Origin of the sequence: Streptomyces sp. TSRI0281, assembly GCF_001905125.1 — a bacterium.
Lineage (GTDB): Bacteria > Actinomycetota > Actinomycetes > Streptomycetales > Streptomycetaceae > Streptomyces.
Genome location: NZ_LWLE01000001.1, coordinates 701,223 through 923,865 on the forward strand (window position 1 = coordinate 701,223; position 222,643 = coordinate 923,865).

Sequence of the window (222,643 nt, forward strand, 5' to 3'; positions counted from 1 at the left end):
ATGCGGGCGGGACCCCGGTCGTTTCGCCGCCCGACGACGTGACCCTTCCGGTGCAGTCGGGGCCGGGGATCCGGCTGGAGAAGTCCGCCGACGACACCCGCGTGTACCGGGCCGGCGACGAGGTGACGTACACCTACACCGTCACCAACACCGGCCCCCAGGAGCTCACGGGCGTCGGCGTCACCGACGACCGCGTGACCGGGGTGACCTGCCAGGCAACCACCCTCGCCCCGACCGGTCAGCCCGGCGACAGCACCACCTGCACCGGCACGTACACGATCACCGACGCGGACGCCGAGCAGGGGTCGGTCACCAATACCGCCACCGCGCAGGGGCAGTCCGCAGGCACCTCGGTGGTGTCGCCGCCCGACGACGTCACCCTCATCGTCAGCTCCGAACTGGGGCTGCGACTGGAGAAGTCGGCCGATGACAGCCGCGTGTACCGGGCCGGTGACGTGGTGACGTACACCTACACCGTCACCAACACCGGAAACGCGACCCTGACGGGCGTCGGGGTCACCGACGATCTCGTGCCCGACGTGACCTGCGGGGCGACCACGCTGGCCCCGGGCGCGACCACCACCTGCACCGGCACATACACCGTCACCGCAGCGGATGCCGCGCGAGGAACGATCGTGAACGTGGCCGCCGCGCACGGGCAGTCCGGCTCCACGCCGGTCGTGTCACCGCCCGACGACGTCACCCTGCGGGCCGGAGGCGAGCCGGGGCTGCGGCTGACGAAGACGGTGGACGACTCACGCACCTACAAGGTGGGCGACGTGGTCACGTACACGTACACCGTCACCAACACCGGACCCCAGGAGCTCACGGGCGTCGGCGTCACCGACAACCGGGTGACCGCGGTGGCCTGCCGGGCAACCACCTTGGCCCCGGCCGGTCAGCCCGGCGACAGCACCACCTGCACCGGCACCTACCGGGTCACCCGCGCCGACGCCGAGCGCGGCACGGTCACCAATGTCGCGGTGGCGACGGCCGAGGACGGCACCGTCCGGTCGAACCAGGCCCAGGCCCGCATCACTGTCGAAAAGAAGCCGTGCCACGGCAAGCACTGCAAGCCGAGGCCGTGCCACAACAAGCATGAGAAGCACTGCAAGCCGAAGCCCTGTCAAGGGAAGAACATCTGCCGCTCGACGTGACACGACCCGCACATGAGTGAAGGATCCACGGGCACCCGCCACCACCCGGTGGCGGGTGCCCGCCCGTCTGCTGCTGGCAGGGACAGTCCTGGGTGGTCAGGTGCGGAAGTCCCGCAGGGAGCTCACACCGGACCGTCGCCGGGTCGGCCGTGCGCGTGGGGAGACCTCGGACGGGGAGGGCGGGAGCAGACCGTACGAGCCCGGGGCGGTTTCGCAACTCGCCCAACCCGTAAGGCCCTTCTCATGCCACGGCCGGACCGGGACCACTCGTACGTGGCCCGGCCCCGTCAGGAGGTTCCGGTTTCCTCGATGTTGGCCGCCATCCTGCGCAGGACCTTGAGCGCGGCCACGTACGCCTCGCCGCTGACGCCCTCGTGGACCACGGCGCGCACATCGGTCACCAGCTCGCGCAGCCGCACCCTGGCAGCCTCCCCGGCCTCGGTGGGGTGCAGGCCACCGCCGTTCTCGCTGTACGAGGACGTGAACCAACGGGGCATTCGGTCGTCACGGGTCCGGCTGCGCCATGGGTGTCCGAGCCGGCACCTGACCGGTGGGATGGCATCGACCAACGGTATGAGCGGGGTGACGTCGTTCACGGTTGCCGCCGGTGAGGATCACGGCGAGCGGTGCGCCGTGCCCGTCTGCGGTCCGGTGGTGTTTCGATCCGGTTCGGCACGATCGATCGGACCGGGTCCCGCCAGTTACCTATGCGTCCGTCTGCCGCATATGAGCGGATCTGCGGTCAGGGCAGGGTCAGGATGCGGGGGCCGTCCTCGGTGATGGCGATGGTGTGTTCGATGTGGGCGGCTCGGCTGCCGTCGATCGTGCGCAGGGTCCATCCATCGGGGTCGGTGTAGTAGTCGTTGTGCCCTCCGGCCATGAGCATGGGCTCGATGGCGAGCGTGAGGCCGTGGCGCAGGGGGAAGCCGCGGCCGGGTCGTCCGTGGTTGGGGACGTGGGGATCTTCGTGCATCGTGCGGCCGATGCCGTGGCCGCCGAAGTCGGACGGCATCCCGCAGCCGGCCTTGCGGGCGACCGCACCGATGGCGTGGGAGATGTCTCCGATCCGGTGGCCGGTGGCGGCGGCGGCGATGCCCGCGTCCAGGGCCCGTTGGGTGGCGGCGATGAGTTCGAGGTCGGCGGGGCGAGGGGTGCCGACGATGAAGCTGATCGCGGCGTCCCCGGTCCAGCCGTCGAGTTCGGCTCCGCAGTCGAGGCCGACCAGGTCGCCGTCGCGCAGGCGGTAGTCGCCGGGGATGCCGTGCGCGACGGCATCGTTCACGGACACGCAGAGCACTGCGGGGAAGGGGGTGGAGGCGAAGGACGGTTGGTATCCCAGGAACGGAGAGCGCGCTCCGGCCTTGGTGAGAACGGTGCGGGCCGCCTCGTCGAGCTCGCGCAGGCGGACTCCCACGGCTGCCGCCGCGCGACCGGCCGCCAGTGCGTGGGCCACGACGCGTCCCGCTTCCCGCATCGCTTCCAGTGCCGTGTCGGTCTTGATCTCCACCATGTGCTGTGACTCCCTGCCATGCGACGCTACCCAATACTTATACCGGTATTAGTATCACGGTCATGGTGAGAGTTCCTTTGAGCCCGCAGGAGCGTCGACGTGGGCAGCGGTTCGGGGCCCTGCTCCGCGAGGCCCGCGGTGACCGCAGCATGGTGGACGTGGCAGCGGCGGCCGGGGTGTCCGCGGAAACCCTCCGCAAGATCGAGACCGGCCGGGCCCCGACCCCGGCCTTCTTCACCGTGGCGGCCCTGGCCCACGCGCTGGGCCTGTCACTGGACGGCCTGGCCGTCGCCTGCGCGGAAGACGCCGAAGGCGGTGAGGGCGGTGAGCAGGCGACGGCGGCGTGACCCGCCCCGCGCCGGCTGGCGGCGGGAGCAGAAGCCCCTGACGCACCACGGCACGGCAGAAACACTCGTGCCCGCACCGCCCCCAGAGCAGCGCGAAGCCCCACCATGCGGCGCACGGTGGGGCCACCTTCGATCGGTATGCGCTGCTCAGTTGGCCAGTTGACCTGTTGGTCAGACGGCGCCGAACGCTCCGGCCTTGACGCCCGCCACGAAGCCGACGAACGCATCGGCGCGAAGGTTCAGGGTGGGACCGCGCAGATCCTTGGAGTCACGTACGGGGACCATGCCGCGCGAGGCGGCGAGGTTGGCAGCGACCTCGACGCAGTCGCCGCCGTTGTTGCTGTACGAGGACGTGAACCAGCAGGGGGATTCGGTCGTCACGGAGTGCCCTTTCCTGGCCGACTGATCATGGCAACGGCCGACGCCCGGGACAGCGGCTTCGACCCGCCTCTGACAGTAGGCCGTCAACACGGGCGGAAGTGAGGCGCTTTCCCGTCCAGGAGACTCGTCCGAACCCGCCCTTTCCTGGCTCAGCGAAGTCAGTGGGGGTCGGGCCGGCACAGCGCTCCACTTGGTCATTCGGAGACACGGCCGTCTCGGCGGGCCCCACGGCTGCGTCAGCCCGGCTTGACCGCCAGCGTCGCAAAGTAGTGCGACATGTAGGGAGCGGATGCGTTGGAGTGGTGCGGCGCTTCCGCGAAGCCGGTGAGGACGAACCCTGCGGCGAGTTGCCCGCCGATCTGGTCGGTGAGGGTGTGGCTGTATTCAAGAGGGGCATCCGCGCCGAACTTCGTGGCGCGTTCCTCGGCGGAGTAGTGCGTGACATCGCTGTAGGGCAGCTTGTGCACGACGATCAGCTCGCCGCGCTCGTCGAGCGCCTCGTGGTCGAACAAGTACGCATCAGGGTTGAGGAAGCCCGCGAGCAGAGTTCCGCCCGGTCGCAGGACGCGGAAGCACTCACGCCACACCGCTGCCACGTCGGGTACGAACAGGTTGGAGACCGGATGGAATACGACGTCGAATGTTGCGTCGCCGAAGTCGCTGAGGTCGAGCATGTCGCCCAGGACGGTGCGCAGCTCCAGTCCGTCGCGCGCCGCCACCATCCGGTCCTGGCCGAGCTGGCGGGGTGAGTTGTCGAAGACGGTGACCCGCGCCCCTGCGGCGGCGAGGATCGGACCCTGCTGGCCACCGCCGGAGGCCAGGCACAACACGTCCCTGCCGGTCAGGTCCGTCGGCAGCCAGGAGCGGTCGACCGGCTCATGCCCGACGAGAACAATCGACCAGTCGCCCCTGCGGGCGCGCTCGACATCCTCAGCACTCACCGGCACCGACCACTCGTTGCCCTCTTGGACACACTTGTCCCAGGCTGCCCGATTGTGGGCAACGGGGTCGACACCCATGTCCTGCACGTTTAACTCCCTGCTACAGCCAAGCGGACACCTGCGGTACTGACAGTTCGGTGCCACTAGCCAACACGATTGCAGGGTGTGGGCTCAACGAGATTAGCGGGCATCGAGGTGTCCACGGGCTCGACGGGTGGTCGCGCAGCGGGAGCGCAAGCGGCTGGTTGCCGGGGGTGCGGAAGCCTCCTGCTCACCACGGTGCACATCCTCATCGGCCTGATCTGGTCGGCCGTCCTCATCGGTTTCGCCCACGTGCTGCACGGCCGGCTCCGCAAGCCCCAGGCCCGCCGCCTGCTCGACCGGATCACCGGCACCGTCATCGCCGCATTCGGTATCCGACTGGCTCTCGGCGACTGAACACCCGGCCCGCCACGGTCCCGTCAGGAGCCTCCGGCTTCCTCGACGTTGGCCACCATCCTGCGCAGGACCTTGAGCGCGGCCACGTACTCCTCGTCGCTGATGCCCTCGTGGACCACGGCGCGCACATCGGTCACCAGCTCGCGCAGCCGCACCCTGGCGGCCTCCCCGGCCTCGGTGAGGTGCAGGCGGTGCCCGGCGTCGAACCGCAGCCAGCCACGGTGGACCAACTGGTCGACGACCCGCCCCATCTCGTGCGGCCCGTCCGCGAGGGGCGTCAGCTGGATGACGACCTCCTCACGACTCGGCGCCGCGGAACCGCCGTTCAGACGGTTCAACACCCAGTACTGCGGCTGCGTCACGTCGATCCTGGCCATCGCATCACGCAGATGCCGGGTGACGACCCCATGAGCGAGGCCGCTCCAGTACCCGACGGGCTGCGTGGCCAGCAGGTCGTCCGTGGCGGCAGGATCGGCCGGTGCCTGATCGGTGGCGGTGTCGGTCGGCGGTTTCATGATCCGACGCTATATCCCCCACGCGCGTGGGGGCGAGGCGATGCGGCACGTGACGGTGTCGGGCCGGGACAGCACGAAGCCCCACCATGCGGCGCACGACGGGGCTGTCCGGCTCGGTGAGGAACCGGGTGTTCAGACGGTGCCGAACTCTCCGGCCTTGACGCCCGCCACGAAGGAAGCGAACGCATCGGCGCGAAGGTCCAGGGTGGGACCGCTCAGATCCTTGGAGTCACGTACGGGGACCATGCCGCGCGAGGCGGCGAGGTTGGCAGCGACCTCGACGCAGTTGCCGCCATTGTTGCTGTAGGAGGACGTGAACCATTGGGGGGATTCGGTCGTCACGGGGTGCCCTTTCGTAACTGGCTGATCATGGCGACGGTCGCCGCCTGGGACAGCGCTTCGGCCTGTAGCTGATGGTAGGCCGTCAACATGGGCAGCACGGACGTACTTTCGCGGTCCAGGTGACCCTGCGCTTGGGACTCGGCATAGCAGATCACGGACCGATCAGACAGCGTCAGGAGATTGACCGGCAGGTCGAACGTGCGGCGCTCGCCTATCTCGTACGGTGCCACCTGAAGCATCGTGTTCGGCAGTTCGGCGAACTCGATCAGGCGCGCCAACTGGGCATCCATGATGGTGGTCCCGCCGACGGGCCGACGGATGCAGCTTTCGTCGATGGTCACGAACACCATGGGAGGGCGGCTCCGCACCAACGCCGCCTGTCGCTCCGCCAGGAACGAAACTCGCTCGGCGGCCTGCTCGGGCGTGACCGCTCCCCGGCGCACGGCACTGTCAGCCAACACCTTTGCGTACTCGGGTGTCTGCAACAGCCCGGGAATGATGCCGATTTCATACAGCCGGATCTCTACCGCCCGGCCTTCGTACCCCACGTACTCCGGGAAGCCTTCCAGCAGGCTGCCATGGCTGATCTCACGCCACTCGCGCTCGAACGAATCGGCTGTTCCTTCGGTCCCGAGTGCGGCATCAACACCGATCGAGAACCTGCGGGTTGGCGGTTTGCGGCCGTTCTCGACCCCGGAGACGTGCCGCCCGGTGTAGCCGATCCGTACACCGAGGTCGTCCTGCTTCCAGCCGCGCGCCTCTCGTGCGCTGCGTAATCGGGCGCCGTACGCCGCCTCCGGTGACGACTCCGGGTTCAACTCCTTGATGTTTACCAATGTGTTCTCCGTTTCTGCCACGTTGAATAAGGGCCGACCCTAGGTCACGCTCATCCCACCTGGTAGCGAAATGACCACGGAGAGGAACGATCGTGTCTACGAAAAACGGTTCTCCGAACGGACGTGCCCCCCACGTTCCGGCCCCCGGCACCCTCGTACGGCCGTTCGTCCACGACGACTTGCCCGCGCCGGAGCCGTGCCGGGGCTGCCAGGAGATCGACCACGCCGAGGCCGTAGCCGGTGCCGAACGCGACACCGCCAAGCAGGCCGCCTGCCGGCCCTCGCGCCGGCGCCACGAGGCTGCCGAGCACGGCGCGCCGTCATGACGTCGAGGTTCCTGGCGGTCCGGCTCGCCCTCACCATCGGGGCCACCGGAATCCTCCTGCGCCGGTACCTCCCCCGGATCATGCGGGCACTCGCCCCACAACCACCCCAGCCACCACCGCTGTTCGCCGAGCTGCAACGCATCGAGACCGACCCCGCGTACCGGGCCCTGTTCCTCACCGGACTGGACACAGCGATCGCCCGGCGCGAAGCGGAACGCACGGCCCGGCTGCACGCGGTCGAAGCGGCGGCCGAACTGCTCCGGCGCCTGATCCGCCCCCGCCCCGGCCCCCGCCACGGTGGCACCGACTACGTCGCCGAAGTCACCGTGACCGCCGGAACGAGGCGGGCGGTCCTGCTCGGCCGGGTCACCGTGCCCAACCGCCGTCTCGCCCTGCGCTGGCTCCGCAGGCAGGCACTACGGCTCGCGGACGGGCACGGACACCTCCAACCCCCCGACACCACCCCCTGGGCACGAGCGAGGAACGACGTCCGGCCGGTCACGTTCCACAGCTCCGACGCCCCCGAAAGCCTCCGCGCCTGGGCCGCCGACGACCAGCGCCAGACCGACGCACTGCACCACCTGGAAACCGGCACCGGCACCCTGCTCACCGTGACCGACCCGGCCGTCGGCCTCCACGTCACCCTCACCGGCCGACCCGCCCGGACGCACGGGACCACCGGCCTCCAGCACCCCACACACCCCCGTCCTGGTCGCGTTCGCAGTGGCTCCCCCACGGGCGACCAGGACGGGCACCACCCAACAAGGCACCGAACACACCCCATGGAAACCACCCCCTGAGACCCGGATCCAGGACTGCCCCCACTGCAACCTCTGCACCGGCACCAAACCCGGCCGCCCCTACGCGAAAGCCACCCCGCCCACCACGGCACCCCGCACCCCCGGCACACACCCGGCGGCCCAGTAACCCCCAAACCCCGCCCGGCTGCCCCCTGTCATGGGGACGGCGGCAGCCGGGCGGCCCCCACCCCCACAAGGAGGAACCCATGCCTCTCCTGACCCCGTACGTCGCCTCACGGAGCACCGACAGAGGCATGCCGGAATCCACCCTCGACGTCGAGTTCACCGCGAACGGGCCCCGGCTCACGTACCGGGACGTACGTCCGGAAGACCGGGACAGGCACGGGAACCTGTGGGTCCGCGTGGATGAGTCCCCGCAGCCGGGCCCCGTCCTGTACGACTCCCTGCACTCCACCCGCCAACGCACCTGCATGGAAAACCTGTTGTGCCAGGTCTGCGCACAGCCCGCCGACCGGAACAAAGAGGGCTGGCTGTTCATGGACTGGCGACGCGAGGACTCACCCCCCACCTGGCCCGAGAAATCACTCACCACCATGCCCCCGCTCTGCACCGAACACGCCCGCATCTCCGTACGGCAATGCCCCTTCCTCCGCCGCGGCGAACACGTCCTCCTACGCGTCAGGAAACCCCACCTCTACGGAGTGTCCGGCACCCTCTACCGCCTCACCACCACCGGCTGGATCTCCACCGAAAACGGACAACTCTCCCCCTACAGCAAACCCCGCTACCCCGGCATGCTCGCCTTCCTCCTCATCCGAGAACTACGCGGAGCGACCGTCGTGGACCTTCCCTAGCCCCCAGCACCACGGCGAGACCGGATCGCACAACGGCAGGACAGCGTGCCCAATGGTCTCAGGCCACCAGTTCGTGCGCTCGATTCCGCACGTCGTCGACGGCCGCGGTCCATGTCGGGGCGGGAAGCGACGAGGGCTGAATCGATGCGCGCGGCGTCATCGAGGGCCTGATGGGCCGCAGTGACGCCTTGTTCCGGTTTCCCTTCATCGAACAGCGCGGCGGCCGGCTGCGTCATACGGCGAGGGCGGTCCGGAGGAACGCGAGGATGTCCGCCCGCGCGGCCTCGGCCTGCTGTGCCATGCCCGGCGTGGCGAGGAACCCATGCCCCGCTCCGGGGTATTCGGCGAGCTGCGCGGGCGTCCCCGCCGCTCGCAGTCGCTCGGCGTAGCGGCGGCCGTGATCGGCCAACGGGTCGTGGGTGGGTACCACCAGGAGCGCCGGGGCCAGCCCGTCGAGGCGGTCTGCGTGCAGCGGTGAGAAGGCGCGGGGGTCGGTTCCCGGTGGAACGGCGAGCCGCCGGAACACGTGAAGCAGCGGCAGGCTGAGGGTCGGGGTCAGGGCGTGCTCGGTGAACGAGGCGTGGTCGAACATCGCCCCGGTCATATCGACAGCGGGGTTGACGAGCACCTGCGCCCTGAGACGCAGGCCGGCCTCCCTGGCCCGGATCGCTGCCAGGGCGCTGATCAACGCGCCGCAGCTCTCGCCGAGGACGGCGGTCCGCGCCGGGTCGATGCCCCACTGCTCGGCGTGCCGCACCACGTGCTGAAGCACGTCCCAGCCGTCGTCGACGGCTGCCGACAGCGGGGTTTCCGGGTCGATGAGGCGGTGCTCGACCGAGACGATGAGTGCGGGCAGGTGGGCGGCGAGCCCGCTGTTGTTCCAGTCGCTCTGCACCGCCGTACCCACGAACCCTCCTCCGTGTACGTGGACCACCAGGGGCAGATCCGTCCGGCCGGCGCCTTCGTCGTCGCGCCCGGCGGTCGGCCGGTACACGCGGACCGGGAGCTCGCGGCCGGGCAGCGCCACCTCCTGCCAGTGGATCGCGGCGCCGGGGTCCGGCTGTCCGGTGATCGCCCGCGCCGAGTCGGACGCCCGGAAGCGGTTCTCCGCGTCGCGGTAGGCGACCAGATCCTCTGTCGTGAGCGCCGACCAGTCCGGCTGCGGAGGCCGCCCCTCGGCAGTGACCTCGCTCATGTCTTCTCCTCGTCGAGAGAGTTACGCGACTTCAGGTATCGATACCCAAGGTAGCGAAACGAGGTACCGTATGGCTATGCCATCGCCCACATCCGCCAGGTCACCCGGCCGCCCACGCTCCGGCGTCCACGCTGCGGTGTTCGCCGCGACGCTGAGCACGGTGCGGGAGCTCGGCTACGCGCGCGCCACCGTCGAGCGCATCGCGGCCACAGCCGGCGTCGCGAAGTCGACGGTGTACCGGCGCTGGCCGTCGAAGGGCGTGCTGATCGTGGACTGTCTCCTGGACGCCTTCGGCCCGGCACCGCTGGAGGGTGCCGGGCGGAGCGAGCTGATGTCCTCGACGATCCGCTGGATAGCGGCGAAGATCGGTGAACCCGGGGTGGGTGACGCGTTCGCCGGTGTGTTCAGTGACGCCGTCAGCGATCCGGCCCTGCGCGAGATCCTGTCCTCGCGTTTGCAGGACCCGTACCGCATCGCACTCCAGGACGCGCTCGGCGAGCCGGAGCACCGGGTCCTGTTCTTCATCGATGTCGTGGTCGGCGTCCTGCTGCACCGGATGGGCATGACCGGCGAGCCGATGGGCCGTGCCGACGTCGACGCGCTGGTCGAGATGGTTCTGCCTTACTTCGCCGAAGCGGGCGCACCGCGCCGGGACGGGGCCGGTCCCGGCGCCGGACGCTCACCGCATCTCGCGTAGGCGTCGGCCGTCCCGCGCATCCGGTCCCCCGTGGCCCGGGGCGCGCCGCCGTCGCGCACAAAGCCACGCCGCATCCGACCCTGCGCCCCTGCTCCACCCACTCGTACGGGCATTCCGATCCGTTTCGAAAGCCGCATCCGACCGGGCCGCCGCGAAACCGGGATGGGCCCACGGCAGCCATGGGATTGAAATATGTTAACCCTCCCAGGCGCTCTCGATCTAGACATTTAGGGGTGCATTCCGGCCCAGAGAGCCGCGAATGATTGCCATACACACCTGCCTTACAGGATCTTCGTAGAGTAAGCCCGAGACGAGACGACGGAAGGTCCGAACAAAGGCGGGCGGATATGTTTCGACGCGTCTTCATTTGTCCGAATGCACCGTCGCCTCCCAGTTCGAATATCGAATGAAGGAGAACTTGTGATCTCAAAGACGAAGAGGTTCGCCCGTTCCGCAGCCGTGGCGTTCGCCGCCACCGTCGGGGTCACGATGGCCATGCCCACGGGCAACGCCTTCGCCATCGACCACGTCGAGTGCCGTGGCGGGGAGAACTTCCTGAAGATCTGGTCGCACCTGGACGGCAGCTCCAGCGTGGACTGCTACGCCAACAAGGGCCGGACCGGCTTCGGCAGCTGGTGGGTCGACCGTATTTCGACGGGCAACAACGATCTCATCTACTACGACGCGAACGGCGACTCGGTGCGCATCGACCGGTGGACCGACATCACTTTCCCGAACCACCCCCCGCGGGTCAAGGACATCGAAATCCTTTAGCTGACGAGCGGGCCGGTGTACCGCGAAATGCCGCGCCGACTCACGGCTCTTCGCGGATTCGATCCCCTTTTCGAACGGACCTGAATTCAACGCGGGGTTGAATTAACCGCTGCCCGGCTCATCGATACAGGCCACGCACTTTCCGCGTGGCCTGTATCGGCGTGTTCGGCGCCACCGTTCACGGCGTCACCGTTCACGCTCAGCCGTCGCCGCTGTTGCTGCCGCCGCCGACGGACCACCTGTTCCGGCGCCGGTTCCTTCCCCTCATGTCACGTACCACCGTCCCTGCGGCCAGCGTCACGGCCGCCACGGCGCGGACCCAGCGGGGCCCACCGCGCCCCGCCCAGACCACACACACGCACCCGCCGACGGCGAGGGCCAAAACGACGAGCAGTGCCGCCTGCACCATGGTTCCCACCTTCGCGTTCAGTCCGCCGGTCCCACCGATCGTCCCGGGACCGGCGGACGCTCCCCGGACCCCGGGCGGGTCGCCGCCCGTCGATCCTCCGGCCAGTTATGTCGACGCGAATCCCGACGCGGACGGTTCCGTGCGCACAACGACCGGGTGGCACAGGGCCTTCTCCTCCTGGAACCCGGTCCCGGCCACCACTATCGCCTGGGGCCCCCGACCGCGTAGACCGCCGTGCCGGCGACGGCCAGGACGAGGGCCGTCCAGGTGGCGGTCGGCGTGCCGGTCGGCAGCATCATCCAGGTCAGCACCTGCGTCCCCACACCCGACGCGGGCGGTACGACGAAGGAGACCGACAGCCACGCGAACGGCGGGATCCACGCGTACTGCACCCCGCACCAGGCCGCCCCGAAGGCGACGAGTCCGATCAGCCCCGCGCTGTTGCGCACGACGAAGGCGGCGGAGACCGACTGGCCGCTCAACGTCTGCACCGCCAGCAGCACCGCGCCGATGAGCACGCCGCAGAGCAGCACGTGCGCCGCCCTGCGGGGCATCCAGCGGATCGCGGCCGTCCGGTCCAACGCGCGGTCCTGGCCGCCCAGACCGACCGAGAACGCCATGGCTCCCGCGGTAAGGATGAGCATGATCAGCCGCGGGTCTCCCAGCGTGCCGCCGCCGATCCCGGCGAGTGCCCACACCACCAGCGCGCCGAACACCACCGCCGCGAGCGAGGCGGGCACCTGCCGCGAGCGCGCGTACAGGGTCAGCCATCTCACCGGAGCGCACCACCGTTCAGTACGGTCAGCGCGTCCTCCGACGAGCAGGAGACCGCGGCGGCGTGCATGGCGCCGATCCGCCGCTGCTGCTCCGCCTTCGGCAGCGCGACGAACTTCTTCCACACCGGGCGGGCCAGGTCGTTCTGGTCCTTCGCGGAATACATGGTCCCGGCGAGCGGCCGGAGGTCCTCCCCGAGGACCCACGCGGTCGCGATGATCTGCGCGGCGGCCTCCTCCTGCGTGCCGCTCTCGTTCTCGCTGCGGGGGCTGCACAGCGGAACCATGCCCTGGGCGACCAGGGCCCGGGTGACCGGCCGTTCGCCCTCGGCCTCGCCGATCGTCCGGTCGTCGAAGTCGAGGAGCACGGAGTCGCGCGGGCGTTCCGGCGTGGCGCCGATCGCCTTCGGAACGGCGGTCTCACGGATGGCGACGGGGGCCCGGTCGCCCAGGGCGCCGCGCATCAGCCGAAGCGCCTCCTTGCCGGGACCCGCCAGGCCGTCGAGCCTCGCCTGCCGGAGTGTCGTCACGCACACCGGGCCGTCGCACACCTGCTTCGCCGCGGCCCGGTCGACGACGTACGTGTCGCGGGCGGTGGTCGGCAGCAGGAGCAGGGCGAGCGCCCCGCCCGCCACCAGGGGGGTGAGGGCGAGCAGCCGGGTGTGCGGGCGGGCGGCGGCCAGCAGGGCCAGACCCGTCGCGGCCATGCCGAGCAGCCAGAGCGTCTGCCCGAGGTGCACGGAGGCGGAGAGCGTGAGGAGCGTTTCGCGGACGTCGGCCGTCGCCGGTGACAGCAGCGAGAGAGCGTTCGACATGAACCCGGCGGTCGGCAGCGGGGCGTCCGAAGTCTGCATCTGCCGGAAGAAGTTGTTGAACACCAGGGCGGCCACGGCCAGTGCGGGCGGGGTGAGGACGGAGGGCAGGGCCCGCGCGACCCCCATGCCGAGGACCGCCCCGGCGCCCAGTGAGAGCGCCCCCACCAGCGCGATGGGCAGCCAGCCGACGTGGGCGTACGAGGCGTCGCCCGCGAGGACCTGTACCGCGCCCACGACGACGAGGAGAGCGAAGGCCGCGAACAGCGCGAATGCCGTCGTGCCCGCCAGGGTCGCCGCGCGGTCCCGTGCGGGCCGTGGGGTGCTGGTCAGCAGTTCGGGCATCTTCGAGCGGTGGTCGCGCAGCCCCTGGAGCGCCCCGAGCCCGATGGCGAGCGGCCAGAGGAAGAACAGCAGGTACCGGATCCACAGGGCCATGGAGGTCCACTGGGCGGTCCACAGGGCGGAGCCCTTCGACCACGGTCCGGGGATGAGGAGGAGGAACGCGAGCGCGGCCACCAGGATGACGGCGCCGGCCCACGGGGCGACGGACCGCCGCAGTTCGATGCGCAGAATACGGAGGTTCACCAGGCGCCCTTCGTCTGTGCGGGGTCGGCCAGCAGTGCCGAGTAGCCGCGCTCCAGCGGGCTGTCGCCCACGTGTTCCGGGCCGCCCGCCGCGGCCAGCTCGTCCGGGGTGCCCTGGAAGACCAGCCGTCCTTCGGCGAAGAGCACCACGTCGGTGCAGGCGGCGGCCACGTCCTCCACCAGATGGGTCGAGACGACCACGCAGGCGTCCGTCCCCAACTCCTGGAGCAGATCGCGGAAGCGCAGCCGCTGCGCCGGATCCAGGCCGACCGTCGGCTCGTCGAGAAGCAGGATCGACGGGTCGTTGACGATGGCCTGGGCGATACCGGCCCGTCGCACCATCCCGCCCGACAGGGCCTTCATCCGGTCGTCGGCGCGGTCGGCCAGACCGACCCGCTCCACGGCGCGCTGCGTCGCCCCGGGGATGTCCGCCTTGGGCACCTCCTTGAGCCACGCCATGTACTCGACGAACTCGCGCACGGTGAAGCGCTTGTAGTAGCCGAAGTCCTGCGGCAGGTAGCCGATCCGGCGGCGCAGCGCCCGGTGCTCGCCCAGCCCGCCCGCGGACTCCCCGAGCAGCTCCAGCTCACCCCCGGCGGGGCGCAGTACGGTGGCCAGCGCCCGGATGAGGGTGGTCTTGCCCGCCCCGTTGGGGCCGAGAAGTCCGTGTACTCCGGTGCCCAACGACAGGTCGAGCCCGTCGACGGCCATCCGGTTCCTGCCGACCTTCACCTTCAGTCCGGTCGCCCGGATCTCCCAGGCGTAGGCCGTGGGCGCGATGTCGGCCCTGCTCACTGCGGGCATCGTGCGCTTCCTGTTCTGTTGGTTCTGTTGGTTCGGCTGACTCTGTTGGTTCTGTTGGTTCTGTTGGCTCGGCTGATTCGGCTGACTCTGTTGGTTCTGTTGGGGTTCTCCCGGGGTTCCGGGAGGGGGGTTCAACGGTTCGCTCCCAGCACGGTGTACGCGCCCCTGCGGGCGATCACGACGGCGACGCCGAGCGCGAGGATCAGCGCCCACACCGGCAGTCCGCCCTCCTGAAGGGCGGCGGCCGTACGGCTGGTGGCCAGGGTCGGCGCCGCCACCACCACGGCCCATGCGGCCACCATGGCGACGGCGGCGCGGGTCACGCCGATCACGCCGCCGAGCGCGAGGGTCATCGAGGTGAAGGCCAGGCAGGGCAGCAGCCACTGCGCGGCCGTCACCCCCGTCGCCCATCCCCCCGCCAGCAGCGCGGGGATCACCACGGCGAGCACGGAGGCGGTGCGCCGCAGCACCAGTTGCAGCCCGGCTCGCGGTGTGGAGGCCGTCAGCTCGTACGCCGGGTCCAGGCCCCGCGACCACGAGGCGGCCACCCCGCACACGGGCAGGAGAGGGGCGAGCAGCAGCACCAGCGACACCTGGCCGGAGCCGGGTCCCACCAGGTCCAGCAGCAGCGCGAGCGCCGTCACGGCCAGGACCATGGCCAGCCACGGCGTCATGGCGGGCGTCGTCCACGCCGACAGCCTCGTACGGCGCCGGCGCGACGGTGCCGGGACGGCCGCGGCCAGTTGGTGTTCGAGATCGGACCAGACGGCGCCGGTCAGCGCCACCAGCGCGGGGGCCTCGACAGTGACGGCCGCCGACAGCCGGTCACGACAGACCCGGCACCCTTCCAGATGGGCCTCCAGGGCCCATACCTCGTCCGCGACGAGGTCCGTGTCGCCGCGCGCGTACCCGTCGATGAGCCGTGCCGACGCGTGTTCCACGTTCATGCCAGCGCCTCCCGCATCATGATCCGGGCCCGTCGGGCGCGGGTCTTGACCGTTCCCTCGGGCACTCCGAGCAGAACGGCGGTCTCCCGGACGGACAGTCCGTCGAGCACCATGGCCTGCAGTACTTCTCTGAGCTCCGGCGCGAGGCGCCGCAGCGCGTCACCGACGTCACCGCCGACGGTGCCCACCAGCGCCTCCTCCTCGGCCGCGGGCGCCACGGGGTGCGGAGCGGCGGCGGGCGGTGGCTCCGCGTGGTGGGCCCTGCGCCGGAACGCGTCGACGAGGCGGCGGGCCGCGATCGTCCACAGCCAGCCGACGGCCGTTCCTCCGGTGTGGCTCCCGGCGAAGGAGCCCGCCGCCCGCCACACCGCCAGATACGTCTCCTGCATGACCTCGGCGACGATCTGCGGGTCGGCGCAGCGACGGCGCAGCCGCACCGCCAGCCACGGCGACGTGCGCCGGTACAGCTCCTCGAAGGCGGCCCGGTCACCCCGGGCCACGCGTCGGAGGAGACGCTCCTCGTCCAGTTCCTGCGGCGGTGCCGCCCCGAGCCGTTTCACACCTGCTAGACGCCCTGCCGGGGCCGCAGGTTTTCCCCAGGGCGTGATCCGGGTCACACGCGGGGGTGGTGTTGCCGCTCAACTCAGGGCGGCGCCGCCGCCGGGCACCCTTTAGCGACAGGTTTAGTGAGGTTAGGCTAACTTCGCCATGATCATCGCGATGGAGGGGTTACCGACGTGGGGGCACGCGGGAACGGGACGGGACAGATACCGCTCGCCGGCTGAGCATCGGCAATCTGCTGTTCTTCTCGCTGTCGACCTTCGCCCTGTGGAACGCCCGCGGGGGCGCACCGGCCGACCGGGCGGTCGTCCTCCGCCTACCGATCAGCCCGTGAGCCGTTGCTGCTGAGCCGTTGACCTGCTGAGCCGGTGAGCCAGTGAGCTGCTGGACCCGTGAGCCGGTGAGCCGCCGAGGCAGTGGACCTTGAGGCTCACCGGACGTCCGGGCTTCCCGCTCAGAGCGCCCTGCGCAGTTCGCCCGTGGTCACGATCCGCAGGAACGGCGGGATCGTGAGGGCGATGGCGGCCGCGAAGACGAGGAACGCCGCCCGTATTCCGAACCACTCGGCCAGCACGCCGATGAGGGCCGCGCCCACCGGCATGCCGCCCCAGGTGAGCAGGCGGGAGGCGCTGGAGTAGCGGCCCATCAGGGCGTCCGGGACCAGGTTCTGGGAGATGAGGCGGGCGTTGACCGTCCAGAGGGTGCCGCCCATGCCGCCGAGGAAGGCCGCGACGGCGACGGCCCAGAGGTTCGCCGTGAGGACGGGGACCGCCATCATCGCCAACGTACCGAGCAGGTCCGCGAACATCGCCCACCGGCGGCCGAGCAGCCGGTTGACCCGGACCACGGCCAGGGTGCCGACCAGCCCGCCGACGCCGAGGGCGCTGAGGACAATGCCGTATTCCTGGGTGGAGAGCCCCATCAACTCCTTGGCGATCAGCGGCATCAGGGCCAGCCAGGCGCCCCAGCTCGCACACAGGACCGTGAGGATCAGACTCATGGTGCGCAGCAGCCGGTGCCGCCACAGGTAGCGCAGCCCTTCGGTGAGCCGGCCGCCCGCCCCGCCCGCGCCCTTCTGCGGCGCGGCGGCGGGCCGCTCGGCGCGGAACCGGCCGACGAGCAGGAACAGCAGCAGTACGGCCGCGAGGTACCCGGCCCAGGTCGCGCCGAGCGCGATTCCCGTCCCGGCGGCCAGGAGCAGGCCGCCGACCATGGGTCCGCAGAACTCGTTGGCGGCGGTCTCGACTCCGGTGATCCACGCGTTGGCGCGTTCGCGTGCGGCACGCGGGACCAGGGTGGGGATCAGGGCCGACTCAGCGGTCTGCGCGACGACTTCGGCGATGCCGAGCGCCGCGCCCGTGACGGCCAGGGACGTGAGGGTGACCTGCCCGGTGGTGACGGTCTGGAACAGCCAGCCGACCGCGAGGAGCCGCACCCCGTTGGCCAGCCAGAGCAGCCGCCGACGGTCGACGCGGTCCACGAGCAGCCCGACCGGGAGGGAGACGAGCAGCCACGGCAGCGTGAGGGTGAGGGCGATCAGGGCGACCGGGCCGGGCGAGCTGGTGATCCGGGTGGCCAGCACCGGCAGCGCGATCTTGATGATCCCGTCCGCGAGGTTGGTGAACGCGGTGAGGGCGAGCAGGACGCGGGTGTTGCGGGTGCCGTGCGCATCCGCTGCGGGCGACACGGGCGGTCCAAGCGACGTGGGCGGCACGGGCGGCGCAAGCGACGTGGGCGACACGGACGGCGCGGGAGACGCAGGCACCACGGGCGGCGCAGACGGCGTGGGCGGTGCCGCGTCCTCGGTGGCCGATGGAGCCTGAGCACCCATGAAGCATTCCCCTAACCCTCTAAACGTTTGACCGGTTATCCGTACGCAGCCTGACATCACCGGCGCGAACCAGTCAAGCGCTTAGCCGGTTACGTGAGGGGTAGACTGACCAGGACCAGGAGGTGAGCCATGCTCGAAGCACCGCCTTCGGCCCAGCTGGTCGAAGCGTTCGCCAACACCGTCGATGTCGAACTGGGCACCGACGACGTGACCGAGCCCGCGCAGCTCGCCGCCTGGCTGACCGAGCGGGGGCTCCTGCCGCCCGACGGCCGGATCTCTCCCGCCGACCACGATCTGGCGCTGCGGCTGCGCGACGGAATCCGCGAGGAACTGGGCGTACACGCGGGCGACTCCCCCGACGCGCGTCGCGTGGCGGCGGCCGAGGAGGCCCTGCGCGAGCTGCCGCTCCTCGCCACCGTACGGCGAGGAGCGGGCCCGTCCCTGATTCCCGACCCCGAACTCCCGCCCGCCAGGCAGGCGTTGGCGGCCGTCGCCATCGCGTGGAGCGAACTGCTCGCCACCGGCGAGGTCGCCCGCCTCAAGCGCTGTGCCGAGCACGCCTGCGCCTGGGTGTTCTGGGACGTCTCCAAGAACCGCAGCCGCCGCTGGTGCTCCATGCGGGTCTGCGGCAACCGGACCAAGGCCCGCCGGTACGCGGCCAAGCACGCCGCCGGCAGCGACTGAGACTCCCGCCGGAGCGGGGCCCGACCGGCTCAGCCCCGCTCGGACTCGCTCGGACCCGCCCAGCCCCGCTCGGACCGGCTCAGACCCGCTCAGACCCACTCCGGCCCGTTCAGACCCGCTCCGATCCGTTCAGCCCCGTTCAGACCCCGACGTACGCCGCCAGGTGCTCGCCGGTGAGGGTGGAGCGGTCGGCGGCGAGGTCGGCGGGGGTGCCTTCGAAGACGACCCGGCCGCCGTCGTGACCGGCGCCGGGGCCGAGATCGATGATCCAGTCGGCATGCGCCATGACCGCCTGGTGGTGCTCGATGACGATGACCGACTTCCCGGAGTCGACCAGCCGGTCGAGCAGGCCGAGCAACTGCTCCACATCGGCGAGGTGGAGTCCGGTGGTCGGCTCGTCGAGGACGTAGACGCCGCCCTTCTCGCCCATGTGGGTGGCCAGCTTGAGCCGCTGCCGCTCGCCGCCGGACAGCGTGGTGAGCGGCTGACCGAGGCTGATGTAGCCCAGCCCGACATCGGCGAGCCGGACGAGGACGCGGTGCGCGGCGGGCGTACTCGCCTCGCCGGAGCCGAAGAACTCCTCCGCCTCGCTCACCGACATCGCGAGCACCTCGCTGATGTCACGGCCTCCGAAGCGGTACTCCAGCACCGATGCCTGGAACCGCTTCCCCTCGCACTCCTCGCAGGTGCTGGCGACACCGGCCATCATCCCCAGGTCGGTGAAGACGACACCGGCACCGTTGCACGTGGGGCAGGCGCCCTCGGAGTTGGCGCTGAACAGTGCGGGCTTCACGCCGTTGGCCTTCGCGAACGCCTTGCGGATCGGGTCGAGCAGTCCGGTGTACGTCGCCGGATTGCTCCGCCGCGAGCCCTTGATCGGCGCCTGGTCGATGGACACCACGCCCTCACCGGTGGGAATCGACCCGTGCACGAGCGAGCTCTTGCCGGAACCGGCGACCCCCGTGATGACGGCCAGGACCCCGAGGGGGATGTCGACGTCGACATCGCGCAGGTTGTTCTCCGTCGCGCCGCGGATCTCCAGCGCGCCGGTGGGCTTGCGCACGGTCTCCTTGAAGGAGGACCGGTCGTCGAAGTGGCGGCCGGTGACCGTGCCGCCGGCCCGCAGCCCCTCGACGGTGCCCTCGAAGCAGACGGTGCCGCCCGCCGTACCGGCGCCGGGGCCGAGGTCGACCACATGGTCGGCGATCGCGATCGTCTCCGGCTTGTGCTCCACGACGAGCACCGTGTTGCCCTTGTCCCGCAGCCTCAGCAGCAGGTCGTTCATCCGCTGGATGTCGTGGGGGTGCAGCCCGATGGTGGGCTCGTCGAAGACGTAGGTGGTGTCGGTGAGCGAGGAGCCGAGGTGGCGGATCATCTTGACGCGCTGTGCCTCGCCGCCCGACAGCGTGCCGGCCGGCCGGTTGAGCGAGAGATAGCCGAGACCGATCTCCACGAACGAGTCGAGCGTCTGGCCCAGCGCGTCGAGCAGCGGCGCCACCGACGGCTCGCGGAGGCCGCGTACCCATTCGGCCAGGTCGCTGATCTGCATCGCGCACGCGTCGGCGATGCTGATCCGCTTGATCTTCGAGGACCGGGCCCCCTCGCTGAGCCGGGTGCCGTCGCACTCGGGACAGGTGGTGAAGGTGACCGCCCGCTCCACGAACGCCCGGATGTGCGGCTGCATCGCCTCCTTGTCCTTGGCCAGGAACGACTTCTGGATCTTGGGGATCAGCCCCTCGTAGGTGAGGTTGATGCCGTTGACCTTCATCTTGGTCGGCTCGCCGTAGAGGAAGTCCCGCATCTCCTTCTTGGTGAACCTGCTGATCGGCTTGTGCGGGTCGAGGAAGCCCGACTGGGCGTAGAGCCCCACGGTCCACTGGCTGTCCGACTTCCAGCCGGGGATGGTGAACGCGCCCTCGGCGAGCGACTTGGAGTCGTCGTAGAGCTGGGTGAGGTCGATGTCGGAGACGGTGCCCCGGCCCTCGCAGCGCGTGCACATGCCGCCGGTGCGGTTGAAGGTCGCCTTCACGGCCTTCTTGGCACCGCGGTCGACGGTGATCGCACCGCTGGCCCGGACGGAGGGGACGTTGAACGCGTACGCGCCGGGCGGGCCGATGTGCGGCTTCCCGAGCCGGCTGAAGAGGATGCGCAGCATCGCGTTGGCGTCGGTGGCTGTGCCGACCGTCGAGCGCGGGTCGGCGCCCATCCGCTGCTGGTCGACGATGATCGCCGTCGTCAGCCCTTCGAGGACGTCGACCTCGGGCCGCGCCTGCGTCGGCATGAAGCCCTGGACGAAGGCGCTGTACGTCTCGTTGATCAGCCGCTGCGACTCCGCGGCGATCGTGCTGAACACCAACGAGCTCTTGCCCGAACCGGAGACCCCCGTGAACACCGTCAGCCGGCGCTTCGGGATCTCGATGCTGACGTCCTTGAGGTTGTTCTCCCGCGCGCCGTGCACGCGGATCAGGTCGTGACTGTCGGCAGCGTGCGGCGCAGGCGACTGCGGGTCCTTCTTCGTGGCCATGCTGGTCGTTCTCCGGCTTCTGCGTCGTCGGCTTGCGCTTCGTCGGCATCTGGTACGTCGGCTCGCGCGTCGTCCGCCTGCGCGCCGTCGGCCTGCGCGTCGTCGGCCTGCGCGTCGTCGCCCTGCGGTCGTGCTGAGGGTCCGCTGCCTCCCTGACGGGCGGGGCGCTCAGCCATGGGCCGGGACCCTACCGCAGGCGTTCCCACCGCAGGCCGGCCCTGGCTGAGCGCCGGTCCTCACCCCTTGCGGGGCTGGTTGAAGCGGAGCATGTTGCCCGCCGGGTCGCGGAAGGCGCAGTCGCGGACGCCGTACGGCTGGTCGATCGGCTCCTGAATGACGTCCCCGCCGGCGGCCCGAATGCGCTCGAAGGTGGCGTCGACGTCGTCGGTGGAGAAGATCACGCCGCGCAGCAGGCCCTTGGCCAGCAGCTCCGCCATCGCCTGCCGGTCGGCGGGCGCGGCGTTGGGGTCGGCGAGCGGGGGTTCGAGGACGATCTCCACGTCCGGCTGCGAGGGTGAGCCGACGGTCACCCAGCGCATCCCCTCGAACGCGACGTCGTTGCGGACCTCCAGGCCGAGGACGTCGCGGTAGAAGGGGAGCGCCTTGTCGTGGTCGTCGACGGCGATGAAGCACTGTGTGAGCTTGATGTTCATGCCGTCGACGCTACGAGGCGGCGCCGGATTCCGCTTCTCCATTCCTGACCGGTCGCGTGCGGACCTTGGCGACGCACGGCGGGATCGCGGCACCGGCCTCGTGACGACGGGCCCGGTAGGCGCTGGGGCTCTCGCCGACCAGCTCCGTGAAGCGTGAGCTGAACGACCCCAGCGAGGTACATCCCACCGCGAAGCAGACCTCCGTCACGCTCATGTCGCCCCGGCGCAGCAGCGCCTTCGCCCGCTCGACACGGCGGGTCATCAGATAGCGGTAGGGCGTCTCCCCGTAGGCGGCGCGGAAGCTGCGGGAGAAGTGGCCGGACGACATCAGGGCGACCTTCGCCAGCGCCGGAACGTCCAGCGGCAGCGCGTAATCACGGTCCATCGCGTCCCGGGCCCGGCGCAGCCTTACCAGGTCCTCCAGGTTCATACACCCCAGCATCGCACGGTGATGAATGGTGGCCCGCCCCCGCGATCAGCACGGCCCGCCTCCGCGATCAGCACGGCCCGCCCCGCCACCAGCACGCCCGGGACGCAGGGCGCTCCGCGGTGTACGGCACCGCCCTCCCGGCCCCGTGAACCTTTCCGGCCGCTGCGGGCAACAGGGGGTGCCAGACTCACCGACCGACCACCTCTGGAGGCGCTGTGCCCGGACGACCACCACGACCGGCCGGGCCCGACGCCGTACCCCCCGAGAACACCCCCTCCGAGCCGGCGTCCGATCCCCCACCCTCCGGGCCCACGTCCCCCGATGGCACGCCCTCCGGGCCCACCTCCCCCGAACCCCGGTCCTCCGCGGCCGGGCCCGACGACGCCGAGGTCATCGCCCAGTCCCTGGAGCAGCCGGAACTGTTCGCCGGGCTGTACGACCGCCACGCGCCGGACATCCACCGGTACGCCGCCCGCCGCCTCGGGGAGGGCGCGGCGGACGACATCACCGCGGAGACGTTCCTCATCGCGTTCCGGACCCGTGCGCGCTACGACACCGCCCACCGGCTCGCGAGGCCCTGGCTGTACGGCATCGCCGCCAACCTGATCGGCAAGCACCGGCGTACCGAGGTACGGGCCCTGCGCGCCCTGGCCCGTACCGGACACGACCCGGTCGCCGCGTCCTGGAGCGAGCGGTCCGACGAGCGGATAGCCGTCCAGGCGCCGCTGGCCGGAGCGCTCGCCGGGCTCTCGCCCGGGGACCGGCACGTCCTGCTGCTCGTCGCCTGGGCAGACCTCGGTTACCAGGAGGTGGCCGAGGCCCTCCAGATCCCCCTCGGCACGGTCCGCTCCCGGCTCAACCGCGCCCGCCGCAAGGTCCGCGAGGCGCTGCGCATCGATCCCTCGTTCACCCCGGACGAACTGGAGCTGACACCGTCATGGACGAAATGACCAAGCTGCGCGAGCTGCGTGCCGACGTCCCCGTACCCGACCGTGGAGCCCTGGCCCCCGGACGCAAGCGCCTGACCGAGGCCATGGCGGGGGACGGCCGTACCCGGCGGCTGCGGGCCGACTGGCGGATCGCGTCCCTCGGCGCCGCCGCGGCGATCACCGCGGCCGCGCTCCTCGGCACCCAGCTGCTGGACGCCTCCGACCCGCGCGGCACGGCCCCCGCCACGATCGCGAGCAACCTGGACCTGTCCGGCCCGGCCGAGACCCTGAACCGGGCCGCCGACTTCGTGGAGGGGGCGACGGCTCCCCCGGAACCCCGCGACGACCAGTGGATCTACATCAGGGGTGCGATGGCCGAGCCGGAGCTGAAGGCCGGGAGCGAGCAGACGGCCGAGATGACGTACGAACCCGACTCCTGGAGCCGTTACGGGAACGACGCCGCGGAGAAGGACCAGTCGGACGACGACCGCTCGGCCCGCGAGATCTACCGTGCCGCCGCCGGACTGCCCGAGGACCCCGCGGCGCTGCTGGCCGAGGTCCGCACGCTCTACCCGGCGGACACGAGCGGGCAGACCCGCTCCGAGACCAAGGAGCAGCAGACCTTCCGGGGACTGAGCGTGCTCCTGGAGTCCTACCCCCTCCCCCCGGCCGCCGTCGCCCGTATCTACCGGGCCATGGCCACGCTCCCGGGCGTCGAGATCACCGGTCACCTCGTGAAGGACGCCGCGGGCCGCGAGGCCATCGCCGTCACCCGGGACGAACAGGGCACCCACGAGCGCCGCGAGATCCTGCTCTCCCCGTACGACTACGCCTACGCGGGCCAGCGCTTCGTGGTCACGGAGGACTACGAGATGAAGATGCCCGAAGGCATGTCGGGCCCCGGGCAGAAGTTCACCGCCGGTGACATCACCATCAGCGAGGCCCGCACGGCCGCGGCCGTCGTGGACGCCAAGGGCGACAAGCCCTGAGCCGAGCCCCGCCCCCGCTCTTCCCGGCAGGGGACCGGTGTCCACTACAGGGGTGTGGACACCGGTCCCCTGCCGGGGACACACCCCCGCACACCCGCGCACACCCCCACACACCCCCACACACCTCCGCACTCCCCCGCACTCCCCGTAACCCGCCGGACACCCACGTGACCGAGCCCACCCTCCACTCCGTTCAAACTCCCGCAACAATGAACCCGTGATCACTTCGCCGTCCCGGAGCAGCTCCCGTCGCACCGACCACGCGCCGACGCCCTATGTCGACCTGTCGCGTGCCGAGTGGAGCGCTCTGCGGGACAAGACCCCGCTGCCGCTGACCGCCGAGGAGGTGGAGGCGCTGCGCGGGCTCGGCGACGTCATCGACCTGGACGAGGTACGGGACGTCTATCTGCCGCTCTCCCGGCTCCTCAACCTCTATGTCCAGGCCACCTCCGGCCTGCGCGGCGCCCTGAACACCTTCCTGGGCGACGCGGGCAACGGCCACGGCGAGCAGCGCGGCACCCCGTTCGTCATAGGGGTGGCGGGCAGTGTCGCCGTGGGCAAGTCCACCAGCGCCCGTATCCTCCAGGCGCTGCTGGCCCGCTGGCCGGAGCACCCGCGCGTCGAACGGGTCACCACGGACGGCTTCCTGCTCCCGATGAAGGAGCTCCAGGCGCGCGGCCTGATGTCCCGCAAGGGGTTCCCGGAGTCGTACGACCGGCGCGCCCTGACCCGTTTCGTCGCCGACATCAAGGCCGGCAAGGACGAGGTGACCGCACCCGTCTACTCGCACCTGATCTACGACATCGTGCCGGACGAACGCCTCACCGTGCGCCGCCCCGACATCCTCATCGTCGAGGGCCTCAATGTGCTCCAGCCCGCCATGCCCGGCAAGGACGGCCGGACCAGGGTCGGGCTCGCCGACTACTTCGACTTCAGCGTGTACGTGGACGCGCGCGCCGAGGACATCGAGACCTGGTACCTCAACCGCTTCCGCAAGCTGCGCGAGACGGCGTTCCAGAACCCGTCCTCGTACTTCCGCAAGTACACCCAGGTCTCCGAGGAGGAGGCCATGGACTACGCGCGCACGATGTGGCGGACCATCAACAAGCCCAACCTGCTGGAGAACGTCGCGCCGACGCGCGGCCGTGCCACCCTGGTGCTCCGCAAGGGGCCGGACCACAAGGTCCAGCGTCTGTCCCTGCGCAAACTCTGACCCCTGGAGCACCGTGCTGCATCTGCGCCTGATCGTCCCCGCCGACGCCACGGACAAGGTGGTCCACCTCCTGGAGACCACCGTGGGCGCCACCCATCTGGCGGTGCTGACGGGCGCGGCGCGCAGCCCCGCGGGCGATGTGATCCTGTGCGACGTGGCCCGCGAGGCGGGCGACGAACTGATCGGCGAGCTACGCGACCTGGGCATCGACAAGTCCGGCTCGATCACCGTCGAGAACATGGACCTGACGCTCTCCGCGCACGCCGACCGGGCGGAGGAGGAGGCACCGGGCGACGGCGCGGACGCGGTGCTGTGGGAGGAGCTGACGGAGGTCACCCACGAGGAGTCGACGTTCAGCATCACCTATCTGGCGTTCCTCACCGTCGCCACGATGCTCGCCGCCTGCGGTGTGATGCTCGACAACGCGATCCTGATCGTGGGCGCGATGGCGGTGGGCCCGGAGTTCGGCCCGCTGGCCGGGATCTCCACGGCCCTGGTGCAGCGCGCCCCGCGCCTGGTGTGGCGCTCGCTGTGGGCGCTGATCGGCGGCTTCGCCATCGCGATGGTGCTGACGGCCGGCTTCGCCTGGCTGATGGACTCCTTCGGGCTGTTCACCCGCTCGATGGTCGAGGGGGACCGGCCCAACACGGCCTTCATCTGGAAGCCGGACCGGATGTCGTTCGTGGTCGCGTTCCTGGCGGGCATCGCCGGGACGCTGTCGCTCACCTCGGCGAAGTCCGGGGCGCTGATCGGCGTGGCGATCTCGGTGACGACGGTTCCGGCGGCGGCGAACGCGGCGGTCGCGTTCAGCTACACGGACTACACCCAGACGGTCGGCTCCGCGCAGCAACTGCTGGCCAACCTCGGCGGCATCATCGTGGCGGGCACGCTCACCCTGCTGGCCCAGAAGGCCCTCTGGGCGGCCCACCGCCGCCGCGACCCGGCCGGTCCGAAGCGGCCGGGGCACGACACGCCCCACCTCACCTGACGTCACACCACGTCACACCACGTCACACCACGTCACACCACGTCACACCACGTCACCTGGCACGTCAGCTCGCCCGAGGGCGTCCCGTCACGCGAGCACTTCCGGCCACCCGAGGGCACCCCGTCACGCAAAAAGCCCCCGGTCGCCCGCAGGCACCCCGTCACGCGAGGAACCCTCGGTCGCCCGAGGGCATCCCGTACGAGAAAAGCCTCCGGTCACCCGAGGGCGGACTTCACCACATCGGCCAGCCGGCCGGCCACGGCCCGCGCCTGCTCGATGTCGGCCGCCTCGACCATGACCCGTACCAGCGGCTCCGTACCCGACTGGCGCAGCAGTACGCGTCCGGTGGCACCCAGCTCCCGCTCCGCCTCGATGACCGCCGTGGCCAGCTCGGAGGACGTGCTCACCCGGGACTTGTCGACGTCCGGCACATTGATGAGCACCTGCGGCAGGCGCTGCATGACCCCGGCCAGCTCGGCCAGGCTCCGGCCGGTCGCGGCGACCCGGGCGGCCAGCATCAGGCCGGTCAGGGTGCCGTCGCCGGTCGTGGCGTGGTCCAGGACGATGACGTGACCGGACTGCTCGCCGCCGAGCGCGAAGCCCTCGGCCTTCATCGACTCAAGGACGTAGCGGTCGCCGACGGCCGTCTGGATGAGCCGGATGCCCTCCCGCTCCATGGCGATCTTGAAGCCGAGGTTCGACATGACCGTGCCGACCACGGTGTCCTTGCGCAGCTTCCCGGCCTCCCGCATGGCGAGGGCGAGCACGGCCAGGATCTGGTCGCCGTCGATCTCCTCGCCCGCCGCGTCCACGGCCAGACAGCGGTCGGCGTCACCGTCGTGCGCGATGCCCAGGTCGGCACCGTTCTCGACGACGGCGGCGCGCAGCAGCTCCAGGTGGGTGGAGCCGCAGCCGTCGTTGATGTTGAGGCCGTCGGGGTCGGCGCCGATCGTGATGACCTCGGCCCCGGCCCGGGTGAACGCCTCGGGCGAGACCTTGGCGGCGGCACCGTGCGCCTCGTCGAGGACGACCGTCAGCCCGTCGAGCCGGTTCGGCAGGACGGCGATGAGGTGGGCGATGTAGCGGTCGAAGCCCTCGGTGTAGTCGGTGACCCGGCCGACGCCGGCACCGGTCGGGCGCGCCCACGGCGCACCGGTGCGGTGCTGCTCGTAGACGGTCTCGATCCGGCCCTCCAGCTCGTCGGCGAGCTTGTGACCGCCGCGGGCGAAGAACTTCACACCGTTGTCCGGCATGGCGTTGTGGCTGGCGGAGAGCATCACGCCGATGTCGGCGCCGAGCGCGCCGGTGAGGTACGCGACGGCAGGCGTGGGCAGCACCCCGACGCGCAGGACGTCCACGCCCGCGCTGGCGAGGCCCGCCACGACGGCGGCCTCCAGGAACTCTCCGGACGCGCGTGGGTCCCGGCCCACCACGGCGGTCGGCCGATGGCCCTCGAAGGTGCCCACCTCGGCGAGTACGTGCGCCGCCGCGACCGAGAGCCCGAGCGCGAGCTCGGCCGTCAAGTCCGCGTTGGCGACACCGCGCACGCCGTCCGTGCCGAAGAGTCGTCCCACTGGTGTCCTCCGAGATGCTCCGAAACCGCACAACCACAGCAACCAAAAAACGGGCAAAACGCAACAAGCCACGACGACGCGAAGCGCCACCGGACAGGGAATGCCAATAAGCGTCTTATGCCGTTATACGCCCGCGAGGGGCGATAAACGAACGCCCCAGCAGCACAGGTGTGCCGCCGGGGCGAACGTGTAAAGCAGACGAGCAGGCGATTTAGCGCTTGCTGTACTGCGGGGCCTTGCGGGCCTTCTTGAGACCGGCCTTCTTGCGCTCGACCGCACGGTCGTCGCGGGAGAGGAAGCCGGCCTTCTTCAGCGTGGCGCGGTTGTTGTCCGCGTCGGCCTCGTTCAGCGCGCGGGCCACGCCGAGGCGCAGGGCACCGGCCTGACCGGAGACGCCGCCACCCGAGATACGGGCGATGACGTCGTAGCGGCCGTCGAGCTCAAGCACCTTGAAGGGCTCGTTGACTTCCTGCTGGTGCACCTTGTTGGGGAAGTAGTCCTCAAGGGTGCGACCGTTGATCTTCCACTTGCCGGTGCCCGGAACGATCCGGACGCGGGCGATGGCGTTCTTGCGACGGCCAAGGCCGGCGGCGGGCTGCGGGTCGCCGAAGCGGCCGGCGAGGGACTCGCTGGTGTACTCGCCCTCGACGGGAACCTCCGATTCGAAGGTGGTCACCTCGGCGAAAACCTCTTCGCCCTCGGTGCCCGCCACGTCTTCGGTGGTTGTCTCAACAGTGGTCTCGGCCACGATTCTCCTCAGATCTTTCTGAACGTCTTAGGGTGTGGCCGGAACTACTGCGCGACCTGGGTGATCTCGAACGGGACCGGCTGCTGAGCAGCGTGCGGGTGCTGGTCGCCCGCGTAGACCTTGAGCTTCGAGATCATCTGACGGCCCAGGGTGTTCTTGGGGATCATGCCCTTGATGGCCTTCTCGACGGCCTTCTCGGGGTTCTTCGAGAGCAGCTCGTCGTAACGCACCGAACGGAGACCGCCCGGGAAGCCCGAGTGGCGGTACGCCATCTTCTGGGTCTTCTTGTTGCCGGAGAGGTGAACCTTCTCGGCGTTGATGATGATGACGAAGTCGCCCATGTCCATGTGGGGGGCGTAAATCGCCTTGTGCTTGCCTCGGAGGAGGTTCGCAGCCGTGGTGGCCAGACGGCCCAGGACGATGTCCTGGGCGTCAATGATGTGCCACTGGCGCGTCACATCTCCGGGCTTGGGGCTGTACGTACGCACGGTCGTAGCCTTCGCTTCTTCAGTGGATGGGGACCAGACACATGGCACCTCTGAAGCGATCATGCAGCTGGGGCTCACAAGGCCGGAAACACTGTCCGTATGCGAACCACTGGTAACTGCTCCAGAGAACCTACGTAAGGGCCCTTCGCGTGAGAACGACGAAGCCAATACGCATAACAATCACCGACACTACCCGTCGCGCCCCGGACGGGTCAAAACGCGCCGCCCCTACCGCGCCCGCTCCACCCTCCGCTCGTCCCACACCGGCTCCGTCGTCTCCCGGACCACCCCGTCCGATCCGAAGACCAGATACCGGTCGAAGGACTTCGCGAACCACCGGTCGTGCGTGACGGCCATCACCGTCCCGTCGTACACCTCCAGCCCGTCCTGAAGCGCCTCCGCCGACTCCAGGTCCAGGTTGTCCGTCGGCTCGTCCAGCAGCAGCGCGGTCGTGCCCGCCAGCTCCAGGAGCAGGATCTGGAACCGCGCCTGCTGCCCCCCGGACAGCTTCTCGAAGGGCTGGTCCCCCTGCCGCTCCAGCTCGTAGCGCCGCAGCACCGACATCGCCCCGCCCCGGTCCTTGGCGTGCTCCGTCCACAGGATCTCGACGAGCGTCTTGCCCAGCAGCTCCGGATGGGCGTGCGTCTGCGCGAAGTGCCCCGGCACGACCCGCGCCCCGAGCTTCCACTCCCCCGTGTGCGCCACCGGCTCCCCCGCCAGCAGCCGCAGGAAGTGCGACTTCCCGGACCCGTTGGATCCCAGGACGGCGACCCGTTCCCCGTAGAAGATCTCCAGGTCGAACGGCTTCATGAGGCCGGTGAGCTCCAGCCCCTTGCAGGTCACGGCCCGCACCCCGGTACGTCCGCCGCGCAGCCGCATCCTGATGTCCTGCTCGCGCGGCGGCTCCGGCGGCGGCCCGGCGTCCTCGAACTTCTTGAACCGGGTCTGCATCGCCCGGTAGCGCGAGGCCATGTCGGGGCTGATCGCCGCCTGCTGCCGCAGCCGGTGGACGAGCGCCTTCAGCCGGGCGTGCTCCTCCTCCCAGCGCCGCAGCAGCTCCTCGAACCGGGCGAACCGGTCCTTGCGCGCCTGGTGGTACGTGTCGAAGCCCGCACCGTGGACCCACACATCGCTGCCCGCCGGGCTCGGCTCCACGCTGACGATCTTCTCGGCGGCCCGCGCCAGCAGCTCCCGGTCGTGGGAGACGAAGAGCACCGTCTTACGGGTCTCCTTCAGCTTCCCCTCCAGCCAGCGCTTCCCGGGGACGTCCAGATAGTTGTCCGGCTCATCGAGCAGCAGCACCTCGTCCGGCCCCCGCAGCAGCGCCTCCAGCACGAGCCGCTTCTGCTCACCCCCGCTGAGCGTCCGCACCTCCCGCCACTGTGCCTTCTCGTACGGGACACCGAGCGCGGCCATGGTGCACATGTCCCACACCGTCTCGGCCTCGTACCCCCGGACCTCCGCCCAGTCGCTCAGGGCCTGCGCGTACGTCATCTGCGCGGCCTCGTCGTCGACGGTGAGGATCAGCTCCTCGGCCACGTCCACGGCCTTCGCCGCGTCCTGGATACGGGGCTGCGCCACGGACACCAGCAGGTCCCGTACGGTCCGCTCGTCCCGTACGGAGCCCACGAACTGGGCCATCACCCCGAGCCCGCCGCTCACCGACACCGTGCCGCCGTGCGGCTGGAGCTCTCCGGCGAGCAGCCGCAGCAGCGTCGTCTTGCCCGCACCGTTGGCGCCGACAAGGGCGACGACGGCCCCGTCCGCGACCCGGAACGAAGCATCGCCGAGCAGTACCCGCCCGTCCGGTAGGTAGTACTCCAGATGGCCCGCTTCAAGATGTCCCATACACATCATTGTCACGTCCCGCGAAGCCCTGGCCCAAACGGTTTACCGAGGCCCTGAGAATCGGGGCCGGTCGGTCTAAGATTCGCCGCATGAGCTTTGGGCAAGGGGGGCCCTCCTGGGGGCCGGGAGATCAGCAGACGCCGGACTGGTCGGCACTGGCCGATGAATCCGCCGCACGCGGCCGCCGCAAGAGGTGGCTGACGATCGGCGGCGGCGTGCTCGCCACCGCCGCGGTCGGCGCGATCGTGGCCACGGCCGTCATCTCGACCAACAACAACGGCAAGCCCACCGGCTCGGACAAGAACGCGAGCGATCTGCCCGCCCCGGCCGATCTGCCCTCGGACACCTCCGAGCCCGCACCGTCCTTCTCCTCGGTGGCACCACCGCCCCCGCCGGACCCGAAGGACTACATATCCGATGCCAAGAAGGACAAGGCGCCGATCACCGTCGACGGCTTCTTCCCCGGCAAGAAGCTGACGATGGGAGACCGCGTCCACATCAAGGGCGCGACGAACCGCACCACGAACTGCGCCGCGGGCACCCAGGGCGCGCTCGGCGCGGTCCTCGCGAACAACGGCTGCCGGCAGCTCATCCGCGCCACGTACCGCAAGGAGGGCATCGCGGTCACCGTCGGTGTCGCGGTGTTCACGACCGAGGCACGGGCGAAGAAGGCGGCCCAGCAGTCGTCCGGTGGCATCGCCTCCCTCGGCGGCGAGGGCGTCCCCACCTTCTGCCGCGCCGGTACGGTCTGCCGCCGCACCGCCAACTCCTACGGCCGCTACGCGTACTTCACCGTCAGCGGCTTCACCGACGGCACCCGCGTCACCACGTCCCACAAGAAGGTGTACGCGGTCGGCGACGACCTCACGGAGTTCACGTTCCGTCAGATCCGGCACCGGGGCGAGGTCCAGGCATCACAGGCGGCGAACCCCGCCACCTGACGCCCCACGAGGTCCGGCCGGGGGCACGCACCGGCCCCCGGCACCGGCCCCGGTCGGCAACGCCCCCCACGACACCACCCGCCGGGGTCAGCAGCAGCCCGCCCCCGGCAGCGTCCTGACGTTCCGGGCCTCGACCGCCCGCGCCGCCAGCAACTCATCGGCCGGGTACGCCACTTCCTCCAGCGTCAGCCCGTGCGGCCGTACCACGTGCACCGCCGGGTCCCGCACCTTCGCCGCCAGCACCTCGGCGGGCCACCCGGCCGGACGGCGCCCGTCCCCCACGAACAGCGCGGCACCGATCAGCGCCCGCACCATGTTGTGGCAGAAGGCGTCGGCCTGCACGGTCGCGGTCAGCACCCCCGACGCCTCGTCCCGCACCCAGCTCAGCTTCTGCAGTGTACGAATGGTGGTGGCACCCTCGCGCTTCTTGCAGTACGCGGCGAAATCGTGCTCCCCGACCATCAGCCCGGCCGCCTCGTTCATCGCGTCCACATCCAACGGCCGGTCGTGCCACAGCACATGACCACGGGTCAGCGGATCGACCCCGCCGGGCCTGTCCCCCACCCGGTAGGCGTAACGCCGCCACATCGCGGAGAACCGCGCGTTGAACCCGGCCGGCGCCTCGGCCGCCCGCCAGATCCGGACGTCCAGCGGCAGCCGCCCGGCCATCCGCCGCAGCAGCTTCTCCTGGTGCTCGGCCCACACCTCGGCCGGCAGGTCGACATGCGCCACCTGCCCCCGCGCGTGCACCCCGGCATCGGTGCGCCCGGCCACCGTCAGGTCGTACGTACGGGAGGACCGCGTCACGGTCCGCAGCGCGTCCTCGATCTCCCCCTGCACGGTGCGCCTGCTGGTCTGCTTCGCCCAGCCGGAGAAGTCCTTCCCGTCGTACGACAGGTCCAGCCGCACCCGTACGAAACCGGGCTCCGCCTCGTCACTCACCACGCGTCCCCTTTCGAACCCTTCACAGCAGAACGGGCCCGCACCGCCCCGAAGGGTGATGCGGGCCCGTCCCGTGGTCTCAGAACGCTCAGGCGTCCTTGGACTCCGCGTCGGCCTCGGCCGGCTTGGCGTCCTCGACGACCTCGGCGGACTCGGCCGGGGCCTCGTCCTTCTTGAGGGAGTCTTCCTTGACCGCACGCTTCGTCGCGGCCTCGGCCTCACCGGTGGCCTGCTGCGCCACGGTCAGCGCCTCGACCAGCTCGATGACCGCCATCGGGGCGTTGTCGCCACGACGGTTGCCGATCTTGGTGATACGGGTGTAACCACCGGGGCGGTTCTCGTACCGCGGGGCGATCTCGGTGAAGAGCGTGTGCACGATGCTCTTGTCCGTGATCGTCTGCAGCACCAGGCGACGGTTGTGGATGTCGCCCTTCTTCGCCTTGGTGACCAGGCGCTCGGCGACCGGACGCAGGCGACGGGCCTTGGCCTCGGTCGTGGTGATGCGACCGTGCTCGAACAGCGACTTCGCCAGGTTGGCGAGAAGCAGACGCTCGTGCGCGGCGCTGCCGCCCAGACGGGCACCCTTTGCGGGACGCGGCATGGTGTTTCTCCTTGTGTGCTGCACCGGCCGTATCAGGTACCGGTGTCAGTTCCCGCGCGGCGGTCGCCGCACAGAAGTCCAGGTACTGGAACGAATCCCAGCCCGTCCGAGCCAAAATCAGCCCGTCCGGCGTTCGAGGACGAGCCGAAATCAAGCCCGTCCGGCGATTGAGGACAACCCCCTCACGCCCGAGCCAAAACCAGCCCGTCCGGCGATTGAGGACAACCCCCTCACGCCCGAGCCAAAACCAGCCCGTCCGGCGATTGAGGACAAAGCCCTCGCCCGGTCCGGGGCACCCACCAATCCCGGGCACCCCAGCCGGAGGCGTACTAGTACTGCTCGGTCTCCACGAAACCGGCATCCGCGTCATCGTCCGCACCAAACGCGTCCGCCGCGGCCGTCGGGTCGAAGCCGGGAGGCGAGTCCTTCAGCGCGAGGCCCATACCGGCCAGCTTCGCCTTGACCTCGTCGATCGACTTCGCACCGAAGTTGCGGATGTCGAGCAGGTCGGCCTCGGAACGAGCCACGAGCTCACCCACGGAGTGGATGCCCTCGCGCTTGAGGCAGTTGTACGAGCGGACCGTGAGCTCCAGCTCCTCGATCGGCAGCGCCAGATCGGCGGCCAGCGCCGCGTCCGTCGGCGACGGGCCCATGTCGATGCCCTCGGCGTCGATGTTGAGCTCGCGCGCCAGACCGAACAGCTCGACCAGGGTCTTACCGGCGGACGCCATGGCGTCACGCGGGCGCATGGCCTGCTTGGTCTCGACGTCGACGATCAGCTTGTCGAAGTCGGTGCGCTGCTCGACACGGGTCGCCTCGACCTTGTACGTGACCTTGAGCACCGGCGAGTAGATGGAGTCGACCGGAATCCGGCCGATCTCCTGGCCCACCTGCTTGTTCTGGACGGCGGAGACGTAGCCGCGACCGCGCTCGACGGTCAGCTCCATCTCCAGCTTGCCCTTGCCGTTCAGCGTGGCCAGGACCAGGTCCGGGTTGTGGACCTCGACACCGGCCGGCGGGGCGATGTCAGCAGCGGTGACCAGGCCGGGGCCCTGCTTGCGCAGGTACATCACGACCGGCTCGTCGTGCTCCGAGGAGACGACCAGCTGCTTGATGTTGAGGATGAGGTCGGTCACGTCCTCCTTGACGCCCGGCACGGTGGTGAACTCGTGCAGGACACCGTCGATCCGGATGCTGGTGACAGCAGCGCCGGGGATCGAGGAGAGGAGCGTGCGGCGCAGGGAGTTGCCGAGGGTGTAGCCGAAGCCCGGCTCCAGCGGCTCGATGACGAACCGGGACCGGAACTCGTCGACGACCTCTTCGGTCAGCGACGGACGCTGAGCGATCAGCATGAGGAAAATCCTTCAGTCGTGGGCACCCACTATTTGATGCCCGACAGATGAAACAAGGGTACGGGCGGCACACCCCCGAAGAGATGTACCGCCCGGCCCCACACTTGCGACAACGCGCGAACAGCCGTTACCGGCGTCCGTGCGTCAGACGCGACGACGCTTCGGCGGACGGCAGCCGTTGTGCGGCGTCGGGGTGACGTCCTGGATCGAACCGACCTCAAGGCCCGTGGCCTGGAGGGAGCGGATCGCGGTCTCGCGGCCGGAGCCCGGACCCTTGACGAAGACGTCAACCTTGCGCATGCCGTGCTCCTGCGCGCGGCGGGCGGCCGACTCGGCGGCCATCTGCGCGGCGAAGGGGGTGGACTTGCGCGAGCCCTTGAAGCCGACGTGGCCGGCGGAGGCCCAGGAGATCACGTTGCCCGCGGGGTCCGTGATCGAGACGATGGTGTTGTTGAACGTGCTCTTGATGTGCGCGTGGCCGTGAGCGACGTTCTTCTTTTCCTTGCGACGCACCTTCTTGGCTGCGCCCTGACGACCCTTGGGGGGCATGTCTTGACTCCAGATGGAGAGGGGAGGTGATCGGTCCTACAGCGAAGACCGCTGGATGCTGCGGATGCCCGGGATTCCGGACGTACGCAGTGCGTCCGCTGAGGACTACTTCTTGCCCGGCTTCTTCTTACCGGCGATGGCGCGACGCGGGCCCTTGCGGGTACGCGCGTTCGTGCTGGTGCGCTGGCCGTGGACGGGCAGACCGCGACGGTGACGGATGCCCTGGTAGCAGCCGATCTCGACCTTGCGGCGGATGTCGGCCTGGATCTCGCGTCGAAGGTCACCCTCGGTGCGGAGGTTGGCGTCGACGTACTCGCGGATCTTGACCAGGTCCTCTTCGGCCAGGTCACGAACGCGGGCGTTCGGGTCGACACCGGTGGTGGCGAGGATCTCCTTGGACCGGGTGCGCCCGATACCGAAGACGTAGGTGAGGGCAACCTCCACGCGCTTTTCGCGCGGGATGTCAACACCTGAAACGCGTGCCATTCAATGGCTCCAGTTGTTAGATCGGGGGTCTTCCGCAGTGCCACTCCCGGCCGCCGACCTCTCGCTGGGAGAGGTGGTACGTCCGGGTCCCCGGCCCCCGCCGGAGGTGTCGTCAGCCGTGGCTTGGACGGGCTCTGCGTATGTACGTATTTACGTGCGTCGCGCGAAGAGCTGCGAGATGCAGGTGGTCGTGCGTCAGCCCTGGCGCTGCTTGTGGCGCAGGTTGTCGCAGATGACCATGACCCGGCCGTGACGGCGGATCACCTTGCACTTGTCGCAGATCTTCTTGACGCTCGGCTTGACCTTCATGGGATGTCAGGTTCTCCGGGTCAGTGCCCTCACCACGCCGAAGCGGGATGGCGGCAAGATCTACTTGTACCGGTAGACGATCCGGCCACGCGTCAGGTCGTACGGGGAAAGCTCCACCACGACCCGGTCATCCGGGAGGATACGGATGTAGTGCATCCGCATCTTGCCGGAGATGTGCGCGAGGACCTTGTGACCGTTCTGGAGCTCCACCCTGAACATAGCGTTCGGGAGGGACTCGATCACGGTGCCCTCAATTTCGATGGCACCTTGCTTCTTGGCCACGCTTCGCCTTTCGAATCGGCTACCTTGATCGACTCCGACTTCCGCATGGAGACACACGGATGCACGAGAGCCGACGAGTCAGTCTACGTCAGCGGACTCCAAAAGACGAATCCGTCAAGTTTGCCCAGCCAGGGTGATCCTTAGACCCCCGTGGGGGTCCGGACTCACCCCAGGGGGTCGGGAGCCGCCGTGATGCCGTACTCCGCCAGCTTGGCCCGGCCGCAGTCCGGGGCGGTGAGGACCAGCGGCCCCTGCTCCGTCAGGGCGATCGAGTGCTCCCAGTGCGAGGACCAGGTGCCGTCGGTCGTGAGGACCGTCCAGTCGTCGCTGAGCACCTCGGTCTGCGCCGTACCGAGCGAGACCATGGGCTCGATGGCCAGGCAGACGCCCGGGACCAGCTTGATGCCCTTGCCGCGCTTGCGGGAGACGTAGTTCAGCAGGTGCGGGTCCATGTGCATCTCGGTGCCGATGCCGTGGCCGCCGTAGTCCTCGATGATCCCGTACTTGCCGGTGGCCGGGCGGGGCTGGCGGCGGATGTAGGTCTCGATCGCCTTCGAGATGTCGACCAGGCGGTTGTTCACCTTCATCGCGGCGATCCCGGCCCACATCGACTCCTCGGTCACCCGGGAGAGCTCGATCAGCTCCGGGGCGTGACCGGTGCCGACGAAGGCGGTGTACGCGGCGTCGCCGTGCCAGCCGTCGATGATCGCGCCGGCGTCGATCGAGATGATGTCGCCGTCCTTGAGGACGGTCTTCTCGTCGGGGATGCCATGCACGACGACCTCGTTGACCGAGGTGCAGATGGTCGCGGGGAACCCGCCGTACCCGAGGAAGTTCGACTTCGCTCCGTGATCGGCGATCACCTTGCGTGCGACCTCGTCCAGGTCCTTCGTGGTGGCGCCCGGAACGGCCGCCTCACGGGTGGCGGCGTGAATGGCAGCGACCACCAGGCCCGCCTCGCGCATCTTCGCGATCTGCTCGGGGGTCTTGATCTGCACCATTGCTCGGCGCCTCTCTGCATCGAAGGATGACGGCTGCGGCGTACTCAACGATACGGCGCAAACAGTCGGCCGCGGCGCCTGAAGGGCGCCGCGGCCGACTGTGAAGGTAATACGGGGCGTCGCTCAGTCCTGGTCGGACTTCTGGAGCGCCTCCATGGCACGCGCGGTCACATCGGTGACCTTGCCGAGCGCGGAGATGGTCACCACCAGGCCCTGGGCCCGGTAGTAGCCGATGATCGGCTCGGTCTGCGTGTGGTAGACCTCCAGCCGGGTACGGACCGTCTCCTCGCTGTCGTCGTCCCGCTGGTACAGCTCGCCGCCGCAGGTGTCGCAGACACCCTCGGTCTTCGGCGGGTTGTACGTCACGTGGAAGACGTGCGCGCTGTCGCTGCGGCAGATGCGGCGACCCGCGATCCGCTTCACGACCTCGTCCTCGGGGACCTCCAGGTCGAGGACCGCGTCCAGCTTTACGCCCTCGTCCTTGAGCATCGCGTCAAGGGCTTCGGCCTGACCCACGTTGCGCGGGAAGCCGTCGAGCAGGAAGCCGTTCACGGCGTCCGACTGGGCCATCCGGTCCTTGGCCATCCCGATGGTGACCTCGTCCGGCACCAGCCGGCCCGCGTCCATGAAGGAACGGGCCTGCTTGCCAAGGTCGGTGCCCTGGCTGATGTTGGCGCGGAAGAGGTCGCCCGTGGAGATGTGCGGAATCGACAGGTTCTTGGCAAGGTACGCAGCCTGCGTTCCCTTGCCGGCACCAGGAGGCCCGACGAGGACGATTCGCATCAGCGGAGGAACCCTTCGTAATTGCGCTGCTGGAGCTGACTCTCAATCTGCTTCACGGTTTCCAGACCCACACCCACGATGATCAGGATGCTTGTCCCGCCGAACGGGAAGTTCTGGTTTGCACCGCCGAAGCCTGCCAACGCCATCGTCGGCACCAGAGCGATCAGACCCAGGTACAGCGAGCCCGGCCAAGTGATCCTGTTGAGCACGTAGCTCAGGTACTCGGCAGTAGGTCGACCAGCCCGGATACCCGGGATGAAGCCACCATACTTCTTCATGTTGTCGGCAACTTCCTCGGGGTTGAACGAGATCGCCACGTAGAAGAAGGCGAAGAACACGATCAACAGGAAGTACGTCGCGATGTAATACGGGTGGTCACCCTTGACGAAGTGGTCCTGGATCCACGTCGCCCAGCCCGCCTGGGAGTTGGAGAACTGGACGATCAGGGCCGGGATGTAGAGCAGCGAAGAAGCGAAGATGACGGGAATCACACCCGCCTGGTTCACCTTCAGCGGGATGTACGTGGACGTACCGCCGTACGACCTGCGGCCGATCATGCGCTTCGCGTACTGCACCGGAATGCGGCGCTGGGCCTGCTCGACGAAGACGACGAGACCGACCATCACGAAGCCGATGAGAATGACTGTGCCGAACTCGATCCAGCCGTCGGCCAGCTTGCCGCTCTCCTTGATGGCCCACAGGGCACCGGGGAAGCTCGCGGCGATCGAGATGAACATCAGGATCGACATGCCGTTGCCGATACCGCGGTCGGTGATGAGCTCACCGAGCCACATGACGGCGGCGGTTCCGGCGGTCATGGTGAGCACCATGACGACCGTCGTGAAGATCGACTGATTCGGAACGATCTGGTCGCCGACGGAGCAGCTGCTGAACAGCGCACCGCTGCGAGCGGTTGCCACCAGGCCGGTGCCCTGGAGGATGGCGAGCGCCACGGTCAGATAACGCGTGTACTGCGTGATCTTGGCCGTGCCGGACTGCCCCTCCTTCTTCAGGGCTTCCAGTCGGGGGATGACGACGGTCAGCAGCTGAAGAATGATGCTGGCCGTGATGTACGGCATGATGCCGAGCGCGAAGATCGTGATCTGCAGCAGTGCACCACCGCTGAACATGTTCACCAGGCCGAAGAGGCTGTTGTTGCCCTTACTTGCCTGGTCAACACAGGTCTGGACGTTCTCGTAGCTCACACCGGGTACCGGGATGTGTGCCCCGAGCCGGTAGAGCACGATGATGCCGAGCGTGAAGAACAGCTTCTTGCGCAGGTCGGGCGTCTTGAACGCCCGGGCGAACGCGGTGAGCACGGTGCCTCCTGCGACCCCCGCGCAATGCGTAGAGGTGACGGTCTTGAGGATCGACGAATACGAAAGAGTCAAAGATCCCCGGGCAGTTGCCCGGAGAGATAGCACAACAACGCACGCCACCTTACCGGCGACCATGCCCGCCTAGGAACGACCAACCGGGGATGCCCCATATGAGAGGCATCCCCGGTCGGATGTTCAGTACATCGAGTTGTCCGAGTTGTCTCAGACGAGCTCGGTGACAGTGCCGCCGGCGGCGGCAATCTTCTCCTTGGCGGAGCCGGAGACGGCGTCAACCGAAACCTGCAGCGCCACGGAGATCTCGCCCTGTCCAAGGACCTTGACGAGGTGGTTGTTGCGCACAGCGCCCTTGGCGACCAGATCGGCCACCGTGACCTCTCCACCCTCGGGGTAGAGCGTCGCGAGCTTGTCCAGGTTCACGACCTGGTACTCCGTGCGGAACGGGTTCTTGAAGCCCTTGAGCTTCGGGAGACGCATGTGGAGGGGCATCTGGCCACCCTCGAAGCGCTCCGGAACCTGGTAACGGGCCTTCGTACCCTTGGTACCACGGCCTGCGGTCTTACCCTTGGACGCCTCACCACGACCCACACGGGTCTTGGCGGTCTTGGCGCCCGGGGCAGGCCGGAGGTTGTGGGCCTTCAGCGGGCTGTTCTCCGCCATGTCAGTCAACCTCCTCAACCGTCACGAGGTGGCGGACGGTGTTAGCCATTCCGCGGAACTCGGGGCGGTCCTCCTTGACAACCGAGTCGTTCAGGCGCTTGAGCCCGAGCGAACGCAGGGTGTCGCGGTGGTTCTGCTTGCTGCCGATGTACGACTTCGTCTGCGTGATCTTGAGGCGAGCCATCACACACCTGCCGCGCGAGCACGGAGAAGAGCCGCGGGGGCGACGTCCTCAAGGGGCAGACCACGGCGAGCCGCGATCTCCTCGGGACGCTGCAGACCCTGAAGGGCCGCCACGGTCGCGTGCACGATGTTGATCGGGTTCGAAGAACCGAGCGACTTCGACAGGATGTCGTGAACGCCCGCGCACTCCAGAACGGCGCGCACGGGGCCACCGGCGATCACACCGGTACCGGGGGAAGCAGGCTTGAGCAGAACGACGCCCGCAGCCTTCTCGCCCTGGATCGGGTGAGGGATGGTGCCCTGGATACGCGGAACCTTGAAGAAGCTCTTCTTGGCCTCTTCAACGCCCTTGGCGATGGCCGCGGGAACTTCCTTGGCCTTGCCGTATCCGACACCGACGGAGCCGTCTCCATCGCCCACCACGACCAGCGCGGTGAAGCTGAAGCGACGACCACCCTTCACAACCTTGGCGACGCGGTTGATCGCGACGACGCGCTCGACGTACGCGGTCTTCTCGGCGGCGCTGGCGCCACCGTCACGGCCCTTCCGGTCCCGCCGCTCGCCGCCACCGGCACCGCTTCCGCGGCGCTGGGGTCCAGCCATTGGAATTACCTCTCTCTGTTACGTCCGCTGTGCGTAGGAACCGGGGCTTAGAACTTCAGCCCGGCTTCACGGGCGGCGTCAGCCAGAGCGGCAATCCGCCCGGCGTACTGGTTACCACCGCGGTCAAACACGACGGCCTCGACGCCTGCGGCCTTGGCGCGCTCGGCGACCAGGGCCCCAACCTGCTTGGCCAGGGCGCTCTTGTCACCCTCGCCACCACGGATGGAAGCGTCCAGGGTCGACGCGGAAGCGAGCGTGTGGCCCGCGACGTCGTCGATGACCTGAGCCACCATGTGGCGGTTGGAACGCGTCACAACCAGGCGCGGCCTCTCCGGCGAACCGGAGATGTGCTTGCGGACGCGGATGTGGCGGCGCTTGAGGGCGGCACGCTTGTAGGCGTCACCCTTGGCAATCTTTACACCGTATGCCATGGCTTACTTACCCGCCTTTCCGACCTTGCGGCGGACAACCTCGCCGGCGTACTTGACGCCCTTGGCCTTGTACGGGTCCGGCTTCCGCAGCTTGCGGATCTTCGCGGAGACCTCGCCGACCTTCTGCTTGTCGATGCCCTCGACACTGAACTTCGTGGGCGACTCGACCTTGAAGGTGATGCCCTCAGGGGCCTCGATGAGAATCGAGTGGCTGTAGCCCAGGGCGAACTCCAGATTGGAGCCCTTCGCCTGGACGCGGTAACCGACACCGCTGATCTCGAGCGCCTTGCTGTATCCCGCGGTCACGCCGGTGATCATGTTCGCCACCAGCGTGCGGGACAGGCCGTGAAGGGCCTTGTTCTGACGCTCGTCGTTAGGGCGAACGACGTTGAGCACGCCGTCCTCGCCCTTGGTGACCTCGATCGGCGCAGCGACGGTGTGCGAGAGGGTGCCCTTGGGGCCCTTCACCGCGACCGTGCGGCCATCGATGGTGACGTCCACACCGGCGGGAACCTGGATGGGGAGCTTGCCGATTCGCGACATGAGCTATTCCTCCGTTCCCGACTACCAGACGTAGGCGAGGACTTCCCCACCTACGCCCTTCTTGCTGGCCTGCTGGCCGGTCAGGAGACCGTGGGACGTGGAGATGATCGCCACGCCCAGGCCGCCGAGAACCTTCGGCAGGTTGGTGGACTTTGCGTATACACGCAGACCCGGCTTCGAGATTCGCTTGATGCCGGCGATCGAGCGCTCGCGGTTCGGGCCGAACTTCAGCTCGAGGACGAGGTTCTTTCCAACCTCAGCGTCCTCGACCTTCCAGCCGGTGATGAAGCCCTCCTGCTGGAGGATCTCCGCGATGTGCGACTTGATCTTGCTGTGCGGCATCGCGACATCGTCGTGATACGCCGAGTTCGCGTTACGCAGACGCGTGAGCATGTCTGCGATGGGATCAGTCATGGTCATGAGTTGGCCTTCGGCCTCTCTCGCCGGGGTTTCCTGTATGCGCCATCCCTCTCCCCACTCAGTGGCGGGACGGGTGCGGTGCGGGGACCTACGGCGTAGTAAGTCGGTCTAGGGCGGCAGGCGCCCAACCCTTCAAGCCTACGGCATGAAAGGAGGGGCTCCTGCCGACCAGATACTTACCGAGAGTCTCCGGGTAATCCCAACGCCCAAGGGGCGAAGGAGAATTACCAGGAGCTCTTGGTCACGCCCGGCAGCTCGCCACGGTGAGCCATCTCACGAAGGCACACGCGGCACAGGCCGAACTTGCGGTAGACGGAGTGGGGCCGGCCGCAGCGCTGGCAGCGGGTGTACCCGCGAACGCCGAACTTCGGCTTGCGGGCGGCCTTAGCGATCAGAGACTTCTTCGCCACGGTCAGTTCTCCTTGAACGGGAAGCCGAGGTGACGAAGGAGGGCACGACCCTCGTCGTCGTTGGTCGCCGTGGTGACCACGGTGATGTCCATGCCCCGGACCCGGTCGATCTTGTCCTGGTCGATCTCGTGGAACATGACCTGCTCCGTGAGACCGAAGGTGTAGTTACCACGGCCGTCGAACTGCTTGGGCGACAGGCCGCGGAAGTCACGGATACGCGGCAGCGCGAGCGACAGCGTACGGTCCAGGAACTCCCACATCCGGTCACCGCGGAGGGTGACGTGGCAGCCGATGGGCTGGCCCTCGCGCAGCTTGAACTGCGCGATGGACTTGCGGGCCTTGGTGACGGCCGGCTTCTGACCGGTGATCGTGGTGAGGTCCTTGACGGCCCCGTCGATCAGCTTGGAGTCGCGGGCGGCGTCGCCCACACCCATGTTGACCACGATCTTGACCAGACCGGGAACCTGCATGACGTTCTCGTACGAGAACTCCTCACGCAGCTTGCCGGCGATTTCCTCGCGGTAGCGCGTCTTGAGACGCGGCGCAGTGGTGGTAGTCATCAGATGTCCTCACCGGTGCGCTTGGCAACGCGGATCTTGTTGCCCTCGTCGTCAAAGCGGTAGCCGACGCGAGTAACGACCTTGTTGCCGTCCTTCTCAACAACCAGCTGCACGTTGCTGATGTGGACGGGAGCCTCGGTCGTCACAATGCCACCGGTCTGCGAACCGCGAGCGGTCTGACCGGCCTTCGTGTGCTTCTTGACCCGGTTGACACCCTCGACGAGAACGCGGTCCTGAGTAGGGTAGGCAACGATGACCTTGCCCTGCTTGCCCTTGTCCTTGCCGGTGATGACCTGAACCAGGTCGCCCTTCTTGATCTTCATGCTTACAGCACCTCCGGCGCGAGCGAGATGATCTTCATGAACTTCTTCTCGCGCAGCTCTCGGCCAACCGGGCCAAAGATGCGGGTGCCGCGGGGGTCGCCGTCGTTCTTCAGAATGACGGCGGCGTTCTCGTCGAAGCGGATGTACGAGCCATCCTGACGACGACGCTCCTTGACGGTGCGAACGATGACGGCCTTGACGACGTCACCCTTCTTCACGTTGCCACCGGGGATCGCGTCCTTGACGGTGGCGACGATGACGTCACCGATACCCGCGTAGCGGCGACCCGAGCCACCGAGAACACGAATGGTGAGAATTTCCTTCGCACCCGTGTTGTCGGCGACGCGCAGTCGCGACTCCTGCTGGATCACGTCTATCTCCTGATCGTCTGCCGGTTCCCGGCGGGGAGCTTCGCAAATGTCTTACGAAGCTCCCCACCGAGCCTGGCGGAACTTGCCTGAGGGGAATGCCCCTCAGGAATTACTTGGCCTTCTCGAGGATCTCGACGATGCGCCAGCGCTTCGAGGCGGACAGCGGCCGGGTCTCCATGATGATGACACGGTCGCCGACGCCGGCAGCGTTCTGCTCGTCGTGGGCCTTGAGCTTGTTCGTACGGCGGATGACCTTGCCGTACAGGGCGTGCTTGACCCGGTCCTCGACAGCGACGACGACGGTCTTGTCCATCTTGTCGCTGACGACCAGACCCTCACGGGTCTTGCGGAAACCGCGGTCGGTGTTGGTCTCAGTCACAGTCTTCTCGCTCATCAGACGCTCTCCACCGTCTCGATGCCCAGCTCGCGCTCACGCATCAGGGTGTAGATCCGGGCGATGTCCTTACGGACGGACTTGAGCCGGCCGTGGTTCTCGAGCTGCCCAGTCGCCGCCTGAAAGCGGAGGTTGAACAGCTCTTCCTTGGCCTCGCGGAGCTTGTCGAGAAGCTCCTCGCCGCCCAGCTCGCGCAGCTCGGACGCCTTGGTACCGGCCGACATCACGACTCACCTGCCTCGCGCCGAACGATCCGGCACTTCATCGGAAGCTTGTGAGCAGCGCGGGTAAGCGCCTCACGAGCAATCTTCTCGTTCGGGTAGGACAGCTCGAACATCACCCGACCCGGCTTGACGTTCGCGATCCACCACTCGGGAGAACCCTTACCGGAACCCATGCGGGTCTCGGCAGGCTTCTTCGTCAGGGGGCGGTCCGGATAAATGTTGATCCAGACCTTGCCGCCACGCTTGATGTGGCGGGTCATCGCGATACGAGCTGCCTCGATCTGGCGGTTCGTCACGTACGCCGGAGTCAGCGCCTGGATGCCGTACTCGCCGAACGCAACCTGCGTACCACCCTTGGACATACCGCTGCGCTTCGGGTGGTGCTGCTTGCGGTGCTTGACCCTACGGGGGATCAGCATTTCGGTCAGGCCTCCGTTCCGGTGCTCTCAGCAGCCGGAGCAGCGGCGGCGGGAGCGTCGGCCTTGGGGGCCTCGGCTGCCGGCGACTGCTGCGGCTTGCGGCCTCGACCGCCACGCTCGCCACTACGGCCACCGCGGCCGGCCGGGCGGTCAGCGCCGCCACGAGCCGGACGGTTGCCTGCGCGGGCTGCGGCGTTCTCGGCGCGGACCTCGGCGATGTTCTTGACGTCGCCCTTGTAGATCCAGACCTTCACACCGATGCGGCCGAAGGTCGTCTTGGCCTCGAAGAAGCCGTAGTCGACGTTCGCACGGAGCGTGTGCAGGGGCACACGGCCCTCGCGGTAGAACTCCGAGCGGGACATCTCGGCGCCGCCGAGGCGACCGCCGCACTGGATCTTGATGCCCTTGGCGCCGGCCTTCATCGTGCTCTGCATGCTCTTGCGCATCGCACGACGGAAGGAGACGCGGGAGGAGAGCTGCTCGGCGACGGCCTGGGCCACCAGCTGAGCGTCCACCTCGGGGTTCTTGACCTCGAGGATGTTCAGCTGGACCTGCTTGCCGGTCAGCTTCTCCAGCTCGCCACGGATGCGATCGGCCTCGGCGCCGCGGCGGCCGATGACGATGCCCGGACGGGCGGTGTGGATGTCAACGCGGACGCGGTCGCGGGTGCGCTCGATCTCAACCTTCGAGATGCCGGCTCGCTCCATGCCCTTCGTCATCATGCGACGAATGGCAACGTCTTCCTTGACGTAGTCCTTGTACAGCTTGTCGGCGTACCAACGGGACTTGAAGTCCGTGGTAATGCCGAGCCGGAACCCGTGCGGGTTTACCTTCTGGCCCATTACCGGGTTCCTTCCTTGCTGCTGACGACCACGGTGATGTGGCTGGTCCGCTTACGGATCCGGTAGGCACGGCCCTGAGCACGCGGACGGAACCGCTTCAGGGTCGGGCCCTCGTCCACGTACGCCTCGCTGATGACCAGCGAAGAGGCGTCGGTGTGGTCGTAGTTGTGTGCAGCGTTGGCAATGGCGCTGTCCAGCACCTTGCCAACCGGCACGCTCGCGGCCTGCGGGGCGAAACGCAGGACCGCCTGAGCCTCCGTGGCATCCATGCCACGGATGAGGTCCACCACTCGGCGGGCCTTCATGGGCGTGACGCGGATGTACCGCGCCTGGGCCCTGGCTTCCATGGTTGTCCCTTCGGTGTAAGTCATAGTCGTTTCCACCCCGCGCTAGCGGCGCTTCGACTTCCGGTCGTCCTTGACGTGGCCGCGGAAGGTGCGAGTCGGCGAGAACTCGCCGAGCTTGTGGCCGACCATCGACTCGGTGACGAACACCGGGACGTGAATCTTGCCGTTGTGCACCGCGATGGTGTGACCCAGCATGGCCGGGATGATCATCGAGCGACGGGACCAGGTCTTGATGACGTTCTTGGTGCCGGCTTCGTTCTGTACGTCCACCTTCTTGACGAGGTGGCCGTCGACGAAGGGCCCCTTCTTGAGACTGCGCGGCATCTAAACCCGCTCCTAGCGCTTCTTGTTCGTCTTGCGGCGGCGGACGATGTACTTGCTCGATGCCTTCTTCGGCGAGCGAGTACGACCCTCCTTCTGACCCCACGGCGAGACCGGGTGACGTCCACCGGAGGTCTTGCCTTCACCACCACCGTGCGGGTGGTCAACCGGGTTCATCGCGACACCGCGGACGGTCGGGCGTACGCCCTTCCAGCGCATACGGCCGGCCTTGCCCCAGTTGATGTTCGACTGCTCGGCGTTGCCGACCTCGCCAATGGTGGCGCGGCAGCGGGCGTCGACCAGCCGGATTTCACCGGACGGCATACGAAGGTGGGCCATGGTGCCCTCCTTCGCCAGCAGCTGCACGGACGTACCCGCGGAACGGGCGAACTTCGCACCGCCGCCGGGCCGCAGCTCGATGGCGTGGATGGTCGTACCGACCGGGATGTTGCGCAGCGCCAGGTTGTTGCCCGGCTTGATGTCTGCGGCCGGACCGTTCTCGACGCGGTCACCCTGCGACAGGCCACGCGGGGCGACGATGTAACGCTTCTCGCCGTCCGCGTAGTGCAGCAGCGCGATGCGCGCGGTGCGGTTCGGGTCGTACTCGATGTGCGCGACCTTGGCCGGCACGCCGTCCTTGTCGTGACGACGGAAGTCGATCACGCGGTAGGCGCGCTTGTGTCCGCCACCCTGGTGGCGAACGGTGATCCGACCGGCGTTGTTACGGCCGCCCTTGCTGTGCAGGGGGCGGACCAGCGACTTCTCCGGCGTGGACCGCGTGATCTCGACAAAGTCGGCGACGCTGGAGCCACGACGGCCCGGGGTCGTCGGCTTGTACTTGCGGATACCCATTTCTCAGTCCTCGTCCGATTCCGGACGACTCGACCTCCGTCAGGAGGTCGGGCCGCCGAAGATGTCGATACGGTCGCCCTCGGCGAGGGTCACGATGGCGCGCTTGGTGTCAGCGCGCTTGCCGAAGCCGGTCTTGGTGCGCTTGCGCTTACCCTGCCGGTTGATCGTGTTGACCCCGGTGACCTTGACCGAGAAGACCGCTTCCACGGCCTGCTTGATCTGGGTCTTGTTGGAGCCGGGCGCGACGATGAACGTGTACTTGTTCTCGTCGAGCAGCGCGTAGCTCTTCTCGGAGACAACCGGCTTGACGAGAACGTCACGCGGGTCCGAGTAGGTCTTGCTCGTGATGGTCGAGCTGGTAACGGTCGCCTCGCTCATCAGGCGTCGCTCCCTTCGGTCTCAGCGGTCTGGGGGCCAGACACGAAGGACTCGAAAGCGGCCTGGGTGAAGACCACGTCGTCAGAGACGATCACGTCGTACGTGTTCAGCTGGCCCGGCTCCAGGATGTGCACCTGGGGCAGGTTGCGTGCGGACAGCCATGCGGCCTCGTCGGCGCGGTCGACGACCAGGAGCACGTTGTTGCGCTCACTGATCTTGCCGAGCAGCGTCTTCGCGGCCTTCGTGGAGATCGCACCCTCGACCACGCCGGTGACGACGTGGATACGGGAGTGACGCGCCCGGTCCGAGAGGGCACCGCGCAGAGCGGCGGCCTTCATCTTCTTCGGGGTGCGCTGCGAGTAGTCACGCGGCTGCGGGCCGTGGACGACGCCACCGCCGGCGAACTGCGGCGCACGGGTCGAACCCTGGCGCGCGCGGCCGGTGCCCTTCTGGCGGTACGGCTTGCGGCCACCGCCTCGGACCTCGGCGCGGGTCTTGGTCTTGTGCGTGCCCTGACGGGCAGCTGCCAGCTGTGCGACGACGACCTGGTGGATCAGCGGAACGCTGGTCTTGGCGTCGAAGATCTCCGCGGGGAGCTCGACGGTACCGGCCTTGTCGCCTGCCGGCGAAAGGATGTCAATGGTGCTCATTACCTCAAGCCCCCTTGGCCGCGGTACGGACCAGGACGAGGCCGCCGTTCGGACCGGGGACCGCACCCTTGATGAGGAGCAGACCCTTCTCCGCGTCAACCGCGTGGATGGTCAGGTTCTGGGTGGTGACCCGCTCGTTGCCCATGCGACCCGCCATGCGCATGCCCTTGAAGACACGGCCGGGGGTGGCACAGCCACCGATGGAGCCAGGCGAACGGTGCTTGCGCTGCACGCCGTGACCGGCGCCGAGGCCCTTGAAGTTGTGACGCTTCATGACACCGGCGAAGCCCTTGCCCTTGCTCTTGCCCGTGACGTCAACCTTGACGCCGGACTCGAACACCTCGGCAGTGACCTCCTGGCCCAGCGTGTACTCGCTGGCGTCAGGGGTGCGGAGCTCCACCAGGTGGCGGCGGGGGGTCACGTCGGCCTTGGCGAAGTGGCCCTTGAGGGGCTTGTTCACCTTGCGCGGGTCGATCTCGCCGAAGGCGATCTGGACCGACTCGTAGCCGTCGCTGTCGTTGGTGCGGACCTGGGTCACGACGCAGGGCCCGGCCTTGACGACGGTCACCGGGACAACCCGGTTGTTCTCGTCCCAGACCTGGGTCATGCCGAGCTTCTCGCCCAGGACGCCCTTAATGTTCTTAGCCATCTCGCGCGTCACCTCAGAGCTTGATCTCGATGTCGACGCCCGCCGGCAGGTCGAGACGCATCAGCGAGTCAACCGTCTTCGGCGTGGGGTCGAGGATGTCGATGAGGCGCTTGTGCGTGCGCATCTCGAAGTGCTCGCGCGAGTCCTTGTACTTGTGCGGCGACTTGATGACGCAGTACACGTTCTTCTCAGTGGGCAGCGGCACCGGGCCCGCGACCGACGCACCAGTGCGGGTCACCGTCTCGACGATCTTCTTCGCCGAGGAGTCGATGACCTCGTGGTCGTAGGCCTTGAGCCGGATGCGGATCTTCTGTCCCGCCATGGCTACTAGTAGTCCTGTCTCTCGAAACGCTCTGGAACCCGGGGGTTCTACCGACTCCTCCTCCGACCCACGCGGTCGGGCGTGTCGCATCCCCTCTACGAAAATCTCCCGAAGGAGATCCCAACCAAGGGGGTGCGGGCCCAAGGACCGCGGAACCGGGGGCGGAACACCCACCGGGTGCCTGGTTTATGCCCTGCTTTACTTCCCGGAAGATTCCCGTACGTCCGGCCCTACAGGGCCGACGAGTACTGTGGGACTCGCTTCCGGTCCTCCCGGCGGGAGGCGCGCAGCATTGACACTCAACCGAGCAACCTGGTCAGTGTGCCATACGGGGAGCGGGCCTGGCCAATCGGGCCCAGGATCCTACCCCCCGCGAGGGAGCGGTCAAACGCGGGCACGCATTCGGCGCACCCACGGCCCGGCGTGGGCCCGGGTCGGGCTTGGGCTGGGGCGCGCGTGCGTAGAGGGGTCAGTGCCCGGCGGCGTACGGGACGAAGCTCACCCAGGCGGCAGGGGCGACGGCGAGACGGGGGCCGTGGACGTCCTTGGAGTCACGGACGTGGACGGTGTCGGGGGCGGGGGCGACCTCGACACAGTCGTTGCCATCGCCACTGCTGCTGTGGCTGCTCTTGAACCACCGCAGCTCGGAAGCGTCCCCGGCGGGCGGCTTGCGGATCATGGCTCTCCCCACGCAGAAGCGGTCAGTGCCCGGCAGCGTACGAAACGAAGCCCACCCACGCGGCAGAGGTGACGGCGAGACGCGGACCCTGGACGTCCTTGGAGTCACGGACGTGCACGGCCTCCGGGGTGGACGCGACCTCGACACATTCATTGCTGTTGCTGCTGTCGCTGTAGCTGCTCTTGAACCACTCCAGCGCGTAAGCGGCTCCCGCAGGCGGCTTGCGGATCATGGCTCTCCCCACGCAGAAGGGGTCAGTGCCCGGCAGCGTACGAGACGAAGCCCGCCCACGCGGCAGAGGTGACGGCGAGACGCGGGCCCTGGACGTCCTTGGAGTCACGGACATGGACGGCACCGGAGGCAGCGGCAACCTCGACGCACTCGCTGCCGTCGCTGCTGTCGCTGTAGCTGCTCTTGAACCACCGCAGCTCGGAAGCGTCCCCGGCAGAGGGCTTGCGGATCATGTCTCTCCCAGCACTTGCTCGATGAAGGCCATCGACTCCCGAGGGGTGAGAGCCTGGGCCCGGATCATGCCAGACCGCAATTCGAGGATCCGGATCTGCTTCGGATCCGAGACGGGGCGCCCACCGAACGCTCCGTCGGAACGCCCCACCGCCGTACCGTCCTTGAACTTCAGCAACTGGATCAGTCCACCGATCCCCGCGTGCTCTTCGCGACAGATCGGCATTACCTGAACCGTTACGTTCCGCAACTCGCTGATCACCAAGAGATGTTCCAGTTGACGGCGGAGCACAACTTTACCTCCGAGCGGACGCCGGAGCACCAGCTCTTCCAGGACGAATCCGAGCGTCGGAGCGGGTGACCGCTCGAAGATGACCTGGCGAGCCATACGCGCAGCCACTGCTCGTTCGATCTCATCCTGCGAGTAGGCGGGTTGGCGCATCGCGAACAACGCACGCGCATACTCGGCCGTCTGCAGCAGACCGTGGACGCTGCTGTTGCTGTATGCCAGCAACTCCACCGCCCGAGCCTCCAGCTTCGCCAGTTCTCGGATCTTCTTCGGGTACCGCACCTCCGCGACGTCCGGCTTCATCGCCGCGAGCTTGCCGCCCGCCCTCAGTACCGTGTCCGCCCCGTCCAGGAACTCCGGGCGGGGGATGCGCCGGCCGCCCTCCACCTTGTAGATGAGGTCTTCGCCGTACCCCATCGCCGCCCCGAGCTCGCACGCCCGCATCCCCGCCGCCTCGCGCCACGCCTTGATCTGGCGGCCTACGGCGGCGACCACCGCCACCCCCGACTCGTCGTCCGGGTCGACGTCCCAGCCGGGCTCGTCCGCCCCGCCGTTCCCGTGCTCCGTACCGTCGCCAACCACGCTCATGCGAGCCCCACTTCCGACGTGCGTGCCGATCTTTTCCCAACCACGTCCGTTCCCGGTGCGTCACGCCGGACAGCCAGGACAGCGCCGGACAAGCCCCGGACAGTCACCGTACGCAAGGGCTCTGTCACTGGGCACGGTACGCAGAAGCGGCCACGCTGAGTGACATGAACCCAGAAATCGTCCGCACCCAGCGCCCCGCCGCGAGCCGGACGTTCAGCGTGCTGCTCTCCCCCACCCGCCGAGGGGCCCGGCTCGCCCGGCTGCTCACCGTGGCCCATCTCGGGGCCTGGGGGCTCCCTTCGGAGTCGGCGGCGCACATCGTCGCCGAGCTGGCGGCGAACGCCTCGGTGCACGGCCGCGTGCGGGGCCGCGACTTCCGGCTGCGCCTCGCGGTCCACCACGAGGTCCTGCTGCGGATCGAGGTCACCGACACCCGGGGCGACAGCGTTCCGTCCGGCCCGGGGTCCGTCGAAGCACCTGTGGACGACGCGGAGGGCGGGCGGGGTCTGCTCATCGTCGAGGCCCTGGCCGACCACTGGGGCGTCGTCCCCGGGCCCGTCCCGCTCAAGACGGTGTGGGCCGAACTCGACCTCGCGCGCTGACGGCATCCACCGGGTCGTGCGTGGTCACGACCCGGTACCTCCCGACCGGATCGTGCTCGACCACGACGTGGCGGCCCACGACATCAACTACGTAAAGAACCAAGAGAAATAACCCCACCCGACCCCACCCGGTCTCTACCTGACCCACCCCCCCAGGGCTCGTCACTCACACGGGTGAGGTTTGGCAACTGGGCTGGATTTCGGGCCGGTTGGCAGGCATATGCTCACGCAACACCACCAGACATGCGTCGGCCCCCAATCAGGACTGCAATCCCGATCGAGGGCCTGACCACCGAGGAAGTTCGGAGCTTCCCGATGGATGCCCAGCAGAATACTGCGCTCACCCGCGCCCTGACAGAGGTTCCCGGCCCCCTTCCGGCCTCCGGCGTGATCCACATCGTGATCCCGCACACCAGCCGCTTCACGGTCGTCGGCAACCACCTCGCCCAGCACCCCGGCCTCAGCTCCACCGCCGTGGGCATCGCCGTGCGCATCCAGTCGCTGCCCCAGGGGGCCGACGTGGGGATCAAGGCGCTCGCCGCCCGCTTCCCCGAAGGTGAGATCCGCATCGCCGCCGCCCTGCGCGAGCTGGAGGCCCACGGCTATCTGCAACGGGCCCGGGTACGCCTGCCGAGCGGCCGGATCGTCACCCGCACGGTGTTCTGCAACCAGCCGACGGCTCTTCTGCGGCCCCGCACGGCGGCCCCGCAACCGCCTCCCGCGCCGCTGGTCCCGGCACCGGCTCCGAAGCCCGAGCCACCTGCACCGCAGGCGGACGCGCGGCAGGCACCCGCACCGCAAGCAGACGCACCGCAGGCCGCCGCACCGCAGGCAGCCGCAGCTCTCGCCGTACCGGAGACACCCGGCCCGGCCCCCTTACCGGAACCCGCCGACCGGCCCTCCGCCGCCCCGGAGCCCCGCCCGCCGGTCGTCCCGATGCCGGTCATGGCCCCGCCCCCGGCCCCGGCGTCACCGCCCTTCGTACCGCTGTCCACCGCGCCCAAGCCCCCGCCCCGGCCTCTCCCCGAGCCCCGCGAGCTCACTTCGGAGCTGCACCGGGCCGCCGCCGCGCTCCTGAGCGACCTGCGCCGTCACGCACCGCAGTTCGTGCTGTCCGAGAGTGATGTGCGGCATCTGGTACCCGGTGTCGCGGCCTGGCTCGAACGCGAGGCCCACCCCGACACCATCCGCCATGCGCTGACCGACGACCCTCCCCAGCCCCTCAGGCAGCCCGCGAAACTTCTCAGGCACCGCCTGACCGCCCTGCTGCCACCGCCTCTCCCCGGCGCCCTCGACCTCGCCCCGGTCCGCCGCGCCCCCGCCGTCCCTCTCCAGACCTGCGACGGCTGCGAGCGCGCCTTCCGCTCCCCCGTCCCTGGTCACTGCCGCGGCTGCCGAGCGGAACACGCGCGGAGCGCCGCCTGAGCGCTGTCCGACGAGCCGAGTGGGGGGCCGCCCGTCCGCACAGCCGCTGCGGGGCCGTACGCCGTGGCCTATCCGTACGAGATCGCGGTCCCGTAGGCCACGACGTACCAGGAACCGGCGTCCACCCCGTTCTGGACGGCCGTCAGACGTGCGCCGATGACCTCGTCGGCGCCGACCCCGGCCGCGTTCACGCTCAGAGAGGAGAACGCTTCGCCGGGGAAGACCTGTTGGTCGCCCCACACGACCCAGCTGTTGGTGACGGGGCGGTCCATCCGCTGGGGGTTGTCGACAGTGAGTACCGGGACCGGAAAGGAGACTCTTCTCGCCATAGCCATGGGATGGTGCCAGGGCCTGACCCGTTCGACAACGGACGGTGCACACCACCCGTGGGTACACGCTCCGGACGGATCACCCCGGCGCGATCGGTCCCAGGTAGGTACCGCCGGAGACATCGATGGTCTGGCCGGTCACCCAGCGGCCCTGCGGGCCCGCGAGAAAACCCACCACGTCCGCGACGTCCTCCGGCTCGCCGATCCGTCCGAGCGCGGTGATCGACTCCAGTCCGGCAACCGCCTCGGGAAAGGCGGCGTAGGGGGCGATCATGTCGGTCAGCACCACTCCGGGTTCGACCGTGTTCACGGTGATCCTCCGCCGGCCCAGCTCGTTGGCGAGCGACGGGCCGAGGGCCGCCAGCGCCGCCTTGGTGACGGTGTAGCCGATCTGGCCGGGGTCCGCGATCCGGGTCGCCGCCGAACCCATGTTCACGATCCGTCCGCCGTCCCGCAGCAGCGGCAGCGCCCGCTGGATCACGAAGAGCGGCGTACTCACGTTGACTGCCAGCAGCCGCTCGAACTCCTCCTCGGTGAGCTGCCCGATCGAACGGGCCGAGTGGATGCCCGCGTTGTTGACCAGGATGTCCAGGCCGTCCACGCCGTGCTCCGCCAGCCCGGCGGTGAGCCCTGAGAACAGCTGGTCCACCGCACCGCTCTCGCCGAACCGGGCCCGCACCGCGAACGCCCGGCCACCCGCCTCGGCGATCCGCGCCACGGTCTCGGCGGCGGACGCGTCGTTACCGCCGTAGTGGACCGCGACCAGCGCCCCCTCGGAAGCGAGCCGCAGGGCGACCGCCCGCCCGATCCCCCGCGAGCCGCCCGTCACCAGTGCGGCCCTGCCGTCCAGTTCCCCCATGATCGGCTCCCCCTTGGACATCAGCCGTGGTGCCCGTCGTGTTCGGCCAACGTACGGCAGGGTCCGACAGCGGCGGGGCCGAAGCCGGACTTCTCCCGGCGGACCGGCGGACGGATGCATCAGGTCACCTGACAGAATCCGGCCATGTCCACGAGCACCAAGAACGGCTGGGCCCTGCGCACCGCCACCCCCGAGGACGTCGAGCCCATAGCCGAGCTCCGGGCCCTGGTGATGCGCCCCGACCTGGAGCGGCTGGGCCGGTACGACGAGCACCGCGTACGGCAGCGGCTGCGCGATGTGTACGCGCCGGAGCACACCTCGGTGATCCTTGTGGACGGAGCACTCGCGGGATGCGTGACCCTGCGCCCCGTACAGGACCCCGCACCGGGCGGCGCGGCGGCGGACGGGTGGTGGCTGGAGAACTTCTACCTCTCCCCCACCCTCCAGGGCCGGGGCATCGGCACCTGCGTACTGCGTTCGCTGCTGGAGCGGGCCGACCGCGAGCGCGTCACCGTGCGGCTGGACGTGCTCCAGGGCAGCGCCGCGCGGGCGCTGTACGAGCGGCACGGCTTCGTCGAGGAGCGCCAGGACCCCATCGACGTGTTCATGGTCCGCGAACCGGCGGCCTGACCCCACTTTCCCCGTTCGCCCGGACGGGGCCGGTCCGGCGGCCTAGCCTGATCCTCCACAGCTCTCGGGGGAGGCTCGGTGCGTCTGCTGATCGATGTCCGCGAAGGTGACTGGGCCACCTTCCACGGCCGCTACGGGAACCGGACCGCATGGCGACTCGGCCGTATGGAGTCCTTCGGCCCCTCCTCGTCCCGCGGCGCGGACGACACATCGGCCCGCTGGCACGAGCTGTACGACGCCACGCTCGGTCAGGCCTTCGAGATCTCCGTACCGCCGTCGACGACCGTGTCCGACTGCCTGGCGCACGCGCTGCGCGAGGCCCGCCGTCGCGGTGTCGCCGAGCCCGAAACGGAGCCACCGGCGGACGGGGCGGACCGGTTCTGGGGCGACCGGGTGCTGCGGACCTGGCTGGCCGATCCCGTCACCGACGAACGCCACGAGGACGGGCTGACGCTGGAGCGGGCCGGTCTGACCGAGGACGACCTCGTCGTCCTGTGCGTCGAACGCACCGCGCGGGGCGCCTACTCCATGGGCCCTGCCGCGAATCCGGCCGTCCTGCTGGAGCGGTTGCAGCTCGCGATGAACGGGACCGCCCCCGCCGCCGGACCGCGGCTGTGGGGCGTGCTCCTCTACACCACGGCCGACGTGGAGCTGGCCACGTACGTCCGGACGCACTTCGAGGACCTCAACGCCCTGTCCGGGCCGAACACCCGGGTCTTCGTCGTCGAGCGGCAGGCCAGATGGACCGAGGCACGGAAGTACTGGCGCGCGCACCTGGAGCCGGAGCTGTACCGGATGCTCTCGTCCATGCGGTGGCTGCACTGGCAGCCGTACGACCCCCAGGGCGCCTACAAGATCGCCGCCGTACTGAAGGTGGACCCCGAACTCCTGCCCTGTCTGGTCTTCTTCGACAGCCGGCCCGGACTGCCCTGGGGCGAGCGGAGGATCGTCTTCCCGGTGGAGGACGTCACCCCGAGGTATTTCCGCACCCTCTTCGGCCGCATCGCCAAGGCCCTCGAAAGTGCCCCTCCGGAGGGGGAGCCGCCGCCGGACGGCCGCCACGGACCGCTGTCGTTCGAGAGTCTGCGGGACAGCGAAAGGAGTGACGACCGGACCGTACTGCGCGCGCTGCTGAACAGCGGCCGGGACGGCGACCGCGCCGCCTTCGCCGCCGTCGAAGCGGCCCAGCGGGCGATCAGGGAAGCGCTGCGGCCCGCCCCCGCGCCCAGCACCGGCTACCACCTCGACAACTGCCGGGTCATTCTCACGCCAGGAGCATCCGTGACCGAGAACTTCCACTTCCACGGCCAGAACACCACCTTCATCAACCGCCCCGTGGACACCGTCGTCCAGGACTTCCAGAACCAGCACGGAACGGCCCCGTGCCACGAGGAGCTGCGCAGCCTGCTCCGGCTGACCCTCTCCAGCACCGACCTCGCCGACGCCGAACGCGACGAAGCCGCAGCCGCCGTGCACGACCTGGCCCGGCTCACCGCGGAACCCGAGCCGGACGCACCCGGCGTCCGGCTGCGGGCGGAACGGCTGCGGGAGATGCTCGCCGGTGCCGCCGACATCGCGCAGCCCGCCCTGGCGATCATCGCGTCGGTCGTGGCGGCCGTGACCGGGTAGCGAGCGTCCGTCGTCGCGGCCGTGGCCGGGTAGCGGGCGTCCGTCGTCGCGGCCGTGACCGGGTAGCGGGCGTCCGCCGTCACGGTCACCGCCCGCGCATGGGCGACCAGCCCCGTACGTCGGGTACCGACCCCGGCACGGGCGACGAACCCGCCGGTGACCGCGCGCGAGCGGGGTATAACGCCGCGTTGTGACCAAGCGTGAGTACCCGGTTCACTCCGACTTCGGGACCCTGGGGGCCGACCGACCCCCACGGCCACGCCTCCGGCGTGCCTCCCCCGAAAGAGGAACCATGCGCATAGCCAGGTTAGTGCCCGCCCTCGCCGCCGCGGCGGTCTCCGTCCTCGCCCTCCTCGCACCCACCGCCTCGGCCTCGCCGGCCGCCCCCGCCCCCTCTGCCCAGGCCGTCCAGCCGATCATCGGAGGCGGCTACGCGCAGAACGCCCCCTGGGCCGCGCGCCTCTTCTCCAACGGCCAGGAGACCTGTTCCTCCACGATCATCGCGCCGACGTGGATCCTCACGGCGAAGCACTGCGTCGCGGGCGGCGGGCTGTCGTTCCGTATCGGCAGCCTGGACCAGCACAGCGGCGGCACGGTGGCGAACGGCGTCCAGACCTACACCCACAGCGCCGACCTGGCGCTGGTGCGCCTGGACCGTTCCGTGCAGGGCACCTACTCCCCGCTCGGTCAGCCCGGCTCGGTCAGCGTCGGGCAGAGCGTCCAGGTGTTCGGCTGGGGCGCCACCTCGCAGTGCGGCTCCGAGATCAACTGCCAGTCCCGCTACCTGAAGGTGGCCAATGTGACCGTGAGCGGCGGCTGCACCGACGCGTACGGGGGCTCGGCGATCTGCGCACGGCGCGGCAACGGCATCACCGCGGGCGGCGACTCGGGCGGCCCGATGACGGCGGGCGGTGTCCAGGTCGGCGTGGCCTCGACCAGTGACCGGCAGACCACGACCGCGTACACGAATGTCACGGCGTACCGCTCCTGGATCCAGTCGGTCGCGGGCGTCTGACCTTCGGCCGTACCGGTCCCCCGGCACAAAGCGAAGGGCCCCGTACCTCTCTTGCGAGAGATACGGGGCCCTTCTTTGCAGCTCAGCGAGCTACCAGGTCAGACGATCAAGCAGAAACTACTTGATGATCTTGGTGACCTGGCCGGCGCCCACGGTCCGGCCACCCTCACGGATGGCGAACTTCAGGCCCTCTTCCATGGCGACCGGCTGGATCAGCGCGACGTCCATGAGGGTGTTGTCACCCGGCATGACCATCTCGGTGCCCTCGGGGAGGGTCACCACGCCCGTTACGTCCGTGGTACGGAAGTAGAACTGCGGGCGGTAGTTGTTGAAGAACGGGGTGTGACGGCCACCCTCGTCCTTCGACAGGATGTAGGACTGCGCCTGGAACTCGGTGTGCGGCGTGACCGAACCCGGCTTGATGATGACCTGGCCGCGCTCGACGTCCTCGCGCTTGATGCCACGGAGGAGCAGACCGACGTTCTCACCGGCCTGGCCCTCGTCGAGCAGCTTGCGGAACATCTCGATGCCGGTGACCGTGGTGGTGGTCTTCTCGGTCTTGATACCGACGATGTCGACGGTCTCGTTGACCTTCAGGACACCACGCTCGATACGGCCGGTGACGACCGTACCGCGACCGGTGATCGTGAAGACGTCCTCGATGGGCATGAGGAACGGCTTCTCGACGTCACGCTCGGGCTGCGGGATGGACTCGTCCACGGCGGCCATCAGGTTCAGGACCGACTGGCCCCACTCCTTGTCGCCCTCAAGCGCCTTGAGCGCCGAGACACGCACGACCGGAAGGTCGTCGCCCGGGAACTCGTACTCGGAGAGGAGCTCACGGACCTCGAGCTCGACGAGCTCCATGATCTCCTCGTCGTCCACCATGTCGGCCTTGTTCAGGGCGACGACGATGTACGGGACACCGACCTGGCGGGCCAGGAGCACGTGCTCCTTGGTCTGCGGCATCGGGCCGTCGGTGGCCGCGACCACGAGGATGGCGCCGTCCATCTGCGCCGCACCCGTGATCATGTTCTTGATGTAGTCGGCGTGACCCGGGCAGTCGACGTGCGCGTAGTGACGCGACTCCGTCTGGTACTCGACGTGCGCGATCGAGATCGTGATACCGCGCTGGCGCTCCTCGGGAGCCTTGTCGATCTGATCGAAGGCCGAGGCCTCGTTCAGGTCCGGGTACGCGTCGTGCAGCACCTTGGTAATGGCGGCCGTAAGGGTCGTCTTACCGTGGTCAATGTGACCGATGGTGCCGATGTTGACGTGCGGCTTAGTCCGCTCGAACTTTGCCTTCGCCACTGGGTCCTCCTGCGGAGTGGTTCTGTACGCCTTGCTTCATCGGCGCCAGGTGATCTTTGCTGGGATGCCGGGGCCGGGGGCATTCGACACATTGCTTACGCTCCGTGCCGAATGCCGCACCGGGCTCCGGTGACAAGCCTAAAGCGTGAACTCGGGTGAGCTACTCGCCCTTGGCCTTCGCGATGATCTCCTCGGCGACGTTCCGCGGAACCTCGGCGTAGGAGTCGAACTGCATCGAGTAGCTTGCGCGACCCGAGGTCTTGCTGCGGAGGTCTCCGACGTAGCCGAACATCTCCGAGAGGGGCACGAGGCCCTTCACGACACGAGCACCGCTGCGCTCCTCCATGGCCTGGATCTGGCCACGACGGGAGTTCAGGTCGCCGATGACATCGCCCATGTAGTCCTCGGGCGTGGTGACCTCGACGGCCATCATCGGCTCAAGGAGCACGGGAGAGGCCTTGCGGGCACCCTCCTTGAACGCCTGCGAACCGGCGATCTTGAAGGCGAGCTCCGAGGAGTCGACCTCGTGGTAACCACCGTCGAGAAGGGTGACGCGGACGCCGACCATCTCGTAACCGGCCAGGATGCCGAACTGCATGGCTTCCTGGGCACCCGAGTCCACCGAGGGGATGTACTCCCTGGGGATACGGCCACCGGTGACCTTGTTGACGAACTCGTAGGAGGCGTCGCCACCCTCGATGGGCTCAAGGGCGATCTGCACCTTCGCGAACTGGCCGGTACCACCAGTCTGCTTCTTGTGCGTGTAGTCGATGCGCTCGACGGCCTTGCGGATCGTCTCGCGGTACGCGACCTGGGGCTTGCCGACGTTCGCCTCGACGCGGAATTCGCGCTTCATGCGGTCGACGAGCACCTCGAGGTGAAGCTCGCCCATACCACCGATGATGGTCTGGCCGGTCTCCTCGTCGGAGTGCACCTGGAAGGAGGGGTCCTCCTCCGAGAGACGCTGGATGGCAACACCCAGCTTCTCCTGGTCACCCTTGGACTTGGGCTCGATGGCGACCTGAATGACCGGCGCCGGGAAGTCCATGGACTCCAGGATGACCGGGTTCTTGTCGTCACACAGCGTCTCACCGGTGGTGGTCTGCTTCAGGCCCATGACGGCGATGATGTCACCGGCGCCCACCGACGCGATCTCCTCACGCTTGTTCGCGTGCATACGGTAGATCTTGCCGATGCGCTCCTTCTTGCCCTTGACCGAGTTCAGCACCGCGGTGCCGGCCTCAAGGCGACCGGAGTAGATCCGGACGAAGGTGAGCTTGCCCAGGTGCGGGTCGCTCGCGATCTTGAACGCCAGGCCGGAGAACGGCTCGTCGTCCGAGGGCTTGCGCTGGATGACCTTCTCCGGGTCCTTGACGTCGTGGCCCTCGATGGCCTCGACGTCCAGGGGGGAAGGCAGGTAGCGCACAACGGCGTCGAGCAGGGGCTGAACGCCCTTGTTCTTGAACGCCGTGCCACAGAACACCGGGGTGACGGTGACCGAGTCGGCAGTGCCCTTCGACGCCAGGGTGATCCGACGGACCGCCTCGTGCAGCTGCTCCTGGGTGGGCTCAGTGCCCTCCAGGTACAGCTCCATCATGGCGTCGTCGTTCTCGGCCACGGCCTCAAGGAGCTTGCCGCGCCATTCGTCGGCCGACTCCTTGAGGTTGTCCGGGATCTCGATGACGTTGTACATCTCGCCCTTGGCGGCCTCTTCGGGGTACACGAAGGCCTTCATCGACACGAGGTCGACGACGCCCGTGAAGTCCGCCTCCGCGCCAATGGGGAGCTGCATGACGATCGGGGTCGCGCCGAGGCGGTCCACGATCATCTTGACGCAGCGGAAGAAGTCCGCACCGGTGCGGTCGAGCTTGTTGACGAAGCAGATACGCGGCACGCCGTAGCGGTCCGCCTGACGCCAGACAGTCTCGGACTGGGGCTCGACGCCCGCGACACCGTCGAACACGGTGACAGCACCGTCGAGGACGCGGAGCGAACGCTCCACCTCGACGGTGAAGTCGACGTGACCCGGGGTGTCGATGATGTTGATGGTGTGGTCAACATCATTGAGCGGCCAGTGGCAGGTCGTCGCGGCGGACGTGATCGTGATGCCGCGCTCCTGCTCCTGCTCCATCCAGTCCATCGTGGCAGCGCCGTCGTGGACTTCACCGATCTTGTACGAAACGCCGGTGTAGAAGAGGATCCGCTCGGTGGTGGTCGTCTTGCCCGCGTCGATGTGGGCCATGATCCCGATGTTGCGGACCTTGGCCAGGTCAAGCGAAGTGGTGGCCATAAGGCTCAATCTTCTCTCGGTCTCGATGTGGGTAGCGACTACCAGCGGTAGTGCGCGAAGGCCTTGTTCGACTCGGCCATCTTGTGGGTGTCCTCACGCTTCTTGACCGAAGCGCCGAGGCCGTTGGAGGCGTCGAGCAGTTCGTTCATGAGGCGCTCGGTCATGGTCTTCTCGCGGCGCGCGCGGGAGTAACCGACGAGCCAGCGCAGAGCGAGGGTGGAGGCGCGACCGGGCTTGACCTCGATCGGCACCTGGTAGGTGGCGCCACCGACACGGCGGGACTTGACCTCGAGCGAGGGCTTGACGTTCTCAAGCGCGCGCTTCAGCGTGATGACCGGGTCGTTGCCGGTCTTCTCGCGGAGGCCTTCCATGGCGCCGTACACGATCCGCTCGGCGGTGGAACGCTTGCCGTCGAGCAGGATCTTGTTGATCAGCGAGGTGACAAGAGGAGAGCTGTAGACCGGGTCAATGATGACCGGGCGCTTCGGGGCGGGGCCCTTACGAGGCATTCTTACTTCTCCTTCTTGGCGCCGTAGCGGCTGCGGGCCTGCTTGCGGTTCTTGACACCCTGGGTGTCAAGGGAGCCGCGGATGATCTTGTAACGAACACCCGGCAGGTCCTTCACACGGCCACCACGCACGAGCACGATGGAGTGCTCCTGCAGGTTGTGTCCCTCACCCGGGATGTAGGCCGTGACCTCGATACCGGAGGTCAGACGCACACGCGCGACCTTACGGAGGGCCGAGTTCGGCTTCTTCGGGGTGGTCGTGAACACACGCGTGCAGACGCCGCGACGCTGGGGCGAACCCTCGAGCGCGGGCGTCTTGTTCTTCTCGACCTTGTCCTGCCGGCCCTTCCGGACCAGCTGCTGGATCGTAGGCACTACTTCTCCGGTTTCTGTGTGCCGTTCGTGAAACTAACCTGGAACATCGCCGACCCACGCGGTCGGGTGTGTCGAATACTGCAGGCTCCTGCCCTAGGGGCAGAAGGGGCGCAGATTGCGGTGGCCACTTACGGACTCGCCATGCGGTTGAGGACACGCACCCGAGCCCAGGCACACCCCAGGCACAAGGCTTGAGCGTACCTACCTCACGCACTCCGGTCAAAACAAATGCTGTCCACCATGACACGCCGGGGTCCCGGGGACGGCGCGCCGGGGTCCGTGGACCTCCCCGGCAACGGTCCGTGGACCGCCCGGCAGCGATCCGTGGACCGCCCGGCAGCGATCCGTGGACCGCCCGGCAGCGGTCCGGGAATCTCCCCTTCCGCGATCCGCGGATGTCCCCGGCAGCGGGCGGATGGCCGAAATCCGGTCACTCCGGACCCGGTGCGCCCGGGGCCTCAGTACATTGAACCGCGCGCCGGAAGATCGGGGGACGGCATGACGGCGGCTGCACCCTTACCCGGCGACGGCGGACTCGACGACCGCGTGCCCTTTCTCGCCCGGCTGGAGAGCGAGGACCGCGCCGCGCTGCTCGCGCTCGGCCGTGAGCTCCCCTTCGCGCCCCGCGCGCCGCTGCTGCGCCAGTACGAGCCGTCCTCGCACGTCCTGCTGATCCTGCACGGCTGGACCAAGGTGACCGCCTCCGCCGCCAACGGCTACGAGGCGCTGCTCGCGCTCCGGGGCCCCGGAGACATCATCGGCGAGTCCGCCGCGCTGACCGGACGCCCCCGCTCGGCGACGGTGACCGCGCTGGAGCCGGTACGCGCCGTGGCCATCGAGCACGAACGCTTCCGGGAGTACGCCGTCCGCTCCCCCGCCATCTCGTTCACGCTGCTCGGACTGACCGCCGACCGGACCCGCGCGGCCGACCAGCGCCGGCTGGAGTTCGCCTCGATGAGCGTGCGGGAGCGGTTCGCGGTGCTGCTGCTCGACCTCGCCCGCACCCACGGCCGCCGCACGGACGAGGGCGTCGAGCTCGCCGTACCGCTCAGCAAACAGGAGCTGGCCGGTGCGGTCGGCGCCTCCCGCGAAATGGTCCAGCGGCTGCTCAAGGACCTGAGGGCGCGCGGCATCGTCACGACCGGACGGCGGGCGCTGGTGATCGTACGACCGGACGCGCTGCGCATGATCGTCGGCGCGCGGCCCACGGCATCGACGGCCCCGCCGCTCGCCCCACCGCACTCCGCGTCACCCGAGGCGCCCTCTTCCGCGTGAGCACGCGGTCCCCCCGAGTCACTGTGTGCACACGGTCACACTTCGAGTGCGTCATCCGTCCTCACCACCGGGGATCCACCGCCGTCACGCTCTTCCCAGCACGGAACACCCCCGGCGAGAGGCAACCATGTCCGACCCCGTGAGCAGCACGATCCTGCTGCTCGACATCGAGAAGTACAGCGAACGCGACGACGTCGAACAGGCGTATCTGCGCCGTATGCTCTTCGATCTCGCCGACCGCGTCCTGCTGGCCGCGGGCATCGACGAGACCCGGCGGCGGCGCGCCGACCGCGGCGACTGCGTGATGGAGCTGATCGACGCCAACGCCTCGGTGACCGCCCTGCTGCGCACGCTGCTCACCGAGGCGCCCGCCCAGCTGCGCACCCTGAACCGCACCGCCTCCCGCTCCGCTCAGATGCGGCTGCGCGGAGTGGTCGCCACGGGGTACGTCGCCCTCGACGGGCACGACGGCTGGGTCGGGTCCGACCTCAACCACGCCTGCCGGCTGCTGGACGCCGAACTGCTGCGGGGCGCGCTGAGGGAGCGCGCGCAGGACTTCGCGCTGTGCGTGTCGGAGCCGGTGTACCAGGGCATCGTGCGGCACAGCCCCACCGGCGTACCGGCCGAGGAGTTCCACGCCATCACGGTGGGCAGCAAGAACGGGCCGCTCCCCGCGTGGCTGCACGGACCGGTTCCGCACGTGCCGGTCCCGGACGCGCCCCCGCAGGCCCCGGACCGGACGGCGCACGAGCCCCGTACTCCGGCGGCGCCCCCCGCCGGGCCGGGCCAGGCGTTCGACTTCGGCGGCGCCACGGTCAACGGCGGCGTCTTCGGCGGCACGAACCACGGCATCGGCGGCGGCACCTTCCACGGCGACATCCACCTCGGCGGCGGCAGCAGGGAACGCTGATGAGCTCCGGTGACGCCGCCGGCGCGGGGCCGCAGCAGCAACCGGGAGGCGCCCCCGAGGCGGCCGAGGAGACGGCGGAGACGGAGGCGGCCAAGGAGGCAAGGGAAGCCGAGGAGGCCGACCGGCCCCAGGACGTGTGGTCGGCCCGGCGGGACCTGACCAACCACACCCCTCGGACCATGAGCCTGGACGGCACCCGGGTCGGCGGCGGAGTCTTCGGCGGCGTCAACCACGGCATCGGCGGCGGCACCTTCCACGGCGATGTGCACGTGGGCACGACCGAGATCCACTACCGGTTCGGCGCCCGCTCGGCGGTCCACTCCTCCGGCGAGATCCCGCCGGAGGCGCTGGACCGGCTGGCGGCGAGCTTCGCCGCCGGAAGCGGCTTCGAGGCGCTGGCCGAGCGGCTGCGCGACGAACATGTCCTGGTGCTCTCCGGGCCGCACTTCGCGGGCCGCCGGACCGCCGCGCTCATGCTGCTGCGCCGCATCGGGGCGGCCCCGGTCCGTGCCATGGGCCCCGACACCTCCCCCGGTGACCTCGCCGGACAACTCGACGGCGGCGGGCAGGAGGAGGCGCGCGGCCATGTCCTGTGCGACCTGATCACCGAGCGCGGCAGCCCCCTGCGCGAGGCGCACCTGCTGGCCGTCCGGGACCGGCTCGCCAAGCGGGACGCGTACCTCGTGATCACCGTGGGACCGGCCGCGTCCCTGGAGGACGTACCGGTCGCGGTCTGGCGGCAGCCGTCCGCGAGGGACGTGCTCACCGCGCATCTGGAGCCGCTGGCCGATGCCGGGAAGGTGCGGGAGCTGCTGTCCCTGCCCGCCGTGACCGAGTTCCTCGGCCGGAGCCATCAGCCGCGCGAGGCCGCCGAGTTCGCCCGGGTCCTGGCGCGGTACGCGGCGGGGCAGAGCGATGACCAGGCGCTCGGGAGCTACTCGCTGATGGCTCTGGAGAACCAGGTCCAGGAGTGGTTCGAGCAGGACGAGACCTCGCTGCACCTGCGCGAGAAGGCCTTCCTCGTCGCCCTGGCCGTCTTCGACGAAGGGCCCTACGCACTGACGGCCGAGCTGAGCGACCTCTTCTACTCCTTCCTCCAGAGGACCGAGAACGCCGAGCGGTCGCCCGCCGTCCCGGTCTTCGGCACCCACATCGGCAAGCGGCTGCAACTGGCCAGGGCCCGCCGGTACGAGGCGGAGGAGCACACCGAGTGGGGTCCGGTGAGCCAGGTGATGGCCGCCTACCTGGACAACCGCGCCGCGCTCGTCCTGCTCCGGGAGGTGTGGACCGGCCACCCCTCGGCGCGGCCCGCCCTGGTCGGGTGGCTGCGAGAGCTGGCAGGGGACGGCCGCCCGCTGGTACGCACCCGCGCGGCCTCGACGGTCGCCGTCCTCGCCCACACCGACCTGCCGTCCGCGATGGCCCTGGTCATCGAGCCGTGGGCCGGCTCCCGCCTGTTCCGCCACCGGCTCGTCGCGGTCAGCGCACTGGCCCTCACCCATCGGCTCGGCACTCCCAACGTGCCGCGCATCCTGGACGCCTGGTGCGGCAGCGAGGAGGCGGGGCAGCGCTGGGTGGCCATCCGGACGCACGGGCTGATCGGCCCGGAACGGCCGGTGGAGACCCTGGCCGCGCTGCGTGCCGCGGCCCGCCACCCGGACCGGCAGGAGGATCCGGACAAGCTGGTGGCGGGTGAACTCGCCGCATCGGTAGCGCTGTTGCTGCTGTCACCGGTCGGCGACCGGGTCATCGCCGAGCTGCTGCGGACCCTGCACACCGACCGCCCGGTGTTCGACCTCGCGGTGGGCGGCTTCGTCAGCGCCTGCCTGCGGGACCAGGACGACCGGCCCGGGTGGCCGACCGTCCTCGCCTGGTACGCCCGGTCCGCCGCCATGGGCACTCAGGACGCCCAGGACATCGCCACTCTGTGGCGGGCCGCGCTGGCCGACCGGGGCCACAGCGAACCCGCGCTCGAAGCGATGCGCCGGTGGGTGTTGTCCGCGGACAACGACGAGGAGGTGGAGTGGGCGCTCGCCGCGCTGTTGCCCGCCCTCGTCACCACCACCGCCGAGCGCCAGCGGCTCGGCCATCTGCTGCGGACCGTGCCCGGCGAGGACAGCACTCCCCCGCCGCCCGCCGCGGGCCGTCTGCTGACCACCCTGCCGAACCGCTGAGCAGTACCGACCCCACAGGAGACGCACACCATGACCGACTTCCGCCGACCGCCCGAGTGGGAGCAGACGGCCGACCGGCACACCCGGCTGACCGACCCCGTACTCACCGTCCGGCAGCTCTCCCGGTTCGGGTTCGCCCGCAAGTCGCTCACCCGTATCGACCACGCCCTGGTCTTCTCGACCCCGGACGGCTCGTACGACACGTTCCTGCCGCCGGTCCGGCCGACCCGCGCCGAAGCGGCGGGCAAGCGGTACACCGCCGTGTACGAGGTGGACATGGGCGTCCACCCGGTCCACGCGGAACTGGTGCTGCCCAGCGACAACGACGCCTTCGAGTTCGGCCTCTCCGTCGAACTGTCCTGGCAGGTCCACGATCCCGCGCTGTTCGTGGCGAGCGGCTACCGGGATGTCCCCCGGCTGCTGCTCGGCGAGCTGGAACAGGCGGCCCGCCCCGTGACGCGCCGCTTCCCCGTCGACCGGAGCGCGGACGCCGAACAGGAGATGCTGCGGGCGGTGCACGCGTGGGGCCCGCTCGGCACCGGCGCGGGCCTCGGCACGACCTGGACGGCGCGGCTGCGCAGGGACCGGGAGAACATCGGCCATCAGCGGCGCATCCAGGCCATCGACCACGCCGCCACCGAGCAGATCCACGCCGAACGGCGGGGCATGGAGTACGACGCCGAACTCGACCGGCGCACCAGGACGCAGGACGCCCTCCAGGCGGGCCGGGCCATGGAGTACGGGGAGCGGCACCAGGAACTGGCGCTCCAGCAGCAGCGGTGGCAGCACGAGCGGGCCCTGCTGGCCGCCGCCGATGAGGTGGAGCTGCAGCGGGCCGAGGCGGAGAAGATCGACTTCTACCGGACCCAGCTGGAGCAGGGCGGCGTACGCGCCTGGGCGCTGCACCTCTCCCGGCACCCCGAGGACTCCCGGACCGTCCTGAACGGCATGCGCGAGGACCAACTCCGCATGATCCAGGCCCAGATGGACCTGGTCCGACAGCTGCTGGGCGGCGACGGCGCGGAGAGCTACGAGCTGGAGGGGCCCAAGAAGCTGGCGTTGCAGGCGGTGCACGACATCCTGACCCAGCGGCTGCCGGGAGTGTCCCAGGACTGGTCGGGCCCGCGGCTCGGCCCGCCCGCGCAGGGGACGGCACCGCCGCAGGACACACCACCGTACGAGACACGGCCCTACCGGTCACCGCCGTACGAGACGCACACACACGAGCCACAGCCGTACGAGTCACAGCCGTTCGAGTCGCGTCCGCACGAATCACGGCCGTACGAGCCACAGCCGTACGAAACGTATCCGTACGAGTCGCGGCCGCACCCGGCACCACCGCCGCCGCAGGACGCACCGGCGCACGGGACACCGCAGGCGTGGGTGCCCGCCCAGGACACCGCGCCCGCGACCTTCTCGGGCTGGCAGCCGCCGCCCGGCTACGGCAGCGCCCCCGTCATGCCCGCTCCCGCGGTACCACCGCGGCCCGCCGAGCCGCCCGCCGCGCCGCCCGCCGCGCCGCCGCAGCCGTCCACCGACGGTGACGCCCATGGCGCCGAACGCGTGAAGGAGGCCGACGGCTGATGGCCGACACCGACCCGGCACCACCGCCGCACCCGCCGGGCCCACCCCCGGCCCCGCCTCCTTCCCCGCCCCCACCACCGGGCACCGGGACCGAGGCCGCGGCACGGCTCCTCGTCGATCTGCGGTCCGAGATCGCGCGGGCCGACAGCAAGGCTGCCGTGCTCGTCGCCGCACTCGGCATGAGCGCGGGCGTGGTCAGCGGCCTGCTGGCCGGGAGCGACTGGGAACCGGCCGCCCTGTCCGGTACGGGCACGGCCTGCTGGTGGATGGGCACCGCCGCGCTCGCCGCGTCCCTGATCGCCCTGCTGATGGCCGTGCTGCCGCGCTACCGCACCAGCAAGTGGGCTCCGGGCGAGCCACTCACGTACTTCGGAGACATACGACGGGCGGTGCGGCAGGAGCGCCTGGCGGAAGCGCTCGCCGAGACGGAGCGCGCACCGGCCGCCTCGCTCCTGGTGGCCCTGGCGGAGACCAGCCGGATCGCCACGCGCAAGCACCAGTGGATACGTGCGGGGCTGGTCACCTTCTCCCTCGGCGCCGTACTGCTCCCCGCCTCCCTGCTCATCGGCTGACGACCCCGTACCGCGAAGGATGGCCATGTCCCGGCGAAGCCCCGAGTCACCGCACCCGCAGGACCCGCAGGACGACCTCGACTACCGGCACGCCCCCGGCAACCGACTGCACTTCACCGCCCACCAGCGCGGCGCCGACGCCACCGCGCTCGGGCATCTGGCGCTACAACTGCCCGGCATCCTGATGAGCCTGCTGGTCGTGGCCCTGGCCGCCTCGCTCCTGGAGTCCTTCACCGGTCTGCCGTACGGGATTCCGGTGCTCCTCTGGTCGGCCTCCGGCGCCCTGGTCTTCCACGCCCCCAGCGAGGACTTCCTCGCCCGCTACCTTCTGAAGCTCCAGCGCCCGCTGCCCCACGAGGCCGCCCGGCTCGAACCCGTCTGGCGCGAGGTGACGGCGCGCGCCGGCGTGGACGGACGCAGGTACCACCTGTGGATCGAGGACAGCGAGGACCTCAACGCGTACGCCGCGGCGGGACACATCGTGGCCGTCACCCGGTTCGCCCTGGAGCAGCTGCCGAGCGCCCAGCTCGCCGCCGTACTCGCGCACGAACTCGGCCACCACACCGGCGGTCACGCCTGGTCGTCCCTGCTGGGCTACTGGTACCTGCTGCCCGGCCGGATCGCGTGGCGGGTCCTGCGTACCGTGACCGTTCTCGCCATCAGGTTCACCGGCTACTTCTCGTACCTGGCCGCCGGCGTGCTGGTGCTCCTGATCGGCGCACTCGCCTTCACGACGCTCAGCGTCCTGTACGGGCTGCCGCTGGTGCTGCTCGTCGTCCCCTGGCTGACCGCCGCCGTCGGACGCCGCGCCGAGCTGCGGGCGGACCGGCACGCGGCGGTGCTCGGCTTCGCGCCGATGCTCGCGGAGGTCCTGCACACGATGCACGCCGGTGAGACCCGGGCACGGGAGTACGCGACGGCCGCGACCGGGAAGCCACCGGCCGAACCGGGTGCCCTGGCCCGGCTGCTCGCCACGCATCCCGACTACCGGACCCGGATACACCATCTGCGGCCCTACCTCCGGCCGCCGCGCTGAGCGGACCCGCCCGCCGGACCCCGTACACGCCGCAGGGCGGCCACCCCGTGTTCGGGGTGACCGCCCTGTGGTCAGTCGCAAACGACTCGCTTACTGGTTGTACGGACCGTAGTCGTAGTCCTCCAGCGGAACGGCCTGGCCGGAGCCCGTGCCGAACGGCGAGTAGTCGATGTCGTCGTAGCCGACGGCCGAGTACATCGCGGCCTTGGCTTCCTCGGTCGGCTCGACCCGGATGTTGCGGTAGCGGGACAGACCCGTACCGGCCGGGATGAGCTTACCGATGATGACGTTCTCCTTGAGACCGATCAGGGAGTCCGACTTGGCGTTGATCGCCGCGTCGGTCAGAACCCTGGTCGTCTCCTGGAAGGACGCCGCCGACAGCCACGACTCGGTGGCGAGCGAAGCCTTGGTGATACCCATCAGCTGCGGACGGCCGGAGGCGGGGTGACCGCCCTCGGTGACCACACGACGGTTCTCGACCTCGAACTTCGAGCGCTCGACGAGCTCGCCCGGAAGCAGCTCCGCGTCGCCGGACTCGATGATCGTCACACGGCGCAGCATCTGCCGGATGATGATCTCGATGTGCTTGTCGTGGATCGACACGCCCTGCGAGTTGTAGACCTTCTGGACTTCGCCGACCAGGTGGACCTGGACCGCACGCTGGCCGAGGATGCGCAGCACGTCGTGCGGGTTGGTGGCACCCACGGTGAGCTTCTGGCCGACCGCGACCGGGTCGCCCTCGCCCACGAGCAGACGGGCACGCTTGGAGATCGGGAACGCCGTCTCCTCGCTGCCGTCGTCCGGGGTGACGACGAGCTTCTTGGTCTTCTCGGTCTCCTCGATCCGGACGCGGCCTGCCGCCTCCGAGATCGGGGCGACACCCTTGGGCGTACGGGCTTCGAAGAGCTCGACGACACGGGGCAGACCCTGGGTGATGTCGTCACCTGCCACACCACCGGTGTGGAAGGTACGCATCGTCAGCTGGGTACCGGGCTCACCGATGGACTGGGCGGCGATGATGCCGACCGCCTCACCGATGTCGACCAGCTTGCCGGTGGCGAGCGAGCGTCCGTAGCAGAAGGCACAGGTGCCGACCGCGGACTCGCAGGTCAGGACCGAACGGGTCTTGACCTCCTCGACGCCGGCGCCCACGAGGGCGTCGATCAGGACGTCACCGAGGTCGACGTTGGCAGGCGCGATGACCTTGCCGTCGATGACGACGTCCTCGGCGAGCATGCGGGCGTACACCGAGGTCTCGACGTCGTCCGTCTTGCGGAGCACGCCGTCGGCACCCTTGACCGCGATCTTCAGCTTGAGGCCGCGGTCGGTGCCGCAGTCCTCCTCGCGAATGATCACGTCCTGCGAGACATCCACCAGACGACGGGTCAGGTAACCCGAGTCGGCGGTACGCAGGGCGGTGTCCGCCAGACCCTTACGGGCACCGTGCGTGGAGATGAAGTACTCCAGAACGGTGAGGCCCTCACGGAACGACGCCTTGATGGGACGCGGGATCGTCTCGTTCTTCGCGTTCGACACCAGACCACGCATACCGGCGATCTGACGCATCTGCATCATGTTTCCTCGGGCACCCGAGTCAACCATCATGAAGATGGGGTTCGTCTTCGGGAAGTTCGCGTTCATCGCCTCGGCAACCTCGTTGGTCGCCTTGGTCCAGATCGCGATGAGCTCCTGCGTGCGCTCGTCCTTGGTGATCAGACCGCGCTCGTACTGCTTCTGGACCTTCTCGTCCTGCTCCTCGTAGCCCTTGACGATGGCCTTCTTGGCCTCGGGCACGACGATGTCCGAAACGGCCACGGTGACGCCGGAACGCGTCGCCCAGTGGAAGCCCGCCGCCTTCAGGTTGTCGAGCGTCGCCGCCACGATGACCTTGGGGTAGCGCTCGGCCAGGTCGTTGACGATCTCGGAGAGCTGCTTCTTGCCCACCGAGTAGTCGACGAACGGGTAGTCCTCGGGCAGCAGCTCGTTGAAGAGCGCGCGGCCCAGGCTCGTACGCAGCCGGAAGATGTCGCCCGGCTGGTACTCCGGCTCGCCCTCCTCGGCGACCGGCGGCACCCAGCCACGCGGCGGCATGGTGCCCACCGGGAAGCGGATGTCGACGGTCGACTGGAGCGCCAGCTCACCGGCGTCGAACGCCATGATCGCCTCGGCCGTGGAGCCGAACGCGCGGCCCTCGCCCTTGGTGTCACGGAGCTCACCGTCGGTGGTGAGGAAGAACAGCCCCAGCACCATGTCCTGGGTCGGCATGGTGACGGGACGACCGTCGGCCGGCTTCAGGATGTTGTTCGAGGACAGCATCAGGATGCGGGCCTCGGCCTGCGCCTCCGCGGAGAGCGGCAGGTGCACGGCCATCTGGTCACCGTCGAAGTCCGCGTTGAACGCGGTGCAGACGAGCGGGTGGATCTGGATGGCCTTGCCCTCGACCAGCTGCGGCTCGAAGGCCTGGATGCCGAGGCGGTGCAGGGTGGGTGCACGGTTCAGCAGCACCGGGTGCTCGGCGATGACCTCTTCGAGGACGTCGTACACGACGGTGCGGCCACGCTCGACCATGCGCTTGGCCGACTTGATGTTCTGCGCGTGGTTGAGGTCCACCAGGCGCTTCATCACGAACGGCTTGAAGAGCTCCAGCGCCATGGCCTTCGGCAGACCGCACTGGTGCAGCTTGAGCTGCGGGCCGACGACGATCACGGAACGCGCGGAGTAGTCCACGCGCTTGCCGAGGAGGTTCTGACGGAAACGGCCCTGCTTGCCCTTCAGCATGTCGCTGAGGGACTTCAGGGGACGGTTACCGGGACCGGTGACCGGGCGACCGCGGCGGCCGTTGTCGAACAGCGCGTCGACGGCCTCCTGCAGCATCCGCTTCTCGTTGTTCACGATGATCTCGGGGGCACCGAGGTCAAGGAGACGCTTGAGGCGGTTGTTGCGGTTGATCACACGGCGGTACAGGTCGTTCAGGTCGGAGGTCGCGAAGCGGCCACCGTCCAGCTGCACCATCGGACGCAGGTCCGGCGGGATGACCGGCACGCAGTCGAGCACCATGCCCTTGGGCTTGTTGCTGGTCTGCAGGAACGCGGAGACGACCTTGAGGCGCTTGAGCGCACGGGTCTTCTTCTGGCCCTTGCCGGTGCGGATGATCTCGCGAAGCCGCTCGGCCTCTTCATTCAGGTCGAAGGACTCCAGGCGCTTCTGGAGCGCGGCGGCGCCCATGCAGCCGTCGAAGTACGTGCCGAAGCGGTCACGCAGCTCGCGGTAGAGGAGCTCGTCGCCCTCCAGGTCCTGGACCTTGAGGTTCTTGAAGCGGTTCCACACCTCGTCGAGACGGTCGATCTCGCGCTGCGCACGGTCACGCAGCTGCTTCATCTCACGCTCGGCACCTTCGCGCACCTTGCGGCGTACGTCGGCCTTGGCGCCCTCGGCCTCAAGCTCGGCCAGGTCGGTCTCAAGCTTCTTGGCGCGGGCCTCCAGGTCGGAGTCGCGACGGTTCTCGGTCTGCTGACGCTCGACGGAGACGTGCGCCTCCAGGGACGGCAGGTCGCGGGTACGACGCTCCTCGTCCACGAACGTGATCATGTACGCGGCGAAGTAGATGACCTTTTCGAGGTCCTTCGGCGCGAGGTCCAGCAGGTAGCCGAGGCGCGACGGGACGCCCTTGAAGTACCAGATGTGGGTGACGGGAGCGGCAAGCTCGATGTGGCCCATCCGCTCACGACGCACCTTGGCGCGAGTGACCTCGACGCCGCAGCGCTCACAGATGATGCCCTTGAAGCGGACACGCTTGTACTTGCCGCAGTAGCACTCCCAGTCCCGGGTAGGACCGAAGATCTTCTCGCAGAAGAGTCCGTCCTTCTCGGGCTTGAGCGTGCGGTAGTTGATGGTCTCCGGCTTCTTCACTTCGCCGTGCGACCAGGTCCGGATGTCGTCCGCGGTGGCAAGGCCGATCCGCAGCTCGTCGAAGAAGTTGACGTCGAGCACTTGTCGTCAATCCCTCTTTCGGGGGTTCGAGCCCCTCGCGTCAAAGCGAGAAATGGGGCACTTCAGCAATGGTCTGAACGGGTCCGGGGAGAGCCGGCCGGATCACTGGGATCCGGCCGGCCAACCCGTCAGACCTCTTCGACGCTGCTCGGCTCGCGCCGGGACAGGTCGATACCGAGTTCCTCCGCCGCGCGGAAGACGTCCTCGTCCGTGTCACGCATCTCGATGGACATACCGTCCGAGGACAGCACCTCCACGTTGAGGCAGAGCGACTGCATTTCCTTGATGAGCACCTTGAAGGACTCAGGGATGCCCGGCTCGGGGATGTTCTCGCCCTTGACGATCGCCTCGTAGACCTTCACGCGGCCGGTCACGTCGTCGGACTTGATCGTCAGCAGCTCCTGGAGGGCGTAAGCGGCGCCATAAGCCTCCAGCGCCCACACCTCCATCTCACCGAAGCGCTGTCCACCGAACTGAGCCTTACCACCCAGCGGCTGCTGGGTGATCATGGAGTACGGACCGGTCGAACGGGCGTGGAGCTTGTCGTCGACCAGGTGGTGGAGCTTGAGGATGTACATGTAGCCGACCGAGACCGGCTCGGGGAACGGCTCGCCGGAGCGGCCGTCGAACAGGTTGGCCTTGCCGGAGGGCTGGACCATCCGGTTGCCGTCGCGGTTCGGGATCGTGGACTCGAAGAGACCGGAGATCTCGTCCTCGCGGGCACCGTCGAAGACCGGGGTCGCGACGTTGGTGCCGGCGGCGACGTCGTCGGCGCCGATCGCCTTCAGCCGCTCCATCCACTCCTCGCTGCCCTCGACCTTCCAGCCCTGGCTGGCGAGCCAGCCGAGGTGGATTTCGAGGACCTGTCCCGGGTTCATTCGGGACGGGACACCCAGCGGGTTGAGGATGATGTCGACCGGGGTGCCGTCCTCCAGGAACGGCATGTCCTCGATCGGCAGGATCTTCGAGATGACGCCCTTGTTGCCGTGACGGCCGGCGAGCTTGTCACCATCGGTGATCTTGCGCTTCTGCGCGACGTAGACGCGGACCAGCTGGTTCACGCCCGGCGGCAGCTCGTCGCCCTCTTCGCGGTCGAAGACGCGGACGCCGATGACCTTGCCGATCTCGCCGTGCGGGACCTTCAGCGAGGTGTCGCGCACCTCGCGCGCCTTCTCACCGAAGATCGCGCGGAGCAGGCGCTCCTCGGGGGTCAGCTCGGTCTCGCCCTTGGGCGTGACCTTGCCGACGAGGATGTCACCGGCGACGACCTCGGCACCGATACGGATGATGCCGCGCTCGTCGAGGTCGGCGAGGACCTCTTCGGAGACGTTCGGGATGTCCCGGGTGATCTCCTCCGGGCCGAGCTTGGTGTCACGGGCGTCGACCTCGTGCTCCTCGATGTGGATCGAGGAGAGGACGTCGTCCTGCACGAGGCGCTGCGACAGGATGATCGCGTCCTCGTAGTTGTGACCCTCCCAGGGCATGAACGCCACGAGGAGGTTCTTGCCGAGGGCCATCTCGCCGTTCTCGGTGGCCGGACCGTCGGCGAGAACCTGCTCGGCGATGACCCGGTCACCCTCGGAGACGACAACCTTCTGGTTGACCGAGGTGCCCTGGTTGGAGCGCATGAACTTGGCGATGCGGTACGTGGTGTACGTGCCGTCGTCGTTCGTGACGGTGATGTAGTCCGCGGAGACCTCCTGGACCACACCGTCCTTCTCGGCCTTGAGCACGTCACCGGCGTCGGTGGCGCAGCGGTACTCCATGCCGGTGCCGACGAGCGGGGCCTCCGACTTGATGAGCGGCACCGCCTGCCGCATCATGTTCGCGCCCATGAGGGCACGGTTGGCGTCGTCGTGCTCCAGGAAGGGAATCATCGCGGTGGCGACGGACACCATCTGGCGCGGCGAGACGTCCATGTAGTCGACGTCCGTGCCGGGCACGTAGTCGACCTCTCCGCCACGACGGCGGACCAGGACGCGGGGCTCGGTGAAGCGCAGCTCGTCGGAGAGCGTCGCGTTCGCCTGGGCGATGACGTAACGGTCTTCCTCGTCGGCCGTGATGTAGTCGACCTCGTCGGTGACCTGACCGTCGACGACCTTGCGGTACGGCGTCTCGATGAATCCGAACGCGTTGACGCGTCCGTACGAGGCGAGCGAACCGATCAGACCGATGTTCGGGCCTTCAGGGGTCTCGATCGGGCACATGCGTCCGTAGTGGGACGGGTGCACGTCACGGACCTCGAAGCCGGCCCGCTCACGGGACAGACCACCCGGGCCAAGAGCCGACAGACGGCGCTTGTGGGTGAGACCCGACAGCGGGTTGTTCTGGTCCATGAACTGCGACAGCTGGCTGGTGCCGAAGAACTCCTTGATGGAGGCGACGACCGGCCGGATGTTGATCAGGGTCTGCGGCGTGATCGCCTCGACGTCCTGGGTCGTCATGCGCTCACGCACGACGCGCTCCATACGGGCCAGACCCGTACGGACCTGGTTCTGGATGAGCTCGCCGACGTTACGCAGACGACGGTTGCCGAAGTGGTCGATGTCGTCGGTCTCGACGACGATCGTCCGGCCGGACTCACCGACGGTCTCAAGCTCCCCGGCGTGCAGCTTCACCAGGTACTTGATGGTCGCGATGATGTCGTCGCTGGTGAGCACACCGGCGTCGAGCGGCTCGTCCGCGCCGAGCTTCTTGTTCACCTTGTAGCGGCCGACCTTCGCGAGGTCGTAGCGCTTCGGGTTGAAGTAGAGGTTCTCGAGCAGCGTCTGAGCGGCCTCGCGCGTGGGCGGCTCGCCCGGACGCAGCTTGCGGTAGATGTCGAGCAGCGCGTCGTCCTGGCCCTGGGTGTGGTCCTTCTCCAGGGTGGCGCGCATGGACTCGTACTCGCCGAACTCTTCGAGGATCTGCTCGGTGGTCCAACCGAGAGCCTTGAGGAGAACGGTCACGGACTGCTTGCGCTTGCGGTCGATGCGGACACCGACCATGTCGCGCTTGTCGATCTCCATCTCCAGCCAGGCACCCCGGGACGGGATGATCTTGGCCGAGAAGATGTCCTTGTCGGACGTCTTGTCGATGGAGGAGTCGAAGTAGACACCCGGCGAGCGGACCAGCTGCGACACGACGACACGCTCGGTGCCGTTGATGACGAAGGTGCCCTTGTTGGTCATGAGCGGGAAGTCGCCCATGAAGACCGTCTGGGACTTGATCTCGCCGGTCTCGTTGTTGGTGAACTCGGCGGTGACGAAGAGCGGTGCGGCGAACGTGAAGTCGCGCTCCTTGCACTCGTCGATCGAGTTCTTCGGGGGCTCGAAGCGGTGGTCGCGGAACGTAAGCGACATCGACCCGGAGAAGTCCTCGATCGGCGAAATCTCCTCGAAGATCTCCTCCAGGCCGGACTTGGTGGGGACGTCTTGTCCACTGTCCAGAGCAGCCTCGACGCGAGCCTTCCAGGCGGCGTTACCGAGGAGCCAGTCAAAGCTCTCGGTCTGCAGCGCGAGGAGGTTCGGAACCTCGAGGGGCTCCTTGATCTTTGCAAAAGAGATGCGCAGCGGGGCGGTGCTGGCACCGTTGTTCGTATTCGCGGTCGAGGCGTTGCGCGAGGCGGCCAAGAGGGGGTCCTTCCGAGGGCTCGGACTCACTACGCGCGTACCGGTCCCAAGTTGGACACAAAGACAGATATCCCAGGTAAGGGAGGATCAGTCATCGATGCTCAAGCGTGGGCATGCCCCTGGTGACGGGCAGGAGGCAGCTAACAGGCAGCGCAAAGGGTCAGTGTAGCCAAACGCCACACTGATGTCCAGTCGGGGTTCTCAGAGACCCGCGTTGCTCTCAACAGCTGTTCTCAACACCTATGCCTAGTCCTTGCGCGGGGTGCGCTCTTCTTTACTGCCCTCTTCACACTCGATCCATGCCTCGGATTCGGATCGATGTGATGACGCGCCCCTGAGAATTGCGCGCCTCGTGCGGTTCGTCAAGGCCTACAAGCCGGGACAGACTCCCGGCGATCCTCTCCAGCCGCCCCTGGACGCCGTAGGAGGCCCCCTGAGAGGCGCACGGCGAAGATCACCATACTCGCCACCGCCGGAAGAGCAAGGCACCCGCCACGGGCACGCCAAAGGGCGACCACCCGGATGGGTGATCGCCCTTTGCGATGTGACATCCCCGCCTTGCGGCAGAGACGGTCCTGAGGAGTCAGATGACTCGCAGGGTCACTTGACCTCGACGGAAGCGCCGGCGGCCTTGAGGGACTCGGCAGCCTTCTCGGCGACCTCCTTGGCGACCTTCTCGAGGACCGGCTTCGGGGTGCCGTCGACGAGGTCCTTGGCCTCCTTGAGACCCAGCGAGGTCAGCTCACGCACGACCTTGATGACCTGGATCTTCTTCTCGCCGGCGCCGGTGAGGACGACGTCGAACTCGTCCTGCTCCTCCGGGGCGTCCGCGGCGGCGGCAGCGCCACCGGCGGCGGCGACGGCGACCGGGGCGGCAGCCTTGACGTCGAACTTCTCCTCGAAGGCCTTGACGAAGTCAGCGAGCTCGATGAGGGTCAGGTTCTCGAACTGCGCGAGCAGGTCGTCCTGGGACAGCTTCGCCATGATGGCGTCCTTCCACTAAGTCGGCAGGTGCCGGGTGTATATGAAGGCGGGCGTACGGGCCCGCTGCGAGCCGTGGAGCGGAGGGTTACTCCGCCACCTCGGCGTCGGCGGGAGCCGGCGTACCGGCACCGCCCTGCTCGACCTTGGCGCGAAGGGCGTCCGCGGTGCGGACGAACTCCGACAGCGGGGCCTGGAACGTCGCCGCGGCCTTGGCCATCGACGCCTTGATTCCACCGGCCACCTTGGCGAGCAGAACCTCGCGGGACTCAAGGTCCGCGAGCTTCTTGAACTCATCGGCGGACAGCGCCTTACCGTCAAGGACACCGCCCTTGATGATGAGGTTGGGGTTGTCCTTGGCGAAGTCACGAAGACCCTTCGCCGACTCCACCGGGTCACCGGTGACGAAGGCAACCGCCGTCGGACCCGAGAACAGGTCGTCCAGCGTGTTGATCCCGGCCTCGTTGGCCGCAATCTTGGTCAGCGTGTTCTTCACCACGGCGTACTGGGCGTTCTCACCGAGCGAACGGCGCAGCTCCTTGAGCTGTGCCACGGTGAGACCCCGGTACTCGGTCAGCACGGCGGCGTTCGAGCTGCGGAACTGGTCCGTCAGCTCGGCTACCGCGGCAGCCTTGTCGGGCCTTGCCATGAGCGTCGGCCTCCTTCCGGGTGATGAGGACCGCTCAGAAGGTGCCGTAAAAGACGAAACGCCCCAGCACAAGTGCCAGGGCGCAGCTCGACCGGACAGAGTCCGGGAGCTTTCCACAGTCACCTGCGCAGGTCGTCCGTTCTCAGCGGATCCTTCGGTCACTGCTCCCTCTTGCGAGAGCACAGCGACGACCAGCGGTCTTTGGCTTCTTCTGGAGAGTACGCGACCGGAGCCGCGTCGGGCAAATCCGTCCCGGATCGGGTGGGTGCGTGAGGTTTAGGACGCGCCCGCGCCCGCACCTGCGGCGGCGCCCTGCTGCTGCTTCAGGATGTCCGCGAAGTCGGCCGTGTCGGCGGCCGGGGGCTTCTCCACCGCGACCGCGGTGCCGTAGTCGCTGTAGTAGACCGTCGTGTTGAGCTCGCCGGTCTTCATCTGGCCACGCTCGGTCTTCTTCACCAGCAGGTCGTTCTTGTCGACCCAGATGTCCACGGTCTCCGTGGTGATGCCGGCCTGGTCGAGCTGCTTCTTGAGCGCCGCGAGCTGTGCTTCGTCCAGGGCGCCGTTCTTCGCGGTCAGCTCCGCCACGTCGACCGTGCCGGAGTAGTGCGTCGTGGGCACCCCCCGTACGTCCTCCTGGCCGACCTTCTTCACGTCGCCGGAGGCCAGCAGCGCCTTCACGCCCTGCTCGGGGGTGCTGCTCTCCATCTGGTCCTTCATCACCCCGCCGGAGGCCCCGGACAGCTCGGCGAGGTCCTTGTAGGCGTACCGGACCCAGTGCTTGCCGCCGATGTTGGCGGCGAAGGCGTCGCCCATGTTGGCGTAGTACTCGTCCTTGAGGTACCGGGCCTCCATCGAGCCGTCGCCACCGGACTTCTTCAGGGCATCGCCCATCGTGCCCCCGGTGTACGTGATCTTCAGGGAGCCCGTGAGCCCTTTGCTCCAGTCGATGACACCGCTCTGCGTCATCGACATGTTGGTGCCCATCACGGTGGTGCCCTCGACCTTGGCCGACTTGGCCCCGCCGGTCTTCTCCTGCACCTGGCGCAGCGCGGCGACCTGCTCGCCCTTCACCACGCCGCCCGCGCGCGTCCCGTCCTTGCCGGTGCCTCCGGCGTCGTCGGAACCGCTGCACGCCGCCACCGAGGTCAGCGCCGCCACCGACGCGAAGGCCACGCACACCCGCCGTACAGTCCTGGTCGTCGTCATCTACCGCTCCACCCCTCGCTTCGTCCTGTCGTCCCACACTGGCACAGGGGACCGACAGTTACGCGTACTACCGGACGCATCCTTCGGAAACGAGGACGGGCCCCGCACCTCGAAAGGTTGCGGGGCCCGTCACAAAGCACGCGTGTGACGCGACTGCCTGGTGAGCGCGGTGGCTCAGACGGCGGCCGGGTCCTCCTCGACGAGGAGGTTGCGGGTGCGGTTGGAGTCCAGCGGGATGCCGGGGCCCATCGTGGTGGCCAGCGTGGCCTTCTTGATGTAGCGGCCCTTGGCGGCGGACGGCTTCAGACGGAGGATCTCGTCCAGCGCCGCTGCGTAGTTCTCCACCAGCTTGGTCTCGTCGAAGGAGACCTTTCCGATGATGAAGTGCAGGTTCGAGTGCTTGTCGACGCGGAACTCGATCTTGCCGCCCTTGATGTCGTTGACAGCCTTCACGACATCGGGGGTGACGGTGCCCGTCTTCGGGTTCGGCATCAGACCACGCGGACCGAGCACGCGGCCGAGGCGGCCGACCTTGCCCATGAGGTCCGGAGTGGCGACGACGGCGTCGAAGTCCAGACGGCCCTTCGCCACCTCGTCGATGAGCTCGTCGGAGCCGACGATGTCGGCGCCCGCGGCTTCCGCGGCCGCAGCACGGTCACCGGTCGCGAAGACCAGGACCCGGGCGGTCTTGCCGGTGCCGTGCGGCAGGTTCACGGTGCCACGGACCATCTGGTCGGCCTTGCGAGGGTCGACACCCAGGCTGAACGCGACCTCGACGGTGCTGTCGAACTTGGTGGCGGAGGTCTCCTTGGCGATACGGACGGCCTCGAGGGGGGCGTAGTTGCGCTCCCGGTCGATCTTCGCGTCCGCAGCGCGGAGGGTCTTGCTGCGCTTCACTTCTACTCCTGTGGTTTCAGGGTGTGGAGTCGTGGTGCGGACCAGCGCTTGGTCCTACCACTGAGGGCTACGGGGCTGAATCAGCCTTCGACCGTGATGCCCATGGAACGGGCGGTGCCAGCGATGATCTTCGACGCGGCGTCGAGGTCATTGGCGTTCAGGTCGGGGAGCTTCGTCGTGGCGATCTCGCGGACCTGGGCAGCCGTGAGCTTGGCAACCTTGGTCTTGTGCGGCTCGCCGGAGCCCTTGTCCACACCTGCGGCCTTGAGGATCAGCTTGGCGGCCGGCGGAGTCTTGGTGATGAAGGTGAAGGAGCGGTCGTCGTAGACCGTGATCTCCACCGGCACGACCATGCCACGCTGCGACTCGGTCGCGGCGTTGTAGGCCTTGCAGAACTCCATGATGTTGACGCCGTGCTGACCCAGTGCGGGGCCGACCGGCGGCGCCGGGTTGGCCGCACCGGCGTTGATCTGGAGCTTGATAAGCCCCGTGACCTTCTTCTTCTTGGGAGGCATTGCTCTCTCCGGGTCCAGTTGAGAGTTTTTCGCCGCCAGTCCGGTCATCCGGATGGAGGCATACCGCACAACGATAACGGGTATAGCTGCGCGACCAAAAACCGAGCAGGTCAGACGGGCTGCGAAGCCTGTCTGACCTGCTCGGTAGGCATGTGTCCAGAAACCGGCGGGAGGTGCTAGTTCTTCTGGATCTGGTCGAAGCTGAGCTCGACCGGGGTCTCGCGACCGAAGATCTCGACCAGGCCCTTGACCTTCTTCGAGTCGGCGTTGATCTCGTTGATCGTCGCCTGGAGCGTCGCGAACGGGCCGTCGGTGACGGTGACCGAGTCCCCGACCTCGAAGTCCAGCACCTGGACCTCGACCTTGCGGGACGGAGCCGGCTTGCCCTCGGCCTCGGCCGCCTCGCGGGCCGCCTTCTCCTCGGCCTCGGGGGCGAGCATCTTGACGATCTCGTCCAGGGTCAGCGGGTACGGGTCGTAGGCGTTGCCCACGAAGCCGGTGACGCCGGGCGTGTTGCGGACAACACCCCAGGACTCGTTCGTCAGGTCCATGCGGACCAGGACGTAACCCGGGAGCTTGTTCTGGCGGACGTTCTTGCGCTCGCCGTTCTTGATCTGGACGATCTCTTCCTCGGGCACTTCGGCCTGGTAGATGAAGTCCTCGACGTTGAGCGAGACGGCGCGCTGCTCCAGGTTGGCCTTCACGCGCTTTTCGTAACCGGCGTACGTGTGGATGACGTACCACTCGCCGGGAAGACCGCGAAGCTCGTCGCGCAGGGCGGTGACGGGGTCGACGGGGGCGGCCGGCTCGGCCTCTTCCTCGTCGGCGCTCTCGTCGTCGGCAGCCTCGGCGTCGTCGCTTTCGGCGCCATCGCTCTCGGCGTCCTCGTCGGAGGAAGCCTCGACCTCGTCGGACTCCTCCGACTCGGCGTGCACGGCAGCCTGCTCGGCGGGCTCGCCCGCAGCTTCATCAGCAGCTTCGGCCTGGTCCGGCTCCACAGAATCCGCCGCCTCAACGATGTCGAGCTCGTCCTCGGCGGACTCGAAGGCGCCAGCCTCGGGCTCGACGGCGTCGTTCAGGTTCGGGTCAGACACGATGGCTGCTTCTTCCTGGATACAAATGGGTGGAACATGCGAAAGGGGCGCCCTGTCGGACGCCTCCCGCAGATCAGCCGAAAACGTACTTGATGACCCGCGCGAATCCCGTGTCAATCACGGTAACAAGACCAATCATGACAACGACGAACACAATCACCACTGCGGTGTACGTGGTCAGCTGGTTACGAGTCGGCCAAACGACCTTGCGCAACTCTGCGACGATCTGGCGGTAGAACAGCGCGAGGCGCCCCAGAGGGCCCTTCTTGCCGCGCTTGCCGCCCTTCCGAGCCTTCTTCGACTCGGGGACTTCATCCTCGGCATCAGGCATGTCGATGGAGCCCACGGCGTCCGTCACGCTACTCACCTGATTCCGGGTCGTGGCCGTGCCGCGCCCGGTGGAGCCGCACGGCTGTGCAATGAAGTACGTACATGCGCACACATCCTGGCGAAGGAGTGTGTAGCAGGGCCGGAGGGACTTGAACCCCCAACCGCTGGTTTTGGAGACCAGTGCTCTACCAATTGAGCTACGACCCTTTGTGGTTTCCACCAACCTACCGCATCCTCCCCGGTGCTCGGGTGCGGGAACAGTGCGGCTGGTGAAGGCCAACGACAGGTGAGTGTACGTGCTCGGGGCCCTCGCGTCGAACAGACAGGAACCGACCGGTCCTGTCCGCATGCTGTCCAGGTCCTGTCCGGTCCCTGAAACCCCTGTGCCGACGGCAATTCCTGTCTGGGACCATGGGGGCATGAGCGCTGCAACTTCTCCGTCCGAGCGTCGGGTTTCCGCCCGCATCGGTGCGATTTCCGAGTCCGCCACCCTCGCCGTCGACGCCAAGGCGAAGGCCCTCAAGGCCGCCGGGCGACCGGTGATCGGCTTCGGTGCCGGTGAGCCCGACTTCCCGACCCCCGGCTACATCGTCGACGCCGCGGTCGAGGCCTGCCGCAACCCGAAGTACCACCGCTACACCCCGGCCGGCGGGCTCCCGGAGCTCAAGGCCGCCATCGCGGAGAAGACGCTGCGCGACTCCGGCTACGAGGTCGACGCCTCCCAGGTCCTGGTGACCAACGGCGGCAAGCAGGCCATCTACGAGGCGTTCGCCGCGATCCTCGACCCGGGCGACGAGGTCATCGTCCCCGCCCCGTACTGGACCACCTACCCCGAGTCCATCCGTCTCGCGGGCGGTGTCCCGGTCGAGGTCGTCGCCGACGAGACCACCGGCTACCGGGTCTCCGTCGAGCAGCTCGAAGCCGCGCGCACCGAGCGCACGAAGGTCGTCCTCTTCGTCTCGCCGTCCAACCCGACCGGCGCCGTCTACAGCGAGCCCGACGCCGAGGCGATCGGCCGCTGGGCCGTCGAGCACGGCCTGTGGGTGCTGACCGACGAGATCTACGAGCACCTCGTCTACGGCGACGCGAAGTTCACCTCGCTCCCGGCGATCGTGCCCGAGCTGCGCGACAAGTGCATCGTGGTCAACGGTGTCGCCAAGACCTATGCGATGACCGGCTGGCGCGTGGGCTGGATCATCGGCCCGAAGGACGTCGTGAAGGCCGCCACCAACCTTCAGTCGCACGCCACCTCCAACGTCTCCAACGTCGCCCAGATCGCCGCGCTGGCCGCCGTCTCCGGCCCGCTGGACGCGGTCGCCGAGATGCGTTCCGCCTTCGACCGCCGGCGCGGCCTCATCGTGCGGATGCTCAACGAGATCGACGGCGTGCTCTGCCCGGAGCCCGAGGGCGCGTTCTACGCGTACCCGTCGGTGAAGGAGCTGCTCGGCAAGGAGATCCGCGGCAAGCGCCCCGCCACCTCGGCGGAGCTCGCGGCGCTCATCCTGGACGAGGCCGAGGTCGCCGTCGTACCGGGCGAGGCCTTCGGCACGCCGGGTTACCTGCGGCTGTCGTACGCCCTGGGCGACGACGACCTCGTCGAGGGCGTCTCCCGCCTCCAGAAGCTGCTGGGCGAGGCCAAGGACTGACCCGTCACTCCCTCACCTCGGAAAGTGCCCCCCGGCCGCGGCCGGGGGGCACTTTTTGTTCGATCGGCGCCCCAAGAGGGAAAGCGGCTTCCGCTCCGGCCCGCTCGTGCGGCAGGATCTACCGATGGAGCGTGATGTACGTCTGTTGCCCAAGGCCCACCTGCACCTGCACTTCACCGGGTCGATGCGGCCCACCACCCTGCTCGAACTAGCCGATAAATACGGCGTACACCTGCCCGAGGCGCTGACCGGTGGCGAACCGCCCAGGCTGCGGGCGACCGACGAGCGGGGCTGGTTCCGCTTCCAGCGGCTTTACGACATCGCCCGGTCCTGCCTCAGGTCCCCGGAGGACATCCAGCGGCTCGTGCGCGAGAGCGCCCAGGAGGACGTCGCGGACGGCTCCCAGTGGCTGGAGATCCAGGTCGACCCCACCTCGTACGCCCCGCTGCTCGGCGGCCTGATCCCGGCGATCGAGATCATCCTGGACGCCGCGGACAGCGCCTCCCGGGAGACCGGGCTCGGGATCCGGGTGGTGATCGCGGCGAACCGGATGAAGCACCCACTGGACGCCCGGACCCTGGCACGGCTCGCCGTGCGGTACGCGGACCGGGGCGTCGTCGGCTTCGGGCTCTCCAACGACGAGCGCCGCGGGATGGCCCGCGACTTCGACCGCGCCTTCGCCATCGCCCGCGAGGGCGGACTCCTCGCGGCCCCGCACGGCGGCGAGCTCGCCGGGCCGGCCAGTGTGCGCGACTGCCTCGACGACCTCGGCGCGACCCGGATCGGACACGGCGTACGCGCGGCGGAGGACCCCCGGCTGCTGCGGAAGCTGGCGGAGCGCGGGGTGACCTGCGAGGTCTGCCCGTCCTCCAATGTGGCGCTCGGGGTCTACGAGAAGCCCGCGGACGTACCGCTGCGCACCCTGTTCGACGCGGGGGTGCCATTGGCGCTGGGGGCGGACGACCCGCTGCTGTTCGGTTCCCGGCTGGCCGCGCAGTACGACCTCGTACGCCGCCATCACGACTTCACCGACGAGGAGCTGGCCGAACTGGCCCGGCAGTCCGTGCGGGGGTCGGCGGCACCGGCCGACGTGGCGGAGAAGATGCTGAGCGGGATCGACGCGTGGCTGCGACCGCCCTCGGCTAGCTGATTCCGCCGAGCAGGGTGCGGGCGATCGAGGCGGCGAACGCGTCGAGCGGCTGCGGGGGCGTGCGGCCGGGAGCCATCTCGTAGGCGAAGGCCCGCTGGGCGCAGGCTCCCAGCAGCAGCGAGGCCGCGGCGTAGGTGTCGGCGTCCGCGCGGACGCGGCCCGCCCGCTGTTCGGCCCGGAGGTAGGCGTCGAGTCCCTGGATGGGTTTGTGCGGCCCGGTGCCCAGCTCGCGCATGGCCTCCTCGTGACGGCGCTTGAGCTGGGGCTCGGCGTACAGCGAGGCGGCCATCGGGAAGCTCTGCTCGTAGAACAGCGCGGCCTGGCGGGCGATCTCGGTGAGGTTCCGCTCGATGTCGCCCTCCCCCGGCTCGGCGGCCAGGGCGCTCAGGACGGCGCCGAGCTTGGGCAGCCGCTCGTCGAGCACCGTCACGAACAGCTCCTCCTTGCCGGCGAAGTACTTGTACAGCGCCGCTTCCGAGCAGCCCGCCGCCCGGGCGATCTCCTTGGTGGTGACCCTGGCGAGGCCGATGCCGAGCATCAGTTCGTACGCGGCGTCGACTATCCGGACACGGGCCGGTTTCTGCTCCATGCGTGCTCCAACCAACCTTGACGTGCGGGTGAGTATCCACTCACTCTAGAGGTGAGTGAATACTCACCCACCCGAGGAAGGCTCACCATGAGGCTCACAGTGTTCGGCTCGACGGGCGGCATCGGCCAGGAGATCGTGCGCCAGGGGATCGAGGCGGGCCACGAGGTGACGATCGTGGCCCGTGACCCGGCGAAGCTCCCGGAGGGGCTGGCCGGGGCGGCGTTCCACGAGGTGGTGCGGTTCGACGACACGGCCGCGGTGCGCGGGGCGGTGGCCGGCCGGGACGCGGTGCTCTCCGGGCTGGGGGCGGGCGGCCGGAAGGCCGAGGGGATCACGGAGCGGCTGACCGGGCAGGTGCTGGCGGCGATGGAGGCCGAGGGGGTGCGGCGGCTGCTGGTCGTGAGCGCGGCGCCGGTCGGGCCCGCACCGGCGGACGACCCGCTGCTGGACCGGCTGATGCACAAGGTGGTCGGGGCGGTCCTGCGGGATGTGTACGCCGATCTGACGCTGATGGAGGCGGCGTTGGCCCGCTCGGCGACGGACTGGACGTCCGTACGGCCGCCGAAGCTGACGAACGGGCCGCGCACGGGGACGTACCGGAAGGTCGTCGGCGGCACCCCGCGCAGCGGCCGGGTCATCGCGCGGGCCGACGTGGCGCACGCGATGCTGGCGCTCATCGACGATCCGGCGACCCTGAAGCAGGGCGTGGGCATCGCCTACTGAGCCGCGGCCCGCTCCGGCTCCCGGGCCCGCCGCCCCGCCCGTCCTCTACAGGCTCACGCCGACGGTCACGGGTTCGTTGACCAGCGTGACGCCGAATGCCTCGTGGACCCCGGCGACGACCTCGCGGGCCAGGGCCAGCAGGTCCTCGGTGGTCGCGCCGCCGCGGTTGGTGAGGGCGAGGGTGTGCTTGGTGGAGATACGGGCCGGACCGGTGCCGTATCCCTTGGTGAAGCCCGCCTTGTCGATCAGCCAGGCAGCCGAGGTCTTGGTACGGCCGTCCCCGGTGGGGAACGCCGGGGGCGTCGTACCGTCGCCGAGCCGCTGCCGGGCCCGGTCCAGGAACGCCTCGTACTGCGCCGGTTCGAGGATGGGGTTGGTGAAGAAGGAGCCGGCCGACCAGGTGTCGTGGTCCTCCGGGTCCAGCACCATGCCCTTGCCCGCGCGCAGGCGCAGCACCGTTTCGCGGGCCGCGGCGGCGGGGACGCGCTCGCCCTGCTCGACGCCCATGGCCCGAGCCGTTTCGGGGTACCGGAGGGGCGCGGACTGGCCTGCCGCCTCTTCCAGCTCGAAGCGGACACGAAGCACCACAAAGCGATCAGGTTCCGCCTTGAAACGGCTGTGTCGGTACGAGAACACGCACTCGGCATTGGGGATCGTGACCGTTTCTCGTGCGTACCGGTCATAGGCGACGACCTCCGTGATCGTGGAGGACACCTCCTGACCGTAGGCACCGACGTTCTGGATCGGCGTCGCGCCCGCGGACCCCGGGATCCCGGCCAGGCACTCGATGCCCGCGAGTCCGGCCTCGACCGTGCGGGCGACGGCGTCGGTCCACACCTCTCCGGCCGCCAGCTCCAGCGTCGTACCGGAGAGGGCGAAGCCCTGGGTCGCGATGCGCAGGGCGGTGCCGTCGAAGCCCTTGTCGCCGATGACCAGGTTGGATCCGCCGCCGATGACCAGGAGCGGCGTGCCGCTCCCGTCGGCCTCGCGCACGGCGGCGATCACCTCGGCGTCGGTCGTGGCCGTGAGAAGGCGGGCCGCGGGGCCGCCGAGCCGGAAGGTGGTCAGGGGGGCGAGGGGGGCATCGTGGAGTTCCTGCACGGGGACAAGGGTACGGTCCGTGGCCCCGCCTCTTCGGCGGGGCCACGGACCGCATGGGCCGCACGCCCCTCGCGGACCGGCCGGACCACCGGGCCCCGCACGGGACACCCACCGGCCGGACCACCGGGCCCGCACGGGCCGACGCACGACGCCTCTCTGCCCGGACGGCGGCGCGCGCCCGCTCCGCAGGAGGCTCAGGCCGCGACGGCGGCCCGTTCCTCGGCCGGCCGGGGCTCCGGCACCTGCGCAGCGCGCCGGGCAGGGATGAGGAGGGCGACGAGCGCGGCGAGGGCCACCACTCCGGCGCCGATCCAGACGGCCGGACCGGTTCCGTCCGCGAGGGCGCGGGCCGATCCGTATCCGCCCTGCGCCGAGAAGACCGAGGCCAGCACGGCGACTCCGAGCGCTCCGCCGACCTCCCGCAGCGCGTTGTTGGCACCGGAGGCGATGCCCTGCTCTCCCTCACGGACGCTGGAGAGCACCAGGCTGGCGGCGGGCGCGAAGTACATCGCCATGCCGATGCCGCCGATGATCAGGGCGGGCAGCTGGGAGACGTAGCTCATGTCCGGCGAGATCATCAGCGCGAAGAGCGCGAGGCCGGTGGCCTGGAGCACCAGGCCGGTCACCACCACGGGGCGGCCGCCGTACCGGTCGGAGAGGTAGCCGGCGATCGGCGCGACCAGCATCGGCATCCCGGTCCAGGGCAGCATCCGCAGACCGGCCTCGGTGGGCGAGTAGCCGAGCCCGTTCTGCAGGAACTGACTGAGCAGGAAGATCGACCCGAACATCCCGAGGAACATCAGCAGGCTCGCGATGTTGATCCCGAAGAAGGCGCGGCTGCGGAAGAGCCGCATCGGAAGCATCGGGTTCTTCGCGTGGAAGCCGTGGTACACGAACGCGCCGAGCAGGGCCGTGCCCACGATCAGCCCGGTCAGCACGGTGGGGCTGGTCCAGCCGTGGCTCGTGGTGCTGACCAGGGCGTAGACGATGCCGAAGAGGCCCGCGCTGATCAGGACCGTGCCGGGTATGTCGAGCGGGGCCTTGGGGGCGTACGACTCGGCGAGGCGCCACCGGGCCAGCGGCAGCAGCGCCAGGCCGATCGGGACGTTCAGCCAGAAGATCCAGTGCCAGGAGATGTGCTCGGTGAGCGTGCCGCCGATCAGCGGCCCGCTCGCGACGGCCATGCCGGTGACCGCGCCGAAGATGCCCAGCGCCATGCCCCGCCGGGCGGCCGGTACGGCGGCGCTCAGCAGGGTGAGGGTCAGCGGCATCATGATCGCCGCGCCGATGCCCTGGACCGCGCGGAAGGCGATGAGCTCGTCGATGCCGGGCGACAGGGCGGCGGCGGCCGAGGCGGCGGTGAAGACGGACAGCCCGGCCATGAAGAGCCGCCGCCTGCCGAACCGGTCACCGAGCGCGGCACCGGTCATCAGCAGCACGGCGAAGGTGAGGGTGTACGCGTTCACCGTCCATTCCAGCTCCTTCAGCTCACCGCCGAGGCTCTCGCGGATGGACGGCAGCGCGGTGGTGACGACGAGGTTGTCGAGCGCCGCCATGAACCCGGCGACGCTGGTGATGACGAGGGCCCAGACGGCTCCCCCGCGACTGGCGGTGTGCTGGTTCACTGCTCCCCCAGAGGGTTAGTTATTGATTACTAACTTTCACGGACAGAAAACCGGGCCGAACCCGGGTCGCGCTGTTCACCCCGTGGGCCTGGCGGAGTCGTAGAACCCCGACCAGGTGCGATGGTCGGCCGGGAAGCCGAGCGAGGCCAGCGTGTTGACGAGCATCCCGTATGCCAGGAACGTCGTCGTCTCGCCCAGATCCCCCCCGAGGACGATGTGGAGGTCGTCCCACATCCGCCCCCAGCCGGCCCGCACCGTCTCGCCGAACTCGTGGTCCCCGCTCGCCTCCGCCGCCGCGATGGCCGCGTAGATCTGCATCTGCATCAGCAGCTTGTCGGCGTCGTCGACGATGAGCCGCTGGTACGCCGCGGCCATGGCATGCAGCGCCTCCTCACCCTCCAGCCCTTCGGCGGCCGTCATGAACACCTGATGGGTGTCTTCGAGGCAGCGCTCGGCGGCGGCGAGGAAGATGGCCCGCTTGTTCGGATAGAGCCGGAAGAGATACGGCTGCGAGACACCGACCCGCTTCGCGATCGCCTCGGTCGACGTGCCGTTGTAGCCACCGCGCGCGAACTCGGTGATCGCCGCACGAACGACGCTCTCGCGCCGCTCCTCCGCACTCATTCTTGCCATGCGGGTAAGTTATTGCTCAATCACTAACTTGGCAAGCCCGACGCGGCGCCGCTCAGCGTCCCGGCCGGTGCGGGCGGCATGGGTAAGGGGCGCCCCTCCATAGAGGGACGCCCCTTACCCATGACACTTTCGCAGAGCCGTCTCGCGCACGGTCGCCTCGTACAGCTGCCCCACCCGGAGCCGTCCCGCACAGAGCCACCTCGCCCACAGCACCGAAGGGCCGAGGCCCTGCGGTGTCAGGCGAGCTTGACCACGGCCCGGGACATTCCCAGCACCTTCTTGCCGTCACACATGGCGACCAGGTCCACCCGGACCCGGTTGTCGTCCAGCTTCGCGGCGACCTTGCCGCTGACCTCGACCAGTGCGCCCTTGTCGTCGTTCGGCACGACGACCGGCTTGGTGAACCGCACCCCGTACTCGACGACCGCCGCCGGGTCCCCGACCCAGTCCGTGACCACCCGGATCGCCTCGGCCATCGTGAACATGCCGTGCGCGATCACATCCGGCAGCCCGACCTCGCGGGCGAACTTCTCGTTCCAGTGGATCGGATTGAAGTCGCCCGAGGCTCCCGCGTACTGCACCAGCGTCGCCCGCGTCACCGGGAACGACTGCGCCGGCAGCTCCGTCCCCACCTCGACCGACCCGTAACTGATCTTCGCGGTCATCACGCCTCCTCGGCGGCGCGCGCCACCAGCTTCATCAACGCCGTCACGACGAGCGCACCGGACTCGTCGTGCACGTCGCCCCGGATGTCCAGGATGTCGTTGCCCGCCAGGGACTTGATGCCCTCGATCGTCGATGTGACCGTGAGCCGGTCCCCCGCCCGTACGGGACGCGCGTACGTGAACTTCTGGTCACCGTGCACCACACGGCTGTAGTCCAGTCCCAGCTGCGGATCCTGCACGACCGCCGCGGCGGCCTTGAACGTGATCGAGAAGACAAAGGTGGGAGGCGCGATCACATCGGAATGCCCGAGCGCCTCCGCGGCCACCGGATCGACGTACACCGGATTGGTGTCGCCCACCGCTTCGGCGAACTCGCGGATCTTCTCCCGGCCGACCTCGTACGCCGGGGTGGGCGGATAGGTCCGCCCCACGAAGGACTGGTCGAGCGCCATGAGCTCGCTACCTCCTGATGAAAGACGAATAAGGGCAGGGACAGCCCCATACAACGACACGAGGCCGCCCCCAGAGGGGACGGCCTCGTGTACGAGCCTGATTCAGCGGGTTTCGCGGTGCGCGGTGTGCGAGTTGCAGCGCGGGCAGTGCTTCTTCATCTCAAGACGGTCCGGGTTGTTACGCCGGTTCTTCTTGGTGATGTAGTTCCGCTCCTTGCACTCCACGCAGGCCAGCGTGATCTTCGGGCGGACGTCGGTGGCAGCCACGTGAGTGCTCCTTGGACGGACGGATGGACGGATGAACGCATAAAAGAGTAGCCGATCGAAGGACCGACCCAACAATCGGCTACCGTTGGTAGCGGTGACCGGACTTGAACCGGTGACACAGCGATTATGAGCCGCTTGCTCTACCGACTGAGCTACACCGCTTTGATGATGAGTCCCCCCGCCGAAGCGGGGTTTCCCGATCACCAGAGCCCCAATGCGGAATCGAACCGCAGACCTTCTCCTTACCATGGAGACGCTCTACCGACTGAGCTATTGGGGCGAGCGATGAAGACATTACACGGTCCTCCGCCGATCGCCCAAATCCGTTTCGACGGCCCACGTCCGGCACCTGATCGACACCCTGCCCGACCCCCGTACAGAGCCTTGATCGGGCCTTGATCAGGGCTCATCACGACCTGGCCGGGGCTTCCGGAGCGGCCGGGAACGGAGACGTGACGCCCCCGCGAGGCACACCGGTACGACTATTGCGCTCTTCCTCGAAGTGGGCCCTGCACCCCCCTAGGCTCGACCCACTCCATGTGATCTTGCACCCCCTTCCCAGGAGCGCGATGCCCGACAGCCAGCCGCGGCGGCCCGACGACAACGCGCCCGAAAGCGCCGACGCGGCCGCCCCCGACGCCCTCACCGCCGAGACCCCCGCGCTCGTGCTCTCCGGCGCCCGGCTCACCGACGGCCGCACCGTGGACGTACGGCTCAGCGGCGGCCGCATCGAAGCCGTCGGCACCGCGGGCAGCCTCACCACCCGCGGCCCACGCGTCGACCTGCGCGGGTACCTCCTGCTCCCGGCGCCCGCCGAGCCCCACGCCCACAGCGACACCGCGCTCACCGCCGACAGCGTGGGACCCGACGGCCCCGGCCCCGCCTCCCACCGCACCGAGGACATCCAGCGCCGCGCCACCGAAGCCGCACTGCTCCAGCTCGGCCACGGCACCACCGCGCTGCGCTCCCACGTCCGCATCGGCGACGTCCAGGGCCTCGCGCCGCTCGAAGCCGTCCTCCAGACCCGACGGGCACTGCGCGGGCTCGCCGACCTCACCGCCGTGGCCGTCCCCCGTCTCCTCACCGGCATCGCGGGCGCCGACGGCCTCGCCATGCTCCGCGACGCCGTGAAAATGGGCGCGGGGGTCGTCGGCGGCTGCCCCGACCTCGACCCCGACCCCACCGGCTACACCGAAGCCGTCCTGGAGATCGCCGCCGAGCACGGCTGCCCCGTCGACCTGCACACCGACGGTGACGACCCGGCCCGCCTCGCCCGTCTCGCCGCCATGGCCGGCGGACTCCGCCCCGGCGTCTCCGTCGGACCGTGCGCCGGCCTCGCCCAGCTCCCGCTCGAAGCCGCCACCCGGGCCGCCGACCAGCTCGCCGCCGCCGGGGTCACGGTCATCTGCCTCCCCCAGGGCGGCTGCTCCGGCGCGGAACGCCGCGGAACCGCCCCCGTACGCCTCCTGCGCGCCGCCGGCGTACGTGTGGCGGCGGGCAGCGGCGCGCTGCGCGACGCGGCCAACCCGGTCGGCCGCGGCGACCCCCTCGAAGCCGCCTACCTCCTGGCCTCGCAGAACGGCCTGCGCACCGAACAGGCCTACGACACCGTCTCGGCCACCGCCAGAGCGGCCATGGGTCTTCCCGAGGTCCGGGTCGAGGCCGGTTTCCCGGCCGAGCTCCTCGCCGTGCGCGGGGAGCGTCTCGCCGCGGTCCTCTCGCTCGCCTACAGCAGGATCGTGGTGCACCGGGGCCGCGTGGTCGCCCGCACCAGCGCCGTACGCGAGTTCTGCGACTCCGAGGCGACCGTCGCCCTCGGCCTTCCCCGCCAGGGCCGCCCCGATTCCGCGCCCGGCGGCAGGCCGTGAGCGCGCCGCCGCGCTCCGGCGTACGGTCGTGAGTATGCGCATTGTCATCGCAGGTGGACATGGTCAGATCGCGCTGCGGCTGGAGCGTCTGCTCGCCGCACGCGGCGATGAAGCCGTCGGCATCATCCGCAATCCCGAACAGAGCGCCGATCTCGGAGCGGTGGGCGCCGAACCGGTCGTACTGGACCTCGAATCAGCCTCCGTGGAGCAGGCCGCGGAGGTCCTGCGCGGCGCCGACGCGGCGGTCTTCGCAGCCGGTGCGGGCCCGAACAGCGGCCTGGAGCGCAAGGACTCCGTGGACCGCGGCGCGGCGGTGCTGTTCGCGGACGGGGCCGAACTCGCGGGAGTACGGCGCTACATCGTCGTCTCCTCGATGGGCGCCGACCCCGAGCACCCGGGCAACGAGGTCTTCGACGCCTACCTGAGGGCCAAGGGTGCCGCCGACGCGGACGTACGTTCCAGGACGGCACTCGACTGGACGATCCTGCGCCCGGGAATGCTGATGAACGACGCGGGCACCGGCCAGGTCCTGCTGGCCGCGTCGACCGGGCGCGGACCGGTACCGCGGGACGATGTGGCGGCGGCCCTGCTGGAGCTGCTGGACACCCCGGCCACGGCGGGCCTGACGCTGGAGCTGATCTCGGGAAACGTGCCGGTGACGGTCGCGGTGAAGGACGTCGCGGGCAACTGACCCTCCCGCCCCCTCGGCCGCGCCGGGAGCCTTCGGACAGGACGGGCGGAAACGACTGAGCCCCCGACCAGATGTACTGGTCGGGGGCTCTGTTCGCGTGGCGGCGCCAGGGTTCGAACCTGGGTAGGCTGAGCCGGCAGATTTACAGTCTGCTCCCTTTGGCCACTCGGGCACACCGCCTCGAACGACGCGTCGGAACCCCACTGGGGTGCTCCTTGGCGACGACGTAAACGATACCCGATGCCCAGGGGTGCTCCGCCACCTGATTGATCGGCACCCGGGGCGGGCCGCGGTGGCCGGGGGCCGTCCGTCGTCCCTGGTGGATCGGCGCGCGGCGTCGGACCCGGCGCACCGCCGGGCGGGGGCATCCGCGTACGGGATGTATCCGGGCGTTCCGGCGACGCCGCGAGGTGCCGTGGCCGGCGTCGCGCGCCCACCGGGGATGACGGGGCAGCCCTTAGGCTTCGGGCTGTATCCACAACGCATTCGACGCAAGGAGCCACACGTCATGGCCGACTCCAGTTTCGACATCGTCTCGAAGGTCGAGCGGCAGGAGGTCGACAACGCCCTCAACCAGGCCGCCAAGGAGATCTCCCAGCGTTACGACTTCAAGGGCACGGGTGCCTCGATCGCGTGGTCCGGCGAGAAGATCCTGATGGAGGCGAGCGGCGAGGAGCGGGTCAAGGCCATCCTCGACATCTTCCAGTCCAAGCTGATCAAGCGCGGCATCTCGCTGAAGTCGCTGGACGCGGGCGAGCCGCAGCTTTCCGGCAAGGAGTACAAGATCTTCGCCACGATCGAGGAAGGCATCTCCCAGGAGAACGCCAAGAAGGTGGCGAAGATCATTCGCGATGAGGGCCCGAAGGGCGTCAAGGCACTGGTCCAGGGCGACGAGCTGCGGGTCAGCTCGAAGAGCCGGGACGACCTGCAGGCCGTGCAGGCGCTGCTCAAGGGCCAGGACTTCGATTTCGCGGTGCAGTTCGCCAACTACCGGTAGGCGGGCGGAGCGGTCCCGTCGCCGCGGTTCACGGCGACGTGGGGGCGGGGCGGGCGTGCCGGCCGGCGCGGGCCGCCCCGCAGGCGTTTCCCGGGGGCGGACGGGGCCCGCTGAAGCCTGGGACGCGATGTCCGATTTCCGCCAGTGCCCGCAGGGTGGCAGACGCAGACTTGGCGGTACGGGAAGCGCGCACGGGCTTCGGTCCGCGGGCGCGGTTCGCCCGGCAAGGAGGATGACGAGTCATGACGACGGTGTACGCGAAGGTCGGCAGCCCGCTGGGTGAGCTGCTTCTGGTCGGCGAAACGCCGGCGGGGACGGCGAGGACGGGAGGGGCGGAGGCCGGGACGCCGGCGGATTCGTCGGGTACGTCCGGTGCCTCGGACACCTCGGGTGTGGACATGGCGCCGTCGGGTGGTGTCGCGCTGGTGTCGCTGTCCCTGCCCGGCCAGAAGGGCGGCGCCGTCGTCCAGGACGGCTGGCGGCAGGCTCCCGAGCTGTTCGCCGGGATCGCCGCGCAGTTGGAGGCGTACTTCGCGGGGCGGCTGACCCGCTTCGACATCCCGTACGCGGACGGGGTGGGTACGGAGTTCCAGCGGCGGGTCTGGCAGGCGCTGGACACCATCCCGTACGGGGAGACGGTCTCGTACGGCCAGATCGCCGCGCGCGTGGGGTCCTCCGGCGCGGGGGTGCGGGCCGTGGGGACGGCGATCGGGCGCAATCCCCTGCTGGTCGTACGCCCGTGCCATCGCGTGATCGGGGCGGACGGGGCACTGCGCGGCTATGCGGGCGGGCTGGAGCGCAAGGAGCGGCTGCTGGGGCTTGAGGGTGCCTCGGTGCCACGACGCTGAGCCGGCGGGGCTCTGAGACCCTTGCTGTGGGCGCTGAGTGCCCTGCGTGGCGGAGAGAGCCGTGTGGCGTGGCGGGAGCCCTGTGCCGGTCCCGGTCCTGGGGACGGTGCGCGTGCGTGGTGCGTGGTGCGTGGTGGACGGGGCGCGGTGGACGGGGCGCGGTGCGCGGTGCTGCGGACGGGGCGAGGGCGGTACGAGGTTCTGAAGGTGGTGGTCCGAGTGGTTCCGCGGGTGGATCCGCCGTCGTCGTCCGACGGCCTCTTCCCCCGGTCGCGGCGGGTCGTCGCACCGGGCGCCGTCCATGTGCCGGAGTGGCTGTCGGTGGACCGCCGACGGGAGTTGGTGGCCGCCTGCCGTCAGTGGGCGCGGGGTCCTGTTCCGTTGCGGCACACGGTGTTGCCGGGGGGTGGGGTGATGTCGGTACGCACGGTGTGCCTGGGGTGGCACTGGCAGCCGTACCGCTACGGGCGTACCGCCGACGATGTGAACGGGGCGCGCGTGGCCCCGTTCCCCGCATGGCTGGCCGATCTGGGGCGTGCGGCGGTGGCGGAGGCGTACGGGGACGGGGACGCCGCCGCCTCGTTCGCGCCGGACACCGCGCTGATCAACTTCTATGACGATGCGGCGAAAATGGGCATGCACCAGGACAAGGAGGAGCGCTCCGGTGCTCCGGTGGTGTCGCTGAGCGTGGGCGACACCTGTGTGTTCCGGTTCGGGAACACACAGGATCGCGGACGGCCGTACACCGATGTGGAGTTGGCCTCCGGGGATCTGTTCGTCTTCGGCGGACCATCACGTTTCGCGTTCCACGGGGTGCCGAAGGTGTACCCGGGGACGGCCGGCCCGGCGGCGGGACTGCGGGCCGGCCGGCTCAATGTGACGCTGCGCGAGACGGGGCTCCATGAGCGGCCGGGCGCCGGGGGCGGCCCGCCGCGGTCAACGCCGTTCGCGTGAGTTGCCGAAGAGCAGCCGGTAGGCGATGAGCAGGACGAGGGAGCCCGCGACGGCGGCCACCCATGTCGCGGTGTCATAGAAGTCGTTGCTGATGGGGCGGTCGAGGAACCGGCTGGACAGCCAGCCCCCGACGAAGGCACCCACGATGCCGATGAGGGTCGTGCCGATGATGCCGCCCGGGTCCCGGCCCGGCAGCAGGATTTTGGCTATGGCGCCCGCGAGCAGCCCGAGAATGATCCAACCGATAATGCTCATGCTGCCGCACCTACCCCTTGCCTGGTCTTGAAATCCAAGACGTCAGGGGCGTGCGAAGGGTTGCCTGTGGTCCCGTCCGGGTGTTCTACCGGGTGGCGAAGGGCTGGTCGGTGCGGACGATCTCCTTGCCGAAGGGCATGAGCGAGACCGGGATCAGCTTGAAGTTCGCGATGCCGAGCGGGATACCGATGATGGTGACGCACAGGGCGATGCCGGTGAAGATGTGGCCGAGTGCGAGCCACCATCCGGCGAGGACCAGCCAGAGGACGTTGCCGACGCAGGAGGGCGCGCCGGCGTCCCGGCGGTCCACGACCGTGTACCCGAAGGGCCACAGGGCGTAGACGCCGATGCGGAAGGCCGCGAGGCCGAAGGGGATGCCGATGATCGTGATGCACAGCAGCAGCCCTGCGGCGATGTAGCCGAGGAACATCCAGAAGCCGCACAGGACGAGCCATATGACATTCAGGATTGTCTTCACGGGCGATGACCTGCCATCTGCTCGAGTCGGGCGATGCGCTCCGCCATCGGCGGGTGCGTCGAGAACATCTTGGCCATTCCCCGGCCGGGGCGGAACGGGTTCGCGATCATCATGTGGCTCGCGGTCTCGATCCTCGGTTCGGCGGGCAGCGGAAGCTGCTTCGTACCGGCGTCGAGCTTGCGCAGGGCGCCGGCCAGTGCGAGGGGGTCGCCGGTGAGCTGGGCACCGGAGGCGTCGGCCTCGTACTCGCGGGAGCGGCTGACGGCCAGTTGGATGACCGATGCGGCGAGCGGGCCCAGGATCATGATCAGGATCATGCCCAGGATGCCGGGGCCCTCGTCGTCGTTGGACCGGCCGATGGGGATCAGCCAGGCGAAGTTGACGAGGAACATGATGACGGAGGCCAGGGCTCCGGCGACGGACGAGATCAGGATGTCGCGGTTGTAGACATGGCTGAGCTCGTGCCCCAGGACTCCTCGCAGCTCTCGTTCGTCGAGGATCTGGAGGATGCCGTCGGTGCAGCAGACCGCCGCGTTGCGCGGGTTGCGGCCGGTCGCGAAGGCGTTGGGCGCCTGGGTCGGGGAGATGTAGAGCCGGGGCATGGGCTGCCGGGCCGCGGTGGAGAGTTCCCGGACGATGCGGTAGAGCTGCGGCGCTTCGAATTCGCTGACGGGCCGGGCCCGCATGGCCCTGAGGGCCAGCTTGTCGCTGTTCCAGTACGCGTAGGCGTTGGTGCCGACCGCTACGACGAGCGCGACGATCAGGCCCGTACGGCCGAAGAAGCTGCCGATGACGATGATGAGTGCGGACAGGCCCCCGAGGAGTACGGCGGTTCTCAGCCCGTTGTGCCGGCGGTGCACGGTACGCCCTCCAAGTGGTGCAGCAGGGGAACCCTTGCTTGGTGGTGCTCCACTCTCCAGTGGAGCCTCCCGTACTGGTCAACGCCAGGCGAGGAGAGCTAGTTCCCTTGTGCGCGCGGCCGGAGGGCGGGGCCCGTCCGGATGTTCCGGCCGGTTCGGGCTCCGTACCCGTACGGGCCGCCGCTGGGCCGTACGGGTGTCGCGGTGGGGCGGGCCGGCGGTGAGCCGGGGCGGCGCCGAAGCGGGTTCGGTACCGAGGAGGTCGGTGCCGGTGGGCCGGCGCCGAGCGTGATCGGTGCCGAGCGGGTCAGCGCTGGGCGGGGAGTCCGGCGAGCACGAGGGCCTCGGGGTCGGGCTGGACCTCGCTGGTGCAGTGTCCGCAGCGGGAGGCGATGGAGGGGATCTCGGTGAAGCAGCGGGGGCAGTCGCGCACGGCGGCCTTGATGTCGGCCTTCTCGTCGGCCTTGGCCGTGAAGCGGTTCTGGACCTTGGCCATGGGGACGACGACGCAGAAGTAGAGGACCGCGGCGGTGATGAGGAAGGCGATGGCGGCGGCGAGGAACTTTCCGTACGGGAAGATGGCGCCCTCCACCGCGAACTCCGCCGCGCTGAAGTCACCGACCGAGCCGGTGGCGAGGCCGATCAGAGGGGTGATGAACGCGGTACTGAAGCCGGTGACGACCGCGGTGAAGGCTGCTCCCACGGCGAGCCCGATCGCCATCGAGATGACGTTTCCGCGCAGGATGAAGTCTTTGAACCCGTTCAGCACTGCTTTCCCTCTTCCGTGCCCGCTACGTGACGTCCTTTACGTGACGTATGCAGGCATGAACCCTGCCCTGTGGGGGCCGCCGTGGGCAAACCGATCTTGGGCGACAGGGGTGACGTTCCCGGCCGGTCAGAAGAGGCTGACCGCGGCGAACCTGAGGACGAACTGCGGGGCGCCGGAGAGGGCCACGCCCGCGAGGGTGGTGAGGACGATCGCTGTGACCAGGGGTGCAGGGGCGCGAAGCCGGTGCGGAGCGGGCGCCGGGGCGCTGCCGCTGTCCGTTTCGGTGCTGTCGGCGGCGGGCGCGGCGGTGTCGGACGCGCCGCCCGCTTCCGGAGTGCGGAAGAGGGCCGCTGTCCACTGAAGGTAGTAGTAGAGGGCGATCACCACGTTGACGGCCATGACGACGGCGAGCCAGCCGAGTCCCGCGTCGACGGCGGCGGAGAAGACGGTCACCTTCGCGAAGAGGCCGATGATGCCGGGCGGCAGACCGGCCAGGCAGAGCAGGAAGAAGCCCATCGCGAGGGCGGCGAGCGGGCGGGTGGCGTACAGGCCGCGGTAGTCGGTGAGCCGGTTGCCGGGGCTCGTACGGGCCACGAGGGCTGCGACGGCGAACGCGCCGAGGTTCACGACGGCGTACATGAGGGCGTACGCGACGGTGGAGCCGATCTGTTCGTCGCTGGAGTACGCGGCGGCGGCGATCGGGACCAGGAGATAGCCGGCCTGGGCGACGGACGACCAGGCGAGCAGGCGGACGGCGCTGCGGGCGCGGGTGGCGTTCTGGCGCAGTGCGGCGACGTTGCCGATGGTCATGGTGAGCGCGGCGAGGACGGCGAGGGCCGGTCCCCAGACGTCGGCGTAGGCGGGGAACGCGATCACGGTGACGAGGATGAGGCCGGAGAACCCGACGGCCTTGCCGACGACGGAGAGGTAGGCGGCGATCGGCAGGGGGGCGCCGACGTAGGTGTCGGGCACCCAGAAGTGGAAGGGCGCGGCGGCCGTCTTGAAGGCGAAGCCGACGAGCGTGAGGGCGACGCCCGCCTTGGCGAGGGTGTCCAGCTGACCGGGCACGTCGTCGAGGCGGGTGGCGATCTCGGTGAGGTGCATGGTGCCGGTGGCCGCGTAGACGAAGCTGACGCCGAGAAGCATCACGGCGGTCGCGACGACCGAGGAGAGGAAGAACTTCAGTGCGGCCTCGGAGGAGCGCCGGTCGCCGCGTTTGATGCCGACCAGGGCGAAGGCGGGCAGGGAGGCGACTTCGAGGGCGACGACGAGCGTGGTGAGGTCGCGGGCGGCGGGCAGGAGGGCCGCGCCCGCCGCGGAGGACAGCAGCAGGAACCAGAACTCGCCCGCGGGCAGCTTGCGGGTGTCGTCGAGGGAGAGCAGGGCGGTGAGCAGGGCGCCGCCGAGCACAAGGGCCTGGATGACGAGGGCGAAGTGGTCGGCGGTGTAGCTGCATGCCTGGGCGCCGTCGGTGACGCAGAAGGTGGAGCGGTCCCCGGCGCGCAGCGGGATGAGCAGGGCGAGTGCGGCGACGAGCCCGGCGATGGTGCCGTACCCGAGGAGCGACTTGCGGTGTTCGGGGACGAACAGGTCGGCGACGAGGACGATCAGGGCGACCGCGGCCACGACGGCGGGGGGTGCGATGGCGAGCCAGTCGATGGACTGGACGAGGCTGGGGGTGCTGTCGGCCGCGGTGGCGAGCAGGCCCGGGGCGCCGCTTCCGGCTCCCGCGCCCGCCCCTGTTCCGGCTGCTGTGCCCGCGGCGAGGTGCGTGGTCCCGGCTGCTGTGGTCACGAGGTCCGCGGTCACGACTTGCCTCCTGCGAGGAGCTTCTGCACGGCCGGGTCGGTGAGGCCGAGAAGGACGGCGGGCCAGAGTCCGGCGAGGACGGTGAGGGCGGCGAGCGGGGTCCAGGCGGCGTATTCGTACGTCTGGATGTCGGCGAGCTGCCGCGTGCTTCCGGGCTGCTGGGCCGGGGGGTGCTCCCCCATGCAGACGCGGCGTACGACGATGAGCATGTACGCGGCGGTGAGCAGGGTGCCGAACGCGCCGATGGCCATGAAGGTGCGGAACGCGGGGCGGCTGAGGCCGTCGGCGGGATCGAAGGCGCCGAACAGAGTGAGCATTTCGCCCCAGAATCCGGCGAGTCCCGGCAGGCCCAGCGAGGCGACGGCGGCGAAGGCGAGGAGGGCCCCGAGGCGGGGGGCCCGGCCGTAGAGAGCGGCTCCGGTCGCACCGGCGAGGGTGTCGAGGTCGGCGGTGCCGTAACGGTCCTTGACCGCGCCGACCAGGAAGAAGAGCAGTCCGGTGATGAGGCCGTGGGCGATGTTGGCGAAGAGCGCGCCGTTGACACCGGTGGGGGTCATGGTCGCGATGCCGAGGAGGACGAACCCCATGTGGCCGACCGAGGAGTACGCGATCAGGCGCTTGAGGTCGCCCTTGGCCCCGGGGCGGGCCAGCGCGAGGCAGGCGAGGGACCCGTAGACGATGCCGACGACCGCGAAGGCGGCGAGGTAGGGCGCGAAGGTGTGCATCCCGTCGGGGGTGATGGGGAGCAGGATGCGGACGAACCCGTACGTTCCCATCTTCAGCATGACGCCCGCGAGGAGGACGGAGCCGACGGTCGGGGCGGCCGTGTGGGCGTCGGGGAGCCAGCTGTGCAGCGGCCACATCGGGGTCTTCACGGCGAGGCCGATGCCGATCGCCAGCACGGCGATGACCTGCACGGACGAGGTGAGGCCACGGCCGTTGTCAGTGGCGAGTGCCACCATGTCGAAAGTGCCGCTCTTCAGTCCGATGAGGAGCAGGCCCAGCAGCATGACGACCGAGCCGAGCAGTGTGTAGAGGATGAACTTCCAGGCGGCGGCCTGCTTCCGGTCGCCGCCCCAGCGGGCGATGAGGAAGTACATCGGGATGAGGACCATCTCGAAGGCGAGGAAGAACAGCAGCAGGTCGAGGACGGCGAAGGTGGCGAGGGTGCCGGACTCCAGCACGAGGATCAGGGCGACGAACGCCTTCGGGGACGGGCCCGGGGGCATCTTGAAGTAGCTGTACACCGCGCAGAGGAAGGTCAGGAGCGCGGTGAGTACGAGAAGGGGGAGCGAGATGCCGTCGATGCCGAGATGGATGCGGACGTCGAGCGCCGGGATCCAGCTGATGTCGGTGGTGGCCTGCATCTTCGACGGGTGGTCATGGTCGAAGCCGACGGCCAGGACGATCGCGGCGATGAGGATGACGCCGGTGACGGTCACTCCGTGGCGGAGCACGGCCTGGTCGGGGTTCCTGCCGCGCAGTCCGGGCGGGGCGGGGAGAAGGGCCGCGGCGGCCCCGAGGAGCGGGCCGACGACGATGAACGCGAGAAGGAACTGCATCACGGATTCGCTGATATCGATCACGGCTCACGACCCGGCGTTGACGTTGGCAAAAACGACGGCGGCGATCGCCAGGACAAGGGAACCGGCGAGCAGTGCGCTGAGGTAGGTCTGCACGTTGCCGGTCTGGGCGCGGCGGACCGCGGTGCCGAGCCAGCGTGCGCCGGTGCCGGAGCCGCGTACGTAGGTGTCGACGACCTCGCGGTCCAGGAAGCGGACGACGCGGGCGGCGCCCAGTACGGGGCGGACGAACAGGGCCGCGTACAGGGCGTCGAGGTGGAAGCCGGCGGCCGCGTGGCGGTGCAGCGGGCCGAGCAGCAGGCGGCCGGGGTCGGCGGGGTCGGGAGCGTCCCCGTGGTGGCCGTAGGCGGCGGTGTGCGCGGTCATCGCCTCGACTTCGACGAGGGCGGGTTCGGCGTCGGGGTGGGCGACGACGGCGCCCATCGGGGTACGGGCGGCGAGGGCCGTGGTGTGCCGCCAGGCGCCGTAGGTGACCAGTCCGCCGATGAGGCCGACGCCGGTGGAGAGCACGGCCGTGGCGAGGGAGGGGGTGAGGGCGTGGCCGTCGAACCAGTCGCCGATCGTGCCGACGGCGAGTCCGAAGGCGATGGTGGGGACGGCGAGGATCCACAGGACCGAGGTCATGGCGACGGGCTGCCTGCCGTGCTCCGGGGCCTCGGCACCGCGGCCCCGGAAGGCGAGGAGCCACAGGCGCACGGCGTACGCGGCGGTGAGGACGGCGGCGACGAGTCCGGCGACGAGGATCGTCCAGCCCGCGGCGGCCGGGGCGACGTCGCGGTCGCCGAAGGCGGTGTGTTCGGCGGCGACGAGTACGGCTTCCTTGGAGAAGAAGCCGGCGAACGGCGGGATCGCCGCGAGGGCGAGGAGCGCGACGGTCATCGTCCAGTAGGCGTCCGGGATGCGCTTGGGGAGGCCGCTCATGCGGGACATGACGGCCAGTGAGTTCGTCCCGGCGGCGTGGATGACGACGCCCGCGGCAAGGAAGAGGACCGCTTTGAACGCACCGTGCGACAGGAGGTGGAAGACGGCGGCACCGCGGTCCCCGACGGCGAGGGCACCGGACATGTAGCCGAGCTGGCCGATGGTCGAGTAGGCGAGGACGCGCTTGATGTCGTCCTGGGCGAGGGCGGCGAGGCCCGAGCCGATCATCGTGACGGCGGCCATCACGGCGAGGACGACGAGGGCCGCGCCGGAGGCGGCGAAGACGGGGAGGAGCCGGGCCACGAAGTAGATACCGGCGGCGACCATCGTCGCGGCGTGGATGAGCGCGGAGACGGGCGTGGGACCGGCCATCGCGTCGGGCAGCCAGGTGTGCAGGGGGAACTGTGCGGACTTGCCCGCGACGCCCGCGAGAAGCAGCAGGGCGATGAGGGTGGGGTGGTCGAGACCGCCGTTCGCCACGGCGCCGAGGATTCCGGTGATCCGGAAGGTGCCGGTGTCGGCGGCGAGGGCGAACAGGCCGATGAGGAAGGGGACGTCGCCGAGCTTGGTGACCAGGAACGCCTTGAGGGAAGCGGCGCGTGCTTCGGGTGTCTCCCAGTAGTGGCCGACGAGGAAGTACGAGCAGATGCCCATGATCTCCCAGCCGACCAGGAGCACCATCAGGTCGCCGGAGTAGACGACGAGGAGCATCGCGGCGGTGAAGAGGGAGACGAGGGCCGCGTACGAGGGGTAGCGGGGGTCGTCGCGCAGGTAGGCCGTCGAGTAGATCTGCACACAGGTCGCGACGAGGCCGACGAGGACGGCGACGAGGACGGCGAAGCCGTCGAGGTGCAGGGCGAGGTCGATGGGGACCGAGCCGGTGGGGGTCAGCTGGGTCGCGGCGTCGATGGCCCGGCCGCCGCCCTGGCGGGCGGCGACGATGACGGCGATGACGGCCGCGGTGAGGGTGGGGAGGAGCGCGAGGGGGCGTACGTAACCGGGGGCGGTGCGGCCGAGGAGGAGGCCGGCGACCGCGCCAAGGAAGGGAAGGAGGGGGACGAGGGCGGCAAGCGTCGTGGTGGTCACGCGGTGGCCTCTGCCTTCTTTGCCTTCCCTGCCGGAGCAGTGGCCTGGTCTGCGTCTTCGGTACCCGCGTCGGCGCTTGTGCCGGTGCCGTCGTCGGGGAGTGATTCGGCGGCGTCGGTCTCGGCGGTGTCGCGGAGGCGGTCGACGTCGGAGCTGCCGCGGTTGCGGTAGACGGCGAGGACGATCGCCAGGCCGATGCCGATCTCGGCCGCGGCGATGGCGATGGTGAAGAGGGTGAGGGCCTGGCCGGAGTGCAGGGCGTCGCGGAGCCAGACGTCGAAGGCGACGAGGTTGAGGTTGACGGCGTTGAGCATCAGCTCGACGGACATCAGGACGAGGATCGCGTTGCGGCGGGCGAGTACTCCGTACAGCCCGGTGCAGAAGAGGAGGACGGCGAGCACGGCGGGATAGGCGAGGTGCATCAGCTCTTGTCCTCTCGGCTCCTGGTCGACGGCCGGTTCTTCGCGGGCGGCCCGCTCTGCGCGGGCTTTCCGGCCTGCGCGGGCTTTCCGGCCTGCGGGGACTTTCCGGCCTGCGCGGACTTCCCGGCCTGCGCGGGCGGCTGGTTCTTGCGGGACAGGACGATCGCCCCGACCAGGGCCGCGAGCAGCAGGACCGACAGTGCTTCGAACGGCAGCACCCAGTGCCGGAAGAGGAACTCGCCCGTCGCTTCGGTGGAGCCCCGGGCCGGTCCGTCCAGGTCGATCCAGGTGGTGCGGAAGGCGTCCACGACGACCCAGACGAGGGCCGCCGCGGCGGCCGCGGCCACACCGAGCGCGATCCACCGGTTGCCGGAGTCGGCGTCGGGGGAACGGCCGATGGGCGCTCTGGTGAGCATCAGTCCGAAGAGGAGGAGGACGACGACGGAACCCACGTAGATCAGGACCTGGACCCAGGCGATGAACTCCGCGGTGAGCAGGAGGTATTCGACGGCGAGTCCGCCGAGCGCCACGACCAGCCAGAGGGCGGCATGCACCAGCTGCTTGGTCGTGACGGTGATGAGCGCCGCGCCGAAGGTGGCGAGGCCGACCAGGAGGAAGGCGATCTCGACACCGGTCGGGGAGAGGAAACCGGGGTGGCCCGCGGCGGTGGTGAGAGCGGTGGTCGTGGCGGCGAGGGTCACTGGTCCCCCTCCTGCGTCGGTGGCTGCTCAGCGTCGCGCGCTTCCTGGGCCGCCCGGGCTTCCTGCGCCTCCCGTGCTTCCTGGGCGCGTTGGGCGCTCTGCGCCTCCAGCTTCTCCGCGGTCTTGCGGGCCGCCGCGATCTCCTTCGGCTCCTCGGCCCCCGGGTCGAGCGCGGGCGGCTCCGGCACGGTCCACATCCACTCGCGGAGCTTGTCCCGCTCGTGGGTGAGTTCGTGGATGTCCGTCTCGGCGTACTCGAACTCCGGTGACCAGAACAGCGCGTCGAAAGGGCAGACCTCGATGCAAATACCGCAGTACATACAGAGCGAGAAGTCGATCGCGAAGCGGTCCAGGACGTTGCGGCTGCGTTCGCGGCCTCCCGGGGCCGCGGCGGGCACCGTCTCCTTGTGGGAGTCGATGTAGATGCACCAGTCGGGGCACTCACGGGCGCAGAGCATGCAGACCGTGCAGTTCTCCTCGAACAGGCCGATGACGCCGCGGCTGCGGGGCGGCAGGTCGGGCTGTACATCCGGGTACTGCGCGGTGACGGTCTTCTTCGTCATCGTGCGCAGAGTCACGGCGAGGCCCTTGGCCAGGCCGGAGCCAGGGATCGGAGGCACTAGTTGATCGCCACCTTCACGATGCCGGTGAGCGCGATCTGCGCGAGAGCGAGCGGAATGAGCGTGGTCCAGGCGAGCTTCTGCAGCTGATCCTCGCGCAGCCGGGGATAGCTGACGCGCAGCCAGATGACGACGAACGCGAGGATGCCGGTCTTGAGGAGGGTCCAGACCCAGCCGAGTCCGTCGGCCCCGAGCGGTCCGTGCCAGCCGCCGAGGAACAGGACGGTGGTCAGGGCGCCCAGGACGACGATGCCCGCGTACTCGGCCAGGAGGAACAGCGCGAAGCGCAGACCGGTGTACTCGGTGTACGCGCCGAAGATGATCTCGGAATCGGCGACGGGCATGTCGAACGGGGGGCGCTGGAGTTCGGCGAGTCCGGCCACGAAGAAGACCAGGGCTCCGACGATCTGCCAGGGCAGCCACCACCACTCGAAGGCGTTGAGGATGCCGGGGAGCGAGACGGTGCCCGCCGCCATGGCCACGGAGGCGGCGGCGAGGAGCATCGGCAGTTCGTACGCGAGCAGCTGGGCGGCGGTACGCAACCCGCCGAGCAGCGAGTACTTGTTGGCCGACGCCCATCCGGCCATCAGCGAGCCGAGCACGCCGATGCCCATCACGGCGAGTACGAAGAAGATGCCCGCGTCGACGACCTGGCCGACCGCGCCCTCACCGGGGCCGATCGGGATGGCGACGAGGACGAGGAGGTACGGGAGGAGCGCGACGGCGGGCGCGAGCTGGAAGACGCGGCGGTCGGCCGCCGCCGGGACCACGTCCTCCTTCTGCGCGAACTTCACCCCGTCCGCGACGAGCTGGGCCCAGCCGTGGAAGCCGCCCGCGTACATGGGGCCGAGGCGGCCCTGCATATGGGCCATCACCTTGTGCTCGGTCTGGCCCACGACGAGTGGGACGACCATGAACACGGCGAAGACGATGACGAGCCGGAGGGCGACGTCGAGTACGTCGTTCACGCGGTATCGCCTCCGGCAGGACGGTCGGGTCGGGTATCGGCGTCGGTGCCGGCGTCGGGGTCGGTGGCCCGCTCGGGGGTATCGGCCGACTCGGCCTCGGCGTCAGTGACCCGCTCGGGGGCGGCGGTGGAGTCCGTGGGCGCGGCAGGGTCGAACGCGGGGCGGGCATCGTGCCAGGGAGCGTCCGTGCTGCGGGGCGGTCGCGGTGAGCGCTGGGACTCGGGGGCGGGCTCGGGCGCCGGTGCGCTCGCCGTGCTGTCCGGGTCCGGTACCGGCTCCGGCTTCGGCGCCGACGCGGGTGCCGGTGCAGGTGCCGGTGCGGGCGGGCCCGGCTCCGGCTCCGGCGCGGGTGCCGGCGGCGTGGTCTCGCGCTGCTGGCTCGCCGAGCCCTCGGACACGCTGCGCGAACGCCTCGGCCGGGCGGCGGCCGGGGTCGGGGGCTCCGCGGGCGTGCCCGTCGGGTCGGCCGCACCGGGCGCGTCCGGCGTCGTGCGCTGACCCGCCGAGCCCTCGCTCACGCTGCGGGCGCGGCGCACCGGGCGGTCGCCGCCCGCGGCGCGGGCGCCTCGGGCCGGGCGGGCCGGGGCATCCGGGAGCGTGCCCTTCAGCGGACCCCATTCGTTCGGGTCGGGGACGCCGGGCGGCAGCATGGTGCGGCGCTTGGGGCCGCCGTGCTCCGACTCGCCCGGCTCCTTGGCGCCCGGCCACGCCTTGGCGACCCGGGCGGCCAGGACGAAGTCCTTGCGCAGCGGGTGGCCCTCGAAGCCTTCGGGCAGCAGGAGCGGAACGAGGTGCGGATGGCCCTCGAAGGCGACGCCGAACATCTCGTGGGTCTCGCGCTCGTGCCAGGCGGCACCCGCGTAGACGTCGATGGCGCTGGGCAGCGTGGCGGCCTCGTGCGGGACGGTCGTACGGACCAGGAGGCGCCGGACCGTACCGGCTCGCAGGGCGGCGACGTGGGCGCAGACGCGGAAGCCGATGCCCGGTTCGTCGACGGCGCTGAGCCAGTCGAAGTAGCCGCAGCCCAGCCGGTCGCGGGCCGTTTCGAGGGCGCCGATCCAGTTGGTGGCGGGGACGTCGACGGTCAGCAGGTCGTAGGCGCGCCCGGCCGTGGCGTCCGCGCCGAAGATCTCGGTGACGGCGTCCGGCAACCGGTCGTACGCGTCCTCGGCCGCGGTCGGGACCGAAGCGGTGGAAGAGCCCGGGGCAGGGGAAGAGCCCGGAGCGGGGGAAGAGCCCGGGGCGGAGTCGGGAGCCGGGGCCGCGCCGGAGTCGGGAGCGGGTTCGGGAGTGCCCTCGGGAGTCGCGTCGGGAGTGGTCACTTCTGCCCCTCTCCCGGCGCGGTGGGGCCCGCGACCAGTCCGCTGCGCAGGGCGGCGGTGGACGGGCGGCCGGGGCCGTCGCCCTCGGGCGCGTACCGCTCGGCGAGCGACTCGCGGGCGATCTTCTCCTGGAGCTTCAGGATGCCCTGGAGCAGCGCTTCGGGCCGGGGCGGGCAGCCGGGTACGTACACATCGACCGGGATGATCTGGTCGACGCCCTTCGTGACGGAGTACGAGTCCCAGTAGGGGCCGCCGCAGTTGGAGCAGGCGCCGAAGGAGATGACGTACTTCGGCTCGGGCATCTGTTCGTAGAGGCGCTTCACGGCCGGGGCCATCTTGTCCGTCACCGTGCCGGAAACGATCATGAGGTCGGCCTGCCGGGGGCCCGGCGCGAACGGGATCACTCCGAGCCGGATGAAGTCGTGGCGGGCCATGGAGGCGGCGATGAACTCGATGGCGCAGCAGGCTAGTCCGAAGTTGAAGACCCAGAGGCTGTAGCGGCGGCCCCAGTTGAGGACCACCTTCATCGGTTCGGGAGCGAGCCGGGAGAGCACACCGAGCCGCTTCGGCTCCGGCAGCGCGACCGGTTGCGGCGCGAGGCCGGGCTGCGGCGCGACCGGCTGGGGCGCGAGGCCGGGCTGCGGCTCGGGCTGCGGTTCGGGAGTCGGCCGGCTCGTCACGCCCATTCGAGGACGCCCTTCTTCCATGCGTAGAGCAGTCCCACGGCCAGGAAGCCGAGGAAAATGAACATTTCCACCAGCGTCGTCGCGCCGTATCCGGGTGCCGCGAATACCGTCGCCCAGGGAAAGAGAAAGATCGAGTCGACGGCGAAGATCACGTACAGGAAGGCATAGACGTAATAGCGCACCTGCGTGTGCGCCCACCCCTCCCCGACGGGGTCCACCCCGCACTCGTAGGTGAGGAGTTTCTCCGGCGTCGGGACCACGGGCCTGAGCAGTCGGCCGGCCCCGAAGGCGACGGCGACGAACAGCACGCCGATCAGGGCGAGCAGTCCGACCACTGAATAGCTCCGGAAGTACTCCGACGCGAGAACGGTCGATTCGGTTTCCACGTCCGCCCCTCGCTCCCTCGCACACGCCTGTCCGGCCCCATCTGTACGCACGGGAGTCTAGGCCCTGTTAAAGAAGTGGTAAGCAGCCGCGTCGGGCGACAGGTGGGGTTATCCCTACTTCGTCCCACCCACGTACCCCATGGCGTGCGCGGGTCCGGCCCGGCAGGGTGGTGGCATGACCATGAGCCCCCCTGTGCCGGACACCGACCGGCCGCCGCCCGCGCGTTTCGCCTTCGACCGGTGGACCTGGAAGGAGATCGCGTATCTCCTGACCAACCTGCCCATGGCGATTGTCGGCTTTGTTTACACCATGTTCATGCTCGGTGTCGGCATGGGGCTTTCCATCACGGTGATCGGTCTGCCGCTGCTCGTCCTCGGGCTGCACGGCGCGCGGCTGCTCGGCCGGGCGGAGCGGGGTCTGGCGCGGTCGCTGCTCGGGCTGCACATCGACGAGCCGAGCCCGCTCGCACGCGGCCGCCGGGAGGAGGGGTTCCTGCCCTGGCTGTGGTCGGGGCTGAAGGATCCGGTGGCCTGGCGGACGTTGCTGTTCTCGTTCATCCGGCTGCCGTGGGGCGTCGTGACGTTCACGGTGACGCTGGCGGGCCTGTTCGTGCTCTGGCCGGTGCTCCCGTTCATCGTGCGGACCCTGGCCAACGCGGACCGGGCGATGGTGCGGGGGCTGCTCTCGCCCTCGGACGAGCTGGAGCGCAGGATCGCGGAGCTGGAGTCGGACCGGGGCGTGGTCGTGGACACCGCGGCAGCCGACCTGCGCCGCATCGAACGCGACCTCCACGACGGCGCACAGGCCCGCCTCGTCGCCCTCGCCATGGGCCTCGGCCTGGCGAAGGAGAAGCTGACCGACGACCCCGAGGCCGCCGCCCGCATGGTCGACGAGGCCCACGGCGAGGTCAAGGTCGCCCTCCAGGAACTGCGCGACCTCGCCCGCGGCATCCACCCCGCGATCCTCACCGACCGCGGACTCGACGCCGCGCTCTCCGCCATCGCCTCCCGCTGCACCGTGCCCGTGAAGGTGTCGGTGGACCTGGATTCCCGGCCCGCCCAGGCCATCGAGGGCAGCGCGTACTTCACGGTCTCGGAGCTCCTGCAGAACGTCAGCAAGCACAGCGGGGCCCGTTCGGCGTCCGTCGATGTGTGGCGCTCCAGCGACCGGCTGCTGATCCAGGTGCGGGACGACGGGTCCGGCGGTGCGCGGATGGACGGCGGTACGGGCATGGCGGGTCTCGCGGAACGGCTGGGGGCGGTGGACGGCCTGTTCGTCCTGGACTCTCCGGTGGGCGGGCCGACGACCGTCACCGCGGAGCTGCCCTGGCGCGACCGTACGGAGCCGGCGAAGGGGCCCTGACGCCCGCCGACCGTACGGAGCCGGCGAAGGCGCCCTGACGCCCGCGACCGTACGGAGCCGGCGAAGGCGCCCTGACGCCCGCGACCGTACGGAGCCGGCGAAGGGGCGCCTTGACGCTCTCCGGCCGCACGGGGCGACACTGTCCTGGTGCGCTGGACGACACATACGCGCACACCCCGGGCGGCGCGTCCGGGCGCGCCGGGCGCACATACGGCCGCCCGGGGACAGCAGATCCGGGCGCCCCGAGGGGCACATCCAGGCACGCTTCCCGGCGCAGGGGGGTGGGGAAAACCCCCGGCCGGATACGGAGACCGTCCTCATGGTGCGAAGCCCCGGCGGGCGCGCACTCTTGTTCACAGCCGGTAAAAGCACAGCCCGCGGAGAACGAGCCGCTGCGGCAGACATGGAACGGACGGAACTCATGGCCACGGCATACGGACCGGACACGCGGGACCACCAGAGGTCCGGCTCCGGTGTTGGGGACCGCCCCCCGGGCAAGCACTTCCTCCCGGCCGCGCTGCGTGCGCCGCTGGAGGCGCGGGCCTGGCGCGAGCTCCTCTACCTGGTGCTGAGCATGCCGATCAGCACGGTGCTGTTCGCCTTCTCGCTCACCATGACCACGCTGGGCGTCGGCATGCTGATCACCTTCCTCGGCATTCCGATCCTCGCGGTGGGGCTGACGATGTGCCGGGGCTTCGGCGCGATGGAGCGGGGCCGGGCGCGCGGGCTGCTGAAGCTGGACGTGGCGGACCCCGCACCGGTGCGGGGGAAGACCGGCGGCATGATGTCGTGGGTCGGCGCGGTCCTGAAGAGCGGCGTGTCCTGGCGGCACCTGCTCTACTCGCTGCTGCACTTCCCGTGGGCGGTCTTCGCCTTCTGCGTGGCCATCACGTTCTGGTCGCTCGGGTGGACGGCGTTCACGTATCCGCTGTGGCACTGGGTCTTCCCGACGTACACAGGGGTCGACGGCGTCCAGCTGTACGGCGACGGCACCCATCAGGTCTACCTCGACTCCCCCTTCGACCTGGCCGTGACCAGCGCGATCGGACTGGCCCTGGTCCTGGTCTCGCCCTGGATCAACCGGGGTCTGGTGACCGTGGACGGGCTGATGGTCTCCGGCCTGCTGGGCCCGTCCCGGCTGGCCAGCCGGGTCTCCGAGCTGGAGTCGGACCGGGGCGTGGTCGTGGACACCGCGGCGGCCGACCTGCGCCGCATCGAACGCGACCTCCACGACGGCGCACAGGCCCGCCTCGTCGCCCTCGCGATGGATCTGGGCCTGGCGAAGGAGAAGCTGACCGACGACCCCGAGGCCGCCGCCCGCATGGTCGACGAGGCCCACGGCGAGGTCAAGGTCGCCCTCCAGGAACTGCGTGACCTGGCGCGAGGCATCCACCCCGCCGTGCTCACCGACCGCGGTCTCGACGCCGCGCTCTCCGCCATCGCCTCCCGCTGCACCGTCCCGGTGAAGGTCGAGGTGGACCTGGATTCCCGGCCCGCCCAGGCCATCGAGGGCATCGCGTACTTCACGGTCTCGGAGCTCCTGCAGAACGTGAGCAAGCACGCCGGCGCGACCCGGGCCACGGTGGACGTGTGGCACACGGCGGACCGGCTGATGCTCCAGGTCACCGACGACGGACGGGGCGGCGCCGATGTCACGGCGGGCAGTGGTCTGGCCGGTCTGACGGAACGGCTCGACGCGGTGGACGGCATCCTCGTGGTCGACTCCCCGGCGGGTGGCCCCACCACGGTCACGGCCGAGCTGCCCTGGCGCGGCTGAGCCCCGCCCGCACCGCCCGCACCGTCCGTGGGCTCCCCGCGCGCGACCGCCGGGTCCCGCGCGCCCCGGCTTCCGCGCCTCAGGGTCCACGGCCGCCGGCCCCCGGTCTCTTCGCCCATCGCCCCGCCCCCGGACACCCGCTCCGGGGGCGGGGCGATCCGGCGTACGCGTGCGCGAGCGGGGCGATCCTCCAGGTGGCCATCGGGTCGTTGCTGCGCCGCCGTACGCGTACGCGTGCGGGGCGATCCGGCGTACGCGTCACGAGGCCGACGGCAGCCCTCCTGGCGCGACCGACGACGGCCCCGTGACCGGCGCGAAGACCGGCCCGGCGGGCGACACCACACCTTGCGGTGACTTTCCCGTGACGCTGAGTGCCCAGCCCTGAATCGGGGAAACCTCTCCAAGTCGTACCCCCCGTTCCGGGCGCCGCCCCATCCACGCGCCGGCCCTGGGATGCTGGGGGCGACAGAAGCCGGACACAGATCGAGAAACAGTGGGGGAAACAGCGTCGTGGAGGACAGGGTGCGGGTGGTCATCGCCGAGGATTCGGTACTGCTGCGGGAAGGGCTCACGCGGCTGCTCACCGATCTCGGGCACGACGTCGTCGCGGGGGTGGGGGACGCCGAGGCGCTGATCAAGACCGTGGCGGATCTCGACGCGCAGCAGGCGCTGCCCGATGTGGTGGTGGCCGACGTACGGATGCCGCCGACCCACACCGACGAGGGCGTACGGGCGGCGGTGCGGCTGCGCAAGGACTACCCCGGGATCGGGGTGCTGGTGCTGTCGCAGTACGTCGAGGAGCAGTACGCCACCGAGCTGCTGGCCGGGAGCAGCCGGGGCGTCGGTTATCTGCTGAAGGACCGGGTCGCCGAGGTCCGCGAGTTCGTGGACGCCGTGGTGCGGGTGGCGCAGGGCGGGACGGCGCTGGACCCGGAGGTGGTGGCTCAGCTGCTGGGCCGGAGCCGTAAGCAGGACGTGCTGGCCGGACTCACGCCGCGCGAGCGGGAGGTCCTCGGTCTGATGGCCGAGGGGCGGACGAACTCGGCGGTGGCCAAGCAGTTGGTCGTGAGCGACGGCGCCGTGGAGAAGCACGTCAGCAATATCTTCCTGAAACTGGGCCTCTCCCCCAGTGTCGGGGATCACCGGCGCGTCCTGGCCGTACTCACCTACCTGAAATCCTAGACAACTGACACCCTGTCAGATGGGTGACGGGGGCCGAGGGCCTAGCACCAAAGAATGAGCACACAGCGTTGCGGGCGAGCGACTGGGGGGCTTGAGAAATATGTTAAATCGGCCTAAAAGGGTGACCCAAAAGGGCGTCCACCATATGATCGGTCCCTGGAGGGCGACCCTTGCGGAAGTAGGGTGGGCCGAGGGACCACCGGCGGGTCGGCCGGTCCCGAACCGCCGCCCCGAGGGAGGTCCAGTTCAGTGACCAGCCAGGTCAGTAGCCCGGCCGAAAGGGCCGATGAGGCCAGCGAACCCGTCGTCGGGGAGCAGCGAGCCCCCCTGTCAGGAACCACGGGCGCCGGCGAGAAAGAGGTCCGCCGCCTGGACCGGGTCATCATCCGATTCGCGGGTGACTCCGGTGACGGCATGCAGCTCACAGGTGACCGGTTCACCTCCGAGACGGCTTCCTTCGGGAACGACCTCTCGACGCTGCCGAACTTCCCGGCCGAGATCCGGGCCCCCGCAGGCACCCTGCCGGGCGTCTCCTCCTTCCAGCTGCATTTCGCCGATCACGACATCCTCACGCCGGGCGACGCGCCCAATGTGCTGGTGGCGATGAACCCGGCCGCTCTGAAGGCGAACATCGCCGATGTGCCGCGTGGCGCCGAAGTCATCGTCAACACCGATGAGTTCACCAAGCGGCCGATGGCGAAGGTGGGGTACGCGACCAGTCCCCTGGAGGACGGGTCGCTGGAGGCGTACAACGTCCATCCGGTACCGCTGACCACGCTCACGCTGGAGGCACTGAAGGAGTTCGGGCTCCCCCGCAAGGAGGCCGAGCGCTCGAAGAACATGTTCGCGCTCGGGCTGCTGTCGTGGATGTACCACCGGCCGACCGAGGGTACGGAGAAGTTCCTCCGGCAGAAGTTCGCGAAGAAGCCGCAGATCGCCGAGGCGAACGTGGCCGCGTTCCGGGCCGGGTGGAACTTCGGCGAGACCACCGAGGACTTCGCGGTCAGCTACGAGGTCGCGCCCGCGACGCAGGCGTTCCCCACCGGGACGTACCGCAACATCTCCGGGAACCTCGCGCTGTCGTACGGGCTGATCGCCGCGAGCCGGCAGGCGGATCTGCCGCTCTACCTGGGCTCGTACCCCATCACCCCGGCCTCCGACATCCTGCACGAGCTGAGCCGGCACAAGAGCTTCGGCGTGCGGACCTTCCAGGCGGAGGACGAGATCGCGGGCATCGGTGCCGCGCTCGGCGCCGCCTTCGGCGGTTCGCTGGCGGTGACGACCACGTCCGGTCCGGGTGTGGCGCTGAAGTCGGAGACCATCGGGCTCGCGGTCTCCCTCGAACTGCCGCTGCTGATCATCGACATCCAGCGCGGCGGCCCGTCCACGGGGCTGCCCACCAAGACCGAGCAGGCCGACCTGCTCCAGGCGATGTACGGGCGCAACGGCGAGGCCCCGGTGCCGATCGTGGCCCCGCAGACCCCGGCCGACTGCTTCGACGCCGCGCTCGACGCGGCCCGGATCGCGCTGACGTACCGCACTCCGGTGTTCCTGCTCTCCGACGGCTATCTGGCCAACGGCTCCGAGCCGTGGCGGATCCCCGACGTCGACCGGCTCCCCGACCTGCGGGTGCGGTTCGCCACCGGCCCCAACCACGAACTGGCCGACGGCACCGAGGTGTTCTGGCCGTACAAGCGCGACCCGCAGACCCTGGCCCGCCCCTGGGCGGTACCCGGCACCCCGGGCCTCGAACACCGTATCGGCGGCATCGAGAAGCAGGACGGCACGGGCAACATCTCCTACGACCCGGCCAACCACGACTTCATGGTCCGCACCCGCCAGGCCAAGATCGACGGCATCACCGTCCCGGACCTGGAGGTCGACGACCCCTCGGGCGCGCGCACCCTGGTGCTGGGCTGGGGCTCGACGTACGGGCCGATCACCGCGGCCGTACGCAGGCTGCGCGCCGCCGGACAGTCCATCGCGCAGGCGCACTTGAGGCACCTCAACCCCTTCCCGAGAAATCTCGGCGAGGTCCTGGGGCGTTACGACAAGGTGGTCGTTCCGGAGATGAACCTCGGACAGCTCGCCATGCTGCTCCGGGCGAAGTATCTGGTCGACGCCCACAGCTACAACCAGGTCAACGGAATGCCGTTCAAGGCCGAGCAGCTCGCCACCGCTCTTCAGGAGGCCATCGATGCCTGACACCAACGAGTTGCTGCACCTGGTGCCCAAGGCCGAGGCGAAACAGTCCATGAAGGACTTCAAGTCGGACCAGGAAGTGCGCTGGTGCCCCGGCTGCGGCGACTACGCGGTGCTCGCCGCGGTGCAGGGCTTCATGCCCGAGCTCGGCCTGGCGAAGGAGAACATCACCTTCGTCTCCGGCATCGGGTGCTCCTCCCGCTTCCCGTACTACATGAACACCTACGGGATGCACTCCATCCACGGCCGCGCCCCGTCCATCGCCACCGGGCTCGCCACCTCGCGCCGCGATCTGTCGGTGTGGGTCGTCACGGGTGACGGCGACGCGCTGTCCATCGGCGGCAACCACCTGATCCACGCGCTGCGCCGCAATGTGAACCTGAAGATCCTGCTGTTCAACAACCGGATCTACGGGCTGACCAAGGGGCAGTACAGCCCGACCTCCGAGGTCGGCAAGATCACCAAGTCGACGCCGATGGGTTCGCTCGACGCGCCCTTCAACCCGGTGTCGCTGGCGATCGGCGCGGAGGCGTCCTTCGTGGCCCGTACGGTCGACTCCGACCGCAAGCACCTCACCAGTGTGCTGCGCGCGGCGGCCGACCACCCGGGCACGGCGCTGGTGGAGATCTACCAGAACTGCAACATCTTCAACGACGGCGCCTTCGAGGTCCTGAAGGACAGGGAGAAGGCCCAGGAAGCGGTGATCCGGCTGGAGCACGGGCAGCCGATCCTCTTCGGAGCCGAGGATACGAAGGGTGTCGTACGGGATCCGGCGACCGGGGATCTCCGGGTCGTCGCGGTCACCGAGGAGAACCGCTCGCAGATCCTGGTCCACGACGCGCACGCCGCCTCGCCGACCACGGCCTTCGCGCTCTCCCGGCTCGCCGACCCGGACACGCTGCACCACACGCCCATCGGGGTGCTGCGCAGCGTCGAACGGCCGGTCTACGACAGCCAGATGTCCGACCAGTTGGACGCCGCGGTCGAACGGGACGGCAAGGGCGACCTCGGCTCACTGCTCGCGGGGAACGACACCTGGACGGTCGTCGGCTGACAGCCCGGCGACCAGCACCGCCACACGGCGCCGCCACCCGCACCACCACAAGCGTCACGAGCACCCGTACAAGGGCCGCGAGGACCGCAAAGACCGCGAGGCCCACGACGACGAGGCCCGGACCCGGTACATCGGGTCCGGGCCTCGTCGTACGCCTTTCGGGTCCGGCCGGCCTCGTCGTACGCCCTTCAGGTCCGGGCGGCGGCCTCGTCGTACGCCTCGCGCGCCGCGTGCACCGCGTCCACCCGGCGCTCGGTCCAGCGCGCCAGCCCCCACACCTGCTCTGCCGCCTCCCGGCCGAGCGGGGTGAGCGAATAGTCCACCCTCGGCGGGATCACCGGCTTCGCATCGCGGTGCACGAAGCCGTCCCGCTCCAGCGTCCGGAGGGTCTGGGTGAGCATCTTCTCGCTGACGCCGCCGACCGAGCGCCGCAGCTCGCTGAAGCGGTACGAGCGCTCCAGCAGCGCGGCCAGCACGAGGACCCCCCAGCGGCTGGTGACGTGCTCCAGCACCAGGCGGGAGGGGCACATCACCTGGTTGACGTCCGGGTCACGGCCCGTTCCACTAACTCCCATATCAGTACCTTACTTCAAAGTGGGTACTTTCTCTTGGTTAGTGCAAGCCGTAGGGTGAGTTTCAGACGGCCCGGAAGCGGACCGAACCCCCCGAAGAGGAGAAACCCCCCATGAGCATCGTCGTCACCGGAGCCACCGGAGCACTCGGCCGGCTCGTCGTCGAGCAGCTGCTCACCACGGTCCCCGCCGACCGGATCGCCGCAGTCGTCCGCGACAAGGAGAAGGCCGCCGGTCTCGCCGCCCGTGGCGTCGAGCTCCGTATCGCCGACTACAACCACCCCGAGACCCTCGCCGGGGCGTTCCGCGCCGGTGACCGGGTGCTGCTGATCTCCGGCAGCGAGGTGGGCAGCCGGGTGCCGCAGCACACCGCCGTCATCGACGCGGCGAGGGCCGCGGGCGTCGCGCAGCTCGCGTACACCGGGGTGCTCGGCGGCCCCGGCGCCGACTTCGAGCTGGCCGCCGAGCACAAGGTCACCGAGCAGCTGATCCTCGACTCGGGGCTGCCGTACACCTTCCTGCGCAACGGCTGGTACACCGAGAACTACACGGCCAACCTCGCCCCGGTCCTGGAGCACGGCGCGGTCGTCTCCAACGCGGGCGACGGGCGCGTCGCCTCCGCCGCGCGGGCCGACTACGCCGCCGCGGCGGTGGCCGCGGTGACCGGTGACGGCCACCTGAACACCGCCTACGAGCTGAGCGGCGACACCGCCTGGTCGTTCGCCGAGTACGCCGCGCTGCTGTCCGGGGCGACCGGCAGGGAGATCGCGTACAACAACGTCCCCGCCGCCGTCCACCAGGAGATCCTTGTCGGCGCGGGCCTGCCCGAGGGATTCGCGGCGATCCTCGTCGACGTCGACGAGGCGATCGGGCGCGGGCTGCTCGCCGGGACGGGCGGGGACCTTGCCCGGCTGATCGGCCGTCCGACGACGCCGCTCGCCGAGTCGGTGACCGCGGCCCTCGCCACGGCCTGACCGGGAAGAGACGCGTGTCACGAGTGTTTCCGTGAGACGGCTATGACACCCGGCCCTTCCGGCGCTACCTTCGTCCAGTCGGCCGATCCGTCGACGCAGGTACGCCGGGAGGGCCCGTGAAGGGGAAGACAGAGCAGCGAGCTGGCCTGCTGTACGGAATCGGCGCATACGGGATGTGGGGCATCGTCCCCCTCTTCTGGCCGTTGCTGGAGCCGTCCGGGGCGATGGAGATCCTCGCCCACCGGATGGTCTGGTCCCTGGGCGTCGTCGGCATCGCCCTGCTCGTCGTGGGCCGCTGGGCCTGGATCGGTGAGCTGATCCGCACCCCCCGCAAGCTCGGCCTGATCGCCGTGGCGGCGGCGGTCATCACGGTCAACTGGGGCCTGTACATCTGGGCCGTCAACAACGGCCAGGTCGTGGAGGCTTCGCTCGGCTACTTCATCAATCCGCTGGTCACCATAGCCATGGGCGTCCTGCTGCTCGGCGAGCGGCTGCGCCCCGTCCAGTGGGCCGCGGTCGCGACCGGCCTCCTCGCCGTGCTGGTGCTCGCGATCGGGTACGGCCGCCCGCCCTGGATCTCGCTGGCGCTGGCCTTCTCGTTCGCCACGTACGGCCTGGCGAAGAAGAAGGTCAACCTGGGCGGCCTGGAATCACTGGCCGCCGAGACCGCGGTGCTCTTCCTGCCCGCGCTCGGATTCCTGCTGTGGCTCGGGGCCCGGGGCGAGGCGACGTTCACGTCCGGTGGCGCGGGGCACGGGGTACTGCTCGCCGCGACGGGCATCGTCACGGCGGTGCCGCTGGTCTGCTTCGGTGCGGCGGCGATCCGGGTGCCGCTCTCCACCCTGGGGCTGTTGCAGTACCTGGCCCCGGTCTTCCAGCTAGTGCTCGGCATCCTGTACTTCCACGAGGAGATGCCGCCCGAGCGGTGGTCCGGGTTCGCGCTGGTCTGGCTGGCGCTGTCGCTGCTGACCTGGGACGCGTTGCGGACGGCGCGGCGCAACCGGGCCGAGGCGGTGCGCCTGGCCGCGGCGGCGACGGACCCTGCGGCGACGGACCCGGCGGCAGCCGCCACCGCTGTCGCTCACGGTACGGGGACGGCGCCCGGCGCCACGGCCCCGGAACGGGCACCGAGCTCCTGACGTGACCCGGTGGCCGGCGGCCGCGTCCCCTTCCGCCGGCGCAGCCCCAGTGCGGTGATCAGCGCGCCCAGCACCACCATCACCACCGGCACCACCAAAGCCGCGCGGAAGGCGGACAGGGTCGCCCCGGCGGAGCCGTCCGTCCCGGCCGAGGCGATCCCGTACACCGCCGTCACCGCCGAGATGCCGACCGCCGAGCCGAACTGGGTCGAGGTGTGCAACAGCCCTCCCGCCAGGCCCTGTTCACTGTCGGGTACACCGTCCGTCGCGGCGATCGACAGCGGTCCGTACGCGAGGGCGAAGGCCATGCCGGTGAGGAACAGGGTCGGGAGCATCGCCGCGTACGACCAGTCGAGCCCGACCGGCAGGAACAGCCCGTACGAGGCGATGGCGAGGACGAAGCCGCCGAGGATGACCTTGGTGTTGCCGTAGCGGTCGACCAGGCGCGGGGTGAGGGTCGGCGCGAGGACCGCGTCGGAACCCATCACCACCAGGGCCAGCGCGGTCTGGAGCGAGGACCAGCCGCGCAGCTCCTGGAGGTACAGGGTCATCACGAACTGGAAGCCGAAGAAGGAGCCCACGAAGAGCAGCGCTCCGAGGTCGGCCCGGATCATCGCGGCCCGGCGCAGCATCGACAGCCGGACCAGCGGCGCGGACGCGCGCCGTTCGATCGCGACGAACAGCGGGATGAGGACCAGCCCGGCGGCGAACGCCCCGGCCGTCCACAGCCACCCGTCGAGACCGTGTTCCAGCCGCACGATTCCGTACGCGAGCAGCAGCATCGCCCCGGCCGCCGCGGTGGCGCCCGGCAGGTCGAAGCCGCCGGTGCGGACCGGACGCGGTTCGACGGGGACGGTCCGCAGCGCGGCGATCAGGAGGAGCGCGGCCAGCAGCACCGGCGCGAAGAACACCCAGCGCCAGCCGAGCTGGGTGAGCAGCCCGCCGATGACGAGCCCCAGCGAGAAACCACCGGCCGCCGTGCCCGCGAAGATGAGCAGCGCCTTGTTGCGCTGCGGGCCCTCCGCGTACGAGGTGGTGATCAGCGACATCGCCGCAGGGGTCATGAAGGCGGAGGCCACTCCGGTGACGAAGCGGGCGACGACGAGCATCCAGCCCTCGGTGGCGAAGCCGCCCAGCCCGGAGAAGAGCAGGAAGACGGTGAGCCAGACGAGGAACATGCGGCGCCTGCCGAGCAGATCGGCCGCCCGCCCGCCGAGGAGGGTGAAGCCCGCGTAGCCGAGGACGTAGGCGCTCATCACCCAGGCCGTGGTGCCGGTCGACAGGCCGAGGTCGGACCTGATGGAGGGGACGGCCACGGCGAGCATGGCGACGTCGATGCCCTCCAGGAAGATCGTGCCGCACAGGACGAGCAGCAGGAGCCGGGCGCGGAGCGAAAACCCGGAAGCGGAACCGGAACCGGAAACGGAATCGGGTCCGGAACAGGAAGCGGAACCGGTACCGGGTCCGGAGACGCGTCCGGAAGCGCGTCCGGAGGCGCGTCCGGAGGCGGGATCTGGTGCCGGCGCGGCTGGTGCGGGTGGCATGGGTACGTCGGCAGACACAGGTGTCCCCTTCCGGGACCGGCCGGACAGCCGGGTCGGTTACGCACAAGAGGGTCGGTTCCCTCTTGTAACCATGGGAATCCTGCGCCACCATCAGGTGCCATGGAAGTAGGCACTTTTAAGTCACCGAGTCACTCCGAAGGCACCGTGGGCGAGGCGGCGACCGAGAACACGGGCGCGCGCGTGAGCGCGACCGCAGCCGCGTCCGTGAGCGACGACGGGCATCTGACCGGCGGCGACCCCGATCCGTTCCAGTGGGACACCCGCGAGGGCTGCGAGGTACGGCAGATCCTCGACCGGGTCGCCGACAAGTGGTCGCTGCTGGTCATCGCCCTGCTCGACCGCCGCAAGCTCCGCTTCACCCAGCTGCGCCGGGAGATCGACGGCATCAGCCAGCGGATGCTGACCGTCACCCTGCGCCAGCTGGAGCGGGACGGCCTGGTCGAGCGGACGGTCCACGCGGTCGTCCCGCCCCGTGTGGAGTACGAGCTCACCCCGCTCGGCGGCACGCTGCACACCACCATCCGCTCCCTGGTCACCTGGACCGAGGAGCACCAGAACGAGATCGCGGCGGCGCGCGCTTCGTACGACGGGCGGGCCGCTCTGGAGGACCACTGACACCCACACGATAGTTACCGAGTTGCTTTTATTACTTGGTTACGTTTTCCTGGGTGCTCCGGAAACGCGAACCGAGGAGCAGGCATGACCGACACGGCCGACGCACTGACGGACGTACTGATCGTGGGCGCGGGCCCGACCGGACTGACCCTGGCCTGCGATCTCGCCCGGCGTGGCATCGCCGTACGGATCGTCGACAAGTCCCCCGCGTACCCGCGCAGTTCGCGCGCCAAGGGGCCCAACCCCCGCTCCCTGGAAGTCCTGGCGGACCTGGGTGTCATCGACGAGGTGCTGGCCGCCGGCTCGGCGCCGCTGCCGATGCGCAAGTACCGGGACCGGCTGCCGGTCATGGACACCGATCCGTACGCGGACAGCGCCCCGACACCGGACGCACCGTATGACCGGGGGCGGCTGATCGCCCAGTGGCGGCTGGAGGAGATCCTGCGCGACCGGCTGGCCGCGTCCGGGGTCCGCGTCGAACTGGGCGCCGAGGTCGTGGGCATCACGCAGATCGCGCGGGCAGACGGAGAAGACGGCGCGCACGGGGAAGCGGGCAAGGGCGGGGAAACGGGCGCGGACGGAGAGAAGGGCAAGGGCGGGGAAACGGGCGCGGGCGGGCACGTCACCGTGACGTTCGCCGCCGGTCCCCCCGTCCGGGCGCGGTACGTGGTCGGGTGCGACGGCGCCCACAGCCCCGTACGCAAGCTCCTCGGGATCAACTTCGACGGGGAGACGCACGCCGAACAGACGATGGTCTGCGGCGATGTCGCCCTCACGGACGGCGTGCTGGACCGCGACCGCTGGCACCAGTGGTTCGACGAGGACGGTGCGGTCATGCTCTGCCCCATCCCCGGTACGCCCTCGGGCTGGTGGTTCCAGGCCGGGCCCGAGCGCGACCGGGAGGGCCGCCCCCTCGCCCCGTCGCAGGACGGGTTCCGGCGGCTGCTCACCCGGCACACCGGACTGCCGGGCAGCCACCTCACCGACGCCACCCTCCTGTCGACGTACCGCGTCAACGTCCGCCTGGCCGACCGCTACCGGGTGGGCCGGGTCTTCCTGGCCGGGGACTCCGCGCATGTGCACGCGATCGCGGGCGGCCTCGGCATGAACACCGGCATCCAGGACGCCTTCAACCTGGGCTGGAAGCTCGCCCAGGTGCTGGCCGGACGGGCGGAGGCGGGGCTGCTGGACACCTACGAGGAGGAGCGGCTGCCGGTAGCCGCCCGGACCCTGGATCTGACGTCGGAGAGGCTGCGGGCCACGCTGGCGGCGATCAGGAAGCCCGGCGGCGGTCTGGATTCGGCGATCACTCCGGAGACGGCCGGGCTCGGCACCGGCTACCGGTGGAGTTCACTGGCCGCCGAGGACCGGAACGCGCCGGGCGGCCAAGGCCCCGAAGACGGCCCGCACGCCGGCGACCGGGCTCCGGACGCCCCCTGCCTCGCCGCCGCGACGGGCGCGCCGACGAGCCTGTTCCGCACCTTCGCCGGACCGCACCTGACCGTGCTCGGCTTCGGCCCCGGCAGCATGACGGCGCTGCGGGAGGTGACGGCCGCGTACGGGGACAGCGGCGCGGTACGGGCCTGCCGGGTGTACGGAGCGGGGGAGACGCCCGGCTCCGACGCGCACGCGGTGATCGACCACCAGGGGTACGCGCGGGCGGCGTACGGGGTCGGCGGCTCCGGCGCGGTCGTCGTGATCCGGCCCGACAACCACGTGGGGATCGTCGCCCCGGAGGACGCCCCCCGCTCCGTACGGGAGTACCTGGACCGGCTGCACCGGGCGGACGGTGCCGTCGGCATGGTGGACGCCGTGCGGTAAGGCTGATTGAGTGCCCGGATGGGGACAGTTCTCAAGGGCATGAGCAACGTTCAGTGGCACGAACTCCAGCATGCCCGCGGCTCCGCGTCCCAGGTCCCGGGCATGCTGTCGCGGATCGCCTGGGGCGACGCCCCGACCGCCGAGGACGCGCTGAGCGATCTGGAGCAGTGGATCGGGGCGATGGCGGTCTTCGACGCGACCGTGGCCACGGTGCCGTTCCTGTGGGAGCTGGCCGCCACGGAGACGGTCAGGGACCGGGCCGGAGTGCTGGAGCTGCTGAGGACGATCCTCTCCGCCGGTCATCATCACCACCCCGAGTGGGCGCGCGGGGCGCACGAAGCGGTTGTGGCGGGGCGCGCGACGGCCGAACGGCTGGCCGCGGCACCGGTGCCCCGCCGGCCGTCCGCACCGGCGCCGGCACAGGGACCGGCACCACAGGAGCCGTCCCGGGCGAAGGCGGCGGCCGAGCTGCTGGCCGCGATCGACGGACACGTCTGCGCGGCCTGCCCCCGTACGGAGCCCGAACCGTACGGAGCCTGATCCGCTACGGAGCCTGATCCGTTACGGAGTCCGATCCGTCGCGCGGAGCCCGAACCGTTGCGGAGCCCGAACCGTTGCGCGGAGCCCGATCCGTCGCGGAGCCCGAACCGTACGGAGCCGCTTCACTTCACTCGCCCGTATCGGTCAGCCGGGCGCGGTGGGCCCGCACCTTGTGCCGGTTCCCGCAGCGCTCCATCGAGCACCAACGCCGCCTGCCGGGGCGGGAGGTGTCGACGAAGAGCAGGCGACAGTCATGGGCCCCGCACTCCCGGACCCGGTGGGCGTACGGTCCGGTGAACAGGTCCACGGCATCGCGGGCGACCGTCGAGAGCAGTTGGGAGCCGGTGGCCCCGGGGGCCCAGGCCCGGCCGCCGGCCCCGGTCAGCCGGGCCGTCAGGGGCGGGAGCGCGGCGGCGTCGTTCACCGCGGCGAGGTCGGCAGGGTCCGGCTCGCGGCCGTGCGCCCGGTCGGCGGTCAACCGCCACAGGGCATCACGCAGTTCACGGGCGGCGGACACCTCTGCCGCGCGCACCGTGAGCCGCAGCCCGCCGGGCAGCCTGCTCTCCGCCGCCCACCCGGTCAGATCCACCAGCTCGTTCAGCACCTCGAAGCGGGCGAACGGGCCGGGGCCGCCGGTGGGCAGCAACTCCAGGCACAGGGAGCCGGGATCGAAGCGGAACGAGCTGCCGTCCGGGTGCCTGAGGACCATCCCCGGCGCGCCCATTGCCCTCTCCGTCATGTAACCACTATAAACGGTTTCCATGACCCTGCACTGGAAACTCGTCATCGACAGCGCCGACCCGCACGCCCAGGCCGGCTTCTGGGCCGAGGCCCTGGGCTACCTCGTCGAGGACAACAGCGCCCTGGTCGAGCAGTTGCTCGCGGCCGGGGCCGTGCCCGAGACCCTCACCGTCCACGCCCACGGCCGCCGTGCCTGGCGCGATCTCGCGGCAGCACGCCACCCGGACGATCCGTACGAGGAGTTGAGCGGTACGGGACAGGGGCGGCGGCTGCTCTTCCAGCGGGTACCGGAACCGAAAACGGTGAAGAACCGCCTCCACATCGACGTGCACGCCGCCCCGGGACAGCGCGACGCGGAGGTGGCACGACTGCGGGAACTGGGCGCGAGCCTGCTGCGCACGGTGGAGGAGCCGGGCGGGAGTTGGCTCGTACTCAGCGACCCGGAGGGCAATGAGTTCTGCGTCCAGTAGGGGCGCGGCCGGGTAGGAAGGGCCACTGCGGGTGGGCGGCCCCGGGGCGATCGACAGGACCGCACCGTGCCCGCTGTCAGTGCGGTGCCATAACGTGGGCGGATGACTACTGCCGATCACGCTTCCGAGCCCGCGCCGGGCTACCGCCGTTTCGCGGGTGACTGCGCCGCGTGCGGAATCGGCCTCCAATGGGAGGCGTACAGCCGTACCCAACTGGTGGACAGCGAAGGGCTCACCCACTGCGTACCCCAGCAAGGCCCCCACGTGGTGCGGTAGCCCCCGCCCGGTGCCCGCCCTCGCCGAGGGACGCACCCGCACGCACTCACAGGGCCCCGGCGAGGCCCTGTGGGTGCGCCGCACGGCCGCGAAGCCCGAAAGGCCCCTCGTACGAGTGATGCAAGATCGTTTCTGCGGCGTTCGGAGGTCCATCTCAAGATCGTTCCGGGGAAAACTGGGGCGGCCCGACCGAACCCCGACATACGAATGGGACGATTCTTCATGCGCCTGCGCGCCCTCGCCACCGCCGCCGCCTGCGGCCTCGCCGTGCTCCTCGCCGCTCCCGGCTCCGCCTCCGCGGCCGACGGCGAATTCACGTACCGCTACAGCGACCTGGGCGGCACCCCGCACATCGGCGGTCTGATCGACCCGCCGAGCGGGGTCTGCATCACCCTGCCCGAGGTCGAGCACCCGTGGACCGAGCCCGCCCACTCGCCGCGCAACAACACCGGCTCGACGGCCACGGTCTTCGCCGATGCCGACTGCGAGGGCCCCTACTTCAGCCTCCGCCCGAACGGCGGCCACGCCTCCGAGCGCCTCAAGGTCCGCTCCGTGGTGTTCAGCTGACCGGAGCCGCCTTCAGGGGCCCGCGCTCCTGACTGCTGACTCCTGACTGATGACTGCTGGGGCTCCTGGGCTCCTGGGCTCCTGCGATGATCCGGTACGACGCCGAAGGGTGCACGTACCGGATCTTTTCGGGTCGCGCAAGGGGCCATCGGTGGCCTCCTAGGCTGGGTCCATGCCCACGCCACCCGCATATGCCCTTGTCGCCACGGACCTGGACGGCACCCTGCTGCGCCCGGACGACACCGTGAGCCCGCGCTCCCGCGCCGCCCTCGCCCTGGCCTCCTCGGCCGGAGCCCGGCACCTGATCGTCACCGGGCGGCCGGTACCCGGCATACGGCGGCTGCTCGCGGACCTGGACTACCGCGGCCCGGTCGTCTGCGGACAGGGAACCCAGGTGTACGACGCCGGGCCGGACCGCATGCTCCACTCGGTGCCCCTCGACCGGGACCTGGCCGATGCCGCGCTCGGCAAGATCGAGGCGGAGGTCGGCGCGGTCTTCGCCGCCGTGGACCAGGACGGCCCCTACGGCCGGACCCTGATCGAACCGGGCTACCGGATGCCGCACCCCACACTCCCCGCACTACGGGTCGGGCGTCGTACGGACCTGTGGGCGGAACCGGTCATCAAGGTCCTGGTACGGCACCCGGAGCTCGGCGACGACGCGCTGACGGCCGCCGCCCGCGCGGCCGTGGGTGATCTGGCGACCGTCACGATGGCGGGCCCCGGCACGGTCGAACTGGCCCCGTACGGCGTGGACAAGGGCACCGGGTTCGCGCGGGCCGCCGACGTGCTGGGGCTCGATCCGGCCCGCGCGGTCGCGTTCGGCGACATGCCCAACGACCTGCCGATGTTCCGCCTCTCCGGACACGGGGTGGCGATGGCCGGTGCGCACCCGCAGCTCAGGGCGGCGGCCGACGAGGTGACCCTGTCCAACCTGGACGACGGCGTCGCGGTGGTGCTGGAGCGGCTCTTCGGCTGAGGGCGGGGTTCCTGGGGACTCACTCCCCCGGCGATCGGCCGGGGAGTTCAACTCCCCCGCCGGTCGGCCGAGGGGTTCAACTCCCCCGCCGGTCGGCCGGGGGGTTCAACTCCCCCGCCGGTCGGCCGGGGGGTTCAACTCCCCCGCCGGTCGGCCGGGGGGTTCAACTCCCCCGCCGGCCGGCCGCGTCCGGCGCCCGCGCGGCCCGGGGGCGCGGGAAGGTCCTGCTCGGTCCACAGCGTCTTGCCCTGCGGACCGTGCCGGGTGCCCCAGTGCGTGGCGAGCTGGGAGACGATGAACAGCCCCCGGCCGCCTTCGTCGGCGGTCCGGGCGTGGCGCAGATGCGGTGCCACCTCGCTGCTGTCGTGCACTTCGCAGGTGAGGGCGGCGCCCAGCAGCAGGCGCAGCCGCAGCGGCGGGGTGCCGTAGCGGACGGCGTTGGTGACCAGCTCGCTGACGATCAGTTCGGTCGCGTCGATGGTGTCCTCGTCCAGGTTCCAGCCCTGGAGCCGGTCGCGTACGAGAACCCGGGCCGTGGCGGGAGTCGTACGGTCGTGCGGCAGGTCCCAGGTCGCGACCCGGTTCGCCGGAACGGTGCCGGTGCGGACGAGGAGCAGCGCGGCGCCGTCGGGGCGGGAGCCGGCCGGGAGCCCGTAGACGACGGCGTCGCACAGCTCCCGGAGGCCGCGTCCGGGCTCGGCGAGCGCTTCGCGGATGCGAGCGGCGGCATCGTCGTCGGGCAGCAGGGCCTCGGTGCAGAACGCGAGGAGGCTGCCCTCTTCGAGGGTGAGGGTGGCCGTCGCGAAAGGCGCGCTGTCGGCGGAGAAGAGGCCGGGCCCTTCGGGTACGTCGAGGGGCCGCGCACTCCCGTCGGGGCCGACGACGACGGGCGCCGGGTTCCCGGCCCGCGCGAGGGTGCAGGTACGGGTGAACGGGTCGTAGACCGCGTACACACAGGCCGCCGCCAGCGGTTCGCTGTGCAGGGCGTCGGCCCGGGGCAGGGCCGCCCGTTCGACGGCGAGGCGTTCCGCCGTGTCGTTCAGCCGGGCCAGCATCTCGTCGGGCTCCAGGTCGAGACCGGCCAGCGCCTGGATGACCGTACGCAACTGCCCCATGGCGATGGCCGTCTGGAGGCCCTGCCCCGCCACGCTCCCGACGACGAGGGCGGTGCGGGCGCCGGACAGCGCGATGGTGTCGAACCAGCAGCCGCTGTCGCGTCCGGGCAGCAGGACATGGGCCGTCTCGACGGCAGCCTGGTCCCCGTCGTACTGCGGGAGCAGCCGGCGCTGGACCGTCGAGGCGATCACATGGTCGCGCTCGTAGCGGCGGGCGTTGTCGATGCTCAGCGCGGTGCGGGTGGCCGCCGTCCGCGCGAGGGAGACGTCCTGCTCGTCGTAGGGCTCGGTGTCCCCGCACCGGTAGAGGCTCACCAGCCCGAGGACCGCGCCGCGCAGCGTCAGGGGGACCGCGATCATCGAGTGGGCGCCGGCCGACCTGATCAGACGGGCACTGTCCGGGTCCGCGTCCAGCCACGCGGTGTCCGGCGTGAGCTGGACGAGCCGGGGCCGGAGGTCCGACACCGCCAGCGCGTACGGCGTACGGAAGGAGAGGTGGCGGGTACCGCCGTCCGGGTCGGCCCGGCGCAGCGGGACGTCGGGTCCGAGCGGGCCCACCGGCGGCTCCGCGCCGCGCAGGACGTCGTCCACCACCTCGACCACGGCCAGATCGGCGAACTCCGGTACCAGGGCCCCGACGAGCGCCCGGCAGGTCTCCGCCACATCGAGCGATCCGCCCACCGCCTCGCGTACCGCCGCCAGACATTCCTCCCGGCAGCGCGCCCGCTCCCGCTCGGTGACATCGACGACGGCCGCCAGCAGACCCAGGGGCCGGTCGCCGGGACCGTCGAGGCGGTACGCGGACACCTTGAAGTCGCGGTCGGGTCCGGGGAGCCGCCTGAGCCGGCCGCGGACCAGCCGGCCGTGCACGGGGCCTTCGCCGGCGAGCACACCGCGCAGCACCTCGGCCGCCTTGTCCGGCCTGTCGAGGCGGTACACGTCGGTGAAGTGATCACCGATCATCTTCTGGACGTGGGCGGCGTCGACGAGGGAGTTGGCCCGCACCACCCGCAGGTCCGGATCGAGCACGATCAGGCCCACCGCGGACTGGGCGAACAGCGTGTCGAGGAGGGCCGTGTCCAGGACGGCAGGGGCGCCCGGAACGGTGAACACGTCCAGAGCGGCGGAGGCGTCGGAAGCGGAGCCGTCGGAAGCAGAGGCATCGGAGGCAGAGGCATCCGGCGCCGTCCCGGCGGCTCGTGTTCCCTCGGCTGCCGTTCCCTCAGCTGCCGGTCCCTCGGCGTCCGACACGGCTTCACCCCACCCTCAGGCTCTCCGGCGCACCGGGTGAACCCCCACGCGCCAGAACAGCATCACCCGCCGCACGCGCCCCTGCCACCGGATGGCGGCAGCCGGGTGGCCCCAAACCGGGTGGCGCACGTCCGGGCCCGGACGGGGGCGCTTCCGGGCTCGGACAGGCTCAGGCGGGCGGCAGCATGGCGCGTCGTCCCGGGACCGCCGGGGACTGGATGGTCATACCGCCGTCGACCACCAGGAGCTGGCCGGTGAGGGAGCGGGACGGCGGACAGCGGGGCAGCAGACAGTGCGACGACGGACGGCGCGGCAGCGCGGCGGGGAGAACCCCTCGGGCCGTCGACGGGGGAGGACGCGGGAGACCGTGCCGAAGCCAGTGGCCCGCCAGTGGCCCGCTAGTGGCCCGCCAGTGGCCCGCTAGTAGCCCCGCGCCCCCAGCGAGCGCAGCACATGCGCCACCAGCGCGGCGATCGTCGCCTCGTCCTGGGCCGGCTTGCGCAACAGATGGCGGTAGTAGATGGGGCCGTAGAGCATCTCCACCGCCAGTGGAAGGTCCGCGTCCGCCGGGATCTGGCCCCGTTCCTGAGCACTGCGCAGCCGTCCCACCGCACCCTCGACGCGCGGTCCGACCAGCTGATCCCTGACCGCCTCCGCGAGGACGTCGTCATGGTGGACCTCGGAGAGGATGCCCGCGTACGCCGGACCGTACGGCGGTGTCGAGAGCAGCCTCACCGCGCCCGTGACATGGGTGCGCAGGTCGGCGCCGATGTCACCGGTGTCGACGAACGGGGTCGCGTCGACCAGGGCCTCGGCGAACGCCTCCAGCAGCACCGCGCCCTTCGACGGCCACCATCGGTAGATCGTCTTCTTGCTCACACCGGCGCGGGCCGCGATGGCCTCGACCGTGACGCGGCCGTACCCCTTCTCCGCACACAGGTCGAGCGCGGCCTGAAGGGTCGCGCGTCGTGATCTCTCGCTGCGGCGCACGGAACTCGGCGATGTGATCATTCGGTGAGCATAGGGGTCTTCAAGCCATCTCTTGTTGACAGGTCGTCGCCAGAAGTCGAACAATACCCAGGCGGAAACGGAACGTACCGTGTCGTGTCGTTCCCTTTGCCCGCACCGTTCGTGCCGTTCGTGCCGCGACGAGCCGATCGGGGGACGGCTCGCCCGGCCGACGGCACGGACGGGCCCGCACCGGCCGGATCAAGCCAGCGCGGCCTCGGCATCGAGCATCTGGAGCCCCGCGCTCAGGCAGTGATGTCCTTGGCCGTGAAGCGCGCCCAGGCCGCCGAGCCGAACACCGCCGCGTACAGACCCTGCAGGCCGAGGTTCTTGACGACGTCGTCCCAGTAGACGGGGTCGCGCAGCAGGTCCGCGAAGGACAGCCAGTAGTGCGGGAAGAGATAGGGGTGCAGGGCGCTCAGCTGCGGGATCGAGCCCAGGATCTGCACCGTGATCAGCACGCCGACCGTGGCCGCCATCGCCGCGATCCCGCTGCCGGTCAGCGTCGAGATGAACAGGCCCAGCGCCGCGAAGCCGATGAGTGAGGCCGCGACCACCACCGCGATCAGTCCGGCCCGCACCAGCCCCTCGCCGAAGCCGATCCGGGTCCCGGAGATCGTGGTGACCTCGCCGAGGGGGAAGAGCAGCGCCCCCACGGCCAGCGCCGATGCCGCCACGACCAGCGTCGCGACCAGGCAGAAGATGAGCACGGAGGCGTACTTGGCGAGCAGCAGCCGGGTCCGGCCCGCCGGGGCGACCAACAGGTAGCGCAGGGTGCCGCCGCTCGCCTCCCCCGCGATCGAGTCGCCCGCGACGACGCCGACGGCCATCGGGAGGAAGACCGGGAGCGTCGCGGCGAGGGCGGCGAAGACGAGGAAAAGCCCGTTGTTGGTGACCTGGGTGAGGAACGCCGGGCCCGCCGCCGCCCCGGGGCCGCCGTCAGCGCCGTCGCCGCCGCCGCCCGTCTCGATCCGGACCGCGATCCCGATCAGCACGGGAACGGCGGCGAGCACCCCGAGCAGGGCGAGGGTCCGCCAGCGGCGCAGGATGGTGGTGACTTCGGAGCGGAGGATTCCGAACGTCCACAGCGGGTTGCGGGGCGCGCTCGCGCCCCGTACGCCGTCGGCTCCACCCCGTACGCCGCCGCCTTCACCCCGCACGCCGTCCGCTTCACCCCGTACGCCGGTTGCTTCAGCCCGCGACATCGAATCCCTCTCCGGTCAGTGCGACGAAGGCGTCCTCCAGCGAGGCCCGTTCGACGCCGAAGGACCGCACCCGGACGCCGCCGCGTACCAGGGCGGCGTTGAGGTCGGCGAGTTCCGTGCCGCCGGGCGGGGCGTCACCGGTCAGCCGCTCGCCGTCGGTGCTCAGGCCGGTGATCCCGTGTTCCTTGAGGATGCGGGCGGCGTCGCCCGGGTCGGGGGTGGTGACGGCGAGCCGGCCGCGGGTGCCGGCGAGGTCGCCGACGGGCCCCTGGACGATCAGCCGGCCGCGGGCCATCACCGCGGCGTGCGTGCAGACCTGTTCGATCTCGTCCAGGAGGTGGGAGGAGAGGAAGACCGTGGTGCCCTCGGCCGCCAGTTCCCGGATCAGGGAGCGGATCTCCCGCATGCCCTGCGGGTCCAGGCCGTTGGTGGGCTCGTCCAGGACGAGCAGGCGGCGCGGCTGGAGCAGGGCGGCGGCGAGCCCGAGGCGCTGCTTCATGCCGAGCGAGTACGCCTTGGCCTTCTTGCCCGCGGCGGCGGCGAGCCCGACCCGGTCCAGGGCGTGCGCGACGCGGGCGCGGCGGGTACGCGGGTCGGCGGCCGGGTCGGCGGAGTCGTAGCGCACGAGGTTGTCCCGGCCGGACAGGAAGCCGTAGAGGGCCGGGCCCTCGATCAGCGCGCCGACCTGCGGGAGCACGGTACGGGCGCCGCCCGGCATCGGACGGCCGAGGACACGGGCGGTGCCGGACGTCGGGTCGATGAGGCCCATGAGCATCCGGATCGTGGTGGTCTTCCCGGAGCCGTTGGGGCCGAGGAAGCCGAAGACGCTGCCGCCGGGAACCGTGAGGTCGAGGCCGTCGACGGCGAGCTGGCCGCCCCGGTAGCGCTTGGTGAGACCCCGGGTCTCGATCACGGCCGTCACGTCCCTGGCCGCCGTCACATCCCCGGCCGCCATGTCGTCCCCGGCCGCCGTCACATCCCCGGCCGCCGTCCCGCCCGAAGCCGCCGTCACACTTCCGGCCGTCACCCCTCCGGCTGTCACCCGTCCGTCCGCGGCCGCCTCTGTCCCGGTCATGCGTACCCCTCGAAGCTCGGTTCGGCCCGGCCCGGCTCGGCGGGCCGCCCCGTCGCGCGGTGCGCGCGGCGGGGCGGCGTCGTTCACTGCGGGCAGTGAAGCATCCCTGCGCCTACTTGGCGCCGTTGGCCGCCTGCACCAGCGCGTCCTTCGTCACCGCTCCGACGTAGACCGTGCCGTCGTCCGTCAGCAGGGCGTTCACCAGGCGGGTCTTGAAGACCGTGCCCGAACCGAACTTCCCGGTGACCTTGTCGCCCAGGGCGTCCAGGAAGCCCTGGGCCTCGGCCGGCATATCGCCCGAGCCCTGCGAACCGCCGGTGGGCAGGCCCGAACCGCCGGGGATCTTGATCTGCGCGATCGAGGTCCAGCCCTCGCCGATCACGTTCAGCCCCTTGGAGCCCTCCAGGCCCTCCAGGCCCTTCATGCCTCCCAGCTCGGCGAGGCCCTCCGGTGCCTTCCCCTCCCCGCCCTGCTGCTCCGCCGCGTCCTTCAGGTCGTCCGCCTCGGTCACCTTCGCGCCCTTGGGCGGGGTGAAGGAGAACGAGGAGGCGTCGGGCCTGGAGAAGTCGACCTTGGTGAATCCGGCGTCGACCACGGCCTTGCCGCCACCGCTCGCGGAGAGGGTGAACTTCAGCGGGACGCCGTTGGCCGCGTCCACCGCGACCCGGACCGACGCGACCGTCGAACCGGACTGCTTCGGCTTGATCAGCAGCTGGTACGCGTCGCGCCCGGCCACCCGTGACGTGCCGTCGACGGTGACCGAGGTGGTGTCCCCGGCCGCCGCGAGTGCCTGCTCGGCGAACTCCTTCGGAGTGGTCGGTACGCCCGCGGGCGCCTTGTGCTCCTTCTTCCGCTGCTTCTGCTGCTCGGCGTCCGCCGCGGCGTGGTACGCCTCGCCGGACTTGCTGTCGTACGCCCAGACCTCGCCCTTGTTGTGGATGAGGCTGTACTCGGCGGCGTTCCCGAGGATCGAGAGCCGCTGCCTGTCGGGGCCGTCGGCCGCCACCCGCAGCGTGTGCGTACCGGAGGCCAGCTCCATCAGCTTGTCCTCCGGAGCGGCGGAACCGCCGCCGTCCGTACCGGCGCCGCCCGGGGCGAAGGAGCCCGCGAGCCCGCCGAGGGACGGGATGCCGAGGTCGGTGCTGATCTTGAGCGTGCCGGACAGCTGCTGCTCGTCCGAGGCGGCGATCTTCTCGATGAGTTCCTGTGCGCTGATCTTCGGCAGCTCGGGGTCACCGGAGTCCGCGAGGGCCGGGACGAGCCCGATCGTCGCGGCCGCCACCCCCGCCACCGCGACGGGGACGATGTATCGCGCGGCCTTGCGACGGCCCACGACAGTGCCCGTGGCCTTGCCGGTGGTCTCTGCGCTGTCGTTCGGTGCCATGTGTGCCTTACCTCCGTGGTCGGCGGCGTCCGTCCGGTTGCTCACGTCCACTCCCTGCCGCCATTCTCACCCGATGTGGTCAGGAGTGGTTGTTCTCCATCTGACCAAATCGGGCGGCACGAAGCGTCAGCCCGCGGGATCAACTCCGTCTACTGCTCCGGTATGACAACCGGCGGCTCAGGGCCGGCCGTCCAGTAGGGGTAGGGCCGAACGGTGTGTCAGCCGGCCCGGTGCACCACGGCGTCGCACAGCTCCGCCAGTGCGGACTTGGCGTAGCCCTCGGGCAGCGGCGCCAGCGTGGCCCGCGCCTCCTGCGCGTACCGGACGGTGTCCTGCCGGGCCTGCTCCAGCGCCGGGTGGGCGCGCAGCCCGCGCAGCGCCTCGGCCAGCCTGCCGTCGTCGCTCAGGTCGCCGTCCAGCAGCTCCACGAGCTCCAGGTCCTCCGGCTTGCCGTAGGCCGCCGCCTGCGCCCGCAGCCGCAGGACCGGCAGCGTGGAGATGCCCTCGCGCAGGTCGGTGCCGGGGGTCTTGCCGGACTCGTGGGAGTCGGAGGCGATGTCCAGGACGTCGTCGGCGAGCTGGAAGGCGATGCCGAGGCGTTCCCCGTACTGGGTGAGGATGTCGACGACCCGCTCGTCGGCGCCGGACATCATGGCGCCGAACCGCCCGGACACCGCGACCAGCGAGCCGGTCTTGCCGCTCAGGACGTCCAGGTAGTGGTCGACCGGGTCGCGGCCGTCGCGCGGGCCCGCGGTCTCCAGGATCTGGCCGGTGACCAGGCGCTCGAACGCCTCCGCCTGGATGCGTACGGCCTCCGGGCCGAGGTCGGCCAGGATGTGCGAGGCGCGGGCGAAGAGGAAGTCGCCGGTCAGGACGGCGACGGAGTTGCCCCAGCGGACGTTGGCGCTGTCCACCCCGCGGCGTACGTCCGCCTCGTCCATCACGTCGTCGTGGTAGAGCGTCGCCAGATGGGTCAGCTCGACGACCACGGCCGAGGGAACGACCCCGGGCGCGTCCGGGTCACCGAACTGGGACGCCAGCATGACCAGCAGCGGCCGAAAACGCTTGCCCCCTGCACGTACAAGGTGCTGCGCGGCCTCCGTGATGAACGGGACCTCGCTCTTGGTCGCTTCGAGCAGCCCCGCCTCGACAGCGGCCAAACCCGTCTGGACATCGGCCTCAAGAGCCTGGTCCCGCACGCGCAGTCCGAACGGCCCGACGACGGTCACGAGGGGATCTCCTGTCTACTGACGATCACACGGATTGTCGATGTGTCGCTGTCATCACTCAACTCAGCGTATCCGGTCCGCTTTGGATCACCGTGGGCGCCTTCCCGCCACCGCCGGTATGTTCGGGATCAGCTCATACGATCAGGAGTTACCGCTTTGTCGCACACCGCCAACGACACCGAGTCGACCCAGCCCCCGCCCGGGGACGACCACGCCTTCTTCGGCCAGCCACGGGGCCTGATGACCCTGTCCGGCCTGGAGGTCTGGGAGCGCTTCTCGTTCCTGGGCATGCAGGCGATCCTGGTCCTTTTCTTCGCCGACAAGGTGTCGAACGGCGGAATGGGCATGGACGCCGGCACCGCCGCGTCCGTCTCCGCCGCCTACGGCACCCTGGTGTATCTGGTCTCCGTGGCCGGTGGCTGGCTGGCCGACCGCATCCTCGGCTCGTACCGCGCCGTCCTGTACGGCGGCATCCTCATCGCCTGCGGCCACTATTCGATGGCCGTGCCGACCGACACCATGACCTGGGTCGGCCTGGGCCTGATCAGCGCCGGAACGGGCCTGCTCAAGCCCAATGTCGCCTCGATGGTCGGCAAGCTCTACCGCACCGACGACGAGCGGCGCGACGCCGGATTCGCCCTCTACTACATGGGCATCAACATCGGCGCCTTCGCCGGTCCGCTGATCACCGGCTGGCTCGGCGACCACGCGAGCTGGCACTGGGGCTTCTCGGCCGCCGCCGTCGGCATGACGCTGGGCCTGATCCAGTACGTGGCGGGCCGGCGTCACCTGGCCGGGCGTAAGCACGGCGCGGAGTTCCCGCTCGCCCCCGGACCGATGCGCCGTGCCGTACGGCTGATCGTCGTCGGGGCCGTCGTGTTCGCCGCCCTCGCCACCGCGCTGGCGCTGGCCGGCTGGCTGACGATGGACCGGCTCGTCGACGTCCTGACCGTGATCTCGGTGATCGCCCCGGTCGTCTACTTCGTCGTCATGTTCAAAAGCCCCCGGGTGAGCGCCGAGGAGCGCGGCAGGCTCCGTCCGTACGTGGTGCTGTTCCTGGGTTCCGTCGTCTTCAACTTCATCCTCTTCCAGGCGTACTCGACGATGATGCTGCTCGCGTCGACCAACGCCCGTACCGAGATCTTCGGCTTCCACTTCCCGGCCAGCTGGTACGCCTCCGCGCTCGGCGCCTTCGAGGTCGCGCTGGCGCCCGTGGTCGCCACCGTGTGGGCGCGGATGGGCCCCCGCCAGCCGCACGCCTCCAACAAGATCGCGTTCGGGGTGATCCTCGGCGGGCTCTCGTTCCTGCTGATGGTCCTGCCCACGTCCGGGCACTCCGACGACACGTTCAAGATGGCCGCCTGGTGGATCGTCGGCTCGTATCTGCTGCTCGGGCTCGGCGACGTCCTGCTGGAGACCTCCGGCATGTCGGCCACCACCAAGCTCGCCCCCAAGGCCTTCGCCAGCCAGACGATGGCGCTGTGGTTCCTGTCGCTGGCCCTCGCCAACGGCATCCAGGCCCAGATCGTGAAGCTGTACGGCGAGGTCTCCAACCCCGCCTACTTCGGTGTCAACGGTGCGATCGCGGTGGTGGCCGGTGTGGCGATGATCGCCGCCGCCCCCTGGCTCAAGCGCACCATGCACCCCGTCCACTGAGGTACCGCCATGCACATCAGCACCGAGTTCCCGTACGAGACGTTCCGCGAGGACGTCCATATTCCGCTGCCGGACGGCACACAGCTGTACGCCCGGATCTGGCGGCCCCTCACGGACGAGCCGGTCCCCGCGCTGCTGGAGTACCTGCCCTACCGGCTCAGCGACTGGACGGCCCCCCGCGACTGGCAGCGCCACCCCTGGTACGCGGGCCACGGCTACGCCTCCGTACGGGTCGACGTCCGCGGCCACGGCAACAGCGAGGGCATGCCGGGCGACGAGTACGACGCGACCGAACTGAACGACGGGGTCGCCGTCATCCACTGGCTGGCCCAGCAGGAGTGGTGCTCCGGCCGGGTCGGCATGTTCGGCATCTCCTGGGGCGGCTTCAACTCCCTCCAGATCGCCGCACTCGCCCCCGAGCCGCTGAAGGCGATCGTCACCGTCTGCTCGGCCGACGACCGCTACGACAACGACGTCCACTACATGGGCGGCTCGGTCCTCGCCGTCGACATGCACGCCTGGGCCGCCACGATGCTGGCCTTCGTCTCCCGGCCGCCGGACCCGGCACAGGTCGGCGACGACTGGAAGGCCATGTGGCTCAAGCGGCTGGAGGCCGTCGACCCCTTCATCCACACCTGGCTGGCCCACCAGACCCGCGACGACTACTGGAGGCACGGCAGCGTCTGCGAGGACTACGGCGCCATCAAGGCGAACGTCCTCGCGGTGGGCGGCTGGCACGACCCGTACCGCGACACCGTGCTGCGGCTCGTCGAGCACCTGGACCCCGGGCAGGTGCGCGGGCTGATCGGACCGTGGTCGCACCAGTACCCGGACCGGGGGCTGCCGCCGGGGCCGGCGATCGGCTTCCTCCAGGAGACGCTGCGCTGGTGGGACCAGCACCTCAAGAACAAGGACACCGGAGTGATGCGGGAGCCGCTGCTGCGGTCCTGGATCAGCGGCTCGCACCCGCCCGCCACGGTGTACGAGACGCTGCCCGGCCGCTGGGTCGGCGACGCGAGCTGGCCCTCGGAGAACGTGGCGCCGGTCGCGTACGCCCTCCAGGGCGGCGAGCGGATCGTGCGCTCGCCGCAGCAGACCGGGGTGGACGCGGGCCGCTTCTTCCCGTTCGGCAACGATGCCGACCTGCCGCCCGACCAGCGCGACGAGGACGCCAAGTCGGTGTCGTTCGAGTTCCCCGTCGAGGACTCCCCCATCGAGATCCTGGGCCGCCCCCGGGTGAAGCTCCGGGTCCGGATGGACGTACCGCGCGGCCAGGCCATCGCCCGGCTCTGCGACGTGGCCCCGGACGGCTCCTCCACCCTGGTCACCCGGGGCGTGCTCAACTTCTCGGCCCGCCACGGGCGCGACCGCCGCGAGGACTGGCCCGTCGGCGAGAGCGAGGACGTGACCTTCGAGCTGAACGGCATCGGGCACACCTTCCCGCCCGGCCACCGGATCAGGATCGCGATCTCCTCCTCGTACTGGCCCTGGATCTGGCCGCAGGCCGGCTCGGCGGGCTTCACCCTCGACGCGGACGGCAGCTTCGTCGAACTCCCGGTGCGCCGCCACACGGAGGACCCCGCGATCACCTTCGGCGAACCGGAGCAGTCCGAACCGCTGGGCGTCGTCTACCCGGTGACCCTCGACGAGCAGCGCCCCGAGCGGCTGGTGGTCCGCGATGTCGCCAAGGGCGAATGGCGGATGGAGGTCGACCCGCGCTACGGCGGTACGCGGGTCTACCCGGACGGCCTCGAATTCACCGAGGACGCGGTCGAGACGTACACGATCCAGGAGAACGACCCGCTCTCCGCCCGGACCCGCTCCGACTGGACGATCCGGCTGCACCGGCCGGAGATGGCCTGGGACGTGCTGATCGAGACGCGCTCCGAGATCAGCGCGGACGCGGACGACTTCATCACGTCCGACGAGGTGGTCTGCAAGGACGGCGGCGAGGTCGTCTTCCACCGCACCTGGGAGAAGCGCATTCCGCGCACAGCGGGGTAAGCCGCCCGGAGGTACGCGTGGGGCACCCGGGTTTCCGGGTGCCCCACAGAACTTTCCGGGCATTGCGCATAGTTGGGGCACTGCCGCGGGGCAGGGGGACCGACGTAACGTGTCCCCCAAGCGACCTGGAAAGCGAGGCAGCAACACATGTCCGAGCAGAGCAGCCCGCTCGATCTGGCCGAGGGCGATCCCTTCGGCCCGCACAACCTTCCGTACGGAGTGTTCTCCACCCCCGACCACCCCGACGACCGCCGGGTCGGCGTCCGCATCGGCAGCCATGTGCTGGACGCCGGAGCCGCCGCCCACGCGCTCGGCTCGCCCTACGCCGGACTGCTGGACCGGCCCAGCCTGATGCCGCTGCTCTCGGCCGGACGCACCGCCTGGCGCGACGTCCGCCGGGCGCTCACCGCCTGGTTGACGGTCCCGGCCCACCGCGCGGACATCGAGCCGCTGCTGCACCCCGTCGACGCGGTGAAGCTGCACCTGCCCTACAAAGTGGCGGACTACGTCGACTTCTACGCGAGCGAGCACCACGCCACCAACGTCGGCCGGATCTTCCGCCCGGACGGTGCCGCGCTGACGCCCAACTGGAAGCACCTGCCGATCGGTTACCACGGACGGGCCGGCACGGTCGTCGTCTCCGGTACGGATGTGGTGCGGCCCTCCGGCCAGCGCAAGGCCCCCTCCGATCCGGCGCCGGTCTTCGGCCCCTCGGTGAAACTGGACATCGAGGCCGAGGTCGGTTTCGTCGTGGGCGTCCCCTCCGAGCAGGGCACCCCGGTCGCGCTCGGCGACTTCCGCGAGCACGTCTTCGGGCTCTCGCTGCTCAACGACTGGTCGGCGCGCGACATCCAGGCATGGGAGTACGTGCCGCTGGGCCCGTTCCTCGGCAAGTCCTTCGCCACCTCCGTATCGCCGTGGGTGACTCCGCTGGAGGCCCTGGACGCGGCCCGCACCGCGCCGCCCGCCCGCGACTTCCCGCTGCTGCCCTACCTCGACGACGCGCGGGAGGAGGAGCCGGGCGGCATCGACCTGCGGATCTCCGTCGCGATCAACGGCCAGGTGGTGGCCGAGCCGCCGTTCTCCTCCATGTACTGGACGGCCGCCCAGCAGTTGGCGCAGATGACGGTGAACGGGGCGTCCCTGCGCACCGGCGATCTGTACGGCTCCGGCACGGTCAGCGGCGCCGAGCCGGGCCAGCGCGGCTCCCTCCTCGAACTCACCTGGAACGGCCGCGACCCGCTGGACCTCCCCAACGGCAAGCGGACGTTCCTGGAGGACGGCGACACGGTGACGCTGACGGCCTGGGCGCCGGGCCCGGACGGGACGCGCGTCGGCCTCGGCGAAGTGACCGGCCGGATCGTTCCCGCGCCATGACCCGGGACACACCCGGGCCGACGCTCCCCGAGGAACTGCTGCTGCTCGCCCTGGACCCGCGACGGGGCAAGCCCCTGTGCCGGGGCCGCTTCCTGGAGTACGGGATGGCGGGGGCGGTCCTGGCCGAGCTGGAGCTCCAGGGGCGCATCACCGAACAGCACGGCCGGGTACTGGTGGCGAACCCGCTGGACCCGGCCGATCCGCTGCTGGCCGTCCTCCTGCGCAGCCTGCCCGCACCGGGGAAGAGCACGTTCGGCTCGGGTGTGTCCGCGAAACGCTGGATCCGGCAGACCGCCCGGCAGACCGAGGGGCTGTATCTGGACTCCCTGGTGGAGCGCGGCACCCTGCGCAGGGAGACCCGCCGCTTCCTCGGTCTGCTCCCCTTCCACCGCCACCCGGCGGGCCCCGGGGACGACGCCGCGCGGGTACGGGACCGCTTCACGGCCGCCGAACGGGCCGGCTTCCCCGACCGCCGCGACCGACTGCTGGCCGCACTGGTCTCGGCGACCGGGCTGGCACCGGAGGTGACCGCGGACGGCCGCCGCGGCCGGGCGGCCATGCGGACGCTGCGCCGCGAGGAGTGGTCCGCGCACGCCGTGCACCGCAACGTGAGCCAGGACCGGGCGAACCGGAGCGGCGGCGGGGGCGGGGGCGGCGGAGGGAGCGGCGGGGGCGACTGAGGGCTGCCCCGCAGGGCCGGTGGTCAGCGGTGCGCGAGACGCTCACACGTTCGGGGGAGCCGCATCCGGTTCCCGGCGGATACGCTGATCGGACCCGCGAGACTCCGTCCCATGGGAGCACTGACGAGCGTCGAACCCGAGGCCCCCGAGCCGCGGTGGGCGGTCCCGCCCGAGGGCGGCTGGACCGCCGATGACCTGGACACACTCCCGAATCTGCCTCCGCATACGGAGCTGATCGACGGGAGCCTGGTCTTCGTCGGTCCCCAGACCGTGTTCCATTCACGGGCGGTCGACTTCTTCAACTGGCAGCTACGGTCACTGGCCCCACCCGAACTGCAAGTAGTGCGCGAGTTCACCACCGACATCGACCGCTACAACCGGCCGGAACCCGATGTGATCGTCATCGACGGTGAGATCGTCCAAGATCCGAAGCAGACCCGGTTCCCCGCCGAGTCGGTGCGCCTCGCCATCGAAGTCGTCTCCCCCGAGTCCCGGTCGCGCGACCGGGAGACCAAGCCCGTGAAATACGCCCGCGCGACCATCCCCCACTACTGGCGGGTCGAGAACCAGGACGGCCGGGCCGTGGTCTATGTCTTCGAGCGGGAACCCGCCACCGGTGCCTACACCTCGACGGGGATCTTCCACGACCGCATGAAGGTGTCGGTGCCGTTCCCCATCGACCTGGACCTCACGGCCATCACGCCCCGCCACCGGGCGGGGGACCTGGGTTAGGTCCCACCGCCCTCCCGTCACCGCCCGGTACTCACTCGTACTCGGGCGGTTCCTCGTCCCAGCCGAACTCCGGGTCACTGTCCGGGGCGGACGGGCGGGCAGCGGACGGGCGGGCCACCGGCGCGGCGGCCCGGGTCCGTGCGGGAGCCGGGGTCCGTGCCGGAGCGGGAGCCGGAGCGGGAGCCTGAGCGGGAGCCTGAGCGGGAGCCGGAGCGGGAGCCGGAGCCGGTACCGCCGCTGGTGCCGCGGCCGGGGACTCGGTCTCGGGCCGGTCCGGTGCCGGGCCCAGCTCCGCGAGCACGGCCAGCACCCCTTCCCCGTACGTCGCCAGCTTCTTCTCGCCGAGGCCGCTGATGCCGCCCAGCTCCGCCAGTGACCCGGGCCGCAGCGCGGCGATCTCCCGCAGCGTCGCGTCGTGGAAGATGACGTACGCCGGGACGCCCTGCTCCTTCGCCGTCGCGCCGCGCCAGGCGCGCAGCGCCTCGAAGACCGGGACGGCCGACTCGGGCAGCTCCGCGACGGCCGCCGCCGCCTTCGAGGTGCGCTCGCCCTTCATGGACCGGGACGTGGGCTTCTTTGGCTCCTTGCGCAGCAGCACCTCGCGCTCCCGGCCGAGCACCGTGCCGCTCTCCTCGGTGAGCACCAGCGTGCCGTACTCGCCCTCGACGGCGAGCAGCCCCTGGGCCAGCAGCTGGCGCACCACACCCCGCCATTCGGCCTCGGCCAGCTCCTCGCCGATGCCGAAGACCGACAGCTGGTCGTGGTCGAACTGGATGATCTTCGCGGTCTTGCGGCCCAGCAGGATGTCGATGATCTGGCCCGCGCCGAACTTCTGCCCGCGCTCCCGCTTCAGCCGCACCACGGTGGACAGCAGCTTCTGTGCGACCACCGTGCCGTCCCAGGTCTCGGGCGGGGTGAGGCAGGTGTCGCAGTTGCCGCAGGACTCCGCCGTGGGCTCCTGGCCGAAGTACGTCAGCAGTTGGGCCCGGCGGCACTGCACCGTCTCGCACAGGGCCAGCATGGAGTCCAGGTGGGAGGCCGCCCGGCGGCGGAACGCCTCGTCGCCCTCCCCGCCCTGGATGAGCTTGCGCTGCTGGACGACGTCCTGGAGGCCGTAGGCCATCCACGCCGTGGAGGGCGCACCGTCACGGCCCGCGCGGCCGGTCTCCTGGTAATAGCCCTCGACTGACTTCGGCAGGTCGAGGTGGGCGACGAAGCGGACGTCCGGCTTGTCGATGCCCATGCCGAAGGCGATGGTCGCGACGACGACCAGGCCCTCCTCGCGGAGGAAGCGCGCCTGGTTGACGGCGCGCGTCCCGGCATCCAGTCCCGCGTGGTACGCCACGGCCTCGATGCCGTTGCGGCAGAGGTACTCGGCGGTCTTCTCGGTCGAGTTGCGCGAGAGGCAGTAGACGATGCCCGCTTCCCCGTCGTGCTCCTCCTTGAGGAACGTCAGCAGCTGCTTCTTCGGGTCGGCCTTCGGCACGACCCGGTACTGGATGTTGGGCCGGTCGAAGCTGGCGACGAAGTGCTTCGCGTCGGGCATCCCCAGGCGCTGGGTGATCTCCCGGTGCGTGGCGTCGGTCGCCGTGGCCGTCAGTGCGATCCGCGGGACATCGGGCCAGCGCTCGCCCAGCACGGACAGGGCCAGGTAGTCCGGGCGGAAGTCGTGGCCCCACTGGGCCACGCAGTGCGCCTCGTCGATCGCGAAGACCGAGATCTCGCCCCGGGCGAGCAGCGAGAGCGTGGAGTCCAGGCGCAGCCGCTCCGGTGCCAGATACAGCAGGTCGAGCTCGCCCGCGAGGAACTGCGCCTCCATCGAGCGCCGCTCGTCGAAGTCCTGCGTGGAGTTGACGAAGCCGGCCCGCACCCCGAGCGCCCGCAGGGCGTCCACCTGGTCCTGCATGAGGGCGATCAGCGGCGAGACGACGATGCCGGTGCCGGGCCTGACCAGTGCCGGGATCTGGTAGCAGAGGGACTTGCCGCCACCGGTCGGCATGAGCACGACCGCGTCACCGCCCGCCACCACATGCTCGATGACGTCACCCTGCTCGCCGCGGAACGACTCGTACCCGAATACGCGATGCAGTGTCTGCCGCGCATCGCTCTCGGTCACATCCATGGTTACGCCCGTCCCGCTCATCGCTCTGTCCCCCGGTCCGTCCCGCTCTGTCCCGCACCGTCTCACCGCTTCACCGTCTCCTGCCACGATAAGCGCCACCGATGACAACGCCGGACGGGCCCGGAGATCGGGCCCGCCCGGCGGACGGTGCCGGCGCCACCGTGCCGTGGCACGGTGCGGCGGCGCGATGCGGTGCGGCTACCGCGCGAACACTCCCGCCTGACCCGCCAGGTCGAGGAAGTACTGCGGGGCCAGGCCCAGCACCACGGTGACCGCGACACCGACGGCGATCGTCGTCATCGTCAGCGGGGACGGGACGGCGACCGTCGGGCCGTCCGCCTTCGGCTCGCTGAAGAACATCAGGACGATGACCCGGATGTAGAAGAACGCGGCGATGGCCGAGGAGATCACACCGACCACGACCAGGGCGCCCGCGCCGCTCTCCGCCGCCGCCTTGAAGACCGCGAACTTCCCGGAGAAGCCCGAGGTCAGCGGGATACCGGCGAAGGCCAGCAGGAACACCGCGAAGACCGCGGCGACCAGCGGCGAGCGCCGGCCGAGTCCGGCCCACTTGGACAGGTGCGTGGCCTCGCCGCCCGCGTCGCGCACCAGCGTGACGACGGCGAACGCGCCGACCGTCACGAAGGAGTACGCGGCCAGGTAGAAGAGGACCGAGGAGATGCCGTTCGGGTTGGTCGCGATGACACCCGAGAGGATGAAGCCCGCGTGCGCGATGGAGGAGTAGGCCAGCATCCGCTTGATGTCGGTCTGGGTGATCGCGACGATCGCCCCGCCCAGCATCGTGACGATGGCCACGCCCCACATCACCGGGCGCCAGTCCCAGGTGAGCCCCGGCAGCACCACGTACAGCAACCGCAGCATCGCACCGAACGCGGCGACCTTGGTGGCCGCGGCCATGAAGCCGGTGACCGGGGTCGGCGCGCCCTGGTAGACGTCCGGGGTCCACATGTGGAACGGGACCGCGCCGACCTTGAAGAGCAGCCCGGTCAGGACCATCGCACCGCCGATGAGCAGCAGCGCGTCATTGCCCATGGTGTCGGCGAGCGCCGGGTCGATCTCGATGACGGAGCCGTCGACCACATTGGCGATCCGGGCGTACGAGAGCGAGCCCGCGTACCCGTAGAGCAGGGCGATCCCGAAGAGGAAGAACGCCGAGGAGAACGCGCCGAGCAGGAAGTACTTCACCGCGGCCTCCTGCGACATCAGCCGCTTGCGGCGGGCGAGGGCGCACAGGAGGTAGAGCGGGAGCGAGAAGACTTCGAGCGCGATGAAGAGGGTCAGCAGATCGTTGGCGGCCGGGAAGACCAGCATGCCCGCGATGCAGAAGAGGACCAGCGGGAACACCTCGGTCGTGGTGAATCCGGCCCTGACCGCGGCCTTCTCGCTGTCGCTGCCCGGGACGGAACCGGCCTGGGCGGCGAAGGAGTCGACCCGGTTGCCGTGCGACTCGGGGTCCAGGCGCCGCTCGGCGAAGGTGAAGACCGCCACCACCGAGACGAGCAGAATCGTGCCCTGGAGGAACAGTGTGGGGCCGTCGATCGCGATGGCCTTCATCGCCGCGAGGTGCGGATCGGAGGCGTACCCGTCGGCCGCCAGGGCGAGGACCGCCGCGAACGAGGCGGCGAGTGCCACGACGGTCAGGAAGACCTGCGTGTGGTAGCGGGCCCGGCGCGGGACGAATGCCTCCACCAGGATGCCGAGAACGGCGGCACCGATCACGATGAGTACGGGCGCGAGCTGGCCGTACTCGATGTTCGGCGCCTCGAACTTCTGGCCCGGGGCGGCCGTCGCCCACCCTCCCGCCGTCGTCCACAGGCTGTGGACAGCTGTTGCGCTCACTTGGCGGCCTCCACCTCGGGCTGGGGGTCCTTCTTCTGTACGTCATTCATGGTGTGCTGCACCCCGGGGTTGACGACCTCGGTGAGCGGCTTCGGGAAGACCCCCAGGAAGATCAGCAGCGCGATCAGCGGGAGGGCCACCACCAGCTCCCGGGCCCTGAGGTCCGGCATCCCCCGGACCGATGCCTTCACCGGGCCGGTCATCGTCCGCTGGTAGAGGACGAGGACATAGACCGCGGCGAGCACGATGCCGGAGGTGGCGATGATGCCCGCCACCGGGTACGCGCTGAACGTGCCGACCAGCACCAGGAATTCGCTGACGAACGGCGCGAGGCCGGGCAGCGAGAGCGTGGCCAGACCGCCGATCAGAAAGGTCCCGGCCAGCACGGGTGCCACCTTCTGCACCCCTCCGTAGTCCGCGATGAGCCGCGAACCGCGCCGGGTGATCAGGAATCCGGCGACCAGCAGCAGCGCGGCCGTCGAGATGCCGTGGTTGACCATGTAGAGCGTGGCGCCCGACTGGCCCTGGCTGGTCATCGCGAAGATGCCCAGGATGATGAAGCCGAAGTGCGAGATCGAGGCGTAGGCGATCAGCCGCTTGATGTCGCGCTGGCCGACCGCGAGCAGCGCCCCGTACACGATGGAGATCAGCGCCAGGACGAGGACGACGGGCGTCGCCCACTTGCTGGCCTCCGGGAAGAGCTGGAGGCAGAAGCGGAGCATCGCGAACGTGCCGACCTTGTCGACGATCGCGGTGATCAGCACGGCGACCGGCGCCGTGGCCTCCCCCATGGCGTTGGGCAGCCAGGTGTGCAGCGGCCACAGCGGGGCCTTCACCGCGAAGGCGAAGAAGAACCCGAGGAACAGCCACCGCTCGGTGCTGGTCGCCATCTCCAGCGACCCGTTGGCCCGCGCCTCGGCGATCTCGGCGAGCGAGAAGCTCCCCGCGACGACATACAGGCCGATGACGGCGGCCAGCATGATCAGGCCGCCGGCCAGGTTGTAGAGGAGGAACTTCACGGCGGCGTACGAGCGTTGCGCCGCCGCGTTCTCGTCGCTGCCGGAGTGGGCCCGGTCCCCGAAGCCGCCGATGAGGAAGTACATCGGGATGAGCATGGCTTCGAACAGGATGTAGAAGAGGAAGACGTCGGTGGCCTCGAAGGAGAGGATCACCATCGCTTCGACCATCAGGATCAGGGCGAAGAAGCCCTGGGTGGGCCGCCAGCGCGAGGACTTCGTCTCCAGGGGGTCGGCGTCGTGCCAGCCCGCCACGATGACGAACGGGATCAGCAGGGCGGTGAGCGCGAGGAGCGCCACCCCGATGCCGTCCACGCCCAGCTCGTAGCGCACCCCGAAGTCGGCGATCCAGGAGTGCGATTCGGTGAGCTGGTAGCGGTCGCCGCCGGGCTCGAAGCGGGCGAAGACGATGCCCGCCAGCACGAGTGTGCCGAGCGAGAAGAGCAGCGCGAGCCATTTGGCCGCGGTGCGCCGCGCGGCCGGGACGGCGGCGGTGACGATCGCGCCGATCGCCGGGAGTGCGGCCGTCGCTGTCAGGAGAGGAAAGGACATGGTGATCAGACCGCCCTCATCAGCAGGGTTGCGGCGATGACCACGGCCGTACCGCCGAACATCGAGACCGCGTAGGAGCGGGCATAGCCGTTCTGCAGCTTGCGCAGTCGGCCGGAGAGCCCGCCGACCGAGGCGGCCGTGCCGTTGACGACGCCGTCGACCAGGGTGTGATCGACGTAGACCAGGGAGCGGGTGAGGTGCTCACCGCCGCGGACCAGGACCACATGGTTGAAGTCGTCCTGGAGGAGGTCGCGGCGGGCGGCCCGGGTGAGCAGCGAGCCGCGCGGGGCGACGACGGGGACGGGCTTGCGCCCGTACTTCAGCCAGGCGATGGCGACACCGATGACGAGCACCACCATGGTGGCGGCGGTGACGGTGGTCGCGCTGACCGGGGCATCGCCGTGGTCGTGTCCGGTGACGGGCTCCAGCCAGTGCATGAACCGGTCGCCGATGGAGAAGAAGCCACCCGCGAAGACCGAACCGAAGGCCAGCACGATCATGGGGATCGTCATCGACTTCGGGGACTCGTGCGGGTGCGGCTCGTGCCCCTCGGCGTCGGGCTGCCAGCGCTTCTCGCCGAAGAACGTCATCAGCATCACCCGCGTCATGTAGAACGCGGTGATCGCGGCGCCCAGCAGGGCGACGGAGCCGAGGATCCAGCCCTCGGTGCCGCCCTTGGCGAAGGCCGCCTCGATGATCTTGTCCTTGGAGAAGAAGCCGGACAGACCGGGGAAGCCGATGATCGCGAGATAGCCGAGGCCGAAGGTGATGAAGGTGACCGGCATGTGCTTCCGCAGGCCGCCGTACTTGCGCATGTCGACCTCGTCGTTCATGCCGTGCATGACCGAACCGGCGCCGAGGAAGAGCCCGGCCTTGAAGAAGCCGTGCGTCACCAGGTGCATGATCGCGAAGACGTAGCCGATGGGGCCGAGGCCCGCGGCCAGGATCATGTAGCCGATCTGGGACATCGTCGACCCGGCGAGGGCCTTCTTGATGTCGTCCTTCGCGCAACCGACGATCGCACCGAACAGGAGCGTGACCGCGCCGACGATGACGACGACCATCTGGGCGTCCGGGGCGGCGTTGAAGATCGCACCGGACCTGACGATGAGATAGACGCCCGCGGTCACCATGGTGGCGGCGTGGATGAGGGCGGAGACCGGGGTCGGGCCCTCCATCGCGTCACCGAGCCAGGACTGCAGCGGCACCTGGGCCGACTTGCCGCAGGCGGCGAGCAGCAGCATCAGGCCGATCGCCGTCAGCTTGCCCTCGCTCGTCCCGCCGGTCGCCTCCAGCACCGGCCCGAAGGCGAAGGTGCCGAAGGTGGTGAACATCAGCATGATGGCGATCGACAGGCCCATGTCGCCGACCCGGTTGACCAGGAAGGCCTTCTTCGCGGCGGTGGCCGCGCTGGGCTTGTGCTGCCAGAAGCCGATGAGCAGGTACGACGCCAGACCGACGCCCTCCCACCCGACGTACAGCAGCAGGTAGTTGTCGGCGATGACCAGCACGAGCATCGCCGCGAGGAACAGGTTCAGATAGCCGAAGAAGCGGCGCCGGCGCTCGTCGTGCTCCATGTAGCCGATGGAGTAGATGTGGATCAGCGTGCCCACACCGGTGATCAGCAGCACGAAGGTCATCGACAGCTGGTCGAGCTGGAAGGCGATGTCCGCCTGGAAGCCCTCGACGGGAATCCAGCTGAACAGGTGCTGGTGCAGGGCCCGGTCCTCGGCCCCCTTGCCCAGCATGTCGAGGAAGAGGACGACTCCCACGACGAAGGAGGCGGCGGCGAGGGCGGTGCCGAGCCAGTGTCCGGCCCGGTCCAGCCGACGGCCGCCGCACAGCAGGACCGCCGCTCCGAGCAGAGGCGCCGCGACGAGCAGCGCAATCAGGTTCTCCACGATTTCCGACCCCTTACAGCTTCATCAGGCTGGCGTCGTCGACCGAGGCCGAGTGGCGGGAGCGGAACAGCGACACGATGATCGCGAGCCCGACGACGACTTCCGCGGCGGCGACGACCATCGTGAAGAACGCGACGATCTGCCCGTCGAGGTTGCCGTGCATCCGGGAGAACGTGACGAACGCGAGGTTGCACGCGTTGAGCATCAGCTCCACACACATGAACACCACGATCGCGTTCCGCCTGATCAGCACCCCGGACGCGCCGATGGTGAACAACAGGGCCGCTAGATAGAGGTAGTTGACCGGATTCACTTGGCGACCTCCTCTTCTTCGTTGTCACGGCCGAGCCGTTCCTCCGAGCGCTGTTCCAGCGCCTTGAGGTCGGCGAGCGCCTCGTGCGACACATCACGGATCTGGCCGCGCTCGCGCAGCGTCCCCATGACGGTGAGCTCGGACGGGGTGCCGTCCGGCAGCAGGCCGGCGATGTCCACCCCGTTGTGCCGGGCGTAGACGCCGGGGGCGGGCAGTGGCGGAAGCTGGCTGCCGCGCACGCGCTCCTCAGACATCTCCCGCTGGGTCTTGGCCCGTTCGGTGCGCTCGCGGTGGGTGAGCACCATCGCACCGACGGTCGCGGTGATCAGCAGGGCGCCGGTGATCTCGAACGCGAAGACGTACTTGGTGAAGATCAGGTTGGCGAGCCCCTCGACGTTTCCGCCGTGCTCGGCGTTGGCGGTGCCGAGCCCGGTGAAGCTGTTCAAGGAGGCGTTGCCGATGCCCGCGATGAGCAGGACGCCGAAGCCGAGTCCGCAGCCCGCGGCCAGCCAGCGCTGCCCCTTGAGGGTTTCCTTCAGCGAGTCCGCGGCCGTGACGCCGACGAGCATGACCACGAAGAGGAACAGCATCATGATCGCGCCGGTGTAGACGACGATCTGGACGACGCCCAGGAAGTACGCGCCGTTGGCGAGGTAGAAGACCGCCAGGACGATCATGGTCGCGGCGAGCGACAGGGCGCTGTGGACGGCCCTCTTCATCAGGACGGTGGACAGCGCGCCGATCACGGCGACGGTGCCCAGTACCCAGAACTGGAAGGCCTCGCCGGTCGAGGTGGTGGAGGCCACTGCGGCCAGGCCACTCATGCGTCCACCTCCTTGTCCTGCCGGGCCTTGTCGCCCTCGGCCCCGTCCTTCTCGCCCTCGCCCTTGGAGACGGCGGTCTGACGCTCCGTACCGGGGGCGGCCTCGGTCACCAGGCCCCGGTAGTAGTCCTGTTCGTCCATGCCCGGGAAGATCGCGTGCGGGCTGTCGACCATGCCTTCCTCCAGCCCCGCGAGCAGCTCGTCCTTGGTGTAGATGAGGCTCTCGCGGGTGGTGTTGGCGAGCTCGAACTCGTTCGTCATCGTCAGCGCCCTGGTCGGGCAGGCCTCGATGCAGAGTCCGCAGAGGATGCAGCGCGCGTAGTTGATCTGGTAGACGCGGCCGTAGCGCTCCCCGGGGGAGTAGCGCTCCTCCTCCTTGTTGTCCGCGCCCTCCACGTAGATGGCGTCGGCCGGACACGCCCAGGCGCACAGCTCGCAGCCGATGCACTTCTCCAGGCCGTCCGGATGACGGTTGAGCTGGTGGCGGCCGTGGAAGCGGGGCGCCGTGACCTTCTGCGTTTCCGGATACTGCTCGGTCAGCCGTTTCTTGAACATGGCCTTGAAGGTCACGCCGAAACCGGCCACAGGATTCTGGAACTTGTCCCCCGAGGACCCTGAGGACCCCGTGGATCCCGTGGGTCCCGAGGACTCGCTCGATCCCCTGGGCTCTGATGACTCAGACACCGTCAGCCTCCTTTCCGTCACTCGAATTTCCGTCACTCTGAGTATCCGGCCCACCACTGACAACGAGCTCCCGCTCCCGTCGTGGACGGCGGCGCGGCACGGTCGGCAGGGTCTGTCCGGGCAGCGGAGGCACCGGGAATCCGCCCGCCATCGGGTCGAACGCGGGCTCCGGTCCGGCCGCCGCCTCCTCGGCCTTGGCCTGGCGGTCCCGGAACATGTCGACGACGAAGGAGATCAGCAGGATCGCGATCACGGCCCCGGCGACGTACAGCACGATCCGGGAGAAGTCGTAGCCCTCGTTGCGCAGCGCGCGGACCGTGGCGACGAGCATCAGCCAGACCACGGAGACCGGGATCAGGACCTTCCAGCCGAGCTTCATCAGCTGGTCGTAGCGGACACGGGGCAGCGTGCCGCGCAGCCAGATGAAGAAGAACAGCAGCAGCTGGACCTTGATGACGAACCAGAGCATCGGCCACCAGCCGTGGTTCGCGCCCTCCCAGAACGTGCTGACCGGGTACGGAGCCCGCCAGCCGCCGAGGAACAGGGTCACGGAGACCGCGGAGACGGTGACCATGTTGACGTACTCGGCGAGCATGAACATCGCGAACTTGATGGACGAGTACTCGGTGTTGAAGCCGCCGACGAGGTCACCCTCGGACTCCGGCATGTCGAACGGGGCGCGGTTCGTCTCGCCCACCATCGTGATGATGTAGATGATGAAGGAGACCGGCAGCAGGATGATGAACCAGCGGTCCTCCTGCGCCTCCACGATCTTCGAGGTCGACATCGACCCGGAGTAGAGGAAGACCGAGGCGAACGCGGCGCCCATCGCGATCTCGTAGCTGATCATCTGCGCGCAGGAACGGAGCCCGCCGAGGAGCGGGTACGTCGATCCGGAGGACCAGCCCGCCAGCACGATGCCGTAGATGCCGACGGAGGCGACCGCGAGGATGTAGAGCATCGCGATCGGCAGGTCGGTCAGCTGCATCGTCGTGCGCTGGCCGAAGATCGAGACCTCGTTGCCGGACGGGCCGAACGGGATCACGGCGATCGCCATGAACGCCGGGATGGCCGCGATGATCGGCGCGAGGACATAGACGACCTTGTCCGCCCGCTTGACGATGACGTCTTCCTTCAGCATCAGCTTGACGCCGTCGGCGAGCGACTGGAGCATCCCCCAGGGCCCGTGCCGGTTCGGCCCGATGCGCAGCTGCATCCAGGCGACGACCTTGCGCTCCCACACGATGGAGAAGAGCACGGTCACCATCAGGAACGCGAAGCAGAAGACCGCCTTGATGACGACGAGCCACCAGGGGTCGGTGCCGAACATCGAGAGATCCTCGGCGGCGAGAACGGCACCGCCCGGTGCCGTCGCGAAGGGAGCGAGGCCAGTCACGCGCGTACCTCCGATGGGACGACGGGAGCACCCGGTGCGGCGGCGGGGCCGATCCGCACCAGGCCGCCGGGGCGTGCGCCGGTGTCACCGGGGATGCCTCGCCCGACGGAGTTCAGCGGCACCCAGACCACCCGGTCCGGCATGTCGGTGACCTTCAGCGGGAGTTCGACGGTGCCGGTGGGGCCGGTGACGGCGAGCAGGTCGCCGTCCTTCACCCCGGACTCGGCAGCGGTGACCGCCGAGAGCCGGGCGACGGCCGCGTGCCGGGTGCCCGCCAGCGCCGTGTCGCCCTCCTGGAGCCGGCCCAGGTCCAGCAGCATCCGGTGGCCCGCGAGGACCGCCTCGCCGTCGCCGGGCCGGGGAAGCGGCAGCGCCGACTCCCGCGGGTCCTCGGCGTGGACGCCCTGCCATCCGCCGAGCCGGTCCAGCTCGCGCCGGACCGACTTCAGGTCCGGCAGCGCGAAGTGCACATCGAGCGCGTCGGCCAGCATGTGCAGGACCCTGGCGTCGCTCGGGCAGAGCGTCCGGGGCATCTGCTCGGGCTTCAGCGCCGCCTCGAACAACCGCGCCCTGCCCTCCCAGTTGAGGAAGGTGCCGGGCTTCTCGGCGACCGCGGCGACCGGGAGGACCACGTCCGCCCGCTCGGTGACCTCGCTGGGCCGCAGCTCCAGCGAGACCAGGAATCCGACCTCGTCCAGGGCCGCGAGGGCACGGGCCGGGTCGGGCAGGTCCGCGACCTCGACCCCGGCGACGAGCAGCGCGGCCAGTTCGCCGGAGGCCGCGGCCGCCACGATCTGGCCGGTGTCGCGGCCGTGGCGGGCGGGGAGTTCGGCGACGCGCCAGAGGGCCGCCACCTCGTCCCTGGCCCGCGGGTCGGTGGCCGGACGGCCGCCGGGCAGCAGGGTCGGGAGCGCGCCCGCCTCCACCGCGCCGCGCTCGCCGGCCCGGCGCGGAATCCACACCAGCGCGGCGCCGGTCGCGGCAGCGGTCCGTACGGCGGCGCTCAGCGCACCGGGTACCCCGGCCAGCCGCTCGCCCACCACGATCACGGAGCCTTCGCCGCGCAGCGCCTCGGCCGCCGTGGCGCCGCCGCCGTCCAGCCCGACGCCGCCCGCGAGCGCGTCCAGCCATTCGGTCTCGGTGCCGGGGGCCGCGGGAAGCAGCGTGCCGCCCGCCTTCACCAGGCCGCGCGAGGCGTGCGAGGCGAGGGCGAAGGTGCGCTGCCCGTGCTTGCGGTTCGCCTTGCGCAGCCGCAGGAAGACGCCGGGGGCCTCCTCCTCGGACTCGAAGCCGACCAGCAGCACCGCCGGGGCCTTCTCCAGGGAGGTGTACGTGACCCCGTCGCCGTCCAGGTCGCGTCCGCGTCCGGCGACCCGGGCGGCCAGGAAGTCGGCCTCCTCGCCGCTGTGGACCCGGGCCCGGAAGTCGATGTCATTGGTGTCGAGGGCGACCCGGGCGAACTTGCTGTACGCGTAGGCGTCCTCGACGGTCAGCCGGCCGCCGGTCAGGACTCCGGTCCTGCCCCGCGCGGCACCGAGCCCGGCCGCCGCGGCGGCCAGCGCCTCGGGCCAGCTCGCCGGTTCCAGCACACCGTCCGCGTTGCGTACGAGCGGAGTGGTGAGCCGGTCGCGCTGCTGCGCGTACCGGAAGCCGAACCGCCCCTTGTCGCAGAGCCATTCCTCGTTGACCTCGGGCTCGTTGGCCGCGAGACGCCGCATGACCTTTCCGCGCCGGTGGTCGGTACGGGTCGCGCAGCCGCCCGCGCAGTGCTCGCACACCGAAGGCGTCGACACCAGGTCGAAGGGACGGGAGCGGAACCGGTACGCCGCCGAGGTCAGCGCGCCGACCGGGCAGATCTGGATGGTGTTGCCGGAGAAGTACGACTCGAAGGGGTCGCCCTGGCCGATGCCGACCTGCTGGAGCGCGCCGCGCTCGATCAGCTCGATCATCGGGTCGCCCGCCACCTGGTTGGAGAACCGGGTGCAGCGCGCGCAGAGCACGCACCGCTCACGGTCCAGCAGCACCTGGGTGGAGATCGGGACGGGCTTTTCGAAGGTGCGCTTCTTGCCGTCGAAGCGGGAGTCGCTGTCGCCGTGCGACATCGCCTGGTTCTGCAGGGGGCACTCGCCGCCCTTGTCGCAGACGGGGCAGTCCAGCGGATGGTTGATCAGCAGCAGTTCCATCACGCCCTTCTGCGCCTTCTCGGCGACGGGCGAGGTGATCTGCGACTTGACGACCATGCCGTCGGTGCAGGTGATGGTGCAGGACGCCATCGGCTTGCGCTGGCCCTCGACCTCGACGATGCACTGCCGGCAGGCGCCGGCCGGGTCGAGGAGCGGATGGTCGCAGAAGCGCGGGATCTCGATGCCGAGGAGTTCGGCGGCCCTGATGACCAGGGTGCCCTTGGGGACGCTGATCTCGATGCCGTCGATGGTCAGCGTGACAAGGTCCTCGGGCGGGAGAGCCGCCTCGCCGCCCCCGGAGGGCGCACTCGTGGTGACTGTCATGCGTTCACCCCCCGGTGAGTGTTCTTGTCGTCGGCCCAGACGGTCGACTTGGCGGGATCGAAGGGGCAGCCCTTGCCCGTGATGTGCTGCTCGTACTCCTCGCGGAAGTACGTGAGCGAGGAGAAGATCGGCGAGGCGGCACCGTCGCCGAGGGCGCAGAAGGACTTGCCGTTGATGTTGTCGGCGATGTCGTTGAGCTTGTCGAGGTCGGACATCCGGCCCTTGCCCGCCTCGATGTCGCGGAGCAACTGGACGAGCCAGTACGTGCCCTCGCGGCAGGGTGTGCACTTGCCGCAGGACTCGTGGGCGTAGAACTCGGTCCACCGGGTGACGGCCCGGACCACGCAGGTCGTCTCGTCGAAGCACTGGAGCGCCTTGGTGCCGAGCATCGATCCGGCGGCGCCGACGCCCTCGTAGTCGAGGGGGACGTCGAGGTGTTCGTCGGTGAACATCGGGGTGGAGGAGCCGCCCGGGGTCCAGAACTTCAGGCGGTGACCGGCCCGGATGCCGCCGCTCATGTCGAGCAGCTGGCGCAGCGTGATGCCGAGCGGGGCCTCGTACTGGCCGGGGCTGGTGACGTGGCCGCTGAGCGAGTACAGCGTGAAGCCCGGGGACTTCTCGCTGCCCATCGACTTGAACCAGTCCTTGCCCTTGTTCAGGATCGCGGGAACCGAGGCGATGGACTCGACGTTGTTCACCACAGTGGGGCAGGCGTACAGACCGGCGACCGCGGGGAAGGGGGGACGCAGCCGGGGCTGGCCACGCCGTCCTTCCAGCGAGTCGAGCAGCGCGGTTTCCTCACCACAGATGTACGCACCGGCACCCGCGTGCACCGTGAGTTCCAGGTCGAGCCCCGAACCCAGGATGTTCGCCCCCAGATAACCCGCCTCATAAGCCTCGCGTACGGCCTCGTGCAGGCGCCGCAGTACGGGGACCACTTCACCGCGCAGGTAGATGAAGGCGTGCGAGGAACGGATCGCGTAACAGGCGATCACCATGCCCTCGATGAGGCTGTGCGGGTTGGCGAAGAGGAGCGGGATGTCCTTGCAGGTCCCGGGCTCCGATTCGTCGGCGTTGACGACGAGGTAGTGCGGCTTGCCGTCGCCCTGCGGGATGAACTGCCACTTCATCCCGGTGGGGAAGCCCGCGCCGCCACGTCCGCGCAGACCGGAGTCCTTGACGTACGCGATGAGGTCGTCGGGCGACATGGCCAGCGCCTTGCGCAGTCCCTGGTAGCCGTCGTGGCGCAGATAGGTGTCCAGCGTCCAGGAGTCCGGCTGGTCCCAGAAGGCGGAGAGTACGGGCGAGAGCAGCTTCTCCGGGCTGGTCCCGTTCTCGTTGATCTCGGCGGCCAAGGTCATCACTCCCCCTCCTCGGTTACCGGACCGGCCGGGTGCTCCGGGTCGGAGGCCGAGGTCTGCTGTGGTGCGTCATGAGAGCTGAGGTGGTCGGACGGTGACGCGTCGTGGGGCTGCGCGTCGTGGGGCGCCGCGTCACGGGGGGTCTCGCCGCGCGGGGAGACCACGCGGGCCCGCGGGACGGCCTCGCCCTTGGCGAGCTTGAGCCCGACCAGCGAGGCGTGTCCCGCGCCGCCGCTCGCCTCGACGGCGCCGGGGCGCTCGTCGGGGAAGCCGGCCAGGATGCGCGAGGTCTCCTTGTACGAGCAGAGCGGGGCGCCGCGGGTGGGTTCGACGGTGCGCCCGGCGATCAGGTCGTCCACGAGTCGGGTCGCGCTCTCGGGCGTCTGGTTGTCGAAGAACTCCCAGTTGACCATCACCACGGGCGCGAAGTCGCAGGCCGCGTTGCACTCGATGTGTTCGAGGGTGACCTTGCCGTCCTCGGTGGTCTCGTCGTTGCCGACACCGAGGTGGTCCTTCAGCCGGTCGAAGATGGCGTCACCGCCCATGACCGCGCACAGCGTGTTGGTGCAGACACCGACCTGGTAGTCGCCGCTCGGCCTGCGCCGGTACATGGTGTAGAAGGTCGCGACGGCGGTGACCTCGGCGGTGGTGAGGCTGAGCAGTTCGGCGCAGAGGGCCATGCCCGTACGGGAGACGAAGCCTTCCTCGGACTGCACCAGGTGGAGCAGCGGCAGCAGCGCGGAGCGGCTGTCGGGGTAGCGGGCGATCACCTCCTTCGCGTCCGCTTCGAGCCGGGCGCGTACGTCGGCCGGGTAGGCGGGGGCGGGGAGCTGCGGCATCCCCAGACTGACCTCTTGGTTTGCGGTCACCGGTCGACGCCTCCCATCACGGGGTCGATGGACGCGACGGCGACGATCACATCGGCGACCTGGCCGCCCTCGCACATCGCCGCCATGGCTTGCAGATTGGTGAAGGACGGGTCGCGGAAGTGGACCCGGTAGGGGCGGGTGCCGCCGTCCGAGACGACATGCACGCCGAGTTCGCCCTTGGGCGACTCGACCGCGGTGTACGCCTGCCCGGCCGGGACCCGGAAGCCCTCGGTCACCAGCTTGAAGTGGTGGATCAGGGCCTCCATGGAGGTGCCCATGATCTTCTTGATGTGGTCGAGCGAGTTGCCGAGTCCGTCCGGTCCGAGCGCGAGCTGCGCGGGCCAGGCGATCTTCTTGTCGGCGACCATGACCGGGCCCGGCTCCAGCCGCTCCAGGCACTGTTCGACGATCCTGAGCGACTGCCGCATCTCCTCCAGACGGATGAGGAAGCGGCCGTAGGAGTCGCAGGTGTCCGCGGTGGGCACGTCGAACTCGTAGTTCTCGTAGCCGCAGTACGGGTCGGTCTTGCGCAGGTCGTGCGGGAGCCCTGCGGAGCGCAGGACCGGTCCGGTGGCGCCGAGCGCCATGCAGCCGGTGAGGTCGAGGTAACCGACGTCCTGCATACGGGCCTTGAAGATGGGGTTGCCGGTGGCGAGCTTGTCGTACTCCGGCAGGTTCTTCTTCATGGTCTTGATGAACTCGCGCAGCTGGTCGACCGCGCCCGGGGGCAGGTCCTGGGCGAGGCCGCCGGGACGGACGAACGCGTGGTTCATCCGGAGGCCGGTGATCAGCTCGAAGAGGTCGAGAACCAGTTCACGATCGCGGAAGCCGTAGATCATGATCGTGGTCGCGCCGAGCTCCATACCGCCGGTGGCGATGCAGACCAGGTGCGAGGAGATCCGGTTGAGCTCCATGAGCAGGACGCGCAGGACCGTGGCCCGGTTGGGGATCTGGTCCTCGATGCCGAGGAGCTTCTCGACGCCCAGGCAGTACGCCGTCTCGTTGAAGAACGGCGTCAGATAGTCCATGCGCGTGACGAACGTGGTGCCCTGGGTCCAGTTCCGGAATTCGAGGTTCTTCTCGATGCCGGTGTGGAGGTAGCCGATACCGCAGCGGGCCTCGGTGACGGTCTCGCCGTCGATCTCCAGGATCAGCCGCAGCACGCCGTGCGTGGACGGGTGCTGGGGACCCATGTTGACGATGATGCGCTCGTCGTCGGACTTGAGGGCCGACTCGACGACTTCGTCCCAGTCGCCGCCGGTGACTGTATATACAGTCCCCTCGGTCGTGGCCCTGGGTGTCGCGTGGGGAGTAGTCATCAGGAGTACGACCTCCGCTGGTCCGGAGCCGGGATCTGGGCGCCCTTGTACTCGACGGCGATGCCGCCGAGCGGATAGTCCTTGCGCTGCGGGAAGCCCTGCCAGTCGTCCGGCATCATGATCCGGGTGAGGGCGGGGTGCCCGTCGAAGATGAGGCCGAAGAAGTCGTAGGTCTCGCGCTCGTGCCAGTCGTTGGTCGGATAGACCTCGACGAGGGACGGGACGTGCGGGTCGCTGTCCGGGGCGGACACCTCCAGCCGGATGAGCCGGCCGTGGGTGAGGGACCGCAGGTGGTAGACGGCGTGCAGTTCGCGGCCCTTGTCGCCCAGGAAGTGGACGCCGCTGACTCCCGTACAGAGCTCGAAGCGCAGCGCCGGGTCGTCGCGCAGGGTGCGGGCGACCTGGAGCAGATGCTCGCGGGCGATGTGGAAGGTGAGTTCGCCGCGGTCGACGACGGTCTTCTCGATGGCGTTCTCGGGAAGCAGGTCCTGTTCCTCCAGGGCCCCTTCGAGTTCGTCGGCCACTTCGTCGAACCAGCCGCCGTACGGGCGGGAGGTGGCGCCCGGCAGGGTCACCGTGCGTACGAGACCGCCGTAGCCGGTGGTGTCGCCACCGTTGTCGGCGCCGAACATGCCCTTGCGTACGCGGATGACCTCGGCCTGCTCGCGCGGTGCGGGGACTCCGTTGCCGGTCCGCTCGTCGCCGTTCGCGTTGTCGGTCACCGCAGCAGCCCCTTCATCTCGATCAGGGGGAGCGCCTTGAGGGCCGCCTCCTCCGCCTCGCGGGCGGCCTCCTCGGCGTTGACCCCGAGCTTGGAGCCCTGGATCTTCTGGTGGAGCTTGAGAATGGCGTCGATCAGCATCTCGGGGCGCGGCGGGCACCCCGGCAAATAGATATCAACCGGGACAATGTGATCAACACCCTGCACAATGGCGTAATTGTTGAACATCCCGCCCGATGATGCGCAAACCCCCATGGAGATCACCCACTTCGGGTTCGGCATCTGGTCATAGACCTGCCGCAGGACGGGCGCCATCTTCTGGCTGACCCGTCCCGCGACAATCATCAGATCGGCCTGCCGCGGCGATCCGCGGAAGACCTCCATCCCGAAACGGGCCAGGTCGTAGCGCCCCGCGCCGGTCGTCATCATCTCGATGGCGCAGCAGGCGAGGCCGAAGGTGGCCGGGAAGACGGAGGACTTCCGCACCCAGCCGGCGGCCTGCTCGACAGTGGTCAGCACAAAGCCGCTAGGCAGCTTCTCTTCGAGTCCCATGTGTGCCCCTCAGCCCCTCAGTCCCATTCCAGGCCGCCCCGGCGCCACACATACGCGTAGGCGACGAAGACGGTGAGCACGAAGAGCAGCATCTCCACGAGCCCGAAGATCCCCAGGGCGTCGAAGGTGACCGCCCAGGGATAGAGGAAGACGATCTCGATGTCGAAGACGATGAAAAGCATCGCCGTCAGGTAGTACTTGATCGGGAAGCGGCCGCCACCGGCCGGAGTCGGGGTGGGTTCGATACCGCATTCGTACGCTTCGAGCCGTGCTCGGTTGTACCGCTTGGGGCCGATAAGCGTGGCCATGACCACGGAGAAGATCGCAAACCCCGCCCCGAGGGCGCCGAGCACGAGGATGGGCGCGTAGGCATTCACGCTCCTCGCTCCTTCCAGTCGTCCTTGACCGTTGGACCGCATCGGGCGAACCGGCTCGCCACCTCACCAAGATCGTGCACATGTGAGGCAGTTCACAAGCCCGACTGCCCCGCATCCTATGCCTGCCATCCTGTGATCTGCGACACGGGGTACAACAACGCCTTTGTGATCTCCACCACCTGACGAAGGATCATGAAGTCGGATGAGCGGTGATCTTCGTACGCGAAGCGGCCGAGTGATCACGAGACGTGACATTCGATGGTGTTACCGCTGGTCAAAGCAGTGCCGCGCTATCAATGGACAGCCCCTACAAGCAAATTGGCGATGGACGGATCTGGGTGATATAGGCACCGGCCCCGCCCGGCGCTCACCCGGAAGGGGGGATCACGGGGAGTCATATGGACATGTGCACGCATTCACGATCTTCCGGGCGGCCGTCCCACGCCGACCGGGCACCCACTCGCCATCCACCGGTGAGGGGCGCCGCCGGGCGACGACCACCCCCGAACCAAGCGGACATGACGCACCAATAGGCCATCTCACCCCAGGGGTCCGATCCAGCCACTTCGGCACTCGTGGCGCGTCCGCGTGGTTGCCCATCGAGTCCGAGTCATGCTGTGACCTGCGCCACAGTGGGCCCGCTCCCCATACAGCGGGCTTGGCCATCGGTGTGAACGGATGGTAAGCGCCGGGCAATTCGGGCGTATTGCCGAAAGTCAATGATCACAGCCCTGATTGCGCATGCCCGTTTTGCCCGTTACGGCGTCAATAAGGGCGCCCAGAAAGCGGATTCACAGATTCCGAACGTAACTGTGTCGCAACACACGTTTCTTGATGGGACCCCTACAGCCCTGATAGCGCTAGTACTCATGTCCCTCACCGCTCACATACCCAGCCACCGGAAGCCCCGCCAGAGTGCCTCGAAGACGGCGCTGCGGGCCGGAGTTGCCGGTGGCGTCCTCAGCACCATCGCGGTCGCAGGCGCCGCGGGCCCGGCCCAGGCCGAGCCGGTGACCCAGACCATCGAGATGCCCACCATCACCTCCGGGCTCTCCACGACCGTCGCCGCTTCCGCACAGGCCACGCAGCAGGTCGCCCTCGACCTGGAGACGCAGGCCAACGAGGACGCCGCGGCCGAGAGCGCCGCGAAGAAGGCCAAGAAGGCCAAGGCCGAGGCCGTACGCAAGGCAGAGGCCAAGAAGAAGAAGGCCGAGGCAGCCGCCAAGGCCAAGGCGGAGGCCGCCGAGCGCGCTTCCCGTACCGCCGAGCGCACGACGCTCAGCGCCTCCACTGGCTCCTCCGCGTCCTCCTCCTCCTCGCCCTCGTACTCCTCGTCGAGCGCCACCGGCTCCGCAGCCGCCGTGGTCGCCTTCGCCAAGGCCCAGGTCGGCGACGCGTACGTGCCCGGCGGCACCGGCCCCAACTCGTGGGACTGCTCGGGCCTCGTCCAGGCCGCGTTCCGGTCGGTCAACATCGACCTGCCGCGCGTCTCGCAGAGCCAGTCGACGGCCGGCACCCAGGTCTCGCTGAGCAACCTCCAGCCGGGCGACATCCTGTACTGGGGCAGCGCGGGCAGCGCGTACCACGTCGCGATCTACATCGGCGGCGGCCAGTTCGTCGGCGCGCAGAACTCCAACACCGGTACGGTGCAGCGCTCCATGGACTACGACATGCCGACCGGCGCGGTCCGCGTTCTCTGATTCACAAGCGTTCGCCACTCCTCGGCGTTCTCTGATTCACAAGCGTTCGCCGCTCCTCGGGCGTTCTCCGATGCACGGGCGTTCCGGCACGGGCATCACCCGACGCCGCCGGACACGCTGAAGGGCCGTCGCTCCCCCGCTCGGGAGCGACGGCCCTTCGCCGTGTCCGGGACGGGCCCGCCGCCCCCGGTGCTCATGCCTCGTGCAGCGACCTGTCCGCCGGCCCCGTGGTGAAGCCGGTGAAGCGGACCTCAAGGCCCGCGCGCTGCGGCGAGCAGCAGAACGGGCCGGCCAGCGCCGCCGCCCCGGGGTCCAGCGGGGCAAGCCTGACCATCCGCCAGGGCCCGTCCTCGCACCGCGCCCGCACGGTGAGCGCGTCACCGGCACGGCTGGCCCGTACGGTCACCCGCCGCCCGGTCCAGTCGGGGACGGGCGCCATCGACCAGTCCGAGACCTCGCGGGTGACCACGGCCCCCAGATGCGGGACCCCGTCGGTCAGTTCGATCCCGGCCTTGATCCAGTTCCGTTCGTCCACCCGGACCATGACCCCCGCCTGGTCGTACAGGGTGTCGAAGTCCGCCACGAACGTCACCTCGACGGCCGATCCGTCGGGCAGGTCCGTGAGAAGGGCGTGCCCGTCGTCGTGCACGAAGCCATAACTGGTGGTGCGCCAGAAATCGCCGCGGTCCCGGGTGGTCACGAACAGGTCCGCGCCCCGGTCGACGGACGCCTGCGGCGGGTTGAGCCAGTGGGCCCGCGCCCGGTCGACCGTCTGCTGTCCGTTCATCGGCTCCCCTTGATCGTCGGCCCCCGATCGTACGAGGCGGGACCCGTCACCCCCACGCCGGCTGTCTCACCCCCGTACCGACTCACCCGCGTACCGACGCACCCCATGTCCTCGCAGGTCAGCGGGGGTGGGACATTCCGCTGTTCCAGGGCTCCCCGCATCCGTTGTACCCCGCCCCACGTCCGTGCCATATCTGTCCCGGCGCCGCAGCCCGAGGGGGGCGCCCGCCCGCACCGGGACATCCGGCGCGGGCACAGGCGGGCAACAGGGGAGAGACCGTGCAGAAGAAGTTGAAGGCACTCGCCGTCGCGACCAGCAGCGCCGCGCTGGCGTTCGGCGGATTCACCGGCGTCGCCACCGCCGCGCCGCAGGGCGATGTGAGCGTGCAGGTGACGTGCTACGGCGGGGCGAAGTCCTACAGCAAGGCGGCCGGCCGGCACACGACCGCCGTCTTCAAGACGTCGACCCGGTGCGCGGACATCGACATCAAGACCAACACCACCCGTTCCGTCAAGGTGTGCTTCAAGCTGAGCAGCGGCTCGTTCGACTGCCAGTCCTCCTACAAGTCCGCGACGGCCAACGCGTGGAAGGTCATCGCGACCGACATCCAGGACAACCAGGAGTTCGTCTTCTACTTCGAGAGCACCGCCGCCACCGGTTCGTACGCCGCCTGAGCCGGCGGCACCCGAGCCACGGAGCACCGGTAGCGCTGTCCCGGGCCACGGTCCTGCACACCCTCACCCCGGCGGGCGCGGTCCTGCTCGGCTCGTCGGACCGGGAGGCCCGCCGGAACCTGTCCTCCGGCTGACCCGTACGCACCCCACACAAAAAAGCCCCGGACGAATTGGCGTCCGAGGCTTGATCCTGCGTATATTCAATCCTTCATGTCTTTGCGGGAAAGGACATGAAGAAGAACTCTTCTTCCAGAAACATATCGCGTCAGGAGTCGAATTGTCAACCGAGGAAATGCGACAGGAACAGCAATTCATCACCGACCTCTATGCCCGGCTCGATCAGCTCAGGGAGCTGGCCGAGGAGTCGGTGCGCGACGCGCTCGTGCAGGTCGGGACCGGTTTCCAGGCCCGGCTGGAGCGGGATGTGCTGGTGGCGGAGCAGTCCGGGCTGCTCAGTGCGCTCCACTCGGGAGAGAACGGTCTCTGTTTCGGGCGCATCGACTTCCGGGACGGCCGGGCGCACCACATCGGGCGTATCGGAATTCGGCAGGACGATCCCTCCCGTACGCCCCTGGTGATCGACTGGCGGGCGGACGTGGCACGTCCCTTCTATCTGGCGACCGGTCATTCCCCGATGGGCCTGCGGCGCAGGCGGCACATCACCACCGAGGGGCGCACCGTCACCGCGCTCCACGACGAGCTGATGGACCTCGGAGACCCCACCCGCACCGGCCACGAGGGCACGGACGCCGATGAGGTCCTGCTGGCCGCACTGGACGCGGCCCGCACGGGGCGGATGCACGACATCGTCCGGACCATCCAGGCCGAGCAGGACCGCATCATCCGGGCGCCCCACCAGGGCGTCATGGTCGTCGAGGGCGGCCCCGGCACCGGCAAGACCGTCGTCGCGCTGCACCGGGCGGCGTTCCTGCTGTACGAGCACCGGGAACTGCTGGCCCGTCGCGCCGTGCTGATCGTCGGCCCGAACCCGGCCTTCCTGAGCTACATCGGCGACGTACTGCCGTCCCTGGGCGAGACCGGTGTGCTGCTGGCCACCCTCGGCGAGCTCTTCCCCGGTGTGCGCGCCACCGGCACCGACAGTCCGGCCGCCGCCGAGGTCAAGGGGCGCGCCGCGATGGCCGATGTGCTGGCGAAGGCGCTGCGGGAGAGGCAGACCGTGCCCGAGCGGGCGACGGAGATCGACCACGACGGTTACGGGACGCTCCAGCTGGACCGGGCCATGGCCGAGGACGCCCGGTGGCGGGCGCGCGAGAGCGGGCTGCCGCACAACCTGGCCAGACCCGTCTTCGCGTTCCACATCATCGACGCGCTCACGGCGCAGCTGACCGAACGGATCGGTGCCGACCCGTTCGGCGGGCCCAATCTCCTGGGGCCCGACGACCTCGCCCAGATGGGCAAGGAGATCGCGATGAGCCGGGAGGTCCACGCGGCCGTCGACGAGCTGTGGCCGCAGCTCACCCCGCAGGAGCTCGTCGCGGAGTTCCTGGCCGACCCGGTCCACCTCGACGACGGGCCTGCCGGGCTGATCCGGCGGCAGCGCGGGGAGTGGACCGAGGCCGACGTACCGCTTCTGGACGAGGCCGCCGAGCTGCTGGGCGAGGACGACAGTGCGGCCCGTGCCGCTGCCGAGGCCGAGCGCCAGGAGCGGATCGCCTACGCCCAGGGCGTGCTGGAGCTGTCCGCGGGCTCGGAGACGTACGAGTTCGAGGACGAGGAGTCGGAGATCCTCGCGGCGCACAACATCATCGACGCCGAACGGATGGCCGAGCGCCATGAGGAGGCCGACCTGCGCAGCGCGGCCGAGCGGGCGGCGGCCGACCGGACCTGGGCGTTCGGCCACATCGTCGTGGACGAGGCGCAGGAACTGTCCGCGATGGCCTGGCGGCTGCTGATGCGGCGCATTCCGACGCGCTCGATGACGCTCGTCGGGGACCCGGCACAGACCGCCGACGCGGCGGGCCTCGGCTCCTGGGAACGCATCCTGGAACCGTACGTGGGCGACCGCTGGGAGCACGTACGGCTGGGGGTCAACTACCGGACGCCCGCCGAGATCATGGAGGTGGCGGCCGGATTCCTGCGGGCGCACGACCCGTCGTTCGAGCCGCCCGGCTCGGTGCGGTCGACCGGAGTGCGGCCCTGGGCACTGCGGGCCACCGCGGACGGCCTGGCCAACGCGGTGGCACGGGAGGCCGCGGCGGCACGGGACGGCGGACGGGTCGCGGTCGTCGCCCCGCCTGCGCTGCACGCGTCGCTCCTCGCGGAGCTGCCGGACGCGGGTCACGGGCCCGCGCCCGACCTCACCCGGGACGTGGTGCTGCTGGACGCGCGGCAGGCGAAGGGGCTGGAGTTCGACACGGTGCTGGTGGTGGAACCGGCCGCGTACCAAGTGAGTGATCTGTACGTCGCGCTGACCCGCGCCACCCAGCGCCTCGGGGTACTGCACACCGTCGATCTGCCCGAGGCGCTCGGCGGACTGGAGGAGGCGGGGGCTGCCGGCCGGTCGTCCGGCTGACAGCCCCGGCGGTCACTCCGGCAGCCGGTCCATCAGCCAGGTGCACAGCTCCTCGGTGATGGCGGTGTGTCCGGTGGTCTCCGAGGAGCACAGGAACTCGTCGAGTTCGCTCTCCTCCGGAGACATCCGGTCGATGCTCGCGTACAGGTCCTCCGGCTGGTCGAGGTCACGGACGGCGACCGCGCTGACGGACGGGACGAAGCAGACGTCGGGGTGGCGCAGGTCCACGGTCGCGCCGAACTTCTTCAGCATGTCGCCGAGGATCCTGTACGAGGCCAGTGAGCCGCCCGGTGCTCCGTCGAGCGCCGGGAAGCCGCTGGTCCTGATCGTCTTCTCGCCCTTCGGGAAGAGGCGCTTCAACTCGGCGACGATCACCTCGTGGCCCTCGGCCTGGGTGAAGAACGTGGTGCCCGGGTAGACCAGCTTCCCGGTGCTCGCCAGGGCCACCTGGCCGGGCGGGACATCGAGGCCCGTGCCGTCGCCCCGGCCGTTGGCCACGCCGAGCTTGAGCGGAATCATCGGCCACCCGCCGACCTCCCGCAGCGCGCCCAGGAACTTCTCGCGCTCCGGGTCGGTCCGGACCGTGCCGCTCTCATTGTCGTAGTGCCGCCACAGCATCTGCCGCGCGGCCGAACTGTTCATCTGCCGGGCGAAGTTGTTGGCGACCGGGATGAAGTGCGCGAACGCCTGGAGCCCGATCGGGATGACGGCACCGCGGTGAGGACTGTCGTAGGAGAAGTAGAGCCCCGCGCGGTGGTCGATGCGCTCGTATTCCATCCTGGCGAGCGCATAGCGGGTGACGATGCCGCCCATGCTGAAGCCGCCGACTACGAGGCGGGCGTCGCCCAGCTGCTCAGCACTTGTTCGGAGAACGGCCGCGATGACCGCCTGGGCGTTGTCCAGGATCGAGGCACCGCGATCGTCATAGCCGAGCAGGATGACGTCCCTGCCCCGCCGCCGCAGTTCGGTGAGGAAGGGGAAGTCCCCGTCCAGGCCCTGGTAGAGCGCGTCGAGGTCGCTCTTGCCCAGGTTGAACCCGTCGGCCATGAGCACCGGCCGCTGGATGCCCCTGTTGCCCTCGCCGTAGTAGACGTGGGCGAAGCCATGGGGCAGGTCCCACTCCTCGTCCGGCCGCGGAACCTGCACCTCGGTCGTGCGCGCGGCGCCCGGTGAACCGGCAAGAGTGAACTCGCCGATGCTCTGCTCCGCCGTCTCGCCCTGCTGTCCGGACAAAGTGTCGCTCCTTCGTCTGCGCCCATGCCGCAGCGACCCGAAGGACTCGGGCCCGGTGACCGCGGAGGGGTGCGAAGACCGGCACATCATGGCCATACGTACGGCGCCCGGATGCGCGATCGCCGCGCCACGTCACCCCTCCAGGTAGGAATCCGGCACGGTGTGTTTATCTCGCCGGAATGTGGGCTTGGCGCGTCTCTTTCGGTCGGGAAACGGCCCCGATCGGCCGCCCGCACGGACAGGGCCCGGCGAGAGGGTCCGGGGCCGTTCCGGCGCTACCTCCGGGAGCATCGCGATCACGCCATTCCTCGGCCCACCCCCTGTTCGAATCCGTCACGCCCCCGGCCCGACCAGGACGAACCAGACCGTCTTGGCGTGCGCCGCGCTCCCGCCGTGGGTCGTGGTCCCCCACCGCCCGGCCAGGCTGTCCACGATGAGAAGCCCCCGGCCGCGCTCCGCGTGCGGATCGGTACCCGGCCTCGGCAGCGGGCATGGCTCGTCGTCGGTCACGTAGACCATGACCTGCCGCCGGTTCACCGTCACATCCACCCGGATCTGCACCGACCGCGTGTGGCAGTGCGCGTTGGACACCACCTCGCTCACACACAACCGGGCGTCGTCCGCGAGCCCGCGATGCGCGGTGGTACGCAGCACGGCGCCCACGAAGTCCCGCGCGATCCGGGGTGCGGTGGGGGTGTTCGGTGCGATGAGCCGATAACGCTCGCCGCGTTGGGGGAGGTACGGGGTGGGGGGAGGTGGAGCGGTTACGGAGGTCATGACGAGGTCTCCCTACGTGAGCGGGTCTCCGAGATGGCGTCAACTCGCGTGCGGGTGGCTGCACTTCTGCGCACGGTGCGAGTTGCGCGACAGGACTGGACGCCAGGGCACAACCTTGGGACGGCGCAACAGTGGGACGGTCGTAGCACCCATACGGGTGGACCAGTGACACAGTTGGGCGGCACACTCGTACCGCACGAAGGGGAGGCCGATGCCGCCAAGGAGCTATCCGACCGCCAGGCAGAAGCGGTTGGGCGCGGAGCTTCGCAAGTTGCGCGAGCGCGCCGGCATGTCCGGAAGCGAGGCTGCCGCATTTCTGGGCGGCGAACGCGCCCAGATCAGCCACATCGAATCCGGTCGCTACGGCGTGAGTGATCAGCGGGTCCGTCGGCTCGCCGCGCACTACTCAGCCGGCGACAAGCACTTGGTCGACGCGCTGGCGAGCATGGCCGAGGAACGCACCAAGGGGTGGTGGGACGACTATCGCGGGATACTCTCACCGGGATTTCTGGACCTGGCCGAACTGGAGCACCGCGCAACGTACATTCGCGCAATCGAAATGCTGTATGTGCCAGGCGTATTTCAGACGGAAGCGTACGCACGAGACCTCATTCGAGGCGGGGTTTCCGACCTCCCGACCGTCGAACTGAACGCCCGCGTCGAACACCGCACGAGGCGTCGCGACATCTTCGACCGGCCCGTTCCCACTCCGTTCGAGGCGTTCATCCACGAGGCCGCCCTGCGTATGCGGTACTGCGATGCCAGCACGATGCGGGAACAGCTCGACTTCCTGCGCAAAGTATCCGTCTGGCCTTCCGTGACCATCCGCATCATTCCGTTCGAAGCCCAGATCACCAGCTCGGTGCACTCGATGCTGTACGCCGGAGCCAGCATTCCCGCACTCGACACAGTTCAGATCGACAGCTCCTTCAACTCGGGGTTCCTGGACGCCGAAGCTCAACTGGCCAGGTACCGCGCACTACTCGATTCTGTCGAGTCGATCTCACTCGGCACGGAGGAATCGGACCAATTCATCCAACGCATCGCACAGGAAATGTGAGCTAACGGGCATGACAGAGGCAATCAACTGGCAGAAATCCTCCTTCTCGGGACCGGACGACAACCAGAGCTGTATCGAGTTGGCCCCCGTCGACGGCGCGATCAAGATGCGCGAGAGCGATGACCCCGACGTGATCGTCACGACGAGCGTCACCAAGCTCCGCGCCTTCGTCCTGGGCGTCAAGGCCGGCGAGTTCGACCACCTGATCTGACCAACTACCGCGAAAGCCCTCCACCCGAACTGACAGGTGGAGGGCTTTCCGCATGTTGCGGCACAACTTAGGGACGTCCCACTGTTGCGCCTGACGATCAGGTGACGCTACGGTCACCGTACGTCGCCGCAGCGACCAGGCGCACAGCCCGGCCGCACTCGCGCAGCGACGTAACTTCCCCTTGCCCGCAGTTGCATTGAGTTGCGGGCACACCCAAAGCCGCCCCCGCCCCGCTGTTCGTCACACAACCCCGGGGCGGGGGCTCTCCGGTACCGCACCGCACCAACCCCACACGCTGCGATCGGACGGTCGACCATGCGTACGCCACCACACACCCCGCCCGTCGAGGCCCGCGTCGAACACGGCTTCCGGTTCGAAGTGCTCCGGTACGTGACGTGTGCCGAGTGGCGGGTTCGGCTCGTCCGATTGCCCTCGAAAACCCCCGCGCATTGCGCAGACTGTGAAGTCCAACCACAGCAACAGCGACGGGAATTGTGCGCATGAGCCCCACGATCATCACGGAGCACCCCGGCTGGCACGAGACCTCGGCCGGCGAGCCCGTACGCGTCGTCGAGCACCAAGGCGCCGCATGGCTCGCCCACGGGGAGAGCGACCCCGGGCACCTGCGGCTGCTTCGCCTCGGCACCGGGACCGGGGAGCAGCCCCCCGTCGCCTACACGTCCGCGGTCGACCTGCCCACGCCCTCCGAGGGGACGCCGCTCCTCAACGAGTTGATGTCTCTCGGCACGGTGGCGCGGCTTAAAAACCCTTCACTCTGGGACGCGATCACGACCGCCCTGCTCCGGCAGGTGGTGACCGCCGCGCAGGCACGGAAGCGTCACCGTGCCTTCTACGCCGCTTACGGCCGAACGTTCGACACCCCGGCCGGCCCGCTCCCCCTGGCCCCCACCGCCGAGATCGTGCTCGACCTCTCCGACGAGGGATTCGCCGCGGTCGGCGCCAAGTTCAACGCCAAGGGCCTGCGGGCCGCCGCGACCGCCTACCTCAATCGCGGCGACCACTGGTCCACCCTCGACCCCGAGAGTCTCGTCAAAGAACTCGTCGAGGTCCCGTACATCGGTCCATGGACCGCCGCGGCAGCAGCCGCAGACTTCACCGGCGACCACTCGGTCTACCCGCACGGCGACCTCGCCGTGCGGACATGGGCCGGCCGAGCCGCCCCCGGCCTCGCCCTGCCGAGCGCCGAGCGCGAGTTCGAGGCCTTGTGGCGCCGTTGGGCGCCCGCCCGCACCAACCTTCACGCCTTGACCCTGTTCACTCTCACTTGGGGGAGCCATGCCCGTATTACCGGCACAGGAGGAACACCGCACCACCCCTGATCGGATCGCCGGCGCCGACCCGAACCGCGCCCTCGACGCCCTGTTCGTCAACGCTCCGTTGCGCGACTACGGCCTGCGACCCCGGACGAACGACTACACTCTGCCCGTCCTCGGCATGGCCTACATCGCCACCTACGCACAGGAAGTCGGCGGATTCAACGTTGGCGTACTGGACGCCGAAGCACACGGTCTCGGCGTCGAGGAAACCGCCCGCATCGTCAACAGCGTCCGCCCCCGATGGGTCGGCATGAACCTGCTCGCCCCCACCTACGAGATGTCAGCCCGGATCGCCGCCGCCCTCGACCCCGGCATCGCCGTCATGGTGGGCGGGCACCACGCCCGCGCCATGCCCGCCCGCATCCTCGACGACCCCCGTATGCGCAACCTGCGAGCCCTCATTATCGGGGAGGGCGAGACCCGCGTCGCCTCGCTCCTCGCCGACGAGCGCCGCCGTGCGGAACTCCCCGGAGTCATGTGGCGCGACCGGCTGCTTGGCACCCATGGCGCCGGCATCGCGCACGGCAATACCGCACAGTGGCTCGGCCCGGACATCGACGCGCTTCCCCTCGTGAACCGCGCGTTCCTGCCGCAAGACCCTTACATCGCCGAGGACGGCCGCACCGAGGCGAACATCGTCGGTTCACGTGGGTGCCCGTACGACTGCGGGTTCTGTGGCGCCGCGGTCTCGGCGAACCCTGATGTCAAGATCAGGGCCCGGTCGCCCGAGGGGATCGTTGCCGAGCTCGACCACCTGCACGCCGCCTACGGAACGACCGCGTACCGGTTCGTCGACGATCTCTTTCTCGGCGCCAAACGGGTGATCGTGCCGCAGATGGAAGCCTTCACCCGCCACGGAATCGGCGACCGTTACGTGTGGGATGCCACGGGCCGGATCAACGTGTTTTCCCACCTCGACAACGCCATGCACACGATCCTCAGGGCGAACGGGCTGCGCGAGGTGGCGCTCGGCATCGAGTCCGGAAGCGACCGTGTTCTCGTCGGCATGGACAAGCGGATCACAGCCGAGATGACCGAGAACGTGACCGACCGGCTGCTCTCGCACGGCATCAACGTCAAGGGCTATTTCATCCTTGGCTACCCCGGGGAAAGGCAGGAGGACCTCGACGCGACCGTGCGCCACATCCACAACCTGTGGGCACTCGCCGACCGGCACCCCGGAAAGTTCCGGGCGAGCGTCTTCGAGTTCCGTCCTTACCCCGGTACCCCCGTATGGGACACACTCATCAAGGCCGGACACCACCCCGACGCGCTGCTCGCCTACTCCGACGTAGACCTCACCGCGGAGGGAGCCGACGAGTCCATGCGCACCCGCGACGAGTTCAATTTCTCCGTCGGCATCACGTTCGGAACCGTGCCCCTTCCCAAGCTGCGCGCCACCCTCGCCATGCTCACCCGCGAGCAGCACGCCCGAAACCACATGGGGACCGCCGCATGACCACGCCCGGCACGTTCGTCACCCTCGACGGCCCCGGCGCCGTTGGGAAGTCCACCACCCTCGAAGAGCTCGACCGCCTGCTGCGCCAGGAGGGCCGACTCGTCTACCGGACGTGCGAGCCGACCCACAGCGCCCTCGGCCAGTTCACCCGCGCGAGCGCCGCGTTCCTCGACGGACACGCCCTTGCCTGCCTCGTCGCCGCGAACCGGTACGAGCACATCGAGAACGAGCTGCGTCCCATGCGCGACGCCGGGTTCACCGTCATAAGCGACCGCTACCTCGCCTCGTCGCTCGTGCTCCAGCGCCTCGACGGCGTCGCCGAGCAGTTCGTGCTCGACCTGAACCGCAGGATCATGCTGCCCACCCTCGCCGTGATCCTCACCGCCGAGCCGAGCGTGATCGCCGCCCGACTCGCCGACCGCGGAGTACGCCACCGCTTCCACCACGACCCGGATGCCCCCCGCCGCGAGGTCGAGCTGTACGCCGAGGCAGCAGAGACCCTCATGACCCTGGGCATACAGGTACTCGTCATCGACTCCACCACGACCGCACCAACGGACGTAGCGCGCCGAATCGCCGACGCACTGCCGACGGGCGGGAGTAGCGTCCACAGCAATCCCAGCAGACCCGACGACCACACGGTGAACCCATGAGCCCCACACTCGCAGTCCCCGTAATCGACACGCACGTGATCCTGCGCAACGGCGACATGATCCTGCTGTCGCAGCGCGGAGGACCGTACGGCCACGGACGGTGGCACGCTCCCTCCGGCAAGCTGGACCACGGCGAGCCGCTCAGGGCCGGCGCCGCCCGCGAGCTGCGCGAGGAAACCGGGATCGAGGTCGACCCCGATCACCTGCAACTCGTGCACACCGTCCACCACAAGCAGAGCGAGCAGATCGAGCGCATCGGCATGTTCTTCCTCGCAACCAACTGGACGGGCGAGCCGGTCAACCGCGAGCCCGAGAAGTGCCTCGCCCTGACGTGGTTCCCGATCGATGCCCTGCCCGAGGACATCATCGAGTATCCCGCCGCCGGCCTGTACGGCTACCTCAAGGGCGCCGAGACACTCGCCGAGCACGGTTGGTCATAGGCTCCACCCGACCCCCTCCGCCCGTCGGTGCCCCCATGGCCGGCGGGCGGAGTCATTCCCACAGTCGTACCCGCAACGAAGGGGAGCACCAATGCCGCCTTCGGGACGTGCGGGCCCGCGTACTCGGCCGACCCCGAGCGAGACGGTGCGGCCCTCCACCGGGCCTGCCGGGACGACCGGACACCCGCCCTGCCGGTTAAAGGGCGGTCCGAGATGTTTGTTCTATTCCGTATGAGATTCTTCGCGGGGAGCTGGGTCGGCATACGGCCGCGCCCGGCGGGGCGGGGTGCCTTCCTCGCCGCCAGGCGAAAGGGAGACTCGGTGCGGGACGCGACGGACTCGATACGCGACGGCCAACCGGGGCGCAGGCTGTCCTGGCCGTGGTTCCTGGTGGTGGTCGTCGTGTACGCGGGCATCATCCAGGGTCTGGGACTCCTGGTCGGCGTGGACACCAGCTACTCGGACAGTGCGTTCCCCACCACCGAGTCCCTGGTGCGCAACGCGCTGATACCCATCGGGGCGTCGATCGTCTTCGCGGCGGCCGTCGTCACCTGGCTCGGCTGGTGGGGCGAGGTCCTTCGCTACCGGGCCCCCGTGCGGCGCTGGGTGCGCTGGGTCCCGATCTCGATGATCGCGGTCGCTCTGGTCGGCCTGAACTACGGCCACCTCTCCGACCAGAGCATCTCCCTGGTGGCCTGCCTGCTGCTGCTGCTCGGGGTGTTCGTCGGCGTCGGTGAGGAACTCATGTTCCGGGGCATCGGTGTCCATGTCTTCCGTCGGGCGGGATTCACCGAGGGCAAGGTCGCCCTCTACTCCTCGCTCGTCTTCGGACTCGTACATGTCAGCAATGCCGTCGGCGCGGGGGCGCAGGCCATCATTCAGGCGCTCGTCGTAGCCACCTCGGGCTACTTCCTTCTATCTGTGCCTCCGCGTCGGCGGCATCATCCTGCTGCCGATGCTCGCCCACGGTCTCTGGGACACCAGTCTGTTCTCCAATCTCGTGGGCGATAAGCCCCAGGCCTCCCTGGGCATGGCCCTCATCATCGTTCTTCAGGTCGCCCTGATCATCGTGCTGCTCGTCAAGCGCCGCACGATCGAGCCCGTGCCGCCGGGTGTCCCGAGCTGACCACCTGCTCCGGACTCCGGTGTTCGGACCAGGGGGTGGGTGGGTCAGCCGCCCTGTCCGGCGCTTCCCATCGGGCCGATCGTCACGGGGGTGCCCGAGCCGTCGGTGACGGGCAGCGTGGCGGCGCCCGGCCAGTCCAGGGTGACGGACTTCGTCTCGTCCGGCGGGGTCACCACGAGACCCGTGATTCGCACGCCGGAGCCGCCCGACTCGTTGAGCGGGTAGGTGATACCGAAGAAGGTGGACTTCCCGTCCTTGAGGACAGCCGGACCGGTCTCCCGGCCCGCCCGCTTCGCCGACAGCGGCCCCTCACTCGTCTTCAGGTCCACACCCGCATACCCGGAAATCGAGCAGTCCCGGCCGCCGCCGTTCTTCAGCTCCACCACGACGGTGCCGTCGGGCTCGTCGCTGATGCTCTGGTCCGACGCCGTGATCTCCAGCTCGTCCGTACGGCACTTCCCGGCCTTGCCACTCACATCGGAACCGCTCCCGCCCGCCGCACCGTTCCCGTCGGAACCCTTCCCCTCGGAGCCGTCCGCACCGCCCTGGTCCGCACCGCCCGACCCCGAACCACCACCCGACGAGGACGCGGACGACGGGGCGGCCTGACCCGTGCCGTCCTCCTCACCCTGGCAGGCCGTCAGCGAGAGACTCGCGGCAACGGCCAGAGCGGCGAAGGTGAGCTTGTGAACGCGCATCATGTCTTCCTCAGCGTCGGTTGACGGCAGTGCCGGTTGTCGGCAGTCCCGGCCGCTCGGTACCGATCAGTACGAGCGAGCACTTCTGATCACCCAGACCCGTCCTGCCCTGCCCGCCGTTCCGCCCAACCACCCTCTAATACACCCCTGTTACACGCGCAGCCAGGCACAACACCGCACGACACACCCCCCGCCCAGCCCCACCACCGGCTCCCACCCCCACCCCACACCCGCTCCCGGCCACCACCCGCCGGGACAGACCCGTAACCCACCGAACCTTGACCGCCACCAACACCGTGACCGACCCAGCGGAGGAGTCGCTTTGGCATCTCGTACGGGAACCGGCCGTTGTGCCGCTCTCCTCCTGACGGCCGCGGTGGCGACCGGATCTCTCACCGGGTGCCAGACCGTCGCGGATGCCGCGACCGCGAAGGGCTGCGAGGGTACGGAGAGCCGGGTCGAGGAACTGAAGTCGTACGGCGTTCTCGGCTCCCGGCCCCAGGGGACCGTGGTGCCCAAGGGCTTCGAGGAGCTCGACGCCGGCTGCTGGGAGGACAGCGGCGAGGCATGGGTGTACGCCGAGCGGACCTATGTCTTCCCTGGTGACCGGACCGAAGTGACCCGGCACTACCGGGTCGCGGCGCAGCGCGACGGCTGGAAGCTGTCGCCGGACTCCAGGCAGTCCCCGAAGGAAGAGCAAACCGCGAGCCTGTGCTTCACCCTCGGCAAGGGGGACGATGCGACGGTCCTGGACGTCTACTTCCTGACAGAGGAGATCCTCGACGCGGAAGAGCGGAAGACCGGGCCCGAGTTCAGCTCCGGAGCGGGCTACCGCGTAGCCGTCACCTCCACGGCCGACGGTTCCGCGAACAGCTGCTCGGACTGAGGCCGGCCCGCTGGGGCCGCAGAGGACGTAGTGGCCCGACTCACCGCGTACACAGAGGCGCCGGTGCTCGAATAGCCCCATGGACGACACACCGCCCCACCCCCCTTCGCCCGCCGCCGCCGCCGCCGCCACCGCCACCGCCACCGCCACCGACCTGATCATCGTCGGGGGTGGACCGGCCGGTTGCGCCGCCGCCCGGACGGCCGCCGGTGTCGGGATGCGCTCGGTCCTGGTCGAGCCGGAGACCCTGTGCCGCAACCTCTACCGCATCCCGGCCCTGAACAACGTCCTCGGCGGCCACACCAGCGGCCCCGCGCTCGCCGACGCCATCACCACGGAGCTGAAGAGCACGGAGCTGTGCCGCCTGGAACTCGGCCGCCGTGCCGTCGAACTCCGCGCCGACGACGACCACGTCACCGCCACCCTGGACACAGGTGCTCGCCTCACCGCTCCGTACGCCGTCGTCGCGACCGGCGTCGGTCCGCTCCAACCCCGTGACGCCGCCTGGATCACCGCCCCCGGCGGCCTCACACTGCCCCCGCTCTGGCAGGCGGAGGCGGACGACGCCGAGGGCCGTACCCTCCTCGTCCTCGGCGGCGACCGCCCGATCGGCACCTTCCTCCGCGCCCACCCGGCCACCGGTACCCGCCTGCTCGTGGCGTACCCGGAGGCCGACGCGTACAAGACCGAAGAGATCCGCGACGACCCCCGCGTCACGCTCCTGCCCGTCGCGCACCTGACCCTGGCCTTCTCCGAAGGGACCGCGGTCACAGCGGAAGCGGTGGGCCGGGACGGCATACGGCACACGGTCACGGCGGACGCCGCGTACCTGAGCATCGGAAGCGTGCCCACCGCCCCGCCCGGTGACCTCGTCCGCGGCGCGGACGGCTACTGCCCGCCGACCGGCCAGCACCCCCGCCTCATCGTGGCCGGTGACCTGCGCTCCGCGCGCTTCCAGCGGATCATGACCGCCATGGGCTCCGGCAGTGAGGCCGCGCTGCGCGCCTACTACGCGGCACGGGGGTTGTCCGCCGGGGACTGATCCACGCGTCAGCGCGGGGCGCCGAGCAGGTGCCCGGCGGCCCGCGCCCCCGCGCTACCCGGCCCTCACGCCATCGCCCGTACCCGTACGCGCCGTGCCCCGGCCGTGACCAGGGCGAGGGCCATCAGCGCACCGCTCACCCAGACCGGCGCCCGGTAGCCGAATCCGGCGTCCAGGGCCAGGCCGCCCGCCCAAGGGCCCACCGTGGCGCCGAGGTTGAAGGCGGTCGTGCAGAAGGCGCCCGCGAGGGTCGGGGCGTCCGGGGCCTGGTCGAGGACGCGGGTGATCAGGGCCGTGCCCGTACCGAAGGCGAGCATCCCCTGGACCAGGATCAGGGCCAGGGCCACCACCGGACTGCCCGCCGTCAGGGCCAGCGCGCTCCAGCCGAGAGTGAGGGCGACCATTCCCGAGGCGATGAGCGCGGTGGGGCGGACGTCGGCGAAGCGGCCCGCGACGGTGACGCCGAGGAACGAGCCCACGCCGAAGAGCGCGAGGGCGGCCGGGACCCACCCCGCGCCCAGACCGGTCTCCCTGGTCAGCAGCGGTTCCAGGTAGGAGAACGTACAGAAGGTCGCCCCCTGGACCAGGGCCATCGTGAGCAGGGTGAGCCGGAGCCGTGAGCGGGTCAGGACGCGCAACTCGGTGCGGACCGGTACGGGTTCGGCGTCGGGCCGTCCGCCCGGGATGCTGCGGACGATCGCCAGGACCGCCGGTACGGAGACGAGGGCGACCGCCCAGAACGCCGACCGCCACCCCCACCGCTCCCCCAGCACCGCACCGGCCGGCACCCCGACCACACAGGCGACCGTGACCCCGCCGACCACCACGGCGGTGGCCCGCGCCTTCAGGTGCGCGGGCACCAGGGAGACGGCCGTCATCAGGGCCACCGCCCAGAAGCCCGCGTTGGCGAGGGCCCCGACGAAACGGGTCGCGAGGAGCACTCCGTAACTCGGGGTGAGCGCCCCCACGACATGGACGGCGACGAACACCGCGAGGAACAGCAGCAGTGCGCGGCGGCGGGGCCAGCCGCGGCTGAAGAGCGCCATCAGGGGCGCGCCGATCACCATCCCGACGGCGAAGGACGAGGTCAGCAGACCTGCCGCGGACAGGGAGACGTTCAGGTCGGCGGACATGCCCGAGACCAGCCCGGACAGCATGAACTCGGAGGTGCCCTGGGCGAAGACCGCGAGCCCGAGGACGTAGACAGCGAATGGCATGGGAACAGGACCCCTTGGACGGAACCGTCGATGGGCGAGACAGACCGATGTGCGGGGATACGGGCCCACGCCCCGTCGTGCGCGCCGGAGCGGATCCGGCGGGCAGCGACCTGGCGGCGCGGAAGAATGCCCCGCTGATCGCGGGGGCATGACTCGGTGAGCCGCGCTGGGGCGCGCGTGACCGAGGAGGGAACGGCCCGTACCCGCGGTGATCCGGCGGGGGCGGAGCCGTGCGAAGAGATGCCCGTGACCCTGTGGGTCACCCGGCGTCGGTCAGCAGGAACTCGGCCACCGGAGCACCGGTGGCCTCGGTCTGTCGGACTCGGGGCTGGACATGGGCGCCACGGTATCCGGCCGGGCGGTCCCGGTGCCAGTGGATAACAAGGGCAGGCACCGGGGGGGGAACGTCAGGCCTTCGGGGCCACCTTCGACAGGCCGTTGATGATGCGGTCCATCGCGTCGCCGCCCGTCGGGTCGGTCAGGTTGGCGAGCATCTTCAGGGTGAACTTCATCAGGATCGGGTGCGTGAGACCGCGCTGCGTCGCGATCTTCATGACCTTCGGGTTGCCGATCATCTTCACGAAGGCGCGGCCCAGCGTGTAGTAACCGCCGTAGGTGTCCTTGAGCACCTTCGGGTAGTTGTGCAGGGCCAGTTCGCGCTGGGCCGGGGTGGCGCGGGCGTGGGCCTGGACGATGACGTCGGCGGCGAGCCGGCCCGACTCCATGGCGTACGCGATGCCCTCGCCGTTGAACGGGTTGACCATGCCGCCCGCGTCACCGACGAGCAGCAGGCCCTTGGTGTAGTGCGGCTGGCGGTTGAAGGCCATCGGGAGCGCGGCGCCCCGGATCGGCGTCGTCATGTTCTCCGGGGTGTAGCCCCAGTCCTCCGGCATGGACGCGCACCACGCCTTGAGGACCTCGCGCCAGTCCAGCTCCTTGAAGGCGGCGGAGGAGTTGAGGATGCCGAGGCCGACGTTGGACGTGCCGTCGCCCATGCCGAAGATCCAGCCGTAGCCGGGCAGCAGCCGGTCCTCGGCGCCGCGCCGGTCCCACAGTTCCAGCCAGGACTCCAGGTAGTCGTCGTCGTGGCGGGGCGAGGTGAAGTACGTACGGACCGCGACGCCCATCGGGCGGTCCTCGCGGCGGTGCAGGCCCATCGCGAGGGAGAGCCGGGTGGAGTTGCCGTCGGCGGCGACGACGAGCGGGGCGTGGAAGGTGACCGGGGTCTTGTCCTCGCCGAGCTTCGCGTTCACGCCGGTGATGCGGCCGGTGCGCTCGTCGATGATGGGGGCGCCGACATTGCAGCGCTCGTACAGCCGGGCGCCCGCCTTCTGCGCCTGCCGGGCCAGCTGCTCGTCGAAGCCGTCGCGCTTGCGGACGAGGCCGTAGTCCGGGTACGAGGCGAGGTCCGGCCAGTCCAGCTGGAGACGGACGCCGCCGCCGATGATGCGCAGCCCCTTGTTGCGCAGCCAGCCCGCCTCTTCGGAGATGTCGATGCCCATGGAGACGAGCTGCTTGGTGGCGCGCGGCGTGAGGCCGTCGCCGCAGACCTTCTCCCGGGGGAAGGCCGTCTTCTCCAGGAGCAGGACGTTCAGTCCGGCCTTGGCGAGGTAGTACGCGGTCGTGGAGCCGGCTGGGCCCGCTCCGACGACGATCACGTCCGCGCTGTGCTCGGAGAGGGGCTCGGTCACGGTCGGATCTCCCGAAGACTCGAATTCGCGTGCCGCGCGGCACATGTCCCGTGCAGTCTAGGGGGGCCTGCTGATCAACCTCCCGAAGGGCTCCCCGATGTCGACCGCGCCTGTTTCCCACCCTGCCGTACGTCTGCGAGTCCCGACCGACGAGGACGCCCTGACCTGGCACCGGGTGTTCGACGACCCCGAGGTGATGGAGTTCTTCGGCGGCCGGTCGGCCGAATTCTCCGTGTACGAGGAGCTGACCGCCCGGCAGCGGCGGCACGACGCGGAGCTGGGCTACTGCCTGTGGACCATGACCGACGAGGAGGACCGCGTCCTCGGCTTCACCGGCGCGCAGCCCTGGCCGCACACCACGTACGGCCCGGTCGGCGAGATAGAGATCGGCTGGCGGCTGGGCCGGGCGGCCTGGGGCCGGGGGTACGCCTCCGCCGCCGCGCGCACCGCGGTGGAGCGGGTGCGGGCGGCCGGGGTGCCGGAGGTGGTCGCGATGATCGACTCCCGTAACGCCCGGTCGGTCGCGGTGGCCGAGCGGCTCGGGATGCGCCGGGCCGAGACCTTCACGACCCCCAGGGCGGGGCAGGTCGCGTGGTGCTTCCGGCTGGAGCTGTGACCGGGAGGGCCGTCAGGCGCGTACGCCCCGGTGCAGGGCCACCACTCCGCCGGTGAGATTGCGCCAGGCCACGTTCGACCAGCCGGCGTCCTGGAGCCGTGTGGCGAGGCCCGCCTGGTCGGGCCAGGCGCGGATCGACTCGGCGAGATAGACGTACGCGTCGGGGTTGGACGACACCGTGCGGGCGGCGGACGGCAGCGCCCGCATCAGGTACTCGATGTAGACCGTGCGGAACGGCGTCCAGGTCGGCTGGGAGAACTCGCAGATGACCACGCGGCCGCCGGGCTTCGTCACGCGGTACAGCTCACGCAGCGCGGCGTCGGTGTCCTGGATGTTGCGCAGCCCGAAGGAGATCGTGACGGCGTCGAACGTCTCGTCCTTGAACGGGAGTTTCGTGCCGTCCCCGGCGGTGAACGGCATCCACGGGTGGCGTTCCTTGCCGACCTTGAGCATGCCGAGCGAGAAGTCGCAGGGCACCACATAGGCGCCCGCCCGCGCGAAGGGCTGCGAAGAGGTGGCGGTGCCGGCGGCCAGGTCCAGGATCTTCTGGGCCGGGCGGGCGTCCACCGCCTTCGCGACCTCCTTGCGCCAGAGCCTGGCCTGTCCGAGTGAGATCACATCGTTGGTCAGGTCATAGCGTCTGGCCACGTCGTCGAACATCGAGGCGACTTCGTGCGGCTGCTTTTCCAGGGAGGCTCGGGTCACCCTCCCATTCAAGCAGTCCGGCCGGATCGCCCTCACGGCGGCGTAAGAGCGGCCGGCACATCAGGGGCCTTCCAAGTCACCCACAACCTTTTGGCTCCGGAGGCACTCAGTAACGGTGAGAGCGGAACACCTGAACGCGAAGGAGACCTCTGTCCGTGGTGGCTGAGCAGGGCGGACGGCGTACGCGCCGTGCAGCGGGGCAGGGGCGGGGCGCGGGACGTGGGCGTGGACGTGGGCGTGGGGCGCGGCGTGAGGCCCGGCGGGTCCGGACGCGGATACGGGTGCTGGGGGCGACCGCGGTCCCGGCGGTGCTGGTGGCCCTGGCGCTGCTGACCGGTCCGTGGGGCGGGGAGGCGAAGTCCCCGGCGGAGTCCCCGGCCGCCGCAGGTGCCCCGGCCGGCTCCGGCCCTGCGGACTCGGCCGACTCGGCGGGGGCTTCCCCGACGGCCGGCTCCGCGAAGCCCGCCACCACCCCGAAGCCGCCCCCCGCCGTCTCGCCCACGGCCGACGCGGACGACACCGCCGAGCCGCCCGCCGGCTCCGTACCGCGTTCCGCCTCCGGCCGGTTCACCGTGGCGCGGCCCGTCGGCGGCACCCAGGGCAAGGGAGAGGTCCACCACTACCGGGTCGAGGTGGAGAAGGGCAGCGGGCTCACCGCCGGGCCCGCGGCGGCCGAGATCAGCAAGATCTTCGGCGATCCGCGCGGCTGGACCGGTCCGGGCGACGACGCCTTCCGGCAGACCTCCTCGGGACCGGCCGGGCTGGTGATCCGTATCGCCACGCCCGACACCGTCGACAAGCTCTGCGGCGCGTACGGGCTGCGGACCCGCGGCGAGGTCAACTGCCGGATCGGCACGACGGTCGTGGTGAACCTCAAGCGGTGGATCAAGGGCTCGCCCCGGTTCGACGGGCCGATCCACGACTACCGCGCGCTGATCATCAACCACGAGGTCGGGCACTGGCTCGGCCACGGCCACGAGACCTGCCCGGGAGCGGGACGCCGGGCCCCCGCGATGATGCAGCAGATCGACGGGCTGAAGGGCTGTGTCGCCAACGGCTGGCCGTACGACGCGGACGGAACGTATCTGCGCGGCCCGTCGGTGCGGTGAACCGGGCCGGACACCCCTTCACCGGACGCCCCCTCACCGGAAAGCCCCTCACCGGAAAGCCGAGCCGGACGCACCCGCCGGACACCCCCACCGGACCGCCTCGCCGGTCACCCCCACCGGACGCCCTCGCCGATCACCCCCGCCGCACGGCACACCGTCAGCGGCGCCGGTACACCATCCGTCCGGCGAGCACCGTGACCACGCAGGACGCGGCTCCCGCCGTGGTGAGGCCCGCGACATCCGGCACGTCGAACACCGCGAAGTCGGCGTCACGGCCCGCGAAGTCCAGCGGCGGCGGCAGCAGCGCCTCGCTCAACGGCCGCCCCGCCAGGGGGTCCAGGGACGGGCGCTCCGGGGCTTCGCCCCCGGCGGAACGTTCCCGTACGCCCAGGCCCACCCGGTGCACGGCGTCCGCCACCGCGTCCCGGGTCAGCGGGCCCGTGACGGCGACCGTGCCGTGGGCCAGCATCCGCTGCACCCCGCGCCGGGCGCTCGCGCCCCAGCGGGTGTCCGTCATACCGAGGGCGTCGAGCGCGGCCCCGGTGAGCGGCTCGGTGCCCAGGGCGTCGGCCTCGCGCGGGTCGGGGTGGTAGGTCCGCTCCAGCAGTTCGGGGCCGTACGGATGGAGCAGACCGGGCGTCAGCACGCCCGGCCAGCGGCGGACCCTGGCGGCCGGGTGGGCGGTCGCCAGCTCCTCGTACCGACCGGTGGCGGTGAGCACCCGCCCCTCCACGAGGACGGCACCGCCGGGCACGGGCTCGCGCCCGTGGCCCGGCAGCAGCAGGTCCGCGGTGTGGATCGTCAGCAAGGAGGGGGCCTAGTTGGTGCTGAGGAGCTTCAGCTCCGGGTGGGCCGTGCCGCCCTCGATCGCGGTGGACGAGATGTGCGAGACCACGCGCTCGTCGACCGGGTCGTTCGCCGGGTCGTCGTGCACGACGAGGTGCTCGTACGTCGTGGCGCGCTGGGCGGGGACACGGTCCGCCTTGCGGATCAGGTCGATGATCTCCAGCCGGTTGGAGCGGTGCTTGGCACCGGCCGAGGAGACGACGTTCTCCTCCAGCATGATCGAGCCGAGGTCGTCGGCGCCGTAGTGCAGCGACAGCTGGCCGACCTCCTTGCCGGTGGTCAGCCAGGAGCCCTGGATGTGCGCGACGTTGTCCAGGAACAGCCGGGCGATGGCGATCATCCGCAGGTACTCGAAGAGCGTGGCCTGCGTCTGGCCCTTCAGCTTGTTGTTCTCGGGCTGGTAGGTGTACGGGATGAACGCGCGGAAGCCGCCCGTGCGGTCCTGTACGTCGCGGATCATGCTCAGGTGCTCGATGCGCTCGGCATTGGTCTCGCCGGTGCCCATCAGCATGGTGGAGGTGGACTCGACGCCCAGGCCGTGGGCGATCTCCATGATCTCCAGCCAGCGCTCGCCGGACTCCTTGAGCGGGGCGATCGCGGTACGCGGCCGGGCGGGCAGCAGTTCGGCGCCCGCACCCGCGAAGGAGTCGAGACCGGCGGCGTGGATCCGCTCGATGGCCTCCTTCGCCGACACCTTGGAGATCCGGGCCATGTGCTCGATCTCGGAGGCGCCCAGCGAGTGGATGACCAGCTGCGGGAACGCCTTCTTGATCGCGGAGAAGTGCTCCTCGTAGTACTCGACGCCGTAGTCCGGGTGGTGGCCGCCCTGGAACATGATCTGCGTACCGCCGAGCTCCACGGTCTCCGCGCAGCGGCGCAGGATGTCGTCGAGGTCGCGGGACCAGCCCTTGGCGGTGTCCTTGGGCGCGGCGTAGAAGGCGCAGAACTTGCAGGCCGTGACACACACGTTGGTGTAGTTGATGTTGCGCTCGATGATGTACGTCGCGATGTGCTCCGTACCGGCGTAACGGCGACGGCGTGCGGCGTCGGCCGCTGCTCCCAGTGCGTGCAGGGGGGCCGACCGGTAGAGGTCGAGCGCTTCCTGCGGGGTGATCCGACCGCCTTCGGCGGCTCGGTCGAGGACGGGCTGAAGGTCGGCCTTCTCGGTCACCGGACTGTCACCTTTCGGCGGTTTTTCTACGGATCCACGGACCGATCCAGCGTACGCCAGCCCCTGGCGCCGTCAGCCGCCGGACCGGGTCAGCGTGCCGTACGGAAGACCCGCGCCGCTCTCCTCGGACCGGAACTGGAGCCGGCCGTCCGCGCTCCTGGCGAAGACGACTTCGGCGGTGGTCGTGGTGCACAGGCCCGCCGTGCTGGGGCGGTCGGGGTCGGTGCGCTCCTTGAAGGTCAGCTCGTCGGTGGTGCCGGAGGAGAGCGTGCCGACGCTGTGGCAGCTGACGCTGATGCCGAGGCTGGAGATGGTCGTACGCATCCGGACCACGTCGGTGCCCCGCTTCCCCTCGGTGAACACCGCGGTGAGGGTGCCGTGCGGCTGTCCGGTCGTCCGCTCCGTGAGCGGACCCTTCCAGGTGCCGACGAACTCCTTCGGCAGCGCGTCGACCTGAGCGCCGCCGGAACCGGTCGGCGCGGAGCCGGCGGGGGTCGGATTCCCCTCCTCGGACGGGGACTTGGAGACCGACGGCGCCGTGCCCGCGCTGTCGCTGCTCTTCCGTTCCCCGCCGCTGCCGGGCAGCACGTCGGTGAGTATGCCGGTGCTCACCATCACCACGGCGCAGGCGCTCGCCACGGCCAGGGCGACCGTGCAGCTGACCCGGCGCCCGCGGCGCTCACCTACCGGCTGCGATTCGGCGTTCACGGTGACGGAGAACCGGGGGTCGTGGGTCCGCTGCCCGGGCATTCCGTCCGCACCGGTCTCCCCGGCGGAGGAGAAGAGCGGGGGCCCGGAAGAGAAGGACGGGGGCCCGGGGGAGAAGGACGGGGGCCCCGAGGAGAAGGGCGGGGGCCCGGAGCCGGAGGGCCCGGGGGCCCAGCCGGTGGCGGGCTGCCCGCTGAACGGCGGCGTGGGCGATACCGGACCGAGCCGCCGCCCCAGGGCCGAGGGGCCGCCCGTGCCGGACCCGTCGCCCCCCTCCCCCGGGCCGCCGACTCCCTCGCCCCGGTCCTGGATCTCCAGCGACGCGTTGCTGAACGGCACCGGCCCCGTCTGCATCGGTACGTCCTGCGGCTCCAGGTCCAGCAGGGCCACCGCGGCCCGGCTGACCTCACGCACCAGCGGGCCCGGCAGCCAGCCGCCCGCCACCATCGCGGCGGCCCCGCCGGGTGCGAGCGCGCGGGCGAGGGAGGCCGGGGCGGGCCGGTCCGCCGGGTCCTTGGCCAGACACCCGGCGACCACCTCGCGCAGCCCGCCCTCCAGGTCGCCCAGCTCCGGCTCCTCGTGCACCACCTTGTAGAGGAGTACGGCGGACGAGTCACCGACGAAGGGGGCGGTGCCGGTGGCCGCGTACGCGAGGACCGCGCCCAGCGAGAAGACGTCGGCCGCGCCCGAGACGTCGTGGCCCCGGATCTGCTCGGGGGCCATATAACCGGGCGAGCCGACGGAGACGCCGGTCGAGGTGAGCGAGACGGTCGCCCCGAGGGCCCGCGCGATGCCGAAGTCGATCAGCCGGGGGCCGTCGAGGGCGAGCAGCACATTGGACGGCTTCACATCGCGGTGCACGATGCCCTGCCCGTGGACGACGGCGAGCGCCTCGGCGAGGCTCGCGCCCAGGGTGCGTACCGCGTGTTCGGGCAGCGGGCCGTGGTCGGTGACCGCCTCCGACAGCGGCGGTCCGGCCACATACCCGGTCGCGACCCACGGCACGGGCGCGTCCGGATCGGCGTCCAGGACCGGGGCCGTCCACTGGGCGCCGATGCGCCGGGCGGCCTCGACCTCGCGCCGGAACCGGGCCCGGAACTGCTCGTCCAGGGCGAAGTGGGGATGGACGACCTTGACCGCGACGGTACGTCCTCCCGCGCTGCGCCCCAGATAGACCCGGCCCATACCGCCCGCACCGAGCCGGCCGAGCAGCCGGTAGGCGCCGATGGTGTGCGGTTCGCCGGCTTCCAGCGGCTGCATAAGGACTCCCCCTGTGGACCGTCCGGACCTCCGACCGAAGCCTATGGGGCGGGGGTCATGAGGTCACAGGGAAACGTGTTACCGATTTCCCCCCTAAGGGCACGAAGGGAGGTTTTCGCCACGGTAAAAGGCGCGAATGTGTCGTTCATCCGATCGATACCGGGACGCAAACGAGACTCACCCCGGACGCCGTCCATTATTCGACATCCGGGCACCGGACGTATGTCCGCCCATTCGTTCCATTCGCTCCATTCACCGTCGCGCCGATAAACGGCTGGACGGTACGGGATTCATCCATTCCCGCTATCTCTTCCCGGGACACCTCCGGGCCGCTCCCTGCTGCTCTCAGCCGCCGAGCAGTTCCATCTGGACGTCCGCCGGGTACCCGGTGTCCGCGCCGGTCCGGCGCGCGAACTCCCGTACGCCCGCGAGCTGCTCCGGACCGAAGCGGAAGTCCAGGGTCGTGAAGTACCGCTCCAGCACCTCCGCGTCGAAGGATTCCCAGCGCGCGGCCTGCTCGGCCACCTTGGTGACCTCCTCCAGGGAGACGTCCCGCGAGGCCAGGAACGCCTCGTGCACCTTGGCCGCCTGCTCGGGCTGCGCGGCCAGATAGTCCTTGCGGGCCGCCCAGACGGCGAAGACGAACGGCAGACCCGTCCAGTCCTTCCACATCCGGCCCAGGTCATGGACCTGGAGCCCGAGCCGGGGCGCGTCGTGCAGGTTGGCGCGCAGCGCGGCGTCACCGATCAGCACGGCGGCGTCCGCCTCCTGCATCATCTGCCCGAGGTCGGGCGGGCAGGTGTAGTAGTCGGGGCTGACGCCGTAGCGCTCGGCGAGCAGCAACTGCGCGAGCCGCACCGAGGTCCGCGAGGTCGAACCGAGCGCCACCCGGGCCCGGTCGAGCTGCTCCAGCGGCACCTGGGAGACGATGACGCACGACATGACGGACCCGTCGCAGCCGACCGCGATATCGGGGAAGGCGACGAGGTCGTCGGCGTTGCGCAGGAACTCGACCAGCGTGATGGGGCCGATGTCCAGGTCGCCCCTGATCAGTTGCTCGCTGAGTCTCTCCGGGGTGTCCTTCGAGAGCTCCAGGTCGAGCAGGGTTCCCGTCCGTGCCAGGCCCCAGTACAGGGGGAGGCAGTTGAGGAACTGGATGTGGCCGACGCGCGGCCGGCTGCGACGGTGGTCGCCTTCGAGGGGAGAGACGGTTGAATTGTCCACATCCCGAGGCTAGACCCGCAGCCCTCCGAGGACGTCACCGGGGCGACGCGACACCCTCCCGAGTCGCTTCCGCGTCACGTCATCGGCGGGGCAATCAAACATTCGAGTGAAGTGATCTTTCCCTCTACCGCTCTCCAGAGACTGCGTGCTAGGCTCGACGCAAGTTGCAGTTTGGTTTCCCTTGCAGTACAGAGCCTGCGGAGCATGTAACCCGCAGGCTTTTGTAGTTTTCAGACTTGTTTGCAGGTTCTGGAGCAGGGCAACCCTTTGGCCCAAGGAGGGCTTATGGCTACCGGAACCGTCAAGTGGTTCAACGCTGAAAAGGGCTTCGGCTTCATCGCCCAGGACGGCGGCGGCCCGGATGTCTTCGTCCACTACTCCGCGATCAACGCGGCCGGGTTCCGCTCCCTTGAGGAGAACCAGGTCGTGAACTTCGACGTCACTCAGGGACCCAAGGGTCCGCAGGCTGAGAACGTCACCCCGGCCTAGTTGCCCGGGTCGGCCGATCGCGGCCGTTTTGCAGTACCCAAGGAGCCCCGCTCCTCCGTTTCGGCGGAGGAGCGGGGCTCCTGCCCTTTTCTTCCCTGAACCCCGGGAAGCGTCTGCTCACACCGTGGCGGCCCGTGCCCTGACCGCGTCCGCCGGGTCCCAGCCCGCCCGGGGCACCGAGGCCAGCAGCAGCCTGGTGTACGGGTCGGCCGGGTCGGCCAGCACCGCGGCCGTCGGGCCCTGTTCGACCGTCGTGCCCCGGCGCATCACCACGACCTCGTCGGTGATGTGCTGGACGACCGCCAGATCGTGGCTGACGAAGACGAGGGCGACCCCGGTGTCCCGGCGGATCTCGCCGAGCAGCTGGAGGATCTGCGCCTGGATCGAGACGTCGAGCGCGGCCACCGCCTCGTCCAGGACCAGTACCTTCGGGCCGACGGCCAGTGCACGGGCGATGGCCAGGCGCTGGCGCTGGCCGCCGGAGAGACCGTGCGGCCGGGCGCCCGCCTCCCGCGCGCCGAGCCCCACCTGATCGAGCAGCCCGTCGACCAGGGCCTCCTCCCGGCCGTGCAGCCGCACGGCCGTGGTCAGGCACTGCCGGGCGGTGAGCCGGGGGTCCAGCGAGATGTACGGGTCCTGGAACACCATCTGGATCTCCCGGGCGCGCGCCAGCCGGGCCGCCCGCCCGCGCGGCGTCCGGCGGTCACGGGGCCGCCCGGCCACGGTGACGGTTCCCGCGTCGGGGCGTACGAGGCCCACCAGCATCCGGGCCACGGTCGTCTTCCCGGAACCGGACTCCCCGACGATCCCCAGCGAACCGCCCGCCGGGACGGTGAAGGTGATGTCGTCGGCGGCGGTGAGGTGCCCCTTGCCGGGCAGCGCGTACGTCTTGCGCAGCCCGGCCACGGCGAGCAGCGGCGCGGCTCCGGTGGCGGGGTCGGTGCCTGTGCCGGTGGCGGGGTCGGGGTCGGTGCTGGTGCCTGTGCCGGTGGCGGGGCTGGTGTCGGTGTCGGTGGCCTCCTTCGCGGCGGTCCCGCTCACGGAAGCCCTGCTCGTACCGGCGGTCATCGCTCACTCCTCTTCTCCGTGGCCGTACCCGCACCCGTACCCGTACCCGCGAGCGCGGGCAGGCGGCGGCAGGACGCGGTGCCGCCGCCGTCCAGCGGCACCGGCTCGGGCCGCCAGGTCACGCACTCCGGTTCGGCCTCCGGGCAGCGGTCCGCGAACTCGCAGCCGCCGAACGCGTCCGCCAGCGACGGCGGGCGCCCCGGGATCGGCCGGATCTCCCGCTCGCCCTCCCCCAGGGTGGGCGAGCAGGCGAGCAGCCCCCGGGTGTAGGGGTGCCGGGGCCGGTCGAAGAGGGCCCCGGCGGGCTGCTCCTCGACGACCCGGCCCGCGTACATCACGTACACGCGGTCGCAGTACGCGGCGGCCAGGTGCAGGTCGTGCGTGATGAACAGCAGGCCCAGGCTCCGTTCGGCCCGCAGGGTGCGCAGCAGGGCCAGGATCTCGGCCTGGGTGGTGACGTCCAGGGCGCTGGTCGCCTCGTCGGCGAGCAGCAGTCTGGGCTCGGCGGCCAGGGCACCGGCGATGACGACCCGCTGGAGCATGCCGCCGGACAGTTCGTGCGGACGCTGGCGGACCCGGCGTTCGGGATCGGAGAGGCCCACGGTGTCGAGCAGTTCCACCGCCCGTGCGCGGGCGGCCCGCTTGTCGAGGCCGGTCCCGGCGAGCCGTTCGGTCAGGAAGTCGCCGACGCGGCGGACCGGGTTGAGGGCCGAGCGGGGGTCCTGGTGGACCATCGCGACCGTACGGGCACGGTGTTCGCGCAGCGCCTCACCGCTCAGCGCGAGGACGTCGGTGCCGTCGACGCGTACCGAACCGGAGACGGCCGTCTCAGCGGGGAGCGCGCGCAGTGCCGCCCTGGCGGTCGTGGACTTGCCGGAGCCGGACTCGCCGACCAGGCCGACCACTTCGCCGCTCGCCACCCGCAGGGACACCCGGGTCAGGAGGGGCCGGGCGGCGCCGGGGAGTTCGAGGGTGAGGTTGTCGATGTCGAGGAGCATGCGGCTACCTCCCGCTGTCGAGTCGGTCGGCGGCCCAGACCCCGACGACGTTGAAGGACACCACGACCAGGGCGATGGCGACGCCGGGGACCATGGCCGGCAGCAGCGCGCCCTGGACGACGGCCGCCTGCCCCTCCTGCACCATCAGGCCCCAGTCGGAGCTGGGCGGCTGGGCGCCGAAGCCCAGGTAGGAGAGTGTGGCCAGGGACATCAGGGCCTCGCCGAACAGCACCACCAGATAGCCGGTGATCGACCGGCCGAGGTTGGGGACGAGATGGCGGGCGCAGATCCGGGCGCCGCCCATGCCCTGGACGCGGTAGGCGTCGATGTAGGGCTTGCGGCGTTCGGCGAGCGCCACGGAGCGGGTGTATTTGGCGACGGTCGGGGTGTAGGCGAGTCCGAGCGCGAGCACGGAGGTCGTCATTCCGGCGCCGAAGACCGCGATGATCAGCACGGTGAACAGCAGCCCGGGAAAGGCGTACATGACGTCGGTGAGCCGGGAGACCACGGTGTCCGCCCAGCCGCCGCGCCAGGCCGCGAGGGTGCCCAGGGCGACTCCCAGGACGGCGGCGATGGCGAGCAGGAGCACCGGCGCGATCAGGCTGGTGCGGGCCCCGTACAGCACCCGCGAGAGCAGGTCCTGTCCGGAGGAGTCGGTGCCGAGGAGGTGGGCGCCGGTGGTGCCGTTGAGTGACGCGGAGAGGTCGATGGCGTCGGGGGCGTACGGGGCGAGCAGCGGGGCGAGGACCGCGGCGAGGACCACGAGGGCGAGCGCCGCGCCCGCGACGACGACGCCGGCCGGCCACCGGTCCCCGGTCCGCTTCGGGAGGAGAGGGGTGGAGAGGGTCGTGCTCATGCGGCGGCCTCCTTCACCCGTGGGTCGAGCAGCGGGTGCACCAGGTCGACGAGGGTGGTGACGACGATGTAGCCGGTGACCATCAGCAGGAGGACGGCCTGCGCGACCGGGAAGTCGTGCGTGTTGATCGCGCCGACGAGCAGCGAGCCGATGCCGCTGATCCCGAACGCGGTCTCCACGACGACGGTGCCGGCCAGCATGCCCGCCATGACCAGGCCGCACATGGTGACGATCGGGCCCAGCGCGTTGCGCAGGACGTGGCGGAGCACGATCTCGCGCTCCGGTACGCCGGATGCGCGGGCGACCTCCACATGGTCGGCGGCGCCCGCGTCGGCCATGGCCTGCCGGGTCACCCGGCTGATCAGCGCGAGTGCGCCGAGCGCCAGCGCCAGGGCGGGCAGCGTCAGATGGTGCAGGGTTCCGGCGAACCCCTCGCCGCCGCCGGTCACCGGGAACCACCCCAGCTGGACGCCGAACAGCGCGACGAGCGCGATGGCCGAGACGAACGAGGGGACGGAGGCGGCCAGGGTCGTCCCGCCGACCACGGCCGAGTCGATCCAGGTGCCGCGGCGGACGGCGGCCAGGATGCCCGCGCCGACGCCGAGGACGACGAAGAGCACGGTCGCGTACGCCACCAGCGCGAGCGTCGTCGGGAAGCGGGCGGTGAGCAGATCGGCGACCTGGTCGCTGTATTTGAAGGAGCGGCCGAGGTCGAACTGGAGGCAGTCGCCCAGCCAGCGCCCGTACTGCACGACGAGGGGCTCGTCGAGGTGGTACTGCGCCCGGACCAGTTCCAGCTTTTCCGGGGTGAGTTTGTCGCGGCCGCCGGCCAGGAAGACGGCGGGGTCGCCGGGTGCCGCGTAGACCGCGGCGAAGATGACGAACGAGGCGGCGAGGAGAGTGGCCAGCAGTCCGGCCAGCCGCCGGGATATCCGGGCGAGCATCGCGGAATCAGCCCTTCTTCGCGCCGAGTTCGGCGGCCCACGGATAGTAGAGGTAGGCCATGGAGGCGGGGGGTCCGGTCAGCTTCTCGTTCAGGACGAGGACGGACGGGACCTGGGCGACCGAGATCCAGACGGCGGCGTCGGTGAAGGTCTTCTGGACGTCGACCGTGAGTTTCGCGCGGGCGGCGTCGTCGAGGGTGCCGAGCGCCTGCTTCACCTTGGCGTCGTACGCCTTGTCCGTGAATCCGACCCAGTTGTTGGAGGAGTCGGAGAGCGCGTTGTCGTAGAAGCCCATCGGGTCGGCCTTGGAGATGTACCAGTCGCCGACCAGGACATCGATCTCGCCGCGGATCTCCGGGTCGCTGTAGAACTGCTCGAACTGCGCGGTCGGCACCGTCTTGATCTGCCCCTTGAGGCCGATGCGCTGGAGTGCGGCGCGCACGGCGTTGGCGACGACGGTGCGGCCCTGGCTGGCGTCCGTGCCGATCACGATCGGGGTGGCCGCGTCGGCTCCGGCGTCCTTCACCAGCTCCTTGGCGGCGGCGAGATCGTCGGTGGTGGGGGCCGCGGGGGCGTACGCGATGTTCTTCTGGGCGGCTTCGAAGACGGGCTTCTCGTAACCCCACGCGCCGGAGCCGACCGGGGTGCCCCACGGCTGGACCATGCCGCCGTAGCCGGAGGCGGCGATGCCCTTGCGGTCCAGCGCGAGCGAGAGCGCCCGGCGGACCCGGGGGTCCTTCAGCCCGCCGCGTTCGGTCGGGATGAGGACGAGGGAGGCGGTGGAGGGGCCGTAGTGCTGCTCGATGCCCTTCTTGCCGTTGAGCGCGGAGGCGGTGTTCGGCGACTCGGCGTACGCGCCGTCGGCGGCGCCGGTCGTCAGCGCGTTGACGAGGGCGCTGTCGGTGGCCCAGCGGAAGGTGACCTTCTTGGTCAGCGGCTTCTCGCCCCAGTACCCGTCGTAGCGCTCGATGGTGATCGAGTCGCCGGACTTCCAGCCGCCGAGCGCGTACGGCCCGGTGCAGGCGTCGGGCTGTCCCGGGGTGCCGAAGTCCTTGCCCGCCTTCTCGACCTGCTCCTTGTTCCAGACGATGCCCGCGTCACCGGCGAGCGCCTTGGAGAACAGGGCGTCCGGGGCCTTGAAGGTGATCGTGATCTGCCGGTCGCCGGTCTTCTTCATCGCGGCGATGTTGCCGAACTCGTCGCCCTGCTCCATGTCGGGGTCGGCGTGCCGCTGAAGGCTCCACAGCACGTCGTCGGCGGTCATCGGGGTGCCGTCGTGGAAGGTGACTCCGGAGCGCAGGGTGAGGACGAGGGTCCGGTCGTCGGGCGTCTCGGCCTTCTCCGCGAGGAAGGGCTTCGTCGACATGTCCGGCTGGAGCTGGTAGAGCCGCTCGCAGACGTTGGTCAGGACGACGCGGCCCGCGCTGGAGCCCTGGGTGTCCAGGTCGAGCGAGTCCGGTTCGTCCTCCAGCAGCCAGTCGGCGCCGGCGAGTTCGCCCTTGGCGGGGGCGGTGACCGGGGTGAGCGTCAGCTTGGCGGCGTCGGTGGCGGTGCCGCTGCCCGAGGTGTTCTGGGTGGCGCCGCTACAGCCCGCGGCCGCGACCATCGTCGCGACGACGAGGCCCGCGGCGAGTGCCGTCCTTCGTGAAGGGATGTGGGTCATCACTGCGTTCCTGTCAGTTCTGGCCGTACGGGCCGTCGTAGAGGTTCCAGGGGAGGTGCTGGTACTCGCGGTCGCAGGGGGTACCGGCGGTGACGTGGTAGTCGCCGGTGGTCAGGTCGGCCAGCGAGGAGACGAGGGTCGTCCAGTGCTTGACGACGGGCTGCCGGGGGTCCGGGTGGGTGCACAGGGACTCGGGGTGACCGAGGTGGTCCGACATCGCGCGGCGGATGATCCGCCGCGACTCGTCGGGCCCGGTGGAGCCGCGCAGCGCCTTGAGGCCCTGCTCGGCGCGCGGGACGCGGACCAGGGAGTCGGACGACATGGGGCGGTATCCGGCGGCGGCCAGCGGGGCGGGGATGCCGGCCTGGTAGTGGTTGCCGTGCACGAGCAGACCGTCGGTGGGATACATCCAGCCGTGCCCGGCGGGGGTGGTCTCCAGGTCGATGGCGAAGCCTTCGCGGCAGGTGAGCAGGGCGTTGCTGGCGATGTGGGCGCGGGTGCGGCACAGCACGTCGAGGGCGTCGGTGATGTTGCTCTGGTCCAGGACGCTGCGGCGTACGACGGTCTGGGGCAGCCCGATCGTGTCGTCGAAGCGGCCGCCGAGACCATTGGCGTTGAAGGCGATCCCGGCGGAGTTGGCGCCCTGGCGGCCGATCTGTCCGGCCTCGACCTGCATGATCAGGGTCGGCCGCGGCGGCTGGACGATACGGATCATGACGACGGTGTCGGCGACTCCGGCCCGCCAGTCCCAGTTCTGTCCGGCGTAGACGTGTCCGTCGCCGCTGGCCTCGCCGTAGGCGGCGAAGGAGGTGCAGCCCTCGGCGGGTTCCTCGTCGGGCAGGCCGGCGGGCTCCTCGTCGGACGCCTGCCCGTCCGCCCGCATCCGCGCGAAGGACTTGTCGTAGATGACCTCGCCACGGGCGTTCAGGGCGAGGACGTCCAGCAGGCCGACGCCCGCGCCGTCCGCGATGCCCCGCATCTCCTCGACGAGGTGGGGTGCGAAGTCGCGTACGGGGTCCAGCCAGCGGGCGGCGCGGGCGGCGACCCGGGACCAGGTCAGCCCGGCGGACTGGCCGAACGCCTCTTCGTAGTAGCCGAGGGCCGCGCGCAGTTGGGGCCGTACGGCTTCGCCGTACTGGCGGCCCCGGTCGAGCGGGCTGCCGGAGATCTCGATGACCGGGAGGACCCGGGCGGGGGCGGGTTCCGTGGGACGGGGTGCCATTGTTCTCCTCGCGACGGAACGCTTCCGCGACCGGCACCGCAGGATCACCACGATCCTGTAACGTCGATTTCAGAAAGCGTTCCCTTTGGAACGTACTGCCCAGGACAGTAACGCCGGTCACACGGAAGTCAATGCTTGTAATGGAAATTCCAGAGAACGAGACCGGAGTGACGCGTCTCCGTGCCGCGATTCGCGACCAATGGGAGGAACTGTCCGCTTCCGAGCGGGCGGTGGCGCAGTATCTGGTCAGCGCACCGGTGGAGCAACTGCTCTTCGCCAGCGCCCAGGAGCTCGGCGCCGCCAGCTCCACCAGCAACGCCACCGTCGTCCGCGCGCTCCAGCGCCTCGGTTACGCCGGTCTGCCCGCGCTCAAGCGGGAGCTGGCCAACGACTTCACCTCGGCCGTCGCGCCCGAGGTGCGCCTCAAGCAGCGCATCGCGTACGTGGGCCAGGACCTGGACTCCATCTGGGCCGATGTCTTCGACGAGGCCCATGAGCGCATCGACCACGCCCGGCGCCTCACCGAACCGGAGGCCCTGAGGCGTTCGGTGGCCGCGCTCGCCGAGGCGCACGAGGTGTTCTGCTACGGGATCGCCGCCTCCGAACCGGGCGCCCGTCACCTGGCGCTGGCGCTGGGCCGGATCGGCCGCCGGGCCCGCTTCGTCTCCGAGACGGGCTTCGCCCTCGCGGACCAGCTGCTGGCGCTCGGCCAGGGCGACGCCGTGGTGATCTTCCAGCCGGGCCGCCGGCTGGTGGAGCTGGCCGTCATGATGGACCGCGCCCGCGCGGTCGGCGCCAAGGTCGTCCTGGTGACGGACGAGCTGGGCGAGGCGTACGCGGACCGCGTCGAGGCCGTCCTGACCGCGCCGCACACCCCGACCGGGATCACGGCGGAGTCGCTGACGGGGCTGCTGGTCGCCGACGCGCTGCTGCTGGCGCTGGCCACCCTGGACGAGACCCGGGCGGTGGAGTCCTCGCACCAGCTGACGGCGCTGCGGGAGCAGTTGCTGGACCGGAAGCGGCGCGACTGAACGCCTTCGCGGACGCCTGAACGCCTTCGCGATGCGGCGGCGCTCGCCCCCGCGGCGCGCCTGAACGCCCTCGCAGCGCGGCGCGGCGGCGCTTGACCTTGACACCGTGTGAAGCTGTGCAGTGGGAGCCATCATGTTCACCATCGGAGACTTCGCCCGGTACGGGCGGGTGTCGGCCCGCATGTTGCGTCACTACGACGCCATCGGCCTGCTGCGCCCCGACCGCACCGACCCCGCCACCGGATACCGCTTCTACGGCGCCGCCCAGCTCGCCCGCCTCAACCGCGTCATCGCACTCAAGGATCTCGGCTTCACGCTCCAGCAGGTGGGGGCCGTGCTCGACGAGCGGGTGGGGCCCGAGGAGTTGCGCGGGATGCTGCGGCTGCGGCGGGCGGAACTGGAGGCGGCCAGGTCGGCGGCCCAGGCGAGGCTGGCACAGGTCGAGGCGCGGCTCCGGTCGATCGAGAGCGAGGGGCACATGCCCACGGACGATGTCGTACTGAAGACCGTTCCCGCGGTACGGGTGGCGGAGCTGACCGGGACCGCGGCGAGTTACGGGCCCGAGGACATCACCGAGGTGATCGTTCCGCTGTACGACCGGCTGTTCGGCCTGCTGGACACGGCGGGGCTCTCCCCGTCCGGTCCGGGCATCGCGTACTACGAGGACGCCCCGTCCGGCGGCGGCGCGATCGCCGTGCACGCCGGGGTGACGGTCTCCGCCCCTGTGGGCCCGGTCGGGGCCACCGGGATCACGGTGGTGGAGCTGCCCGCGTTCGAGGCGGCGACGATCGTGCACCGGGGCCCGATGGACACCGTCCTGCCGACGGAACAGACGCTGGCCCGGTGGATCGACGCCGGTGGCTACCGGTCGGCGGGGTACGCCCGGGAGGTCAACCTGGAGTGCCCGGACGACCGGGAGAAGTGGGTGACGGAACTCCAGGAGCCGGTCACCGGGGCCTGACACACGGACCGGGAGTGAGGGGCCGCGTGCCCCTCACCCCCGGTCCGCCCGGTTCACTGCCCCGCCCACAGCCCCTCGTCCGTCAGCCCCAGCAGGTCGATCGCGTTCCGGCGCACGATCCGGTCCACGACCTCCGCGTCCAGGTGCCCCATCTGCTCCTCGCCGACCTCGCGGGAGCGGGGCCAGGTGGAGTCGGAGTGCGGGTAGTCGGTCTCGTACAGGACGTTTCCGACGCCGATCGCGTCGAGGTTCTTCAGCCCGAAGGCGTCGTCGAAGAAGCAGCCGTACACATGCTCCGTGAACAGCTCGGACGGCGGCCGGTGGACCTTGTCGGCGACGCCGCCCCAGCCGCGGTTCTCCTCCCAGACCACATCGGCGCGTTCGAGGATGTACGGAATCCAGCCGATCTGACCCTCCGCGTACATGATCCGCAGATTCGGGAAGCGCTCGAACTTTCCGCTCATCAGCCAGTCGACCATCGAGAAGCAGCAGTTGGCGAAGGTGATGGTGGAGCCGACGGCGGGCGGGGCGTCGGCCGAGGTGGACGGCATCTTCGAGGAGGAGCCGATGTGCATGGCGATCACCGTCCCCGTCTCGTCGCAGGCCCGCAGGAACGGATCCCATTCATCCGTATGTATGGACGGGAGCCCGAGATGCGGAGGTATCTCGGAGAATGCCACCGCGCGCACGCCCCGCGCCGCGTTGCGCCGGACCTCCTGTGCCGCCAGCTCCGCGTCCCAGAGCGGGACGAGGGTGAGCGGGATGAGCCGTCCCCGCGCCTCGGGACCGCACCACTCCTCCACCATCCAGTCGTTGTACGCCCGGACTCCGAGCAGGCCCAGCTCGCGGTCCTTCGCTTCGGTGAACGTCTGCCCGCAGAACCGCGGGAAGGTCGGGAAGCACAGCGCGGACTGGACGTGGTTGACGTCCATGTCGGCGAGCCGGTCGGGCACCGAGTACGAACCCGGACGCATCTGCTCGTAGGTGATGACCTCCAGCCTGATCTCGTCCCTGTCGTAGCCGACGGCGGTGTCCAGCCGGGTGAGCGGCCGGTGCAGGTCCTCGTACACCCACCAGTCGCCGACCGGCCCTTCGTCACCCTTCGCCCCCATCACGGGCGCGAACCTGCCGCCCATGAAGGTCATTTCCTTGAGCGGCGCCCGGACGATCCGCGGACCGGTGTCCGCGTACTTGGACGGGAGCCGGTCCCGCCAGACATGAGCGGGCTCCACCGTGTGGTCGTCCACCGAGATGATCTTCGGGAAGGTCTCCATGCGTACCACGGTAGCGTTGATCTGACGAACCGTCAGCTATCTGTTCGCGATCGGCACCCGGCTCGGTTCCCGAATCGTTGTCGAGGGCTTGTGCAGAGCGTCACCCACTGCTGACGAGTCGGCCTAAAACAAGGCAGACTGTTGAGCGCGATACCAGCGGTACGGAGCAATCCGGATGCCCGTCATACATCGGCACACAGGCAGGCATTCCGACACAGGCACCAGAGCAGGACCGGCAGGCGAGCAGGACTGGGGGCATCAATGGACCGTCACCACGGGCCACGCGTGCGCGTGCCGGAGCAGCGCGCTCCGGATGAACCGGCGGCCGGTGCCGCGCTGCGGTTCGCCGTGCTCGGGCCCGTACGCGCCTGGCGCGGTGGCGAGCTGCTGCCCTCCGGTTCACCGCAGCAGCGGGCCCTGCTGACCGCGCTGCTCCTGCGCGACGGGCGGACGGCCACCGCGGCCGAACTCATCGACGCGATCTGGGGCGAGGAGCCGCCCCAGCAGGCGCTGGCGGCGGTACGGACGTACGCCTCCCGGCTGCGCAAGGCGCTCGGCCAGGACACGCTGGTCAGCGAGTCCGGCGGCTATGCGATCCGGACCCGGCGGGAGGCGCTGGACGTCAGCCTCGCGCAGGAACTGGCCACCGAGGCGGAGAAGGTCCGCGCGGGCGGCGACCGCTGCCAGGCCCGCACCCTGATCAACAAGGCGCTGAGCCTCTGGGACGGCGAGGCGCTCGCCTCCGTGCCCGGTCCGTACGCGGAGAACCAGCGCACCCGGCTGGAGGAATGGCGCCTCCAGCTCACCGAGACCCGGCTCGACCTGGACCTGGAGGTCGGCTGCCACGCGGAGGCCGTCTCCGAACTGACCGCGCTCACCGCCACGCACCCGCTGCGCGAGCGGCTGCGCGGACTGCTGATGATCGCCCTGTACCGCAGCGGCCGCCAGGCCGAGGCCCTCGCGGTGTACACGGACACCCGCCGGCTGCTCGCCGACGAACTGGGTGTCGATCCACGCCCCGAACTGGCCCAGCTCCAGCGGCGCATCCTCCAGGCCGACGAGGAACTGGCCCGCCCGGCCGACGAACCGGCCCCGGTGTCCGCCACGCTCCGCCCCGCCCAGCTCCCGGCCACCGTCCCCGACTTCACCGGCCGCACCTCCTTCGTCGCGGAGCTGGGGGCCCGGCTCGCGACCGCCGAGGGCTCGGTCATGGCGGTGTCCGCGCTGGCCGGTATCGGGGGCGTCGGCAAGACGACCCTCGCCGTCCACGTCGCCCACCAGGCCCGTCCGCACTTCCCGGACGGCCAGCTGTACGTCGACCTCCAGGGCGCCGGATCCCGCGCGGCGGAACCCGAGACGGTGCTCGGCTCGTTCCTGCGCGCGCTCGGCACCGCCGACTCCGCCATCCCGGACACGCTGGCCGAACGGGCCGCCCTGTACCGCTCGGCCCTGGACGGCCGGCGCATCCTGGTCCTCCTGGACAACGCCCATGACGCGGCGCAGATCCGCCCTCTGCTCCCCGGCACGGCGGGCTGCGCGGCGCTGGTCACCAGCCGGGTCCGGATGGTCGACCTGGCCGGTGCGCACCTGGTGGACCTCGATGTGATGTCCCCCGAGGAAGCCCTCCAGCTCTTCACCCGGATCGTCGGCGAGGAGCGGGTCGGCGCGGAGCGCGAGGCAGCCCTGGACGTGGTGGCCGCCTGCGGCTTCCTGCCCCTGGCCATCCGCATCGCCGCCTCCCGGCTGGCCGCCCGCCGCACCTGGACCGTCTCCGTGCTCGCCGCCAAGCTCGCCGACGAACGCCGCCGCCTGGACGAACTCCAGGCGGGCGACCTCGCGGTCAAGGCCACTTTCGAGCTCGGCTACGGCCAGCTGGAGCCCGCCCAGGCCCACGCCTTCCGCCTCCTCGGCCTCGCCGACGGCCCGGACATCTCGCTGGCCGCCGCCGCCGCCCTGCTGAACCTGGAGCCGCACGCGGCGGAGGACCTGCTGGAGGCGCTGGTCGACACGAGCCTGCTGGAGTCGGCGGCGCCGGGACGCTACCGCTTCCACGACCTCGTACGCCTCTACGCGCGTGCCTGCGCGGAGCGCGACGAACAGCCGCCGCAGGAGAGGGAGAGGGCGCTGTCACGGCTGCTGGACTTCTACCTCGCCACGGCGGCCGGGGTGTACGCGCTGGAGCGGCCCGAGGACCGGCTGGTCGACCATCTGGAGCCGACGGTTCACGCGGGACTCACCTTCGCCGGCCGCCACTCGGCGCTCGACTGGCTCTACGCGGAGGCGACCAATCTGCTCGCCTGTGTGTGCCAGGCGTCCCGCCCCGCGACACTCCGCCGCGCCGTCGATCTCCTCTACGCCGCCCTCGACCTGGGCGAGTCCGGCGCGAACGCGAAGCAGTACGAGGCGGCAGCGCTGACCGTTCGCGAGGCGGCCCGCGAGTGCGGCGATCCGCGGGCGGAGGGCCGCGCCGTGATGTCCCTGGCCAACGCGCACCAGCTGGCCGGGCGGTTCGACCACGCGGACCGCGAGGCCCAGGAGGCGATGCGGCTCGCGGACGCGGTCCAGGACCTGCTGCCCGCCAGCTGGGCGGCCAACGCCCGGGGGATCATCGCGCTCTACCAGAACCGGCACGCGGACGGCGAGGAGTTCCTGAGCCAGGCCATCGCGGCGTTCCGCAGCGACGGGAACCGTCCGGGCGAGGCCAGTGCCCTGTGCAACCTGTCCCGGATACATCTGGCCACCGGCCGGACGAAGAGCGCCATCACGCTGGCCCGGTCGGGCATAGAGATCTACGACTCCCTCGGCCACGCGCTGCGCGGGGCGAACGGCCGCTACGCCCTGGGGATGGCGCTGACCCAGAGCGGACAGTTCGCCGCGGCGACCGCCCAGCTGACGGAGGCACTGGAGATCTTCCGCGACAGCCGTCAGCGGCTGTGGGAGGGCATGGCGATGTTCCGGCTGGCGGAGGTGGACATCGCGTCCGGCCGCCCCGCACAGGCCGCCCAGTACTCCGAACTCGCGCTGACCGTCCTGCGGGGCATCGGTGGCGAATGGCGGCGGGGAAACGTCCTGACCGTCCTCGGGCGCGCACTGTCCGGAATCGGGCAGACCGGCCGCGCCCAGGTCTGCTGGCACGAGGCGCTCACCATCTACGAGGAGCTCGGTTCGCCGGAGGCCGACGAGGTCCGGTCGCTGCTGGCGCCGGCCTCCGCGTCCTGACAAACGCGGGCGTTCATCGTTCGTTTATCGCCGCCCGGCATTCTCGTACCTGTCGATCCGTCGCGTCGGGGGGCAGACGGGGCGACAGTGGCCACCCACTAAGGTGAGCGGCCCGATGAGGCCCGTCCGGCAGTCCACGGGGGAACAGCCGGACGGGCCTCACCAACCCATAGCGCACAGCGCGGAGAGAAGGAGTTGACCATCATGGCCGACGCCAAGAAGCAGGACCCGATCTTCAAGCCTGCGGACCAGCACGCCACCGGTGAGCCCAAGACGCCGATCACGACGCAGGACCAGCACGCGACGGGCGAAGAGATCACCACGCTGGACCAGCACGCCACGTCGGAGCCGTTCAAGCCGGCCAAGTAGAACTTTCTGCCCACGGGGACGGGGGAGTGGCCGCGGCGGCGCGGAGGGGGAGCCGTCGCGGCCACTGCATGTCCGCGTACGGGCGGTGTCGGGGCCCGAGCACCCGTTCCGTGGCTCGGACCCGTTCCGTGCGTGCTACAGCCCCCGGACCAGGAACCGCCCCCCGCACAGCTTCCCCATGTCGTCCTCGTCCGAGGTGAACACCACGGTCCGTCCGGGCTGACGCCCCGCGATCACGGCGAGCGCCGCGTCGACGGCGTACTCGCGGCCGTGCAGACCGGCCTCCCGCAGCAGCCCGATCGCCTCGTCCGCGACATCCTTGGTGACCGGTTCGACGACGACGCCGGACATCGCCCACTCCTGGACGGGTCGCCGGATCTTGCTGTGATGCGCCTCGATCAACGTCATCGAGCTGGTGAGCACCCGGATGCCCCTGCTGTGGGCGTCCTTGAGACGGGCCTTCATCGCGGGGTTTCCGAGCGCCGTCAGGGAAAGGGCCTCACAGTCCAGTACGTAGGAGAGATCCGGCATCAGGCGGCCTCGTTCCGGTGCGGCTCCGCACCGCCCTCCCGCTCATCGAACAACCGTTCGATCTCGCGGCGCTCGGCCTCGGCCTCGGCCAGATCGACGTCCGCCACGGGCCCGTACTCGCCTTCCATCCGCTCCACGAGCTCCCCCAGGCGGTCGTGCTCACGCTGGCGCTCCACGGCGCGAGTGACATAGGCGCTGAACGCGCCGGGGCCCACCTCGCCACGAATCTCCTCCGCGAGCTCCTCCGGGAGAGTAACCGTGTACTTCTTGGTTGCCATACCATCGACCATGCCGTCCGGCCGGTGGCCGCGTCACCCGATTCATCCGGGTGACGGAACGGCCGCCGGGCCGTCTCACCGCACAGACAGCGGCGCGGACCGCGAGCCCTACTCGCCCCTCCCCCGCAGCTCTCCCTTCACCACTTTGCCGCCCGCGTTGCGCGGCAGCTCGGTCACGAACTCCACCGACCTGGGCACCTTGAAGTTCGCCATCTCGCGCCGTGACCAGGCGATCAGGTCGTCCGCGGTCACCGTCGCCCCCGGCCGCCGTACCGCGTACGCCTTGCCGACCTCGCCCAGCCTCGGGTCCGGGACGCCGATCACCGCCACATCGGCCACGTCCGGGTGGAGGCCCAGGAGCTGTTCTATCTCGGCCGGGTAGGCGTTGAAGCCGCCGACGATGAACATGTCCTTGATCCGGTCCGTGATCCGGAGGTTGCCCGCCTCGTCGAGCACGCCCACGTCGCCGGTGCGCAGCCAGCCGTCCGGGGTGAGCGCGGCGGCCGTGGTGTCCGGGTCCTCGAAGTAGCCGTGCATCACATGGAAGCCGCGCACCAGGACCTCGCCCGGCTCGCCGGGGCCGGCCAGCACGCGGATCTCCGTACCGGGGATCGCGCGGCCCGAGGTGGTGGCGATGACGTCCGCCGGGTCGCCCCGGCGGCACATCGTGACGATGCCGCTCGCCTCGGAGAGGCCGTACGCCGTGAGGACCGTGGAGATGTGCAGTTCGGTGCGCAAGCGTTCCACCAGCTGGAGGGGGACGACGGCCGCACCGGTCACCACCAGGCGCAGGGCGGAGAGGTCGTGCGCCGCGCGGGACGGGTGGTCCAGCAGGGACTGGTGCAGGGTGGGCGGGCCCGGCAGGACCGAGATGCGTTCGGCGGCGATGTTGGCCAGCACCGTGTCCACGTGGAACACCGGCTGCGGGACCATGGTCGCGCCCCGCATCAGACAGGCGATGATCCCCGCCTTGTAGCCGAAGGTGTGGAAGAACGGGTTCACGATCAGATAGCGGTCGCCCTCGCGCAGCCCCGCCAGGTCGCTCCAGATCGCGTAGCACCGCAGGGTCTGGGCGTGTGTGATCACCGCCCCCTTGGGGCTGCCCGTGGTGCCCGAGGTGTAGACGATGTCGGAGGGGGCGGAGGGGGAGATCGCGTCGGCGCGGGACCGCACCTCCGCACCGGACACCCCCTCCCCCGCCGCCAGGAAGTCCTTCCATGTGACGTAGTCGCGCGGGGCGCTGTCCGCGAGCACCACCACCGTCTCCAGGTGCGGGAGTTCGACGTCCGAGCGGCGCAGCGAGGCCACGTAGGACGTACCGAGGAACGTGCCCGTGACGAAGAGCAGTTTCGCGCGGCTCCGCCGCAGGATGTACGCCGCCTCCGTGCCCTTGAACCGGGTGTTCAGCGGGACCAGCACCGCTCCCGCCGTCACCGCCCCCAGCGCGGAGACGATCCAGTCCAGGGTGTTCGGGGCCCAGATCGCGACCCGGTCCCCCGGCTCCACGCCCGAGGCCATGCACGCGGCGGCGGCCCGCTCGACCCGCTCGCCGAGTCCGGTGTACGAGAGACGGGTGCGGCCCTCGACCACCGCCTCCAGATCGCCGTACCGTTCCGCCGCCGCCCGTACCAGCTTCGGGATGCTTCCCCACTCCTCGTCGCCGCGCATCGCACGCCCTCCCGCCGAACCGAACCGCAGTAGCTGACTATCCGTCAGATTAGCTGTAGCCTCGGGCGCTGTCAGCAGTCAGGACGTTCCGGGAGGTGTACGGGTGGCGACGCTCAAAGACGTGACAGCGATAGCCGGCATCGGACAGACGGCCTTCGCGAAACAACTCCCCGAGTCCGAGAAGACCTTGGCCTGCCGGGCCATCGTCGCGGCCCTCGACGACGCGGGCATCGACGCCTCGGAGGTGGACGCCTTCGCCTCGTACACGATGGAGGAGACCGACGAGGTCGAGGTCGCCAAGGCCGTCGGGGCCGGCGATGTCACCTTCTTCTCCAAGGTGGGCTACGGGGGCGGGGGGTCCTGCGCGACCGTCGCGCATCTCGCCGCCGCCGTCGCCACCGGGCAGGCGAGCGTCGGGGTGGCCTGGCGGTCCCGGAAGCGGGGCTCGGGACCGAGGCCCTGGAAGAACACCGCCGTGCAGCTGCCCACCCCCGCCCAGTGGACCCGGCCGTACGGGCTGCTGCGGCCCGCCGACGAGATCGGCATGCTCGCCCGGCGGTACATGCACGAGTACGGGGCCACCCGCGACCATCTCTTCAACGTCGCGCTCGCCTGCCGCAACCGGGCCAACCAGAACCCGGACGCGATGATGTACGAACGCCCGCTGACCCGCGAGATGTATATGACCTCCCGCTGGATCAGCGACCCTCTCTGCCTCTTCGACAACTGCCTGGAGACCGACGGGGCGCTCGCCTGTGTCATCGTCTCCGCCGAACGCGCCCGCGACTGCCGGCAGAAGCCCGTCCTCATCCACTCCGTCGCCCAGGGCCTGCCCGCCCAGCACCACGGCATGGTCAACTACTGGAACGACGACCCGCTCACCGGCCCCGCCTGGACGGCGGCGCGACAGCTGTGGAAGCAGGCCGACTTCGGTCCGGACGACGTCGATGTCGCCCAGATCTACGACGCGTTCACCCCCCTCATCCCGCTCTCCCTGGAGGGCTACGGCTTCTGCGGGCGCGGCGAGGGCGCCGCGTTCACCGAGGGCGGGGCGCTGGAGAGCGGCGGCCGGCTGCCCGTCAACACCGGGGGCGGCGGGCTCAGCGAGGCGTACGTCCACGGCTTCAACCTCATCACCGAGGGCGTCAAACAGCTGCGCGGGACCTCCACCGCCCAGGTGCCGGACGCCGCCACCTGCCTGGTCACCGCGGGTGAGGGCGTGCCCACCTCCGCGGTTCTGCTGAGGAGTTGAGATGCCGACACCGGATTCCCCCCTTCTGCTGCCCGTCGTCGACGAGGACGGGGCACCGTTCTGGGAGTACGCCGCCGCCGGTGAACTCCGCGTCCAGTCCTGCGCCGCCCCCGGCTGCGGCGAACTCCGCTTCCCGCCCCGGCCCTGCTGCCCGCACTGCCAGTCCTTCGACAGCGAGTGGCGGGCGATGAGCGGGCGCGGCCGCATCTGGTCGTTCGTGCTGCCGCATCCGCCCCTGCTGCCCGCGTACGCCGAACAGGCCCCGTACAACGCGGTCGTCGTGGAGCTTTCCGACGCCCCGCACATCCGGCTGGTCGGAAACGTGGTCGCCGGGCCCGACGCGCGACTGGACTCGGTCGATCCGGGGCGGCTGCGGATCGGGGCGGCGGTCCGGGCGGTCTTCTGCCCGGTCACGCCGGACGTGACCATGGTCCGCTGGCTGCTGGAGCGCTGAGCGATGGCGCTGCGCACCGAGACGGACAAGGGGAGCAAAGTCGCCGTCGTCACCCTGGACCGGCCCACGAGGCTCAACGCCATCGACCTGGCCACCGCCGGTGAACTGGCCGCCACCTGGAGGGCGTTCCGCTTCGACGAGGAGGTGCGTGCCGTCGTCGTGACCGGAGCGGGCGGGCGCGCCTTCTGCACCGGGATCGACCGGGGGGCCGAGGTCCCGCAGCCCCCGTCCCCGTACACGATCGACGATCCGCTGCTGGCGATCGGGCCCAAGGCGAACGACCTGTGGAAGCCGGTGATCGCGGCCGTCGAGGGGATGGCCTGCGGCGGGGCGTTCTATCTGCTGGGCGAGGCCGAGTTCGTCATCGCGTCCGAGGACGCGACGTTCTTCGACCCGCACACGACGTACGGCATGGTCAGCGCGTACGAGGCGATCTCCATGGCCCAGCGGATGCCGTTCGGGGAGGTGGCCCGGATGTCCCTGATGGGCACGGCCGAACGGGTGACGGCCCGCCGGGCGTACGAGACCGGCCTGGTCAGCGAGGTCACCGCGCCCGGCGGCGCGCTGGCGGCCGCGGTACGTGCGGCCACCACGATCGCCTCGTACCCGACGGCCGCCGTCCAGGGCACCGTACGGGCTGTGTGGTCCGCGAAGGAGGCGGCCCGCGCCCAGGCCATGGCGCATGCCCCGCATCTCATCGCGCTCGGCAATCTGGCGCCGGAGCGGCAGGCCGAGCTGTTCGAGGGACGGAGCAGGGGCGGGGACGGGGGCGGGGCTCCCCGGTTGCGGTGAGCCGGTGGCGTTCCGCGGTCGCGGTGAGCCGCCCGCCCGTCGTCAGGGGCGCGCCACCGCCGTGACCTGGCAGCGCTTCACCCTGGACACCTTGCGGGGGCTGTCCATGCGCACGGTCAGGCTCTTGACGTCGCCGTAGCCGAGTGTCGCGGTGGTCTGCGCGGAGTCGACCTTCCGGCCGACGGCGTCCAGAAAGGTCACATCGATCTCGTACGTCCGATCCGTGCCGGCGACCTTGGACCTGATCTCCACGACGGACGAGGTGACGGCCTTGCGCTTGCCCTTGCGGGGCTGGGCGCAGCGGATGACCCGGACGTCCGGGGCGTCGGACGCCGTGGTGCCGGGGGTGGGCGTGCCGTAGTCGGTTCCGCCGGAGGAGCTGCTCGACGAGCTGTCGTAGTCGTCGTAGTCGTGGTTGCTCTTCTTGGAGCTGGAGCATCCGCCGCCGCCACCCGAGCTGCTGCTCTTGCCACTGCGGCTCTTGCCGCCCTTGCCCCCACTATGGGAGGTCGAGAATCCGGTGAGCGCGAGCACCACCACGACCAGCACCGCCGCGAACTTCATACGCTGCCGCATCATCGATGCAGCCCCCCTTGAGTTGTCACCGTCTGCTTGCCGGCCGTCTCCGTACCGCCCACAGCATGGCGGCCGAAGACCCATGACCAAGTCATGACCCTGTCACGGTCCCGTCATGGTCTGTGTGGCGGGGGTGACCGGCCGGGCGTAGCGTCGGCCGGGGGTGGGGCGCGGATGCCGTCGGCACGCGCCGCACGCACCGCACACGCGGCATGTGCCGCAGGAGGCTGATGATGATTCGCAACGTCCTCGGCTCCGTCGTCGCCCTCATCGGAGCGGCGGGCGCCGTCCAGAGTCCTTTCAGCGAGTGGTACAACAGCCGGCTCGGGCGCGACTACCGCGTCCAGGACCTCTTCGGCGGCATCACCACCACGTCGTCCGGGGTCATGGTCTCGATCCTGCTGCCGTTCCTGTTCGCCGCGCTGGTGGTGATCGTCGGGGTGATCCTGCGGTCACGGCTGCTGGTGGCGTTCGCGGGCGTGGTGGTGCTCGGCTTCACCGTGCTGTGGATGGTCCGGCAGGGGCAGGCGGCGGGCGGCCTGACCGTGTCCGGGGACGAGTCGGGCCTCCGGATGGGGGTGGCGAGCGCTGCGGCGGGCGGGGCGCTGATTCTGCTGGGGGCGCTGCTGATGTCGGGGCGGGTGAAGAAGCCGGCCGGGCGGCATGCGGCCCCCTATCGCGCGCCCGGGGAGGACCACCCGGACACCTGGCCGCCCACGCAGGAGCCGGGGATGTCCGCGCAGACGACGCCATGGCCGGAACCGGAGGCGGACCCGTACACGGGCCCGGACCCCGGCGCCCCGCACGACCCGCGCTCCCGGGGCGCGGCTCCGTACGACGACCAGGACCAGGACACGGCGCCGCATCCGGTGTATCCGGAGCACGACGAGGGGCATGACGAGGGGCACGACCCCGGCCGCCCGCCGCAGAACTGAGACCGCCGCCGCTTCCCTGTGCACGGGCCTGGTTCCGTCCCTGCGCACGGCCTTGTTCCGTCCCGGCGCACGAGCCTTGTTCTTCTTGCGCGCGGCCTGATTCCGTCCCTGCGCGCGGCCCCTGTTCTTCCTGCGCACGGGGCCCTGTTCCGCCCCTACGCGCGGGCCTTGTTCCCCGTGCCCGTGCCCTTCAGCGCGTCCAGCGCGTACACGCACCGGTCCTTGCTGCAGGCGTAGACGACGCCCGCCTGCGCCACCGGTGAGCCCGTGATCTCGCCGCCCGTGGCGAGCTTCCAGCGCAGCTGACCGCCCGCCGCGTCCAGGGTGTACAGCACGTGGTCGGCGGAGCCGAAGTGCACCCGGCCGTCGGCGACGACCGGGGAGCCCACCACGTCGCCGCCCGCGGCGAACCGCCACTTCGGGGTGCCGGTGACCGCGTCCAGGGTGTACAGCGCACTGCCGCTGCCGACGTGCACGTTCCCCGCCGCGACCAGCACGGGCTCGATCGACTGCCGGGCCTCCGTGGCGATCCGCCAGCGGTCCTTGCCGGTCGACGCGTCGAGCGCGTACACCGTGCCCAGGTAGTCGGCGAGGTACACCCCGCCCCCGGTGACCGCGGGGCCCGGCGCGAAGGCGGGCGGCGAGAGGAAGACCGCGGGGGACTCGAAGTGCCAGCTCACCCGGCCCGAGGCCGCGTCGACGGCCAGCACCCGGGTTCCCGCCGCGACATAGACGTAACCGTCGGGCGCCGGGGTCACCCGGACCGGGACACCGCCGCAGGAGGCGGCATCGCCGATCGGGTACGACCACCGCTCCCGGCCGGTACGGGCGTCCACGGCCCGCAGCCGGGCGTCCTGCCAGAGGTAGACCGTGCCGTCGTGTATCGCGGGCCCGGCCTCCGACGTCTCGAAGTCCGTCTGGAGGCCCGAGGACTCCCACAGCTTCTCGCCGCTGGACGCCTCCCACGCCTGTACGCCGCCGCCTCGGGTCCCCGTCAGGACGGTCCCCCGGTCGGCCTTCAGGGAGTACACCCAGGCATCGGTCTGGAGCCGCCAGCGTTCGGCGCCGCTCGTCGCGTCCAGGGCGTAGAGGGACGGGCCGTCCGAGGCATGGATCCTGCCCCCGTCGACGGCCATCGCCCAGGCCACGTCACGGGTCTTGAACTGGCGGCGGCCATTGCCCACGTCCAGCGCGTGCACCTCGAAGGACGTCACGTACAGCAGGTCCCCGGAGACGATGGGCGTCCCCCACACATCGTTCGACATGCGAAAACGCCAGGGCCGCCAGCGGTCCGGCGCCGCGGGCGCCGCGTCCGGGGCGGGTGCCGGGGACGGCACCGGGGCAGCCGCCGCCGTCGCGCCGTTCAGCCCGGCGGGCGGCCGGACCCAGCCGGTGGCGGCGGCCGGATGCGCGGCGGCGGCGCCGCGGCCCTCCCCCGCACGCGGCCCGGGGCCGATCGGCACCTTCGCCCCGGCCAGCCGCACCGGGCCGCCGTCGGGCAGCGGGGACGAGACGGGGGCGGGCGAGGAGAGCGGGGACGGTGAGCGCAGGTCGGCGCCGCTGCGCCAGCCGGTGTCCGGGGAGCGCGGCGGGCGCGGGGGCGGCGGCGGTGCGGCGACCGGGGCGGGCGCGGCAGGCGCGACGGTGCGCCCGCCGCCCCGGCGCCGCTCGATCATCGCCGTGGCGCTGATGGGCAGCCAGGCCGACGCCGTACCGCTGTCGTCGCTCCCGGAGGCGAAGAGATGCGGGGCGAGCTGGGCCTGGAGATCGGCGGGGCTGGGCCGCAGCCCGGCGTCCAGCTGCATGCAGGACTCGATCAGCGGGCGCAGGTCGTCGGGCAGGCCCTCGGTGTCCGGGCCCTCCCGCAGCAGCATGAACACCGTCTCGACCGGGTTCGCCCCGTGGAAGGGCGCATGGCCGGTGGCGGCGAAGACCAGCGTCGAGCCGAGCGAGAAGATGTCGCTGGCGCCCGTCACGCTGCGCGAGTCCCGCGCCTGCTCGGGCGACATGTACGCGGGCGTGCCCACCGCGACGTTCGTCATGGTCAGCCGGGTGTTGGAGACCCCGGACGCGATGCCGAAGTCGATCACCCGGGGGCCGTCCTCGACGACCAGGACGTTGGACGGCTTCAGGTCGCGGTGGACGAGTCCGGCACCGTGGATGGACTGGAGGGCCTCGGCGATCCCGGCTGCCAGCCAGCGCACCGCCTGGGTCGGCATGGGCCCGCACTCGTTCACTATTTCTTCGAGGGAGGGCGCGGGCACATAGGCGGTGGCCAGCCAGGGCACCGCGGCCCGCGGGTCGGCGTCGACCACGGCGGCCGTGTAGAAACCGCTGACGGCGCGGGCGGCCTCCACCTCACGCGTGAAGCGGACCCGGAACAGCTGGTCCTCGGCGAGCTCCGTACGGACCGTCTTGATCGCCACCCGCCGGCCGGACGCCGAGCGCGCGAGATAGACCAGCCCCATGCCGCCGGCGCCGAGCCGTCCCAGCACCTCGAACGGGCCGATCCGCCTCGGGTCGTGCTGCGTCAGCTGTTCCACCACTTGCCTGCCACCTCCCCGTACGGACCTCAGGAACAGAAGCCCGCGAATTCCCGCCCTGTGCAGCGTCTCACCACTGGGCACCACCTGGCGGTGCGCACCCCGATTGTTCCTGGCTCGGGCGCCGGTTGCGAACCCGGGGGCGGATCAGGGTGTCTCATGTCACTTCGCCCGCTATCCGCCCACACCGGCCGCCCGGAACGATTACGGAAGCAGTCCGATCGGCTGGAGTACGGCGAAAGCGGCGCCCTGATCGTCGTGGAGAACGGCCATCCGCCCGTGCGGGATGTCGAACGGCGGCGCGGAGACCCGGCCGCCCAGACGCACGGCGCTCTCGACAGCCCGGTCGCAGTCGACGACGGCGAAGTAGGTGAGGAAGTGGCTGGGCAGCTCGGCGGGGAAGGCGTCCGTGATCACGCTGCGCCCGCCGATCGCGGTGTCGGGGCCCGGTTCGGTGCCCGCCGGGGACCACATCCGGAAGGCGACGAGGGACTCGGCGGTTCCGGAGGCGTCGCTCCCGGACTCTCCCAGGTCGGTGCCCCGGAAGCCGAAGACCTTCTCGTAGAACGGATCGACACGCTCCGGCTGCCGGGTGTAGACCTCGGTCCAGCAGAAGGCGCCGGGCTCGTTCTGCTTCTCGAAGCCGGCGCGGTCACCCGCCTGCCAGAGCCCGAAGACCGCGCCGCCGGGGTCGGCGGCCTGTGCCACGAACCCGGCCCGTCCGGCGTGCACCGGCTCGGTGATCACCTGGCCGCCCTCCTCACGGATCGCGGCCACCGTGGCCCTGATGTCGTCGGTGGAGAAGTAGACACCCCAGGCGGTCGGCATCCGGCCGTCCCGCTTCGCGGCGAGTGCGGCGACGAGCCTGCCGTCACTGAAGGCGTCGGCGAAGGGCATGCCGTCACCCGCGCGGAAGGTCCAGCCGAAGAGCCCGCCGTAGAAGCGCTTGCCCGCTTCGAGGTCGGAGAGCTGCACATCCACCCAGCACGGCGCGGAGTGCGCGAATACGGCCATGGGCCCGGGTCCTTCCGTTGCAGTGACGCCCGTCACACTCAACGTAGCCTCGGGCCCCGCACTCCGCGCCCCGGCGCACCCCCGGCCCATCCATATAGAACGTTCGCCCGAATCGTGAAGATCCAGCACCCCCGTGGACAAAAGTTGTCCACCGAAGTTGTCCACAGGCTGTTGATAACACTAATGCCGAGCGGCCTCCCGGAACGGAAGCGAGCCTCCCGGAACGGGCCCGGATGCCTCCGTACACCCCTCCGGTCCTGCGGCGTTCCCCATTTGCAGTCGGCCGAATCGCGCTCCGATCACCCGTCGGTAAGCTGACGGCATGACAGGACAAGTACGCACCGTCGACGGCCGCGTGGCCGGACGACGCGGCCAGGCGACGCGGCAGAAGCTGCTCGACTGCCTCAGCGAGATGCTCAGTTCCTCGCCGTACCGGGACGTCAAAGTCATCGACGTCGCCCGGAAGGCCGGGACTTCACCCGCGACTTTCTACCAGTACTTCCCCGACGTCGAGGGCGCTGTCCTCGAAATCGCCGAGGAAATGGCCAAGGAGGGCGCCGGGCTGACCGCACTGGTCGCGGGCCGCTCCTGGGTCGGCAAGGCCGGCTGGCAGACCTCCGAGGAACTGGTCGAGGGCTTCCTCGACTTCTGGCGTCACCACGACGCGATCCTCCGCGTGGTCGACCTCGGCGCGGCCGAGGGCGACAAGCGGTTCTACAAGATCCGCATGAAGATCCTGAACTCGGTCACCAACTCCCTTACCGAAGCGGTCAAGGAGCTCCAGGCCAAGGGCAAGGTCGACAAGGACGTCAGCCCCGCGGCGATGGCGGGCGCCCTGGTCGCGATGCTGGCCGCGGTCGCCTCGCACCAGAAGGGCTTCACCACCTGGGGCGTGAAGCAGGCCGAACTCAAGCCGAACCTCGCCCTGTTGGTCCACCTGGGCATCACCGGCAAGAAGCCGACGAAGTAAGCACCGGCACGGGCTCCGGACGCCCCGGCACACGCCGGGCACGTACGGCGGCCCCGGGCGCCCCCAGGTCCTGTCTCACCGACGGCGGATCACGCAGGTGATCCGCCGTCGGCGTCCCCGGCCCCGGACGTGGGCGCGGACGTGGGCGCGGGCGCGGCCCGGAACTGCGACTTCCACGGCCTCACGGCGCCCCGGCTCCGGAACGCCGCCCTCCGCGCGATTCACGGCGCCCGGCCTCACCGAACTCCCGGCGTCAGCGCACGCCCGGTCTCACCGAAGCCCCGGCGTCACCGCACACCCGGCCTCACCGAAGCCCCGGCCTCACCGCACACCCGGCCTCACGACCCCTCCCGCAACTCCACCCGGAAGAGCCGGATCTCCCGTTCCACCCGCGCCTGATACGTCGCGTAGGGCGGCCAGAACGCCAGCGCGACCTGCCACACCTTCGCCCGCTCCTCGCCCTGGAGCAGCGTGGCGCGCACCGGGATGTCCCGCCCCTTCCAGTTGACGACGGCCGCGTCCGGACGGGCCAGCAGATTCGCGGTCCAGGCCGGATGCCCCGTACGGCCGAAGTTGCTGCCGACCAGAATCCAGCTGCCGTCCGCCCCGCCCTCCGGCATACAGGCCAGCGGGGTGGTTCTGGGCTGCCCGCTCCGCGCCCCCGGCACCGTGAGGATCAGCCCCGGCAGCATCCGGGCGCTCAGGAGCACCTTGCCCCGGGTGAGCCGGTGCACGGCGCGGTCCATGGCGGGGACGACGTGCGGGGCGATCCGCGCGAAGGTGCGGGTCGAGGAGACCTTCTGCATCAGCCGGACACCGCGGGCCATCAGACCGCCACCCGCTGTCCCGCGGTCCGGGGTGCGAACAGTCCCGCCTGGCCCGCCGCGTGGTCGCGCAGCCGGTGGACGGGGCCGAAGAGCAGTTCGTCGGCCGCCGCCCGCTTGAAGTAGAGGTGCGCCTCGTGTTCCCAGGTGAAGCCGATGCCGCCGTGCAGCTGGACGGCCTCCGCCGTGGTGACGCGCAGCGCCTCCAGCGCCTGGGCGAGCGCGAGCCCGCCCGCCGCCGGGTCCCAGGCCGCGTAGTACGCCGCGGAGCGGGCCGCCTGCACCCGTACGTACAGATCGGCGAGCCGGTGTTTCACCGCCTGGAACGAACCGATGGGCCGGCCGAACTGTTCGCGTTCCTTGACGTAGGCGACGGTCCGGTCCAGCGCGCTCGACGCGGCCCCGACCGCCTCGGCCGCCAGTACCGCGGCGACCGCGCGTCCGGTCACGGCCAGCGCACCGGCCGCGTCCACGGTGTCGTCGGCGCCGAGGAGTTCGGCGCCGGTGTCGCGCAGTTCGACACGGGCGAGCGGCCTGGTCGCGTCCATCGAGGTCTGCCGGGTGCGGACGAGTCCGGCCGCCGTGTCGGCGCGGACGAGGAACAGGAGCGTACGGCTGCGCGGGAAGCCTCCGGTGTGGGCGGCGACCACGAGCAGCCCGGCGCTGTGGCCGTCGAGGACCTGGGCGGCCTCCCCGTACAGCCGCCAGCCTCCGCCCCCGTCACCTCCGTCCCCGTCGTCGCCTCCGCCTCCGTCCCCGCCCACGGCCCCGTCGGCCCGTCTGGCCTGGACGCCACCGGCACGGCCGCCGCCCGCCCATTCGCCGCGGGCGTTGTCGCCGGTGAGGCCGAGCGCGGTGGACAGGGAGCCGCCGGGGACGGCGAGGGTGGCGGTCAGCCCGCCCGCGGCGATGCGGGGCAGCAGGGCCGTGCGCTGGGCCTCGGTGCCGAGTGCGGCGAGCAGGGGTGCGGCGAGCACGGAGGTGGCCAGCAGGGGTGAGGGCAGCAGGGCGCGGCCGGTCTCCTCGCAGGCGAGGGCCAGTTCGGCGGTCCCGCAGCCGACACCTCCGTACGCCTCGGGCAGCGCGATCCCGGGCAGCCCGAGCTCCCCCGCGAGCCGGTTCCACAGGGCCTCGTCGTAGCCGAGGGCGGTGTCCACGGCGGCACGGACCTCGGCGGGTCCGCAGCGCTCGGCCAGCAGTTCGCGCAGGGTGCGGCGGATCTCGTGCTGCTCCGCGGTGAAGGCGGCGTCCATCCTCGGGCTCCTTCCCCTCGGGAGCGGGTGCCCCCGATCTGACGATGCGTCATGTTAGGCGGGAAGTGGCGAGAAACCCAGACTCCGGCACACCTCCACCGCCCGGGGAGCCACCCCGACTCCCTTTCCGGACACCGGAGAACCGGCCTCCGCCCCGGTCACGTCCACTCACATCTGATGTACCGTCAGATTCATGCCTTCCTCACCCTCCTCCTCCCCGCGCAAGGTCGCTGTCGTCGGCATATCCCTCGCGGACTGCGGACGCGTCGACGGGCCCACCCCGTACGCCCTGCATGCCCAGGCGGCCCGCCGGGCACTCGCCGACTCGGGCCTGGACCGTTCGCTCGTCGACGGCTTCGCCTCGGCGGGCCTCGGCACGCTGGCCCCGGTCGAGGTCGCCGAGTATCTGGGCCTCAAACCCACCTGGGTGGACTCCACGGCGGTCGGCGGCGCGACCTGGGAGGTGATGGCGGCGCACGCGGCGGACGCCATCGCCGCGGGCCGGGCCAACGCCGTGCTCCTGGTGTACGGATCGACGGCCCGCGCCGACATCAAGGCGGGCCGCCGCACGTCGAACCTGTCGTTCGGGGCGCGCGGCCCCCTCCAGTTCGAGGTGCCGTACGGGCACTCGCTGATCGCCAAGTACGCGATGGCCGCCCGCCGCCACATGCACGAGTACGGCACGACACTGGAGCAGCTCGCCGAGGTGGCGGTACAGGCGCGGGCGAACGCGGCGGTCAACCCGGAGGCGATGTTCCGGGACCCGATCACGGTGGACGACGTGCTGTCGGGCCCGATGATCGCGGACCCGTTCACCAAGCTTCACTGCTGTATCCGCAGTGACGGCGGCTGCGCGGTGCTGCTGGCGGCGGAGGAGTACGTACCGGACACGGCGAAGGCCCCGGTGTGGATCCTCGGCACCGGCGAGCACGTCTCGCACTCCGCCATGTCCGAGTGGGAGGACTTCACGGTCTCCCCCGCCGCCGTCTCCGGCCGGCTGGCCTTCGAACGGGCCGGGGTGCGGCCCGCCGACATCGACATCGCCGAGATCTACGACGCGTTCACCTATATGACGCTGGTGACGCTGGAGGACCTGGGGTTCTGCGCGAAGGGCGAGGGCGGCGCGTTCGTCGAGAAGGGCCGGACCGGCCTGACGGGCGAGCTGCCGGTGAACACGGACGGCGGTGGCCTCTCCGCCTGCCACCCCGGAATGCGGGGGCTGTTCCTGCTGGTGGAGGCGGTACGGCAGCTGCGCGGCGAGGCGGGCGCACGTCAGGTACGGCGCGCGGGCGGACGGCTCCCGGAACTGGCGGTGGCCTCGGGAACGGGCGGCTGGTTCTGCTCATCGGGCACGGTGGTGCTGGGCCGGGGCTGAGGGAGGCGCGGGCCCGGCAGGGCCGAGGGGCCCCGGCCGAGGGGGCGGGGACGGGGACGGGGACGGGCGACTCGCTCACACAGCCACGACCGTGAGAGCCCCCTCCAGCCCCTTGAAGTCATCGGCATTGCGGGTGAAGAGCGGCAGCCCTCTGATCGAGGCCACCGACGCGATCATCAGGTCCATACGCCGGGGACGGGGATCACGTCCGGCGGCGACGGCAAGGGCAACCAGGCTTCCGTAGCGGGCTGCGGCCTCCCCGTCGAAGGGCAGCGGATCGAAGTCCGCCACCGCAGCTCCCAGATGCTCCATCCTCACAGCCCTGACCACCGGGTCCTTGGCCATGCTCACACCCTGCTGAAGCTCAGCCAGAGTCACCGCCGTGAGAAGGGGCAGCGTCGGCAGGACCTCCGGGTTCAGCACGTTGAGGTCGATATACGTACAGGTGTCGAGCACACCCGTGTGATGCCGTTCAGCCACGGGGACGCTCCCAGGGGTCGTCGTCGCCCACCCGGTCCTCGGTACCGAAGAACTCGTCGGCCTCACGACGCATCGACGCGGCGTCCATCCGCGGCAGCCGCCGATGCCGGGCCACCAGCTCCTCCGCGCTGAGCTGCCGTTTCCGGGCGAGTGGCCGGAGCTCCGCAACCTCTATCCCGTTGCGGGTGATGTGGAAGATCTCGCCTCCCTCCACCGCGTCCATGACCGCGGCGGAGTTGTTCCTGAACTCTCGCTGAGTGATGGTCTTCATGAAGCAAGCGTAGCTCCACGTGTCTCACTGTGCTACATGAATGATGTGGCCGCATGACCGACGCGACTCCTGATGCCCAGCGCGCCTTCCGGGACCTTCTGCACGCCCAGCACGTCTGGGACGTCGACCTCCCCGGCTTCGACCCGGCCACCGCGCCGGACGCCCCCGTACCCCTCTTCCACGCCTGGTTCGCCGAGGCGGTGACCGCCGGGCAGCCCGAGCCGCACACGATGACGCTGGCCACCGTCGACAGCGCGGACCGCCCCGACGTACGGACGCTGATGCTGCACGACGCGGACGGCCGGGGCTGGCACTTCGCCACGCACTCCACCAGCGCGAAGGGCCGCCAGCTCGCCGCCCGCCCCTACGCCGCACTCGGTTTCTACTGGCCCACCCAGGGCCGGCAGGTGCGGGTACGGGGCCCGGTCACGGCCTGCACACCCGCCGAGAGCCGCGCCGATCTGCACGCCCGGTCCACCGGGGCCCTGGCCTCGGCGCTGACCGGGTCGCAGAGCGCGGTCCTCGGCTCAGGGGAGGAGCTGACCCGGGCCGCCGACGCGGCGTGGGAGCGGGCGCGGGCGGAGCCGGACGCCGAGGTGGAGACCTGGACGCGCTATGTGGTCGAGCCGGAGGAGGTCGAGTTCTTCCAGGGCGACGCGGGGCGACGGCACATCCGGCTCCGCTATCGCCGGGAGGCGGACACCTGGGTGCGGGAACTGCTCTGGCCGTAGGAGACACGGCGGCGCGTCTCCGTCCGTACAGCAGGCCGGATTTATTCGATTTCAACAAGAAAGGGGCACTATGGGAGACAGGTGAGCTGTTGGGAGGCATCGATGCCACGAACTCGTTCCCGCTACGCGCCGGACCGCGGTCTGACCGCCCGCATGGTCAGCACCATGTTCTTCATCGGTCTGCTGTACGTCGTCCTCGTCGGCGTGCTGCTCGCGGTGGCGCGCGGGGCCTGGCCGATCATCCTGATCATCACGGGCGGCCTCTTCATCGCCCAGTTCTGGTTCAGCGACCGCATCGCGGCGTACGGCATGGGAGCCCGCGAGGTCACGCCCGAGGAGGCCCCCGAGCTGCACGGTGCGATCGACCGGATATGCGCCCTGGCGGACATGCGGAAGCCGCGGGTGGCGATCGCGCAGAGCGACGTACCGAACGCCTTCGCCACCGGGCGCAGCGAGAAGACTGCCCTGGTCTGCGCGACCACGGGACTGCTGCGCAGACTGGAGCCCGAGGAGCTGGAAGGGGTCCTCGCGCACGAGATGTCGCACGTCGCGCACCGCGATGTCGCCGTCATGACGATCGCGTCGTTCCTCGGCGTGCTGGCGGGCATCGTCACCCGAGTGGCCCTGTGGGGCGGCTTCGCCCGCAACAGCCGGGGCAACGACCCGGTGGGCATCGCGATCATGCTGATCCCGCTGGTCAGCGCCGTCGTGTACGCCCTCAGCTTCCTGCTCACCCGGCTGCTCTCCCGCTACCGCGAGCTGTCCGCCGACCGCACGGCCGCGCTGCTCACCGGACGCCCGTCGTCCCTCGCGTCGGCCCTGACGAAGGTCAGCGGCCAGATGGCCCGCATCCCCACCGAGGACCTGCGGAAGGCGGAGCCGTACAACGCCTTCTACTTCGTCCCGGCCTTCGCCTCCAAGGAGAGCCTGAGCCGGCTGCTCTCCTCGCACCCCACCCTCGAACAGCGCCTGGACCAGCTGGCCCGCATCTCGGCGGACCTGTCCCGCCCGTAGGGGCCCCCGCCCGTAGGGGCCCCCGCCCGTACCCGTACGGATCGCCACCCGTACGGATCCCCGCCCCCGTGAGGCCCCCCGCCCGCTGCCCGTACTGATCCGTCCCCGTAAGGACCCCCGCCCGTAACTCCCGAAGGAGACTCCGTGGGCCTGCTCGACGCGATCCTGGGCCGGAGCAAACCGGTCCGCCCCGATCTCGACCAGCTCTTCGCCGTCCCCTCGGCCGCGCTCACCCTCCAGGCGGGCGCGGGTTTCACGCCGACCGGCCTCGGTTCGGTGTGCTTCGCGGGGGTGGAGGGCGGCGGCTTCGCCCGTATCCAGGAGGACGTACGGGAACTGCTGGACGCGGACACGGACCGGGGCGGGGTCCCGGTGGAGTTCAGCCGGGACTCGTACGGCTACACCTGGCTGCTGGCCCGCCACGCTCCCGAGGACACCGCCGGCCTCGTCAACGATCTGCACGCGGTCAACACCCTGCTCCAGGACGGCGGCTTCGGCCCGCAGCTGCTCTGCTCGCTGATCGGCTTCCGGGACGCGGAGGGGCGTTCACTGGCGCTGGTGTACCTGTACAAGCGCGGCACGTTCTATCCGTTCGCCCCGGTCCCAGGAGGCGCGGAAAAGCGGGACAGCCAGCTGGAGTTGCAGGCCAGGGCCGTACTCGGCGACGACCTGCGGGTGGAGAAGGACCTCGCCCGCTGGTTCCCTGTCTGGGGCGCGCCGGGGCTGTGAGCGAGACCTCAGCGGTCCGTGGCTCGCGGATGCGCCGTGCCGGCATAGGTGATCCAGCAGGTGTAACGAGCGGTGTCCACCAGGTACCAGATGCGACCGCTTCCGGTTACCTCGATCTGCCATTGCTCGCAGGTGCGTCCGCGGTGGGTACCGTGCGCCAGGCTCCCTTTCAGCGTGTGGTGCCGGGCTGTCTGGACGGCCGGCCGCGGGTCCGAGCGGATGGCGAGCCAAGCCCGATAGGTGTTTTCGCGCGCCTGGCGGCCCAGCGACTCCCAGCCTTTGGCCGACGCGGCATCGGCGAACCGGACCTCCCATTGGCCCTCCGGCGCCGGAGGGGCGGCGCGATCGCCTCGACCGGCGGTCACGCGATGGACCGGGGGTCTGGCACGGGGCCGTAGTCCACGCCGTGATCGGTCGTCAGCGCCGTCAGCAGCTCCGGATCGGAATGGACCTCCGCCGTGTGCTGCCACGCGGCAAGCATCTGGGCGACGGACGCACTGTTGGAGAGGGAGTCGGCAGCACGCATGGTGTCGACCAGTTCGACGGCGAAGGCGTGGACATCCGGCTCCGGCAGGAATCGGATCCACGGGAACGCGTCCGGCAGTACGTCCAGAAGCAGCTCCATGGTGCCGGGGTCGCGCCGCGCCATCGCCACCAGCATGCGCGTGGCCGCGGATACCACCGTCTGGTCCTGCTCGGCCCTCGCCGCAGTGGTCAGGACCAGGTCCTCCCCATCCCTTCGATGCAGCAGAAGGCGGGGGGACTCCTTCAGCCGGGCAAGCGTCTGCTTGTTCTTGTTCACCAGCTCGGAGAAATTCACAGCCGCGTTTTCAGCGCTCATGACTTTCAAATTACTTCGAAAGTCGGCTGCTCGCCATCCTCCGATCGAGTGGCACCGAGGGCGGCCCCGCGTCAGCGCCGGGCCCGGAACACCGGTACGGCCTCCTCGCCCTCCTCCTGCCGGAAGGTGACCCGTAGCTCCATCCCGATGGCCAGATCCGCCTCCTCGCAGGTCACGATCTCCGTCATCATCCGGGGCCCCTCGGCCAGGTCGACGACGGCCGCGACATACGGGACGCGGGTGCCGAAGGGCGGCAGGTCGTTGCGGTGGACGACGGACCAGGTGTAGAGCGTGGCCCGGCCGCTCGCCCGCTCCCAGGCCACGTCCTCGCTCCAGCAGTGCGGGCAGAACTCGCGCGGGTAGTGGTGGGCGCGCCCGCAGGCGCCGCAGCGGCGCAGAAGCAGCCACCCCTCGGCGGCGGCGTCCCAGTAGGGGCGGGTGAAGGCGTCGGGTTCCGGCAGGTCGTAGCGGGGCGCGGCCGTCACAGGAAGAGTCCGATCGCGGCGTCGAGCGACCACGCCTGCCAGGACATGGCGAACAGGGCGACGAGCGAGATGAGCGCCATCATGGCGTTCTGCCCCTGCTCGGCCCAGTCGTGGATCATCAGGACGAGGTAGAGCAGGTTGAGCAGGAGCCCGGCGACGAGGGCGACCGGGGTGAGGAACCCGGTGATCAGCCCGAGTCCCAGGGCGAGTTCGGCGTACACGACGAGGTACGCCATCGCCTTGGGCCGGGGCTCGACGATCCGCCGGAAGCCGGCGCGCACCACGGGCCACCGGTGCTTGCCCGCCACGTCGGCCGCCCAGGCGATGCCCGTACCGCGCTCGAACCAGCCCTTCTTGTCCTTGTGCCGCCAGCTCTCCAGCCACCACAGGCCGAGCCCTATACGGAGAACGGCGAGCCATTCCGCGCCGCCGAGCCAGATGGTCTGCATCGGGGTCCCTCCCGGTCGCCGAATCTGACGGTACGTCAGTTCACCTGATGGCGACGGCGGTACGCAAGAGGCGTGCACGGGTCCCCGTGATCAATTCGCAATCGATTTCGGTCTTGACCGAGACCCAACAACAAATCGCGCCATTACGCTCCGAAGCATGTCCGACCGCGCTCTCCTCTCCGGCCCCTCCACCAGGCCCGTCTACGTCATCGGCGGCGGCCCCGGCGGCCTCGCCGCCGCTGCCGCCCTGCGCGCCCGGGGAGTGCGGACGGTGGTGCTGGAGAAGTCGGAGAACGTCGGCGCGTCCTGGCGCCGCCACTACGACCGGCTGCATCTGCACACCACCCGCCGCCGGTCCGCCCTGCCGGGGCTGGCCATGCCGCGCCGGTTCGGACGGTGGGTGTCCCGGGACGACGTGGTGCGGTACCTGGAGAAGTACGTCGAACACCACGAACTGGAGGTGGTGACGGGCGTCGAGGTGTCCCGGATCGACCGGACCGCCGACGGCACCGGCTGGCAGCTCACCGCCACCGGCGGCCGGGTGCTGACCGGCCGGGCGGTCGTCGTCGCCACCGGCTACAACCACACCCCGCGCACCCCCGACTGGCCGGGCCGCGACACGTTCACCGGGGAGTTGGCGCACGCCTCGGAGTACCGCAACCCGGCCCCGTACGCGGGCAAGGACGTCCTGGTCGTCGGCATCGGCAACACGGGGGCGGAGATCGCCGTGGACCTGGTGGAGGGGGGCGCTTCC

At 70.1% G+C, this 222,643-nt stretch carries 231 protein-coding genes, 4 tRNA genes and 2 pseudogenes (2 of these 237 only partly in view); 82 read left to right on the forward strand and 155 right to left on the reverse strand.

Annotation, left to right across the window (positions count from 1 at the left end):
• Window positions 1-1,157, forward strand: the 3' end of a protein-coding gene (locus A6A29_RS03115; RefSeq protein ID WP_079182549.1) for a DUF7507 domain-containing protein. Its footprint begins 1,399 nt before the window's first position; 1,157 of the gene's 2,556 nt are visible here — the last part of the coding sequence; its start codon lies beyond the left edge, outside the window; the stop codon is at window positions 1,155-1,157.
• Window positions 1,158-1,444: 287 nt separating this feature from the next.
• Here A6A29_RS03115 and A6A29_RS03120 read toward each other — a convergent pair whose 3' ends face one another.
• The 3 genes and pseudogenes from A6A29_RS03120 to map (A6A29_RS03125) form a co-directional block, all read right to left on the reverse strand.
• Window positions 1,445-1,654: a hypothetical protein gene (locus tag A6A29_RS03120; RefSeq protein ID WP_385729365.1), complete on the reverse strand. Its 210-nt coding sequence runs from the start codon at window positions 1,652-1,654 to the stop codon at window positions 1,445-1,447.
• Between the two features lie 21 nt (window positions 1,655-1,675).
• Window positions 1,676-1,852 (reverse strand): annotated as a pseudogene (locus tag A6A29_RS46165) (IS5/IS1182 family transposase); the annotation flags it as partial.
• A 47-nt stretch (window positions 1,853-1,899) separates the two neighbouring features.
• Window positions 1,900-2,667: a type I methionyl aminopeptidase gene (map, locus tag A6A29_RS03125; RefSeq protein ID WP_073718341.1), complete on the reverse strand. Its 768-nt coding sequence runs from the start codon at window positions 2,665-2,667 to the stop codon at window positions 1,900-1,902.
• 62 nt (window positions 2,668-2,729) lie between these two features.
• Here map (A6A29_RS03125) and A6A29_RS03130 point away from each other — a divergent pair, with 62 nt between their 5' ends.
• A complete protein-coding gene (locus tag A6A29_RS03130) occupies window positions 2,730-3,014 on the forward strand; it encodes a helix-turn-helix domain-containing protein (RefSeq protein WP_073718342.1) in 285 nt (94 codons plus the stop codon).
• Window positions 3,015-3,185: 171 nt separating this feature from the next.
• On the opposite strand, the gene A6A29_RS03135 is transcribed toward A6A29_RS03130, so the two are convergent.
• Window positions 3,186-3,395, reverse strand: a complete 210-nt coding sequence (locus A6A29_RS03135) for a DUF397 domain-containing protein (protein WP_073718343.1) — start codon at window positions 3,393-3,395, stop codon at window positions 3,186-3,188.
• Window positions 3,396-3,631: 236 nt separating this feature from the next.
• Window positions 3,632-4,423, reverse strand: a complete 792-nt coding sequence (locus A6A29_RS03140) for a class I SAM-dependent methyltransferase (protein WP_073718344.1) — start codon at window positions 4,421-4,423, stop codon at window positions 3,632-3,634.
• 108 nt (window positions 4,424-4,531) lie between these two features.
• Between A6A29_RS03140 and A6A29_RS03145 the strand changes: the two genes are divergently transcribed.
• Window positions 4,532-4,774, forward strand: a complete 243-nt coding sequence (locus tag A6A29_RS03145) for a LysE family transporter (protein WP_338012856.1) — start codon at window positions 4,532-4,534, stop codon at window positions 4,772-4,774.
• A gap of 23 nt (window positions 4,775-4,797) precedes the next feature.
• On the opposite strand, the gene A6A29_RS03150 is transcribed toward A6A29_RS03145, so the two are convergent.
• From A6A29_RS03150 to A6A29_RS03160, 3 genes are all read right to left on the reverse strand, one after another.
• Window positions 4,798-5,289 carry a MarR family winged helix-turn-helix transcriptional regulator gene (locus A6A29_RS03150; RefSeq protein WP_073718345.1) on the reverse strand — a complete coding sequence of 164 codons (492 nt, stop codon included), beginning with the start codon at window positions 5,287-5,289 and terminating at the stop codon, window positions 4,798-4,800.
• Between the two features lie 132 nt (window positions 5,290-5,421).
• Window positions 5,422-5,631 (reverse strand): DUF397 domain-containing protein, encoded by a 210-nt coding sequence (locus tag A6A29_RS03155; RefSeq protein ID WP_073718346.1) that lies wholly within the window; start codon window positions 5,629-5,631, stop codon window positions 5,422-5,424.
• A complete protein-coding gene (locus A6A29_RS03160) occupies window positions 5,628-6,488 on the reverse strand; it encodes a helix-turn-helix domain-containing protein (RefSeq protein WP_241838302.1) in 861 nt (286 codons plus the stop codon). Before A6A29_RS03160 ends, A6A29_RS03155 begins: the two co-directional genes overlap by 4 nt.
• Window positions 6,489-6,559: 71 nt before the next feature.
• Here A6A29_RS03160 and A6A29_RS03165 point away from each other — a divergent pair, with 71 nt between their 5' ends.
• From A6A29_RS03165 to A6A29_RS03175, 3 genes are all read left to right on the forward strand, one after another.
• The gene (locus A6A29_RS03165) at window positions 6,560-6,793 is read left to right on the forward strand and encodes a hypothetical protein (protein ID WP_073718348.1); all 234 of its coding nucleotides are present in this window, start codon (window positions 6,560-6,562) and stop codon (window positions 6,791-6,793) included.
• Window positions 6,790-7,593 carry a hypothetical protein gene (locus A6A29_RS47730; protein WP_073718349.1) on the forward strand — a complete coding sequence of 268 codons (804 nt, stop codon included), beginning with the start codon at window positions 6,790-6,792 and terminating at the stop codon, window positions 7,591-7,593. The genes A6A29_RS03165 and A6A29_RS47730 overlap by 4 nt, the downstream gene beginning before the upstream one ends.
• A 206-nt stretch (window positions 7,594-7,799) precedes the next feature.
• The gene (locus tag A6A29_RS03175) at window positions 7,800-8,408 is read left to right on the forward strand and encodes a hypothetical protein (RefSeq protein WP_073718350.1); all 609 of its coding nucleotides are present in this window, start codon (window positions 7,800-7,802) and stop codon (window positions 8,406-8,408) included.
• A 232-nt stretch (window positions 8,409-8,640) separates the two neighbouring features.
• Here the strand turns inward: A6A29_RS03175 and A6A29_RS03180 are convergent, their stop codons facing one another.
• Window positions 8,641-9,603: an alpha/beta hydrolase gene (locus tag A6A29_RS03180; RefSeq protein WP_073718351.1), complete on the reverse strand. Its 963-nt coding sequence runs from the start codon at window positions 9,601-9,603 to the stop codon at window positions 8,641-8,643.
• 76 nt (window positions 9,604-9,679) lie between these two features.
• Here A6A29_RS03180 and A6A29_RS03185 point away from each other — a divergent pair, with 76 nt between their 5' ends.
• Both A6A29_RS03185 and A6A29_RS03190 read left to right on the forward strand, forming a co-directional pair.
• On the forward strand, window positions 9,680-10,300 hold the full coding sequence (locus A6A29_RS03185; protein ID WP_073718352.1) for a TetR/AcrR family transcriptional regulator: 621 nt from the start codon (window positions 9,680-9,682) through the stop codon (window positions 10,298-10,300).
• Window positions 10,301-10,720: 420 nt separating this feature from the next.
• A complete protein-coding gene (locus A6A29_RS03190) occupies window positions 10,721-11,074 on the forward strand; it encodes a beta/gamma crystallin domain-containing protein (RefSeq protein WP_073718353.1) in 354 nt (117 codons plus the stop codon).
• A gap of 199 nt (window positions 11,075-11,273) precedes the next feature.
• On the opposite strand, the gene A6A29_RS03195 is transcribed toward A6A29_RS03190, so the two are convergent.
• The 7 genes from A6A29_RS03195 to A6A29_RS03225 form a co-directional block, all read right to left on the reverse strand.
• Window positions 11,274-11,483 (reverse strand): hypothetical protein, encoded by a 210-nt coding sequence (locus A6A29_RS03195; RefSeq protein WP_073718354.1) that lies wholly within the window; start codon window positions 11,481-11,483, stop codon window positions 11,274-11,276.
• 200 nt (window positions 11,484-11,683) lie between these two features.
• Window positions 11,684-12,259 carry a hypothetical protein gene (locus A6A29_RS03200; protein ID WP_073718355.1) on the reverse strand — a complete coding sequence of 192 codons (576 nt, stop codon included), beginning with the start codon at window positions 12,257-12,259 and terminating at the stop codon, window positions 11,684-11,686.
• Complete coding sequence (locus A6A29_RS03205; RefSeq protein ID WP_073718356.1) at window positions 12,256-13,656, reverse strand: hypothetical protein; 1,401 nt, start codon at window positions 13,654-13,656, stop codon at window positions 12,256-12,258. Before A6A29_RS03205 ends, A6A29_RS03200 begins: the two co-directional genes overlap by 4 nt.
• Window positions 13,653-14,459: an ABC transporter ATP-binding protein gene (locus tag A6A29_RS03210; protein ID WP_073718357.1), complete on the reverse strand. Its 807-nt coding sequence runs from the start codon at window positions 14,457-14,459 to the stop codon at window positions 13,653-13,655. Before A6A29_RS03210 ends, A6A29_RS03205 begins: the two co-directional genes overlap by 4 nt.
• 131 nt (window positions 14,460-14,590) lie before the next feature.
• Window positions 14,591-15,406, reverse strand: coding sequence for a hypothetical protein (locus A6A29_RS03215; RefSeq protein WP_073718358.1), 816 nt, complete (start codon window positions 15,404-15,406; stop codon window positions 14,591-14,593).
• Window positions 15,403-15,906, reverse strand: coding sequence for an RNA polymerase sigma factor (locus A6A29_RS03220; RefSeq protein ID WP_198953001.1), 504 nt, complete (start codon window positions 15,904-15,906; stop codon window positions 15,403-15,405). The genes A6A29_RS03215 and A6A29_RS03220 overlap by 4 nt, the downstream gene beginning before the upstream one ends.
• A 515-nt stretch (window positions 15,907-16,421) precedes the next feature.
• Complete coding sequence (locus tag A6A29_RS03225) at window positions 16,422-17,735, reverse strand: MFS transporter (RefSeq protein ID WP_385732401.1); 1,314 nt, start codon at window positions 17,733-17,735, stop codon at window positions 16,422-16,424.
• 192 nt (window positions 17,736-17,927) lie between these two features.
• On the opposite strand from A6A29_RS03225, the gene A6A29_RS03230 reads away from it, so the two are divergent.
• On the forward strand, window positions 17,928-18,482 hold the full coding sequence (locus tag A6A29_RS03230) for a CGNR zinc finger domain-containing protein (RefSeq protein WP_073718361.1): 555 nt from the start codon (window positions 17,928-17,930) through the stop codon (window positions 18,480-18,482).
• 139 nt (window positions 18,483-18,621) lie between these two features.
• Here the strand turns inward: A6A29_RS03230 and A6A29_RS03235 are convergent, their stop codons facing one another.
• From A6A29_RS03235 to A6A29_RS03245, 3 genes are all read right to left on the reverse strand, one after another.
• Entirely contained in the window at window positions 18,622-21,006 is a 2,385-nt protein-coding gene (locus tag A6A29_RS03235) for an ATP-binding cassette domain-containing protein (protein ID WP_073718362.1), read from the reverse strand.
• Between the two features lie 236 nt (window positions 21,007-21,242).
• Window positions 21,243-21,659: a VOC family protein gene (locus A6A29_RS03240; RefSeq protein WP_073718363.1), complete on the reverse strand. Its 417-nt coding sequence runs from the start codon at window positions 21,657-21,659 to the stop codon at window positions 21,243-21,245.
• Window positions 21,660-21,669: 10 nt separating this feature from the next.
• Entirely contained in the window at window positions 21,670-22,089 is a 420-nt protein-coding gene (locus A6A29_RS03245; protein ID WP_073718364.1) for a helix-turn-helix domain-containing protein, read from the reverse strand.
• 392 nt (window positions 22,090-22,481) lie between these two features.
• On the opposite strand from A6A29_RS03245, the gene A6A29_RS03250 reads away from it, so the two are divergent.
• The 4 genes from A6A29_RS03250 to A6A29_RS03265 all read left to right on the forward strand — a co-directional run bounded on the left by A6A29_RS03250 (window position 22,482) and on the right by A6A29_RS03265 (window position 26,208).
• Window positions 22,482-23,039, forward strand: coding sequence for an RNA polymerase sigma factor (locus tag A6A29_RS03250; protein ID WP_073718971.1), 558 nt, complete (start codon window positions 22,482-22,484; stop codon window positions 23,037-23,039).
• Window positions 23,027-24,007 carry a CU044_5270 family protein gene (locus tag A6A29_RS03255; protein WP_073718365.1) on the forward strand — a complete coding sequence of 327 codons (981 nt, stop codon included), beginning with the start codon at window positions 23,027-23,029 and terminating at the stop codon, window positions 24,005-24,007. The genes A6A29_RS03250 and A6A29_RS03255 overlap by 13 nt, the downstream gene beginning before the upstream one ends.
• A gap of 217 nt (window positions 24,008-24,224) precedes the next feature.
• Complete coding sequence (gene coaA, locus A6A29_RS03260; protein WP_073718366.1) at window positions 24,225-25,220, forward strand: type I pantothenate kinase; 996 nt, start codon at window positions 24,225-24,227, stop codon at window positions 25,218-25,220.
• A gap of 13 nt (window positions 25,221-25,233) precedes the next feature.
• Complete coding sequence (locus tag A6A29_RS03265) at window positions 25,234-26,208, forward strand: DUF389 domain-containing protein (RefSeq protein WP_073718367.1); 975 nt, start codon at window positions 25,234-25,236, stop codon at window positions 26,206-26,208.
• A gap of 215 nt (window positions 26,209-26,423) precedes the next feature.
• Here A6A29_RS03265 and glmM read toward each other — a convergent pair whose 3' ends face one another.
• From glmM to A6A29_RS03285, 4 genes are all read right to left on the reverse strand, one after another.
• On the reverse strand, window positions 26,424-27,782 hold the full coding sequence (gene glmM, locus A6A29_RS03270) for a phosphoglucosamine mutase (RefSeq protein ID WP_073718368.1): 1,359 nt from the start codon (window positions 27,780-27,782) through the stop codon (window positions 26,424-26,426).
• Window positions 27,783-27,993: 211 nt separating this feature from the next.
• Window positions 27,994-28,530 carry a 30S ribosomal protein S9 gene (rpsI, locus tag A6A29_RS03275; protein ID WP_073718369.1) on the reverse strand — a complete coding sequence of 179 codons (537 nt, stop codon included), beginning with the start codon at window positions 28,528-28,530 and terminating at the stop codon, window positions 27,994-27,996.
• A 44-nt stretch (window positions 28,531-28,574) separates the two neighbouring features.
• Window positions 28,575-29,018 carry a 50S ribosomal protein L13 gene (gene rplM, locus A6A29_RS03280; RefSeq protein ID WP_073718370.1) on the reverse strand — a complete coding sequence of 148 codons (444 nt, stop codon included), beginning with the start codon at window positions 29,016-29,018 and terminating at the stop codon, window positions 28,575-28,577.
• Window positions 29,019-29,246: 228 nt separating this feature from the next.
• The gene (locus A6A29_RS03285) at window positions 29,247-30,875 is read right to left on the reverse strand and encodes an ABC-F family ATP-binding cassette domain-containing protein (RefSeq protein ID WP_073718371.1); all 1,629 of its coding nucleotides are present in this window, start codon (window positions 30,873-30,875) and stop codon (window positions 29,247-29,249) included.
• An 80-nt stretch (window positions 30,876-30,955) separates the two neighbouring features.
• Here A6A29_RS03285 and A6A29_RS03290 point away from each other — a divergent pair, with 80 nt between their 5' ends.
• Window positions 30,956-31,807: a hypothetical protein gene (locus tag A6A29_RS03290; protein ID WP_073718372.1), complete on the forward strand. Its 852-nt coding sequence runs from the start codon at window positions 30,956-30,958 to the stop codon at window positions 31,805-31,807.
• Between the two features lie 87 nt (window positions 31,808-31,894).
• Here the strand turns inward: A6A29_RS03290 and truA are convergent, their stop codons facing one another.
• The 35 genes from truA to A6A29_RS03470 form a co-directional block, all read right to left on the reverse strand.
• The gene (gene truA, locus A6A29_RS03295) at window positions 31,895-32,749 is read right to left on the reverse strand and encodes a tRNA pseudouridine(38-40) synthase TruA (protein ID WP_073718373.1); all 855 of its coding nucleotides are present in this window, start codon (window positions 32,747-32,749) and stop codon (window positions 31,895-31,897) included.
• A gap of 88 nt (window positions 32,750-32,837) precedes the next feature.
• Complete coding sequence (gene rplQ / locus A6A29_RS03300) at window positions 32,838-33,350, reverse strand: 50S ribosomal protein L17 (protein ID WP_073718374.1); 513 nt, start codon at window positions 33,348-33,350, stop codon at window positions 32,838-32,840.
• Between the two features lie 329 nt (window positions 33,351-33,679).
• Window positions 33,680-34,702 carry a DNA-directed RNA polymerase subunit alpha gene (locus tag A6A29_RS03305; RefSeq protein ID WP_003966937.1) on the reverse strand — a complete coding sequence of 341 codons (1,023 nt, stop codon included), beginning with the start codon at window positions 34,700-34,702 and terminating at the stop codon, window positions 33,680-33,682.
• 144 nt (window positions 34,703-34,846) lie between these two features.
• Entirely contained in the window at window positions 34,847-35,251 is a 405-nt protein-coding gene (gene rpsK / locus A6A29_RS03310) for a 30S ribosomal protein S11 (RefSeq protein WP_006376016.1), read from the reverse strand.
• 105 nt (window positions 35,252-35,356) lie between these two features.
• Entirely contained in the window at window positions 35,357-35,737 is a 381-nt protein-coding gene (gene rpsM, locus A6A29_RS03315) for a 30S ribosomal protein S13 (RefSeq protein WP_073718375.1), read from the reverse strand.
• Window positions 35,738-35,932: 195 nt separating this feature from the next.
• The gene (gene rpmJ / locus A6A29_RS03320; RefSeq protein ID WP_003956441.1) at window positions 35,933-36,046 is read right to left on the reverse strand and encodes a 50S ribosomal protein L36; all 114 of its coding nucleotides are present in this window, start codon (window positions 36,044-36,046) and stop codon (window positions 35,933-35,935) included.
• 60 nt (window positions 36,047-36,106) lie between these two features.
• Complete coding sequence (infA, locus tag A6A29_RS03325; protein ID WP_014047798.1) at window positions 36,107-36,328, reverse strand: translation initiation factor IF-1; 222 nt, start codon at window positions 36,326-36,328, stop codon at window positions 36,107-36,109.
• A gap of 164 nt (window positions 36,329-36,492) precedes the next feature.
• Window positions 36,493-37,329: a type I methionyl aminopeptidase gene (gene map / locus A6A29_RS03330; protein ID WP_073718376.1), complete on the reverse strand. Its 837-nt coding sequence runs from the start codon at window positions 37,327-37,329 to the stop codon at window positions 36,493-36,495.
• A 123-nt stretch (window positions 37,330-37,452) separates the two neighbouring features.
• Complete coding sequence (locus tag A6A29_RS03335) at window positions 37,453-38,112, reverse strand: adenylate kinase (RefSeq protein WP_073718377.1); 660 nt, start codon at window positions 38,110-38,112, stop codon at window positions 37,453-37,455.
• Complete coding sequence (secY, locus tag A6A29_RS03340) at window positions 38,112-39,431, reverse strand: preprotein translocase subunit SecY (protein ID WP_073718378.1); 1,320 nt, start codon at window positions 39,429-39,431, stop codon at window positions 38,112-38,114. The genes A6A29_RS03335 and secY overlap by 1 nt, the downstream gene beginning before the upstream one ends.
• Window positions 39,432-39,653: 222 nt before the next feature.
• Window positions 39,654-40,109 (reverse strand): 50S ribosomal protein L15, encoded by a 456-nt coding sequence (rplO, locus tag A6A29_RS03345; RefSeq protein WP_014047794.1) that lies wholly within the window; start codon window positions 40,107-40,109, stop codon window positions 39,654-39,656.
• 1 nt (window position 40,110) lies between these two features.
• Complete coding sequence (gene rpmD, locus A6A29_RS03350) at window positions 40,111-40,293, reverse strand: 50S ribosomal protein L30 (protein ID WP_015610734.1); 183 nt, start codon at window positions 40,291-40,293, stop codon at window positions 40,111-40,113.
• Window positions 40,293-40,895 carry a 30S ribosomal protein S5 gene (gene rpsE, locus A6A29_RS03355; RefSeq protein WP_073718379.1) on the reverse strand — a complete coding sequence of 201 codons (603 nt, stop codon included), beginning with the start codon at window positions 40,893-40,895 and terminating at the stop codon, window positions 40,293-40,295. Before rpsE ends, rpmD begins: the two co-directional genes overlap by 1 nt.
• Before the next feature lie 47 nt (window positions 40,896-40,942).
• Window positions 40,943-41,326: a 50S ribosomal protein L18 gene (gene rplR, locus A6A29_RS03360; protein ID WP_073718380.1), complete on the reverse strand. Its 384-nt coding sequence runs from the start codon at window positions 41,324-41,326 to the stop codon at window positions 40,943-40,945.
• Between the two features lie 3 nt (window positions 41,327-41,329).
• The gene (rplF, locus tag A6A29_RS03365; RefSeq protein WP_073718381.1) at window positions 41,330-41,869 is read right to left on the reverse strand and encodes a 50S ribosomal protein L6; all 540 of its coding nucleotides are present in this window, start codon (window positions 41,867-41,869) and stop codon (window positions 41,330-41,332) included.
• Between the two features lie 21 nt (window positions 41,870-41,890).
• Window positions 41,891-42,289 (reverse strand): 30S ribosomal protein S8, encoded by a 399-nt coding sequence (gene rpsH, locus A6A29_RS03370; RefSeq protein WP_028439249.1) that lies wholly within the window; start codon window positions 42,287-42,289, stop codon window positions 41,891-41,893.
• 224 nt (window positions 42,290-42,513) lie between these two features.
• Window positions 42,514-42,699 (reverse strand): type Z 30S ribosomal protein S14, encoded by a 186-nt coding sequence (locus A6A29_RS03380; RefSeq protein WP_024491590.1) that lies wholly within the window; start codon window positions 42,697-42,699, stop codon window positions 42,514-42,516.
• A gap of 2 nt (window positions 42,700-42,701) precedes the next feature.
• Window positions 42,702-43,259, reverse strand: coding sequence for a 50S ribosomal protein L5 (gene rplE, locus A6A29_RS03385; RefSeq protein ID WP_073718383.1), 558 nt, complete (start codon window positions 43,257-43,259; stop codon window positions 42,702-42,704).
• Complete coding sequence (gene rplX, locus A6A29_RS03390) at window positions 43,259-43,582, reverse strand: 50S ribosomal protein L24 (protein ID WP_073718384.1); 324 nt, start codon at window positions 43,580-43,582, stop codon at window positions 43,259-43,261. The genes rplE and rplX overlap by 1 nt, the downstream gene beginning before the upstream one ends.
• 2 nt (window positions 43,583-43,584) lie before the next feature.
• Window positions 43,585-43,953, reverse strand: a complete 369-nt coding sequence (gene rplN / locus A6A29_RS03395; RefSeq protein ID WP_003966950.1) for a 50S ribosomal protein L14 — start codon at window positions 43,951-43,953, stop codon at window positions 43,585-43,587.
• Window positions 43,954-44,062: 109 nt separating this feature from the next.
• Window positions 44,063-44,347 (reverse strand): 30S ribosomal protein S17, encoded by a 285-nt coding sequence (rpsQ, locus tag A6A29_RS03400; RefSeq protein ID WP_073718385.1) that lies wholly within the window; start codon window positions 44,345-44,347, stop codon window positions 44,063-44,065.
• Window positions 44,347-44,571 carry a 50S ribosomal protein L29 gene (rpmC, locus tag A6A29_RS03405; RefSeq protein WP_073718386.1) on the reverse strand — a complete coding sequence of 75 codons (225 nt, stop codon included), beginning with the start codon at window positions 44,569-44,571 and terminating at the stop codon, window positions 44,347-44,349. The genes rpsQ and rpmC overlap by 1 nt, the downstream gene beginning before the upstream one ends.
• Window positions 44,571-44,990: a 50S ribosomal protein L16 gene (rplP, locus tag A6A29_RS03410; RefSeq protein ID WP_014047785.1), complete on the reverse strand. Its 420-nt coding sequence runs from the start codon at window positions 44,988-44,990 to the stop codon at window positions 44,571-44,573. The genes rpmC and rplP overlap by 1 nt, the downstream gene beginning before the upstream one ends.
• Window positions 44,991-44,995: 5 nt before the next feature.
• Window positions 44,996-45,832, reverse strand: a complete 837-nt coding sequence (gene rpsC / locus A6A29_RS03415) for a 30S ribosomal protein S3 (RefSeq protein WP_073718387.1) — start codon at window positions 45,830-45,832, stop codon at window positions 44,996-44,998.
• Window positions 45,832-46,179, reverse strand: coding sequence for a 50S ribosomal protein L22 (gene rplV, locus A6A29_RS03420; protein WP_004571827.1), 348 nt, complete (start codon window positions 46,177-46,179; stop codon window positions 45,832-45,834). The genes rpsC and rplV overlap by 1 nt, the downstream gene beginning before the upstream one ends.
• 42 nt (window positions 46,180-46,221) lie before the next feature.
• A complete protein-coding gene (gene rpsS, locus A6A29_RS03425) occupies window positions 46,222-46,503 on the reverse strand; it encodes a 30S ribosomal protein S19 (RefSeq protein ID WP_015610726.1) in 282 nt (93 codons plus the stop codon).
• A 12-nt stretch (window positions 46,504-46,515) separates the two neighbouring features.
• Entirely contained in the window at window positions 46,516-47,352 is an 837-nt protein-coding gene (gene rplB, locus A6A29_RS03430) for a 50S ribosomal protein L2 (RefSeq protein ID WP_073718388.1), read from the reverse strand.
• A 39-nt stretch (window positions 47,353-47,391) separates the two neighbouring features.
• Complete coding sequence (gene rplW, locus A6A29_RS03435; RefSeq protein ID WP_031096361.1) at window positions 47,392-47,730, reverse strand: 50S ribosomal protein L23; 339 nt, start codon at window positions 47,728-47,730, stop codon at window positions 47,392-47,394.
• On the reverse strand, window positions 47,730-48,380 hold the full coding sequence (gene rplD, locus A6A29_RS03440) for a 50S ribosomal protein L4 (RefSeq protein ID WP_073718389.1): 651 nt from the start codon (window positions 48,378-48,380) through the stop codon (window positions 47,730-47,732). The genes rplW and rplD overlap by 1 nt, the downstream gene beginning before the upstream one ends.
• A gap of 4 nt (window positions 48,381-48,384) precedes the next feature.
• Window positions 48,385-49,029 (reverse strand): 50S ribosomal protein L3, encoded by a 645-nt coding sequence (gene rplC, locus A6A29_RS03445; protein ID WP_014047781.1) that lies wholly within the window; start codon window positions 49,027-49,029, stop codon window positions 48,385-48,387.
• 13 nt (window positions 49,030-49,042) lie between these two features.
• Window positions 49,043-49,351, reverse strand: a complete 309-nt coding sequence (gene rpsJ / locus A6A29_RS03450) for a 30S ribosomal protein S10 (RefSeq protein WP_003948644.1) — start codon at window positions 49,349-49,351, stop codon at window positions 49,043-49,045.
• A 469-nt stretch (window positions 49,352-49,820) separates the two neighbouring features.
• The gene (locus A6A29_RS03455) at window positions 49,821-50,030 is read right to left on the reverse strand and encodes a DUF397 domain-containing protein (protein WP_073718390.1); all 210 of its coding nucleotides are present in this window, start codon (window positions 50,028-50,030) and stop codon (window positions 49,821-49,823) included.
• 22 nt (window positions 50,031-50,052) lie between these two features.
• Window positions 50,053-50,262: a DUF397 domain-containing protein gene (locus A6A29_RS03460; RefSeq protein ID WP_073718391.1), complete on the reverse strand. Its 210-nt coding sequence runs from the start codon at window positions 50,260-50,262 to the stop codon at window positions 50,053-50,055.
• 22 nt (window positions 50,263-50,284) lie between these two features.
• Entirely contained in the window at window positions 50,285-50,494 is a 210-nt protein-coding gene (locus A6A29_RS03465; protein WP_073718392.1) for a DUF397 domain-containing protein, read from the reverse strand.
• Entirely contained in the window at window positions 50,491-51,369 is an 879-nt protein-coding gene (locus A6A29_RS03470) for a helix-turn-helix domain-containing protein (RefSeq protein ID WP_073718393.1), read from the reverse strand. The genes A6A29_RS03465 and A6A29_RS03470 overlap by 4 nt, the downstream gene beginning before the upstream one ends.
• A gap of 164 nt (window positions 51,370-51,533) precedes the next feature.
• Between A6A29_RS03470 and A6A29_RS03475 the strand changes: the two genes are divergently transcribed.
• Together A6A29_RS03475 and A6A29_RS03480 are read left to right on the forward strand one after the other, a co-directional pair.
• Entirely contained in the window at window positions 51,534-51,971 is a 438-nt protein-coding gene (locus tag A6A29_RS03475; RefSeq protein ID WP_073718394.1) for an ATP-binding protein, read from the forward strand.
• Between the two features lie 315 nt (window positions 51,972-52,286).
• The gene (locus A6A29_RS03480; protein WP_073718395.1) at window positions 52,287-53,396 is read left to right on the forward strand and encodes a hypothetical protein; all 1,110 of its coding nucleotides are present in this window, start codon (window positions 52,287-52,289) and stop codon (window positions 53,394-53,396) included.
• Between the two features lie 68 nt (window positions 53,397-53,464).
• Here the strand turns inward: A6A29_RS03480 and A6A29_RS43715 are convergent, their stop codons facing one another.
• Both A6A29_RS43715 and A6A29_RS03490 read right to left on the reverse strand, forming a co-directional pair.
• Window positions 53,465-53,731, reverse strand: a complete 267-nt coding sequence (locus A6A29_RS43715) for a heavy metal-binding domain-containing protein (protein ID WP_158074361.1) — start codon at window positions 53,729-53,731, stop codon at window positions 53,465-53,467.
• A gap of 73 nt (window positions 53,732-53,804) precedes the next feature.
• Window positions 53,805-54,584, reverse strand: a complete 780-nt coding sequence (locus A6A29_RS03490) for an SDR family oxidoreductase (RefSeq protein ID WP_073718397.1) — start codon at window positions 54,582-54,584, stop codon at window positions 53,805-53,807.
• A gap of 144 nt (window positions 54,585-54,728) precedes the next feature.
• On the opposite strand from A6A29_RS03490, the gene A6A29_RS03495 reads away from it, so the two are divergent.
• From A6A29_RS03495 to A6A29_RS03505, 3 genes are all read left to right on the forward strand, one after another.
• Window positions 54,729-55,214 (forward strand): GNAT family N-acetyltransferase, encoded by a 486-nt coding sequence (locus tag A6A29_RS03495; RefSeq protein ID WP_073718398.1) that lies wholly within the window; start codon window positions 54,729-54,731, stop codon window positions 55,212-55,214.
• Window positions 55,215-55,292: 78 nt separating this feature from the next.
• Window positions 55,293-56,843, forward strand: coding sequence for a hypothetical protein (locus A6A29_RS46175; RefSeq protein ID WP_241838303.1), 1,551 nt, complete (start codon window positions 55,293-55,295; stop codon window positions 56,841-56,843).
• A gap of 292 nt (window positions 56,844-57,135) precedes the next feature.
• Window positions 57,136-57,858: a S1 family peptidase gene (locus A6A29_RS03505; protein ID WP_073718399.1), complete on the forward strand. Its 723-nt coding sequence runs from the start codon at window positions 57,136-57,138 to the stop codon at window positions 57,856-57,858.
• A 117-nt stretch (window positions 57,859-57,975) separates the two neighbouring features.
• Here A6A29_RS03505 and tuf read toward each other — a convergent pair whose 3' ends face one another.
• From tuf to rpsL, 4 genes are all read right to left on the reverse strand, one after another.
• On the reverse strand, window positions 57,976-59,169 hold the full coding sequence (gene tuf / locus A6A29_RS03510; protein ID WP_015610719.1) for an elongation factor Tu: 1,194 nt from the start codon (window positions 59,167-59,169) through the stop codon (window positions 57,976-57,978).
• A 160-nt stretch (window positions 59,170-59,329) separates the two neighbouring features.
• Window positions 59,330-61,459, reverse strand: coding sequence for an elongation factor G (gene fusA, locus A6A29_RS03515; RefSeq protein ID WP_073718400.1), 2,130 nt, complete (start codon window positions 61,457-61,459; stop codon window positions 59,330-59,332).
• Between the two features lie 38 nt (window positions 61,460-61,497).
• Window positions 61,498-61,968: a 30S ribosomal protein S7 gene (gene rpsG / locus A6A29_RS03520; RefSeq protein ID WP_003966970.1), complete on the reverse strand. Its 471-nt coding sequence runs from the start codon at window positions 61,966-61,968 to the stop codon at window positions 61,498-61,500.
• A 2-nt stretch (window positions 61,969-61,970) separates the two neighbouring features.
• Complete coding sequence (gene rpsL / locus A6A29_RS03525) at window positions 61,971-62,342, reverse strand: 30S ribosomal protein S12 (RefSeq protein WP_003948652.1); 372 nt, start codon at window positions 62,340-62,342, stop codon at window positions 61,971-61,973.
• Between the two features lie 498 nt (window positions 62,343-62,840).
• Between rpsL and A6A29_RS03530 the strand changes: the two genes are divergently transcribed.
• From A6A29_RS03530 to A6A29_RS03555, 6 genes are all read left to right on the forward strand, one after another.
• A complete protein-coding gene (locus A6A29_RS03530) occupies window positions 62,841-63,617 on the forward strand; it encodes a Crp/Fnr family transcriptional regulator (protein ID WP_079182551.1) in 777 nt (258 codons plus the stop codon).
• A gap of 127 nt (window positions 63,618-63,744) precedes the next feature.
• A complete protein-coding gene (locus A6A29_RS03535; RefSeq protein WP_073718401.1) occupies window positions 63,745-64,527 on the forward strand; it encodes a hypothetical protein in 783 nt (260 codons plus the stop codon).
• Window positions 64,527-66,701 (forward strand): hypothetical protein, encoded by a 2,175-nt coding sequence (locus A6A29_RS03540; RefSeq protein WP_073718402.1) that lies wholly within the window; start codon window positions 64,527-64,529, stop codon window positions 66,699-66,701. Before A6A29_RS03535 ends, A6A29_RS03540 begins: the two co-directional genes overlap by 1 nt.
• 30 nt (window positions 66,702-66,731) lie before the next feature.
• Entirely contained in the window at window positions 66,732-68,285 is a 1,554-nt protein-coding gene (locus A6A29_RS03545) for a hypothetical protein (protein ID WP_073718403.1), read from the forward strand.
• Window positions 68,285-68,857: a Pycsar system effector family protein gene (locus tag A6A29_RS03550; protein WP_241838304.1), complete on the forward strand. Its 573-nt coding sequence runs from the start codon at window positions 68,285-68,287 to the stop codon at window positions 68,855-68,857. The genes A6A29_RS03545 and A6A29_RS03550 overlap by 1 nt, the downstream gene beginning before the upstream one ends.
• 25 nt (window positions 68,858-68,882) lie before the next feature.
• On the forward strand, window positions 68,883-69,893 hold the full coding sequence (locus A6A29_RS03555; protein ID WP_073718404.1) for a M48 family metalloprotease: 1,011 nt from the start codon (window positions 68,883-68,885) through the stop codon (window positions 69,891-69,893).
• A 90-nt stretch (window positions 69,894-69,983) separates the two neighbouring features.
• Here the strand turns inward: A6A29_RS03555 and A6A29_RS03560 are convergent, their stop codons facing one another.
• From A6A29_RS03560 to A6A29_RS03610, 10 genes are all read right to left on the reverse strand, one after another.
• Window positions 69,984-73,883, reverse strand: a complete 3,900-nt coding sequence (locus A6A29_RS03560) for a DNA-directed RNA polymerase subunit beta' (RefSeq protein WP_073718405.1) — start codon at window positions 73,881-73,883, stop codon at window positions 69,984-69,986.
• Between the two features lie 128 nt (window positions 73,884-74,011).
• The gene (gene rpoB, locus A6A29_RS03565; protein WP_073718406.1) at window positions 74,012-77,494 is read right to left on the reverse strand and encodes a DNA-directed RNA polymerase subunit beta; all 3,483 of its coding nucleotides are present in this window, start codon (window positions 77,492-77,494) and stop codon (window positions 74,012-74,014) included.
• A gap of 600 nt (window positions 77,495-78,094) precedes the next feature.
• Entirely contained in the window at window positions 78,095-78,478 is a 384-nt protein-coding gene (rplL, locus tag A6A29_RS03575; RefSeq protein ID WP_073718407.1) for a 50S ribosomal protein L7/L12, read from the reverse strand.
• Window positions 78,479-78,563: 85 nt separating this feature from the next.
• Window positions 78,564-79,124 carry a 50S ribosomal protein L10 gene (rplJ, locus tag A6A29_RS03580; RefSeq protein WP_073718408.1) on the reverse strand — a complete coding sequence of 187 codons (561 nt, stop codon included), beginning with the start codon at window positions 79,122-79,124 and terminating at the stop codon, window positions 78,564-78,566.
• Between the two features lie 276 nt (window positions 79,125-79,400).
• The gene (locus tag A6A29_RS03585) at window positions 79,401-80,330 is read right to left on the reverse strand and encodes a hypothetical protein (protein ID WP_073718409.1); all 930 of its coding nucleotides are present in this window, start codon (window positions 80,328-80,330) and stop codon (window positions 79,401-79,403) included.
• A gap of 174 nt (window positions 80,331-80,504) precedes the next feature.
• Window positions 80,505-81,227, reverse strand: a complete 723-nt coding sequence (rplA, locus tag A6A29_RS03590; RefSeq protein WP_073718410.1) for a 50S ribosomal protein L1 — start codon at window positions 81,225-81,227, stop codon at window positions 80,505-80,507.
• An 80-nt stretch (window positions 81,228-81,307) separates the two neighbouring features.
• Window positions 81,308-81,742 (reverse strand): 50S ribosomal protein L11, encoded by a 435-nt coding sequence (gene rplK / locus A6A29_RS03595; protein WP_024494105.1) that lies wholly within the window; start codon window positions 81,740-81,742, stop codon window positions 81,308-81,310.
• 176 nt (window positions 81,743-81,918) lie between these two features.
• Window positions 81,919-82,836, reverse strand: a complete 918-nt coding sequence (gene nusG, locus A6A29_RS03600; protein WP_073718411.1) for a transcription termination/antitermination protein NusG — start codon at window positions 82,834-82,836, stop codon at window positions 81,919-81,921.
• Between the two features lie 73 nt (window positions 82,837-82,909).
• Entirely contained in the window at window positions 82,910-83,194 is a 285-nt protein-coding gene (secE, locus tag A6A29_RS03605) for a preprotein translocase subunit SecE (protein WP_073718412.1), read from the reverse strand.
• Window positions 83,195-83,300: 106 nt separating this feature from the next.
• Window positions 83,301-83,373, reverse strand: a tRNA-Trp gene (locus tag A6A29_RS03610).
• Window positions 83,374-83,585: 212 nt separating this feature from the next.
• On the opposite strand from A6A29_RS03610, the gene A6A29_RS03615 reads away from it, so the two are divergent.
• Together A6A29_RS03615 and A6A29_RS03620 are read left to right on the forward strand one after the other, a co-directional pair.
• Window positions 83,586-84,812 carry a pyridoxal phosphate-dependent aminotransferase gene (locus A6A29_RS03615; protein ID WP_073718413.1) on the forward strand — a complete coding sequence of 409 codons (1,227 nt, stop codon included), beginning with the start codon at window positions 83,586-83,588 and terminating at the stop codon, window positions 84,810-84,812.
• Between the two features lie 124 nt (window positions 84,813-84,936).
• On the forward strand, window positions 84,937-85,962 hold the full coding sequence (locus A6A29_RS03620; protein WP_073718414.1) for an adenosine deaminase: 1,026 nt from the start codon (window positions 84,937-84,939) through the stop codon (window positions 85,960-85,962).
• Here the strand turns inward: A6A29_RS03620 and A6A29_RS03625 are convergent.
• Entirely contained in the window at window positions 85,955-86,551 is a 597-nt protein-coding gene (locus A6A29_RS03625; RefSeq protein WP_073718415.1) for a TetR/AcrR family transcriptional regulator, read from the reverse strand. The genes A6A29_RS03620 and A6A29_RS03625 overlap by 8 nt on opposite strands.
• Before the next feature lie 87 nt (window positions 86,552-86,638).
• Between A6A29_RS03625 and A6A29_RS03630 the strand changes: the two genes are divergently transcribed.
• Window positions 86,639-87,274, forward strand: a complete 636-nt coding sequence (locus A6A29_RS03630; RefSeq protein WP_073718416.1) for an NAD(P)-dependent oxidoreductase — start codon at window positions 86,639-86,641, stop codon at window positions 87,272-87,274.
• Between the two features lie 45 nt (window positions 87,275-87,319).
• On the opposite strand, the gene A6A29_RS03635 is transcribed toward A6A29_RS03630, so the two are convergent.
• The 8 genes from A6A29_RS03635 to A6A29_RS03670 all read right to left on the reverse strand — a co-directional run bounded on the left by A6A29_RS03635 (window position 87,320) and on the right by A6A29_RS03670 (window position 92,297).
• Complete coding sequence (locus A6A29_RS03635; protein WP_073718417.1) at window positions 87,320-88,375, reverse strand: UDP-N-acetylmuramate dehydrogenase; 1,056 nt, start codon at window positions 88,373-88,375, stop codon at window positions 87,320-87,322.
• A gap of 194 nt (window positions 88,376-88,569) precedes the next feature.
• Window positions 88,570-90,000 (reverse strand): MFS transporter, encoded by a 1,431-nt coding sequence (locus tag A6A29_RS03640; RefSeq protein WP_073718418.1) that lies wholly within the window; start codon window positions 89,998-90,000, stop codon window positions 88,570-88,572.
• A gap of 75 nt (window positions 90,001-90,075) precedes the next feature.
• Window positions 90,076-90,624 carry a TetR/AcrR family transcriptional regulator gene (locus A6A29_RS03645; RefSeq protein ID WP_073718419.1) on the reverse strand — a complete coding sequence of 183 codons (549 nt, stop codon included), beginning with the start codon at window positions 90,622-90,624 and terminating at the stop codon, window positions 90,076-90,078.
• 245 nt (window positions 90,625-90,869) lie between these two features.
• Window positions 90,870-91,298, reverse strand: coding sequence for a MaoC family dehydratase (locus A6A29_RS03650; protein ID WP_073718420.1), 429 nt, complete (start codon window positions 91,296-91,298; stop codon window positions 90,870-90,872).
• The gene (locus A6A29_RS03655; protein WP_073718421.1) at window positions 91,298-91,750 is read right to left on the reverse strand and encodes a MaoC family dehydratase N-terminal domain-containing protein; all 453 of its coding nucleotides are present in this window, start codon (window positions 91,748-91,750) and stop codon (window positions 91,298-91,300) included. The genes A6A29_RS03650 and A6A29_RS03655 overlap by 1 nt, the downstream gene beginning before the upstream one ends.
• 102 nt (window positions 91,751-91,852) lie before the next feature.
• Window positions 91,853-92,017: a 50S ribosomal protein L33 gene (gene rpmG, locus A6A29_RS03660; protein WP_003956487.1), complete on the reverse strand. Its 165-nt coding sequence runs from the start codon at window positions 92,015-92,017 to the stop codon at window positions 91,853-91,855.
• A gap of 86 nt (window positions 92,018-92,103) precedes the next feature.
• A tRNA-Met gene (locus A6A29_RS03665) sits at window positions 92,104-92,179 on the reverse strand.
• A gap of 45 nt (window positions 92,180-92,224) precedes the next feature.
• Window positions 92,225-92,297 (reverse strand) — tRNA-Thr (locus A6A29_RS03670).
• 289 nt (window positions 92,298-92,586) lie between these two features.
• Here A6A29_RS03670 and A6A29_RS03675 point away from each other — a divergent pair.
• Window positions 92,587-93,885: an amidohydrolase family protein gene (locus A6A29_RS03675; protein WP_073718422.1), complete on the forward strand. Its 1,299-nt coding sequence runs from the start codon at window positions 92,587-92,589 to the stop codon at window positions 93,883-93,885.
• A 34-nt stretch (window positions 93,886-93,919) separates the two neighbouring features.
• The gene (locus A6A29_RS03680; protein WP_073718423.1) at window positions 93,920-94,576 is read left to right on the forward strand and encodes an SDR family oxidoreductase; all 657 of its coding nucleotides are present in this window, start codon (window positions 93,920-93,922) and stop codon (window positions 94,574-94,576) included.
• A gap of 98 nt (window positions 94,577-94,674) precedes the next feature.
• On the opposite strand, the gene A6A29_RS03685 is transcribed toward A6A29_RS03680, so the two are convergent.
• Window positions 94,675-94,756 (reverse strand) — tRNA-Tyr (locus A6A29_RS03685).
• Between the two features lie 328 nt (window positions 94,757-95,084).
• Between A6A29_RS03685 and A6A29_RS03690 the strand changes: the two genes are divergently transcribed.
• From A6A29_RS03690 to A6A29_RS03700, 3 genes are all read left to right on the forward strand, one after another.
• Window positions 95,085-95,573, forward strand: coding sequence for a YajQ family cyclic di-GMP-binding protein (locus tag A6A29_RS03690; protein WP_073718424.1), 489 nt, complete (start codon window positions 95,085-95,087; stop codon window positions 95,571-95,573).
• A gap of 242 nt (window positions 95,574-95,815) precedes the next feature.
• A complete protein-coding gene (locus A6A29_RS03695; RefSeq protein ID WP_079182554.1) occupies window positions 95,816-96,421 on the forward strand; it encodes a methylated-DNA--[protein]-cysteine S-methyltransferase in 606 nt (201 codons plus the stop codon).
• A gap of 231 nt (window positions 96,422-96,652) precedes the next feature.
• A complete protein-coding gene (locus A6A29_RS03700) occupies window positions 96,653-97,375 on the forward strand; it encodes an alpha-ketoglutarate-dependent dioxygenase AlkB family protein (protein ID WP_338012858.1) in 723 nt (240 codons plus the stop codon).
• Here the strand turns inward: A6A29_RS03700 and A6A29_RS03705 are convergent.
• From A6A29_RS03705 to A6A29_RS03770, 14 genes are all read right to left on the reverse strand, one after another.
• Window positions 97,358-97,630 (reverse strand): GlsB/YeaQ/YmgE family stress response membrane protein, encoded by a 273-nt coding sequence (locus A6A29_RS03705; protein WP_073718425.1) that lies wholly within the window; start codon window positions 97,628-97,630, stop codon window positions 97,358-97,360. The genes A6A29_RS03700 and A6A29_RS03705 overlap by 18 nt on opposite strands.
• Window positions 97,631-97,715: 85 nt before the next feature.
• The gene (locus tag A6A29_RS03710) at window positions 97,716-98,108 is read right to left on the reverse strand and encodes a YccF domain-containing protein (protein WP_073718426.1); all 393 of its coding nucleotides are present in this window, start codon (window positions 98,106-98,108) and stop codon (window positions 97,716-97,718) included.
• Entirely contained in the window at window positions 98,105-98,968 is an 864-nt protein-coding gene (htpX, locus tag A6A29_RS03715; protein ID WP_073718427.1) for a zinc metalloprotease HtpX, read from the reverse strand. The genes A6A29_RS03710 and htpX (A6A29_RS03715) overlap by 4 nt, the downstream gene beginning before the upstream one ends.
• Window positions 98,969-99,275: 307 nt before the next feature.
• Window positions 99,276-99,737, reverse strand: a complete 462-nt coding sequence (locus A6A29_RS03720) for an MscL family protein (protein WP_073718428.1) — start codon at window positions 99,735-99,737, stop codon at window positions 99,276-99,278.
• Window positions 99,738-99,863: 126 nt separating this feature from the next.
• Window positions 99,864-101,546 carry an NADH-quinone oxidoreductase subunit N gene (locus A6A29_RS03725; RefSeq protein ID WP_079182555.1) on the reverse strand — a complete coding sequence of 561 codons (1,683 nt, stop codon included), beginning with the start codon at window positions 101,544-101,546 and terminating at the stop codon, window positions 99,864-99,866.
• On the reverse strand, window positions 101,543-103,108 hold the full coding sequence (locus A6A29_RS03730; RefSeq protein WP_073718976.1) for a complex I subunit 4 family protein: 1,566 nt from the start codon (window positions 103,106-103,108) through the stop codon (window positions 101,543-101,545). The genes A6A29_RS03725 and A6A29_RS03730 overlap by 4 nt, the downstream gene beginning before the upstream one ends.
• 27 nt (window positions 103,109-103,135) lie before the next feature.
• Entirely contained in the window at window positions 103,136-105,136 is a 2,001-nt protein-coding gene (locus tag A6A29_RS03735; protein WP_073718429.1) for an NADH-quinone oxidoreductase subunit 5 family protein, read from the reverse strand.
• The gene (gene nuoK / locus A6A29_RS03740) at window positions 105,133-105,558 is read right to left on the reverse strand and encodes an NADH-quinone oxidoreductase subunit NuoK (RefSeq protein ID WP_073718430.1); all 426 of its coding nucleotides are present in this window, start codon (window positions 105,556-105,558) and stop codon (window positions 105,133-105,135) included. Before nuoK (A6A29_RS03740) ends, A6A29_RS03735 begins: the two co-directional genes overlap by 4 nt.
• On the reverse strand, window positions 105,558-106,259 hold the full coding sequence (locus A6A29_RS03745) for an NADH-quinone oxidoreductase subunit J family protein (RefSeq protein WP_073718431.1): 702 nt from the start codon (window positions 106,257-106,259) through the stop codon (window positions 105,558-105,560). The genes nuoK (A6A29_RS03740) and A6A29_RS03745 overlap by 1 nt, the downstream gene beginning before the upstream one ends.
• Entirely contained in the window at window positions 106,256-106,879 is a 624-nt protein-coding gene (locus A6A29_RS03750; RefSeq protein ID WP_073718432.1) for a NuoI/complex I 23 kDa subunit family protein, read from the reverse strand. The genes A6A29_RS03745 and A6A29_RS03750 overlap by 4 nt, the downstream gene beginning before the upstream one ends.
• On the reverse strand, window positions 106,879-107,847 hold the full coding sequence (locus A6A29_RS03755) for a complex I subunit 1/NuoH family protein (RefSeq protein WP_073718433.1): 969 nt from the start codon (window positions 107,845-107,847) through the stop codon (window positions 106,879-106,881). The genes A6A29_RS03750 and A6A29_RS03755 overlap by 1 nt, the downstream gene beginning before the upstream one ends.
• Complete coding sequence (locus A6A29_RS03760) at window positions 107,844-108,998, reverse strand: NADH-quinone oxidoreductase subunit C (protein WP_073718978.1); 1,155 nt, start codon at window positions 108,996-108,998, stop codon at window positions 107,844-107,846. The genes A6A29_RS03755 and A6A29_RS03760 overlap by 4 nt, the downstream gene beginning before the upstream one ends.
• A gap of 167 nt (window positions 108,999-109,165) precedes the next feature.
• Window positions 109,166-109,855: an NADH-quinone oxidoreductase subunit NuoB gene (locus A6A29_RS47735; RefSeq protein ID WP_073718434.1), complete on the reverse strand. Its 690-nt coding sequence runs from the start codon at window positions 109,853-109,855 to the stop codon at window positions 109,166-109,168.
• Entirely contained in the window at window positions 109,846-110,241 is a 396-nt protein-coding gene (locus A6A29_RS03770; RefSeq protein WP_073718435.1) for an NADH-quinone oxidoreductase subunit A, read from the reverse strand. The genes A6A29_RS47735 and A6A29_RS03770 overlap by 10 nt, the downstream gene beginning before the upstream one ends.
• Before the next feature lie 175 nt (window positions 110,242-110,416).
• On the opposite strand from A6A29_RS03770, the gene A6A29_RS03775 reads away from it, so the two are divergent.
• The 5 genes from A6A29_RS03775 to A6A29_RS03795 all read left to right on the forward strand — a co-directional run bounded on the left by A6A29_RS03775 (window position 110,417) and on the right by A6A29_RS03795 (window position 117,819).
• Window positions 110,417-111,604, forward strand: coding sequence for a sensor histidine kinase (locus tag A6A29_RS03775; protein ID WP_073718436.1), 1,188 nt, complete (start codon window positions 110,417-110,419; stop codon window positions 111,602-111,604).
• 421 nt (window positions 111,605-112,025) lie between these two features.
• Entirely contained in the window at window positions 112,026-113,381 is a 1,356-nt protein-coding gene (locus A6A29_RS03780) for a sensor histidine kinase (RefSeq protein WP_073718979.1), read from the forward strand.
• A gap of 522 nt (window positions 113,382-113,903) precedes the next feature.
• Window positions 113,904-114,563 carry a response regulator transcription factor gene (locus A6A29_RS03785; protein ID WP_073718980.1) on the forward strand — a complete coding sequence of 220 codons (660 nt, stop codon included), beginning with the start codon at window positions 113,904-113,906 and terminating at the stop codon, window positions 114,561-114,563.
• Window positions 114,564-114,812: 249 nt separating this feature from the next.
• Window positions 114,813-116,768, forward strand: a complete 1,956-nt coding sequence (locus A6A29_RS03790) for a 2-oxoacid:acceptor oxidoreductase subunit alpha (RefSeq protein WP_073718437.1) — start codon at window positions 114,813-114,815, stop codon at window positions 116,766-116,768.
• The gene (locus A6A29_RS03795) at window positions 116,761-117,819 is read left to right on the forward strand and encodes a 2-oxoacid:ferredoxin oxidoreductase subunit beta (protein ID WP_073718438.1); all 1,059 of its coding nucleotides are present in this window, start codon (window positions 116,761-116,763) and stop codon (window positions 117,817-117,819) included. Before A6A29_RS03790 ends, A6A29_RS03795 begins: the two co-directional genes overlap by 8 nt.
• 188 nt (window positions 117,820-118,007) lie before the next feature.
• Here A6A29_RS03795 and A6A29_RS03800 read toward each other — a convergent pair whose 3' ends face one another.
• The gene (locus tag A6A29_RS03800; RefSeq protein ID WP_073718439.1) at window positions 118,008-118,394 is read right to left on the reverse strand and encodes a winged helix-turn-helix transcriptional regulator; all 387 of its coding nucleotides are present in this window, start codon (window positions 118,392-118,394) and stop codon (window positions 118,008-118,010) included.
• A 110-nt stretch (window positions 118,395-118,504) separates the two neighbouring features.
• Here A6A29_RS03800 and A6A29_RS03805 point away from each other — a divergent pair, with 110 nt between their 5' ends.
• Both A6A29_RS03805 and rarD read left to right on the forward strand, forming a co-directional pair.
• Window positions 118,505-119,365, forward strand: a complete 861-nt coding sequence (locus A6A29_RS03805; protein ID WP_073718440.1) for an SDR family oxidoreductase — start codon at window positions 118,505-118,507, stop codon at window positions 119,363-119,365.
• A 116-nt stretch (window positions 119,366-119,481) separates the two neighbouring features.
• Entirely contained in the window at window positions 119,482-120,504 is a 1,023-nt protein-coding gene (rarD, locus tag A6A29_RS03810) for an EamA family transporter RarD (protein WP_073718441.1), read from the forward strand.
• On the opposite strand, the gene A6A29_RS03815 is transcribed toward rarD, so the two are convergent.
• Entirely contained in the window at window positions 120,447-122,066 is a 1,620-nt protein-coding gene (locus tag A6A29_RS03815; protein WP_241838305.1) for an MFS transporter, read from the reverse strand. The two genes, rarD and A6A29_RS03815, sit on opposite strands and share 58 nt — an antisense overlap.
• Window positions 122,067-122,168: 102 nt before the next feature.
• Here A6A29_RS03815 and A6A29_RS03820 point away from each other — a divergent pair, with 102 nt between their 5' ends.
• From A6A29_RS03820 to A6A29_RS03830, 3 genes are all read left to right on the forward strand, one after another.
• Entirely contained in the window at window positions 122,169-122,684 is a 516-nt protein-coding gene (locus A6A29_RS03820; protein ID WP_241838306.1) for a winged helix-turn-helix transcriptional regulator, read from the forward strand.
• Between the two features lie 84 nt (window positions 122,685-122,768).
• Window positions 122,769-124,505: an FAD-dependent monooxygenase gene (locus tag A6A29_RS03825; protein ID WP_073718442.1), complete on the forward strand. Its 1,737-nt coding sequence runs from the start codon at window positions 122,769-122,771 to the stop codon at window positions 124,503-124,505.
• Window positions 124,506-124,523: 18 nt separating this feature from the next.
• Window positions 124,524-125,045, forward strand: coding sequence for a hypothetical protein (locus A6A29_RS03830; protein ID WP_073718443.1), 522 nt, complete (start codon window positions 124,524-124,526; stop codon window positions 125,043-125,045).
• A 127-nt stretch (window positions 125,046-125,172) separates the two neighbouring features.
• Here A6A29_RS03830 and A6A29_RS03835 read toward each other — a convergent pair whose 3' ends face one another.
• Window positions 125,173-125,784 carry a CGNR zinc finger domain-containing protein gene (locus A6A29_RS03835; protein ID WP_241838307.1) on the reverse strand — a complete coding sequence of 204 codons (612 nt, stop codon included), beginning with the start codon at window positions 125,782-125,784 and terminating at the stop codon, window positions 125,173-125,175.
• Between the two features lie 22 nt (window positions 125,785-125,806).
• On the opposite strand from A6A29_RS03835, the gene A6A29_RS03840 reads away from it, so the two are divergent.
• The 4 genes from A6A29_RS03840 (at window position 125,807) to A6A29_RS03850 (ending at window position 128,078) form a co-directional block, all read left to right on the forward strand.
• A complete protein-coding gene (locus A6A29_RS03840) occupies window positions 125,807-126,256 on the forward strand; it encodes a VOC family protein (protein WP_073718444.1) in 450 nt (149 codons plus the stop codon).
• A gap of 102 nt (window positions 126,257-126,358) precedes the next feature.
• The gene (locus tag A6A29_RS45125; RefSeq protein ID WP_158074362.1) at window positions 126,359-126,532 is read left to right on the forward strand and encodes a hypothetical protein; all 174 of its coding nucleotides are present in this window, start codon (window positions 126,359-126,361) and stop codon (window positions 126,530-126,532) included.
• A gap of 207 nt (window positions 126,533-126,739) precedes the next feature.
• Window positions 126,740-127,099 (forward strand): hypothetical protein, encoded by a 360-nt coding sequence (locus tag A6A29_RS03845; protein WP_385729053.1) that lies wholly within the window; start codon window positions 126,740-126,742, stop codon window positions 127,097-127,099.
• Between the two features lie 172 nt (window positions 127,100-127,271).
• Window positions 127,272-128,078, forward strand: a complete 807-nt coding sequence (locus A6A29_RS03850; protein ID WP_073718445.1) for an HAD family hydrolase — start codon at window positions 127,272-127,274, stop codon at window positions 128,076-128,078.
• A 134-nt stretch (window positions 128,079-128,212) separates the two neighbouring features.
• On the opposite strand, the gene A6A29_RS03855 is transcribed toward A6A29_RS03850, so the two are convergent.
• The 7 genes and pseudogenes from A6A29_RS03855 to A6A29_RS03880 all read right to left on the reverse strand — a co-directional run bounded on the left by A6A29_RS03855 (window position 128,213) and on the right by A6A29_RS03880 (window position 136,345).
• Window positions 128,213-130,306, reverse strand: a complete 2,094-nt coding sequence (locus A6A29_RS03855; protein WP_241838347.1) for a SpoIIE family protein phosphatase — start codon at window positions 130,304-130,306, stop codon at window positions 128,213-128,215.
• A gap of 307 nt (window positions 130,307-130,613) precedes the next feature.
• Window positions 130,614-130,712: pseudogene (locus A6A29_RS47740) on the reverse strand (oxidoreductase); the annotation flags it as partial.
• Between the two features lie 152 nt (window positions 130,713-130,864).
• Window positions 130,865-131,455: a TetR/AcrR family transcriptional regulator gene (locus A6A29_RS03860; RefSeq protein ID WP_073718446.1), complete on the reverse strand. Its 591-nt coding sequence runs from the start codon at window positions 131,453-131,455 to the stop codon at window positions 130,865-130,867.
• A 242-nt stretch (window positions 131,456-131,697) separates the two neighbouring features.
• Window positions 131,698-132,657 (reverse strand): ABC transporter permease, encoded by a 960-nt coding sequence (locus tag A6A29_RS03865; protein ID WP_073718447.1) that lies wholly within the window; start codon window positions 132,655-132,657, stop codon window positions 131,698-131,700.
• Window positions 132,644-133,612 (reverse strand): ABC transporter ATP-binding protein, encoded by a 969-nt coding sequence (locus A6A29_RS03870; RefSeq protein ID WP_073718985.1) that lies wholly within the window; start codon window positions 133,610-133,612, stop codon window positions 132,644-132,646. The genes A6A29_RS03865 and A6A29_RS03870 overlap by 14 nt, the downstream gene beginning before the upstream one ends.
• 232 nt (window positions 133,613-133,844) lie before the next feature.
• Window positions 133,845-135,116: a LolA family protein gene (locus A6A29_RS03875; protein ID WP_073718986.1), complete on the reverse strand. Its 1,272-nt coding sequence runs from the start codon at window positions 135,114-135,116 to the stop codon at window positions 133,845-133,847.
• A gap of 218 nt (window positions 135,117-135,334) precedes the next feature.
• Complete coding sequence (locus A6A29_RS03880) at window positions 135,335-136,345, reverse strand: polyprenyl synthetase family protein (RefSeq protein WP_073718448.1); 1,011 nt, start codon at window positions 136,343-136,345, stop codon at window positions 135,335-135,337.
• A 156-nt stretch (window positions 136,346-136,501) separates the two neighbouring features.
• Here A6A29_RS03880 and A6A29_RS03885 point away from each other — a divergent pair, with 156 nt between their 5' ends.
• From A6A29_RS03885 to A6A29_RS03905, 5 genes are all read left to right on the forward strand, one after another.
• Window positions 136,502-138,001 carry a peptide MFS transporter gene (locus tag A6A29_RS03885; RefSeq protein WP_073718449.1) on the forward strand — a complete coding sequence of 500 codons (1,500 nt, stop codon included), beginning with the start codon at window positions 136,502-136,504 and terminating at the stop codon, window positions 137,999-138,001.
• Window positions 138,002-138,010: 9 nt separating this feature from the next.
• Entirely contained in the window at window positions 138,011-140,005 is a 1,995-nt protein-coding gene (locus A6A29_RS03890; RefSeq protein WP_073718450.1) for a CocE/NonD family hydrolase, read from the forward strand.
• A gap of 147 nt (window positions 140,006-140,152) precedes the next feature.
• Window positions 140,153-141,382, forward strand: coding sequence for a fumarylacetoacetase (gene fahA, locus A6A29_RS03895; protein ID WP_073718451.1), 1,230 nt, complete (start codon window positions 140,153-140,155; stop codon window positions 141,380-141,382).
• Window positions 141,379-142,062: a GOLPH3/VPS74 family protein gene (locus A6A29_RS03900; RefSeq protein WP_073718452.1), complete on the forward strand. Its 684-nt coding sequence runs from the start codon at window positions 141,379-141,381 to the stop codon at window positions 142,060-142,062. The genes fahA and A6A29_RS03900 overlap by 4 nt, the downstream gene beginning before the upstream one ends.
• 111 nt (window positions 142,063-142,173) lie before the next feature.
• Window positions 142,174-142,794 (forward strand): Uma2 family endonuclease, encoded by a 621-nt coding sequence (locus A6A29_RS03905; RefSeq protein WP_073718453.1) that lies wholly within the window; start codon window positions 142,174-142,176, stop codon window positions 142,792-142,794.
• Window positions 142,795-142,825: 31 nt separating this feature from the next.
• Here A6A29_RS03905 and recQ read toward each other — a convergent pair whose 3' ends face one another.
• The 15 genes from recQ to A6A29_RS03980 all read right to left on the reverse strand — a co-directional run bounded on the left by recQ (window position 142,826) and on the right by A6A29_RS03980 (window position 161,167).
• Window positions 142,826-144,916 carry a DNA helicase RecQ gene (gene recQ / locus A6A29_RS03910; RefSeq protein ID WP_107468126.1) on the reverse strand — a complete coding sequence of 697 codons (2,091 nt, stop codon included), beginning with the start codon at window positions 144,914-144,916 and terminating at the stop codon, window positions 142,826-142,828.
• A gap of 198 nt (window positions 144,917-145,114) precedes the next feature.
• Window positions 145,115-146,776 (reverse strand): NADH-quinone oxidoreductase subunit NuoN, encoded by a 1,662-nt coding sequence (nuoN, locus tag A6A29_RS03915; RefSeq protein WP_073718455.1) that lies wholly within the window; start codon window positions 146,774-146,776, stop codon window positions 145,115-145,117.
• A complete protein-coding gene (locus A6A29_RS03920; RefSeq protein WP_073718456.1) occupies window positions 146,773-148,344 on the reverse strand; it encodes an NADH-quinone oxidoreductase subunit M in 1,572 nt (523 codons plus the stop codon). The genes nuoN and A6A29_RS03920 overlap by 4 nt, the downstream gene beginning before the upstream one ends.
• Window positions 148,345-148,349: 5 nt before the next feature.
• Window positions 148,350-150,245 carry an NADH-quinone oxidoreductase subunit L gene (nuoL, locus tag A6A29_RS03925; RefSeq protein ID WP_073718457.1) on the reverse strand — a complete coding sequence of 632 codons (1,896 nt, stop codon included), beginning with the start codon at window positions 150,243-150,245 and terminating at the stop codon, window positions 148,350-148,352.
• 13 nt (window positions 150,246-150,258) lie between these two features.
• Entirely contained in the window at window positions 150,259-150,558 is a 300-nt protein-coding gene (nuoK, locus tag A6A29_RS03930) for an NADH-quinone oxidoreductase subunit NuoK (RefSeq protein ID WP_073718458.1), read from the reverse strand.
• A complete protein-coding gene (locus A6A29_RS03935) occupies window positions 150,555-151,382 on the reverse strand; it encodes an NADH-quinone oxidoreductase subunit J (protein ID WP_073718459.1) in 828 nt (275 codons plus the stop codon). The genes nuoK (A6A29_RS03930) and A6A29_RS03935 overlap by 4 nt, the downstream gene beginning before the upstream one ends.
• Window positions 151,379-152,065, reverse strand: a complete 687-nt coding sequence (gene nuoI / locus A6A29_RS03940) for an NADH-quinone oxidoreductase subunit NuoI (protein ID WP_073718460.1) — start codon at window positions 152,063-152,065, stop codon at window positions 151,379-151,381. Before nuoI ends, A6A29_RS03935 begins: the two co-directional genes overlap by 4 nt.
• Entirely contained in the window at window positions 152,058-153,461 is a 1,404-nt protein-coding gene (gene nuoH, locus A6A29_RS03945) for an NADH-quinone oxidoreductase subunit NuoH (RefSeq protein ID WP_073718461.1), read from the reverse strand. Before nuoH ends, nuoI begins: the two co-directional genes overlap by 8 nt.
• A complete protein-coding gene (locus tag A6A29_RS03950; protein ID WP_073718462.1) occupies window positions 153,458-155,968 on the reverse strand; it encodes an NADH-quinone oxidoreductase subunit G in 2,511 nt (836 codons plus the stop codon). The genes nuoH and A6A29_RS03950 overlap by 4 nt, the downstream gene beginning before the upstream one ends.
• Window positions 155,965-157,329, reverse strand: a complete 1,365-nt coding sequence (nuoF, locus tag A6A29_RS03955; RefSeq protein WP_073718463.1) for an NADH-quinone oxidoreductase subunit NuoF — start codon at window positions 157,327-157,329, stop codon at window positions 155,965-155,967. The genes A6A29_RS03950 and nuoF overlap by 4 nt, the downstream gene beginning before the upstream one ends.
• On the reverse strand, window positions 157,329-158,168 hold the full coding sequence (gene nuoE / locus A6A29_RS03960; RefSeq protein WP_073718464.1) for an NADH-quinone oxidoreductase subunit NuoE: 840 nt from the start codon (window positions 158,166-158,168) through the stop codon (window positions 157,329-157,331). Before nuoE ends, nuoF begins: the two co-directional genes overlap by 1 nt.
• Window positions 158,169-158,194: 26 nt before the next feature.
• The gene (locus A6A29_RS03965) at window positions 158,195-159,517 is read right to left on the reverse strand and encodes an NADH-quinone oxidoreductase subunit D (RefSeq protein WP_073718465.1); all 1,323 of its coding nucleotides are present in this window, start codon (window positions 159,515-159,517) and stop codon (window positions 158,195-158,197) included.
• Window positions 159,517-160,239, reverse strand: coding sequence for an NADH-quinone oxidoreductase subunit C (locus tag A6A29_RS03970; protein WP_073718466.1), 723 nt, complete (start codon window positions 160,237-160,239; stop codon window positions 159,517-159,519). The genes A6A29_RS03965 and A6A29_RS03970 overlap by 1 nt, the downstream gene beginning before the upstream one ends.
• Complete coding sequence (locus A6A29_RS03975) at window positions 160,236-160,790, reverse strand: NuoB/complex I 20 kDa subunit family protein (RefSeq protein WP_073718467.1); 555 nt, start codon at window positions 160,788-160,790, stop codon at window positions 160,236-160,238. The genes A6A29_RS03970 and A6A29_RS03975 overlap by 4 nt, the downstream gene beginning before the upstream one ends.
• A gap of 17 nt (window positions 160,791-160,807) precedes the next feature.
• On the reverse strand, window positions 160,808-161,167 hold the full coding sequence (locus A6A29_RS03980) for an NADH-quinone oxidoreductase subunit A (protein WP_030420561.1): 360 nt from the start codon (window positions 161,165-161,167) through the stop codon (window positions 160,808-160,810).
• An 869-nt stretch (window positions 161,168-162,036) separates the two neighbouring features.
• Here A6A29_RS03980 and A6A29_RS03985 point away from each other — a divergent pair.
• A complete protein-coding gene (locus tag A6A29_RS03985) occupies window positions 162,037-162,867 on the forward strand; it encodes a C40 family peptidase (RefSeq protein ID WP_073718468.1) in 831 nt (276 codons plus the stop codon).
• 193 nt (window positions 162,868-163,060) lie between these two features.
• On the opposite strand, the gene A6A29_RS03990 is transcribed toward A6A29_RS03985, so the two are convergent.
• Complete coding sequence (locus tag A6A29_RS03990; RefSeq protein ID WP_073718469.1) at window positions 163,061-163,654, reverse strand: DUF1349 domain-containing protein; 594 nt, start codon at window positions 163,652-163,654, stop codon at window positions 163,061-163,063.
• A gap of 278 nt (window positions 163,655-163,932) precedes the next feature.
• Between A6A29_RS03990 and A6A29_RS03995 the strand changes: the two genes are divergently transcribed.
• Both A6A29_RS03995 and A6A29_RS04000 read left to right on the forward strand, forming a co-directional pair.
• Window positions 163,933-164,328: a hypothetical protein gene (locus A6A29_RS03995; protein ID WP_073718470.1), complete on the forward strand. Its 396-nt coding sequence runs from the start codon at window positions 163,933-163,935 to the stop codon at window positions 164,326-164,328.
• A gap of 292 nt (window positions 164,329-164,620) precedes the next feature.
• Window positions 164,621-166,861, forward strand: coding sequence for a HelD family protein (locus A6A29_RS04000; protein WP_073718471.1), 2,241 nt, complete (start codon window positions 164,621-164,623; stop codon window positions 166,859-166,861).
• A 12-nt stretch (window positions 166,862-166,873) separates the two neighbouring features.
• Here A6A29_RS04000 and A6A29_RS04005 read toward each other — a convergent pair whose 3' ends face one another.
• Window positions 166,874-168,094: an esterase/lipase family protein gene (locus A6A29_RS04005; RefSeq protein WP_073718472.1), complete on the reverse strand. Its 1,221-nt coding sequence runs from the start codon at window positions 168,092-168,094 to the stop codon at window positions 166,874-166,876.
• Window positions 168,095-168,427: 333 nt separating this feature from the next.
• Window positions 168,428-168,871 (reverse strand): ATP-binding protein, encoded by a 444-nt coding sequence (locus A6A29_RS04010; RefSeq protein ID WP_073718473.1) that lies wholly within the window; start codon window positions 168,869-168,871, stop codon window positions 168,428-168,430.
• A gap of 211 nt (window positions 168,872-169,082) precedes the next feature.
• Here A6A29_RS04010 and A6A29_RS04015 point away from each other — a divergent pair, with 211 nt between their 5' ends.
• From A6A29_RS04015 to A6A29_RS47445, 8 genes are all read left to right on the forward strand, one after another.
• Entirely contained in the window at window positions 169,083-169,931 is an 849-nt protein-coding gene (locus tag A6A29_RS04015) for a helix-turn-helix domain-containing protein (protein WP_073718474.1), read from the forward strand.
• Between the two features lie 10 nt (window positions 169,932-169,941).
• On the forward strand, window positions 169,942-170,142 hold the full coding sequence (locus tag A6A29_RS04020; protein ID WP_073718475.1) for a DUF397 domain-containing protein: 201 nt from the start codon (window positions 169,942-169,944) through the stop codon (window positions 170,140-170,142).
• Window positions 170,143-170,642: 500 nt separating this feature from the next.
• Window positions 170,643-171,482 carry a hypothetical protein gene (locus tag A6A29_RS04025; RefSeq protein ID WP_073718476.1) on the forward strand — a complete coding sequence of 280 codons (840 nt, stop codon included), beginning with the start codon at window positions 170,643-170,645 and terminating at the stop codon, window positions 171,480-171,482.
• Window positions 171,439-172,938, forward strand: a complete 1,500-nt coding sequence (locus A6A29_RS04030; RefSeq protein WP_073718477.1) for a B12-binding domain-containing radical SAM protein — start codon at window positions 171,439-171,441, stop codon at window positions 172,936-172,938. The genes A6A29_RS04025 and A6A29_RS04030 overlap by 44 nt, the downstream gene beginning before the upstream one ends.
• Window positions 172,935-173,591 (forward strand): dTMP kinase, encoded by a 657-nt coding sequence (locus A6A29_RS04035; RefSeq protein WP_073718478.1) that lies wholly within the window; start codon window positions 172,935-172,937, stop codon window positions 173,589-173,591. Before A6A29_RS04030 ends, A6A29_RS04035 begins: the two co-directional genes overlap by 4 nt.
• Window positions 173,588-174,031, forward strand: coding sequence for an NUDIX hydrolase (locus A6A29_RS04040; protein WP_073718479.1), 444 nt, complete (start codon window positions 173,588-173,590; stop codon window positions 174,029-174,031). Before A6A29_RS04035 ends, A6A29_RS04040 begins: the two co-directional genes overlap by 4 nt.
• A gap of 321 nt (window positions 174,032-174,352) precedes the next feature.
• On the forward strand, window positions 174,353-175,042 hold the full coding sequence (locus A6A29_RS04045) for a CPBP family glutamic-type intramembrane protease (RefSeq protein WP_241838308.1): 690 nt from the start codon (window positions 174,353-174,355) through the stop codon (window positions 175,040-175,042).
• Window positions 175,032-175,157 (forward strand): hypothetical protein, encoded by a 126-nt coding sequence (locus A6A29_RS47445; protein WP_274535784.1) that lies wholly within the window; start codon window positions 175,032-175,034, stop codon window positions 175,155-175,157. The genes A6A29_RS04045 and A6A29_RS47445 overlap by 11 nt, the downstream gene beginning before the upstream one ends.
• 44 nt (window positions 175,158-175,201) lie before the next feature.
• Here A6A29_RS47445 and A6A29_RS04050 read toward each other — a convergent pair whose 3' ends face one another.
• Window positions 175,202-175,855 (reverse strand): DUF4232 domain-containing protein, encoded by a 654-nt coding sequence (locus A6A29_RS04050; RefSeq protein WP_073718480.1) that lies wholly within the window; start codon window positions 175,853-175,855, stop codon window positions 175,202-175,204.
• Between the two features lie 322 nt (window positions 175,856-176,177).
• Between A6A29_RS04050 and A6A29_RS04055 the strand changes: the two genes are divergently transcribed.
• Window positions 176,178-176,741 carry a hypothetical protein gene (locus A6A29_RS04055; RefSeq protein ID WP_073718481.1) on the forward strand — a complete coding sequence of 188 codons (564 nt, stop codon included), beginning with the start codon at window positions 176,178-176,180 and terminating at the stop codon, window positions 176,739-176,741.
• Between the two features lie 79 nt (window positions 176,742-176,820).
• A complete protein-coding gene (locus A6A29_RS04060) occupies window positions 176,821-177,783 on the forward strand; it encodes an FAD-dependent oxidoreductase (protein WP_079182558.1) in 963 nt (320 codons plus the stop codon).
• 65 nt (window positions 177,784-177,848) lie between these two features.
• Here A6A29_RS04060 and A6A29_RS04065 read toward each other — a convergent pair whose 3' ends face one another.
• Both A6A29_RS04065 and A6A29_RS04070 read right to left on the reverse strand, forming a co-directional pair.
• Window positions 177,849-179,000: a Cmx/CmrA family chloramphenicol efflux MFS transporter gene (locus A6A29_RS04065; protein ID WP_073718482.1), complete on the reverse strand. Its 1,152-nt coding sequence runs from the start codon at window positions 178,998-179,000 to the stop codon at window positions 177,849-177,851.
• Window positions 179,001-179,407: 407 nt separating this feature from the next.
• Window positions 179,408-180,691 carry a geranylgeranyl reductase family protein gene (locus A6A29_RS04070; RefSeq protein WP_073718483.1) on the reverse strand — a complete coding sequence of 428 codons (1,284 nt, stop codon included), beginning with the start codon at window positions 180,689-180,691 and terminating at the stop codon, window positions 179,408-179,410.
• Between the two features lie 97 nt (window positions 180,692-180,788).
• Here A6A29_RS04070 and A6A29_RS04075 point away from each other — a divergent pair, with 97 nt between their 5' ends.
• Complete coding sequence (locus tag A6A29_RS04075) at window positions 180,789-181,307, forward strand: GNAT family N-acetyltransferase (RefSeq protein WP_073718484.1); 519 nt, start codon at window positions 180,789-180,791, stop codon at window positions 181,305-181,307.
• Between the two features lie 12 nt (window positions 181,308-181,319).
• On the opposite strand, the gene A6A29_RS04080 is transcribed toward A6A29_RS04075, so the two are convergent.
• The gene (locus tag A6A29_RS04080; protein ID WP_073718485.1) at window positions 181,320-182,012 is read right to left on the reverse strand and encodes a demethylmenaquinone methyltransferase; all 693 of its coding nucleotides are present in this window, start codon (window positions 182,010-182,012) and stop codon (window positions 181,320-181,322) included.
• 281 nt (window positions 182,013-182,293) lie between these two features.
• Between A6A29_RS04080 and A6A29_RS04085 the strand changes: the two genes are divergently transcribed.
• Window positions 182,294-183,121, forward strand: a complete 828-nt coding sequence (locus A6A29_RS04085; protein ID WP_241838309.1) for a DUF3152 domain-containing protein — start codon at window positions 182,294-182,296, stop codon at window positions 183,119-183,121.
• A gap of 157 nt (window positions 183,122-183,278) precedes the next feature.
• On the opposite strand, the gene A6A29_RS04090 is transcribed toward A6A29_RS04085, so the two are convergent.
• The 4 genes from A6A29_RS04090 to A6A29_RS04105 all read right to left on the reverse strand — a co-directional run bounded on the left by A6A29_RS04090 (window position 183,279) and on the right by A6A29_RS04105 (window position 188,330).
• On the reverse strand, window positions 183,279-183,929 hold the full coding sequence (locus tag A6A29_RS04090) for an imidazolonepropionase-like domain-containing protein (RefSeq protein ID WP_073718487.1): 651 nt from the start codon (window positions 183,927-183,929) through the stop codon (window positions 183,279-183,281).
• Window positions 183,930-183,938: 9 nt separating this feature from the next.
• Window positions 183,939-185,138, reverse strand: a complete 1,200-nt coding sequence (gene mqnC, locus A6A29_RS04095; protein WP_073718488.1) for a cyclic dehypoxanthinyl futalosine synthase — start codon at window positions 185,136-185,138, stop codon at window positions 183,939-183,941.
• Between the two features lie 72 nt (window positions 185,139-185,210).
• Window positions 185,211-187,106, reverse strand: coding sequence for a serine/threonine-protein kinase (locus A6A29_RS04100; RefSeq protein WP_073718489.1), 1,896 nt, complete (start codon window positions 187,104-187,106; stop codon window positions 185,211-185,213).
• Between the two features lie 345 nt (window positions 187,107-187,451).
• A complete protein-coding gene (locus tag A6A29_RS04105; protein ID WP_073718490.1) occupies window positions 187,452-188,330 on the reverse strand; it encodes a menaquinone biosynthetic enzyme MqnA/MqnD family protein in 879 nt (292 codons plus the stop codon).
• A gap of 285 nt (window positions 188,331-188,615) precedes the next feature.
• On the opposite strand from A6A29_RS04105, the gene A6A29_RS04110 reads away from it, so the two are divergent.
• Complete coding sequence (locus A6A29_RS04110; protein ID WP_006347360.1) at window positions 188,616-188,819, forward strand: cold-shock protein; 204 nt, start codon at window positions 188,616-188,618, stop codon at window positions 188,817-188,819.
• A 117-nt stretch (window positions 188,820-188,936) separates the two neighbouring features.
• Here the strand turns inward: A6A29_RS04110 and A6A29_RS04115 are convergent, their stop codons facing one another.
• From A6A29_RS04115 to A6A29_RS04140, 6 genes are read right to left on the reverse strand one after another with little or no spacing between them, the layout of a single operon-like run.
• The gene (locus A6A29_RS04115) at window positions 188,937-189,887 is read right to left on the reverse strand and encodes an ABC transporter ATP-binding protein (RefSeq protein ID WP_079182559.1); all 951 of its coding nucleotides are present in this window, start codon (window positions 189,885-189,887) and stop codon (window positions 188,937-188,939) included.
• A complete protein-coding gene (locus tag A6A29_RS04120; RefSeq protein WP_073718491.1) occupies window positions 189,884-190,885 on the reverse strand; it encodes an ABC transporter ATP-binding protein in 1,002 nt (333 codons plus the stop codon). Before A6A29_RS04120 ends, A6A29_RS04115 begins: the two co-directional genes overlap by 4 nt.
• 4 nt (window positions 190,886-190,889) lie before the next feature.
• Window positions 190,890-191,741, reverse strand: coding sequence for an ABC transporter permease (locus A6A29_RS04125; protein ID WP_073718492.1), 852 nt, complete (start codon window positions 191,739-191,741; stop codon window positions 190,890-190,892).
• On the reverse strand, window positions 191,738-192,685 hold the full coding sequence (locus tag A6A29_RS04130; protein WP_073718493.1) for an ABC transporter permease: 948 nt from the start codon (window positions 192,683-192,685) through the stop codon (window positions 191,738-191,740). Before A6A29_RS04130 ends, A6A29_RS04125 begins: the two co-directional genes overlap by 4 nt.
• A 7-nt stretch (window positions 192,686-192,692) precedes the next feature.
• A complete protein-coding gene (locus A6A29_RS04135; RefSeq protein WP_073718494.1) occupies window positions 192,693-194,348 on the reverse strand; it encodes an ABC transporter substrate-binding protein in 1,656 nt (551 codons plus the stop codon).
• A 13-nt stretch (window positions 194,349-194,361) separates the two neighbouring features.
• Window positions 194,362-195,570: a C45 family autoproteolytic acyltransferase/hydolase gene (locus tag A6A29_RS04140; RefSeq protein WP_073718495.1), complete on the reverse strand. Its 1,209-nt coding sequence runs from the start codon at window positions 195,568-195,570 to the stop codon at window positions 194,362-194,364.
• A gap of 131 nt (window positions 195,571-195,701) precedes the next feature.
• On the opposite strand from A6A29_RS04140, the gene A6A29_RS04145 reads away from it, so the two are divergent.
• Together A6A29_RS04145 and A6A29_RS04150 are read left to right on the forward strand one after the other, a co-directional pair.
• Window positions 195,702-196,601 carry a MurR/RpiR family transcriptional regulator gene (locus A6A29_RS04145; protein WP_385729016.1) on the forward strand — a complete coding sequence of 300 codons (900 nt, stop codon included), beginning with the start codon at window positions 195,702-195,704 and terminating at the stop codon, window positions 196,599-196,601.
• A 133-nt stretch (window positions 196,602-196,734) separates the two neighbouring features.
• A complete protein-coding gene (locus tag A6A29_RS04150) occupies window positions 196,735-197,562 on the forward strand; it encodes a MerR family transcriptional regulator (RefSeq protein WP_073718989.1) in 828 nt (275 codons plus the stop codon).
• Window positions 197,563-197,615: 53 nt separating this feature from the next.
• Here the strand turns inward: A6A29_RS04150 and A6A29_RS04155 are convergent, their stop codons facing one another.
• The gene (locus tag A6A29_RS04155; RefSeq protein ID WP_073718497.1) at window positions 197,616-198,836 is read right to left on the reverse strand and encodes an amidohydrolase family protein; all 1,221 of its coding nucleotides are present in this window, start codon (window positions 198,834-198,836) and stop codon (window positions 197,616-197,618) included.
• Window positions 198,837-199,097: 261 nt separating this feature from the next.
• Here A6A29_RS04155 and A6A29_RS04160 point away from each other — a divergent pair, with 261 nt between their 5' ends.
• Together A6A29_RS04160 and A6A29_RS45695 are read left to right on the forward strand one after the other, a co-directional pair.
• The gene (locus tag A6A29_RS04160; RefSeq protein WP_073718498.1) at window positions 199,098-202,055 is read left to right on the forward strand and encodes an AfsR/SARP family transcriptional regulator; all 2,958 of its coding nucleotides are present in this window, start codon (window positions 199,098-199,100) and stop codon (window positions 202,053-202,055) included.
• Window positions 202,056-202,259: 204 nt separating this feature from the next.
• On the forward strand, window positions 202,260-202,424 hold the full coding sequence (locus A6A29_RS45695; protein WP_198952980.1) for a hypothetical protein: 165 nt from the start codon (window positions 202,260-202,262) through the stop codon (window positions 202,422-202,424).
• A 135-nt stretch (window positions 202,425-202,559) separates the two neighbouring features.
• Here A6A29_RS45695 and A6A29_RS04165 read toward each other — a convergent pair whose 3' ends face one another.
• The 3 genes from A6A29_RS04165 to A6A29_RS04175 all read right to left on the reverse strand — a co-directional run bounded on the left by A6A29_RS04165 (window position 202,560) and on the right by A6A29_RS04175 (window position 204,901).
• Entirely contained in the window at window positions 202,560-202,955 is a 396-nt protein-coding gene (locus A6A29_RS04165) for a hypothetical protein (RefSeq protein ID WP_073718499.1), read from the reverse strand.
• The gene (locus A6A29_RS04170) at window positions 202,955-203,233 is read right to left on the reverse strand and encodes a hypothetical protein (protein WP_073718990.1); all 279 of its coding nucleotides are present in this window, start codon (window positions 203,231-203,233) and stop codon (window positions 202,955-202,957) included. The genes A6A29_RS04165 and A6A29_RS04170 overlap by 1 nt, the downstream gene beginning before the upstream one ends.
• 108 nt (window positions 203,234-203,341) lie before the next feature.
• Window positions 203,342-204,901 (reverse strand): FadD3 family acyl-CoA ligase, encoded by a 1,560-nt coding sequence (locus tag A6A29_RS04175; protein WP_073718500.1) that lies wholly within the window; start codon window positions 204,899-204,901, stop codon window positions 203,342-203,344.
• 103 nt (window positions 204,902-205,004) lie between these two features.
• Here A6A29_RS04175 and A6A29_RS04180 point away from each other — a divergent pair, with 103 nt between their 5' ends.
• From A6A29_RS04180 to A6A29_RS04190, 3 genes are read left to right on the forward strand one after another with little or no spacing between them, the layout of a single operon-like run.
• Window positions 205,005-206,153 carry a lipid-transfer protein gene (locus tag A6A29_RS04180; protein ID WP_073718501.1) on the forward strand — a complete coding sequence of 383 codons (1,149 nt, stop codon included), beginning with the start codon at window positions 205,005-205,007 and terminating at the stop codon, window positions 206,151-206,153.
• 1 nt (window position 206,154) lies between these two features.
• Window positions 206,155-206,607, forward strand: coding sequence for a Zn-ribbon domain-containing OB-fold protein (locus A6A29_RS04185; RefSeq protein ID WP_073718502.1), 453 nt, complete (start codon window positions 206,155-206,157; stop codon window positions 206,605-206,607).
• A 3-nt stretch (window positions 206,608-206,610) separates the two neighbouring features.
• Window positions 206,611-207,399 carry an enoyl-CoA hydratase/isomerase family protein gene (locus tag A6A29_RS04190; RefSeq protein WP_073718503.1) on the forward strand — a complete coding sequence of 263 codons (789 nt, stop codon included), beginning with the start codon at window positions 206,611-206,613 and terminating at the stop codon, window positions 207,397-207,399.
• Between the two features lie 42 nt (window positions 207,400-207,441).
• Here the strand turns inward: A6A29_RS04190 and A6A29_RS04195 are convergent, their stop codons facing one another.
• Complete coding sequence (locus A6A29_RS04195) at window positions 207,442-207,978, reverse strand: hypothetical protein (RefSeq protein WP_073718504.1); 537 nt, start codon at window positions 207,976-207,978, stop codon at window positions 207,442-207,444.
• 230 nt (window positions 207,979-208,208) lie between these two features.
• On the opposite strand from A6A29_RS04195, the gene A6A29_RS04200 reads away from it, so the two are divergent.
• Window positions 208,209-208,910: a hypothetical protein gene (locus A6A29_RS04200; RefSeq protein ID WP_073718991.1), complete on the forward strand. Its 702-nt coding sequence runs from the start codon at window positions 208,209-208,211 to the stop codon at window positions 208,908-208,910.
• Between the two features lie 155 nt (window positions 208,911-209,065).
• Here A6A29_RS04200 and A6A29_RS04205 read toward each other — a convergent pair whose 3' ends face one another.
• Both A6A29_RS04205 and A6A29_RS04210 read right to left on the reverse strand, forming a co-directional pair.
• Entirely contained in the window at window positions 209,066-211,456 is a 2,391-nt protein-coding gene (locus A6A29_RS04205; RefSeq protein ID WP_198952981.1) for a serine/threonine-protein kinase, read from the reverse strand.
• Between the two features lie 201 nt (window positions 211,457-211,657).
• Complete coding sequence (locus A6A29_RS04210) at window positions 211,658-212,467, reverse strand: VOC family protein (protein WP_073718505.1); 810 nt, start codon at window positions 212,465-212,467, stop codon at window positions 211,658-211,660.
• Window positions 212,468-212,789: 322 nt separating this feature from the next.
• Between A6A29_RS04210 and A6A29_RS04215 the strand changes: the two genes are divergently transcribed.
• Complete coding sequence (locus tag A6A29_RS04215) at window positions 212,790-213,437, forward strand: TetR family transcriptional regulator (protein ID WP_073718506.1); 648 nt, start codon at window positions 212,790-212,792, stop codon at window positions 213,435-213,437.
• 338 nt (window positions 213,438-213,775) lie between these two features.
• Here the strand turns inward: A6A29_RS04215 and A6A29_RS04220 are convergent, their stop codons facing one another.
• Both A6A29_RS04220 and A6A29_RS04225 read right to left on the reverse strand, forming a co-directional pair.
• Window positions 213,776-214,264 carry a nitroreductase/quinone reductase family protein gene (locus tag A6A29_RS04220; protein ID WP_073718507.1) on the reverse strand — a complete coding sequence of 163 codons (489 nt, stop codon included), beginning with the start codon at window positions 214,262-214,264 and terminating at the stop codon, window positions 213,776-213,778.
• A complete protein-coding gene (locus tag A6A29_RS04225) occupies window positions 214,264-215,514 on the reverse strand; it encodes an acyl-CoA dehydrogenase family protein (protein WP_073718508.1) in 1,251 nt (416 codons plus the stop codon). Before A6A29_RS04225 ends, A6A29_RS04220 begins: the two co-directional genes overlap by 1 nt.
• A 193-nt stretch (window positions 215,515-215,707) precedes the next feature.
• On the opposite strand from A6A29_RS04225, the gene A6A29_RS04230 reads away from it, so the two are divergent.
• Window positions 215,708-216,889, forward strand: a complete 1,182-nt coding sequence (locus A6A29_RS04230; RefSeq protein ID WP_073718509.1) for a thiolase C-terminal domain-containing protein — start codon at window positions 215,708-215,710, stop codon at window positions 216,887-216,889.
• Window positions 216,890-216,964: 75 nt separating this feature from the next.
• Here A6A29_RS04230 and A6A29_RS04235 read toward each other — a convergent pair whose 3' ends face one another.
• Window positions 216,965-217,369, reverse strand: a complete 405-nt coding sequence (locus A6A29_RS04235; RefSeq protein ID WP_073718510.1) for a type II toxin-antitoxin system VapC family toxin — start codon at window positions 217,367-217,369, stop codon at window positions 216,965-216,967.
• Window positions 217,362-217,640 (reverse strand): type II toxin-antitoxin system Phd/YefM family antitoxin, encoded by a 279-nt coding sequence (locus A6A29_RS04240; protein ID WP_073718511.1) that lies wholly within the window; start codon window positions 217,638-217,640, stop codon window positions 217,362-217,364. The genes A6A29_RS04235 and A6A29_RS04240 overlap by 8 nt, the downstream gene beginning before the upstream one ends.
• A 53-nt stretch (window positions 217,641-217,693) precedes the next feature.
• Here A6A29_RS04240 and A6A29_RS04245 point away from each other — a divergent pair, with 53 nt between their 5' ends.
• The 3 genes from A6A29_RS04245 to pspAB all read left to right on the forward strand — a co-directional run bounded on the left by A6A29_RS04245 (window position 217,694) and on the right by pspAB (window position 220,114).
• Complete coding sequence (locus tag A6A29_RS04245) at window positions 217,694-218,371, forward strand: pyridoxine/pyridoxamine 5'-phosphate oxidase (protein ID WP_073718512.1); 678 nt, start codon at window positions 217,694-217,696, stop codon at window positions 218,369-218,371.
• Window positions 218,372-218,473: 102 nt separating this feature from the next.
• A complete protein-coding gene (gene htpX, locus A6A29_RS04250; RefSeq protein ID WP_073718513.1) occupies window positions 218,474-219,385 on the forward strand; it encodes a zinc metalloprotease HtpX in 912 nt (303 codons plus the stop codon).
• Between the two features lie 144 nt (window positions 219,386-219,529).
• A complete protein-coding gene (gene pspAB, locus A6A29_RS04255; protein WP_073718514.1) occupies window positions 219,530-220,114 on the forward strand; it encodes a PspA-associated protein PspAB in 585 nt (194 codons plus the stop codon).
• Window positions 220,115-220,122: 8 nt separating this feature from the next.
• On the opposite strand, the gene A6A29_RS04260 is transcribed toward pspAB, so the two are convergent.
• The 4 genes from A6A29_RS04260 to A6A29_RS04275 form a co-directional block, all read right to left on the reverse strand.
• On the reverse strand, window positions 220,123-220,479 hold the full coding sequence (locus A6A29_RS04260) for a hypothetical protein (RefSeq protein ID WP_073718515.1): 357 nt from the start codon (window positions 220,477-220,479) through the stop codon (window positions 220,123-220,125).
• The gene (locus A6A29_RS04265; RefSeq protein WP_073718516.1) at window positions 220,476-220,955 is read right to left on the reverse strand and encodes a hypothetical protein; all 480 of its coding nucleotides are present in this window, start codon (window positions 220,953-220,955) and stop codon (window positions 220,476-220,478) included. Before A6A29_RS04265 ends, A6A29_RS04260 begins: the two co-directional genes overlap by 4 nt.
• A gap of 71 nt (window positions 220,956-221,026) precedes the next feature.
• Window positions 221,027-221,440: a Zn-ribbon domain-containing OB-fold protein gene (locus A6A29_RS04270; RefSeq protein ID WP_073718517.1), complete on the reverse strand. Its 414-nt coding sequence runs from the start codon at window positions 221,438-221,440 to the stop codon at window positions 221,027-221,029.
• A complete protein-coding gene (locus A6A29_RS04275; protein WP_073718518.1) occupies window positions 221,437-221,889 on the reverse strand; it encodes a DoxX family protein in 453 nt (150 codons plus the stop codon). The genes A6A29_RS04270 and A6A29_RS04275 overlap by 4 nt, the downstream gene beginning before the upstream one ends.
• A 157-nt stretch (window positions 221,890-222,046) precedes the next feature.
• Between A6A29_RS04275 and A6A29_RS04280 the strand changes: the two genes are divergently transcribed.
• Window positions 222,047-222,643 carry the 5' portion of a flavin-containing monooxygenase gene (locus A6A29_RS04280; RefSeq protein ID WP_073718519.1) on the forward strand. 564 nt of this gene lie beyond the right edge of the window, so 597 of the gene's 1,161 nt are visible here — the first part of the coding sequence; the start codon lies at window positions 222,047-222,049; its stop codon lies off the right edge, out of view.

Bases quoted from the DNA above. Each gene is read 5' to 3' on its own strand.
- A6A29_RS03120 (WP_385729365.1), bottom strand. From the start codon at position 1,654: ATGCCCCGTTGGTTCACGTCCTCGTACAGCGAGAACGGCGGTGGCCTG.
- map (WP_073718341.1), bottom strand. From the start codon at position 2,667: ATGGTGGAGATCAAGACCGACACGGCACTGGAAGCGATGCGGGAAGCG.
- A6A29_RS03130 (WP_073718342.1), top strand. From the start codon at position 2,730: ATGGTGAGAGTTCCTTTGAGCCCGCAGGAGCGTCGACGTGGGCAGCGG.
- A6A29_RS03150 (WP_073718345.1), bottom strand. From the start codon at position 5,289: ATGAAACCGCCGACCGACACCGCCACCGATCAGGCACCGGCCGATCCT.
- A6A29_RS47730 (WP_073718349.1), top strand. From the start codon at position 6,790: ATGACGTCGAGGTTCCTGGCGGTCCGGCTCGCCCTCACCATCGGGGCC.
- A6A29_RS03175 (WP_073718350.1), top strand. From the start codon at position 7,800: ATGCCTCTCCTGACCCCGTACGTCGCCTCACGGAGCACCGACAGAGGC.
- A6A29_RS03180 (WP_073718351.1), bottom strand. From the start codon at position 9,603: ATGAGCGAGGTCACTGCCGAGGGGCGGCCTCCGCAGCCGGACTGGTCG.
- A6A29_RS03185 (WP_073718352.1), top strand. From the start codon at position 9,680: ATGCCATCGCCCACATCCGCCAGGTCACCCGGCCGCCCACGCTCCGGC.
- A6A29_RS03195 (WP_073718354.1), bottom strand. From the start codon at position 11,483: ATGGTGCAGGCGGCACTGCTCGTCGTTTTGGCCCTCGCCGTCGGCGGG.
- A6A29_RS03210 (WP_073718357.1), bottom strand. From the start codon at position 14,459: ATGCCCGCAGTGAGCAGGGCCGACATCGCGCCCACGGCCTACGCCTGG.
- A6A29_RS03215 (WP_073718358.1), bottom strand. From the start codon at position 15,406: ATGAACGTGGAACACGCGTCGGCACGGCTCATCGACGGGTACGCGCGC.
- A6A29_RS03230 (WP_073718361.1), top strand. From the start codon at position 17,928: ATGCTCGAAGCACCGCCTTCGGCCCAGCTGGTCGAAGCGTTCGCCAAC.
- A6A29_RS03235 (WP_073718362.1), bottom strand. From the start codon at position 21,006: ATGGCCACGAAGAAGGACCCGCAGTCGCCTGCGCCGCACGCTGCCGAC.
- A6A29_RS03240 (WP_073718363.1), bottom strand. From the start codon at position 21,659: ATGAACATCAAGCTCACACAGTGCTTCATCGCCGTCGACGACCACGAC.
- A6A29_RS03245 (WP_073718364.1), bottom strand. From the start codon at position 22,089: ATGAACCTGGAGGACCTGGTAAGGCTGCGCCGGGCCCGGGACGCGATG.
- A6A29_RS03255 (WP_073718365.1), top strand. From the start codon at position 23,027: ATGGACGAAATGACCAAGCTGCGCGAGCTGCGTGCCGACGTCCCCGTA.
- A6A29_RS03285 (WP_073718371.1), bottom strand. From the start codon at position 30,875: ATGATGTGTATGGGACATCTTGAAGCGGGCCATCTGGAGTACTACCTA.
- A6A29_RS03290 (WP_073718372.1), top strand. From the start codon at position 30,956: ATGAGCTTTGGGCAAGGGGGGCCCTCCTGGGGGCCGGGAGATCAGCAG.
- rplQ (WP_073718374.1), bottom strand. From the start codon at position 33,350: ATGCCGCGTCCCGCAAAGGGTGCCCGTCTGGGCGGCAGCGCCGCGCAC.
- A6A29_RS03305 (WP_003966937.1), bottom strand. From the start codon at position 34,702: ATGCTGATCGCTCAGCGTCCGTCGCTGACCGAAGAGGTCGTCGACGAG.
- rpsK (WP_006376016.1), bottom strand. From the start codon at position 35,251: ATGCCCCCCAAGGGTCGTCAGGGCGCAGCCAAGAAGGTGCGTCGCAAG.
- rpsM (WP_073718375.1), bottom strand. From the start codon at position 35,737: ATGGCACGCGTTTCAGGTGTTGACATCCCGCGCGAAAAGCGCGTGGAG.
- rpmJ (WP_003956441.1), bottom strand. From the start codon at position 36,046: ATGAAGGTCAAGCCGAGCGTCAAGAAGATCTGCGACAAGTGCAAGGTG.
- map (WP_073718376.1), bottom strand. From the start codon at position 37,329: ATGGTGCAGATCAAGACCCCCGAGCAGATCGCGAAGATGCGCGAGGCG.
- A6A29_RS03335 (WP_073718377.1), bottom strand. From the start codon at position 38,112: ATGCGAATCGTCCTCGTCGGGCCTCCTGGTGCCGGCAAGGGAACGCAG.
- rplO (WP_014047794.1), bottom strand. From the start codon at position 40,109: ATGGCGGAGAACAGCCCGCTGAAGGCCCACAACCTCCGGCCTGCCCCG.
- rpmD (WP_015610734.1), bottom strand. From the start codon at position 40,293: ATGGCTCGCCTCAAGATCACGCAGACGAAGTCGTACATCGGCAGCAAG.
- rpsE (WP_073718379.1), bottom strand. From the start codon at position 40,895: ATGGCTGGACCCCAGCGCCGCGGAAGCGGTGCCGGTGGCGGCGAGCGG.
- rplR (WP_073718380.1), bottom strand. From the start codon at position 41,326: ATGGCATACGGTGTAAAGATTGCCAAGGGTGACGCCTACAAGCGTGCC.
- rplF (WP_073718381.1), bottom strand. From the start codon at position 41,869: ATGTCGCGAATCGGCAAGCTCCCCATCCAGGTTCCCGCCGGTGTGGAC.
- rpsH (WP_028439249.1), bottom strand. From the start codon at position 42,289: ATGACCATGACTGATCCCATCGCAGACATGCTCACGCGTCTGCGTAAC.
- rplE (WP_073718383.1), bottom strand. From the start codon at position 43,259: ATGACTACCACCACTGCGCCGCGTCTCAAGACGCGCTACCGCGAGGAA.
- rplX (WP_073718384.1), bottom strand. From the start codon at position 43,582: ATGAAGATCAAGAAGGGCGACCTGGTTCAGGTCATCACCGGCAAGGAC.
- rpsQ (WP_073718385.1), bottom strand. From the start codon at position 44,347: ATGAGCGAGAAGACTGTGACTGAGACCAACACCGACCGCGGTTTCCGC.
- rpmC (WP_073718386.1), bottom strand. From the start codon at position 44,571: ATGTCGGCCGGTACCAAGGCGTCCGAGCTGCGCGAGCTGGGCGGCGAG.
- rplP (WP_014047785.1), bottom strand. From the start codon at position 44,990: ATGCTGATCCCCCGTAGGGTCAAGCACCGCAAGCAGCACCACCCGAAG.
- rpsC (WP_073718387.1), bottom strand. From the start codon at position 45,832: ATGGGCCAGAAGGTAAACCCGCACGGGTTCCGGCTCGGCATTACCACG.
- rplV (WP_004571827.1), bottom strand. From the start codon at position 46,179: ATGGAAGCCAGGGCCCAGGCGCGGTACATCCGCGTCACGCCCATGAAG.
- rpsS (WP_015610726.1), bottom strand. From the start codon at position 46,503: ATGCCGCGCAGTCTCAAGAAGGGGCCCTTCGTCGACGGCCACCTCGTC.
- rplB (WP_073718388.1), bottom strand. From the start codon at position 47,352: ATGGGTATCCGCAAGTACAAGCCGACGACCCCGGGCCGTCGTGGCTCC.
- rplW (WP_031096361.1), bottom strand. From the start codon at position 47,730: ATGAGCGAGGCGACCGTTACCAGCTCGACCATCACGAGCAAGACCTAC.
- rplD (WP_073718389.1), bottom strand. From the start codon at position 48,380: ATGAGCACCATTGACATCCTTTCGCCGGCAGGCGACAAGGCCGGTACC.
- rplC (WP_014047781.1), bottom strand. From the start codon at position 49,029: ATGGCTAAGAACATTAAGGGCGTCCTGGGCGAGAAGCTCGGCATGACC.
- rpsJ (WP_003948644.1), bottom strand. From the start codon at position 49,351: ATGGCGGGACAGAAGATCCGCATCCGGCTCAAGGCCTACGACCACGAG.
- A6A29_RS03455 (WP_073718390.1), bottom strand. From the start codon at position 50,030: ATGATCCGCAAGCCGCCCGCCGGGGACGCTTCCGAGCTGCGGTGGTTC.
- A6A29_RS03460 (WP_073718391.1), bottom strand. From the start codon at position 50,262: ATGATCCGCAAGCCGCCTGCGGGAGCCGCTTACGCGCTGGAGTGGTTC.
- A6A29_RS03465 (WP_073718392.1), bottom strand. From the start codon at position 50,494: ATGATCCGCAAGCCCTCTGCCGGGGACGCTTCCGAGCTGCGGTGGTTC.
- A6A29_RS03470 (WP_073718393.1), bottom strand. From the start codon at position 51,369: ATGAGCGTGGTTGGCGACGGTACGGAGCACGGGAACGGCGGGGCGGAC.
- A6A29_RS03475 (WP_073718394.1), top strand. From the start codon at position 51,534: ATGAACCCAGAAATCGTCCGCACCCAGCGCCCCGCCGCGAGCCGGACG.
- A6A29_RS03480 (WP_073718395.1), top strand. From the start codon at position 52,287: ATGGATGCCCAGCAGAATACTGCGCTCACCCGCGCCCTGACAGAGGTT.
- A6A29_RS43715 (WP_158074361.1), bottom strand. From the start codon at position 53,731: ATGGCTATGGCGAGAAGAGTCTCCTTTCCGGTCCCGGTACTCACTGTC.
- A6A29_RS03490 (WP_073718397.1), bottom strand. From the start codon at position 54,584: ATGGGGGAACTGGACGGCAGGGCCGCACTGGTGACGGGCGGCTCGCGG.
- A6A29_RS03495 (WP_073718398.1), top strand. From the start codon at position 54,729: ATGTCCACGAGCACCAAGAACGGCTGGGCCCTGCGCACCGCCACCCCC.
- A6A29_RS03505 (WP_073718399.1), top strand. From the start codon at position 57,136: ATGCGCATAGCCAGGTTAGTGCCCGCCCTCGCCGCCGCGGCGGTCTCC.
- fusA (WP_073718400.1), bottom strand. From the start codon at position 61,459: ATGGCCACCACTTCGCTTGACCTGGCCAAGGTCCGCAACATCGGGATC.
- rpsG (WP_003966970.1), bottom strand. From the start codon at position 61,968: ATGCCTCGTAAGGGCCCCGCCCCGAAGCGCCCGGTCATCATTGACCCG.
- A6A29_RS03530 (WP_079182551.1), top strand. From the start codon at position 62,841: ATGACGGCGGCTGCACCCTTACCCGGCGACGGCGGACTCGACGACCGC.
- A6A29_RS03535 (WP_073718401.1), top strand. From the start codon at position 63,745: ATGTCCGACCCCGTGAGCAGCACGATCCTGCTGCTCGACATCGAGAAG.
- A6A29_RS03540 (WP_073718402.1), top strand. From the start codon at position 64,527: ATGAGCTCCGGTGACGCCGCCGGCGCGGGGCCGCAGCAGCAACCGGGA.
- A6A29_RS03545 (WP_073718403.1), top strand. From the start codon at position 66,732: ATGACCGACTTCCGCCGACCGCCCGAGTGGGAGCAGACGGCCGACCGG.
- A6A29_RS03550 (WP_241838304.1), top strand. From the start codon at position 68,285: ATGGCCGACACCGACCCGGCACCACCGCCGCACCCGCCGGGCCCACCC.
- A6A29_RS03555 (WP_073718404.1), top strand. From the start codon at position 68,883: ATGTCCCGGCGAAGCCCCGAGTCACCGCACCCGCAGGACCCGCAGGAC.
- rplL (WP_073718407.1), bottom strand. From the start codon at position 78,478: ATGGCGAAGCTGTCCCAGGACGACCTGCTCGCGCAGTTCGAGAACCTG.
- rplJ (WP_073718408.1), bottom strand. From the start codon at position 79,124: ATGGCAAGGCCCGACAAGGCTGCCGCGGTAGCCGAGCTGACGGACCAG.
- A6A29_RS03585 (WP_073718409.1), bottom strand. From the start codon at position 80,330: ATGACGACGACCAGGACTGTACGGCGGGTGTGCGTGGCCTTCGCGTCG.
- rplK (WP_024494105.1), bottom strand. From the start codon at position 81,742: ATGCCTCCCAAGAAGAAGAAGGTCACGGGGCTTATCAAGCTCCAGATC.
- A6A29_RS03615 (WP_073718413.1), top strand. From the start codon at position 83,586: ATGAGCGCTGCAACTTCTCCGTCCGAGCGTCGGGTTTCCGCCCGCATC.
- A6A29_RS03620 (WP_073718414.1), top strand. From the start codon at position 84,937: ATGGAGCGTGATGTACGTCTGTTGCCCAAGGCCCACCTGCACCTGCAC.
- A6A29_RS03625 (WP_073718415.1), bottom strand. From the start codon at position 86,551: ATGGAGCAGAAACCGGCCCGTGTCCGGATAGTCGACGCCGCGTACGAA.
- A6A29_RS03630 (WP_073718416.1), top strand. From the start codon at position 86,639: ATGAGGCTCACAGTGTTCGGCTCGACGGGCGGCATCGGCCAGGAGATC.
- A6A29_RS03645 (WP_073718419.1), bottom strand. From the start codon at position 90,624: ATGAGTGCGGAGGAGCGGCGCGAGAGCGTCGTTCGTGCGGCGATCACC.
- A6A29_RS03650 (WP_073718420.1), bottom strand. From the start codon at position 91,298: ATGACCGCGAAGATCAGTTACGGGTCGGTCGAGGTGGGGACGGAGCTG.
- A6A29_RS03655 (WP_073718421.1), bottom strand. From the start codon at position 91,750: ATGGCGCTCGACCAGTCCTTCGTGGGGCGGACCTATCCGCCCACCCCG.
- A6A29_RS03675 (WP_073718422.1), top strand. From the start codon at position 92,587: ATGCCCGACAGCCAGCCGCGGCGGCCCGACGACAACGCGCCCGAAAGC.
- A6A29_RS03680 (WP_073718423.1), top strand. From the start codon at position 93,920: ATGCGCATTGTCATCGCAGGTGGACATGGTCAGATCGCGCTGCGGCTG.
- A6A29_RS03690 (WP_073718424.1), top strand. From the start codon at position 95,085: ATGGCCGACTCCAGTTTCGACATCGTCTCGAAGGTCGAGCGGCAGGAG.
- A6A29_RS03695 (WP_079182554.1), top strand. From the start codon at position 95,816: ATGACGACGGTGTACGCGAAGGTCGGCAGCCCGCTGGGTGAGCTGCTT.
- A6A29_RS03705 (WP_073718425.1), bottom strand. From the start codon at position 97,630: ATGAGCATTATCGGTTGGATCATTCTCGGGCTGCTCGCGGGCGCCATA.
- A6A29_RS03730 (WP_073718976.1), bottom strand. From the start codon at position 103,108: ATGCAGTTCCTTCTCGCGTTCATCGTCGTCGGCCCGCTCCTCGGGGCC.
- nuoK (WP_073718430.1), bottom strand. From the start codon at position 105,558: ATGCACCTCGCCTATCCCGCCGTGCTCGCCGTCCTCCTCTTCTGCACC.
- A6A29_RS47735 (WP_073718434.1), bottom strand. From the start codon at position 109,855: ATGGGCGTGACGAGCCGGCCGACTCCCGAACCGCAGCCCGAGCCGCAG.
- A6A29_RS03775 (WP_073718436.1), top strand. From the start codon at position 110,417: ATGACCATGAGCCCCCCTGTGCCGGACACCGACCGGCCGCCGCCCGCG.
- A6A29_RS03780 (WP_073718979.1), top strand. From the start codon at position 112,026: ATGGCCACGGCATACGGACCGGACACGCGGGACCACCAGAGGTCCGGC.
- A6A29_RS03795 (WP_073718438.1), top strand. From the start codon at position 116,761: ATGCCTGACACCAACGAGTTGCTGCACCTGGTGCCCAAGGCCGAGGCG.
- A6A29_RS03800 (WP_073718439.1), bottom strand. From the start codon at position 118,394: ATGGGAGTTAGTGGAACGGGCCGTGACCCGGACGTCAACCAGGTGATG.
- A6A29_RS03805 (WP_073718440.1), top strand. From the start codon at position 118,505: ATGAGCATCGTCGTCACCGGAGCCACCGGAGCACTCGGCCGGCTCGTC.
- A6A29_RS03820 (WP_241838306.1), top strand. From the start codon at position 122,169: ATGGAAGTAGGCACTTTTAAGTCACCGAGTCACTCCGAAGGCACCGTG.
- A6A29_RS03825 (WP_073718442.1), top strand. From the start codon at position 122,769: ATGACCGACACGGCCGACGCACTGACGGACGTACTGATCGTGGGCGCG.
- A6A29_RS03830 (WP_073718443.1), top strand. From the start codon at position 124,524: ATGGGGACAGTTCTCAAGGGCATGAGCAACGTTCAGTGGCACGAACTC.
- A6A29_RS03835 (WP_241838307.1), bottom strand. From the start codon at position 125,784: ATGACGGAGAGGGCAATGGGCGCGCCGGGGATGGTCCTCAGGCACCCG.
- A6A29_RS03840 (WP_073718444.1), top strand. From the start codon at position 125,807: ATGACCCTGCACTGGAAACTCGTCATCGACAGCGCCGACCCGCACGCC.
- A6A29_RS45125 (WP_158074362.1), top strand. From the start codon at position 126,359: ATGACTACTGCCGATCACGCTTCCGAGCCCGCGCCGGGCTACCGCCGT.
- A6A29_RS03845 (WP_385729053.1), top strand. From the start codon at position 126,740: ATGGGACGATTCTTCATGCGCCTGCGCGCCCTCGCCACCGCCGCCGCC.
- A6A29_RS03850 (WP_073718445.1), top strand. From the start codon at position 127,272: ATGCCCACGCCACCCGCATATGCCCTTGTCGCCACGGACCTGGACGGC.
- A6A29_RS03860 (WP_073718446.1), bottom strand. From the start codon at position 131,455: ATGATCACATCGCCGAGTTCCGTGCGCCGCAGCGAGAGATCACGACGC.
- A6A29_RS03865 (WP_073718447.1), bottom strand. From the start codon at position 132,657: ATGTCGCGGGCTGAAGCAACCGGCGTACGGGGTGAAGCGGACGGCGTG.
- A6A29_RS03870 (WP_073718985.1), bottom strand. From the start codon at position 133,612: ATGGCGGCCGGGGATGTGACGGCGGCCAGGGACGTGACGGCCGTGATC.
- A6A29_RS03875 (WP_073718986.1), bottom strand. From the start codon at position 135,116: ATGGCACCGAACGACAGCGCAGAGACCACCGGCAAGGCCACGGGCACT.
- A6A29_RS03890 (WP_073718450.1), top strand. From the start codon at position 138,011: ATGCACATCAGCACCGAGTTCCCGTACGAGACGTTCCGCGAGGACGTC.
- fahA (WP_073718451.1), top strand. From the start codon at position 140,153: ATGTCCGAGCAGAGCAGCCCGCTCGATCTGGCCGAGGGCGATCCCTTC.
- A6A29_RS03900 (WP_073718452.1), top strand. From the start codon at position 141,379: ATGACCCGGGACACACCCGGGCCGACGCTCCCCGAGGAACTGCTGCTG.
- A6A29_RS03905 (WP_073718453.1), top strand. From the start codon at position 142,174: ATGGGAGCACTGACGAGCGTCGAACCCGAGGCCCCCGAGCCGCGGTGG.
- recQ (WP_107468126.1), bottom strand. From the start codon at position 144,916: ATGGATGTGACCGAGAGCGATGCGCGGCAGACACTGCATCGCGTATTC.
- A6A29_RS03920 (WP_073718456.1), bottom strand. From the start codon at position 148,344: ATGTCCTTTCCTCTCCTGACAGCGACGGCCGCACTCCCGGCGATCGGC.
- A6A29_RS03935 (WP_073718459.1), bottom strand. From the start codon at position 151,382: ATGAGTGGCCTGGCCGCAGTGGCCTCCACCACCTCGACCGGCGAGGCC.
- A6A29_RS03950 (WP_073718462.1), bottom strand. From the start codon at position 155,968: ATGACAGTCACCACGAGTGCGCCCTCCGGGGGCGGCGAGGCGGCTCTC.
- nuoF (WP_073718463.1), bottom strand. From the start codon at position 157,329: ATGACCTTGGCCGCCGAGATCAACGAGAACGGGACCAGCCCGGAGAAG.
- nuoE (WP_073718464.1), bottom strand. From the start codon at position 158,168: ATGCCGCAGCTCCCCGCCCCCGCCTACCCGGCCGACGTACGCGCCCGG.
- A6A29_RS03965 (WP_073718465.1), bottom strand. From the start codon at position 159,517: ATGACTACTCCCCACGCGACACCCAGGGCCACGACCGAGGGGACTGTA.
- A6A29_RS03975 (WP_073718467.1), bottom strand. From the start codon at position 160,790: ATGGGACTCGAAGAGAAGCTGCCTAGCGGCTTTGTGCTGACCACTGTC.
- A6A29_RS03985 (WP_073718468.1), top strand. From the start codon at position 162,037: ATGTCCCTCACCGCTCACATACCCAGCCACCGGAAGCCCCGCCAGAGT.
- A6A29_RS03990 (WP_073718469.1), bottom strand. From the start codon at position 163,654: ATGAACGGACAGCAGACGGTCGACCGGGCGCGGGCCCACTGGCTCAAC.
- A6A29_RS04000 (WP_073718471.1), top strand. From the start codon at position 164,621: ATGCGACAGGAACAGCAATTCATCACCGACCTCTATGCCCGGCTCGAT.
- A6A29_RS04010 (WP_073718473.1), bottom strand. From the start codon at position 168,871: ATGACCTCCGTAACCGCTCCACCTCCCCCCACCCCGTACCTCCCCCAA.
- A6A29_RS04015 (WP_073718474.1), top strand. From the start codon at position 169,083: ATGCCGCCAAGGAGCTATCCGACCGCCAGGCAGAAGCGGTTGGGCGCG.
- A6A29_RS04020 (WP_073718475.1), top strand. From the start codon at position 169,942: ATGACAGAGGCAATCAACTGGCAGAAATCCTCCTTCTCGGGACCGGAC.
- A6A29_RS04025 (WP_073718476.1), top strand. From the start codon at position 170,643: ATGAGCCCCACGATCATCACGGAGCACCCCGGCTGGCACGAGACCTCG.
- A6A29_RS04030 (WP_073718477.1), top strand. From the start codon at position 171,439: ATGCCCGTATTACCGGCACAGGAGGAACACCGCACCACCCCTGATCGG.
- A6A29_RS04035 (WP_073718478.1), top strand. From the start codon at position 172,935: ATGACCACGCCCGGCACGTTCGTCACCCTCGACGGCCCCGGCGCCGTT.
- A6A29_RS04040 (WP_073718479.1), top strand. From the start codon at position 173,588: ATGAGCCCCACACTCGCAGTCCCCGTAATCGACACGCACGTGATCCTG.
- A6A29_RS04050 (WP_073718480.1), bottom strand. From the start codon at position 175,855: ATGCGCGTTCACAAGCTCACCTTCGCCGCTCTGGCCGTTGCCGCGAGT.
- A6A29_RS04060 (WP_079182558.1), top strand. From the start codon at position 176,821: ATGGACGACACACCGCCCCACCCCCCTTCGCCCGCCGCCGCCGCCGCC.
- A6A29_RS04065 (WP_073718482.1), bottom strand. From the start codon at position 179,000: ATGCCATTCGCTGTCTACGTCCTCGGGCTCGCGGTCTTCGCCCAGGGC.
- A6A29_RS04075 (WP_073718484.1), top strand. From the start codon at position 180,789: ATGTCGACCGCGCCTGTTTCCCACCCTGCCGTACGTCTGCGAGTCCCG.
- A6A29_RS04100 (WP_073718489.1), bottom strand. From the start codon at position 187,106: ATGCAGCCGCTGGAAGCCGGCGAACCGCACACCATCGGCGCCTACCGG.
- A6A29_RS04110 (WP_006347360.1), top strand. From the start codon at position 188,616: ATGGCTACCGGAACCGTCAAGTGGTTCAACGCTGAAAAGGGCTTCGGC.
- A6A29_RS04115 (WP_079182559.1), bottom strand. From the start codon at position 189,887: ATGACCGCCGGTACGAGCAGGGCTTCCGTGAGCGGGACCGCCGCGAAG.
- A6A29_RS04120 (WP_073718491.1), bottom strand. From the start codon at position 190,885: ATGCTCCTCGACATCGACAACCTCACCCTCGAACTCCCCGGCGCCGCC.
- A6A29_RS04125 (WP_073718492.1), bottom strand. From the start codon at position 191,741: ATGAGCACGACCCTCTCCACCCCTCTCCTCCCGAAGCGGACCGGGGAC.
- A6A29_RS04130 (WP_073718493.1), bottom strand. From the start codon at position 192,685: ATGCTCGCCCGGATATCCCGGCGGCTGGCCGGACTGCTGGCCACTCTC.
- A6A29_RS04135 (WP_073718494.1), bottom strand. From the start codon at position 194,348: ATGACCCACATCCCTTCACGAAGGACGGCACTCGCCGCGGGCCTCGTC.
- A6A29_RS04140 (WP_073718495.1), bottom strand. From the start codon at position 195,570: ATGGCACCCCGTCCCACGGAACCCGCCCCCGCCCGGGTCCTCCCGGTC.
- A6A29_RS04145 (WP_385729016.1), top strand. From the start codon at position 195,702: ATGCTTGTAATGGAAATTCCAGAGAACGAGACCGGAGTGACGCGTCTC.
- A6A29_RS04150 (WP_073718989.1), top strand. From the start codon at position 196,735: ATGTTCACCATCGGAGACTTCGCCCGGTACGGGCGGGTGTCGGCCCGC.
- A6A29_RS04155 (WP_073718497.1), bottom strand. From the start codon at position 198,836: ATGGAGACCTTCCCGAAGATCATCTCGGTGGACGACCACACGGTGGAG.
- A6A29_RS04160 (WP_073718498.1), top strand. From the start codon at position 199,098: ATGGACCGTCACCACGGGCCACGCGTGCGCGTGCCGGAGCAGCGCGCT.
- A6A29_RS45695 (WP_198952980.1), top strand. From the start codon at position 202,260: ATGGCCGACGCCAAGAAGCAGGACCCGATCTTCAAGCCTGCGGACCAG.
- A6A29_RS04165 (WP_073718499.1), bottom strand. From the start codon at position 202,955: ATGCCGGATCTCTCCTACGTACTGGACTGTGAGGCCCTTTCCCTGACG.
- A6A29_RS04170 (WP_073718990.1), bottom strand. From the start codon at position 203,233: ATGGCAACCAAGAAGTACACGGTTACTCTCCCGGAGGAGCTCGCGGAG.
- A6A29_RS04175 (WP_073718500.1), bottom strand. From the start codon at position 204,901: ATGCGCGGCGACGAGGAGTGGGGAAGCATCCCGAAGCTGGTACGGGCG.
- A6A29_RS04185 (WP_073718502.1), top strand. From the start codon at position 206,155: ATGCCGACACCGGATTCCCCCCTTCTGCTGCCCGTCGTCGACGAGGAC.
- A6A29_RS04190 (WP_073718503.1), top strand. From the start codon at position 206,611: ATGGCGCTGCGCACCGAGACGGACAAGGGGAGCAAAGTCGCCGTCGTC.
- A6A29_RS04195 (WP_073718504.1), bottom strand. From the start codon at position 207,978: ATGATGCGGCAGCGTATGAAGTTCGCGGCGGTGCTGGTCGTGGTGGTG.
- A6A29_RS04200 (WP_073718991.1), top strand. From the start codon at position 208,209: ATGATTCGCAACGTCCTCGGCTCCGTCGTCGCCCTCATCGGAGCGGCG.
- A6A29_RS04210 (WP_073718505.1), bottom strand. From the start codon at position 212,467: ATGGCCGTATTCGCGCACTCCGCGCCGTGCTGGGTGGATGTGCAGCTC.
- A6A29_RS04215 (WP_073718506.1), top strand. From the start codon at position 212,790: ATGACAGGACAAGTACGCACCGTCGACGGCCGCGTGGCCGGACGACGC.
- A6A29_RS04220 (WP_073718507.1), bottom strand. From the start codon at position 214,264: ATGGCCCGCGGTGTCCGGCTGATGCAGAAGGTCTCCTCGACCCGCACC.
- A6A29_RS04225 (WP_073718508.1), bottom strand. From the start codon at position 215,514: ATGGACGCCGCCTTCACCGCGGAGCAGCACGAGATCCGCCGCACCCTG.
- A6A29_RS04230 (WP_073718509.1), top strand. From the start codon at position 215,708: ATGCCTTCCTCACCCTCCTCCTCCCCGCGCAAGGTCGCTGTCGTCGGC.
- A6A29_RS04240 (WP_073718511.1), bottom strand. From the start codon at position 217,640: ATGAAGACCATCACTCAGCGAGAGTTCAGGAACAACTCCGCCGCGGTC.
- A6A29_RS04245 (WP_073718512.1), top strand. From the start codon at position 217,694: ATGACCGACGCGACTCCTGATGCCCAGCGCGCCTTCCGGGACCTTCTG.
- htpX (WP_073718513.1), top strand. From the start codon at position 218,474: ATGCCACGAACTCGTTCCCGCTACGCGCCGGACCGCGGTCTGACCGCC.
- A6A29_RS04265 (WP_073718516.1), bottom strand. From the start codon at position 220,955: ATGAGCGCTGAAAACGCGGCTGTGAATTTCTCCGAGCTGGTGAACAAG.
- A6A29_RS04275 (WP_073718518.1), bottom strand. From the start codon at position 221,889: ATGCAGACCATCTGGCTCGGCGGCGCGGAATGGCTCGCCGTTCTCCGT.